At 73.0% G+C, this 224,444-nt stretch carries 215 protein-coding genes, 2 tRNA genes and 5 pseudogenes (2 of these 222 cut by a window edge); 116 read left to right on the forward strand and 106 right to left on the reverse strand.

The annotated features are described in order from the left end of the window. On the forward strand, positions 1 to 669 hold the 3' portion of the coding sequence (locus tag ACPC54_RS12250) for a GNAT family N-acetyltransferase (RefSeq protein ID WP_498964043.1). The gene continues 612 nt to the left of window position 1, outside the view; the window shows 669 of its 1,281 coding nt (coding positions 613–1,281); its start codon lies off the left edge, out of view; the stop codon is at positions 667 to 669. A gap of 110 nt (positions 670 to 779) precedes the next feature. Here ACPC54_RS12250 and ACPC54_RS12255 read toward each other — a convergent pair whose 3' ends face one another. Next, positions 780 to 1,604: a TetR/AcrR family transcriptional regulator gene (locus ACPC54_RS12255; protein WP_498964045.1), complete on the reverse strand. Its 825-nt coding sequence runs from the start codon at positions 1,602 to 1,604 to the stop codon at positions 780 to 782. Positions 1,605 to 1,788: 184 nt separating this feature from the next. Here ACPC54_RS12255 and ACPC54_RS12260 point away from each other — a divergent pair, with 184 nt between their 5' ends. Next, the gene (locus ACPC54_RS12260; protein WP_498964047.1) at positions 1,789 to 2,394 is read left to right on the forward strand and encodes a GNAT family N-acetyltransferase; all 606 of its coding nucleotides are present in this window, start codon (positions 1,789 to 1,791) and stop codon (positions 2,392 to 2,394) included. Between the two features lie 46 nt (positions 2,395 to 2,440). Here ACPC54_RS12260 and ACPC54_RS12265 read toward each other — a convergent pair whose 3' ends face one another. Continuing rightward, positions 2,441 to 2,920, reverse strand: coding sequence for a macro domain-containing protein (locus tag ACPC54_RS12265; protein ID WP_498964049.1), 480 nt, complete (start codon positions 2,918 to 2,920; stop codon positions 2,441 to 2,443). 10 nt (positions 2,921 to 2,930) lie between these two features. After that, a complete protein-coding gene (locus ACPC54_RS12270; protein ID WP_498964051.1) occupies positions 2,931 to 4,211 on the reverse strand; it encodes an MFS transporter in 1,281 nt (426 codons plus the stop codon). A gap of 161 nt (positions 4,212 to 4,372) precedes the next feature. Here ACPC54_RS12270 and ACPC54_RS12275 point away from each other — a divergent pair, with 161 nt between their 5' ends. Continuing rightward, positions 4,373 to 5,341, forward strand: a complete 969-nt coding sequence (locus ACPC54_RS12275) for a LysR family transcriptional regulator (RefSeq protein WP_498964053.1) — start codon at positions 4,373 to 4,375, stop codon at positions 5,339 to 5,341. An 86-nt stretch (positions 5,342 to 5,427) separates the two neighbouring features. Here the strand turns inward: ACPC54_RS12275 and ACPC54_RS12280 are convergent, their stop codons facing one another. Further along, positions 5,428 to 6,042, reverse strand: coding sequence for a YceI family protein (locus ACPC54_RS12280; RefSeq protein ID WP_498964055.1), 615 nt, complete (start codon positions 6,040 to 6,042; stop codon positions 5,428 to 5,430). A gap of 165 nt (positions 6,043 to 6,207) precedes the next feature. Between ACPC54_RS12280 and ACPC54_RS12285 the strand changes: the two genes are divergently transcribed. The 6 genes from ACPC54_RS12285 to ACPC54_RS12310 all read left to right on the forward strand — a co-directional run bounded on the left by ACPC54_RS12285 (position 6,208) and on the right by ACPC54_RS12310 (position 12,418). Beyond that, a complete protein-coding gene (locus ACPC54_RS12285) occupies positions 6,208 to 9,426 on the forward strand; it encodes an SNF2-related protein (RefSeq protein WP_498964057.1) in 3,219 nt (1,072 codons plus the stop codon). Further along, entirely contained in the window at positions 9,423 to 9,647 is a 225-nt protein-coding gene (locus tag ACPC54_RS12290; RefSeq protein ID WP_498964059.1) for a hypothetical protein, read from the forward strand. Before ACPC54_RS12285 ends, ACPC54_RS12290 begins: the two co-directional genes overlap by 4 nt. A 161-nt stretch (positions 9,648 to 9,808) precedes the next feature. After that, positions 9,809 to 10,936 carry a DNA polymerase III subunit beta family protein gene (locus ACPC54_RS12295; protein WP_498964061.1) on the forward strand — a complete coding sequence of 376 codons (1,128 nt, stop codon included), beginning with the start codon at positions 9,809 to 9,811 and terminating at the stop codon, positions 10,934 to 10,936. 61 nt (positions 10,937 to 10,997) lie between these two features. After that, positions 10,998 to 11,405 (forward strand): helix-turn-helix domain-containing protein, encoded by a 408-nt coding sequence (locus ACPC54_RS12300; protein ID WP_498964063.1) that lies wholly within the window; start codon positions 10,998 to 11,000, stop codon positions 11,403 to 11,405. 2 nt (positions 11,406 to 11,407) lie between these two features. Further along, entirely contained in the window at positions 11,408 to 11,947 is a 540-nt protein-coding gene (locus tag ACPC54_RS12305; RefSeq protein WP_498964065.1) for a hypothetical protein, read from the forward strand. Positions 11,948 to 12,073: 126 nt separating this feature from the next. After that, a complete protein-coding gene (locus ACPC54_RS12310) occupies positions 12,074 to 12,418 on the forward strand; it encodes a DUF2516 family protein (protein ID WP_498964067.1) in 345 nt (114 codons plus the stop codon). A gap of 100 nt (positions 12,419 to 12,518) precedes the next feature. On the opposite strand, the gene ACPC54_RS12315 is transcribed toward ACPC54_RS12310, so the two are convergent. Beyond that, entirely contained in the window at positions 12,519 to 14,021 is a 1,503-nt protein-coding gene (locus tag ACPC54_RS12315) for a PP2C family protein-serine/threonine phosphatase (protein WP_498964069.1), read from the reverse strand. A gap of 249 nt (positions 14,022 to 14,270) precedes the next feature. On the opposite strand from ACPC54_RS12315, the gene ACPC54_RS12320 reads away from it, so the two are divergent. Further along, on the forward strand, positions 14,271 to 14,831 hold the full coding sequence (locus tag ACPC54_RS12320; protein ID WP_498964449.1) for an O-acetyl-ADP-ribose deacetylase: 561 nt from the start codon (positions 14,271 to 14,273) through the stop codon (positions 14,829 to 14,831). A 217-nt stretch (positions 14,832 to 15,048) separates the two neighbouring features. Here the strand turns inward: ACPC54_RS12320 and ACPC54_RS12325 are convergent, their stop codons facing one another. Then, complete coding sequence (locus tag ACPC54_RS12325) at positions 15,049 to 15,882, reverse strand: class I SAM-dependent methyltransferase (RefSeq protein WP_498964071.1); 834 nt, start codon at positions 15,880 to 15,882, stop codon at positions 15,049 to 15,051. A gap of 261 nt (positions 15,883 to 16,143) precedes the next feature. On the opposite strand from ACPC54_RS12325, the gene mshA reads away from it, so the two are divergent. Then, the gene (gene mshA, locus ACPC54_RS12330) at positions 16,144 to 17,514 is read left to right on the forward strand and encodes a D-inositol-3-phosphate glycosyltransferase (protein WP_498964450.1); all 1,371 of its coding nucleotides are present in this window, start codon (positions 16,144 to 16,146) and stop codon (positions 17,512 to 17,514) included. Positions 17,515 to 17,593: 79 nt separating this feature from the next. Next, positions 17,594 to 18,136, forward strand: a complete 543-nt coding sequence (locus ACPC54_RS12335) for a type III secretion system chaperone family protein (RefSeq protein ID WP_498964073.1) — start codon at positions 17,594 to 17,596, stop codon at positions 18,134 to 18,136. Positions 18,137 to 18,157: 21 nt separating this feature from the next. Here ACPC54_RS12335 and ACPC54_RS12340 read toward each other — a convergent pair whose 3' ends face one another. After that, positions 18,158 to 19,489, reverse strand: coding sequence for an MDR family MFS transporter (locus tag ACPC54_RS12340; RefSeq protein ID WP_498964075.1), 1,332 nt, complete (start codon positions 19,487 to 19,489; stop codon positions 18,158 to 18,160). A gap of 161 nt (positions 19,490 to 19,650) precedes the next feature. On the opposite strand from ACPC54_RS12340, the gene ACPC54_RS12345 reads away from it, so the two are divergent. Both ACPC54_RS12345 and ACPC54_RS12350 read left to right on the forward strand, forming a co-directional pair. Then, positions 19,651 to 20,409 (forward strand): phosphoglyceromutase, encoded by a 759-nt coding sequence (locus ACPC54_RS12345; protein WP_045697235.1) that lies wholly within the window; start codon positions 19,651 to 19,653, stop codon positions 20,407 to 20,409. A 329-nt stretch (positions 20,410 to 20,738) separates the two neighbouring features. After that, the gene (locus ACPC54_RS12350; protein ID WP_498964077.1) at positions 20,739 to 21,335 is read left to right on the forward strand and encodes a lytic polysaccharide monooxygenase auxiliary activity family 9 protein; all 597 of its coding nucleotides are present in this window, start codon (positions 20,739 to 20,741) and stop codon (positions 21,333 to 21,335) included. Positions 21,336 to 21,419: 84 nt separating this feature from the next. Here ACPC54_RS12350 and ACPC54_RS12355 read toward each other — a convergent pair whose 3' ends face one another. Together ACPC54_RS12355 and phoU are read right to left on the reverse strand one after the other, a co-directional pair. Further along, positions 21,420 to 21,599, reverse strand: a complete 180-nt coding sequence (locus ACPC54_RS12355; RefSeq protein ID WP_498964079.1) for a hypothetical protein — start codon at positions 21,597 to 21,599, stop codon at positions 21,420 to 21,422. Positions 21,600 to 21,821: 222 nt separating this feature from the next. Next, positions 21,822 to 22,511 carry a phosphate signaling complex protein PhoU gene (gene phoU, locus ACPC54_RS12360; protein WP_498964081.1) on the reverse strand — a complete coding sequence of 230 codons (690 nt, stop codon included), beginning with the start codon at positions 22,509 to 22,511 and terminating at the stop codon, positions 21,822 to 21,824. Between the two features lie 308 nt (positions 22,512 to 22,819). Between phoU and ACPC54_RS12365 the strand changes: the two genes are divergently transcribed. Both ACPC54_RS12365 and phoP read left to right on the forward strand, forming a co-directional pair. Continuing rightward, positions 22,820 to 24,304: a sensor histidine kinase gene (locus tag ACPC54_RS12365; protein WP_498964083.1), complete on the forward strand. Its 1,485-nt coding sequence runs from the start codon at positions 22,820 to 22,822 to the stop codon at positions 24,302 to 24,304. Between the two features lie 2 nt (positions 24,305 to 24,306). Next, on the forward strand, positions 24,307 to 25,002 hold the full coding sequence (gene phoP, locus ACPC54_RS12370; protein ID WP_031069385.1) for a two-component system response regulator PhoP: 696 nt from the start codon (positions 24,307 to 24,309) through the stop codon (positions 25,000 to 25,002). 117 nt (positions 25,003 to 25,119) lie between these two features. Here phoP and ACPC54_RS12375 read toward each other — a convergent pair whose 3' ends face one another. Beyond that, positions 25,120 to 25,851: a DUF461 domain-containing protein gene (locus ACPC54_RS12375; protein WP_498964085.1), complete on the reverse strand. Its 732-nt coding sequence runs from the start codon at positions 25,849 to 25,851 to the stop codon at positions 25,120 to 25,122. Positions 25,852 to 26,350: 499 nt separating this feature from the next. On the opposite strand from ACPC54_RS12375, the gene ACPC54_RS12380 reads away from it, so the two are divergent. From ACPC54_RS12380 to ACPC54_RS12410, 7 genes are all read left to right on the forward strand, one after another. Beyond that, positions 26,351 to 26,833: a CarD family transcriptional regulator gene (locus ACPC54_RS12380; RefSeq protein ID WP_030244332.1), complete on the forward strand. Its 483-nt coding sequence runs from the start codon at positions 26,351 to 26,353 to the stop codon at positions 26,831 to 26,833. A 275-nt stretch (positions 26,834 to 27,108) separates the two neighbouring features. Continuing rightward, on the forward strand, positions 27,109 to 27,864 hold the full coding sequence (gene ispD, locus ACPC54_RS12385; protein ID WP_498964452.1) for a 2-C-methyl-D-erythritol 4-phosphate cytidylyltransferase: 756 nt from the start codon (positions 27,109 to 27,111) through the stop codon (positions 27,862 to 27,864). Between the two features lie 19 nt (positions 27,865 to 27,883). After that, on the forward strand, positions 27,884 to 28,384 hold the full coding sequence (ispF, locus tag ACPC54_RS12390) for a 2-C-methyl-D-erythritol 2,4-cyclodiphosphate synthase (protein WP_498964088.1): 501 nt from the start codon (positions 27,884 to 27,886) through the stop codon (positions 28,382 to 28,384). 165 nt (positions 28,385 to 28,549) lie between these two features. Further along, complete coding sequence (locus tag ACPC54_RS12395; RefSeq protein ID WP_498964090.1) at positions 28,550 to 28,945, forward strand: PPOX class F420-dependent oxidoreductase; 396 nt, start codon at positions 28,550 to 28,552, stop codon at positions 28,943 to 28,945. Between the two features lie 94 nt (positions 28,946 to 29,039). Next, positions 29,040 to 30,434 (forward strand): cysteine--tRNA ligase, encoded by a 1,395-nt coding sequence (gene cysS, locus ACPC54_RS12400; protein ID WP_498964092.1) that lies wholly within the window; start codon positions 29,040 to 29,042, stop codon positions 30,432 to 30,434. 137 nt (positions 30,435 to 30,571) lie between these two features. Then, positions 30,572 to 31,564, forward strand: a complete 993-nt coding sequence (gene rlmB / locus ACPC54_RS12405; RefSeq protein WP_498964094.1) for a 23S rRNA (guanosine(2251)-2'-O)-methyltransferase RlmB — start codon at positions 30,572 to 30,574, stop codon at positions 31,562 to 31,564. A gap of 246 nt (positions 31,565 to 31,810) precedes the next feature. Continuing rightward, complete coding sequence (locus tag ACPC54_RS12410; protein ID WP_498964096.1) at positions 31,811 to 33,466, forward strand: DoxX family membrane protein; 1,656 nt, start codon at positions 31,811 to 31,813, stop codon at positions 33,464 to 33,466. Between the two features lie 148 nt (positions 33,467 to 33,614). Here the strand turns inward: ACPC54_RS12410 and ACPC54_RS12415 are convergent, their stop codons facing one another. The 3 genes from ACPC54_RS12415 to ACPC54_RS12425 form a co-directional block, all read right to left on the reverse strand. Further along, a complete protein-coding gene (locus tag ACPC54_RS12415; RefSeq protein WP_498964098.1) occupies positions 33,615 to 34,424 on the reverse strand; it encodes a nucleotidyltransferase family protein in 810 nt (269 codons plus the stop codon). Positions 34,425 to 34,530: 106 nt separating this feature from the next. Next, complete coding sequence (locus tag ACPC54_RS12420; protein ID WP_498964100.1) at positions 34,531 to 34,977, reverse strand: hypothetical protein; 447 nt, start codon at positions 34,975 to 34,977, stop codon at positions 34,531 to 34,533. A gap of 161 nt (positions 34,978 to 35,138) precedes the next feature. Further along, positions 35,139 to 36,236 carry an ABC transporter ATP-binding protein gene (locus tag ACPC54_RS12425; RefSeq protein ID WP_498964102.1) on the reverse strand — a complete coding sequence of 366 codons (1,098 nt, stop codon included), beginning with the start codon at positions 36,234 to 36,236 and terminating at the stop codon, positions 35,139 to 35,141. 292 nt (positions 36,237 to 36,528) lie between these two features. Here ACPC54_RS12425 and ACPC54_RS12430 point away from each other — a divergent pair. After that, positions 36,529 to 36,602 (forward strand) — tRNA-Thr (locus ACPC54_RS12430). Between the two features lie 67 nt (positions 36,603 to 36,669). On the opposite strand, the pseudogene ACPC54_RS12435 reads toward ACPC54_RS12430, so the two are convergent. Continuing rightward, positions 36,670 to 37,014: pseudogene (locus ACPC54_RS12435) on the reverse strand (tyrosine-type recombinase/integrase); the annotation flags it as partial. A gap of 154 nt (positions 37,015 to 37,168) precedes the next feature. Here ACPC54_RS12435 and ACPC54_RS12440 point away from each other — a divergent pair. Then, the gene (locus ACPC54_RS12440) at positions 37,169 to 37,870 is read left to right on the forward strand and encodes a hypothetical protein (RefSeq protein ID WP_498964104.1); all 702 of its coding nucleotides are present in this window, start codon (positions 37,169 to 37,171) and stop codon (positions 37,868 to 37,870) included. 370 nt (positions 37,871 to 38,240) lie between these two features. Here ACPC54_RS12440 and ACPC54_RS12445 read toward each other — a convergent pair. The 5 genes and pseudogenes from ACPC54_RS12445 to ACPC54_RS12465 all read right to left on the reverse strand — a co-directional run bounded on the left by ACPC54_RS12445 (position 38,241) and on the right by ACPC54_RS12465 (position 42,372). Continuing rightward, a pseudogene (locus tag ACPC54_RS12445) lies at positions 38,241 to 39,394 on the reverse strand (tyrosine-type recombinase/integrase). Then, entirely contained in the window at positions 39,394 to 39,612 is a 219-nt protein-coding gene (locus ACPC54_RS12450) for an excisionase family DNA-binding protein (protein WP_402418394.1), read from the reverse strand. Before ACPC54_RS12450 ends, ACPC54_RS12445 begins: the two are co-directional and overlap by 1 nt. Beyond that, positions 39,609 to 40,178: pseudogene (locus ACPC54_RS12455) on the reverse strand (replication initiator); the annotation flags it as partial. The gene ACPC54_RS12450 and the pseudogene ACPC54_RS12455, both read right to left, overlap by 4 nt. Positions 40,179 to 40,451: 273 nt before the next feature. Further along, positions 40,452 to 41,381 carry a PIN domain-containing protein gene (locus ACPC54_RS12460; RefSeq protein WP_498964106.1) on the reverse strand — a complete coding sequence of 310 codons (930 nt, stop codon included), beginning with the start codon at positions 41,379 to 41,381 and terminating at the stop codon, positions 40,452 to 40,454. Positions 41,382 to 41,385: 4 nt separating this feature from the next. Further along, positions 41,386 to 42,372 (reverse strand): ParA family protein, encoded by a 987-nt coding sequence (locus ACPC54_RS12465; RefSeq protein WP_498964108.1) that lies wholly within the window; start codon positions 42,370 to 42,372, stop codon positions 41,386 to 41,388. 638 nt (positions 42,373 to 43,010) lie between these two features. Here ACPC54_RS12465 and ACPC54_RS12470 point away from each other — a divergent pair. The 7 genes from ACPC54_RS12470 (at position 43,011) to ACPC54_RS12500 (ending at position 49,917) form a co-directional block, all read left to right on the forward strand. Then, a complete protein-coding gene (locus ACPC54_RS12470) occupies positions 43,011 to 43,139 on the forward strand; it encodes a hypothetical protein (protein WP_498964110.1) in 129 nt (42 codons plus the stop codon). Positions 43,140 to 43,181: 42 nt separating this feature from the next. Next, a complete protein-coding gene (locus ACPC54_RS12475; protein ID WP_498964112.1) occupies positions 43,182 to 45,113 on the forward strand; it encodes an ABC transporter ATP-binding protein in 1,932 nt (643 codons plus the stop codon). Beyond that, complete coding sequence (locus ACPC54_RS12480; RefSeq protein WP_498964114.1) at positions 45,110 to 45,955, forward strand: serine/threonine-protein kinase; 846 nt, start codon at positions 45,110 to 45,112, stop codon at positions 45,953 to 45,955. The genes ACPC54_RS12475 and ACPC54_RS12480 overlap by 4 nt, the downstream gene beginning before the upstream one ends. Before the next feature lie 94 nt (positions 45,956 to 46,049). Beyond that, a complete protein-coding gene (locus tag ACPC54_RS12485) occupies positions 46,050 to 46,283 on the forward strand; it encodes a hypothetical protein (protein ID WP_498964116.1) in 234 nt (77 codons plus the stop codon). A 163-nt stretch (positions 46,284 to 46,446) separates the two neighbouring features. After that, the gene (locus ACPC54_RS12490) at positions 46,447 to 46,992 is read left to right on the forward strand and encodes a methylated-DNA--[protein]-cysteine S-methyltransferase (protein ID WP_498964118.1); all 546 of its coding nucleotides are present in this window, start codon (positions 46,447 to 46,449) and stop codon (positions 46,990 to 46,992) included. Between the two features lie 284 nt (positions 46,993 to 47,276). Further along, on the forward strand, positions 47,277 to 48,710 hold the full coding sequence (locus ACPC54_RS12495; protein ID WP_498964120.1) for a family 2B encapsulin nanocompartment shell protein: 1,434 nt from the start codon (positions 47,277 to 47,279) through the stop codon (positions 48,708 to 48,710). 139 nt (positions 48,711 to 48,849) lie between these two features. After that, the gene (locus tag ACPC54_RS12500) at positions 48,850 to 49,917 is read left to right on the forward strand and encodes a family 2 encapsulin nanocompartment cargo protein polyprenyl transferase (RefSeq protein WP_498964122.1); all 1,068 of its coding nucleotides are present in this window, start codon (positions 48,850 to 48,852) and stop codon (positions 49,915 to 49,917) included. Between the two features lie 45 nt (positions 49,918 to 49,962). On the opposite strand, the gene ACPC54_RS12505 is transcribed toward ACPC54_RS12500, so the two are convergent. Beyond that, positions 49,963 to 51,003, reverse strand: a complete 1,041-nt coding sequence (locus ACPC54_RS12505) for an NAD-dependent epimerase/dehydratase family protein (protein ID WP_498964124.1) — start codon at positions 51,001 to 51,003, stop codon at positions 49,963 to 49,965. 260 nt (positions 51,004 to 51,263) lie between these two features. Between ACPC54_RS12505 and ACPC54_RS12510 the strand changes: the two genes are divergently transcribed. Beyond that, positions 51,264 to 52,601 carry a DUF1254 domain-containing protein gene (locus ACPC54_RS12510; protein ID WP_498964127.1) on the forward strand — a complete coding sequence of 446 codons (1,338 nt, stop codon included), beginning with the start codon at positions 51,264 to 51,266 and terminating at the stop codon, positions 52,599 to 52,601. A gap of 66 nt (positions 52,602 to 52,667) precedes the next feature. On the opposite strand, the gene ACPC54_RS12515 is transcribed toward ACPC54_RS12510, so the two are convergent. Beyond that, positions 52,668 to 54,638, reverse strand: a complete 1,971-nt coding sequence (locus ACPC54_RS12515) for a BACON domain-containing protein (RefSeq protein ID WP_498964129.1) — start codon at positions 54,636 to 54,638, stop codon at positions 52,668 to 52,670. Positions 54,639 to 54,880: 242 nt separating this feature from the next. Here ACPC54_RS12515 and radA point away from each other — a divergent pair, with 242 nt between their 5' ends. Together radA and disA are read left to right on the forward strand one after the other, a co-directional pair. Continuing rightward, positions 54,881 to 56,392, forward strand: coding sequence for a DNA repair protein RadA (gene radA, locus ACPC54_RS12520; RefSeq protein ID WP_498964131.1), 1,512 nt, complete (start codon positions 54,881 to 54,883; stop codon positions 56,390 to 56,392). 201 nt (positions 56,393 to 56,593) lie between these two features. After that, positions 56,594 to 57,652, forward strand: coding sequence for a DNA integrity scanning diadenylate cyclase DisA (disA, locus tag ACPC54_RS12525; RefSeq protein WP_498964454.1), 1,059 nt, complete (start codon positions 56,594 to 56,596; stop codon positions 57,650 to 57,652). Positions 57,653 to 57,730: 78 nt separating this feature from the next. Here the strand turns inward: disA and ACPC54_RS12530 are convergent, their stop codons facing one another. Further along, positions 57,731 to 58,585 (reverse strand): hypothetical protein, encoded by an 855-nt coding sequence (locus ACPC54_RS12530; protein WP_498964133.1) that lies wholly within the window; start codon positions 58,583 to 58,585, stop codon positions 57,731 to 57,733. A gap of 214 nt (positions 58,586 to 58,799) precedes the next feature. On the opposite strand from ACPC54_RS12530, the gene ACPC54_RS12535 reads away from it, so the two are divergent. Next, on the forward strand, positions 58,800 to 59,717 hold the full coding sequence (locus ACPC54_RS12535; protein ID WP_498964135.1) for an HhH-GPD family protein: 918 nt from the start codon (positions 58,800 to 58,802) through the stop codon (positions 59,715 to 59,717). Positions 59,718 to 59,790: 73 nt separating this feature from the next. On the opposite strand, the gene ACPC54_RS12540 is transcribed toward ACPC54_RS12535, so the two are convergent. After that, positions 59,791 to 61,389 (reverse strand): MDR family MFS transporter, encoded by a 1,599-nt coding sequence (locus ACPC54_RS12540; protein ID WP_498964137.1) that lies wholly within the window; start codon positions 61,387 to 61,389, stop codon positions 59,791 to 59,793. A 259-nt stretch (positions 61,390 to 61,648) separates the two neighbouring features. On the opposite strand from ACPC54_RS12540, the gene ACPC54_RS12545 reads away from it, so the two are divergent. Next, the gene (locus tag ACPC54_RS12545) at positions 61,649 to 62,296 is read left to right on the forward strand and encodes a TetR/AcrR family transcriptional regulator (protein WP_498964139.1); all 648 of its coding nucleotides are present in this window, start codon (positions 61,649 to 61,651) and stop codon (positions 62,294 to 62,296) included. 48 nt (positions 62,297 to 62,344) lie between these two features. On the opposite strand, the gene ACPC54_RS12550 is transcribed toward ACPC54_RS12545, so the two are convergent. From ACPC54_RS12550 to ACPC54_RS12625, 16 genes are all read right to left on the reverse strand, one after another. After that, positions 62,345 to 63,262 carry a M23 family metallopeptidase gene (locus ACPC54_RS12550; RefSeq protein ID WP_498964141.1) on the reverse strand — a complete coding sequence of 306 codons (918 nt, stop codon included), beginning with the start codon at positions 63,260 to 63,262 and terminating at the stop codon, positions 62,345 to 62,347. Between the two features lie 421 nt (positions 63,263 to 63,683). Continuing rightward, the gene (locus ACPC54_RS12555) at positions 63,684 to 66,041 is read right to left on the reverse strand and encodes an immune inhibitor A domain-containing protein (RefSeq protein ID WP_498964143.1); all 2,358 of its coding nucleotides are present in this window, start codon (positions 66,039 to 66,041) and stop codon (positions 63,684 to 63,686) included. A gap of 274 nt (positions 66,042 to 66,315) precedes the next feature. Beyond that, complete coding sequence (locus ACPC54_RS12560; protein ID WP_498964145.1) at positions 66,316 to 68,835, reverse strand: ATP-dependent Clp protease ATP-binding subunit; 2,520 nt, start codon at positions 68,833 to 68,835, stop codon at positions 66,316 to 66,318. A gap of 650 nt (positions 68,836 to 69,485) precedes the next feature. Further along, on the reverse strand, positions 69,486 to 69,839 hold the full coding sequence (locus tag ACPC54_RS12565; protein ID WP_498964147.1) for a histone-like nucleoid-structuring protein Lsr2: 354 nt from the start codon (positions 69,837 to 69,839) through the stop codon (positions 69,486 to 69,488). 91 nt (positions 69,840 to 69,930) lie between these two features. Continuing rightward, a complete protein-coding gene (locus ACPC54_RS12570) occupies positions 69,931 to 70,467 on the reverse strand; it encodes an amino-acid N-acetyltransferase (RefSeq protein ID WP_498964149.1) in 537 nt (178 codons plus the stop codon). Positions 70,468 to 70,477: 10 nt separating this feature from the next. Beyond that, on the reverse strand, positions 70,478 to 70,915 hold the full coding sequence (locus ACPC54_RS12575; protein WP_045704342.1) for a BlaI/MecI/CopY family transcriptional regulator: 438 nt from the start codon (positions 70,913 to 70,915) through the stop codon (positions 70,478 to 70,480). Between the two features lie 242 nt (positions 70,916 to 71,157). After that, positions 71,158 to 72,714 carry a bifunctional lysylphosphatidylglycerol synthetase/lysine--tRNA ligase LysX gene (gene lysX / locus ACPC54_RS12580; RefSeq protein WP_498964151.1) on the reverse strand — a complete coding sequence of 519 codons (1,557 nt, stop codon included), beginning with the start codon at positions 72,712 to 72,714 and terminating at the stop codon, positions 71,158 to 71,160. Positions 72,715 to 72,815: 101 nt separating this feature from the next. Beyond that, complete coding sequence (locus tag ACPC54_RS12585) at positions 72,816 to 73,568, reverse strand: hypothetical protein (RefSeq protein WP_498964153.1); 753 nt, start codon at positions 73,566 to 73,568, stop codon at positions 72,816 to 72,818. A gap of 104 nt (positions 73,569 to 73,672) precedes the next feature. Next, positions 73,673 to 74,458 (reverse strand): type III pantothenate kinase, encoded by a 786-nt coding sequence (locus ACPC54_RS12590; RefSeq protein ID WP_498964155.1) that lies wholly within the window; start codon positions 74,456 to 74,458, stop codon positions 73,673 to 73,675. A 49-nt stretch (positions 74,459 to 74,507) separates the two neighbouring features. After that, entirely contained in the window at positions 74,508 to 75,476 is a 969-nt protein-coding gene (gene nadC / locus ACPC54_RS12595) for a carboxylating nicotinate-nucleotide diphosphorylase (protein WP_498964157.1), read from the reverse strand. 4 nt (positions 75,477 to 75,480) lie between these two features. Then, complete coding sequence (locus ACPC54_RS12600; RefSeq protein ID WP_498964159.1) at positions 75,481 to 77,154, reverse strand: L-aspartate oxidase; 1,674 nt, start codon at positions 77,152 to 77,154, stop codon at positions 75,481 to 75,483. A 15-nt stretch (positions 77,155 to 77,169) separates the two neighbouring features. Further along, entirely contained in the window at positions 77,170 to 77,619 is a 450-nt protein-coding gene (gene panD, locus ACPC54_RS12605) for an aspartate 1-decarboxylase (protein ID WP_498964161.1), read from the reverse strand. 88 nt (positions 77,620 to 77,707) lie between these two features. Next, positions 77,708 to 78,613 (reverse strand): pantoate--beta-alanine ligase, encoded by a 906-nt coding sequence (gene panC / locus ACPC54_RS12610; RefSeq protein WP_498964163.1) that lies wholly within the window; start codon positions 78,611 to 78,613, stop codon positions 77,708 to 77,710. After that, entirely contained in the window at positions 78,614 to 79,549 is a 936-nt protein-coding gene (locus tag ACPC54_RS12615) for a Rossmann-like and DUF2520 domain-containing protein (protein ID WP_498964165.1), read from the reverse strand. 73 nt (positions 79,550 to 79,622) lie between these two features. After that, positions 79,623 to 80,312: a response regulator gene (locus ACPC54_RS12620; protein WP_045699227.1), complete on the reverse strand. Its 690-nt coding sequence runs from the start codon at positions 80,310 to 80,312 to the stop codon at positions 79,623 to 79,625. Between the two features lie 20 nt (positions 80,313 to 80,332). After that, complete coding sequence (locus ACPC54_RS12625) at positions 80,333 to 81,562, reverse strand: sensor histidine kinase (RefSeq protein ID WP_498964167.1); 1,230 nt, start codon at positions 81,560 to 81,562, stop codon at positions 80,333 to 80,335. Between the two features lie 130 nt (positions 81,563 to 81,692). Here ACPC54_RS12625 and ACPC54_RS12630 point away from each other — a divergent pair, with 130 nt between their 5' ends. Both ACPC54_RS12630 and ACPC54_RS12635 read left to right on the forward strand, forming a co-directional pair. Beyond that, positions 81,693 to 82,727 (forward strand): SAM-dependent methyltransferase, encoded by a 1,035-nt coding sequence (locus tag ACPC54_RS12630; RefSeq protein ID WP_498964169.1) that lies wholly within the window; start codon positions 81,693 to 81,695, stop codon positions 82,725 to 82,727. Continuing rightward, entirely contained in the window at positions 82,724 to 83,893 is a 1,170-nt protein-coding gene (locus tag ACPC54_RS12635) for an NADH-quinone oxidoreductase subunit D (protein ID WP_498964171.1), read from the forward strand. Before ACPC54_RS12630 ends, ACPC54_RS12635 begins: the two co-directional genes overlap by 4 nt. 42 nt (positions 83,894 to 83,935) lie before the next feature. Here ACPC54_RS12635 and ACPC54_RS12640 read toward each other — a convergent pair whose 3' ends face one another. Then, positions 83,936 to 84,862, reverse strand: coding sequence for a DUF3109 family protein (locus ACPC54_RS12640; protein WP_498964173.1), 927 nt, complete (start codon positions 84,860 to 84,862; stop codon positions 83,936 to 83,938). Positions 84,863 to 85,020: 158 nt separating this feature from the next. Here ACPC54_RS12640 and ACPC54_RS12645 point away from each other — a divergent pair, with 158 nt between their 5' ends. The 9 genes from ACPC54_RS12645 (at position 85,021) to ACPC54_RS12685 (ending at position 96,750) form a co-directional block, all read left to right on the forward strand. Then, positions 85,021 to 85,422, forward strand: coding sequence for a hypothetical protein (locus tag ACPC54_RS12645; RefSeq protein WP_498964175.1), 402 nt, complete (start codon positions 85,021 to 85,023; stop codon positions 85,420 to 85,422). 28 nt (positions 85,423 to 85,450) lie between these two features. Then, positions 85,451 to 88,009: a toxin glutamine deamidase domain-containing protein gene (locus ACPC54_RS12650; RefSeq protein ID WP_498964177.1), complete on the forward strand. Its 2,559-nt coding sequence runs from the start codon at positions 85,451 to 85,453 to the stop codon at positions 88,007 to 88,009. Positions 88,010 to 88,514: 505 nt separating this feature from the next. After that, the gene (locus ACPC54_RS12655; RefSeq protein ID WP_498964179.1) at positions 88,515 to 89,840 is read left to right on the forward strand and encodes an SUKH-4 family immunity protein; all 1,326 of its coding nucleotides are present in this window, start codon (positions 88,515 to 88,517) and stop codon (positions 89,838 to 89,840) included. A gap of 137 nt (positions 89,841 to 89,977) precedes the next feature. Continuing rightward, entirely contained in the window at positions 89,978 to 90,844 is an 867-nt protein-coding gene (locus ACPC54_RS12660) for a glycerophosphodiester phosphodiesterase (protein ID WP_498964181.1), read from the forward strand. A 150-nt stretch (positions 90,845 to 90,994) separates the two neighbouring features. Beyond that, positions 90,995 to 91,957, forward strand: a complete 963-nt coding sequence (locus tag ACPC54_RS12665) for a Ppx/GppA family phosphatase (protein ID WP_498964183.1) — start codon at positions 90,995 to 90,997, stop codon at positions 91,955 to 91,957. 535 nt (positions 91,958 to 92,492) lie between these two features. Then, positions 92,493 to 93,296 carry a sugar phosphate isomerase/epimerase family protein gene (locus ACPC54_RS12670; protein WP_498964456.1) on the forward strand — a complete coding sequence of 268 codons (804 nt, stop codon included), beginning with the start codon at positions 92,493 to 92,495 and terminating at the stop codon, positions 93,294 to 93,296. A gap of 33 nt (positions 93,297 to 93,329) precedes the next feature. Continuing rightward, entirely contained in the window at positions 93,330 to 94,118 is a 789-nt protein-coding gene (locus tag ACPC54_RS12675; RefSeq protein WP_498964185.1) for a class I SAM-dependent methyltransferase, read from the forward strand. A 140-nt stretch (positions 94,119 to 94,258) separates the two neighbouring features. Then, complete coding sequence (ilvD, locus tag ACPC54_RS12680) at positions 94,259 to 96,103, forward strand: dihydroxy-acid dehydratase (RefSeq protein ID WP_498964187.1); 1,845 nt, start codon at positions 94,259 to 94,261, stop codon at positions 96,101 to 96,103. Between the two features lie 116 nt (positions 96,104 to 96,219). Continuing rightward, a complete protein-coding gene (locus tag ACPC54_RS12685; protein WP_498964189.1) occupies positions 96,220 to 96,750 on the forward strand; it encodes a hypothetical protein in 531 nt (176 codons plus the stop codon). Position 96,751: 1 nt separating this feature from the next. Here ACPC54_RS12685 and ACPC54_RS12690 read toward each other — a convergent pair whose 3' ends face one another. Together ACPC54_RS12690 and ACPC54_RS12695 are read right to left on the reverse strand one after the other, a co-directional pair. Further along, positions 96,752 to 98,083 carry an SCO2583/SCO2584 N-terminal domain-containing protein gene (locus tag ACPC54_RS12690; RefSeq protein WP_498964191.1) on the reverse strand — a complete coding sequence of 444 codons (1,332 nt, stop codon included), beginning with the start codon at positions 98,081 to 98,083 and terminating at the stop codon, positions 96,752 to 96,754. 90 nt (positions 98,084 to 98,173) lie between these two features. Then, complete coding sequence (locus ACPC54_RS12695; RefSeq protein ID WP_498964193.1) at positions 98,174 to 98,623, reverse strand: hypothetical protein; 450 nt, start codon at positions 98,621 to 98,623, stop codon at positions 98,174 to 98,176. A gap of 233 nt (positions 98,624 to 98,856) precedes the next feature. Here ACPC54_RS12695 and proC point away from each other — a divergent pair, with 233 nt between their 5' ends. The 7 genes from proC (at position 98,857) to ACPC54_RS12730 (ending at position 105,355) form a co-directional block, all read left to right on the forward strand. After that, entirely contained in the window at positions 98,857 to 99,684 is an 828-nt protein-coding gene (proC, locus tag ACPC54_RS12700; protein WP_498964195.1) for a pyrroline-5-carboxylate reductase, read from the forward strand. 85 nt (positions 99,685 to 99,769) lie between these two features. Then, positions 99,770 to 100,981, forward strand: a complete 1,212-nt coding sequence (locus ACPC54_RS12705) for an MFS transporter (RefSeq protein ID WP_498964197.1) — start codon at positions 99,770 to 99,772, stop codon at positions 100,979 to 100,981. A 72-nt stretch (positions 100,982 to 101,053) separates the two neighbouring features. Continuing rightward, positions 101,054 to 102,250, forward strand: coding sequence for an acetoin utilization protein AcuC (locus ACPC54_RS12710; RefSeq protein WP_498964199.1), 1,197 nt, complete (start codon positions 101,054 to 101,056; stop codon positions 102,248 to 102,250). A 246-nt stretch (positions 102,251 to 102,496) separates the two neighbouring features. Further along, a complete protein-coding gene (locus ACPC54_RS12715; RefSeq protein ID WP_045699258.1) occupies positions 102,497 to 102,706 on the forward strand; it encodes a helix-turn-helix domain-containing protein in 210 nt (69 codons plus the stop codon). Between the two features lie 190 nt (positions 102,707 to 102,896). Then, positions 102,897 to 102,995, forward strand: a complete 99-nt coding sequence (locus ACPC54_RS12720; RefSeq protein WP_003948845.1) for a 30S ribosomal protein bS22 — start codon at positions 102,897 to 102,899, stop codon at positions 102,993 to 102,995. A 220-nt stretch (positions 102,996 to 103,215) separates the two neighbouring features. After that, positions 103,216 to 104,340 carry an NAD-dependent epimerase/dehydratase family protein gene (locus ACPC54_RS12725; protein ID WP_498964201.1) on the forward strand — a complete coding sequence of 375 codons (1,125 nt, stop codon included), beginning with the start codon at positions 103,216 to 103,218 and terminating at the stop codon, positions 104,338 to 104,340. A 7-nt stretch (positions 104,341 to 104,347) separates the two neighbouring features. Next, positions 104,348 to 105,355 carry a lysophospholipid acyltransferase family protein gene (locus ACPC54_RS12730; RefSeq protein ID WP_498964203.1) on the forward strand — a complete coding sequence of 336 codons (1,008 nt, stop codon included), beginning with the start codon at positions 104,348 to 104,350 and terminating at the stop codon, positions 105,353 to 105,355. Positions 105,356 to 105,440: 85 nt separating this feature from the next. On the opposite strand, the gene ACPC54_RS12735 is transcribed toward ACPC54_RS12730, so the two are convergent. From ACPC54_RS12735 to ACPC54_RS12745, 3 genes are all read right to left on the reverse strand, one after another. Then, on the reverse strand, positions 105,441 to 106,757 hold the full coding sequence (locus ACPC54_RS12735; protein ID WP_498964205.1) for a DUF5667 domain-containing protein: 1,317 nt from the start codon (positions 106,755 to 106,757) through the stop codon (positions 105,441 to 105,443). Between the two features lie 270 nt (positions 106,758 to 107,027). Next, the gene (locus tag ACPC54_RS12740) at positions 107,028 to 107,912 is read right to left on the reverse strand and encodes an ECF subfamily RNA polymerase sigma factor, BldN family (RefSeq protein WP_498964207.1); all 885 of its coding nucleotides are present in this window, start codon (positions 107,910 to 107,912) and stop codon (positions 107,028 to 107,030) included. A 535-nt stretch (positions 107,913 to 108,447) separates the two neighbouring features. Beyond that, positions 108,448 to 109,425 (reverse strand): HAD family hydrolase, encoded by a 978-nt coding sequence (locus tag ACPC54_RS12745; RefSeq protein WP_498964209.1) that lies wholly within the window; start codon positions 109,423 to 109,425, stop codon positions 108,448 to 108,450. A 110-nt stretch (positions 109,426 to 109,535) separates the two neighbouring features. Here ACPC54_RS12745 and ACPC54_RS12750 point away from each other — a divergent pair, with 110 nt between their 5' ends. The 7 genes from ACPC54_RS12750 (at position 109,536) to hemB (ending at position 116,828) form a co-directional block, all read left to right on the forward strand. Continuing rightward, positions 109,536 to 109,811, forward strand: a complete 276-nt coding sequence (locus tag ACPC54_RS12750; RefSeq protein WP_045699196.1) for a glutaredoxin family protein — start codon at positions 109,536 to 109,538, stop codon at positions 109,809 to 109,811. 162 nt (positions 109,812 to 109,973) lie between these two features. Further along, positions 109,974 to 110,720 carry a 3'-5' exonuclease gene (locus tag ACPC54_RS12755; protein ID WP_498964211.1) on the forward strand — a complete coding sequence of 249 codons (747 nt, stop codon included), beginning with the start codon at positions 109,974 to 109,976 and terminating at the stop codon, positions 110,718 to 110,720. 101 nt (positions 110,721 to 110,821) lie between these two features. Then, complete coding sequence (locus ACPC54_RS12760) at positions 110,822 to 111,721, forward strand: redox-sensing transcriptional repressor Rex (RefSeq protein ID WP_498964213.1); 900 nt, start codon at positions 110,822 to 110,824, stop codon at positions 111,719 to 111,721. Positions 111,722 to 111,746: 25 nt separating this feature from the next. After that, positions 111,747 to 113,087: a glutamyl-tRNA reductase gene (locus tag ACPC54_RS12765; RefSeq protein WP_498964215.1), complete on the forward strand. Its 1,341-nt coding sequence runs from the start codon at positions 111,747 to 111,749 to the stop codon at positions 113,085 to 113,087. Between the two features lie 41 nt (positions 113,088 to 113,128). Continuing rightward, entirely contained in the window at positions 113,129 to 114,136 is a 1,008-nt protein-coding gene (hemC, locus tag ACPC54_RS12770; protein WP_498964217.1) for a hydroxymethylbilane synthase, read from the forward strand. Next, a complete protein-coding gene (locus tag ACPC54_RS12775; RefSeq protein WP_498964219.1) occupies positions 114,133 to 115,785 on the forward strand; it encodes a bifunctional uroporphyrinogen-III C-methyltransferase/uroporphyrinogen-III synthase in 1,653 nt (550 codons plus the stop codon). Before hemC ends, ACPC54_RS12775 begins: the two co-directional genes overlap by 4 nt. A 62-nt stretch (positions 115,786 to 115,847) precedes the next feature. After that, complete coding sequence (gene hemB, locus ACPC54_RS12780) at positions 115,848 to 116,828, forward strand: porphobilinogen synthase (RefSeq protein ID WP_498964221.1); 981 nt, start codon at positions 115,848 to 115,850, stop codon at positions 116,826 to 116,828. Between the two features lie 77 nt (positions 116,829 to 116,905). Here hemB and ACPC54_RS12785 read toward each other — a convergent pair whose 3' ends face one another. The 3 genes from ACPC54_RS12785 to ACPC54_RS12795 all read right to left on the reverse strand — a co-directional run bounded on the left by ACPC54_RS12785 (position 116,906) and on the right by ACPC54_RS12795 (position 118,159). Next, a complete protein-coding gene (locus ACPC54_RS12785) occupies positions 116,906 to 117,178 on the reverse strand; it encodes a hypothetical protein (RefSeq protein WP_498964223.1) in 273 nt (90 codons plus the stop codon). A 213-nt stretch (positions 117,179 to 117,391) separates the two neighbouring features. After that, a complete protein-coding gene (locus tag ACPC54_RS12790) occupies positions 117,392 to 117,736 on the reverse strand; it encodes a rodlet layer protein (RefSeq protein ID WP_498964225.1) in 345 nt (114 codons plus the stop codon). Between the two features lie 78 nt (positions 117,737 to 117,814). Next, on the reverse strand, positions 117,815 to 118,159 hold the full coding sequence (locus ACPC54_RS12795) for a hypothetical protein (protein WP_031063477.1): 345 nt from the start codon (positions 118,157 to 118,159) through the stop codon (positions 117,815 to 117,817). A gap of 319 nt (positions 118,160 to 118,478) precedes the next feature. Between ACPC54_RS12795 and ACPC54_RS12800 the strand changes: the two genes are divergently transcribed. Beyond that, the gene (locus ACPC54_RS12800; protein WP_498964228.1) at positions 118,479 to 119,135 is read left to right on the forward strand and encodes a hypothetical protein; all 657 of its coding nucleotides are present in this window, start codon (positions 118,479 to 118,481) and stop codon (positions 119,133 to 119,135) included. Positions 119,136 to 119,222: 87 nt separating this feature from the next. On the opposite strand, the gene ACPC54_RS12805 is transcribed toward ACPC54_RS12800, so the two are convergent. From ACPC54_RS12805 to ACPC54_RS12820, 4 genes are all read right to left on the reverse strand, one after another. Beyond that, a complete protein-coding gene (locus ACPC54_RS12805) occupies positions 119,223 to 119,609 on the reverse strand; it encodes a hypothetical protein (protein ID WP_498964230.1) in 387 nt (128 codons plus the stop codon). Between the two features lie 116 nt (positions 119,610 to 119,725). Beyond that, entirely contained in the window at positions 119,726 to 119,992 is a 267-nt protein-coding gene (locus tag ACPC54_RS12810; protein WP_498964232.1) for a chaplin, read from the reverse strand. Positions 119,993 to 120,101: 109 nt separating this feature from the next. Then, positions 120,102 to 120,344, reverse strand: coding sequence for a chaplin (locus ACPC54_RS12815; RefSeq protein WP_498964234.1), 243 nt, complete (start codon positions 120,342 to 120,344; stop codon positions 120,102 to 120,104). Between the two features lie 236 nt (positions 120,345 to 120,580). Continuing rightward, positions 120,581 to 120,835 (reverse strand): chaplin, encoded by a 255-nt coding sequence (locus ACPC54_RS12820; protein ID WP_045699171.1) that lies wholly within the window; start codon positions 120,833 to 120,835, stop codon positions 120,581 to 120,583. A gap of 233 nt (positions 120,836 to 121,068) precedes the next feature. On the opposite strand from ACPC54_RS12820, the gene ACPC54_RS12825 reads away from it, so the two are divergent. Together ACPC54_RS12825 and ACPC54_RS12830 are read left to right on the forward strand one after the other, a co-directional pair. Then, complete coding sequence (locus ACPC54_RS12825; protein WP_350521601.1) at positions 121,069 to 121,308, forward strand: chaplin; 240 nt, start codon at positions 121,069 to 121,071, stop codon at positions 121,306 to 121,308. Positions 121,309 to 121,534: 226 nt separating this feature from the next. After that, positions 121,535 to 123,178 (forward strand): RICIN domain-containing protein, encoded by a 1,644-nt coding sequence (locus tag ACPC54_RS12830; RefSeq protein WP_498964237.1) that lies wholly within the window; start codon positions 121,535 to 121,537, stop codon positions 123,176 to 123,178. A 10-nt stretch (positions 123,179 to 123,188) separates the two neighbouring features. Here the strand turns inward: ACPC54_RS12830 and ACPC54_RS12835 are convergent, their stop codons facing one another. Beyond that, positions 123,189 to 123,812 carry a DUF4291 domain-containing protein gene (locus ACPC54_RS12835; protein ID WP_498964239.1) on the reverse strand — a complete coding sequence of 208 codons (624 nt, stop codon included), beginning with the start codon at positions 123,810 to 123,812 and terminating at the stop codon, positions 123,189 to 123,191. A 154-nt stretch (positions 123,813 to 123,966) separates the two neighbouring features. Here ACPC54_RS12835 and ACPC54_RS12840 point away from each other — a divergent pair, with 154 nt between their 5' ends. Continuing rightward, positions 123,967 to 125,238, forward strand: coding sequence for a hypothetical protein (locus tag ACPC54_RS12840; RefSeq protein ID WP_498964241.1), 1,272 nt, complete (start codon positions 123,967 to 123,969; stop codon positions 125,236 to 125,238). Between the two features lie 63 nt (positions 125,239 to 125,301). Further along, positions 125,302 to 125,793: a MarR family winged helix-turn-helix transcriptional regulator gene (locus tag ACPC54_RS12845; protein WP_498964243.1), complete on the forward strand. Its 492-nt coding sequence runs from the start codon at positions 125,302 to 125,304 to the stop codon at positions 125,791 to 125,793. Positions 125,794 to 125,840: 47 nt separating this feature from the next. On the opposite strand, the gene ACPC54_RS12850 is transcribed toward ACPC54_RS12845, so the two are convergent. Next, a complete protein-coding gene (locus tag ACPC54_RS12850; RefSeq protein WP_078860278.1) occupies positions 125,841 to 126,323 on the reverse strand; it encodes a hypothetical protein in 483 nt (160 codons plus the stop codon). Between the two features lie 454 nt (positions 126,324 to 126,777). Between ACPC54_RS12850 and hemL the strand changes: the two genes are divergently transcribed. The 7 genes from hemL (at position 126,778) to ACPC54_RS12885 (ending at position 133,830) form a co-directional block, all read left to right on the forward strand. Beyond that, entirely contained in the window at positions 126,778 to 128,106 is a 1,329-nt protein-coding gene (hemL, locus tag ACPC54_RS12855; RefSeq protein ID WP_498964245.1) for a glutamate-1-semialdehyde 2,1-aminomutase, read from the forward strand. 68 nt (positions 128,107 to 128,174) lie between these two features. Then, entirely contained in the window at positions 128,175 to 128,825 is a 651-nt protein-coding gene (locus ACPC54_RS12860) for a histidine phosphatase family protein (protein WP_045709797.1), read from the forward strand. Positions 128,826 to 128,978: 153 nt separating this feature from the next. Further along, complete coding sequence (locus ACPC54_RS12865) at positions 128,979 to 129,596, forward strand: TlpA family protein disulfide reductase (RefSeq protein ID WP_498964247.1); 618 nt, start codon at positions 128,979 to 128,981, stop codon at positions 129,594 to 129,596. Beyond that, positions 129,593 to 130,375 (forward strand): cytochrome c biogenesis CcdA family protein, encoded by a 783-nt coding sequence (locus ACPC54_RS12870; RefSeq protein ID WP_498964249.1) that lies wholly within the window; start codon positions 129,593 to 129,595, stop codon positions 130,373 to 130,375. The genes ACPC54_RS12865 and ACPC54_RS12870 overlap by 4 nt, the downstream gene beginning before the upstream one ends. Positions 130,376 to 130,377: 2 nt before the next feature. Continuing rightward, positions 130,378 to 132,165: a cytochrome c biogenesis protein ResB gene (gene resB / locus ACPC54_RS12875; RefSeq protein WP_498964251.1), complete on the forward strand. Its 1,788-nt coding sequence runs from the start codon at positions 130,378 to 130,380 to the stop codon at positions 132,163 to 132,165. 3 nt (positions 132,166 to 132,168) lie between these two features. Further along, positions 132,169 to 133,299, forward strand: coding sequence for a c-type cytochrome biogenesis protein CcsB (gene ccsB, locus ACPC54_RS12880; protein ID WP_498964253.1), 1,131 nt, complete (start codon positions 132,169 to 132,171; stop codon positions 133,297 to 133,299). Between the two features lie 120 nt (positions 133,300 to 133,419). Further along, entirely contained in the window at positions 133,420 to 133,830 is a 411-nt protein-coding gene (locus ACPC54_RS12885; RefSeq protein WP_498964255.1) for a hypothetical protein, read from the forward strand. Between the two features lie 29 nt (positions 133,831 to 133,859). Here ACPC54_RS12885 and ACPC54_RS12890 read toward each other — a convergent pair whose 3' ends face one another. Next, positions 133,860 to 134,906: a ScbA/BarX family gamma-butyrolactone biosynthesis protein gene (locus tag ACPC54_RS12890; RefSeq protein ID WP_498964257.1), complete on the reverse strand. Its 1,047-nt coding sequence runs from the start codon at positions 134,904 to 134,906 to the stop codon at positions 133,860 to 133,862. Between the two features lie 367 nt (positions 134,907 to 135,273). Between ACPC54_RS12890 and ACPC54_RS12895 the strand changes: the two genes are divergently transcribed. After that, positions 135,274 to 135,912 (forward strand): ScbR family autoregulator-binding transcription factor, encoded by a 639-nt coding sequence (locus ACPC54_RS12895; protein ID WP_498964259.1) that lies wholly within the window; start codon positions 135,274 to 135,276, stop codon positions 135,910 to 135,912. 23 nt (positions 135,913 to 135,935) lie between these two features. On the opposite strand, the gene ACPC54_RS12900 is transcribed toward ACPC54_RS12895, so the two are convergent. The 4 genes from ACPC54_RS12900 to ACPC54_RS12915 all read right to left on the reverse strand — a co-directional run bounded on the left by ACPC54_RS12900 (position 135,936) and on the right by ACPC54_RS12915 (position 139,583). Continuing rightward, the gene (locus ACPC54_RS12900; protein WP_498964261.1) at positions 135,936 to 136,574 is read right to left on the reverse strand and encodes a ScbR family autoregulator-binding transcription factor; all 639 of its coding nucleotides are present in this window, start codon (positions 136,572 to 136,574) and stop codon (positions 135,936 to 135,938) included. Between the two features lie 221 nt (positions 136,575 to 136,795). After that, entirely contained in the window at positions 136,796 to 137,008 is a 213-nt protein-coding gene (locus ACPC54_RS12905) for an acyl-CoA carboxylase epsilon subunit (protein WP_498964263.1), read from the reverse strand. A 73-nt stretch (positions 137,009 to 137,081) separates the two neighbouring features. Beyond that, positions 137,082 to 138,683, reverse strand: a complete 1,602-nt coding sequence (locus ACPC54_RS12910) for an acyl-CoA carboxylase subunit beta (RefSeq protein WP_498964265.1) — start codon at positions 138,681 to 138,683, stop codon at positions 137,082 to 137,084. Between the two features lie 474 nt (positions 138,684 to 139,157). Beyond that, positions 139,158 to 139,583: a PLD nuclease N-terminal domain-containing protein gene (locus ACPC54_RS12915; RefSeq protein WP_498964267.1), complete on the reverse strand. Its 426-nt coding sequence runs from the start codon at positions 139,581 to 139,583 to the stop codon at positions 139,158 to 139,160. A 94-nt stretch (positions 139,584 to 139,677) separates the two neighbouring features. On the opposite strand from ACPC54_RS12915, the gene ACPC54_RS12920 reads away from it, so the two are divergent. The 4 genes from ACPC54_RS12920 to ACPC54_RS12935 all read left to right on the forward strand — a co-directional run bounded on the left by ACPC54_RS12920 (position 139,678) and on the right by ACPC54_RS12935 (position 143,342). Continuing rightward, complete coding sequence (locus tag ACPC54_RS12920; RefSeq protein WP_498964269.1) at positions 139,678 to 141,129, forward strand: menaquinone biosynthesis decarboxylase; 1,452 nt, start codon at positions 139,678 to 139,680, stop codon at positions 141,127 to 141,129. Beyond that, positions 141,126 to 142,022: a menaquinone biosynthesis prenyltransferase MqnP gene (gene mqnP / locus ACPC54_RS12925; protein ID WP_498964271.1), complete on the forward strand. Its 897-nt coding sequence runs from the start codon at positions 141,126 to 141,128 to the stop codon at positions 142,020 to 142,022. The genes ACPC54_RS12920 and mqnP overlap by 4 nt, the downstream gene beginning before the upstream one ends. Beyond that, positions 142,022 to 142,498 (forward strand): HIT family protein, encoded by a 477-nt coding sequence (locus tag ACPC54_RS12930; RefSeq protein WP_498964272.1) that lies wholly within the window; start codon positions 142,022 to 142,024, stop codon positions 142,496 to 142,498. The genes mqnP and ACPC54_RS12930 overlap by 1 nt, the downstream gene beginning before the upstream one ends. A gap of 124 nt (positions 142,499 to 142,622) precedes the next feature. Continuing rightward, positions 142,623 to 143,342, forward strand: coding sequence for a DUF6215 domain-containing protein (locus tag ACPC54_RS12935; protein WP_498964274.1), 720 nt, complete (start codon positions 142,623 to 142,625; stop codon positions 143,340 to 143,342). A gap of 53 nt (positions 143,343 to 143,395) precedes the next feature. On the opposite strand, the gene ACPC54_RS12940 is transcribed toward ACPC54_RS12935, so the two are convergent. Next, the gene (locus tag ACPC54_RS12940) at positions 143,396 to 143,827 is read right to left on the reverse strand and encodes an LbetaH domain-containing protein (RefSeq protein WP_498964276.1); all 432 of its coding nucleotides are present in this window, start codon (positions 143,825 to 143,827) and stop codon (positions 143,396 to 143,398) included. An 80-nt stretch (positions 143,828 to 143,907) separates the two neighbouring features. Here ACPC54_RS12940 and ACPC54_RS12945 point away from each other — a divergent pair, with 80 nt between their 5' ends. Further along, complete coding sequence (locus ACPC54_RS12945) at positions 143,908 to 144,276, forward strand: VOC family protein (protein ID WP_498964278.1); 369 nt, start codon at positions 143,908 to 143,910, stop codon at positions 144,274 to 144,276. 28 nt (positions 144,277 to 144,304) lie between these two features. Here the strand turns inward: ACPC54_RS12945 and ACPC54_RS12950 are convergent, their stop codons facing one another. From ACPC54_RS12950 to ACPC54_RS12960, 3 genes are all read right to left on the reverse strand, one after another. Continuing rightward, positions 144,305 to 144,859 (reverse strand): GNAT family N-acetyltransferase, encoded by a 555-nt coding sequence (locus tag ACPC54_RS12950; RefSeq protein ID WP_498964280.1) that lies wholly within the window; start codon positions 144,857 to 144,859, stop codon positions 144,305 to 144,307. A 119-nt stretch (positions 144,860 to 144,978) separates the two neighbouring features. Beyond that, positions 144,979 to 145,695, reverse strand: coding sequence for an MOSC domain-containing protein (locus ACPC54_RS12955; protein WP_498964282.1), 717 nt, complete (start codon positions 145,693 to 145,695; stop codon positions 144,979 to 144,981). 108 nt (positions 145,696 to 145,803) lie between these two features. Continuing rightward, positions 145,804 to 146,550, reverse strand: coding sequence for a cyclase family protein (locus tag ACPC54_RS12960; protein ID WP_498964284.1), 747 nt, complete (start codon positions 146,548 to 146,550; stop codon positions 145,804 to 145,806). Positions 146,551 to 146,721: 171 nt separating this feature from the next. Between ACPC54_RS12960 and ACPC54_RS12965 the strand changes: the two genes are divergently transcribed. From ACPC54_RS12965 to ACPC54_RS12990, 6 genes are all read left to right on the forward strand, one after another. Continuing rightward, positions 146,722 to 147,399 (forward strand): UbiX family flavin prenyltransferase, encoded by a 678-nt coding sequence (locus tag ACPC54_RS12965; protein WP_498964286.1) that lies wholly within the window; start codon positions 146,722 to 146,724, stop codon positions 147,397 to 147,399. 119 nt (positions 147,400 to 147,518) lie between these two features. Next, positions 147,519 to 147,977 (forward strand): Lrp/AsnC family transcriptional regulator, encoded by a 459-nt coding sequence (locus ACPC54_RS12970; protein ID WP_045701400.1) that lies wholly within the window; start codon positions 147,519 to 147,521, stop codon positions 147,975 to 147,977. Positions 147,978 to 147,981: 4 nt separating this feature from the next. After that, on the forward strand, positions 147,982 to 148,944 hold the full coding sequence (locus ACPC54_RS12975; RefSeq protein ID WP_498964289.1) for a threonine ammonia-lyase: 963 nt from the start codon (positions 147,982 to 147,984) through the stop codon (positions 148,942 to 148,944). Between the two features lie 136 nt (positions 148,945 to 149,080). Then, the gene (gene mqnE, locus ACPC54_RS12980; protein WP_498964291.1) at positions 149,081 to 150,244 is read left to right on the forward strand and encodes an aminofutalosine synthase MqnE; all 1,164 of its coding nucleotides are present in this window, start codon (positions 149,081 to 149,083) and stop codon (positions 150,242 to 150,244) included. 122 nt (positions 150,245 to 150,366) lie between these two features. Then, the gene (locus ACPC54_RS12985; protein ID WP_498964293.1) at positions 150,367 to 151,629 is read left to right on the forward strand and encodes a L,D-transpeptidase family protein; all 1,263 of its coding nucleotides are present in this window, start codon (positions 150,367 to 150,369) and stop codon (positions 151,627 to 151,629) included. A gap of 156 nt (positions 151,630 to 151,785) precedes the next feature. Then, positions 151,786 to 152,730 (forward strand): beta-ketoacyl-ACP synthase III, encoded by a 945-nt coding sequence (locus ACPC54_RS12990; protein ID WP_498964295.1) that lies wholly within the window; start codon positions 151,786 to 151,788, stop codon positions 152,728 to 152,730. 204 nt (positions 152,731 to 152,934) lie between these two features. Here ACPC54_RS12990 and ACPC54_RS12995 read toward each other — a convergent pair whose 3' ends face one another. After that, positions 152,935 to 153,582 carry a TetR family transcriptional regulator gene (locus ACPC54_RS12995; protein ID WP_031063307.1) on the reverse strand — a complete coding sequence of 216 codons (648 nt, stop codon included), beginning with the start codon at positions 153,580 to 153,582 and terminating at the stop codon, positions 152,935 to 152,937. 425 nt (positions 153,583 to 154,007) lie between these two features. On the opposite strand from ACPC54_RS12995, the gene ACPC54_RS13000 reads away from it, so the two are divergent. Next, positions 154,008 to 156,425, forward strand: a complete 2,418-nt coding sequence (locus ACPC54_RS13000) for an outer membrane protein assembly factor BamB family protein (protein WP_498964297.1) — start codon at positions 154,008 to 154,010, stop codon at positions 156,423 to 156,425. 19 nt (positions 156,426 to 156,444) lie between these two features. On the opposite strand, the gene galE is transcribed toward ACPC54_RS13000, so the two are convergent. Next, positions 156,445 to 157,440 (reverse strand): UDP-glucose 4-epimerase GalE, encoded by a 996-nt coding sequence (galE, locus tag ACPC54_RS13005; RefSeq protein ID WP_498964299.1) that lies wholly within the window; start codon positions 157,438 to 157,440, stop codon positions 156,445 to 156,447. Positions 157,441 to 157,648: 208 nt separating this feature from the next. On the opposite strand from galE, the gene ACPC54_RS13010 reads away from it, so the two are divergent. Then, a complete protein-coding gene (locus ACPC54_RS13010) occupies positions 157,649 to 158,746 on the forward strand; it encodes a S1C family serine protease (RefSeq protein WP_498964458.1) in 1,098 nt (365 codons plus the stop codon). A 163-nt stretch (positions 158,747 to 158,909) separates the two neighbouring features. On the opposite strand, the gene ACPC54_RS13015 is transcribed toward ACPC54_RS13010, so the two are convergent. Beyond that, a complete protein-coding gene (locus ACPC54_RS13015; protein ID WP_498964460.1) occupies positions 158,910 to 160,079 on the reverse strand; it encodes a sensor histidine kinase in 1,170 nt (389 codons plus the stop codon). A 361-nt stretch (positions 160,080 to 160,440) separates the two neighbouring features. On the opposite strand from ACPC54_RS13015, the gene ACPC54_RS13020 reads away from it, so the two are divergent. From ACPC54_RS13020 to htpX, 11 genes are all read left to right on the forward strand, one after another. Beyond that, on the forward strand, positions 160,441 to 160,857 hold the full coding sequence (locus ACPC54_RS13020; RefSeq protein WP_498964301.1) for an NADH-quinone oxidoreductase subunit A: 417 nt from the start codon (positions 160,441 to 160,443) through the stop codon (positions 160,855 to 160,857). Continuing rightward, positions 160,848 to 161,492 (forward strand): NADH-quinone oxidoreductase subunit B, encoded by a 645-nt coding sequence (locus ACPC54_RS13025; RefSeq protein WP_498964303.1) that lies wholly within the window; start codon positions 160,848 to 160,850, stop codon positions 161,490 to 161,492. Before ACPC54_RS13020 ends, ACPC54_RS13025 begins: the two co-directional genes overlap by 10 nt. Then, positions 161,489 to 162,664, forward strand: a complete 1,176-nt coding sequence (locus ACPC54_RS13030; protein WP_498964305.1) for an NADH-quinone oxidoreductase subunit C — start codon at positions 161,489 to 161,491, stop codon at positions 162,662 to 162,664. Before ACPC54_RS13025 ends, ACPC54_RS13030 begins: the two co-directional genes overlap by 4 nt. Continuing rightward, on the forward strand, positions 162,661 to 163,620 hold the full coding sequence (locus ACPC54_RS13035; RefSeq protein WP_498964307.1) for a complex I subunit 1/NuoH family protein: 960 nt from the start codon (positions 162,661 to 162,663) through the stop codon (positions 163,618 to 163,620). The genes ACPC54_RS13030 and ACPC54_RS13035 overlap by 4 nt, the downstream gene beginning before the upstream one ends. After that, the gene (locus ACPC54_RS13040; protein WP_498964309.1) at positions 163,617 to 164,213 is read left to right on the forward strand and encodes a NuoI/complex I 23 kDa subunit family protein; all 597 of its coding nucleotides are present in this window, start codon (positions 163,617 to 163,619) and stop codon (positions 164,211 to 164,213) included. Before ACPC54_RS13035 ends, ACPC54_RS13040 begins: the two co-directional genes overlap by 4 nt. Beyond that, positions 164,210 to 164,899, forward strand: a complete 690-nt coding sequence (locus ACPC54_RS13045; protein WP_498964311.1) for an NADH-quinone oxidoreductase subunit J family protein — start codon at positions 164,210 to 164,212, stop codon at positions 164,897 to 164,899. Before ACPC54_RS13040 ends, ACPC54_RS13045 begins: the two co-directional genes overlap by 4 nt. Next, a complete protein-coding gene (nuoK, locus tag ACPC54_RS13050) occupies positions 164,899 to 165,273 on the forward strand; it encodes an NADH-quinone oxidoreductase subunit NuoK (RefSeq protein ID WP_498964313.1) in 375 nt (124 codons plus the stop codon). Before ACPC54_RS13045 ends, nuoK begins: the two co-directional genes overlap by 1 nt. Then, a complete protein-coding gene (locus ACPC54_RS13055; RefSeq protein WP_498964315.1) occupies positions 165,270 to 167,315 on the forward strand; it encodes an NADH-quinone oxidoreductase subunit 5 family protein in 2,046 nt (681 codons plus the stop codon). The genes nuoK and ACPC54_RS13055 overlap by 4 nt, the downstream gene beginning before the upstream one ends. Positions 167,316 to 167,383: 68 nt before the next feature. Then, positions 167,384 to 168,940, forward strand: a complete 1,557-nt coding sequence (locus tag ACPC54_RS13060; protein WP_498964317.1) for a complex I subunit 4 family protein — start codon at positions 167,384 to 167,386, stop codon at positions 168,938 to 168,940. Between the two features lie 56 nt (positions 168,941 to 168,996). Then, complete coding sequence (locus ACPC54_RS13065) at positions 168,997 to 170,556, forward strand: NADH-quinone oxidoreductase subunit N (protein WP_498964319.1); 1,560 nt, start codon at positions 168,997 to 168,999, stop codon at positions 170,554 to 170,556. A 154-nt stretch (positions 170,557 to 170,710) separates the two neighbouring features. Beyond that, a complete protein-coding gene (gene htpX / locus ACPC54_RS13070) occupies positions 170,711 to 171,574 on the forward strand; it encodes a zinc metalloprotease HtpX (RefSeq protein ID WP_498964321.1) in 864 nt (287 codons plus the stop codon). An 81-nt stretch (positions 171,575 to 171,655) separates the two neighbouring features. On the opposite strand, the gene ACPC54_RS13075 is transcribed toward htpX, so the two are convergent. Next, the gene (locus tag ACPC54_RS13075; protein ID WP_498964323.1) at positions 171,656 to 173,110 is read right to left on the reverse strand and encodes an aminotransferase-like domain-containing protein; all 1,455 of its coding nucleotides are present in this window, start codon (positions 173,108 to 173,110) and stop codon (positions 171,656 to 171,658) included. Between ACPC54_RS13075 and ACPC54_RS13080 the strand changes: the two genes are divergently transcribed. From ACPC54_RS13080 to ACPC54_RS13095, 4 genes are all read left to right on the forward strand, one after another. Beyond that, entirely contained in the window at positions 173,109 to 174,035 is a 927-nt protein-coding gene (locus tag ACPC54_RS13080) for a DMT family transporter (protein WP_498964325.1), read from the forward strand. The two genes, ACPC54_RS13075 and ACPC54_RS13080, sit on opposite strands and share 2 nt — an antisense overlap. Positions 174,036 to 174,236: 201 nt before the next feature. Beyond that, entirely contained in the window at positions 174,237 to 175,895 is a 1,659-nt protein-coding gene (gene ctaD / locus ACPC54_RS13085) for an aa3-type cytochrome oxidase subunit I (RefSeq protein WP_498964462.1), read from the forward strand. Between the two features lie 127 nt (positions 175,896 to 176,022). Next, positions 176,023 to 176,448, forward strand: a complete 426-nt coding sequence (locus ACPC54_RS13090) for a BlaI/MecI/CopY family transcriptional regulator (RefSeq protein WP_498964327.1) — start codon at positions 176,023 to 176,025, stop codon at positions 176,446 to 176,448. 3 nt (positions 176,449 to 176,451) lie between these two features. After that, positions 176,452 to 177,408 carry a M48 family metalloprotease gene (locus ACPC54_RS13095; protein WP_498964329.1) on the forward strand — a complete coding sequence of 319 codons (957 nt, stop codon included), beginning with the start codon at positions 176,452 to 176,454 and terminating at the stop codon, positions 177,406 to 177,408. A 16-nt stretch (positions 177,409 to 177,424) separates the two neighbouring features. On the opposite strand, the gene ACPC54_RS13100 is transcribed toward ACPC54_RS13095, so the two are convergent. Beyond that, a complete protein-coding gene (locus tag ACPC54_RS13100) occupies positions 177,425 to 178,114 on the reverse strand; it encodes an FMN-dependent NADH-azoreductase (protein ID WP_498964331.1) in 690 nt (229 codons plus the stop codon). 73 nt (positions 178,115 to 178,187) lie between these two features. Here ACPC54_RS13100 and ACPC54_RS13105 point away from each other — a divergent pair. Next, a pseudogene (locus tag ACPC54_RS13105) lies at positions 178,188 to 179,075 on the forward strand (sigma-70 family RNA polymerase sigma factor); the annotation flags it as partial. On the opposite strand, the gene mug reads toward ACPC54_RS13105, so the two are convergent. The 5 genes and pseudogenes from mug to ACPC54_RS13130 form a co-directional block, all read right to left on the reverse strand. Continuing rightward, complete coding sequence (gene mug / locus ACPC54_RS13110; RefSeq protein ID WP_498964333.1) at positions 179,021 to 179,635, reverse strand: G/U mismatch-specific DNA glycosylase; 615 nt, start codon at positions 179,633 to 179,635, stop codon at positions 179,021 to 179,023. The pseudogene ACPC54_RS13105 and the gene mug sit on opposite strands and share 55 nt — an antisense overlap. Then, positions 179,632 to 180,705, reverse strand: coding sequence for a phosphatase PAP2 family protein (locus ACPC54_RS13115; RefSeq protein WP_498964335.1), 1,074 nt, complete (start codon positions 180,703 to 180,705; stop codon positions 179,632 to 179,634). Before ACPC54_RS13115 ends, mug begins: the two co-directional genes overlap by 4 nt. Positions 180,706 to 180,866: 161 nt before the next feature. Next, a pseudogene (locus tag ACPC54_RS13120) lies at positions 180,867 to 181,463 on the reverse strand (M24 family metallopeptidase); the annotation flags it as partial. Positions 181,464 to 181,628: 165 nt separating this feature from the next. Further along, entirely contained in the window at positions 181,629 to 182,981 is a 1,353-nt protein-coding gene (locus tag ACPC54_RS13125; RefSeq protein WP_498964337.1) for a dipeptidase, read from the reverse strand. 37 nt (positions 182,982 to 183,018) lie between these two features. Next, a complete protein-coding gene (locus ACPC54_RS13130; protein WP_498964339.1) occupies positions 183,019 to 183,243 on the reverse strand; it encodes a hypothetical protein in 225 nt (74 codons plus the stop codon). Between the two features lie 156 nt (positions 183,244 to 183,399). Here ACPC54_RS13130 and ACPC54_RS13135 point away from each other — a divergent pair, with 156 nt between their 5' ends. Both ACPC54_RS13135 and ACPC54_RS13140 read left to right on the forward strand, forming a co-directional pair. Continuing rightward, complete coding sequence (locus tag ACPC54_RS13135) at positions 183,400 to 183,939, forward strand: hypothetical protein (protein WP_498964341.1); 540 nt, start codon at positions 183,400 to 183,402, stop codon at positions 183,937 to 183,939. A gap of 107 nt (positions 183,940 to 184,046) precedes the next feature. Next, positions 184,047 to 184,637 (forward strand): hypothetical protein, encoded by a 591-nt coding sequence (locus ACPC54_RS13140; protein ID WP_498964344.1) that lies wholly within the window; start codon positions 184,047 to 184,049, stop codon positions 184,635 to 184,637. 85 nt (positions 184,638 to 184,722) lie between these two features. On the opposite strand, the gene ACPC54_RS13145 is transcribed toward ACPC54_RS13140, so the two are convergent. Then, positions 184,723 to 185,727, reverse strand: coding sequence for an ArsR/SmtB family transcription factor (locus ACPC54_RS13145; protein ID WP_498964346.1), 1,005 nt, complete (start codon positions 185,725 to 185,727; stop codon positions 184,723 to 184,725). Positions 185,728 to 186,161: 434 nt separating this feature from the next. On the opposite strand from ACPC54_RS13145, the gene ACPC54_RS13150 reads away from it, so the two are divergent. The 6 genes from ACPC54_RS13150 (at position 186,162) to ACPC54_RS13175 (ending at position 191,499) form a co-directional block, all read left to right on the forward strand. Further along, complete coding sequence (locus tag ACPC54_RS13150; protein WP_498964348.1) at positions 186,162 to 187,145, forward strand: hypothetical protein; 984 nt, start codon at positions 186,162 to 186,164, stop codon at positions 187,143 to 187,145. Between the two features lie 46 nt (positions 187,146 to 187,191). Next, positions 187,192 to 188,190: a hypothetical protein gene (locus tag ACPC54_RS13155; protein WP_498964350.1), complete on the forward strand. Its 999-nt coding sequence runs from the start codon at positions 187,192 to 187,194 to the stop codon at positions 188,188 to 188,190. 44 nt (positions 188,191 to 188,234) lie between these two features. Beyond that, positions 188,235 to 189,221, forward strand: coding sequence for an ImmA/IrrE family metallo-endopeptidase (locus tag ACPC54_RS13160; RefSeq protein WP_498964352.1), 987 nt, complete (start codon positions 188,235 to 188,237; stop codon positions 189,219 to 189,221). A gap of 149 nt (positions 189,222 to 189,370) precedes the next feature. Then, a complete protein-coding gene (locus ACPC54_RS13165; RefSeq protein ID WP_498964354.1) occupies positions 189,371 to 190,396 on the forward strand; it encodes a nucleotidyltransferase family protein in 1,026 nt (341 codons plus the stop codon). A gap of 101 nt (positions 190,397 to 190,497) precedes the next feature. Then, positions 190,498 to 190,842 carry a type II CBASS E2 protein gene (locus ACPC54_RS13170; RefSeq protein WP_498964356.1) on the forward strand — a complete coding sequence of 115 codons (345 nt, stop codon included), beginning with the start codon at positions 190,498 to 190,500 and terminating at the stop codon, positions 190,840 to 190,842. 18 nt (positions 190,843 to 190,860) lie between these two features. Further along, entirely contained in the window at positions 190,861 to 191,499 is a 639-nt protein-coding gene (locus ACPC54_RS13175; protein WP_498964358.1) for a hypothetical protein, read from the forward strand. A gap of 53 nt (positions 191,500 to 191,552) precedes the next feature. On the opposite strand, the gene ACPC54_RS13180 is transcribed toward ACPC54_RS13175, so the two are convergent. From ACPC54_RS13180 to ACPC54_RS13230, 11 genes are all read right to left on the reverse strand, one after another. Next, positions 191,553 to 192,026 (reverse strand): NUDIX domain-containing protein, encoded by a 474-nt coding sequence (locus ACPC54_RS13180; RefSeq protein ID WP_498964360.1) that lies wholly within the window; start codon positions 192,024 to 192,026, stop codon positions 191,553 to 191,555. A gap of 146 nt (positions 192,027 to 192,172) precedes the next feature. Further along, complete coding sequence (locus tag ACPC54_RS13185) at positions 192,173 to 192,631, reverse strand: NUDIX domain-containing protein (protein WP_498964464.1); 459 nt, start codon at positions 192,629 to 192,631, stop codon at positions 192,173 to 192,175. 14 nt (positions 192,632 to 192,645) lie between these two features. Continuing rightward, entirely contained in the window at positions 192,646 to 193,425 is a 780-nt protein-coding gene (locus ACPC54_RS13190; protein ID WP_498964362.1) for a phosphotransferase, read from the reverse strand. Beyond that, entirely contained in the window at positions 193,422 to 194,222 is an 801-nt protein-coding gene (locus ACPC54_RS13195) for a class I SAM-dependent methyltransferase (RefSeq protein ID WP_498964364.1), read from the reverse strand. The genes ACPC54_RS13190 and ACPC54_RS13195 overlap by 4 nt, the downstream gene beginning before the upstream one ends. Positions 194,223 to 194,259: 37 nt before the next feature. Further along, positions 194,260 to 194,769 (reverse strand): P-loop NTPase family protein, encoded by a 510-nt coding sequence (locus ACPC54_RS13200; protein ID WP_498964366.1) that lies wholly within the window; start codon positions 194,767 to 194,769, stop codon positions 194,260 to 194,262. Between the two features lie 107 nt (positions 194,770 to 194,876). Next, entirely contained in the window at positions 194,877 to 195,719 is an 843-nt protein-coding gene (locus tag ACPC54_RS13205; RefSeq protein WP_498964368.1) for a radical SAM protein, read from the reverse strand. Further along, positions 195,716 to 196,777, reverse strand: a complete 1,062-nt coding sequence (locus ACPC54_RS13210; RefSeq protein WP_498964370.1) for a glycosyltransferase family protein — start codon at positions 196,775 to 196,777, stop codon at positions 195,716 to 195,718. Before ACPC54_RS13210 ends, ACPC54_RS13205 begins: the two co-directional genes overlap by 4 nt. Further along, entirely contained in the window at positions 196,774 to 198,492 is a 1,719-nt protein-coding gene (locus tag ACPC54_RS13215; protein WP_498964372.1) for a carbamoyltransferase family protein, read from the reverse strand. Before ACPC54_RS13215 ends, ACPC54_RS13210 begins: the two co-directional genes overlap by 4 nt. 5 nt (positions 198,493 to 198,497) lie before the next feature. Further along, positions 198,498 to 199,466, reverse strand: coding sequence for a thymidylate synthase (locus ACPC54_RS13220; RefSeq protein ID WP_498964374.1), 969 nt, complete (start codon positions 199,464 to 199,466; stop codon positions 198,498 to 198,500). A gap of 33 nt (positions 199,467 to 199,499) precedes the next feature. After that, positions 199,500 to 200,492: an NAD-dependent epimerase/dehydratase family protein gene (locus tag ACPC54_RS13225; protein ID WP_498964376.1), complete on the reverse strand. Its 993-nt coding sequence runs from the start codon at positions 200,490 to 200,492 to the stop codon at positions 199,500 to 199,502. Positions 200,493 to 200,554: 62 nt separating this feature from the next. Next, complete coding sequence (locus ACPC54_RS13230) at positions 200,555 to 200,770, reverse strand: hypothetical protein (RefSeq protein WP_498964378.1); 216 nt, start codon at positions 200,768 to 200,770, stop codon at positions 200,555 to 200,557. A 300-nt stretch (positions 200,771 to 201,070) separates the two neighbouring features. On the opposite strand from ACPC54_RS13230, the gene ACPC54_RS13235 reads away from it, so the two are divergent. Both ACPC54_RS13235 and ACPC54_RS13240 read left to right on the forward strand, forming a co-directional pair. Next, positions 201,071 to 202,402 (forward strand): NsdA family TPR-like regulatory protein, encoded by a 1,332-nt coding sequence (locus ACPC54_RS13235; RefSeq protein ID WP_498964380.1) that lies wholly within the window; start codon positions 201,071 to 201,073, stop codon positions 202,400 to 202,402. A gap of 32 nt (positions 202,403 to 202,434) precedes the next feature. Next, positions 202,435 to 203,520: a UDP-N-acetylmuramate dehydrogenase gene (locus ACPC54_RS13240; protein ID WP_498964382.1), complete on the forward strand. Its 1,086-nt coding sequence runs from the start codon at positions 202,435 to 202,437 to the stop codon at positions 203,518 to 203,520. 32 nt (positions 203,521 to 203,552) lie between these two features. On the opposite strand, the gene ACPC54_RS13245 is transcribed toward ACPC54_RS13240, so the two are convergent. The 6 genes from ACPC54_RS13245 to ACPC54_RS13270 form a co-directional block, all read right to left on the reverse strand. Continuing rightward, a complete protein-coding gene (locus ACPC54_RS13245) occupies positions 203,553 to 204,536 on the reverse strand; it encodes a hypothetical protein (RefSeq protein WP_498964384.1) in 984 nt (327 codons plus the stop codon). A 282-nt stretch (positions 204,537 to 204,818) separates the two neighbouring features. After that, positions 204,819 to 205,142, reverse strand: coding sequence for a hypothetical protein (locus ACPC54_RS13250; protein ID WP_498964386.1), 324 nt, complete (start codon positions 205,140 to 205,142; stop codon positions 204,819 to 204,821). A gap of 112 nt (positions 205,143 to 205,254) precedes the next feature. After that, the gene (locus ACPC54_RS13255; protein ID WP_498964388.1) at positions 205,255 to 205,815 is read right to left on the reverse strand and encodes a plasmid mobilization protein; all 561 of its coding nucleotides are present in this window, start codon (positions 205,813 to 205,815) and stop codon (positions 205,255 to 205,257) included. 269 nt (positions 205,816 to 206,084) lie between these two features. Beyond that, positions 206,085 to 207,116: a DUF2637 domain-containing protein gene (locus tag ACPC54_RS13260; protein ID WP_498964390.1), complete on the reverse strand. Its 1,032-nt coding sequence runs from the start codon at positions 207,114 to 207,116 to the stop codon at positions 206,085 to 206,087. A gap of 268 nt (positions 207,117 to 207,384) precedes the next feature. Beyond that, a complete protein-coding gene (locus ACPC54_RS13265; RefSeq protein WP_498964392.1) occupies positions 207,385 to 208,599 on the reverse strand; it encodes a DUF3631 domain-containing protein in 1,215 nt (404 codons plus the stop codon). Between the two features lie 193 nt (positions 208,600 to 208,792). After that, complete coding sequence (locus ACPC54_RS13270; protein WP_498964394.1) at positions 208,793 to 209,005, reverse strand: helix-turn-helix transcriptional regulator; 213 nt, start codon at positions 209,003 to 209,005, stop codon at positions 208,793 to 208,795. Between the two features lie 597 nt (positions 209,006 to 209,602). Here ACPC54_RS13270 and ACPC54_RS13275 point away from each other — a divergent pair. Next, positions 209,603 to 210,937 carry a tyrosine-type recombinase/integrase gene (locus ACPC54_RS13275; RefSeq protein WP_498964396.1) on the forward strand — a complete coding sequence of 445 codons (1,335 nt, stop codon included), beginning with the start codon at positions 209,603 to 209,605 and terminating at the stop codon, positions 210,935 to 210,937. A gap of 3 nt (positions 210,938 to 210,940) precedes the next feature. Here ACPC54_RS13275 and ACPC54_RS13280 read toward each other — a convergent pair whose 3' ends face one another. The 3 genes from ACPC54_RS13280 to ACPC54_RS13290 form a co-directional block, all read right to left on the reverse strand. Then, positions 210,941 to 214,675: an AAA domain-containing protein gene (locus ACPC54_RS13280; RefSeq protein WP_498964398.1), complete on the reverse strand. Its 3,735-nt coding sequence runs from the start codon at positions 214,673 to 214,675 to the stop codon at positions 210,941 to 210,943. Further along, on the reverse strand, positions 214,672 to 215,082 hold the full coding sequence (locus tag ACPC54_RS13285) for a hypothetical protein (RefSeq protein WP_498964400.1): 411 nt from the start codon (positions 215,080 to 215,082) through the stop codon (positions 214,672 to 214,674). The genes ACPC54_RS13280 and ACPC54_RS13285 overlap by 4 nt, the downstream gene beginning before the upstream one ends. A 300-nt stretch (positions 215,083 to 215,382) precedes the next feature. After that, entirely contained in the window at positions 215,383 to 215,871 is a 489-nt protein-coding gene (locus ACPC54_RS13290; RefSeq protein WP_045693084.1) for a YajQ family cyclic di-GMP-binding protein, read from the reverse strand. Positions 215,872 to 216,088: 217 nt separating this feature from the next. Here ACPC54_RS13290 and ACPC54_RS13295 point away from each other — a divergent pair. Beyond that, positions 216,089 to 216,169, forward strand: a tRNA-Tyr gene (locus tag ACPC54_RS13295). Between the two features lie 164 nt (positions 216,170 to 216,333). On the opposite strand, the gene ACPC54_RS13300 is transcribed toward ACPC54_RS13295, so the two are convergent. From ACPC54_RS13300 to ACPC54_RS13355, 12 genes are all read right to left on the reverse strand, one after another. Then, positions 216,334 to 217,722: a tyrosine-type recombinase/integrase gene (locus ACPC54_RS13300; protein ID WP_498964402.1), complete on the reverse strand. Its 1,389-nt coding sequence runs from the start codon at positions 217,720 to 217,722 to the stop codon at positions 216,334 to 216,336. Then, complete coding sequence (locus ACPC54_RS13305) at positions 217,722 to 217,907, reverse strand: helix-turn-helix transcriptional regulator (protein ID WP_498964404.1); 186 nt, start codon at positions 217,905 to 217,907, stop codon at positions 217,722 to 217,724. Before ACPC54_RS13305 ends, ACPC54_RS13300 begins: the two co-directional genes overlap by 1 nt. Before the next feature lie 256 nt (positions 217,908 to 218,163). Next, a complete protein-coding gene (locus ACPC54_RS13310; RefSeq protein ID WP_498964406.1) occupies positions 218,164 to 220,161 on the reverse strand; it encodes a YfjI family protein in 1,998 nt (665 codons plus the stop codon). After that, on the reverse strand, positions 220,158 to 220,445 hold the full coding sequence (locus ACPC54_RS13315; RefSeq protein WP_498964408.1) for a hypothetical protein: 288 nt from the start codon (positions 220,443 to 220,445) through the stop codon (positions 220,158 to 220,160). Before ACPC54_RS13315 ends, ACPC54_RS13310 begins: the two co-directional genes overlap by 4 nt. Positions 220,446 to 220,999: 554 nt before the next feature. Beyond that, positions 221,000 to 221,362: a hypothetical protein gene (locus tag ACPC54_RS13320; protein WP_498964410.1), complete on the reverse strand. Its 363-nt coding sequence runs from the start codon at positions 221,360 to 221,362 to the stop codon at positions 221,000 to 221,002. Between the two features lie 163 nt (positions 221,363 to 221,525). Beyond that, the gene (locus ACPC54_RS13325; protein ID WP_498964412.1) at positions 221,526 to 222,194 is read right to left on the reverse strand and encodes a hypothetical protein; all 669 of its coding nucleotides are present in this window, start codon (positions 222,192 to 222,194) and stop codon (positions 221,526 to 221,528) included. Beyond that, entirely contained in the window at positions 222,194 to 222,628 is a 435-nt protein-coding gene (locus ACPC54_RS13330) for a hypothetical protein (RefSeq protein WP_498964414.1), read from the reverse strand. Before ACPC54_RS13330 ends, ACPC54_RS13325 begins: the two co-directional genes overlap by 1 nt. 16 nt (positions 222,629 to 222,644) lie before the next feature. Beyond that, positions 222,645 to 223,409: a hypothetical protein gene (locus ACPC54_RS13335; protein WP_498964416.1), complete on the reverse strand. Its 765-nt coding sequence runs from the start codon at positions 223,407 to 223,409 to the stop codon at positions 222,645 to 222,647. Between the two features lie 141 nt (positions 223,410 to 223,550). Next, positions 223,551 to 223,724, reverse strand: a complete 174-nt coding sequence (locus tag ACPC54_RS13340) for a hypothetical protein (protein ID WP_498964418.1) — start codon at positions 223,722 to 223,724, stop codon at positions 223,551 to 223,553. Then, positions 223,724 to 223,969 carry a hypothetical protein gene (locus tag ACPC54_RS13345; protein ID WP_498964420.1) on the reverse strand — a complete coding sequence of 82 codons (246 nt, stop codon included), beginning with the start codon at positions 223,967 to 223,969 and terminating at the stop codon, positions 223,724 to 223,726. Before ACPC54_RS13345 ends, ACPC54_RS13340 begins: the two co-directional genes overlap by 1 nt. Beyond that, complete coding sequence (locus tag ACPC54_RS13350; protein WP_498964422.1) at positions 223,966 to 224,088, reverse strand: hypothetical protein; 123 nt, start codon at positions 224,086 to 224,088, stop codon at positions 223,966 to 223,968. Before ACPC54_RS13350 ends, ACPC54_RS13345 begins: the two co-directional genes overlap by 4 nt. 75 nt (positions 224,089 to 224,163) lie before the next feature. Then, a protein-coding gene (locus ACPC54_RS13355; RefSeq protein ID WP_498964424.1) for a hypothetical protein crosses the window boundary here: on the reverse strand, positions 224,164 to 224,444 show its final stretch. The gene runs 922 nt beyond the window's last position; 281 of the gene's 1,203 nt are visible here — the last part of the coding sequence; the start codon falls outside the window, past its right edge — the gene reads right to left on this strand; the stop codon is at positions 224,164 to 224,166.

A 224,444-nucleotide genomic window follows, 5' to 3' on the forward strand; every position in this document is an offset into this window, starting at 1 on the left:
TGGAAGCGCCGCACCGGCGCGGTGGTGGACCCGGCCGAGGGCTTCTCGGAGCCCTTCGCGGCCGTCCACCGGGACGGCGAGGGCACCGTCACCGGCCTGGTGACCTACCGGGTCACCGACAGCTGGGACGGCAGCTACCCGAACTGCACGCTCAACGTCGCCGACTTCCTCGCGCTCGACCTGGCGGCGGCCGCCGCGCTGTGGCGCCTGGTCCTCTCCGTCGACTGGGTGCGCAAGGTCTCGGTGTCCAACCTCGGCCCGGACGACCCGCTGCCGCTGCTGCTCAACGACCCGCGCGGGGCCACCCCGCACGCGGCCAACGCCGACTTCACCTGGGTCCGGGTGCTGGACGTCGAGGCGGCCTTCGACGCCCGGACGTACGGGGCGCCCGGCCGGGTGGTGCTGGAGGTCGAGGACGGGCTCGGCTACGCCTCCGGCCGCTGGGCGATCGAGGTCGGCGAGGGCGGCGCCGGCCGCTGCACCCGGACCACCGACGACGCCGACATCGCCCTGGGCGCACGCGAGTTGGGCTCGATCCACCTCGGCTCGGAGACGGTCGCGCGGCTCGCCGCGGCCGGCCTGGTGACGGAGCTGCGCCCGGGCGCGGCGGCCGCCGCCGATCTGCTGCTGCGCGCCCCGCTGCAGGCCTGGACGCCGGACATCTTCTGAGCCGGCACACCGTCGGAGGCCGGACCGCGGCGGCGGTCCGGCCTCCGGCCTGTCCGAACCGGCCGCGGAATCGACCGCGGAACCGGCCGCGGAACCGGCCGCGGAGCCGGCTACTTGACGGCCGTCCTGCCGATGGTCGGCAGGATGAAGTCCTGGATGAGGCCCTTGGCGTCCCGGACGATCGGCCGGAACACCCGGTAGCGCGACAGGTTGATGACCCGGGCCGACATCGGCGTGGAGCGCCGGACGAACTCCCTGGTCCGCTCGGTGTCCGGGGTCCGGTCGAAGACCCAGTACAGCACCACGATCATCAGGTAGAGCCAGAGCACGTCGGGCAGCAGCTCGACCAGTTCGGCGTCCAGCTTCGGCGCCAGCTCGGAGCCGACCAGGACCTCGCGGAACAGCTCGACGGCGGTGGCCCGGGCCGGGTGGGACTCGTCGGAGAACGGGCTCAGCGAGCTGGTCGGGTCGGCGGCGGTGCGGAAGAACTGCGCGGAGAACTCGTGGTACGGCGCCGCCGTGTCGAGCCAGGAGGCCAGCGCGATCTCCAGGCGCTCGGTGAAGTCCCGGGTGTGCGCCATCCGGCGCCGGGCGTCGGCGGCGTGGTCGTGGGTCATCCGGTCGTAGAACCCCTGGATCAGGAACTCTTTCGCGGAGAAGTAGTAGTAGGCGTTGCCGACCGAGACGCCCGCCTCGGCGGCGATCGCGCGCATGGTGGTCTTCTCGTAGCCCCGCTCCTGGAACAGCCGCATGGCCGTCTCCAGGATCAGCGCCCTGGTCGCCTCGCTCTTGTCGGTCTTCGGCTGCGCCCGGCCGCCGGGCAGTGCGCCGCTCTCCGCGGCGGGCAGCGGCTCGCGCTCCGCCCGCGGGGCCGCCGGGGTGTCGGCGGGCCCGTGCTCGCCGTCCGTTCGGTTCGTCGCTGCCAGGTCGTCCACGGGGACGAGCCTAACCGGAGCCGGGGCCGGGGTGGTTGTCGGTGCGTACGGCACCGGATGCCCCCTCCGCATCCGGTACCGCACGCGCCGCCCCCTGAGGTGGAACACGTTCGGAAGTTCGGTGAGAGCACTCTAGGGGCATCGATTGAACGCGTTCAACTCCAACTCGTAGGAGGATCGTCACATGATCAGTTCTGAGCGCTTCGAACCGGGCGGACCGGGGGAGCCGGGCGGACGGGCCGGGCAGGGCGAGCGGGCCGAGCGGGCCGGGCAGGTCGCCGTCCGGCGCGGCGGCCCGGCGGACGCGGGCGCCGTCGCCGAGCTGCACGCGACCAGCTGGCGCACCGCCTACCGCGACCTCGTCCCCGCCGCGGCGCTCGGCGACGGGCTGGCCGACGAGCGGCACCAGCTGTGGGAGCTGCGGCTGACCGTCGACTACGGCGGCCCGGAGTGGACCCCCGAACTGCTGATCGCCGAGCGCGACGGCGAGACGGTCGGGTTCGCCTACCTCGTCCCCGAGTGGGACGGCCGGGTGCTGCTCGACAATCTGCACGTGCGCCCCGGCCTCACCGGCGGCGGCATCGGCCACGCCCTGTTCGCCGCGGCCCGCGCGCACGTCGCCGAGCGGCACCCGGCGGCCGAGCTGTACCTGGAGGTGCTGCGCGCCAACACCCGGGCGATCGCCTTCTACGAGCGCGAGGGCGGGGTGCGGACCGGCGAACAGGACGGGGTCTTCCCCGGCGGCTTCGTGCTGCCGGAGTACGTCTACGCGTGGCCGCCGGCGCGGTAGCCGGCGCGGTGGCCGGCCGGGTGCGGGCCGCGGCGGCCCGGCCGGTTCAGCCCGCGTCGTAGACCGTCACCGGCACCCCGCGGGCCACCAGCCGGGCCGTCACCAGCGGTTCGACCCGCTCCCAGCGGCCGCCGGCCAGCCCGCAGCCGATCCTCGGCATGTGGACGGAGGCGCCGAGGCCCAGCGCGTGGTCGGCCAGCTTCGCCAGCGCGGCGTCGATCGCCTCGTAGCGCACCGGCACCCCGGTGGAGCGGCCGGTCCGGATGCCGCGCTGGCCCACCAGGTTGGCCACCCAGAGGTACGGCCCGACTCGCACCAGCTGCACCGCGCCCAGCCCGAAGTCGTTCCCCGCGCGCTCCCGGTGCCAGTGCCGGTACGCGGCCTCGGGCTCGGGCCACCGGCGGGACAGCGCGAGGACGAATCCCTTGCCCCACCCGCCCAGGTCGTTGCAGACGTGGGCGATCACCTTCACGCCCTTGCCCCCGGGCGCGGTGGCATCCCCCCGGACGTAACTGATCCCCGTCATGCCCCGAACGCTAGACGGCGGCACCGACAGCCGGCGCGGGATTTTCCGGCCGACCGGCGTCCCGGCCGGCGTCCCGACCGGCGTCCAGCAGGCGCCGCCGCCCGGCCAGCCCGATCAGCAGGGCGAGGGCGGCCGCGCAGGCGGGCAGGGCGTAGCCGGTGCCCGGGGCGGTGTGCTCGGCGACCGCCCCGGCGAGCGCCGCGCCGGCCGAGATGCCGACCACGATGCCGGACACCGCCACCGCCATCCCCTCGTTCAACTGCCGCTGCGGCAGCAGGTCCTGGATCAGCGTCATCCCGGTGACCATGGTCGGCGCGGTGGCCGTGCCGGCCGCGAACAGCGCCGCTCCGAGCGGCACCAGCCCGACGCCGCCCAGCCCGGCGGCGAGCGGCAGCAACAGCACCCCGGCCATCGCGGCCACCCCGGTGAGGAACCGCGCGCCCGGCGCCCGGCGCGGCGTCAGCAGCCCGAACAGCAGCCCCGCCACGCAGGATCCGCCCGCGACCAGGCCCAGCAGCAGTCCGGCGGCGGGCTTGTGGCCGAGCGCGTCGGCGTAGGCGACGGTGGTGATCTCGGTGGAGCCGAAGACCATGCCGGTGGCCAGGAAGGTCAGCGCGAGCACCCGCAGCCCGGGCACCCGCAGCGGCGAACCGCCGCGCGGCCCGTCGCCCGCCGCCGCGGCGAGCGGCGGTTCGGTGCGCCGCTGGGCGGCGAACAGCAGGGCGCCGGTGGTGCCCAGGGCCCAGGCGGTGAGCAGTCCGGCCTCCGGGGCGAAGGTCGTGCTGAGCAGCATCCCGAGCACCGGGCCGGACATGAAGCAGAGCTCGTCCAGGGACTGTTCGAGCGAGTTGGCCAGGTGCCGGGCGGCCGGGTCGTCCCGGTACAGGTGCGCCCAGCGGGCCCGGGCCATGCCGCCGAGGTTGGGCGCGGCGGCGCCGGCGGCCCAGCAGATCGGCAGCGTCCAGTCCGGTGCGCCGAGCCGGACGCACAGCAGCAGTGCGGCGAGCGGCACGGTGACGTACAGGGCGGCCGGCACGGCGACGCGCGCCTGCCCGTACCGGTCCACCAGCCGTCCGAACAGCGGCATGCCGACCGCGCCGGTGACCAGCCCGGCCGCCGCGACGGTGCCGGCCAGCGCGTACGAGCCGCGCCGCTCGGTGAGCAGCACGACCAGCGAGACGCCGCTCATCGACATCGCGAGCCGGCCGAGCAGCCCGGCGAGGGTGAACGCGGCGGTGCCGGGGGCGGTGAACAGGCGGCGGTAGGAGGGGATGAGGGCGCGCGGGGGCATGGGGCTCCTGGGCGGAAAGGGAGTGGGGATGCCCGTCAGCTTGGCGGGGGCGGCGGCCCGCGGTCCAACACCTGTTCCGCCGCATTCACAACAGGGTGTTGTCGATCCGTCCCGGTCGCCCATGATCCCCGCGGTCCGGCCCGGTTGTTAGTCTGCCGCCCATGCCCCGTGACCTGCACCCCCGTCTGCTGCGCGGCTTCGTCGCGACCGCCGAGACCCTGCACTTCGGCCGGGCGGCCGCGGGGCTGCACGTCGCGCAGCAGGCGCTCAGCCGCGACATCCGGGCCCTGGAGGCGCTGCTCGGCGACGCGCTGTTCAGCCGCACCACCCGCAGCGTCGAACTCACCCCGGCCGGGCGGCGGTTGCTGCCCCAGGCGCGCCGGCTGCTCGCGCTGCACGACGAGATCCTGGCCGGGGCCGCGGCCGCCGCCCGGCCGCTGCTGCTCGACCTCAACAGCGATGTCGACGGCCCGGACCTGACCGCCGACCGGGTGCTCGAACGGGCCCGCGCCGCCTGGCCGGAGGGCGAGCTGCTGGCCCGTTTCCACGGCGGATTGGCGGCCGCGGCCGCCGAGCTGCTGGCGCACCGGCTGGACGCCTCGTTCGGCCGCTTCGCCGGGCTGCCCGCCGGGGTGCGCGACCAACTCGCCCAGCTGCCGGTGCGGTTGGAGCGGATGTCGGTGATGATGGCGGCCACCCACCCGCTCGCCGGCCGGCCCGCGCTGCGGCTCGCGGACCTCGCGGGGCACCCGGTCGACGTCTGCGCGGGCAACCCGGCCACCACCGAGTGGACCGACCTCGGCACCCGGCTGCTGCGCGAGCACGGACTGACGGCGGCCGCGCCGTACGTCCCGCCGGTGGGGGTGGACGAGACCGCCCGCTACCTGGCCCGGCACGGCGATCCGATGCTCACCACGGTCGGCGGGCCGCGCATCCCGGGCGCGGTGAACGTGCCGCTGGTGGAGCCGGTGCCGCTGAGCCTGGTCAGCCTGGTGCACCGGCCCGGCGAGCGCCACCCGGGGCTGCGGGCGCTGGCCGGCGCGGCCGCCGGACTCGGGGCGGCCGAGGGCTGGCTGCGGCGCCCGCCGGGCAGCTGGCTGCCCGCGCCGGACGCGGCGCTGCTGGGCTGAGCGTGCCGCGGGGCCGGTCGGGAACGGAACACCGCCCCTGCCGAGGGGGGGACCGGCAGGGACGGTGCGTTTCGGGGGCGGCCGGGTCAGGCGGCGGCCTTCACGGCGGAGATGTCGAAGCTGAGCTTGACCTTCTCGCCGATCAGCACGCCGCCGGTCTCCAGGGCCGCGTTGTAGGTCAGGCCGAACTCGGTGCGGTCGACGACGGCCTTGCCCTCGAAGCCGACCCGCTCGGCGCCGTACGCGTCGGTGGCGCTGCCGGTGTACTCCAGGTCGAGGACGACCGGACGGGTGGCGTCCTTGATGGTCAGGTCACCGTTCATCCGGTAGGTGTCGCCGTTCAGCCGCTCGACGGAGGTGCTGCGGAAGCGGATCTCCGGGTAGCTGTCGGCGGCGAAGAAGTCGCCGGTGCGCAGGTGCTCGTCGCGCTGGGCCTGGTTGGTGTCGATGCTGGCGACCTTGATCACCAGCTCCGCCGAGGAGTTGGCCGGGATGCTGCCGTCCAGGTGCAGCTTGCCGTCGTACTCGGTGAAGCGGCCCTTGACGTTGGTGACCATCGCGTGGCGGACCGAGAAGCCGACCTCGCTGTGCATGGCGTCGATCGCCCAGTCGCCGCTCAGGTGGGCGAGGTCCGGGCCGGCCGGGGTCTGGACGGCGGTGACGGTGGTGGTGGCGGTCTTGCTGCGGTTGAACAGGCCCATGGCGGGCCCACCTCCTCCTCGGGTCCGAAGCCATTTGTTTAGGCTTCAACTTGTTGACTCCACTGTAGCCCCATCTCGTACAAGTTTCAACCAATGCGTCCGGAAGAGTGTCGGATCCCCCGGTTAGGCTGCGAAGAGCCCCGCCGTCCGCCCCTGGGAGTCCCGATGTTCGTCCTGCACGCGCTGTGGCGGGCGGACGGCCGGCTGGCGCTCTGGGCCGAGGACGCCCGCGCCTACCCCCGCGCCCTGACCAGCACCACCCCCCGGTCCGACCGGCCCGCCCCGCACGCCCACCCGTACGCCTGCCCGGCCGGCGAGCTGGCCGCCCTGCTCGGCGGTATCGGCCCCGGCCTCGGCTGGCTCGCCGCGCAGGCCCCCGAACGCTGGGCCGGCCTGCTGCTCCCCACCGTCGGCGCGCTGCCCGCGCCCTCGCCCGACCTGGCGGTCACCCCGCCGCGCGGCGGCGCCGTGCTCACCCCCTGGCGGGTGCCCGCCCTGCTCTTCGAACCCGGGGCGGCCGCCCAGCTGCTCGGCGAGGTCTTCGACCCGCACTGGGCCGTCACCGACGCCGACCTGCCCGGCACCGGCCGGGTCGAGGTCGTCCACGGGCCTTCGCTGCGCTGGCTCACCGGCGTGCACGACCTCGCGTGGCGGGCGGTCGGGCACGGCCGGGTGCTGCCGCGGGCCGTCCACGGAAACGGCGACGGCGACGGCCGCCCGCAGGCCCGCTGGCGGCCCGACCTCACCCCGGCCGGGCGCCGCGAGGCCGCCGCGCTGGCGGCGGGCTGCCCGCCCGTCCTGCGGGGGGAGTGGCCCTCCGCCCCCGCCCCCACCGGCGAGGCACTGCTGGAGCACGCGCTCGGCGCCCTGGTGGACGCCGAGGCCCGCGCCGCCCTGGCCGGGGCGCCCTTCCCGGCCGGCGCCACCACCCCCGAACGCTGGCTGCAGGCCCTCACCGGCCCCGCCGCCGAGGTCGCCGCCCCGCCCGAGGACTTCGCCGCGCTGCACGACCGGCTCGCCGCCTGGTACGCCGCCGCCGAGCCCGCCGAGCCCGCGCTGCGGCTCTGCTTCCGCCTGGTCGAACCGCTCGGCCCCGACGCGGACGACCCGGAGGGCCGCCCCTCCGACGACGCCTGGCGGCTGGAGTTCCTGCTCCAGGCCGTCGACGAGCCCTCGCTGCTGGTCCGCGCCGCCGACCTGCACGAGGGCGGCGCCGCCGAGGCCGCGCTCGGCCGCGCGACCGCCTGCGCCGCCGTCGACCACGCCGCCGTCGACCACGCCGCCGGCCGGGCCGCCGACCCGGCCGACGTCCTGGTCGCCGAACTCGCCCGCGCCGCCCACCGCTGGCCCGCCCTGGACGCGCTGCGCCACCGCGCCCGCCCGTCCGCCCTGCCGCTCGACCGGGCCGGCGCGCTGGACTTCCTGCGCACCGCCGCCCCCGCCCTCGCCGAGGCCGGCTTCGGCGTGCTGCTGCCCGCCTGGTGGCGCCGCCGCCCCCGGCTCGGCCTCGCCCTGCGCGCCGCCGCCCCGTCCGCGCCCGGCTCGCTCGCCGTCGGCAGCCAGGTCGACCACGACGCCGTGGTCGCCTTCCGCTGGCAGGCCGCGCTCGGCCCGGACGGCCCCCCGCTCACCGAGCGGGAACTGGCCGACCTCGCCGCCGCCAAGCAGGAGCTGGTCCGGGTCCGGGGCACCTGGCTGGAGGCCGACCCGGCCCAGATCGCCGCCGCCCTCGCCTTCCTCGCCGAGCAGCGCGACGGCCTGCTGCCCGCCGCCGACCTGCTGCGGCTCGCCCTCGACCCGGAGGCGACCGTCGCCGGGCTGCCGGTCACCTCCGTCCGGGTGGACGGCCCGCTCGGCGACCTGCTCGCCGGGCGCACCGCCGACGCCGGGCCGGGAGCCGGCGGTTCCGCCGCCGCCGACCCGCCACCGGACTTCCGGGCCGAGCTGCGCCCGTACCAGCGGCGCGGACTGGCCTGGCTGCGGACGATGTCCGACCTCGGCCTCGGCGCCGTGCTGGCCGACGACATGGGCCTCGGCAAGACCGTCCAGACTCTCGCCCTGCTGGCCGCGGAGAAGTCCGAGGGGGCCACCGGCCCCACCCTGCTGGTCTGCCCGATGTCCCTGGTCGGCAACTGGCAGCGGGAGGCCGAGCGCTTCGCCCCCGGCCTGCGCCGGTACGTCCACCACGGCTCCGGACGCCTCGGGCCCGACCGACTCGCCGACGCCGTGCGGGGCGCGGACCTGGTCGTCACCACCTACGGGCTGGTCCAGCGCGACCTCGCCGCACTGCGCGCGATCCGCTGGCGCCGGGTCGTCGCCGACGAGGCGCAGCACGTCAAGAGCGCCGGCACCGCGCAGGCCCGGGCGATCCGCGCGCTGCCGGTCGCCCGGCACCGGATCGCCCTGACCGGCACCCCGGTGGAGAACCGGCTCTCCGAACTGCACGCCGTGCTGGACTTCGCCAACCCCGGCCTGCTCGGCCCGGCCGAGCGCTTCAAGGAGCGCTACGCGATCCCGGTCGAGCTGCACCGCAACCCCGAGCGCACCGGTGAACTCCGGCGCCGCACCGCGCCGTTCGTGCTGCGCCGGCTCAAGTCCGACCCGGCGGTGGCGGCCGAGCTCCCGGCCAAGCAGGAGATGACCGTCTGGTGCAACCTCACCGCCGAACAGGCCGGCCTCTACCAGGCGGTGGTGGCCGACCTGCTGCGGCGGGTCGAGGGCATCCGGGGCGTGGAGCGGCGCGGCACGGTGCTCGCCGCGATCGGCAAGCTCAAGCAGGCCTGCAACCACCCGGCCCAACTCCTGCACGACGGTTCGCCGTTGGGTGAGCGCTCGGGCAAGGTCGCCCGGCTCGCCGAGCTGCTGGAGGAGGCGCTGGCCGAGGGGGACCGGACGCTGGTCTTCACCCAGTACGCCGAGTTCGGCGCGATGCTCCGCCCGTACCTGGAGCGCCGGCTCGGCGAGGAGGTGCTGTACCTGCACGGCGGCGTCCCGCGCGCCCGCCGGGAGGAGCTGGTCGAGCGCTTCCAATCCCCGGGCGGGCCACGGGTGTTCCTGCTCTCGCTGCGGGCCGGCGGCACCGGCCTCAACCTGACCGCCGCCAACCAGGTGATCCACCTGGACCGTTGGTGGAACCCGGCGGTCGAGGAGCAGGCCACCGACCGCGCGTTCCGGATCGGCCAGCGCCGGGACGTCCAGGTCCGCCGCCTGGTCTGCGTCGGCACCGTCGAGGAGCGGATCGACGAACTCCTCGCCGCCAAGCGCTCGTTGGCCGAGGCCGTGGTGGCGGAGGGGGAGCACCGGCTCACCGAGCTGCCGCTCGACGAGCTGCGCGAACTGGTCACCCTGACCCGCGAGGACGCCGTCGCCGAGGAGGACGCGTGAACGAGCAGCCGCCGCGACAGCCTGCCCAGGACGCCCCGATGGTCAACGTCGCCGCCTACTGGCGCGGCGACTTCACCCTGCGGCCGGACGCGGACGACACCGGGGCGGACGTCACGCCGGACGCCTCCTCGCTCGCCCGCCTCGGCCGCGCCGGCATCACCGCGCACGGCCGCGACCTGGCCGCCCTGCTCGCCCCCGCCTACGACGCCTTCCGGGCCTGAGCCCCGCCCGCTGCCGTGCGGTAGCGTCCCGGCCGTGACCGACACCGCCGACGCCCGCCCGGCCGGCGTCGCCGAGCCCGGTCCCGGCGTCGGCGTCGGCACCGCCACCGGTACCGGGCGGGCTTGACCCTCGACCAGGTCGAGCCCGCAGAGTCATCCGCATGGAGAGCGAGCTGCACAGCATCGGCGCCCTGTCCCGCGCGAGCGGCCTGGGCGTCGGCACCCTGCGCTACTACGACAGCGCCGAGGTGCTCGCCCCCGCCTGGGTCGACCCGCAGACCGGCTACCGCTGGTACCGGCCCGACCAGCTCGCCGACGCCCGGCTGCTGGCCCGGCTGCGCCGGGTCGGCCTGCCGCTGGCCGGCATCCGCGCGGTGCTCGCCGCCGCGCCCGGCAGCGGCGCGGGCCACCGGGTGCTCGACGCGCACCTGCGCCGCCTGGAGGACGGTCTCGCCGACGCCCGCCGTGAGCTCTCCCTGATCCGCACGATGATCGACCAGAGGGAGCAGCCGATGACCACCACGCCCGCCGGAGTCCGCCTCGCCGTCCCCGCCGGGGAGCTGGCCGCCGCCCTGGACGCGGTCCGCTTCGCGGTCGGCGGCGACCCCGAACTGCCCTCCCTCGCCGGGGTGTTGTTCGAGCCGGACGGCCCGGTGCTGCGGCTGGTCGCCACCGACCGCTACCGGATGGCGTTCGCCGAGGTCCCGGCCGCCGGAGCGCCCGAGGAACCGAGCGCCGGCATCATCGTCCCGACCCCGCTGGTGGACGCGCTGCGCGCGCTGCTCGCCGCCGGCCCGGCCGAGGCGGTGCTCACCCTCGGCGGCGGCCTGGTCCGGGCCGAGGCCGGCGGGCACCGGATCGAGGGCGCCGCCCTGGACTTCGACTACCCCGACCACCGGGCCGTCACCAGGCTCGAACCGCGGCACCGGATCACCCTGCCGGCGGACGAACTGCGCGCCGCCGTCGCCACCGGTGCCACCCGCACCGTTCCCTCCGGCCCGCACGGCGCCGACTGCGAGGTCACCGTCCTCACCCCCACCCCGGACGGCCGGCTCACCGTCGCCGCCGAGCCGGCCGGCGGCCCGGGCATCGCCGTCAACCGTGACTTCCTGCTGGACGCCCTCACCGCCGGGCGCCCCGAGCAGCTGCTGCTCGAACTCGGCGGCCCGATCGCCCCGCTCGCCGTCCGCACCCCCGGGCGGCCCGGCACCTTCTCCGTCCTGATGCCCGTCCGCCTGCCCGACCCCGACGCCGACCCCGACGCCGGCTCCGTCGCCGCCACCGCCTGAGCCGTTTGCTGCCGCTAGCGCCCTGCTTGCATTTGCAAGCGGGGTGTTGCAGGCTGTCGGCATGGCCTCACTGAACGTCGGCTCGCTGGGCGAGTACATCCGGGAGCAGCGCCGGAACGCGCAGTACTCGCTGCGGCAGCTGGCGGAGGTCGCCGGCGTGTCCAACCCGTACCTCAGCCAGATCGAGCGAGGGTTGCGCAAGCCGAGCGCGGAGATCCTGCAGCAGATCGCGAAGGCGCTGCGGATCTCGGCGGAGACGCTGTACGTCCAGGCCGGGATCCTGGAGGAGCGGCGGGGCGAGGGCCACGAACTGCGGGCCTCGATCCTGGCCGATCCGCTGATCAACGAGCGGCAGAAGCACGCCCTGCTCGCGGTCTACGACGCCTTCCTCAAGGAGAACGCCGCCCCGGCCGCCGACGCGACGACCGACGGCCCAGCCGCCCAGAACACCCACCGGGAGGACCGGTAACCATGCCGATCACGGACGAGATCAAGAAGACCCTCACCGACCCGACCCCGCTGTACGCCCTCGCCGGCGCCGGGGACCTGGCGTACGAGAAGCTGCGCGAGGTGCCGGGCCGGGTGGAGGCGCTGGCGACGGACCCGAAGGGCGCCCAGGAGAAGGCGGCCGCCCGGTTCCAGGAGGCGCAGTCGCTGGTGGCCGAGGCGCAGGCCAAGGTCACCGAGGCGGTCACCGCCCTGCCGACCGACCTCAAGGGGCTGCAGGAGCGCGCCCAGGGCTTCGCCCTCCAGCAGGTGGCCCGCGCGGTCGAGCTGGCGGTGAAGGCCCGGGAGACGTACGACGAGCTGGCCGAGCGCGGCAAGGTCGCGGTGGAGAAGGCCCGCCCTGGCGCGCCGGCGGATCCGGGCGTGGAGCCGGAGCCGGAGTCGGTCCAGGTCGAGATCGAGCCGGCCGCGGCCGAGCCGGTCGAGGACGCCCCCAGGGCCGCGCCGAAGAAGACCGGCCGCGCCCGGAAGGCCGCGGACGACCGGTCGGACGGCCACCGCTAGGAAGGCGTGAAGAGCCGCCGAACGGGGCACATCCGGTGACTGCGGGACGTTGAGAGCAGAGCGGACGGTCACCCGTGCCAGGATGGGCGGCCGGGCGCCGCAGAACGGACGACGGAGGAGACCGCGATGGGTGGAGTGTTCCAGATCTTGGCCCTGGACTACCTGAACCCGTTCTGGTGGGCGGCGGTGGCGATCCTCGGCTTCAAGCTGTACGCCCTGGTCGACGCGGCCGTCCGCCGCGAGGACGCCTACCGGGCGGCCGACAAGAAGACCAAGCAGTTCTGGCTGGTGATCCTGGGGATCGCGTTCGGCCTGGACCTGCTGTTCGGGGCGATGCCGCTCTCCAGCTTCCTCACCCTCGCCGGGCTGGTCGCGGCGATCGTCTACATGGTGGACGTCCGCCCGGCGATCCAGGCGCTCACCGGCCGCGGCGGCGGCCGCAGCAACTCGGGCCCGTACGGCCCCTGGTGAGCGGGCGCCGGACACGGCAGGCGCCGAACACGGCGGTCACGGAACGACGTCGGCCCGGCCGGGGAACCCCCCGACCGGGCCGACGCGCGTCCGCCGGGCGTCAGCCCAGGATCAGCTGCACCGGGTTGCGCTCCAGCAGCAGCACCGCGACGTCGTCCGTCAGCGCGCCGCCGTTCAGCTCCTCGACCTCGGCGATGGCGCTGTCGACCAGCCGGCCCCTGGTCAGTCCGGCGCCCTGGTGGTCGGCGACCAGGTCCGCCAGGCCGTCCTGCCCGAGGCGCCGCGACCCGGCCCCGACCCGACCCTCGATCAGGCCGTCGGTGTAGAGCAACAGCCGCCAGCCGGGCTGGAGTTCGACCTCGTGGGCGGGCCAGGCGGCCTGCCCGTCGTGGCAGGGCAGCAGGCCGAGCGCGGGCCCGGCGAGGTCGGCGGGCAGGGTGACCGGGCGGTGGTCGCGGCCGAGCAGCAGCGGCGCGGGGTGCCCGGCGAGGTAGAGCCGGGCCCGTTCGCAGACGCCGAGCGAGTCGAGGTCGGCGCCCGTGCGGCCGGGCTCGATCACGAGCATGCAGAGCGTCGCGAAGATCTCGTCGCTGCGCCGCTCGTGCTCCAGCACGTGCTGGAGGGTGGTGAGCAGGGCCTCGCCGGTGAGGCCGGCGAAGACCAGGGTGCGCCACGCTATCCGGAGCGCGACGCCGAGCGCGGCCTCGTCCGGGCCGTGGCCGCAGACGTCGCCGATCACCACGTGCACGGTGCCGTCGTCGGTGCGGACGGCGTCGTAGAAGTCGCCGCCGAGCAGGGCGCGGCGCCGGCCCGGGCGGTAGCGGCGGGTGAAGGAGAGCCCGGCGCCGTCGAGCAGCGGGGTGGGCAGCAGGTGGCGCTGCAGGCGGGCGTTCTCCTGGCCGCGCAGTTCGGCCTCGACCAGGCGGCGCTGGGACTCGTCGGCGCGCTTGCGTTCGACGGCGTAGCGCAGTGCGCGGGCCAGCAGCGGGCCGTCCGTCTCGTGCTTGATCAGGAAGTCCTGGGCGCCGGCGGCGACCGCGGCCGCGCCGAGTTCCGCCCCGGCGGCGTCGGTGAGCACCACGACGGGGGTGTGCGGGGCGCGGCGGAGCAGCTCGTGCAGGCCCTCCAGCCCGTCCGAGGCTCCCCCGGCCTCGACGGCCGGGAGGTGCGCCCAATCGGGGCGCGGCAGGTCGGCGGGGGAGGCGAGGTCGAGCAGCACGCAGTCGAACTCGGGGCCGCGGGCGCGCCCGCGCCGGGCGGAGGGGGCGGGCGGGGCCAGCAGTTCGGTGGCCTGGTCCAGCCCGCGGGCCCAGTGCAGGGCGATCGAGGTGCCGCTCTCGGCGGCCGCGGCCTTGATCAGCTGGGCGTCGGAGGCGTCGTCCTCGATGACCAGCAGCCGCAGCGGCGCGGCGCCGGCGGCGGCCTCGGCCGGTGCCGGGGCGTCGCCCAGGTGGGAGGCGCGGGTGCGGGGGTGAGGTATCGGGGGAGCGGTCGCCGGGCCGGTGGCGGTCGGGTGGTTGCGGGCACGGCTGTGGCGGACGCCGTCGTGGGCGTCCGGCTGGTCCGCGGCACCAGGTGCCCGCCCGTCTCCCGTTGCGGGCATCGGTGGTTCCTCCCTTTCCCCGCATGCGTAACGGCCGGCGTCCGTCCGCAGTGCCCGGCTGGCACCGTGCGGCGGGGAACTTCTCGCGACCATAACGTGATCTCCGGGGATTTCTTCGGCCGACCGGCTCCGTTGTGGCTCGTGCCACGCCGGTGGCAGGGTGGTCAGTGGTCCGGTGATCGGACTCGGACGACGGACGGGGCCCGCAACCGGGGGCGCCGGAGCGGATCGGGACGGGGGCGACGGATGGTGACGCGGATCACCCTGGTTGAGGGTGACATCACGGAACAGCAGGTGGACGCGGTCGTGAACGCGGCCAACTCGTCGCTGCTGGGCGGCGGCGGGGTGGACGGCGCGATCCACCGCAGGGGCGGGCCGGAGGTCCTGGCGGAGTGCCGCCGGCTGCGGGCCTCGCACTGGGGCAAGGGGCTGCCCACCGGACGGGCGGTGGCCACCACGGCCGGGCGGCTGCCCGCCCGCTGGGTGGTGCACACGGTCGGGCCGGTGTTCCTGGACGAGGAGTACGAGGAGCGGGCGGGGCTGCTGGCCTCCTGTTATCGCGAGTCGCTGCGGACGGCGGCGGAGCTGGGCGCCCGCACGGTGGCGTTCCCGGCGGTGTCGGCCGGGATCTTCGGCTGGCCGCCGGCGGACGCGGCCCGGATCGCGCTCTCCACCGTCGCCGAGGTGCTGGCGAGCGGTGACGCGCGGGCGGGTGCGGAGCTGGCGGAGGTGCGGTTCGTGCTGTTCGGGGAGGAGATGTACCGGGTGTTCGAACGGGCCCGGGCGGAGCTGTTCGGGCGGGACGGCTGAGGGTGGAGCGACCGGCGGCACGGCGAACGGCGGGCGGTCCGCGCTGCCGCCGCTCGGCGGCCTCCATGGTGGCGTGGCGGGGCGTCAACACGCCAGAGGTATTCGATAACTCGTTCGAGTGAATGCGCGGATGGCATCAGTGGGCCCCCGGGGGCAGCCTCCGGGACAGCCCCCGGGGCAGCGCCTGGCACGTCCGGCACGCCCGGCCGCGGGGGTCCTACGGCGCGAGCGCCGTCCACGGCACCGTGACCTCGCCCTGCCGCCACCGCCCGCGCGCGTCCACCAGCGGCCAGCTGCCCGCCAGCGCCGTGCAGGCCGCCACCCAGCGCTGCCTCGCCCCGAACGCCCCGTACGGCGCGGCCGCCGCCCAGGCCCGGTCGAAGTCGGCCAGGAAGGCGTGCACCGGCCGGCCCGGCACGTTGTGGTGGATCAGCGCCTTCGGCAGCCGTTCGGCCAGGTCGGAGGGCTGCCCGAGGCCGCCCAGCCGGGCCGCGAAGGTCACCGTCCGGGGCCCTTCCGGGCCGAGCGCCACCCAGACGTGCCGCCGCCCGATCTCGTCGCAGGTGCCCTCGACCAGCAGCCCGTCCGGCGCGAGCCGGGCGCACAGCCGCTCCCACACCCCGGCCACCGCCGACTCCTCGTACTGCCGCAGCACGTTGGCCGCCCGGATCAGCTGCGCGGGGGCGCCCCCGTCCAGCGGCACCTCGAAGCCGCCGCGCCGGAAGGTCAGCAGCGGCGGCACCGCGTACGGCTGCGCGGCGGCGACCCGCTCCGGCTCGATCTCGATCCCGACCACCCGGACGTCCGGCCGCACCGCGCGCAGCCGCCCGGCCAGCTCGACGGCCGTCCACGGCGCCGCGCCGTAGCCGAGGTCGACCGCCACCGGCGGCCGCTCGGCGGCGCGCAGCGCGCCGCCCAGGGCGTGCGCGATCCAGCGGTCCATCCGGCGCAGCCGGTTGGTGTTGGTGGTGCCCCGGGTGACCGTGCCCACCGGCCGGCCGGTCCGCCCCCGGGAGGGCGCGGCGGAGGCGGGGTCGAAGGTGGCGGCCATGCCGAGAAGGGTAGTCGGCGCCCGCGGGAGGAGACGGTCCGGCGGTCGCACCGCCCCTGACCAGCGCGGCTGTCGCCGCGGCCGGGGGAACTGGCCTGCTCCTGTCATCTCGGTTCGCGGACCGGGAATGCCCGGCCCGCGTGGTGTGGTTGGCACACTGGTGGTGATGTGTGCCCGGACGGGGCAGCGCACACCGGACAGCCGGCGGCCCGGACGCGGACCGCCGGGACGGGCCGCACACGAGGAGGCTTCAGCCAGGTGATCCAGCACCCCGTCCGTTCGGTACGCCGTGCCCAGCCCGCCGCGCCCGCGCGCGGCCGGCTCCAGTCGCTCGTCCCGGGCCGCCGCCGCCCGCGCCGCATAGCCATGCTGAGCGTGCACACCTCGCCGCTGCACCAGCCCGGCACCGGGGACGCCGGCGGGATGAACGTCTACATCGTCGAGCTGGCCAAGCGGCTGGCCGAGCTGAACATCGAGGTCGAGGTGTTCACCCGGGCGATCTGCTCGGACGACGCGCCGACCGTCGAGCTGGCCCCCGGCGTGCTGGTGCGGCACGTCACCGCCGGGCCGTACGAGGGCCTGGTCAAGGAGGACCTGCCGGCCCAGCTGTGCGCCTTCACCCACGGCGTGCTGCGCACCGAGGCCGGCCACCGGCCCGGCCACTACGACCTGGTGCACTCGCACTACTGGCTCTCCGGGCAGGTCGGCTGGCTGGCCGCGCAGCGCTGGGGGGTGCCGCTGGTGCACACCATGCACACCATGGCGAAGGTCAAGAACGCCGCGCTGGCCGAGGGCGACACGCCCGAGCCCGCGGCCCGGGTGATCGGCGAGACCCAGGTGGTCGAGGCGGCCGACCGGCTGATCGCCAACACCACCGAGGAGGCCGCCGAGCTGGCGCTGCACTACGCCGCCCGGCCGGACCAGCTGGCCGTCGTCCACCCCGGGGTCAACCTGGACGTCTTCCGCCCCGGCGCCCCCGGGGCCGGCGCGGACGCCCGGGCCCGGCTGGGCCTGCCGCAGGACGCCGCCGTGCTGCTGTTCGCCGGCCGGATCCAGCCGCTGAAGGCGCCGGACGTGCTGCTGCGGGCGGTCGCCGCGCTGCTGGAGCGCCGCCCGGAGCTGCGCGAGCGGCTGGTCGTGCCGGTGGTCGGCGGGCCGTCCGGTACCGGGCTGGCCCGCCCGGAGAGCCTGCACAAGCTCGCCGCCCAGCTGGGCATCGGCGACGTGGTGCGCTTCCACCCGCCGGTCGGCCAGGCACAGCTCGCGGACTGGTACCGGGCGGCGACGGCCCTGGTGATGCCCTCGTACAGCGAGTCCTTCGGGCTGGTCGCGCTGGAGGCGCAGGCCTGCGGCACCCCGGTGGTGGCGGCCGCGGTCGGCGGCCTGCCGGTCGCGGTGCGGGACGGTGAGTCCGGCAGCCTGGTGCCCGGGCACGATCCGCAGGCGTGGGCGCACGCGCTTGAGCCGTACGTCACCGACCGGGAGCTGGTGGCCCGGCGCGGCGCGGCGGCGGCCCGGCACGCGGCCGGCTTCGGCTGGGGCACCGCGGCGGCGAGCACCGCCGAGGTGTACGCCGGCAGTCTCGCCCGCCCGGCCGGGCGGCTGGCCGCGGCCCGGCGCCGTCTGGTCTGAGCCCGTCCTGTGTCCGAGGCCGTCCGTGTCCGAGCCCGTCCCGTGCGCCTCGCCGGTACCGGCGAGTAACGTCACCCCCATGGCAATCCGCACCAAGGACGAGGCCCTGACCCTCCTGCGCACCGCCCTGGACGAGGCCGGGGTGGCCTGGGAGCCGGCCGCCGCCGACCCGTACACCCTGGTGGCGACCCTCCCGGGCACCCGGAAGCTGAACACCGCCTGCGCCCTGCGGGTCGGCGACCACACCCTGTCGGTGAACGCCTTCGTGATCCGCCGCCCGGACGAGAACCACGAGGCCGTCTACCGCTGGCTGCTGGAGCGCAACACCCGGCTGTACGGCGTCGCGTACGCGATCGACGCGCTCGGCGACGTCTACCTGGCCGGCCGGCTCGCGCTGGAGGCGCTCACCCCGGACACCGTGGACCGGCTGCTCGGGACGGTGCTGGAGAACGCCGACGAGCCGTTCAACACCCTGCTGGAGCTCGGCTTCGCCACCGCGATCCGGCGCGAGTGGGAGTGGCGCACCAAGCGCGGGGAGTCCACCCGCAACCTGGCCGCCTTCGCCCACCTGGCCGCCGCCCCGCAGGCCGCCGGGGCCCCGGAGACGCCGGCGGCGGACTGACCGGCCCGGCCGGGCGCCCGCTCAGGCGCCGGCCGGGGCCTGCTCGACCGCCCCGGCGGATGCCGTGGTGGATGCCTCGACGGGCGCCGCCACCTCCGTGACCGCCGCGCTCCGGCACGCCGCCGCCCGGGCGGTGCGGCGGCCCAGCGCCAGGTGCCCGAACGCCGCGACCGTGCCGCAGAGCCCGCACACCAGCCACAGCGTCCCCGGCCCGGCCCGGTCCAGCAGCACCCCGCCGGCCGCCGGCCCGAGGAACGAGGCGAGCGACCAGGAGAGCGAGTAGACGCCCTGGTAGCGGCCGCGGGCTCGGGCCGGCGCCAGCTCGGCGACCAGGCCCATCGTGGTCGGCGCGTTCAGGATCTCGCCGACCGTCCAGACCGCCACCGAGAGCGCGAACAACCAGGCCGAGGAGCCGGCCAGCGCCGCCAGCCCGAAGCCCCACCCGGCGAACAGGCAACTGGCGATCAGCAGCCCGGTGCGCGAGCGGCCCTCCATCCACCGGGTGAGCGGGATCTGCAGCACCACGATCAGCAGCCCGTTCAGGCCGATGACCAACCCGTACTCGGTGGACGTGATCCCCGAGGCGCCCATGTCGACGGCCAGCGTGGTGCTGCCCTGCTGGAAGATCAGGGCGAGCAGCAGGTTCAGTCCGACCACCGCCATGAACGGCGCGTCCCGGAACACCGTGAGCAGGCCGGTCCGCGGCTCGGCCGCGCTCTGCCCGGCCCCGGGCGCGGCCGCCGGCGGCCTGGTCTCCGGGACGCGGATGAAGATCACCACCGCGCAGACCAGCGTGGTCAGCGCGTCCAGCACGAACAGCGTGAGGTAGCCGTGCGTGGCGATCAGCCCGGCCACTGCGGCGGAGAGGCCGAAGCCGATGTTGATCGCCCAGTAGTTGAGCGAGTACGCCCGGACCCGGTCCTCGGCCGGGACGAGGTCGGCGATGATCGCCGAGGTGGGCGGCCGGGTGGCGTTGTTGCAGAGGCCGACCAGGAAGGCCACCACGGCGATCGCCACCTGGCCGTCCATGAAGCCGAGCACGGCGGTGGACGCCGCGGTCCCCAGCTGGGCGGCGACCAGCGTCGGCCGGCGCCCGATCCGGTCCGCGAGCACGCCCGCGCCGAGCGCCGCGATCGCCGAGCCGAGCCCGAACAGCGAGGCCACCAGGCCCGCGTACGAGGCCGAGTACCCCCGGTCGGTGGTCAGGTAGAGCGCCAGGAAGGTCACCACGAAGGCACCGAGCTTGTTCACCAGCGTGCTCACCCAGAGCCACCAGAACTCGCGCGGCAGCCCGCCCACCGTCTCCTTCACCAGTCTTCGGATCCGGGGATTGGCGGCCAGGGCGACGAGCATGTGGGGGCTCCCGGGGGCAGGCGTGGGGGCGCGTCGGCCGAGGCGACGCGGGCAGGCCCGACCGGCCGACGCATGTAAGAGGCAGGTGCGCGTCGCACACGTTACTCGCCGCCCCGGTGATCGGCCCAGGGGTTTTTTCGCCCTCCACTAAGCTGGGCCGCATGGCTGACACGACGTACCGACTCATCCTGCTCCGCCACGGCGAGAGCCAGTGGAACCAGAAGAACCTGTTCACCGGTTGGGTCGACGTCGACCTCAACGAGAAGGGCGAGAAGGAGGCCGCCCGCGGCGGCGAGCTCCTGGCCGCCGAGGGTCTGCTCCCGGACGTGGTGCACACCTCGCTGCTGCGCCGCGCCATCCGCACCTCGCAGATCGCGCTGGACAAGGCCGACCGCCACTGGATCCCGGTCTCCCGCAGCTGGCGCCTGAACGAGCGCCACTACGGCGCCCTCCAGGGCAAGGACAAGGCCCAGACCCTGGCCGAGTTCGGCGAGGAGCAGTTCCAGCTGTGGCGCCGCTCCTACGACACCCCGCCGCCGGTGCTGGCCGATGACAACGAGTACTCGCAGGCCGGCGACGCCCGCTACGCCGAGATCCCGAGCGAGCTGCGTCCGCGCACCGAGTGCCTGAAGGACGTCGTCGAGCGGATGCTCCCGTACTGGTACGACGCCATCGTCCCGGACCTCGCCGGCGGCAGGACCGTCCTGGTCACCGCCCACGGCAACAGCCTGCGCGCGCTGGTCAAGCACCTCGACGGCATCTCCGACGAGGCCATCGCCGGCCTCAACATCCCGACCGGCATCCCGCTCGTCTACGAGCTCGACGCCGACTTCAAGCCCGTCACCGCGGGCGGCCGCTACCTCGACCCGGACGCCGCCGCGGCCGCCATCGAGGCGGTCAAGAACCAGGGGAAGAAGTAGGGCAGGAAGTCAGGCGGGCTGCAGGGCCCGGCGCGGGCCCGACGCCTTCGGGGCCCCGCCCTCCGGTTCGCCGGGGGCGGGGCCTTTGGCGTTGTGGTGGGCGCGTCGGGTGGCGCCAACCAGTGGGTGTGGTGGCCGAGTTGGGGCGGCCCGGCCGGGGCGTGGCCAAAATGGTTCAGACCATTGACGGCGGTGGGCGGGGCTCCTACCGTGAGGGCACCGGGCTGGCGCAGGCATGCCACGGGTTCCCCTGTCCCGGGCTGCCGCACCCCCACGCGCGCGCGTCCGCCGCCCGGCGCACACTCCATCCACCCCCACGGAGGAGCACCATGCGCACACGTCATGTCGTCGGGGCGGCCGTCGCCGCGCTGGCGGTCCCGATCGCCCTCGCCTTCCCGGCGCAGGCCCACGGGTACATCACCACACCGCCGAGCCGCGCCGCGCTCTGCGACGAGCACGTCAACGGCGTCCCCTGGGACTGCGGCGACATCCAGTGGGAGCCGCAGAGCGTCGAGGGCCCGAAGGGCTTCCCGAGCCTCGGGCCCGCGGACGGCACCATCTGCTCCGGCGGCAACGCGCGGTTCGCCGAGCTGGACGACCCGCACGGCGGCGCCTGGCCGACCACGCAGGTGACGGCGGGCCAACAGCTCACCTTCACCTGGAACTTCACCGCCCGGCACGCCACCACGGACTTCGAGTACTACCTGACCAAGCCGGGCTACGACGCGAGCCAGCCGATCACCCGGGCCAACCTGGACCTGACGCCGTTCCTGACCGTCCCGTACGGCGGCTACCAGGTGCCCAGCACGCTCAGCCACACCGCGACCGTCCCGGGCGGGCGCACCGGCCACCAGGTGGTCGTCGCGGTCTGGACGATCGCCGACACCGGGAACGCCTTCTACTCCTGCTCCGACGTGCAGTTCTGAGCCGTCCGGCCGGCCCGGAACGCCGGGTGCCCGGCCGTCTCCCACGACGGCCGGGCACCCGCACGTGACCGGGGAAAGCGGCGCTCAGTGGCCGCCGCAGCAGCCGCCGTCCGCGCCGCCGCACTGGCAGGGCGCGCCGGACTGGCAGCCGCAGCCGCAGCCGGGGCCGCACCCGCAGCCGGCGGCGAGGACGGGAAGCAGGTTCGGGACGGGCGGCTCGACGGTGTCGCGGGCCGGTGCGGTGCGGGTCGGGTGGGCCTTCATCGAGCTGTTCCCTCCTCATGACGGGCACACGTCGGTGCCTGCGGTTTCGAGTGAAGCCGCCGTTCGGAGGGAGCGTCAACGGGCGCGCGGTGGCGGGGCGTACGGAGACCGTGCGCCCACACCACCCCCGCCGCAGGTTTACTCACCCCTGGGGGTGAGCGGGATGAACGGCCCGGGCTGCGGGCCGTCCGCCCGTGTCACGCGCCCGTGTCACGCGGCCGCTCACTCGGCCGGCGCGGCCTCCGCGGCCTCCGTCGAGGCGATGAACTCGGCCACGTGCTCACCGGTCACCAGGTACACCACGCGCTTGGCGACCGACACCGCGTGGTCCGCGAAGCGCTCGTAGTAGCGGCCGACCAGGGTGAGGTCGACGGCGGTCTCGATGCCGTGGTGCCAGCGCTCGTCGATCAGGTGCGAGAGCAGCTCGCGGTGCAGCGCGTCGATCCGGTCGTCGTCCTGCTCCATCTCCAGCGCCTTGTCGACGTCCTTGGTCGCGATGACCAGGCCCGCCTTGGCCACCAGGCGCTGGGCGAGCTGGCCCATCTCCAGGACGGTGGAGTGCAGGTCGCCGGGCACCGCCGTCTCGGGGTAGCGCATTCTGGCGACCTTGGCGACGTGCCGGGCGAGGTCGCCGCAGCGCTCCAGGTCGGCGCTCATCCGCAGCGAGGTGACGACGATGCGCAGGTCGGTGGCGACCGGCTGCTGGCGCGCGAGCAGGTCGATCGCGCGGTTCTCCAGGTCGTGGTGCAGCTCGTTGATCTTCTCGTCGGCGGCGATCACGCTCTCCGCCAGAGCCAGGTCCGCGTCGAGGAGGGCGGTGGTGGCCCGGCCCAGGGCCGACCCGACCAGCCGGGTCATCTCGATCAGGCTGTCGCCGATCGCATCGAGTTCCTCGTGGTACGCGTCGCGCATGCTCTCTCCTCAGTAGCTGTGTCGGTGGCGGTGCCGACCGGTCAGCCCGTCCGACCATTGTTCCCGGTGTTCGGGTGACCGCTGCTGGTGTGCGCGAATGGTACGCGCACCCCCGAGACGATGCCCCTGGTTCGGCGCACCGATCTCACCCACACGGGCTGCATGGCCAACTCTCGGCCGCCCGGGCGAAGGAGCACGGCCGCCACGGTGAATCGGCGGCCACGTGAAGGTGAATTCTCGGCAACGCATGGCCGATGCCTTGATCGGGGTCCTGGGGAGTGCCCTGGCCGTGCGCTTACGCTGGCCACATGGACGTGAACGTGGCCGCCGCCGCTGCCTGCGCCATAGCCGGGCTCGGCGTCGGCCTCACCGCCTCCATCGCCTTCCGCTGGAGCGAGCGCGAACAAGCCCGGGGCAGGAACAGCGGCACCGGCGGCAAGCATTACGGCCGGCACCAGCCGCTGGCCACCGGGGCCGAGCCCCCGCTCCCGCCGGGTGTCGACACCGTGCTCTCCGTGCTCCGCTCCTGCGCGATCGTGCTGGGCGAGGCCGACGAGGTGGTCAAGGCCAGCTCGGCCGCCTACGCGATGGGCTTGGTGCGCGGTGGCGCGGTCGCCGTCGACCAGATGCTCGCGCTGGCCCGCGCCACCCGCCGGGACGGCGAGATCCGCCAGGTCGAGCTGGAGGTGCCCCGCCCCGGCGCGGCCCGCGCGGCCGAGCCGCTCGCGGTTTCCGTCCGGGTCGCCCCGCTGGGCTCGCGGCTGGTGCTGGTGCTGGTCGAGGACCAGACCGACCGCCGCCGGGTGGAGGCCGTCCGCCGCGACTTCGTGGCCAACGTCAGCCACGAGCTGAAGACCCCGGTCGGCGCCCTGTCGCTGCTCTCCGAGGCGGTCGCCGACGCGTCGGACGACCCGGAGGCGGTGCAGCGCTTCGCCGGCCGGATGCAGATCGAGGCGACCCGGCTGGCCAGCCTGGTGCAGGAGATCATCGACCTCTCCCGGGTCCAGGACGACCGGCTGATGGTCGACCCGGAGCCGGTCGCGGTGGACGAGCTGATCGCCGAGGCGATCGACCGCTGCCGCCAGCAGGCCGCCGCCAAGCAGATCCTGATCTCGGCCGGCGGCGTCGCCGGCCTCTACCTGCACGGCAACCGCGGCCAGCTCGCCGCCGCGCTCGGCAACCTGGTGGAGAACGCCGTCAACTACAGCCCGCCGCGCACCCGGGTGGCCATCGCCACCCGCCGGATCTCCAGCGCCGCGGCGCTCGGCGAGGCGGACGGCGAGCTGATCGAGATCTCGGTGACCGACCAGGGCATCGGCATCTCGGAGAAGGACCGCGAGCGGGTCTTCGAGCGCTTCTACCGGGTCGACCCGGCCCGCTCCCGGCAGACCGGCGGCACCGGCCTCGGCCTGTCCATCGTCAAGCACGTCGCCGCCTCGCACGGCGGCACGGTCTCGGTGTGGAGCGTCGAGGGCCAGGGGTCCACCTTCACCATCCGGCTGCCCGCCGGCCAGGCGCCCGCCGACGACGAGCTCGACGAGGACCTGGACGGGGACCTGGACGACGAGCTCGGCGACGACTTCGACGGGCCCGGCGACGACCTCGCCGACGAGCCCGACCACCTCGCCGTCCCCGCGGCCAAGTCGGCCAAGTCGGCCAAGCCGGCCGGCCCGGCCGAGGCCCCCCGAACCCTCACTGCGGACCGTTCGTCCGGTACGGCCCGTCCGCTCCCCGCCGGGGAGCGGGAACACCCCCTGTCAGACACAACCCCCCAGCTTGCCCCGGAGGCCTGATCGTGACCCGAGTACTGGTGGTCGAGGACGAGGAGTCGTTCAGCGACGCCCTCTCGTACATGCTCCGCAAGGAGGGCTTCGAGGTGGCCGTGGCCGCCACCGGCCCCGACGCGCTGGAGCAGTTCGAACGCAACGGTGCCGACCTCGTCCTGCTCGACCTGATGCTGCCGGGCCTGCCCGGCACCGAGGTCTGCCGCCAGCTCCGGGTGCGCTCCAACGTCCCGGTGATCATGGTGACCGCGAAGGACAGCGAGATCGACAAGGTCGTCGGGCTGGAGATAGGTGCGGACGACTACGTCACCAAGCCCTACTCGACCCGCGAGCTGGTCGCCCGCATCCGCGCGGTGCTGCGCCGCCGCGGCGAGGACGGCGGCGCGGGCGACAACGGCGGCGGCCCGGGCGCCCTGGAGGCCGGTCCGGTCCGGATGGACGTCGACCGCCACGTGGTGACGGTGGACGGCGCCAAGGTCGACCTGCCGCTCAAGGAGTTCGACCTGCTGGAGATGCTGCTGCGCAACGCGGGCCGGGTGCTCACCCGGATGCAGCTGATCGACCGGGTCTGGGGCGCGGACTACGTCGGCGACACCAAGACCCTGGACGTCCACGTGAAGCGCCTGCGGGCCAAGATCGAGCCGGACCCGGGCGCGCCGCGCTACCTGGTCACGGTCCGCGGCCTCGGCTACAAGTTCGAGCCGTAAACGGCCCGTACGGGTGACCGCCCGTACCGGACGAACGCGGAAGGCCCCCTCCGGCAGTCGGAGGGGGCCTTCCGCGTGGTCCCCGGCGGGCCCGGAGCGGGCCCGCCGGGGACGGGGTCAGTGCGCGGTCGGCGTGGTGCCGACCGGGGTGGCCGCGCCGGTGGTGGCACCGGCGCCCGGGGTGGCGGTGGTGCCCGGTGCGGCCGGGGTGGTGGCGCCGGCACCCGGGGTCGCCGGAGCGCTCGCGGACGGCGAGGCGGGCTTGGCGGGGGCCGTGGTGGACGGGGCGACGGTCGGGCCGTAGCCGTTGTAGATGTCCTTGTTCTTGACGTCCGAGTCCGAGCTCACGCCGGCGTCGGCGGTGACCGTCTGCGGGGCGCCGACCGGGTTGTTGTCCTTGTCGACCTCCTGCATCGTGAAGGTCGTCTTGGCGAAGCCGCCGATCGTGACGGAGGCCGAGGGGACGGTGGCGGCCACGTTGCCCTGGCCGCCGATCGCCACCGCGCCGCCCGCGGGGACGGGGATGGCGGCCAGCGGGGCGCCCGCGGCGTCGGCGAAGGTCGCGCTGCCGCCGGTGCCGACGGTGACGGACTTCAGCTGGACCGTGTTGCTGCCCGAGTTCGCGATGTTCACGACCACGTTGGCGGGGCCGGTGTAGTCACCCGCGGACTTGACCGGGGTGACGATCACGATGTTGTTCAGTCGGAGGCTCGTGCCGATCGTCGCAGCCGCGTTGTCCGGCTTGATCTGCAGCGTGTCCGGCGTGTTGCCGGCGGCGCAGGACGACAGGGAGGCGATGGCGATGGCGGCGATGGCGGCGATGCTGCCGCGTCGAAGGCTGCGGCTCACGGCGGCGGCTTCTCCTAAAGGTCACGTGTCGACAGGTCAGGTCTCAGATTATCGACCTCACTTATGCGCTCTTCACGGGGAGGTCCCCGTGTCGCACTCCCGGGGTCCGCAGAGGGCCGTCCGGACGCATCCCGGATGCATCCCGGGCGCGGTCGCCGGCTGCCGGGCCGCCCGCTCGGGGTGCCCGGGTCGCAGCCGGAGGAGCCACCGGTCCGCATCACGGACAGGACACGCTTCGATGCAGATCGAATAACGGTGTGGATGCGACCCGAACGGTGACGAAAACTCAAGATCCAATCATGGTTTCGGGGGCGTTGCGCAAGGTTTCGTCGGGCACCGGAACCGCCTCCGACCTGCGGGAAGCCGTTCTCGAACACCGGTCGCAGCACGTCATGGGGGTCCTTGTCAAGCCCCGAGACCCGCCCTGACCTGCGAAAACGCCCTTCGGGCCGGGCCTGGGGCGTGTTATTCTGGAAAGCCACGGAAGGGGTCCTGTCACATGACGTTCAAGGTTGGCGACACGGTGGTCTACCCCCATCACGGGGCCGCGCTGATCGAGGCCATCGAAATTCGCCAGATCAAAGGTGTGGACAAGACCTACCTGGTGCTCAAGGTGCAGCAGGGAGACCTGACGCTCCGCGTGCCCGCCGAGAACGCGGAGTTCGTCGGCGTGCGCGATGTGGTCGGCCAGGAGGGTCTGGACCGGGTCTTCGAGGTGCTGCGCGCACCGTACACCGAAGAGCCGACCAACTGGTCCCGTCGCTACAAGGCGAACCTGGAGAAGCTCGCCTCGGGCGACGTCATCAAGGTCGCCGAGGTCGTGCGCGACCTGTGGCGCCGCGAGCGCGAGCGCGGCCTCTCGGCCGGCGAGAAGCGCATGCTCGCGAAGGCGCGCCAGATCCTCGTCAGCGAACTCGCGCTGGCGGAGAACACCAACGAGGACAAGGCGGAGACGCTGCTCGACGAGGTGCTCGCCTCGTAGTGCGCGCGTAGCCGCAGTGCAGTCGGGCTGTCGCCCACCGCTCACAGCGCCCGGTGCCGGCGCGCCGCTCCTCGGACGAACCGTCCGGGAGTGGTGCAGTGGCACTTCGGGCGCTGAGGCGTGTCCGGACGACGCCTCCCGCCCGGACCGGCGCTGGCCCGCAGGACCGTTTCTGCGGAGCTGTGCGGCGGGCGGTTGGACCGTGGCTCTTCGGAAGGGGTCCGGCGCCCGCCGGGCACGCCAAGGCCATACCCACTTCGCCGAAGGAGTGAAACCTGAACGCCTCAGCAGCAGTCGCAGCAGCAGTGGTGCCGGCCGCGGGACGCGGTGAGCGGCTGGGGCCCGGCGCCCCGAAGGCCCTCCGGGAGCTCGGCGGCGTGCCGCTCCTGGTGCACGCCGTCCGGGCGCTGGCCCGCAGCCGGGCGGTCGGCCTGGTCGTGGTGGCCGCGCCCGCGGACGGGGTGGCCGAGGTGGTCGCCCTGCTGGACAGCCACGGGCTGGACGGCAAGGACATCCGGGTGGTGGCCGGCGGCGCGACCCGCCAGGAGTCCGTCCGGCTCGGCCTGGCCGCGATCCCCGAGGAGGTCGGGATCGTCCTGGTGCACGACGCGGCCCGCCCGCTCGTCCCGGTCGAGGTGGTGGACGCCGTCGCGGCCGCCGTCCGGGCCGGGGCCGTCGCGGTGGTGCCCGCGGTGCCGTTGGCCGACACCGTGAAGCGGGTCGAGCCGAACCCGGGCCGCCCCGAGCCGGTGCTCGACACGCCCGAGCGCAACACCCTGCGCGCGGTGCAGACCCCGCAGGGCTTCGACCGGGCCACCCTGGTCGAGGTGCACGCCAAGGCGCTGGCCGAGGAGGCCGCCGGCTCCGCCGACGCGCCGCCCGTCACCGACGACGCCGGCCTGGTGGAGCGCTACGGCGGCCCGGTCGTCGTGGTGCCCGGCCACGAGGAGGCGTTCAAGGTCACCCGCCCGCTGGACCTCGTGCTCGCCGAGGCCGTACTCGCCCGCAGGAGGGCCGCCGATGCCTACTGAGCCGATGTCTGCTGAGCCGATGCCTGCTGAGCCGATGCTCCCCGTGATCCCGCGCGTCGGGATCGGCACCGACGTGCACGCCTTCGAGGCCGGCCGCCCGCTCCGGGTCGCCGGACTGGACTGGCCGGGCGCCGAGTTCGGGCTCGCCGGGCACTCGGACGCCGACGTCGCCGCGCACGCCGCCTGCGACGCGCTGTTCTCGGCCGCCGGGATCGGCGACCTGGGTGCCCACTTCGGCACCGACCGGCCCGAGTGGGCCGGCGCCTCCGGGGTGACGCTGCTCGGCGAGGCGGCCCGGCTGGTCCGCGCGGCCGGCTTCGAGATCGGCAACGTCTCGGTCCAGGTGATCGGCGTCCGGCCGAAGATCGGCAAGCGGCGGGACGAGGCGCAGGCCGCGCTGTCCGGGGCGGTCGGCGCGCCGGTGTCGGTCTCCGGCACCACCACCGACGGCCTGGGCCTGACCGGCCGGGCCGAGGGGCTGGCCGCGATCGCCACCGCCCTGGTGTACGAGCGGCGTTGACGGCCGGCGCCGCACCGGCGGCGGGGTGGCCCGGTGCCGCGGGAACAAACCCACAGCACACGGGTGTTCACCTGATGTGACGGGTACCGGATCGGTAGTGTTCGGCCCGGAGCCCGCGCGGAGTTCATCCCCGGGCCGTACCGCCGCCGACGAGAAGAGGTTCCCATGAGCGCCCAACTCTCCGACCGTGCCAAGGCGTTGATCGACGGCAAGAGCTTCGCCGTGGTCTCCACGATCCAGCCGGACGGCAGCCCGCAGTCCTCGGTGGTCTGGGTCAAGCGGGACGGCGAGGACATCCTGTTCTCCACCGTCGAGGGCCGCCGCAAGTACCTCAACATGGTGAAGGACCCGCGGATCACGCTGCTGGTCAACCCGGCGGACAGCCCGTACGAGTACCTGGAGGTGCGCGGCGCGGTGACGATGACCACCGAGGGCGGCCGCGAGCTGATCGACGAGCTGGCCGCCAAGTACCGCGGCGTGGACACGTACACCTGGGACGGCCCGGACGACGTCCGCGTGGTGGTGCGGCTCACCCCGGGCAAGGTGGTCGGCAACATCTGACGGCCCCCGCCGACGTGCCGTTCCCCGGGAACGCGGCCTGCCGTCCCCGGGGAAAGTGGCGGGGCACCCCCCGCCGCCCACTACGCTTGACGCTGTGAGCATTCGTCTGTACGACACCAGCACCCGCCAGGTACGCGACTTCGTCCCGCTTGTACCGGGTTGTGTCTCGATCTACCTGTGCGGCGCTACCGTTCAGTCGGCGCCTCACATCGGGCACATCCGGTCCGGGCTCAACTTCGACATCATGCAGCGGTGGTTCGCCTACCGCGGCTACCAGGTGACCTTCGTCCGCAACGTCACCGACATCGACGACAAGATCATCGCCAAGGAGCGCGAGCTCGGCACGCCGTGGTGGCAGATCGGCTACGCGAACGAGCGCGCCTTCAACGACGGTTACGACGCGCTGGGGTGCCTGCCGCCGACCGTCGAGCCGCGCGCCACCGGGCACATCACCGAGATGATCGAGATGATGCGCGGGCTGATCGAGAAGGGCCACGCCTACGAGGCGGACGGCAACGTCTACTTCGACGTGAAGTCCTACCCCGACTACCTGGCGCTCTCCAACCAGAAGCTGGCCGACCTGCGCCAGCCGAGCGGCGAGGGCGAGACCGGCAAGCGCGACCACCGCGACTTCGCGATGTGGAAGACCGCCAAGCCGGGCGAGCCGAGCTGGGAGACCCCGTGGGGCCGCGGCCGCCCCGGCTGGCACCTGGAGTGCTCGGCGATGGCCCACAAGTACCTGGGCAGCGCCTTCGACATCCACGGCGGCGGGCTGGACCTGATCTTCCCGCACCACGAGAACGAGATCGCCCAGTCCAAGGCCTACGGCGACGGCTTCGCCAACTTCTGGGCGCACAACGCCTGGGTCACCATGGCCGGCGAGAAGATGAGCAAGTCGCTCGGCAACTCGGTGCTGGTCTCCGAGATGGTCCTGCGCTGGCGCCCGATCGTGCTCCGCTACTACCTGGGCTCCCCGCACTACCGCTCGATGATCGAGTACAGCGAGGAGTCGCTGCGCGAGGCCGAGGCCGGCTTCGGCCGGATCGAGGGCTTCATCCAGCGCGCCGTCGAGCGCTGCGGCACGGTCGACGCGGCGCCCGAGGTGCCGCCGGCCTTCGCCGAGGCGATGGACGACGACTTCGGTGTGCCGCAGGCGCTGGCCGTCGTCCACACCGCCGTCCGCCAGGGCAACAGCGCCCTGAACGCGGACGACAAGGAGAGCGTGGTGGCGCGACTGGCCGAGGTCCGTGCGATGCTCGGTGTACTGGGACTCGACCCGCTCGACCCGCACTGGGCCGGGACGGAGCGCGGCGAGGACCTACACGGCGTGGTCGACTCGCTCGTCCGCCTGGTCCTGGACCAGCGGCAGGCGGCGCGCGAGCGCAAGGACTTCGCCACCGCGGACGCCATCCGCGACCAGCTCGGCCTGGCCGGACTGGCGATCGAGGACACCCCGTCCGGCCCGCGCTGGACGATCAACAACCAGTAACCCCATCTGACGATCGGGGTGATGGGTGGGCCGTACCAGACCGGTGCGGCCCTCCCGCATGACGTAGCGCATGCCGTCGGCCGCCGCCGGAGATAGCGGGGGCGGCCGGGCATGCCGGACAGACAGGAAGTACAGCCATGGCCGGCAACAGCCAGCGCAGGAACCGCCGCAACCCCGGATCCAAGAAGGGTGCGTCTGTCGGTACCGGCGGGCACAGCCGGAAGCAGCTCCAGGGCAAGGGCCCGACCCCTCCCGGCGAGGAGCGCAAGGGCCACCCCAAGCAGCGGGCCGCCAACGCCGCGCTCAAGCGCGAGCGGGACGCCAAGTCGCGGGCCGGCATGCGCCGGGCCGGGGCCGGCGGCCGGGGCGGCCGCGGCGGCGCGGGCAGCGCCGAGCTGGTCTTCGGCCGCAACTCGGTGGTCGAGGCCCTGCAGGGCGACGTGCCGGCCAACGCGCTGTACGTCCAGCAGTTCATCGACACCGACGACCGGGTCCGCGACGCCTTCCAGGCCGCCAACGACCGCGGCATCCCGCTGATGGAGGCCCCGCGCCCCCAGCTGGACCAGATGACCGGCGGGATGAACCACCAGGGCCTGGTGCTGCAGGTGCCGCCGTACGAGTACGCGCACCCCGAGGACCTGCTGGCCGACGCCGCCGACGCGGGCCAGGACGCGCTGATCATCGCCCTGGACGGGGTCACCGACTCGCGCAACCTGGGCGCCGTGGTCCGCTCCGCCGCCGCCTTCGGCGCGCACGGCGTGGTCATCCCCGAGCGCCGCGCGGCCGGGATGACCGCCGGTGCCTGGAAGACCTCCTCCGGCGCCGCGGCCCGCCTGCCCGTCGCCCGGGCCACCAACATGACCCGCACCCTGGAGGCCTACCAGAAGGCCGGCCTGATGGTGGTCGGCCTGGCTGCCGACGGCGAGGCCGAGCTGGGCGACCTGGAGCTGCTGACCGGCCCGGTCGTGATCGTCGCGGGCAGCGAGGGCAAGGGCCTGTCCCGGCTGGTCTCGGAGACCTGCGACATGCGGGTGCGGATCCCGATGTCCGGCCTGACCGAGTCGCTGAACGCCGGTGTCGCGGCGGGCATCGTGCTGTACGAGGCCGCGCGGCTGCGCGCCAAGCGCTGAGCCGAGCGCTGACCGCCGAGCGCTGACCGCCGAGCGCTGACCGCCGAGCCGTGGGCGGTCGAGGCCGCCGAGCGGTGAGCACAGATAGGTGCTCGTCCGCAGCCGGTCTTCTGAATTGCCCGTATTTCGGGTGAGAAGTGATCGGGCCCGATCGGGCCCGATCACTTTTTTCATGATCACTTCAAGTGTGCGCCGCACATCCACCCGGGAGAGTGTCCTAACCGGCCGTCACCCGGTTAGACGGGCGTGGACACCAGAACACCTCGGCGCCCCCTGTTCGGCGGCAGCACCGGGATAGACGCGGGCGCGGGCCCCGGCCTCAACACCGTCAAGGTGGACTCGGACCCCGCGCGTCTCAGCAGCACCCAGGCGAGTTTCCGGCTCCGGCTCAGCGCGCCCGTGGCGCCGCTCATCGACGCCCCGGCCGGACTGCTCTCCACCGGCGCCGCCTTCGGCGACCCGTACGCGAACCAGGGCCTGATCCGCCGTCCGCTGGTCACCCCGCAGGTCGTGGTCCCCGCCTCCGCCGTCCCGGCGCTCGCCGGGGCCGGGGTCGGCGGCGCGCCGCGCCGCAAGGGCCGGGTCACCGCCGTCACCTGGACCGGCCAGGCGGCCCCCGGGGACCTCGCGGCCACCCGGCTGCTGGACGCCGTACGGCTCAGCGGCCCCGGCACCCAGGACGAGGCGGACACCCAGGTGATCCCGTCCCTGGCGGGCGCCCGGACCGTCCCGCGCCAGCCCCGCGCGGGCGCCGGCACCGCCACCGACGCCGGCGTCGGCCCGATCGGCGAACCGCACGGCTGGACCCCCAGCGGCGAACTGCCCGAGGTCTCCGCCACCGACACCGAGGGCAAGCAGCCCTGGTACCCCGGCCGCCGGGTCGACCTCGGCCTGGTGCTGCTGCCGCTGCGCGCCGTCCTCGGCTCGCTCTCCGTCTACGCCGGCTTCAGCAAGCTCTGCGACCCGGTGTACTTCGACGGCGGCGAGCGCGGCTCGATGATGCGCTGGCTCTCCTCGCTGCACCCGTGGAAGGTCGCCGAACCGCTGCTGGCCTTCGCCATGGCGCACCCGGTGGGCGCCGGCCTGGTGGTCTCGTTCACCGAGATCGTGGTCGGCGTGCTCACCGTCCTCGGCCTCTGGCAGCGGCTCGCGGCCGGCGCGGCGATGCTGCTCTCCGCCGCGCTGCTGTTCACCGTCAGCTGGCGGGCCGTGCCCGTCTACGACACGCCCGACCTGATCTTCCTGGCAGCCTGGAGCCCGCTGCTCATCGCCGGCGCGCCGTTCGCCTCCCTCGACGGGCGGCTCAACCTGGAGGCCTGGCGGCGGTACGGCGCGGACGCGCCCGGCGCCCTGCGCCGCCGGGTGCTGCGCCGCGGCGCGGTGGTCACCACGGTGGTCGTCGGCCTGACCCTGCTGCTCGGCTCGATGCTCGGCGCGGCCGTCCGCACCGGCGCCCGGCCGCACCAGGCGCCGGCCCGGCCCGCCACCGACTTTGGCACCCCGGTCTGGCCGGCCGGCGGCCCGTCCGGCGCCCCCGGCCAGGGCGCGTCCGGCGCGCCCTCGCCCGCCGCCCCGCGCCCGACCACCCCGGCGCCGAGCGCGACGGCGCCGTCCACCGCGCCGTCCGCCAAGCCCACCGGTGCCACGCCGAGCGGCAAGCACTCCGGCAAGCCGGAGAGCGGCGCCGGCGCCGCCCAGCCCTCGGCCGCGCCCGCCGGCGCCCCGGCCGGCTCCGCGCCCGCCCAGCGCAGCACCCCGGCGCCCGGCGGCTCGGGGACGGCGCCCAAGCAGAGCCCGAGCTCCGGGCCGGGGCTGCTCGGCGGGGTCCTGGGCGGCGGCCCGCTGGCCGACCTGGCGGGCGGCGACCGGTCCTCCGCGCCGGGGGAGCCGACCGCGACCTGACCCTCCCGTGCCGGCGATCGGCCGGGTGCTCCGTGGGGGAGCACCCGGCCGATCGCCGTTTCGCGTGTGAGCGTGTGAGCGTGTGAAAGCGTGAGCGTGTGAGCGTGTGAGCGCGTGAGGGCGCCCCTCCGCGACGGGGCGCGGCGGTCTACTGCGGGGCCCGGCCGGCTCCGGAGGCCAGCTCCTTGGCCGCCTCGGTGAGGTCCTTGGCGGTGTCGATCGCGCGCCAGTAGACGCCCTGGGGCAGCTGGTAGCCCGCCAGCCGCTTGCTGCGGGCGAGCTGCGGGAAAGTCGTGCGCTCGTGGTCGCCGACGTCCGGCAGCAGCTCGGCGAACTCCGGGCTGAACACGTACAGGCCGGCGTTGATCAGGAACGGCGAGGGCGGCGCCTCGATGAAGTCCAGCACGTTGCCGAACTGGTCGGTCTCCACGGCGCCCCACGGGATCCGCGGTCGGGCCAGCGCGAGCGTCGCGACGGCGTCCCGCTCGTGGTGGAAGGCGGCCATGTCGCGCAGGCTGAAGCGGGTCCAGATGTCACCGTTGGTGGCGTACCAGGGCTCCTCCGGGCGGGGCAGCGCCTTGGCCGCGTACTTCAGGCCGCCGCCGCGCCCGAGCGGCTCGGCCTCGATCACCGTGCGCACCCGCAGCGGGAGGTCCGCCTTGTCGAGCCACTCCTCCAGCACGTCGGCGAGGTGCCCGCAGGAGACGACGGCGTCGGTGACGCCCTCGGAGGCCAGCCAGGCCAGCTGGTGGCCCAGGATCGGCGTGCCCGTCCCCGGGATCTCGACCAGCGGCTTCGGGCGGTCGTCCGTGTAGGGCCGCAGCCGGGAGCCCTGGCCGCCGGCCAGGATCACGGCCTGGGTGACGGGCGTCGTGGTCGCCCGGGTCTGGAGCGGCGGCGCGGCCTGCGGGTGCGGCGGGGACGCGGGTGCGGCGGCGGGGCCGGAGTCAGCGGTCATGGCTGAACGATAAGCCGCGCCGGGCGGGCGCGCGCCCCAACCAGCGCCGGGCGGCGCCGAGTTGCCGCAGTGGCGGGCGCTCCGCCACCCCGGTCCACCCGGTGCGTCAGCCGACCACGCCGGCCGCGAACGCGCCGTCGCAGACCGGGCGGGCGAAGGACCGGGCCCGCTGCACGTCGCCCTGGTACTTGCGCACCGCCGCCTTGCCCAACTCCGTGGCCAGCGAGGTGCAGTACGGCGTCAGCGCGGGCTGCTCGCGCATCGAGCGCTCCAGCAGGTCGAGCGCGGCGGACGGGTTCTTCGCGCGCAGCTCGTCCAGCAGCGCCACCCGCAGCGACTCCTGCGGGGCGAGCGCGTCCGAGGACTTGGCGGTGGTCCCCGCGGAACGGCCGATCCCGGCGCCGTCGCCGCTGGACGCCGCCACGACCTGCTGGTCGAGGCCGGTCGGCGGGGCCCACGGGACCCGGGTCACGGCGAGGGTGCCGGTGGTCACCAGGACGACCGGCAGGGTCAGGGCGACGGTCTGGCCGATACGGCGCACAAGCTGCTTCACGCTCAGGAGCGTAGCGGTGGGTAGGGGCCGGTTCGCCCTCCGTTACACCATCGAGTGACACGGTGTCCGGGTTCGTCCCTGCACCGTGTTGACACGGGGTGTACGGACGGAGCCCGCCCGACCGGGAAGGTCGGGCGGGCTCCGTCGAAACCGCCGCCGGATCAGTCGCAGACGCTCAGGCGCTCGCCGGTGCTGGTGGCGAAGACGTGGGTCTCGTGCGCGATCGGCACGACGTGGACGGTCTCGCCGCGGGCCGGGATCTGGCGGCCGGGCACGCGGACGACCAGCTCCTTGTCCTCGCCGCCGAGCTGCGTGGTGCCGTACACGAAGCCGTCCGAGCCGAGCTCCTCGACCACGTTCACGGTCACCGCGACGCCCTCGATGCCGCCGGCCGGCACGATCTGGAAGTGCTCCGGGCGGACACCGACGATCACCGTCTTGTCGGAGCCGGCGCCGGCCAGGTTCTCGCGCGAGATGTTGACCACCGAGCCGCCGAACTTCACGCCGCCGTCCACCAGCGGCACCTCGACCAGGTTCATCGCCGGGGAGCCGATGAAGCCGGCCACGAACACGTTGGCGGGCTTGTCGTACATGTTGCGCGGGGTGTCGACCTGCTGCAGCAGACCGTCCTTCAGCACCGCGACCCGGTCGCCCATGGTGAGCGCCTCGGTCTGGTCGTGGGTCACGTACACCGTGGTGATGCCCAGGCGGCGCTGCAGGCCGGCGATCTGGGTACGGGTCGAGACGCGGAGCTTGGCGTCCAGGTTCGACAGCGGCTCGTCCATCAGGAAGACCTGCGGCTCGCGGACGATCGCGCGGCCCATCGCGACGCGCTGGCGCTGACCGCCGGACAGCGCCTTCGGCTTGCGGTCCAGGTACTCCGTCAGGTTGAGGATCTTCGCCGCCTCCTCGACCTTGGTGCGGATGTCCGCCTTGTTCACGCCGGCGATCTTGAGCGCGAAGCCCATGTTCTCCGCCACGGTCATGTGCGGGTACAGCGCGTAGTTCTGGAACACCATCGCGATGTCCCGGTCCTTCGGCGGCAGGTGGGTGACGTCGCGGTCGCCGATCCGGATCGCGCCGCTGTTGACGTCCTCCAGACCGGCCAGCATCCGCAGGCTGGTCGACTTGCCGCAGCCGGACGGGCCGACCAGGACGAGGAACTCGCCGTCCGCGATGTCCAGGTCCAGCGCGTCCACCGAGGGCTTGTCCGCCCCGGGGTAGACGCGGGTCGCCTTGTCGTACGTGACAGAAGCCATGGTCGTTCTCTCCTTCACCGGCAGGAACGTGCCGGACGATCCGAGTAAAGGGGTGTCGTCTTTCGCCGCCGGTCCGTCACTGGTCTGAACCACCGCACGAACCGACTCCCGGCGACGCTACCTGCGCCCCCGCCGCTTGTCAGCCCCCCGCCCGCCCCGATTCCGCATCGGTTCCATCACACCCGCCCCGCCCCCACCCACCCCGCCAACCACCGGATATCCCCCCACCCCGACACCCCGGCCCGGTAGACTGCCCCCGGTGCCGCCGTGATCCATCGCGGACGGCCACCGTGCCTCCTTAGCTCAGCTGGCCAGAGCACCGCTCTTGTAAAGCGGGGGTCGTCGGTTCGAACCCGACAGGGGGCTCACACCATGAAGGGCCAGTTCGCCGGGGTAATTCCGGTCGAACTGGCCCTTCGTCGTTGCGGGGGTCCTAGTCGGGCTGTGCCACGGGCGTGCCAGAAGCGTCCGGCGGATCGTCGTCCTCGCCGAGAGCCTTGCGGGCGGCCTCGCCCATCTTGTCGGCGATGGCACGGTCGCGGTCGCTGGTCATGTGCTGGTAGATCAGCGCGGCCCGGGTGGTGCTGTGCCCCATCCTGGTCATGAGCTCCCGGGTGCTGGCCCCGTTCTGCGCGGCGATGTTGTTGCCGGTATGCCGGACGTCGTGGAAGTGGATGTCCGGGGAGACGCCGGCCTTGGCCTTGGCGGCCGTCCAGTCGTCCCGGAAGTTGCTCCGGCGGAGCGTGCCGCCCCGGGGGCCGACGAAGAACAGCCCGTCCAGTCGGTCGGAGTTCCAGGGGTGGCGCGTGCCTTCAATCGAATTCCCGAATCTTCGGAGTTGGCTGGCGCTTGGCTGCGCTAGAGTCTGCGCAGGGCTGGACGCGCACCGCCCGAGCCACTGTCACCTGTGCCCACGCCGCATGGTTACGTCGATGGCCAAGGTCTTCCGGGACCCGCGTTCGATTTGCCATCCGTTTTTCTGGTTGATCTTCACCGGCGGCGGGCGTGGGCAGCGGGCCGGACTGGAGCTCAGCGTGACTAGGCGTCAAAATACCGAGCGCAAGCGCGCCCGCAAGTTTGCCGCGAGGCATGGGATTCGATACACCGACGCCCTACGCACAGTTCGTGCGAGCGGGGATCGGAATGCCGGCGAGCTGGGAGAAGAACTGGGACGGCCCGGAGTTGCTCGGGCAGACACCGCAGCTCCGTACGACAGTTTGCTTCAGCACGCCATTGCCATTCGTGCCGCCCTGAACGAACCCCTTGGCATCGAGACGTTGCCCGAGAGCAATGTTGAGGTGCGCGCCAGCCTGCCACGATTCCACGTTCGGCTAGCCCCGGGCGACATTCGGGAACAGTGCCATGAACCCGGCTGCCCCATCTACGCGACATCGTTGGGAGTGTGCCCGGACCACATCTCCTGGCCTAGCATGCTCGATATTTCCCGGCCCGGTGCGCTCAATGCCTTGCGTGGCGTACGGGCATGGGCGACCCGCCTGTCCGGGGAAGCGCCTTCGCTCGACCGCTTCACCGGGCAACGCGTCGTCCGGACGGCCACCGCGGCTGGCCTGTCATACGACGACATCGTCGATGCGATTGTCGATGGCGCCCGTAGGCCTCGGAAGCATGGGTAGGGCAGCCCCCACAAGCAGTTCAAGCGTGGCGACTGTTCTGCAGCGGACCCTTTCCGGCGAGCACTTCAAGAATCGGGCAATCCTCATGACAGCGGACTCGCCACGGGCGAAGCCTCGCAAGATCAAGATCGAAGTCGGCACCCACCTGCGGTTGACCATTAGCATTTACCTCTCCCGTAAGGCGGCTGGAGTCATCACACTTCTCGCAGGTGGCGGAGGAGGCCTGTGGGCGTTGCTCCACCGGTGAGCGCCAGCGGTCGAGCTTGTAAAGCCGGGGGCGCCGGATCGAACCCGGCAGGGAGATCAATGCGCGAAGAGCTAGTTCGCCGAGGTGATCTCGGTCGAGCTGGCCCTTCACTGTGCTGGGGTGCTATTCGGGGTGCGCCGCGGACGTGCCAGAAGCGGCCGGCGGTTCGTCGTCCTCGCCGAGAGCTTTGCGGGCGGCCTCGCCCATCTTGTCGGCGATGGCACGGTCCCGGTCGCTGGTCATGTGCTGGTAGATCAGCGCGGCCCGGGTGGTGCTGTGGCCCATCCTGGTCATGAGCTCCCGGGTGCTGGCCCCGTTCTGCGCGGCGATGTTGTTGCCGGTGTGCCGGATGTCGTGGAAGTGGATGTCTGGGGAGACGCCGGCCTTGGCCTTGGCCGCTGTCCAGTCGTCGCGGAAGTTGCTCCGGCGGAGCGTGCCGCCCCGGGGGCCGACGAAGAACAGCCCATCCTGGCCCTTGGCCGCGTGGCGCTGAAGGTGCTGCTCCAGGTCCGGGACGATCAGAGCGGGGAAGGCGACCGGGCGGAAGCTGGCGCGGCTATTGGGCGCCTTGGTCTCAGCTCGGCCTGATTCCGCCGGACCCAGAGGGTTCGGGCGTCCAGGTCGACGTCCCGCCGGCGGATCGCGGCCAACTCGCCGAACCGGAGCGTGGTGAACGCGGTGAGCAGGACGAGCGCCCGCCACTGCGGCTGGATGGCCGCCGCCACGGCGTACACCTCGGGAACCGTCAGGACCGGACGCTCCGGGACGTCGTACGTGTCGGCGCCCGTGATCCGGCACGGGTTGCGCTTGATCAGCTCATCGTCTACGGCGGTGGTCATGATGCTGCGGAGAAGCTGGTACGCCTTGACGACGGTCGGCTCGCCAACGCCTGACTCCAGGAGTCGAGTTCGCAACGTCCGGACCCGGGCCGCCGTGATCTCGGACACGAAGCGCGCGCCGAACGTCGGCTTGATGTGCAGCCGGAGCACACCCTTGTACCGCTCCCTGGTGGTGTCCTCCAACTTCCGGTCTTTCAGCCACTCGTCGGCGAAGTCCCCAAACTTCACCTTCCCGGCGTCCGGGTCGGTCCACTGCTCGCGCTTGATGTCGGCCTCGATGAGCGTCAGCGCGACCTCGGCGTCGGTCTTGGTGGGGTACGTCTCCTCGCCCGGGTGCATCAGGCCGGTGACCGGGTCGGGGTAGCGGATCTGCCAGCGGCCGGAGGGCAGTTGGCGGACGGAGCCGAAGCGTCGGCGGTTTCCCTTGGTGTTCGCCATCAGGCGGCCCTCCTGAGCTGAGTGCGCCGGACGGTGACCGGCTGGACGGTGCGAGCGGCGATGAACTCGGCGAGGGCCGAGGCCGGGATGCGGACGTGGCGTCCGACCTTCACGAAGGTGATGCGGCGCTCGGCGATCAGCCGGCGGGGGAACCGCTCGGTGGTCCCGAGGAGTTCGGCGGCCTGGGCGGTGGTCAGGAGCGGGTCCAGGGTCGTCATGCTGTCTTCCTTTCGGGAGTGGCGGCGATCGTCGGGAAGCCGGAGCCTTCGGCGCGGGCCAGGGCTTCGTCCAGGGCCTGGCGCCAGCGGACGCGTTCGGCGACGGCGCGCAGGAGGCGGGTGGCGAGGGGTGCCATGTCGGGGTCGCCGGGGCGGACGGGCTCCCACAGGTAGCGGTTGGGCTCGGACCGGGCGGCGGTGTCGCCGAGGACGTCTAGGACCCAGGTGCGGCGTTCGGCGCGGTGGTCGGTGAGGGTCTTGCCGGACCACTTGCGGGAGACCAGGACGCGGCGGCCGCCGTAGCCGAGGTGCTCGCGCTTGTGGGCGCGGGAGCGGCAGGCGCCGGGGCGCAGGCCGGGGTGTGCGTTCTTGGGCTGGATGCCGTAGAGGAGCCAGTTGGCGCAGGTTGGCGAGCAGGGTTCGTAGCGGAGTTCGGCGGCGAGGCGGTCGACGTGGTCGGTTTCGGTCTCGCCGGCCGGGGTGTGGCACTCGGCGACGGACTTGGTGAGGTACTTGGTCAGGTACCGGACGCAGCGAGCAGCCTGCGGGGAGCCGACGAGCACGCCTTGGGCGTCAAGGGCGTGGCTGGGGCGGGCGGCTCCGCGGTTTTACCCACCTCCCCGGGCAGGGACCCGCGTCGAGCAAGACCGGGGGGCCACTCGGCCAAACTGCGGTCAGGCCCAAAAGCCCTGACCGAGTCGCAGCAGCTTACGGCCCCCCGATCATGCCCGACCCCAGCCCGGACAGGACACCGGCCAAAACCGCTCCACCTCCCAGAGGTTGCCAGCGGGTAGGTGCATCGAAACGGACCTACGAAAGCATGTAAGGAATGCCGGGCCTCACCGCCTGATAGAGAACCTTTCCACCGATACTTCGGCGACGTTTACCAGGCTGCGATCGTAGAGGACCCAGCAGCCGATCTCTAGTGGAACATTTATGGATGTCGATTCATACGTAAACTCGACGATTGAATTCATCTTGATGTAGTACACCACTGATTCTCCGACCTCATATCCGGAGAATTTCCCCGAGTCTTCGATGATCAGATGCTCGTCAAGGACATCCCCTTCAGTGACCCCTGCCCATTCGATTTCCATGCCGTCATCCATGGCGTGGACTTGAGACAGTATGTCGTCTCGGATCTCGGCGCCAAATGGGTCGCGGGATACATGAACGGGCCGCCGAACCGCGAGAACGGAGAGTAGATCTTCTAGTTTCCGATGGTAGTGAAACGGGCCACTATCGGATACTTCAGCAGCAAGGTCCGGGTGGAGACTTTTCTTATCCGGGGCGGCGAAGTCTTTCCAGTTATCAGAGACAAAGTGTGTTTGACCTCCCGGCGACGAACAGTGCGAGCGCTTTACCGTAAGCCAGATGGCTGCATCGCGAGCACCTGTGCCATCAGATTTCGCGGGCTTTTTCCGCAAGGCCTCTCTCCAGAGGGCCTCGGCAGCATCATCCCCGTTTACTGGTATAACTTGGAAAGCGTCTCTCAGCTGTCCTTCCCAGTCCGCAACGATCTCTTCAATTCCAGGGATGTAGATCGGATCAAGGTCAGTTAACTTCGACATTGCGGAGATTGCTGTAGACAGGGATTCGACGGTCGAGGTCGCCACCTGTCGTCTCTGGCTCAGGGACTCATCTAGCACAACGGAGGAAATGGCTACTGCCATCCCTTTTGCCTTTGCAACGCGCAGGATGGTTGAGATGATTACGTTCCTGACCACCCGCTGCCGAGGAAGAACGTTGGTGTCGAGGAAGATTGCCATTACCTCAGTCCACCTCTTCGACGCGGCGCGCAATCTCGGCAGCCAGCTGGTTGAATAGTTCAAGGGTCCTTCGCGCGCGCGTGAACTGTGCGCCGCGTGCTTCCGAACCGCTTAGTTCGAAGACTGCCCGGTTGGTTCGCTGGGCCATCGGCACCAAGCTCGAAAGGTTTGGGACGCGGCCGATTAGGTGGTCTCCGGACGGAATTACTACACCGGTCGGCGAAATTTCATCAACCACTCCAGCCTTGTAGGCGGATGGAATTCTTTCGTTCCAAACCTGGAACGCTGCGGCCGGTTGGTCCCGATACACCGCAAACTGCTGTGTTAGGTAGCCCAGGGGGGAGGGCTTGCCGACTGGTAGAGGGAATTCGAGATTCGGATTTCGGCGCAAAATAGATTCGCGGGCGATGGCCCAGTCCTCTATCCATCTGGCTGCGCTTCGCCCCACGCTGGGAAGGGCGGTAACCGAGAAGAGGTCGGGGGCTAGTGGGATGACGAATCCGGAAGATGCAAGGATCGCAGTGCGGTTGAGCGCACCTACATTTGGGCCAAGGTCAATCAGGGAGTAGTCTGCTTCTACCAGGTCGGCCGCGTTCTTGATTAGGCGAAATAGGGCGGCACTTGTCCGAGCTCCTCGGGGCGTTCCGGCCAGCGCCTCAGTCCAGCCGATTGAGCTGAACTCCTCAAATTCACTTAGACGAATATCGCCGGGAATTATCCAGGCATTTTCTCGAATTTTCGACGGGTGGATCGAAGAAAGGTCCCCAGATCCTTCGATTATGGGCTTGAGGGCCCCATAAATGGTGCCTTCGCGGTTAAATAGTTCTTCGATTTCTACTGCCGGGATTGCTGCGCTCGTCAGGTTTCCTTGCGCATCCGCGTCAACGAAAAGAACTCGCTTTCCCTTGCGGGCTAGGGCTAGCCCAACATTATAGATCAGCGTAGTCTTTCCCACTCCGCCTTTGTGGTTGAAGAATGAGATTGTCTTCAATTTGAAGCCACCTTCTGGGGAGGAGGATGCGTGCTCTGGCGCTGACGTCATGCTGCCGGTAGCGGCCAACTGTCATCCTGCTTCGCTCCAGCACGTGATGAGGCAGCGTTATGGCCCGGGCGTGCCGGTGGTAGCGCCTGTGGTCCGTTAGCGAGAGAGCGTACTAGCTGCCTAGCTGGCGCGGCGCTGCTTGCTCTCTTTAATTCTTCGTTCCTCGGACGTTGATCCCGAGACTGGGATCGGGCGTCTCGGTACGGTCCCTGTTGCAGGTAGGCGGCGTCTATTGCCCCGACGTACCGAAGCCTTCGCCCCATGAGCTGTAGCAGGGACTCCTGCGTGCCAGAGGAGTGCCAGATCAGGCGGTACGTGGCGGTCAATCGCGGGCGCCGGCGGTGCGGTGGCCGGGGAACTGGCAGGGCGGGAGCACTCCAGGTCACGGAGGGTGACGGACGGCCGCTCTTGTAAAGCGGGGGTCGTCGGTTCGAACCCGACAGGGGGCTCCGCGAGTTCGAAGGGCCGGCCCCGGTGGGGTCGGCCCTTCGGCGTTCCCCGGGGGGCGGTCGGCGGGGCGGGTGAGCATCGCCGCCGTCCGGTGCGTACCCATCGGTGGGGGTGCGTTCGAGAGAAAGGTGGCAGTGATGAGCATGCTGGCCAACCTGGTGCCGGCGATGCGGCATCCGCGGAAGCGGACCGGGACCGGCAAGGAGACCAAGGACTCCAAGACGACCGGTCGCCGTCGTCGTCGCGGCTCGCACTCGCGGCACTGACGGCTGACGGACCGGTCATGGTCCCTGGCTGGGACGAAGCGCGTGTGGTCGCTGCGGCGGCTGACGGCCGTGGACACCGGTGACGGCGACGGCCGGGTTGACCCGGTCGTCGCGCCGGCCCCGGCCGTGCCGCTGCGGCGGACCTTCGGGCGGTTCTGGCCCTACACCCGCGGGGGGCGGCGCTGGCTGGCCCTGCTGCTGGGGTTCGTCCTCCTCGGCCCGGTGGTCGACGCGGCCGCGATCTGGCTGTTCAAGGTCGTCGTCGACGAGGTGCTGGTGCCGCACAGGCTGGCGCTGTTCCTGCCGATCGCGCTCGGGTACGCCGGGCTGACGCTGGCGGCGGGCGGCCTGCGCTTCGCGGACGAGACGACCTCGGCCTGGGTCAGCGAGCGCTTCCTGCTGGCCCTGCGGTCGGACGTGTTCCGGCACCTGCAGGGCCTCTCGCTGGGCTTCTTCGAGCGGCGGCGGCTCGGCGACGTACTGTCGCGGCTGACCGCGGACGTCGAGGCGGTCGAGACCTTCCTGCTCTCGGGCGTCCTGGACGCGGTCGCGTACGTCGCCGAGCTGGCCGTCTTCCTGGGGGTGCTGTTCTACCTGCGCTGGGACCTCGCCGCGACGGCCCTGCTGGTCGCGCCGCTGTTCTGGCTGACCGCGCGGCGCTTCTCGGCCCGGGTGCACGCGGCCTCGCGGGAGCGGCGGCGGCGCAGCGGTTCGGTGAGCGCGCTCGCGGAGGAGACGCTGGGCAACATCGCGCTGGTGCAGGCGTACAACCGGCAGGGCTGGGAGCAGGAGCGGTTCGAGCGGGAGAGCCTGGCGCGGTTCCGGGCGACGATGGCGGCGACCCGGCTGCGGGCGCTGTTCGCGCCGATCGTGGAGATGCTGGAGCTGGTCGGGGCACTGGTCGTGCTCGGCCTGGGGGCCTGGGAGCTCGCCCGGGGCCGCCTGACGCTCGGCGAACTGCTGGTCTTCGTCGCCCTGTTGGGCCGGTTGTACAGCCCGATCCGGGGGATCTCGCGGCTCAGCAACGGCTTCTACTCGGCCGCCGCGGCCGCCGAGCGGATCATCGAACTGCTCGACCAGCGGCCGCAGGTGGCGGATCCGCCGAGGCCGGTGCGGCCGCCCCGGGGGCAGGGCGCGGTGGCCTTCGACAGGGTGTGGTTCCGCTACCCCGGCACGACCGGGGTCGCGCTGTACGACGTCTCCTTCCGCGCCGAACCGGGGGAGACGGTGGCGATGGTGGGGGAGAGCGGGGCGGGCAAGTCGACGGCCGCGAAGCTGCTGCTGCGCTTCTACGACCCGGAGCGCGGCGCCGTCCGGCTGGACGGCTTCGACCTGCGCGAACTGGCCGTCACCGACCTGCGGGAGCGGATCGCGGTGCTGCTGCAGGAGACCCTGGTGATCCACGGCACCGTCCGGGAGAACATCGGGTACGGGCGGCCGGGCGCGACCGAGGCGCAGATCGTGGCCGCGGCCCGGGCGGCGGACGCGGACGAGTTCGTCCGCCGGCTCCCGCAGGGCTACGACACGGTGGTGGGGCAGCACGGGCGGCTGCTGTCCGGCGGGCAGCGCCAGCGGATCGCGATCGCCCGGGCGATGGTCCGGGACGCGCCGGTCCTGCTGCTCGACGAGCCGACCACGGGGCTGGACGCGGAGTCCGGGTGGCGGATCCTGGAGCCGCTGGGGCGGCTGATGAGCGGGCGTACGACGATCATCATCTCGCACAACCTGCTGACCGTACGGAACGCCGACCGGATCGTGCTGCTGCGCGACGGCCGCGTCGCCGCCTGCGGCACCCACGCCGAACTCCTCGCCCGCGACGAGGGCTACGCCCGGCTGGCCCGGCTCGCCCGAGCCGACCCCGTGCCGGTCGACGACCCGCCGCCGCCCCCGCCGCCGTCCACCTGGTCCGTGTCCACCCGGTCCGCGCCCACCCGGCCGGCGCCCGCCGCGCCCCTCCCGCAGGCCTTCCGGTGAGCGCCCGGCAACCCCTGTCCGCCGGGACGGCCGTCGCCCCCGGCTACCAGGTGCTGGCCCACCTGTGCCGCACCGGCTGGCTGGACGTCTACGACGCCTGGAGCGAGGAGCGCGACTGCCGCTGCGTGGTCAAGGTGCTCCGGCCCGACCGCCGCCGCGACCGCAAGCTGCGCGAGCGCCTGCTCCGGGAGGGCCGCTGGCTGACCGAGTTCACCCACCCGCACCTGGTGCGCGGCTACGGCACCGGCGAGCGCCCGCAGCCGTACGCCGTCCTGGAGACCCTCACCGGCGAGACCCTCGCCCACCTCCTGGACCGCCGCGCGCGCCGCCCGGCCGCCACCGACCTGGCCCTGCTCGGACTGCACCTCTGCTCGGCGATCCGCTACCTGCACGGGAAGAACCTGCTGCACCTCGACCTCAAGCCCTCCAACATCGTGATCGACTGCCGCCGCGCCAAGGTGCTCGACCTGAGCATCGCCCGCCCGCCGGGGCCGGGAAGCCCGGGCGTCGGCACGGACGGCTACCTCGCGCCGGAGCAGGCGGACGGCGCCGACCTCACGGCGGCGGCGGACGTCTGGGGTATCGGCATCACCCTCTACGAGGCCGCCACCGGCGCGCTGCCCGGCGCCGACGCCCCAGGCGCCCCGGTCACCCCGGTCACCCCGGTCACCCCCGTCACCCCGGTCGGCACCGCCCGCCGCCTCCCCCGCCCGCTCGCCGAGGCGATCGACGCCTGCCTGCGCCTCGACCCGGCCGCCCGCCCCGCCCTGCCCCAACTGGCCGCCACCCTGGACGACTTGCTCCCGACCAGCCGCCGCGCCGTCCCGCCGTGGGAGGCGTGAGCGGGGGCCGGTCCGGCTCCGCCGGTCCCAGGCGGGCGCGCGGCCCGGGGCGGCCGTACGGTGGAGGGGCGGGGGCGTACGGAGGAGGCCTGCCATGCCCGGTTCGCTCACCATCAGCCATCACGAGTCCGCGGTCACCCTGGAGCACCGGGACGCGGACCGGCTCGCCGTCGTGCTCGCGGAGCTGGCGTACCTGCTGGAGATCCCCGGCCCGAACCGGATCGGGGACGGGCAGCTGGCCGTGCTCTGCGAGGGGCGGGCGCCGGACCGGGCCGAGCTGTCGCACTGGGCGCGGACGCTCTCGGCGGAACTGAAGGGGCGGCTCTGAGGCCGTCCCGCCCCACGGCCCGCCACCGGCCCCGCCGCACACCCCGCCCGACCCGCCCCGCGACCCGCCGTACGATGGCGCGCGGGGCGGGCACCGCGCGCACGCCCCCCGGGCGTCCGGCCGGTGGCCGGCGGCCGGCCCGGCGGAGGGTGGGGGCCCGAACGTGCCGCAGTCCTGGTCGATGTCCTGGCTGACCGTGGAGACGCCGCTGCCGAGCGGCCCGATGCACATCGCGGTGACGCCGCAGGGCGTGGCGGCGGCCGGCTACGGCGGGCGGGACGGCGAGCTGCCGCCGTGCACCGACGCGTCGAAGGCGGCTCTCGTCACCGACCGGATCACCGCCTATCTGGCGGGCCGCAGCCGGGAGTTGGGCCTGCCGATCGACTGGAGCCGCAGCTCCGGCCCGCACCGCGCGGTGCTGCAGACGCTCTGGCGCGAGGTGCCGTACGGCCGGACCATCACCTACGGCGAACTGGCCGCCCGCAGCGGGGTGTTCGAGGACGTCACCGAGCCCGGACTGGCGGCCCGGACGGTCGGGCAGATGATGGCGGCGAATCCGGTCGCGCTGCTGGTGCCGTGCCACCGGGTGGTGGCGGCGGACGGGATCGGCGGTTTCGGCGGCGGCCGGGTCGGGATCGAGGTGAAGCGCTGGCTGCTCACCCTGGAGGGGGTGCTGGAGCCGACGCTGGACTGGAACGGGCCGCTGTAGCAGGGGGCTTGGCGATCCGTCAGGATGGCGAGTCGATCTGTCAAGGGGAGGCGCGGGCCGGGGCGTCGATGGGGCAGGATGGGCCCGAGGGCGGTGCGGTACCCGAGGCCATGGCGAATGAATGAGCGAATTCATTTCGATCGGGTGATCGAGTCATACTATTTGTTCGGTTATTCCGAACCACTCGAACGAGTGATTGCGGAGCGCACCCGAACGGGCCCACCATGAAGCTGCAACATGAATGTGCAGGCGACGTTTCATCGGGTATGCGAAGGGCTCCCCCTATGTCGACCGAAACCAATGCCGGTATTCCTGCGCCCGGTGCGCAGCCAGGTGCACAGTCGGAGATCCGGCAGCAGCAGAGTCTGAGCACGGCGGGTGCGCGCAACCTCGCCACGACCACCAAGTCCGCGCCGCAGATGCAGGGCATCAGCCCGCGCTGGCTGCTCAGGAAACTGCCCTGGGTCCAGGTGTCCGGCGGTACCTACCGGGTGAACCGCCGCCTGCGGCATTCGGTGGGGCGCGGTCGGGTGAGCTTCGTCAAGACCGGTTCCGAGGTGCGCGTCGTTCCGCAGACCCTGGCCGAGGTGCCGGTGCTGCGCGGTTACGAGGACGAGGCGGTGCTGACGGAGCTGGCCGGCCGCTTCGTGCAGCGGCAGTTCGACGCGGGCGACGTGCTGGTCGCCTCCGGTGCACCGATCACCGAGGTCTTCCTCATCGCGCACGGCAAGCTGGACCGCCTCGGCACCGGCAAGTACGGCGAGGAGACGGTCGTCGGCACCCTCGCGGACGGCGACCACCTCGGCGACGAGGCGCTGCAGCAGGAGGACGGCACCTGGCCGTACACCGTCCGCGCCGCGACGTCCGGCACGGTGATGGTGCTCGCCTGGCCGTCCTTCCAGGAGCTGCACGACCGCTCCGAGTCGCTGCAGCTGCAGATCATGGAGTACCTGAACGGCTTCCAGCAGGCGCAGAACAAGCACGGCGAGGCGGCGATCGACCTCTCCGCCGGCCACCAGGGCGAGTACGAGCTGCCCGGCGCCTTCGTGGACTACGAGCTGAAGCCGCGCGAGTACGAGCTGAGCGTCGCGCAGACGATCCTCAAGGTGCACTCCCGGGTCGCCGACCTCTACAACCAGCCGATGAACCAGACCGAGCACCAGCTCCGGCTGACCATCGAGGCGCTGCGCGAGCGCCAGGAGCACGAGCTGATCAACAACCCGGAGTTCGGCCTGCTGGAGAACGCCGACTACGACCAGCGGATCCAGACCCACTCCGGCCCGCCCACCCCGGACGACATGGACGAGCTGATCAGCCGCCGCCGCAGCACCAAGATGTTCCTCGCCCACCCCAAGGCCATCGCCGCCTTCGGCCGCGAGTGCAACCGGCGCGGCCTCTACCCGGACACCATCGAGGTCGACGGCAAGCACGTCGGCTCCTGGCGCGGGGTGCCGATCTTCCCGTGCAACAAGATCCCGGTGATCGGCGGGCACACCACGTCGATCATCGCGATGCGGACCGGCGAGGACAATCAGGGCGTCATCGGCCTGCACCAGGCCGGAATTCCGGACGAATACCAGCCGAGCCTTTCGGTGCGTTTCATGGGAATCGACGACAAGGCCATCATTTCCTACCTGGTCAGCCTGTACTACTCCGCCGCGATCCTCGTTCCGGACGCGGTCGGCGTGCTGGAGAACGTGGACGTCGCGCAGCGCTGACGGACGCGCGGAATTCGCCGAACACCTCACCGTGAGCCGGCCGGACCGATGTCGACCCGGCCGGCTCACGGCCGCCCACGAAACGACAGCCGGCGCCCGGTCCCGAGCGACGCGGCGCCGGCGTCCACGGGAGAAACCCATGACGAGTCCCACGCTGGAGCGAGAGCACAAAGAGGGAAGCGAGCACCGCGACGCGGCCGTCGCGGCGGACGTCATCGAACGCGCCCGCGGCCTGGTCGACCCGGTCCTGCGGGCCGCCGTCGACTCGCTGCCCGGCGCGATGCGCAAGGTCGCCGGCTACCACTTCGGCTGGTGGGAGGCGGACGGCTCGCCCGCCACCGCCCCTTCCGGCAAGGCCATCCGGCCGGCCATGGTCCTCGCCGCGGCCCAGGCGCTCGGCGGCACTCCCGGCGACGCCGTCGCGGCTGCGGCGGCGGCGGAGCTGGTGCACAACTTCACCCTGCTGCACGACGACGTCATCGACCGGGACGACACCCGGCGCCACCGCCCCACCGCCTGGCGGGTGTTCGGCACCACCGAGGCCATCCTGGCTGGGGACGCCATGCACTCGCTGGCCCTGCGCCTGCTCGCGGAGGACGCCCACCCGGCCGCTCGCGGCTCGATCCGTCGGCTCGCCGACTGCGTGGTCGAGCTGTGCGAGGGCCAGCAGATCGACTGCGCCTTCGAACGGCGGGACGACGTGTCGCTGCCCGAGTGCCTGGCGATGGCGGAGGCCAAGACCGGCGCGCTGCTCGGCGCGGCCTGCGCGATGGGCGCCCTGTACGGGGGCGGCTCCGACGAGGCGGCGCAGGCGATGGACGGCTTCGGCCGCCAGATCGGCCTGGCGTTCCAGCTGATCGACGACCTGATCGGCATCTGGGGCGACCCGGCGGTGACCGGCAAGCCGGTCGGCGCGGACCTGGTCGCCCGCAAGAAGTCGCTGCCGGTGGTGGCGGCGCTGGGCTCCGACACCCCGCAGGGGCGGCGGCTCGCCGAGCTGTACGTCCTCGAACGCCAGCTGAGCGCCGAGGAGTTGGCGCAGTGCGCGGTGGCCGTCGAGGGGGCCGGCGGGCGCGGCTGGGCGCAGGGCGAGTCCTGCGAGCGGATGGCCGCGGCGATGGCGCAGCTGGCCGTGGCCGTGCCGGAGCCGTCCGCGGCCGACGAACTGCTGGCGCTCGCCGAGCTGGTGACCCGCCGCACGCACTGACCGGGGGGCTCGCGCCAGGGGGCCGACCTCCCGCCCCCTGGCGCGTCAGCCGAGGGCGGCCAACAGCCTTTGCTCCTTGGCCGGTTCGATGCCCTGCCGGAACGCCGCGTCCGGCCGTCCCTTGCGGCCCTCCGCGTCGGTGTCGTCCACCGGCCCGCGCGTGCGCAGCCACGCCCAGGTGTCCCGTACCGTCTCGGCGAACGGGCGGCAGCGCAGGCCGGCGGCCCGGGCGCGACTGCTGTCGACCTGCCAGATGTGCGCCCAGTCCGGCAGGTCCGGTGCCCAGAAGGGGAGTTCGAGCCAGGGCGTGACCTGGTCCGGCCCCTCGGCGAGCAGCGCGGCGTCGTCCACCCAGACGAGTTCGGTGTCCGGCGCGCCCGCGACCTCCCGGCAGGTCTCCAGCCACTGCCCGAAGGTGAGCAGTCCCGGCGGCGCCGTGGTGAGGAACCGGCCCGCCGTCCCGGCCGTCAGCCGGTCGAGCCCGAAGGCGGCGAAGTCCCGGACGTCGATCACCTGGACGGTCCGTCCCGGATCGCCGGGGGCGAGCACCCGCCCGCCGCGCGCCATCCGTTCCAGCCACCAGGGCAGCCGCCCGCCGAACTCGTGCGGCCCGATGAGCAGCCCGCTCCTGAGGACCAGCGTCCGCCCGGTACCGAAGTGCTCCAGCACGGCGCGCTCGCAGCCGGCCTTCAGTTCACGGCCGAACGGCCGGCCGGGCGGGGCGTCGGCGGGGCAGGGGAGCAGCGGCGAGTCCTCGGTGATCACCTGGACGGCCCAGTCGGTGTGGGCGTGCACTGAGGAGACGAAGGTGTAGTGCGCGGCCCGGTCGCGCAGCAGCCGGGCGGAGAGCGCGGCCTGCGCGGGCTGCTGGGCGGAGGTGTCGACGACGGCGTCCCAGCTGCGGCCGTCGACCAGCCGGGCGAGGTCCTCGGCGCTGTCGCGGTCGCCCCGGACGGCGTCGACCCCGGGGAGGTCGCCCGCGCTGCGGCCGCGGTTGAAGGTGGTCACGTGGTGGCCGCGGGCGAGGGCCTCGGCGGCGTAGGCCCGCCCGAGGAAGGACGAGCCACCGAGCAGCAGGATCTTCATGCCGGTCAGCCTGCCCCGATCGCAGGCCCCGCGAGCGGGGGTTAGCGCTGAGCAGAGCGGGGCCGTGCGCGCGCCGGAGCCCGCCGTCCGCGGGCCGGAGCCCGCCTCCCGTGGCCCCGAGCCCACCGCCCGCGCGCCGCGCGCTCGGCATGCCGCCCCACCCGGCCCCCCTTAGCATCCGACGTGTACCCCTACTCCCGGTTCGGGCGCCGTCCCGCCGTCCCGCCGACCCCCGTCCCTCCCGCGCGAAGGACCCTCCGATGACCCAGCCCGAGCTGGAGGCCCTGGCCGCCGACGCGTACGTCTACGGCTATCCGCTGGTCGCCGGCCTCACCATGGTCGAGCGCTTCACCCAGGGCGGCCTGGGCACCCTCCCGGCGGCGGGGTTCAACCACTTCAGCCACGCCACCCGGCTGGCCGGCCCGGGCGACCACTTCGTCTCGGTGAACAACGACACCATCTACTCGATCGCCCAACTCGACCTCTCCGAGGGCCCGTTGGTGCTGAACGTGGCGGACGCGGCGGGCGCCTACTACGTGCTGCAGTTCATCGACGCCTGGACGGCCAACACCGCCTACCTCGGCCGCCGCGCCACCGGCACCGGCGAGCAGACCTGGCTGATCGTCCCGCCCGACTGGCACGGCACCCCGCCGGACCCGGCCCGGGTGATCGAGCTGCCGACCACGGTCGGCACGATCGTCGGCCGCTTCGCCTGCGCCGGCCCGGAGGACCTGCCCCGGGTCCGGGCCCTGCAGGACGGCCTCACCCTGCGCCCGCTGGAACCCGGCGGCCTGGTGGCCGGCCTGCCCGAGCCCGACCAGGACGTCCCCGAGCGGCTGGCCTTCTTCGAACGCCTGCGGGTCTGGATGCGGGCCTTCCCGCCGTCCGCGCAGGACATCGAGTACCAGCGCCGGTTCGCCCCGCTCGGCCTGCTCGACGAGGGCGCCTCGCCGTACCGGGCGGCGGCCGAGCAGTGGACGTTCGCGCTCGCCAAGGGCCTGGCGGCGGGCCGCGAGCGGGTCGAGGACGCCACCCGCCCGGCCGAGGATCACCCGCTCGGCGAGTGGCGCGGCGCGCTGCACCTCTTCGACTACAACTCCGACCACCTGGGCCCCGGCACCCTGGACGACCCGGAGTGGCGCATCCCCGACCGCCGCGCCGCCTACCTCAGCCGGGCCGCCGCCGCCCGGGCCGGCCTCTGGGGCAACCACGCCTACGAGGCCTCGTACGCGATGACCTACGACGACGCGGACGGCCGCCCGCTCAGCGGCGCGCACCGCTACACCCTCCACTTCGACCAGCCGCCGCCCGCCGAGGCGTTCTGGTCGGTCACCATGTACGCGCTGCCGGACTACTACCTGGTGGAGAACCCGATCGACCGCTACTCGATCGGCGACCGCACCCCCGGCCTGGTGTACGGCGCGGACGGCTCGCTCACCGTGACCCTCCAGCACGAGCAGCCGGAGGACGCGACGGCGGCGGCCAACTGGCTGCCCACTCCGGTGGGTGAGTTCCGCCCGATCATGCGGATCTACCAGCCCGAGGCGGCCGTCCTGGACGGCAGCTACCAGGTGCCGCCGATCGTCCGCGTGGACTGACCGCCCGCCCCGCCGAGCCGCCCGTCACGCCCGCTTACCGCCCCGCCAAGCCGCCCGTCACGCCCGCTACCGTTCCGCCGGCGAGGCCGCCGCCGTTCCGCCCGGGTGCGGCGAGGCCGTCGCCGTGGGCGCCCCCGAGGCGGGCGCCGAGGGCTTCGGCGCCCCGGACGGCGAGCCCGACCCGGCGGGCGTCGACGGTACCCCCGTCGCCGGGCCGCCGGAGGGTGCGTGCGAGGGCGGGGCCGTGGCGCTCGCGGACGGCCCCGCGGTGGGCGCCCCCGTCGCCCCGCCGCTCGCCCCGCCGCCGCTCGGCCCGCCGGTCGAGGGGCCGGTCGAGGGCGCCGTCGCGGACGGCTCCGGCGGCGAGGAGGCCGAGCCGCCCCGGTTGTGCGGCCCGCCCTCCAGGGTGACCACCGCCTGCGAGGGCGGCAGCGCGATCCGGGCCGTCCAGTGCGTGCCGGGCGCCAGGTCCTCGTCGACGGTGACGATCACGGTGATCCGCTGGCCGGGCGCGAGCGTCCCGGAGTCGCGGCTGAGCCGGAGCCAGCCCGCGTCCGTCACGGCCCGCCAGCGGATCTCCGTGGCGCCGGAGTTGGTGAGGGTGAGGACGGTGCGGCTGCCGTACTCGCCGGCCTCGACGGTGAGCAGCCCGCCCGCGACCGGGTCGTCGGTCCCGCCGCCGGGCGCGGAGGCCTGTTGGGCGAGCGGGGCCGGCGCGGCGACCAGGGCCGGGCTGCCGAGCGGGGTGGCGCCCCGGGCGGGCACGGGGACGGCGGGGCCCTGAAAGGTCAGCCGCGGAAATCCGGGCAGCAACGTTTCTGCACTACCCACCCCGCCCACGCCCGCTCCCGCCCCGGCCAACTCCAGCCCCGGCACCCCGGCCCCCGGCCGCCCCGCCCCGGCACCGCCCGCGTCGCCCGCCCCCCACGGCAGCCGCTGCCCGGCCGGTCGTCCGCCCTCGTCCACCCGCACCGCCGACACCGAGGCCGCCGCCCCCGCCCCGCCGCCGCCCCGGTGCCCGGCCCACAGCGCCACCACCGGCGCCGCCAGGACGGCCGCGAGCACCCCGGTGGTCACCACCCGCCGCCGGATCGCCAGCCCGCGGCCCGCGTCCGGCGCCCGGTGCCGGGGGAAGCCGCCCTGGTCGAAGCGCAGCCCCGGCTCGACCCCCCGCGCCCCCGCCGCCGGCACGCCCGCCACCGGCAGGAACGCGACCTCCGCCGCCGGGGCGGTCAGCAGCGCCAGACCCGACAGCCCGGCCGCGCCGTCCACGGCCTCCCCGGCCACCCGCCCCGCCGTCCCCCGGCAGGTCGGGCAGTCCACCACGTGCTGCACCAGCTCCCGCCGCAGCGCCGGCCCGAGCACCCAGTCCCGCCAGGACTCCGCCCCGGCCCCGCCGAGCCGGTCCAGCTCCGGGCAGCTGCCCACGCCCAGCACCAGCAGCGCCGCCCGGGTCCTGGCCACCTCCGCCTCGGCGCCCGCGAGCAGCGCCCGGGCCTGCTCGAACGCCAGGCCCAGCACCGCGGCGACCTCCAGCGGGGTCAGCCGGTGCCGCACCGACAGCTCCAGCGCCTCGCGCTGCTCCGGGTCGGTGCCGGCCGCCTCCGGCCAGGCCAGCGAGGCCAGTTCGCGCCGCCGCCGGGCCGCCTCGGCCTCCGGCAGCTCCGGATCGGGCTCCCGGCCGCTGCCGTCCGCGAGCCGCCGCAGGCAGCAGTACCGGGCCAGCGAGAACAGCCAGGCCCGGAGCAGTCCGGGCTCGGCGAGCCGGGTGCCGTGGCGCCGCGCCAGTTCGCGGACCTCGCGCAGGGCGTCGGCGGCGGCGTCGTGCTCGCACAGCACCGAGAGGCAGTAGGTGAACAGCCCGTCCACCTGCCGGTCGTACGCCGCGAGCACGGCCTCGGCCCGCGTCCCGGCGGCGGCCCGCAGCGGTGCCCCGGCCCGGTGCCGCACCCCCGCCGGCCGCTCCGCCCCGGCGGAGGCCCCGCCGCCGGGGCGCACCCCGGCCGCGCCCGGCGTCCTTTCGATACGCGTCGTCACCCGTCCGAAGGTAGGTTCACCGGGCACCCGGTCCCCGCCATTCGGCGCGTATGTACTTCTTTCGGGTAACAACATCGCCCATCTGTGTGGATGCCCGGCGCGCCCACTGGCGTCCGCCCGCCCGCGCGCCCGCCCCGCCCCGGCCCTTGCGCCCGCCCCGCTCCGGCCCTCGCTCCCGCCCCCTGCCCCCGGCCCCGCTCGCCGTCCCGCCCTTGTCGGACCCACCCGCTACCGTGTGCCGCATGCCTCCGCGTTCCAAGACCACCGCCAAGCCGCGCCCGGCCTACCGCTGCACCGAGTGTGGCAACCAGCTGCCGAAGTGGGTCGGCCGCTGCCCGGAGTGCAACGCCTGGGGCACGGTCGAGGAGTACGGCGCGGTGCCGATCCGCACCACCGCCGCCGGCCCGGTCAGCGCGCCCGCCCGTCCGATCGCCCAGGTGGACGGCCAGGTCGCGACGGCCCGCTCGACGGGCGTGCCGGAGCTGGACCGGGTGCTCGGCGGCGGGCTGGTCCCCGGCGCGGTGGTGCTGCTGGCCGGCGAGCCCGGCGTCGGCAAGTCCACCCTGCTGCTGGACGTCGCCGCCAAGGCGGCCACCGCGCAGCACCGCACCCTCTACGTCACCGGCGAGGAGTCGGCCGGCCAGGTCCGGCTGCGCGCCGACCGGATCAGCGCCCTCTCCGAGCACCTCTACCTCGCCGCCGAGCAGGACCTCGGCGCCGTGCTCGGCCACATCGAGGCGGTCAACCCCGGCCTGCTGATCCTGGACTCGGTGCAGACCATCGCCTCCGCCGAGCTGGACGGCGCCCCCGGCGGCCCGGCCCAGGTCCGCGAGGTGGCGGGCGCGCTGATCCGGGCGTCCAAGGAGCGCGGCATGGCCACCCTGCTGGTCGGCCACGTCACCAAGGACGGCCAGATCGCCGGCCCGCGCCTGCTGGAGCACCTGGTGGACGTGGTGCTGAGCTTCGAGGGCGACCGGCACGCCCGGCTGCGGCTGATCCGCGGGGTCAAGAACCGCTACGGCGCCACCGACGAGGTGGGCTGCTTCGAGCTGCACGACGAGGGCATCGTCGGCCTGGCCGACCCGTCCGGCCTCTTCCTGACCCGGCGTGACAAGCCCGTCCCCGGCACCTGCCTCACCGTCACCCTGGAGGGCAAGCGCCCGCTGGTGGCCGAGGTGCAGGCGCTGATGGTGGATTCGCAGATCCCCTCCCCGCGCCGCACCACCTCGGGCCTGGAGTCGCCCCGGATCGCGATGATCCTGGCCGTGGTCGAGCGGCACGGCGGGGTGAAGCTCGGCAAGCAGGACATCTACACGGCGACGGTCGGCGGGGTGAAGCTGTCCGAGCCGTCCGCCGACCTCGCGGTGGCGCTCGCGGTGGCCAGCTCCTCCACCGACACCCCGCTGCCCAGCAACCTGGTGGCGATCGGCGAGGTCGGCCTGGCGGGTGAGGTGCGGCGGGTGACGGGCGTGCAGCGCCGGCTCGCCGAGGCACACCGGCTGGGCTTCACCCACGCCCTGGTCCCGCCGGACCCGGGCAAGGTGCCGCCGGGCATGAAGGTGGTGGAGGTGGCCGACATCGGCGAGGCGCTGCGGGCGATCCCGGGCCGCCGCCGTTCCGCCGCCAAGCCGCGCGGGGAGGCGCGGGGTGAGGCCGCGTCGGCCCCGCCGGCCCCCCGCGCACCCCAGGTCGCGGCCCACCCCGACGAGCTGATGGACGGCTGGGAGCCGCTCGACTCCGACGAACTGCGCTGACCCAAGCCCTGCCGAAGCCGCACGCAGTTAGACTTTCCCCAGTCTCATTGGCCAGAAGGCAGTACCGAGCGGTACTGAGCGACAGAGCAACAGACCGCGGACCGGCGCACGGCGCGAGGCGCGCGGCACGGGGTCGACCGGAGGAGTCACGTGGCAGCCAGCGACCGGGGGGCGGACAAGGCCTCCCGCGAGGAGGCCCTGCTGCGGGCCTCCCTCACCGCCATCGCGCCCGGCACCGCCCTGCGTGACGGTCTGGAACGGGTCCTGCGGGCCAACACCGGTGGCCTGATCGTGCTGGGCTTCGACAAGACCGTCGAGTCCATCTGCACCGGCGGCTTCGTCCTGGACGTCGAGTTCACCGCGACCCGGCTGCGCGAGCTGTGCAAGCTGGACGGCGCGGTGGTGCTCGACAAGGACATCACCAAGATCGTCCGGGCCGGCGTCCACCTGATGCCGGACTCCACCATCCCCACCGACGAGACCGGCACCCGCCACCGCACCGCCGAGCGGGTCAACCGGCAGACCGGCTTCCCGGTGGTCGCGGTCTCGCACTCGATGCGCCTGATCGCCATGTACGTCAACGGCACCCGCCGGGTGCTGGAGGACTCCACCACCGTGCTGTCCCGCGCCAACCAGGCGCTGGCCACCCTGGAGCGCTACAAGCTGCGCCTGGACGAGGTGGCCGGCACGCTCTCCGCGCTGGAGATCGAGGACCTGGTGACGGTCCGGGACGTCACCGCCGTCGCCCAGCGCCTGGAGATGGTCCGGCTGATCGCCACCGAGATCGCCGGCTACGTGCTGGAGCTCGGCATCGACGGCCGCCTCCTCTCGCTCCAGCTGGACGAGCTGATCGCGGGCGTGGAGCCGGAGCGCGAACTCGTCGCCCGGGACTACTTCCCGGAGCGGGCCGCCAAGAAGGGCCGGACGGTCACCGAGGTGCTGGCCGATCTGGAGGCGCTCACCCACGCCGAGCTGCTGGACCTCCAGACGGTCGCCAAGGCGCTCGGCTACTCGGGCACGCCGGAGTCGCTGGACTCCGCGGTCTCGCCGCGCGGCTACCGGCTGCTGGCGAAGATCCCGCGCCTGCCCAACACGGTCATAGAGCGCCTGGTCGAGCACTTCGGCGGCCTGCAGAAGCTGCTCGCGGCCAGCATCGACGACCTGCAGACGGTCGAGGGCGTCGGCGAGACCCGGGCCCGCTCGGTCCGCGAGGGCCTGTCCCGCCTTGCCGAATCGTCCATCCTGGAGCGCTACGTCTGAGCCGTCCCGGACGGCAGACGGAACACCGGAGCCCCCGACCGCGCGGTCGGGGGCTCCGGTCCGTCCGGGGCGGCGCGCTCAGCCCTCCAGCTTGATCTGCGCCCGGGCCAGCACCTTCTCGCCGGAGAGCCCGCTGAGTTCGGCGACCACCTGGTAGTTGCCGGCCGGCACCGGGGCGGCGTCGGGGGTGGCGCACTCCGGCTTGCTGCGGCTGCGGTCCCAGGTGAAGGTCTCGCCCTGGCTGCCGTTCGCCGGCACCTGCACCCACTTGGCGCCCTTGTCGGACGGGCAGTCGGCGGAGGACCAGATCCGGTCGTTGGAGGTGACCGTGATCGCGGAGGTGGTGCGGCCGAGGTCCACCCGGCAGGCGGCGCCGGAGTTCTTGACCGTCAGGACCAGCTGCTGCTTGTCCTTCGGCTGGTTCGGGTTCTGGACCGGGGTCAGCTCCAGCGCCACCTGCGAGGAGACGCAGAGCGGGAGCTTCATGACGTCGGCCGTGTTCACCGGCGGAGTGCCGCCGCTGGAGCCCGGGTTGGCACCAGCACCGCCGCCGGAGCCGCCGGTGACGCCGCCGGAGCCCGGGTTGGCCCCGGTCGCCCCGCCGTTGATGCTCACGTCGCCGCCGGAGCCGCCGGAGCCGCCGGAGCCGCCGGAGCCGCCGGAGCCGCCGGACGTTCCGGAGCCGCCGGAACCTCCGGAGCCGCCGCCGGGCGGGGCCGCCGGGCCGGAGGAGGGGGCACCGGGCGTGATGGCCGGGGCCGGGGTCTGGTTCGGGGACTGGGACGGTACGGCCTGGGCGGCCTTGCTCGGTGAGCCGCCGTCACCGCCTCCCTGATCGCTCATCAGCCAGGCGATCAGGGCGACGACCGCCACCACGGCGGCGAGCACGACGACGCGCCGGCGCCAGTAGATCGAGGCCGGCAGAGGTCCCACGGGTTGACGCAGAGAGGGCACGCCCAAACTCTACGAGACTGTGTGTGCCTGTTGACTCACCAACACCGCACAGTCGCCCCTTCCTTCACATGATCCGCCATTTGAGCTGTTCGAGGGAGCTTCCATGCGCGGAATCCCGGTGAATTCCCCGCATCGTCCGGAGTTCCGTCCTCCACTTCGGCTCGCCCGCCCGGCATGGGAGGATCGAAGGGCCATGACTGCCATCACCACCGCCACCGCCGCCCCCGGGCTGCCACTGCCTCTCCCCGTGCTGCACGAGACCGTCCTCGACTGGTACGAGGCCAGCAAGCGCGACCTGCCCTGGCGGGCCCCGGACGCCACGCCGTGGGGCGTCATGGTGAGCGAGTTCATGCTCCAGCAGACCCCGGTGAAGCGGGTGCTGCCCGCCTGGCAGGCCTGGATGGCCCGCTGGCCCACCCCGGCCGAGCTCGCGGCCGAGCCGGCCGGCGAGGCCGTCCGGATGTGGGGCCGGCTCGGCTACCCGCGCCGCGCCCTGCGGCTGCACGCCGCCGCCGTGGCGATCACCGAGCACCACCTCGGCGCCGTCCCGGACGACCACGCGACGCTGCTCGCACTGCCCGGGGTGGGGGAGTACACCGCCGCCGCGGTGGCCTCCTTCGCCTTCCGCCAGCGGCACGTGGTGCTGGACACCAACGTCCGCCGGGTCTTCGCCCGCGCGGTGACCGGCGTCGAGTACCCGGCCCAGGCCACCACCGCCGCGGAGCGCCGGACGGCGACCGCGCTGCTGCCCGCCGACGCCGAGACGGCGGCCACCTGGGCGGTCGGCGTGATGGAGCTCGGCGCACTGGTCTGCACCGCCCGCGGCCCGGAGTGCGGGGACTGCCCGCTGTTCGCCCACTGCGCCTGGCAGCGGGCCGGCTGCCCGCCGTACGAGGGCCCGGCCCGGCGCGGCCAGACCTACGAGGGAACGGACCGCCAGGTGCGCGGCAAGCTGCTCGCGGTGCTGCGCGAGGCGCACGGTTCGGTCGAGCAGGCCCGGCTGGACGCGGTCTGGCCGGACGCGGTGCAGCGGGCCAGGGCGCTGGACGGCCTGGTCGCGGACGGCCTGGTCGAGCCGGTCGAACAGGGCGTCTACCGCCTGCCCCAGTAGGACCGGACGAGGACGGCGCCCCGGGAGGAACGATCCTCCCGGGGCGCCGTCGTGTGTCGGTCGGTGCCGTCCGTCAGGCGGCGGCCGCCTCCAGCGAGGACTCGGCCGGCTTGTCGGCGCCCGGGCCGGCGCCGCGCAGCGGCACCTCGCGGATGAACACCGCGGCGGCCAGCGCGATCACGGCCACGCCGGCGCCCCACAGGAAGACGGTGTGCATGCCGTTGGACACCGCGTGGTGGTACGCGTCCTGCAGGAATTCGGGCTGCTGGCGCAGGTCGGCCGGGCTCATCTGCCCCGGGTCCTTCAGACCGCCGGGGGGCAGCTGCTTGCCGGCCAGCTGCTCCTTCATGGTGTCGGCGACCCGGTTGTTGAACAGCGCGCCGAACAGGGCGACGCCGAAGGAACCGCCGATGGTGCGGAACAGGGTGGCGGTGGAGCTGGCCACGCCCATGTCCTTCTGCTCCGCGCTGTTCTGCGCGAGCAGCATGGTGATCTGCATCAGGAAGCCCATGCCCGCGCCGAGCACGATCATCCAGCAGGCCGAGGTGAAGCTGCTGGTCCCGATGCCCATGGTGGAGAGCAGGATCATGCCGGTGGTCATCACGACGGTGCCGATGATCGGGAAGATCCGGTACTTGCCCGTCTTGGTGACGACCTGGCCGACGACCAGCGAGACGACCAGCATGCCGAACATCATCGGCATCAGCAGCAGGCCGGAGTTGGTGGCCGAGGCGCCCTGGACGATCTGCTGGTAGAGCGGCAGGAAGACGGTCGAGCCGAACATCACGAAGCCGACGATGAAGCCGATGATCGAGACCATCGTGAAGTTCCGGTTGCGGAACAGGCTCAGCGGCAGCATCGGCTCCTCGACCCGCTGCTCCACGTAGCAGAAGGCGATCAGCGCGGCGAGCGCGAGCACCGCCAGGCCGATGATGTGCTTGGAGCCCCAGGCGTACTGCTGGCCGCCCCAGGTGGTGATCAGGGTCAGCGAGACGATGCCGGTGGTGAGCAGCAGGGCGCCCAGGTAGTCGATCCGGGCGTTGTTGCGGACCTTCGCCAGCTTCAGGGTGACGGTGACGACGGCGAGCGCGACGATGCCGAGCGGCAGGTTGATGTAGAACGTCCAGCGCCAGCTCAGGTGGTCGGTGATGAAGCCGCCGATCAGCGGGCCGCCCACGGTGGCGAGCGCCATCACCGCGGCGAACATGCCCTGGTACTTGCCGCGCTCGCGCGGCGGGACGAGCGCACCCATGATCGACATGACGCCGACCATCAGACCGCCGGCGCCCAGGCCCTGCAGGGCGCGGAAGCCGATCAGCTCGCTCATGTTCTGCGACAGGCCGGACAGTGCCGAGCCCACCAGGAAGATCACGATCGAGGTCAGGAAGGTGCCCTTGCGGCCGTAGAGGTCGCCGAGCTTGCCCCAGATCGGGGTGGAGGCGGCGGTGGCCAGGATGTACGAGGTGACGACCCAGGACAGGTGCTCGGCGCCGCCGAGTTCACCGACGATCGTCGGCATCGCGGTGCCGACGATCAGGTTGTCGAGCATGGCCAGCAGCATGGTGACGACCAGGCCGATCATCACGAGGCGGATCTCGCGGGGTGACCGCGGCTGCTCCTCCTCGGCCGTCTTGCCCTCCGGTGCCGGGCCGGCGGTCTTGGACTGTGACATGGGGTGGGTCTCCCGGAGGTCTCTCGGACGAGCTGCTTGGACGAGCTTTGCGGACGGGCGTCGCGCCGCGCTGCGGCGGCGATGGCGATCACTTACTTGTCGCCCGGCTAGTTTATCGATCGTCGGCACGGTAAGTTGTTTCCTAGCCGGTCGTCAAGCCAGTTTCCCGAGCGGCCTCCCGGGCAGGGAGAATGTGCCCGGGGCGGACGTCCACCCGGGGTCCGCAGCAGTAGTCACCGACGCAGTCATGAGGCAGGCCATGGGCACACCGCACAGCCCCCGCAGCGACACCCGGGCTCGCATCATCGAGGTGTCTCTGGAGCTCTTCTCCGAGCGGGGCTACGAGCAGACCTCGCTGCGCGAGATCGCCGACCACCTGGGTGTCACCAAGGCCGCGCTCTACTACCACTTCAAGACCAAGGACGACATCGTCCTCGGCATCGTCGACCGGATGTCCGCGCCGATCGACGAGACCATCGAGTGGGGCCGGAAGCAGACCTGGAGCCCCGAGCTCCGCGACGAGCTGATCCGCCGCTTCGCGGACGGCATGGGCGCGCGGGCGCCGCTGCTGCGCTTCTTCCACGAGAACCAGCCCGCGATGCGGGAGTCCCCGGCCGGCCTGGCCTTCCGGGAGCGGATCGTCAGCATGATGCAGCTGGTGCACGGGCCGGGCGCGGACTTCCCGGACCGGCTGCGGGCGGCGATGTCGCTGTTCACCATCCACTCGGCGATGTTCCTGCTCCAGCAGGACAGCAAGGACGGCGAGACCGCGGACGGCGGGTGCGGCCCGGTCGACGACGTGTGGGGCGAGCCGAGGCGGAAGGCGACCGTCGAGGAGGCCACCGAGGCCGCCCGGACGGTCGCCCTGGAGATCGCCGGCCGGATCGCCGACCCGACCCGCCCCTGACCTCCGGGGCGGGTCCGGGGTCCGGGGCCGGGCGCCGGGGCGGGAAGGTCAGAACGCGGTGACGCCGTGCCCCGCGAGGTACGCGATCGGGTCGACCACCGCGCCGTAGCGGTTGCTGGTGCGGATCTCGAAGTGCAGGTGCGGCCCGGTCGAGTTGCCGGTGCTCCCGGACAGCCCGATCCGCTCGCCCGCCGACACGCGGTCGCCGGCCGCGACGGCGACCGCGGACAGGTGCGCGTACTGCGCGAAGTGCCCGTCCGCGAGCCGCAGGACGACCTCCTTGCCGTACGCGCCGTCCCAACCGGCCGACACCACGGTCGCGTTGCCGACCGCGAGCAGCGCCGTGCCCGGGGCGACCGCGAAGTCCACCCCGGTGTGGTACCCGGCCGCGTACTCGGAGTTGGCGACGCCGTACGGGTTGCTGGTCGGCGCGCCCGGCACCGGTGCCGACCAGTCGGGGGCGGGTGCGGGGGCCGGCGCGGGCTCGGGTTCCGGGGCCGCCGCGGGGGCAGCGGCCGGCGGCTCGGTCGGCAGCAGGTTGGCGGCCACCGCGACGGACTCCCGCGCCGAGTTCCCGTCACCCGGCAGCCGGTACGGGCTGGGCCCGGTCAGCTGGACGATCCCCGGGCTGGGCACCGCGGCCTGCGGCGCGGTGAAGGCCGAGGAGCCCGGGGTGGTGGGCCGCACGGTCTGCGCCGCGGCGCTGCCGGGCGTGGCGACCAGGAGCGCGCCGGCGAGCAGCACCGCGGCCGCCCCGGCGGAGACCACCGCCTGGTCGCGCTCCGCCCGTTGGCGGCTGCCGGGCAGGGTGGTGTGCCGGGGCGCGGCGATCGTGCGCAGCGGCGCGGCGTGGGTGCGGACGGTGCGGAGGGTACGGCCGAGCCGGGGCTGCCAGGCCGCCGCCTGGGCCACCGCGTGGGCGGCGAGACGGCGCAGGGCCGGCTGCACGGACGGGACGTCGGACATCGGTTGCCGTACCTCACGGATCGTAGGAGGGCAGCACGAAGGGCCCGTTCGGGGCGTGTGCTGAGCGGGGGACCACTCAGGTGTAACCGTCACCGAGCGGACTCCCAAACGCGGTGACGTACTACGGCGTGTAGTCAGCGTGGTGCCGGAGATTCAAGCCGACGGAGTAATGATCATGAGATCGGATCGTCCTCACCTGGGCGGCTGCCCCGGGCCGCCCCGCCGCCCGCGCTACTACCGCCGCTCGTACCGGCCCGGGCCGCTGTGAGAAGCCCCACCCGCCGCCGTGGTTCGAGCCGCCGGCGAGCGCACAAAAGCGTCCGGCCCGCCCCCGCGCGGTGCGGGGACGGGCCGGACGGACGGCGGCCGGGGCCGCCTGGTCGGACTCCGTGGAGCCGGAGGGCTCCTACGGTCCGCTCGGTCAGATGTTGTCGACCGGGCGGACGCGGATCCAGGTCTCCAGGTAGTTCGAGGACTCGTTCTCGACCTCGATGCTGGTGCCGGTCTTCGGGACGTTCACGCCGCTGTACGGGTTGTCCTTCGACCACCAGTCCTTGAGGTCGTTGAACTCGTCGACGCCCTTGGACTTCGGGATGACCGTCTCGACGCCGTTCTTGTGCAGGGTCAGCGCCGGCACGCGACGGGAGCCGAAGGTCGAGTCGAAGCCCTGCATGCGCGGACGCATCAGGGCGCCGTCCGACCACTTCAGCGGGGTCGGGTGCGAGTCGACCGGCAGGATCAGGCCCTGGCCCGGGTGGGCGCTGACGTTGTTGTCGGTCTGGGACTCGTCCCAGTACCAGATCAGCAGACCGGGCTGGTAGGCGTAGTGCTCGACCCAGTTCGGCTTGGTGGTGGCCCAGCCGAAGTTGTACGGGCCGGTCTTCAGCGTCTGGTCGAACGACACGTACTGCCGGTTCTCCGCGATGTAGTACTGCGCGTAGTCCTTGGTGTACGAGCCGGCGAACCGGGTGAAGCCGTCCGCGGTCCAGCCGTTGTCACCCTTCTCGACGTCGTCGCTGAACACGGTGGCGCCGTCTGCGGTCACCGAGATGTCGTCGACCGCGAGGCCGCGGTAGTGCAGGCCGCCGTCCGTGGTGTTGTGGTAGCGGAACTTGACGGCCTTGCCGGCGTACGCGTCCAGGTTGAAGGACAGGTCGCCCCAGGCGGCGGTCAGGCCGCTGATGGCCGGGCGGCCGTTCTCCTTGGGCAGCGCGGCGCCGTTCCAGGTGCCGTCCACGACGGTCCAGGTCTTGCCGCCGTCGGCGGAGACCTCGCCGAAGGCGAAGTCGAAGTCAGGCTCCAGCTCGTACCAGGCCTTGGCGTTGATGCTGGCCTTGGTCCTGCCGGTCAGGTCGATGTCGCGGGTCAGCGTGACGTTGAGGTTGTCGGCGCTGCCGCTCCACCACTCGGTGCTGCCACCGAACGGCTTGTTGATCTCGGTGGTGATGCTCTTCTTCGGCAGGTCGACGATCAGCGCCTGCGGGAGCTTCGAGTTGTACTCGACCGGACCGATGTGGTGGGTCGACTCGGTGCCGGCCTTGGCGTGGTCGGCCTTCAGCCACCCGAGCTTGTACTTGCTCCAGGCGTCGAGGTCGTTCGGCATGTCGCCGATGCTGTCCTTGCCCTCGCCGAGCCAGGAGCCGGAGGACATCAGCGACCAGAAGCCGACCGAGTTGTCGATTCCCTTGCCCGCGGTGTCGTAGAGGTCCGGCAGACCGAGGTCGTGGCCGTACTCGTGGGCGAAGACGCCGAGGCCGCCGTTCTCCGGCTGCATCGTGTAGTCGCCGATCCAGAAGCCGGTGTCGCCGACCTGCACGCCGCCGAGCTTGTTGCCCGCGGGGCCCGCCTGACCGGTCAGGTTGCCGTAGACGTAGCTGCGGTGCGCCCACAGGGCCTTGCTGCCCTGCTTGCCGCCACCGGCCGACTTGTCCTCACCGGCGTGCACGATCTGGAAGTGGTCGATGTACCCGTCGGGCTGGTTGAAGTTCCCGTCGTGGTGCGAACCGTAGCGGTCCCACTGGTCGTACGAGGCCAGGGTCGCCTTGATCTGCTCCTGGGTCTGACCCTTCGCCACCTGGTCCTTGTACCAGATGTCGACGGCGTCGCGGATCAGGTCCTGCGCGCTCTGGCAGACGTTGGAACCGCAGTAGTCCGAGCCGTACCGGGCCTCGTTCCACGGAACCCGCACCCAGTCCGAGACCACGCCGTCGACCGAGTAGCGGCCCGAGGACTGCTTCTCGTAGAAGGTCTTCAGCGAGGGCTTGTCCTTGGAGAAGTACAGGTCCTGGTAGTGCTGCTGGTTGTAGTCGGCCTGCCACGCGGTCGAGTTGTTGGTGGCGCTGTCCGGCTTCGCGATCTCGTTGTGCTTCGGACCGGCCTCGCCGCCGTACTTGACCTTGCCGTCGGGAGTCTTGGTGGTGTTGTCCACCTGGTCGCCGAAGTCGACGAGGATGGTGAAGATCTTGTCCGTGCGCTCACGGGCGAGCTCGACGTACTTGTCCTTGCCGAGCTTCACGCTGGTCGAGCCGTTGTGCTGCTCGACCTGGGCCGTGCCGTTGAGCAGCTGCTCGGTGGCGGCCTTCTGCTCCGCCTCCACCTTCGCGGTCAGCGGACCAGGGATGTTGTGCTCGGTGTTGACGGACTGCACGGCGTCGGCCGGGTCCTTGGGCACCGGCGCCGAGCCGGACGCGACGGCGCTGCTCGGGAACAGCCCCGCGCCGAGCGTGACTATGACCGCCGCGGCGGTGGCGACCGCCGCAGCTCTCCTGGTGGTCTTCAACGTTGTGACGTCCTCCCCGCCGGGGCCGACTCTTGGCCAAGGCCCGGTAAACCAATATGAAAGACAGGTGGACGACATTTGACCGAAGTGGGGTCGGAAAAGATAGACCTTGACCGTGACATGGCCACGGCGCTATGCTCGCCGACTTTCCGTCAGGTGACGAATCGTTCGAAAACGCCAGGTCCCGGGCCTGCGAAGGACATCCGGAACGCCAAGAGCCCCCGGCGCGAACGCCGGGGGCTCTCAGCTGTGAAGTTGTCTGTTAAATGTTCCTCTACTTCGTCAGGTCAGGGCCGGACGAAGCGACCTCGGCGGGGGTGTCGGCGACGGCCGACTTCTCCTCGCCGCGGAAGGTGAACTTGGCGTCCTTGCCCTCGCCCTCGACGTCGACGACGACGATGTGGCCGGCCCGCAGCTCGCCGAAGAGGATCTTCTCGGAGAGGTGGTCCTCGATCTCGCGCTGGATGGTGCGGCGCAGCGGACGGGCACCCAGGATCGGGTCGTAACCGCGCTTGGCGAGCAGCTTCTTGGCCTCGACGCTGAGCTCCAGGCCCATGTCCTTGTCCTTGAGCCGCTCGTCCACCTTGGCGATCATCAGGTCGACGATCTGGATGATGTCGTCCTCGGACAGCTGGTGGAACACCACGATGTCGTCGACGCGGTTCAGGAACTCGGGGCGGAAGTGCTGCTTGAGCTCCTCGCCGACCTTCGCCTTCATCCGCTCGTACCCGGTCTGGGTGTCACCCGTGGCCGCGAAGCCCAGGTTGAAGCCCTTGGAGATGTCCCGGGTGCCGAGGTTGGTCGTCATGATGATGACGGTGTTCTTGAAGTCGACCACGCGGCCCTGGGAGTCGGTCAGGCGACCGTCCTCCAGGATCTGCAGCAGCGAGTTGAAGATGTCCGGGTGGGCCTTCTCGACCTCGTCGAAGAGCACGACCGAGAACGGCTTGCGGCGGACCTTCTCGGTCAGCTGGCCGCCCTCCTCGTAGCCCACGTAGCCGGGCGGGGAGCCGAACAGCCGGGAGACGGTGTGCTTCTCGGAGAACTCGGACATGTCGAGCGCGATCAGCGCGTCCTCGTCGCCGAACAGGAACTCCGCCAGCGTCTTGGACAGCTCGGTCTTACCGACGCCGGACGGGCCGGCGAAGATGAACGAACCGCCGGGGCGCTTCGGGTCCTTGAGGCCCGCACGGGTGCGCCGGATGGCCTGGGAGAGCGCCTTGATGGCGTCCTTCTGGCCGATGACGCGCTTGTGCAGCTCGTCCTCCATGCGCAGCAGGCGGGAGGTCTCCTCCTCGGTCAGCTTGAAGACCGGGATGCCGGTGGCGGTGGCCAGGACCTCGGCGATGAGCTCCTCGTTGACCTCCGCGACGACGTCCATGTCGCCGGCCTTCCACTCCTTCTCGCGCTTGGCCTTGGCCTGCAGGAGCTGCTTCTCGTCGTCGCGCAGGGACGCGGCCTTCTCGAAGTCCTGCGCGTCGATCGCGCTCTCCTTCTCGCGGCGCACGTCGGCGATCTTCTCGTCGAACTCGCGCAGGTCCGGCGGCGCGGTCATCCGGCGGATGCGCATGCGCGAGCCGGCCTCGTCGATCAGGTCGATCGCCTTGTCCGGCAGGAAGCGGTCCGAGATGTACCGGTCGGCCAGGGTGGCGGCGGCGACCAGGGCGGCGTCCGTGATGGAGACCCGGTGGTGGGCCTCGTAGCGGTCGCGCAGACCCTTGAGGATCTCGATGGTGTGCGGCAGCGAGGGCTCCGCGACCTGGATCGGCTGGAAGCGGCGCTCCAGCGCGGCGTCCTTCTCCAGGTGCTTGCGGTACTCGTCCAGGGTGGTGGCACCGATGGTCTGCAGCTCGCCGCGGGCCAGCATCGGCTTGAGGATGCTGGCGGCGTCGATGGCGCCCTCGGCGGCGCCCGCGCCGACCAGGGTGTGCAGCTCGTCGATGAACAGGATGATGTCGCCGCGGGTGCGGATCTCCTTGAGCACCTTCTTCAGGCGCTCCTCGAAGTCACCGCGGTAGCGCGAGCCGGCCACCAGGGCGCCCAGGTCCAGCGTGTAGAGCTGCTTGTCCTTGAGCGTCTCCGGGACCTCGCCCTTGACGATCGCCTGGGCCAGGCCCTCGACCACGGCGGTCTTGCCGACGCCGGGCTCACCGATCAGCACCGGGTTGTTCTTGGTGCGGCGGGACAGCACCTGCATGACCCGCTCGATCTCCTTCTCGCGCCCGATGACCGGGTCGAGCTTGGCCTCGCGGGCGGCCTGGGTGAGGTTGCGGCCGAACTGGTCCAGGACCAGCGAGGTCGACGGGGTGCCCTCGGCGGGCCCGCCGGCCGTGGCCGACTCCTTGCCGCCGCCGGTCTGGTAGCCGGAGAGCAGCTGGATGACCTGCTGGCGCACCCGGTTGAGGTCGGCGCCCAGCTTCACCAGGACCTGGGCGGCGACGCCCTCGCCCTCGCGGATCAGGCCGAGCAGGATGTGCTCGGTGCCGATGTAGTTGTGGCCGAGCTGCAGGGCCTCCCGGAGCGACAGCTCCAGGACCTTCTTCGCCCGGGGGGTGAAGGGAATGTGACCGGACGGGGCCTGCTGGCCCTGGCCGATGATCTCCTCGACCTGCTGGCGAACGGCCTCAAGAGAAATCCCGAGGCTCTCCAGGGCCTTGGCGGCGACGCCCTCGCCCTCGTGGATCAGACCCAGGAGGATGTGCTCGGTGCCGATGTAGTTGTGGTTGAGCATCCGGGCTTCTTCCTGAGCCAGGACGACAACCCGCCGCGCGCGGTCGGTGAACCTCTCGAACATCGTTTATCGCTCCTCAGAGCGGTCGGGCAGTTCGGGGTCCGTCCCCGCCCTGTCCTTCCGCATGCTAGTCCCGCTCAGCGGCGCGGCCCACGGATTCACTCCCCGGTAGAGGAGCGAGATGCTGCGCGACCAGCCGACACCAATCCCAACCTGATGATGGGAAACGGTGTTCCCACAGGTGGGCCGGATGCACCGGAATCCGCTACGCCATCGGCGAACATGAACCGCCGGTGCGGAGTCGGCCCGGCCCCGGCCGGTCGCCCATACTGCCCCTGGCCGGGTCGAAGAACCCGTCCACCTGCATTCATACCCGGTATCGGGGCGGTTCTCGCGCAGTTTCCGCGGTGGCGGTGTTCGCCTGGCGAGAAGTCGGGCCGCGGCGACGGCTGTTCACTGCCGGCCGGGACGGCCGGTACGCCGTTCCGGTGGTGTCCGCGTTACCGCTTCGCCCCTACAGCGTCGCACAGCCCGTGACGGTGGGGCCTCCCGAGCCCGGGCCCGGGGGGCCGCCGCACCGGGTTCTCCGGCGGGCCCGTGGGGGCGCGCCGCGGGGCGCGGAGGAGATTCCTCCGCGCCCCGCGCGTGCTTCGTCGTCCGGTGCGCGACAGCCGGGGCCCCGCACCCGCTCCGGCCCGCCGACCGCGACGGGGTCAGGCGACGTTGGCCTTGTCGTAGGCATCGCGGACGATGCTCGGCACCCGGCCGCGGTCGTTGACCTCCATGCCCTGCTCCTTGGCCCACGCGCGGATCTTCGCGGTGTCCGGGGCGCTGCCGCCGGCCGGGCGCTGTGCCGAGCCGCGGCCCGGGCGACGGGCGCCGGCGAGCCGGCCGCTCTGCTTGCGGCCCTTCTCCACGTAGGGCGCCAGCAGGCCGCGGAGCTTCTCCGCGTTGGCGCTCTTCAGATCGATCTCGTAGGCAACGCCGTCGAGCGCGAACGTCACCGTCTCGTCCGCCGACCCGCCGTCGAGATCGTCTTCAAGAATGACCTGCACCCTCTGTGCCACGGGCTTCCCTTTCCGCTAAACGACCCATTGCCTAAGGAAAGGAAAGCGCCTTTCTGCGGAAAACACAAACCCTTGACCGGCGCGGACCGGCTCAGAGGTGGAGCAGCATGCGCGAGTTGCCCAGTGTGTTGGGCTTCACCCGCTCCAGGTCGAGGAACTCCGCGACACCTTCATCGTACGAGCGGAGAAGTTCTTCATAGACGTCCGTGGCGATCGCCGCCGGGTCCGCCGAGGCCTCATCGGCTTCCTGAAGCTCACCGATCTCCACGAAACCGTGTTTCGCGAAGAAGCCCACCTCGAACGTCAAGCAGAAAATCCGACGGACGCCGAGCCAGCGGGCCGTCTGCAACAGCTTCTCCAGCAACTGGTGCCCGACCCCGAAGCCCCGGCAGGACGGATCGACCGCGAGGGTGCGGACCTCGGCGAGGTCCTCCCACATCACGTGCAGTGCGCCGCAGGCCACCACCGTGCCGTTGTCGTCGCGCTCGGCGACCCAGAACTCCTGGACGGATTCGAACAGCGTGACCGTTGGCTTGTCGAGCAGAATGCCGTCGCGCGAGTAGGCGTCGATGAGGCCGCGCACGGCCCGCACGTCGGTGGTCCGCGCACGGCGGATGGTGACCTCCATGGGCGGGACGTTATCGCGTCGCGCCGGGCGCGGTCTCCCCGGTATCCGGTCCGGCCGCCGCGGAATCCGCCGGCGGCGGATCGGGCGGGAACAGCGCCGCCACCCGCAAGGCGTCCCGCAGGGCTTCGCGCTGCTCCGGCGACATCAGCCCGAAGAAGTGCACCAGGGCGGCCGCCGGATTGTCGCTGGTGGCCCACGCGTCGTTCATCAGCGCCGCGGTGTAGGCCTCTCGGGACGAGACCGGTTCATATCGATAGGCCCGGCCGGCCCGCTCCCGGCGCAGCCAGCCCTTTCTGTGCAGCTTGTCCAGGACGGTCATCACCGTCGTGTACGCGATTTCGCGTTCCGACTGCAGATCCAGGAGAACCTCGCGAACCGTGACCGGTCGGTTCCACCGCCACACCCGGGTCATGATGGCGTTCTCTAGTTCGCCGAGTTGCCGGACCATAGTGCGGCCAGGATAGGGAGTGAATGGGGCAAATCTTGTGAAGTGCGCCAAACCGGCGCGCCGCCACCCCCGCTAATCGGGAATGGCGGCGCGCCGGTGCTCCGAGCGGCTGACGGCGTCAGTCGAGGTCTTCCTTGGCCTTCTGGGCCCCGCCCTGGCTGCGGACGATGGCCCGCACCAGGAAGCCGAAGCCGATCGCCATGACCAGCGGCGGCACGATCGCGCTGACGTAGTCCATCAGGTCACTCCTCCTCGGTCTTCTCCGCCGTCGCGGCGGAAGCCTTCGGCTCCGGCTTCACCAGCGGGAAGAGCACGGTCTCCCGGATGTTCTTGCCGGTGAGCAGCATGATCAGGCGGTCCACGCCGAGGCCGAGGCCACCGGTCGGGGGCATCGCGTACTCCAGGGCGCGCAGGAAGTCCTCGTCCACCTGCATCGCCTCGACGTCGCCGCCGGCCGCCAGCAGGGACTGCGCGGTCAGGCGGGCGCGCTGCTCGACCGGGTCGACCAGCTCCGAGTAGGCGGTGCCGATCTCGGTGCCGAAGATCACCAGGTCCCACTTCTCGGCCACGCCCGCGATCGAGCGGTGCTGGCGGGTCAGCGGGGAGACCTCGGTCGGGTAGTCCTTGATGAAGGTCGGCCGGACGGCGTTCTCCTCCAGCAGGCGCTCGACCATCTCCAGCACGATCTGGCCGTGGCCCCACTCCTTCTCGAAGGGGATGCCGTGCTCGGCGGCCAGCTTGCGCAGCTCCTCGACGGTGGTCGCCGGGGTGACCTCGACGCCCAGGTGCGCGGAGATGCCCGGGTAGACGCTGACCTCCGCCCACGGCTCGGCCAGGTCGATCTCGTGCTCGACGCCGTGCGCGTCGACGCCCTTGATCACCGTGGTGCCCAGGGCGTCCCGGGCGGCGTTGACGATCGTCTCGCGGATCAGCTCGGCCTGGGTGTCGTAGTCGCCGTAGGCCTCGTACGACTCCAGCGAGGTGAACTCCGGGTTGTGGGTGGAGTCCGCGCCCTCGTTGCGGAAGTTGCGGTTGATCTCGAAGACCTTCTCGGCCCCGCCGACCACCAGCCGCTTGAGGTACAGCTCGGGGGCGATCCGCATGTAGAGGTCGATGTCGTACGCGTTGATGTGCGTCTTGAACGGACGGGCGTTGGCGCCGCCGTGCACCGGCTGCAGCATCGGGGTCTCGACCTCGATGTAGCCGCGGTCCTCGTAGGTGCGGCGGATCGAGCGGACCACCTTGCTGCGCAGGTGCAGGATCTCGCGCGCCTCGGGGTTCACGATCAGGTCGACGTAGCGCTGGCGGACCCGGGCCTCCGGGTCGGTCAGGCCCTTGTGCTTGTCCGGCAGCGGCCGCAGGCACTTGGCGGTCAGCTCCCAGCGGTCCACCATCACCGACAGCTCGCCGCGCTTGGAGGTGATCACCTCGCCCTCGACGCCGACCTGGTCGCCCAGGTCGATGTCGCCCTTCCAGGCCGCCAGCCGCTCGGCGCCCAGCTTGTCCAGGGAGAGCATCACCTGGAGGTCGCCGGTGCCGTCGCGCAGGGTGGCGAAGCAGAGCTTGCCGCCGGTGCGGGACAGGATGACCCGGCCGGTGATGCCGGCGCGCTCGCCGGTGGCGGTGTCGGGCTCCAGGTCGGGGTGCTTGGCGCGGAGGTCCGCGATGGTGCTGGTGCGGGGGAAGCCGACCGGGTACGGGTCGACACCGGCCGCCCGGAGCCGGTCCAGCTTCTCGCGCCGGACGCGCATCTGCTCGGGAAGGTCGTCGGTCGCGGGAACAAGGCTCTGATCGCTCACCCCACAAGGGTAGCCAGCCGCACACCGTGCTCCGCGACCGGATTGCGTCTGAGGGGAGAGCGCCGCGCGGCGCTCTCCCCTCAGACGCGGGGCCGGCGGGCTCAGCCGGTGCCGGTGGCGAGTTCGACGTTCTCGGGCGCGCTGTCCGCCGGGGGCTCGGGGCGGGCGGGCGGCTTGGGGCGGCGGCCGAAGAGCTCGGCGGGGGTGGGCATCCGGTGCGGGCGGGGCGGGGCCGGCGGGGCGGCGGCGGGCTGCTCCGGGCGGGAGTCGCGGGAGTCGGTGCTGCTCATGGTGATCCGTCCTCCAACAGGGATGGGGAGACTGCTCGGCGGTGCGGCGGGGTTCGGTACGGCCACCAGGTGGCGGTGCTGCCCGGAGGTGAGGGCGAGCCGTTCGCGGACGGCCGCCTCGGCGAGCGCGTGGCAGCGGCCGGCCAGCCGGGAGCGGCGGGCCCGCTCGTGCTGCCCGCAGGGCTGCCGGGTGAGCCCGCGCAGCGCGGTGAGGTCCTCGGGCCCGGGCAGGTACCCGTCCGCCACGGCCTCCTCCAGCCGTTCCAGGTACCCGGTCGCGCCGCCGGGCAGGGCGGAGCGGTAGCGGCCGAGGTCGGCGAGCAGGAAGGCGCGCAGCCGGCCGCCCTCCTGGACGGCCTCGTCGATCGCCTCGGTCAGGTACAGCGCGTCCTGGACGTCCTCGGCCCACAGCTCGGCGCCCGGGCCGGCGCAGGCGGTGCGGTCGGGCCGCTGGAGGTGGACGGGGACGGCGGGGTGCAGGGCGTGGGCGAGGGCGCGGCGCAGCACGCGGACTTCGTCGGCGCTGAAGGCCATGCCGCCGCGCGATCCGTGTGGCGTAGGCATGGGTTGACACTACGTGAGGAATATCCGATTTGTCGGTAACGTCGCGCCGAACAACCCACGATCGGCCGGACGGGAGGAACCGCCCGGCCCCGCGCCGGGGAGCGTCAGCTCGGCCGGTTGCGTTCGTAGACGAGCCGCAGGCCGATCAGGGTCAGCCAGGGCTCGTGGACGTCGATGGTGGTGGCCTCGCCGAGGACCAGCGTCGCCAGGCCGCCGGTGGCGATGACCTGGACGTCGTCCGGGTCCTTGGCCAGCTCCCGGGCCATCCGCTCGACCAGGCCGTCGACCTGGCCGGCGAAGCCGTACAGGATGCCGGACTGCATGCCCTCGACGGTGTTCTTGCCGATCACGTTGCGCGGGCGGGCCAGCTCGATCTTGCGCAGCTGGGCGCCGCGCATGCCGAGCGCCTCGACGGAGATCTCGATGCCGGGGGCGATCGCGCCGCCGACGTAGTCGCCGCGGGCGTTGACCGCGTCGAAGGTGGTCGCGGTGCCGAAGTCGACCACGATGCACGGCCCGCCGTACAGGTGGTTGGCGGCCAGCGCGTTGACGATCCGGTCGGCGCCGACCTCCTTGGGGTTGTCCATCAGGACGTGCACCCCGGTCTTCACGCCGGGCTCCACGATCACCGCGGGGACGTCGCCGTAGTAGCGGCGGGTCACCTCGCGGAGCTCGTGGAGCACGGCGGGAACGGACGAGCAGATCGCCAGCCCATCCACCACGGCCTCCCGGACCGCGGCGTGGTTGCCCATCAACCCCTGCAGCAGCACCGCCAGTTCATCGGCCGTGCGGCGCGGATCGGTGGAGATCCGCCAGTGTTCCACCACGTCCTCGCCGTCGAACAGGCCGAGTGTGGTCTGGGTGTTGCCGACGTCGATGGTGAGGAGCACGGGGACGCTTTCTGCGAGTCGGGACGGGTCTGCGGTCGACTCCGGACGGTCAGGCGCGCAGGTCCAGGCCGATGTCCAGGACCGGCGAGGAGTGGGTGAGCGCGCCCACGGCGAGGAAGTCGACACCAGTCTGGGCGACCTCGCGCGCGCTGGCCAGGGTCAGCCCGCCGGAGGCCTCCAGCCGGGCCCGGCCGGCCACCAGCGCGACGGCCTCCTTCAGCTGCTCGACGGAGAAGTTGTCCAGCAGGATGAGGTCCGCCCCGGCGTCCAGCACCGGCGTGATCTGCTCCAGGGTGTCCACCTCGACCTCGACCGGCAGCTCCGGGTAGGCGGCCCGGACGGCCCGGAAGGCCTCGGCCACGCCGCCCGCGGCGACCACGTGGTTGTCCTTCACCAGCGCGGCGTCCGAGAGCGCCATCCGGTGGTTGGCGCCGCCGCCGCAGCGCACCGCGAACTTCTCCAGCGCGCGCAGGCCCGGGGTGGTCTTGCGGGTGTCCCGGACGACGGCGCCGGTGCCCTCCAGGGCGTCCGCCCAGGCCCGGGTCGCGGTGGCGATGCCGGACAGGTGGCAGAGCAGGTTGAGGGCGCTGCGCTCGGCGGTCAGCAGGTCGCGGGTACGCGAGCGGATCGACAGCAGGACCTGGCCGGCCTCGACCCGGTCACCGTCCTCGACGTGCCGCTCGACCTCGAACTCCTCCTCGCAGACCAGCGAGACGACGGCCTCGGCGATCCGCAGGCCGGCCACCACGCCGGCCTCGCGGGCGGTGAAGTCGGCCGTGGCGACGGCCTCGGCGGGCACGGTGGCCACCGAGGTCACGTCCTCGCCGCCGGCCAGGTCCTCGGCCAGCGCCAGGGTGGCGATGTCCTCGACCTCGACCGGGTCCAGCCCGGCGTCCTCCAGCAGCTCGGCCAACTGCGGGTCCAGGCCGGTCTCGTAGCCCTCGCCGTCCCCGCAGGCGCAGCCGTCGCCGCAGCCGCCCTGGTCGGCCAGGGGGAGTTCCTCGTGGGAGTGGGTCATGGTTCTACTGCTCCTCAGGGGTGCTGACGGGGTCGCCGGAGGGGGCGAGGGTGGTGATCAGGTGGCGCCGCCAGTGGGCGTCGTCGCGCTCGGGGAAGTCCTCGCGCCAGTGGCAGCCGCGGGTCTCCTCGCGCTGCGCGGCGGCCGCGACCAGGGCGGAGCCGACGAGCAGGAGGTTGGCGGCCTCCCAGGTCTCCACCCGGGGGTCGGCCGGCTTCTCCTCGGCCACGTGCGCGTACGCCTGCTCGGAGATCAGCGCGAGCCCCGCCGCGGCCTCGGCCATCAGGGCGGCGGAGCGCAGCACGCCCGCGCCGCGCGACATCAGCCGCTGGATCTCGGCGCGCGCCTCGGAGGGCGGCAGCGGGACCGGCCGGGCGGCCTGCGCGGCGCCCACGTCCACGGTGCGCTCGGGCAGCTCGCCGGCCGCGTGCCGCTCGGCCAGGTCGGCGGCGATCCGCTCGGCGAAGACCAGGCCCTCCAGCAGGGAGTTGGAGGCCAGCCGGTTGGCGCCGTGCACCCCGGTGCAGGCGACCTCGCCGCAGGCGTACAGGCCCGGGACGGAGGTGCGGCCGTGCCGGTCGGTGCGGACGCCGCCGGAGGCGTGGTGCGCGGCCGGGGCGATCGGGATCGGTTCGGTGACCGGGTCGATGCCGTGGGCGCGGCAGGCGGCGAGGATGGTCGGGAAGCGGTGCTCCCACATCTGCGCGCCGAAGTGCCGCCCGTCCAGGTACATGTGGTCGGCGCCCTGCTCCTGCATGCGCCGGGTGATCGCCTTGGCGACGATGTCGCGCGGGGCCAGCTCGGCCAGCTCGTGCTGCCCGACCATGAACCGCACGCCGTCCGCGTCCACCAGGTGGGCGCCCTCGCCGCGCACGGCCTCCGAGACCAGCGGCTGCTGGCCCTCGGCCTCCGGGCCGAGCCAGAGCACGGTCGGGTGGAACTGGACGAACTCCAGGTCGGTGACGGCGGCGCCGGCCCGCAGGGCCAGGGCCACGCCGTCTCCGGTGGTGACGGGCGGGTTGGTGGTGGCGGCGAAGACCTGGCCCATGCCGCCGGTGGCGAGCACCACCGCGCGGGCCCGGACGGCGCCGACGCCGTCGCGGGTGCCCTCGCCCATCACGTGCAGGGTGAGGCCGGCGGTGTGGCCCTCGGCGTCGGTCAGCAGGTCGAGGACGAGGGCGTGCTCGATCAGTTCGAGGTCCGGGTCCTCGCGGACCGCGGCGACCAGGGCGCGGGAGACCTCGGCGCCGGTGGCGTCCCCGCCCGCGTGCACGATCCGGTGCCGGTGGTGGCCGCCCTCGCGGGTGAGCAGGATCTCGCCGGCCTCGTCGCGGTCGAACGCGGCGCCGACCTCGATCAGCCGGCGGACGGAGTCCGGGCCCTCGGTGACGAGGGTGCGCACGGCCTCCTCGTCACAGATCCCGGCGCCGGCGACCAGGGTGTCGTCCAGGTGCTGCTCGGGGGTGTCCCCCTCGCCCAGGGCGGCGGCTATGCCGCCCTGGGCCCAGCGGGTGGAGCCTTCGTCCAGCATCGCCTTGGTGACCACCATGGCCCGCAGGCCGGCCTTGCGGACGTTGAGGGCGACGGTGAGACCGGCGACGCCGGAGCCGACCACGACCACGTCGGTGGTCGCGGTCCAACCCGGGGCCGGGGCGGTGAGGCGATGCGTAACGGACATGGCTCAGCGGCTCCTTCAGCGCGCGGCCGTGGTGGCCGCGCCGTCCTCGTCACGGTACGCCGCGTCCCCGCGGAGCAGTCCGCTGCCCTCCGGGGCCTCGGCGGGGTCGCCGCCGAAGCCGGTGATCCGGTTGTCCGCGTCCACGAACACGACCTTCGGCTCGTAGCCCTTCGCCTCGGCCGTGTCCATCTGCCCGTAGGCGATGAGGATGACCAGGTCGCCGGGGTGGACCAGGCGGGCGGCCGCGCCGTTGATGCCGATCACGCCGGTGCCGCGCGGGCCGGCGATGGTGTACGTCTCCAGCCGGGCACCGTTGTTGATGTCGACGATGTGGACCAGCTCGCCGGGGAGCAGGTCGGCGGCGTCGAGCAGGTCCTCGTCCACCGTGACGGATCCCACGTAGTGCAGGTCGGCCTGGGTCACGGTGGCCCGGTGGATCTTGGACTTGAGCATGGTGCGGAGCATGTGGTCACGCCTCCTGTGAGTGCATGCCGGAAGGGGTAACTGCCGAAGTGCCGAAATTACCGAATTGCCGAATTACCGAATTACCGAATTACCGAACGATGATGCGGACGTTGTCGATCAGGCGGGTCGAGCCCACCTTCGCGGCGACGGCCAGCACCGCCTCGCCCTGGAAGTCGTCCGCCGCCTCGGTGAAGGCGTGCGGGTCGATCAGGGCGAGGTAGTCAAGGGTGACACCCTCGGCGCCGTCCAGGACGGCCGCGGCGGCCTCGCGGACGGCCTTCGGGCCCTGCGCGGCGACGTCGCGGCCCGCGAACAGGGCCTTGGACAGGACGAGGGCGTGGGCCCGCTCCTCCTCGGAGAGGTAGCGGTTGCGCGAGGACAGCGCCAGGCCGTCCTCCTCGCGGACGGTCGGCACGCCGACGATCTCGACGTCGAAGTCCAGGTCGGCGACCATCCGCTGGATGACCGCCAGCTGCTGGGCGTCCTTCTCGCCGAAGAAGGCGAAGTCCGGGTCGGTGATGTGCAGCAGCTTGGCGACGACGGTCAGCACGCCGTCGAAGTGGCCGGGCCGGGTGGCGCCCTCGAAGCGCTCGCCCATCGGGCCGGCCGCCATCCGCACCTGCGGCTCGCCGTTCGGGTAGACCTCGTCGACGGTCGGTGCGAACACCACGTCGGCGCCGTTCTCCTCGGCCAGCTGCACGTCGGCGTCGAGGGTGCGCGGGTAGCGCTCCAAGTCCTCGGACGGGCCGAACTGCAGCGGGTTGACGAAGACCGTCACCGCGACCCGGCCCTCCCGGCCGACCTGCTTGCGGGCGGCCCGGATCAGCGCGGCGTGGCCCTCGTGCAGCGCGCCCATGGTCATCACGACGGCGTTGTCCACCGGCCGCTCGTCGGGCCAGAACGCGGCCTCGAAGTCGTCCACGGTGCGGGTCACGACGGCCCGGTGGACCTTCGGCGTCCGCTGGGCCTTGCTCGGCTGCTTACCGCGTGCCATCTAGCGCTTCTCCTCGTTGAGTACGTCCAGCAGCGCCGCCGCCGACGCTTCGTCGATCGTCCCGCCGGCGAGTGCCCGCTGCGCGGTGGCACGGGCCATCGCCCGGTAGGCGGCCGGGATGTCCGGGGACACCGTACTGAGCTGCGCCAGGTGGCGCCGCACGGTCCCCGTGTCGCCCCGGGCGACCGGGCCGGTGAGGGCCGCGTCGCCGGAGCGCAGGCTGTTGTCCAGGGCCGCGCCGAGCAGCGGGCCGAGCATCCGGCCGGGCTCGGCGACGCCGGCCGTGCGCAGCAGCTCCATGGCCTGCGCGACCAGCGTGACCAGGTGGTTCGCGCCGTGCGCGAGAGCCGTGTGGTAGAGCGGGCGGACGCCCTCGGGCACCCACTCGGGCTCGCCGCCCATCTCCACCACCAGCGCCTCGGCGACCGGCCGCAGCTCCTCGGGGGCGGTCACGCCGAACGGGCAGCCGGCCAGCCGGGCCAGGTCGACGGAGGTGCCGGTGAAGGTCATCGCCGGGTGCAGCGCGAGCGGCAGCGCCCCGGCCCGGGTGGCGGGCTCCAGGATGCCGACGCCGTGCGCGCCGGAGGTGTGCACGAGCAGCTGGCCGGGGCGGACGGCCCCGGTGGCGGCCAGACCGGCCACCAGGTCGGCCAGCGCGTCGTCCGGGACGGTCAGCAGGACGAGGTCGGCGGCGGCCAGGACCTGCGGCGGGGTGACGACCCGCACGCCCGGCAGCAGCGCGTCGGCGCGCCGGCGGGAGGCCGCGGACACCCCGGAGGCGGCGACCACGGTGTGCCCCGCGAGCTGCAGCGCGGCGCCCAGCGCCGGGCCGACCCGGCCGGTGCCCACCACGCCCACCGCGAGCCGGGCCGGCCGGTTACCGGGGTCCCCGGGGTCGCCGAGCGGGGCGAGACCACTGAAGTCGGACGAACTCATGTCCACCCTTGTCCTGAATGACCGTTCCAGTCCACCGCGGGTACCGGACGTACCGCCCCAGTCTACGGGGGCGTCAGTCCGTCGCCCCGGCCCGGATCAGCCCGGCCTCGTACGCCAGCACCACGGCCTGCACCCGGTCGCGCAGGCCGAGCTTGGCCAGGATGCGGCCGACGTGGGTCTTCACGGTGGCCTCGGACAGCACCAGCCGGGCCGCGATCTCGCCGTTCGACAGCCCCTGGGCGACCAGCAGGAACACCTCCCGCTCGCGCTCGGTCAGCGGGGCGACGACGTCCGAGCCGGGCGTGCTCTGCGGAGTGGGCAGCACCTCGGCGAAGCGGTCGATCATCCGGCGGGTGGTGGTCGGGGCGACCACCGCGTCCCCGCCGTGCACGGCGCGGATCGCGGCCACCAGCTCGGTCGGCGGGACGTCCTTGAGCAGGAAGCCGCTGGCCCCGGCCTTGAGCGCGGCGAAGGCGTACTCGTCCAGGTCGAAGGTGGTGAGGATGAGCACCCGCGGGGCGCCCGGCAGCGGGCTGCCGTCCTCCGCCAGGCAGATCCGCCGGGTGGCCTGCACGCCGTCCAGGCGCGGCATCCGGACGTCCATCAGGATCACGTCCACCGAGGTGTGCCGCAGTTTCTCCAGGGCCTGGACACCGTCGCCGGCCTCGGCGGCGATCTCGATGTCGCCCTGCGACTGCAGGATCATCCGGAAGCCGGTGCGCAGCAGCTCCTGGTCGTCGACGAGCATCACGCGGATGGTCAAGGGGGCTCTCCTCGGAGGGGTCAGTGTGCTGCCTTGAGCGGGAGGACGGCGCGGATGCGGAAGCCGCCGCCAGGGCGGGGGCCGACGTCCAGGCTGCCGCTGACCATGCCGACGCGCTCGCGCATGCCGATCAGGCCGTGGCCGGGGCCGTCGGTGCCGTGGGCGGTGAGCTGCTCGTCGGTGGTGCCGCGGCCGTCGTCCTCGACCAGGACGGCGAGTTCGCGTTCGCCGAAGTCGACGGCGACCCGGGCGTGGGCGTGCGGGCCGCCGTGCTTGCGGACGTTGGTGAGGGCTTCCTGCACGATCCGGTAGACGGTGAGCTCGACGCCGCGCGGGAGTTCGCGCGGGCGGCCCGAGGTGTCGTAGTCGACGTGCAGGCCGGCGGTGCGGACCTGTTCGAGCAGCTCCGGCAGCTCCTCGACGCCGGGCTGCGGCAGGTACTCCTCGGCCGAGGTGTCGGAGGTGCGCAGCACGCCCAGCAGGCGGCGCATCTCGGTGAGCGCCTGCCGGCCGGTGGCGGCGATGGTGCCGAGCGCCTGCTTGGCCTGCTGCGGGGAGTTGTCGAGCACGTACGCGGCACCGTCCGCCTGGACGATCATCACCGAGACGTTGTGCGCGACCACGTCGTGCAGCTCGCGGGCGATCCGGGCGCGCTCGGCGGCGACGGCGACCTTCGCCTGGGCGTCCCGCTCGCGCTCCAGCCGGGCGGCGCGGTCCTCCAGCTCGGTCAGGTAGGCGCGGCGCACCCGGGTCAGCCGGCCCCACGCCCAGCACAGGATGAACGGCGTGCTCATCAGCAGCATGATCAGCAGCGCCTCGCCGGCGGAGTACGGATGGGTGAGCACCTCGCCGCCCTGCACCGTCGTCTTCATCAGGTTCATCCGCCAGGACGCCAGCGGCCCGGCGGCCAGCCCGGCGGCCAGCGCCAGCCGGGAGGTCCACTTCTGGCCGAAGGCGGCGCCGGTGTAGGCGAAGACCAGGTAGGCGATGGAGGACCCGCCCGGATCGACGTCGGCGACCACCTGGCCGACCGCGACGCCGGTGGCGGCGCCGACGGTGACGTCGGGGAAGCGCCGGCGGAAGACCATCAGCAGCGGCAGCAGCACCGCCACCAGGACCTGGGCGTCGAAGCGCCAGCCGCCCTCGGGGTGGTCGGCGTTCGGCAGCAGGCCGAGGAACAGCACGATCGCCGCCCAGGCGGCGTCGACCACCATGGGGTGACGGCGGAGCCAGGCGTTGAGTCGATGCACCTCTCCAGCGTAGGCAGTCGCGCACCGTGCCCAGGTCAGCCGGTAGGGCGATCCGGTCCTACTCCGTAGGTCGGAGACGTCCCGGTGCCGGTTCCGAGGGGAGGCCCGGAGCCGGGTAGCGTCCCCGTCCATGACGTGGATGCGGTGGGCGCCCGCCGTGGAACAGGCGCTGTACGACCCGGACGGCGGTTTCTACCACCGGCCCGAGGGCCCGGCCGGGCACTTCCGCACCTCGGTGCACGCCTCGCCCAGGTTCGCCCGTGCGGTGGCCCGGCTGCTGCTGGAGGTTGACGCGGCCCTCGGCCGGCCGGAGGAGCTGGCCCTGGTCGACGTCGGGGCCGGGCGCGGCGAACTGCTCACCGGGGTGCTGGCCGAACTGCCCGCCGAGGTGCTGGCCCGGCTGCGCCCGTACGGCGTGGAGATCGCGGACCGCCCGGCCGCGCTGCCGTCCACAGCCCTGTGGACGGACGAGCCGCCGCGCGGCGTCACCGGGCTGCTGTTCGCCAACGAGTGGCTGGACAACGTGCCGCTGGACGCCGGGGAGGTGGACGAGGACGGGGTGCTGCGCTACATCGAGGTGGACACCGCCACCGGCGAGGAGCGGTTCGGCGAGCCGGTGTCGGCCGCCGACGCGGCCTGGTCCGAGCGCTGGTGGCCGGTCGAACACCCCGGGGACTTCGTGGAGTTCGGCGGCCCCCGGGACGCCGCCTGGGCGCGGGCCGTCGCCGGGCTGGAGCGCGGTCTGGCCGTCGCCGTCGACTACGGGCACACGGCCGAGCGGCGGCCGCTCTTCGGGACGCACGCCGGCTTCCGGGACGGCCGCGAGGTGGCGCCGGTGCCGGACGGCTCCTGCGACGTGACCGCGCACGTCGCGCTGGACTCGATCGCCGTGCCCGGTCTCCACAGCCTGTGGACGACCCAGCGCGAGGCCCTGCGCGCGCTCGGCGTGACCGGCGCACGCCCGCCGCTCGCCCTCGCCTCCACCGACCCGGCGGCCTACCTGCGGGCGCTCGGCGGCGCGGGGGAGGGGGCCGAACTCACCGACCCGGCCGGACTGGGCCGCTTCGGGTGGGTCCTGCAGGCCGTCCGCATGCCGCCCCTGGACATTTTCAAAGCGGCTCCGAGCCTGGAGGCGCTGCCGGGATGGCAGACTCTGGGGGCATGAGGGAGACCACGGTCGGCATCGGGGCGGGCGCCGAGAACGTCACGGGCGAGACGGGCACCACCGACATGGTGCTCAACATCGGCCCGCAGCACCCCGCCACGCACGGCGTGCTGCGGCTGCGCCTGCTGCTGGACGGCGAGCGGATCGTCACCGCCGAGCCGGTGATCGGCTACATGCACCGCGGCGCGGAGAAGCTGTTCGAGGCCCGGGACTACCGGCAGATCATCATGCTGGCCAACCGGCACGACTGGCTCTCCGCGTTCTCCAACGAACTCGGCGTCGTGCTCGGCGTCGAGCGGATGCTCGGCATGGAGGTCCCCGAGCGGGCGGTGTGGCTGCGCACCCTGCTCGCCGAGCTGAACCGGGTGCTCAACCACCTGATGTTCCTCGGCTCCTACCCGCTGGAGCTCGGCGGGATCACCCCGATCTTCCACGCCTTCAACGGCCGCGAGGACCTCCAGCACGTGCTGGAGGAGGCCTCCGGCGGGCGGATGCACTACATGTTCAACCGGGTCGGCGGCCTCAAGGAGGACGTCCCGGCGGGCTGGCTCGGCCGGGTCCGCGCCGCCCTCACCACCGTCCGCGCGCAGCTGCCCGCCATCGAGGACCTCGTCCTCGGCAACGAGATCTTCCGCGCCCGCACCGCCGGCGTCGGCGTCCTCACCCGGGCGCAGGCCGAGGCGTACGGCGTCAGCGGCCCGATCGCCCGGGCCAGCGGCCTCGACTTCGACCTGCGCCGCGACGAGCCCTACCTCGCGTACGGCAGCGACGAACTGCGGCAGGTGCTCACCGTCGTCACCCGCGAGGAGGGCGACTGCCTGGCCCGCTTCGAGTGCCTGCTGGAGCAGACCGCCAACTCGCTGGACCTCGCCGACGCCTGCCTCGACAAGCTCGCCACCCTGGCGCCCGGCCCGGTCAACCAGCGGCTGCCCAAGGTGCTCAAGGCACCTGAGGGCAGCACCTACACCTGGACCGAGAACCCGCTCGGGATCAACGGCTACTACCTGGTCTCGCGCGGCGACAAGACGCCGTGGCGGCTCAAGCTGCGCTCGGCGTCGTTCAACAACGTCCAGGCGCTGACCGAGCTGCTGCCGGGCACGCTGGTCGCGGACATGGTGGCGATCCTCGGGTCGATGTTCTTCGTGGTCGGGGACATCGACAAGTAGGCGGGCCGCCCGGGCCGGCGTGCCGTTCGGCCGGCCGGCCGCTCAGTCCTTCCAGGCCTTCTTCGCGGACTTGGCCGGCTTCGCGGGGTCGGCCGGGTGCGGGGCCACCTTGCGGTCGCCCTTGGTGGCGATCCGCTCCTCGCACAGCCCCGCCAGCACGCCGTACGCCGCCTTGCCCATCAGCTCGGTGAGCTCCGGGCGGTAGCTGACGTACACCGGTTCGGCGCCCTGGTGCGCGGCCGGGGCGCCGGTGCACCACCAGTGCAGGTCGTGGCCGCCCGGGCCCCAGCCGCGACGGTCGTACTCGCCGATCGAGACCTGCAGGTAGCGGGTGTCGTCCGGGCGGTCGATCCAGTCGTAGGTGCGGCGGATCGGCAGCTGCCAGCAGACGTCCGGCTTGAACTCCAGCGGCTCGTGGCCCTCCTTGAGGGCGAGCGCGTGCAGGGCGCAGCCGGCGCCGCCCGCGAAGCCGGGGCTGTTCACGAAGATGCAGGCGCCGTCGACCCGGCGGGTCTGGCGGTCGCCGTCCTCGTCCAGCATGGTGATGCCGCCGTCCGACTTCAGCCGGCCCTTGGCGTCGGTGCCCTCGGCGAAGTTCTCCCACAGCTCCGGCGTCAGCCGGGCCGCGTGCTTCAGGACGCGCTTCTCGTCGTCCTCGTCCGAGTAGTGCGCGCCCAGCGTGCAGCAGCCGTCCGAGGCGCCGCGGCCCTCGCGGATGCCGTGGCAGCCCTGGCCGAACACGCAGGACCAGCGGGAGGTCAGCCAGGTCAGGTCGCAGCGGAAGACCTGCTCGGTGTCGTCCGGGTCGGCGAACTCGACCCAGGCGCGCGGGAAGTCCAGCGGGACCTCGTCGCGCGGGATCTCGCGGCGCAGCGTCGGCATCGCGAGGTCGACGGGGGCCGGGGCGGGGGCGGAGGCGGCCTCGGGCTTCGCCTTGGCCTTCTTCTTGGACGTTTCTGCTGGTGCCACCCGGCAAGGGTAGAGCTTTCCCGGCGAACCGGGCGGAACGGGAGGGTGGCGTTCCGCCCGGTGCCGGGGTGAAGGGGGAGTGAAGAGCTGCCGCGCTGTCGCGGGGCCGGGGCGCCCGGGTGCCTAGGATGGCGGCCGGTCGACGGGGAGGTACGGGGATGGCGAGCGGCGACAAGGCTTCCGGCGCACCGGAGTTCGTCCTCAGGCCGTGGGAACTGCACGGCGAGGGGCGGGAGTTCGAGAAGATCGGACGCGAGCTGACGAAGGCCGTGAGCGCCCTCGAACAGGGCCTCGCCGCCCTCGGCACCCCCTGGGGAGCGGACGGGCCGGGCGGCGTCTTCGCCGCCGCCTGGGGCCCGGCGCGCGGAGAACTCACCGGCGGGCTGCGGGGGCTGGCCACCCGGGTCGGGCAGGTCGGGGCCGGGCTGCACACCATGGCCGGGCGGACGACCGACACGGACACCTCGGCGGCGACCGGGTTCGGGGCGGGGCCGGCACTTCCCCCGCAACCGGCAACCCCGGGGGCGGCGCCGGCCGTCCCCCAGGACATGTCGGTCTGACGGCACCGGCCCGAACGGGAGGACGCGCGTGTCCCGGAAACTGCCCGAGGAACTGGTCCCGGCGCTGACGAGGACCGGCCGCCACTGGCCGCAGGCCGACGAGGACGGCCTGCGCAAGGCCGCCGCCCTGTGGCGGGAGTTCGGCACCGAGGCGGACGGCGCCGCCCGCCGCTGCGGCGAATCCGTCCGGCGGGTGACCGCCGACAACTCCGGCCACGCCGTCGACGCCTTCGCCGCGTACTGGCAGGCGTTCAGCGGCGGCGGCAAGGGCCACCTGGACGACGCGCACACGGCGGTCGGCCTGGTCGCCACCGCCTTCGACACGGCCGCCCGGGCGGTGGACGGCTGCAAGGCCGAGATCGTCACGACCCTGCGCCAGCTCGCCGCCGACCTCAAGCAGGCCGAGGAGGCCGCGGCGGCCTCCTCGGCCGCCGCCAAGGTCAAGGCGGCCGCCGGCGGCGGCGCGAAGGGGCTCGACGGCTTCGCGGCCAAGGTCAGGAACGCCGCCGCCGCGCAGGTCGCCGAAGCGGCGGAGGTCCTCGCCGTCGAGGTCGCCGGGCTGAAGATCGACGGCCTGCTCACCGAACTCGGCCGCGCCATGAAGGACGCCATGGCCACCGCCCTCAAGGAGCCGGCGGCCGTCCACCTGCTCCGGCTCGGCCCCGACACCAGGCACGGCAACGGCACCCGGGTCACCGCCGCCTCCTACCGCGGCGGCGCCGTCGACCCGCTCGGCGCCGGACTGCCCGCCGCCCTCGGCGAACCGGGTGTGCTCGGGCGGGGCGGCACCGGGCTCGTCCTGCTCACCGGCCAGGACGGCCGGCAGGTCGTCGGCGTGCCCGGGCTCAGCGTCGCGCTCGACGAGCACGGGCAGCCCGTCCTCGGCGCGGACGGCAAGCCGGTGATCCTGCGGGCGGACGGCACGCCCGTCGCCGACGCCACCGGGCTGCAGGTCCTCACCGGGCCGGACGGCAAGCCCGTCGTCGGGGTGCCCGGGATCGGCGTCGCGCTCGACGGGCACGGGCGGCCGGTGCTCACCGACCAGACCGGGCGGGAGGTCCAGGGGCTGGCGCTCGGCGACGCCGAGCGGAAGGGCCACCCGCCGGGGCCGCTGACGGCGGCCGCTGCCGGGAACGTCACCGGTGACGTCCCCGGTGATGTCACCGGGAACGCCCCCGCGGCGGCCCCGAACGGGCCGCACCGGGCCACGGTGCCCGCCGCCACCGACTGGTCGCCGCCGCCCGCGCGCGACGACGAACCGGCCTGGGGCGGCGGACACCAGCGGACGGCCGCGCCCGCCCACCGGAGCGGTGGCTCGGCGGGGTGGTCGGACGGGGACTACCCGCTGGCCGCGCCGGCGCCCGTGTCGGCGTCGGCGCCCGCGCCCTCGCACGGCGGAGGGAGCGCGCCCGTCACCGTCCGGACGGACTCGGTGGCCGCGCCGCCCGCGCCCGCCGGGCCCACCGGGCCCGCGTACGGCCCGACGTACGGCAGCCCGGCGTCGGAGGCCCCGGCGGCAGTCCGGCCGGTCGGGGTGCCCGGGCTCGTCGGCATGCCCGCGCAGTTCGGGACACCGGTGCCCGGCGCCGTCCCCCCGGTCGGGCCGGGGCCGCTCGCCGGCGGCGGGCCCGCACCCGCGGTACCCGGCGCGGCGCCCTTCGGCAGCGGCGTCGGGGCCGGTGCCGCGGCCGGTGCCGCGATCGGCGCGCCCGCCGTCCGCCCGCCCGCGGCCGGTGCCGCACCACTCCCGGTGCTGCCGCCGGTCGTCGGCACCACCCCGATCGTCGGTACCACCCCGGTGGTCGGGCGGCCCGAACCGCACCACCTCGACGGCCGCCGCCGCGACGGCACCGGGCCGGCCACCGACCAGAGCCTCCTCTGGGGCGTCGTCCCCGTCGCCACCGCTCACGCCACCGCCCTCCAACTCGCCCTGCGCGCCCGGCGCGACGCGACCCCGGACGAGCTCGCGGCACGGCTGCGCACCATCGCCGACAGCCGCCCCTATGGGCGGCCCGGCGGCCTCGCCCCCGTCGACCCCCAGCACCAGGCCGAACTCGAACGCCGCGCGCCCCGGGACGAGCACGGCTGGTTCGTCCGCCACCCCGATCCGGCCGCGGCCGGCGACTGGGCCGAGGCCGTCAACGACGGCGGGTACCGCGAACCCGGGCGCGCCAACAACAGCCTGGAGATCGCGCTCTCCGCCGTCGACACCTACACCGGCCGCCCCACCTGCGCCGCCCCGCGCATCCCCACCGAGGGCGACGCCGGCGAACGCGGCGGCCGCGACCGCGCCGAACGCGAACTCGGCGCGCCCTTCCAGGACCTCGGCGACGGCGGCCAGGCCTTCGACCGCCTCACCGGAGAACTGCGCCGCGCCGGCCACGGCTCCCAGGCGGTCCTCCTCACCCTGGACGGCTTCGGCCGCCCGCACGCCTGGAACGCGGTCAACCACCAGGACCACGTCACCTACCTCGACCACCAACTCGCCCGCCGCGCCCCCACCCCCCTCCACCCCGCCACGCACGGCCTCTGGGCCATCGCCCTCGCCCCCGAAGGCCACCCCCTCGACCTCACCCCCACCCCGTGACCCCCCCAGGCCCTCGGCCTGACCACCTGCACCAGAAGTCGGCAGGGCCGACTTCTGGTGCAGGTGAGGGCCTCCGGCCTGACGTCCCGCGCGGGCCGGTTGCGGCGTGAGAAGTCGGCTAGCCCGACTTTTCGTGAGAGCGGGAGGGTGCCCGGCCCGCTTTCGGCGCGGGCCTCTGCGCTCGGGGGTCTGCGCTGCGCCGGAGGTCTCGGTCGCGCGGGAAGTCGGCAGGGCCGACTTTCGGGGTGCCGGGGGTCGGCCGGCCCGGCGGGTCGCTGACGCACGAGAAGTCGACCGGCCCGACTTTTCGTGCGCGATGGCTGCTGCCGGGGGGCCGTTTGCTCTGGGGGCTGGAAATTGGCCGGATTGACTTCTCCGGCAGGGGGGTTTGTTCGGCTGAGGTTTGGGTGGGGGCGGCCGGATGTGCTGCGGGGGTGTTGCTCGGGCGTAGGGTCGCGGCGGGCGGTTCGGGTGTGGGGCGGACGGTGGGACGGGGGTGCGCGGGGTGATCTCGCGGGCGCAGGCGGTGGAGGTGGGGAACCGGTGGATCAACGGGGACCTGCCGCAGGGGGCCGGGCAGGGGCGCCGGGTCCGTACGCACGAGTTCGAGTGCGGCTGGGTGGTGTGGGCCGAGCCGGCGCCGGTGGCGGTCGATCCGCGGACAGGTGAGCGCCGGGCGCCCGAGGAGGTGGGGGCGGCCTGTGGCGTGGTGGACGGGCTGAGCGGGCGGTTCACGGTGTGGCCGTCCGTGCCGGTGGACGAAGTGGTCGCCCTCTACCGGGACTTCGTGGGCGCGGGCGGCTACGACCCGGCCCTCCCGCCGGCCACCGGCCGGGGTGCCCGCGCCGAGCTGGTCTACCGGGACGCCGCCGGCGAGCCGTGCTCGCTGGCGCTGCGTTCGGCGCCCGGCCACCCGCATCCGGCGCTGCGCGGCTGGTGGTGGCTGCGCGAGCAGGGCGTGGCGGCCGAGGATGTGCTGGCCGTCCGGACTGATCTGCGGGTGGGCGCGCTGCCCGGCGGCTACTGGGCGTACGCGCTGGCGGCCGAACTGCCGGACGTCCGGCTGGAGTTCGCCCTGCCGTACGGCCCGCGCTTCGACCGCCGGGCCGCCGCGGTGCGGGCGCTGCCCGCGCCGGAGGACGGCGGCCCGGCCCGTAACCGGGTGCCGTTCCCGCGCGGCCCGATCGGTACCCGGGCCCCGGCGGGGCCGGACGCGGTGTCGAACGCGGAGCCGGACGCGGTGCTGGCGGCCCGGCTGGCCGAGCGGTTCGGCCCGGCCGGGGTGCGGCGCTTCGATCCGGCGGACGTGGTCCGCGCCGGGTTGCCCGGCGAGCCGGCGGCCCTGCTGCGGACGGTGGGCGTGCCGGTCGGCGTCCCGGGTTTCTTCGCGCTGCACCACCCGGGGGTGGCCGCGATCGCGGACGGGTCCCGCCCGCCCGGCGCGCTGCCCGTCCTGGCCGCCCACCTGGCGGGGCTCGGGCGCGGCACCCGGGTGGCCGAGCGCGAGCGGGCGGCGCTCGACGGCCGGGTGGTGCTCGGGACGGACGGCTGGGCGCTGGTGACCCTGGACGCGGCGGACGGCGCCGTCCGCGCCGTGGACCCGGACGACGCGACGGCCCGGCACTGCAACGCCGACCTGCGCTCCTTCCTCCACTGCCTGGAGCTGTTCGCCGACCGGCTGCCCGGCCTGCGCGGGCTCGACCCGGCGGCCACCGGAGCGGCGGTGGACGCCTTGCAGCGTGCGCTGGCGGCCCGGGACGGTACGGTCTTCGACGATCCGGAGAACTGGTGGGCCGTGATCGTCGAGCAGCTGTGGGACGGGCTGCTCTGATCGATCCGGGTCACCGGTCCCGGCCGTTGTCCCTCTCGGAGCGGGACGCGGACGGACCGCCGGGAACCGAACCGTGCCGTCGAGCGGTCAGAGCAGTTCGACGAGACCGCCCGAGCAGGAGCTGGAGCCACCGAGCCGTGACCGCCTCGCCCCGCGCCGCCCAGACGGCCGTCCTTGCCACGCTCGCGATCCTGGCCGCCGGGTGCGCCGCCGGCCCCGCGGGCGGCCCCGTGCTGCGGGACCGCGCCCAGGCCGCGCCGCCGGCCTGCGACAACCCGGTGGTGGTGGGCCACCGCGGCTCTCCGCGCAGCGCGCCCGAGAACACCATGGCCTCCTTCGAGGCGGCCCTCGACCAGGGCGCGGACTGGCTGGAGACGGACGTCCAGACCACCCGGGACGGGGTGCCGGTGCTGATGCACGACCCGACCGTGGACCGCACCACCAACGGCAAGGGCGCGGTCGGCGACCTGACCGCCGCTCAGGTCGCCGCGCTGCGGGTGACGATCGGCCCCGGCTCGCCCGAGCCCGTGCCCACCCTGGAGCAGCTGCTCAAGCGCCTGAGCACCAGCAACGCCACGCTGCTGATGGAGATCAAGTGGCAGCGCACCCCGGAGGACGTCACCCGGATCGCCCGGATCGCCGCCGCCAGCGGCGCCCAAGTCATCCTGTACTCCTTCTCCGTCGACCACCTGCGCCGCGCCCACGCCGCCGCCCCCGGCCTGCCGCTGGTGCTGATCCAGGGCTCCGCGATCGCCGAGAACCCGGGCGACCTGCCGCTGCGCGGCGTGGCACTGGAGACCTCGCTGGCGGGGGCCGCCCGGATCGCGGCCGAGCGCCGGGCCGGCCGCGAGGTGTACGTCTGGACGGTCGACGACGAGGAGTCCTGGCAGACGATGGCCGCCCGCGGTGCGGACGGCGTGATCACCGACACCCCGGGCAAGGCCCGCCACTGGTCGGACGCGAACTGCCTGCCCGAGCGCCGGGTCTCCTCGCGCGGGCACTGACCACCCGGGGGCCGGCGGGCAGCACGCGGGGAAACCCGTGCGGAACCGGTCGGGAACCGGTCGGGAACCGGTCGGGAACCGGTCCCGGACCAGCGCGAATACCGCCACAACCGGTCTCCCCCCGCCCGTGATCGCGTAACTTGGAGAGTTATGCGACTCGGTGTGCTCGACGTAGGTTCCAACACGGTCCACTTCCTCGTGGTGGACGCCCATCCGGGCGCTGCCCCGCTGCCCGCTTACTCGCACAAGGCCGAGCTGCGCCTGGCCGAACTGCTCGACGAGACCGGCGCGATCAGCGAGACCGGCGTCGAGCGGCTGGTCGGCCACATCGCCTCCTCGCTGCGGGTGGCCGAGGACAAGGGCGTCGTCGACATCCTGCCGTTCGCCACCTCCGCCGTCCGCGAGGCCGCCAACGGCGAGGAGGTGCTGCGCCGGGTGGCCGCCGAGACCGGCGTCGAGCTGCGGGTGCTGTCCGGCCAGGACGAGGCCCGGCTCACCTTCCTGGCCGTCCGCCGCTGGTTCGGCTGGTCCTCGGGCCGGCTGCTGAACCTGGACATCGGCGGCGGCTCGCTGGAGATCGCCTCTGGTCTGGACGAGCAGCCGGACGTCGCCTGTTCGCTGCCGCTGGGCGCCGGCCGGCTGACCGCCCGCTGGCTGCCGGGGGACCTCGCCGACGCGGACGGGCTGCGCGAGCTGAGACGCCACGTCCGGGCCGAGATCGGCACGGTGGTCGGCGAGATCACCCGGCTGGGGCCGCCGCAGCACGCCGTCGCCACCTCCAAGACCTTCAAGCAGCTCGCCCGGATGACCGGCGCCGCCCCGGCGGACGCCGGCCCGTACGCGGACCGCCGGCTCACCCGGGTCGGGCTGTCCGCGTGGCTGCCCCGGCTGGCCGCGATGACCGTCGCCGAGCGGGCGCAGATCCCGGGCGTCTCGGAGGGCCGGGCCAAGCAGCTGCTGGCCGGCGCGATCGTCGCCGACGCCGCGATGGACCTGTTCGGCCTGGACGAGCTGGACGTCTGCCCGTGGGCGCTGCGCGAGGGCATCATCCTGCGCCGCCTGGACCACATGGACACCCCCGCCGACCGGCAGCCCCCGGCGCTCACCGGCTGAGCCCGGGCGGCGGGAGGACGGCCGGTTCCCGGCCGCCCGTCGGCCACCGGCTCCCCGTTCGGAGCGCCGTCCGCTTACGCTGTCTCCCGTGGTGCAACCAGCGGGCGAGGACGGTACGCGGGAGGGCCGCGCTTCCGGGGACGGGCAGCAGCGGCCGGACGGCCCGCGCCGCAAGCTCGGCAAGGCGGTCAAGGGCGCCACGGCGGCGCAGGCCGCGAAGGCCGTCAAGGCGGCCCAGCGCACCGCGAAGAAAGCGGCGACCAAGAAGGCGGCGGCCAAGAAGGCGGCGACGAAGACCGCCCCGACCGGGACCGCCCCCACCGCCGCGACCAAGAAGACCGCGACCGCCCGGGCCGCCGCCGAGACGGACCCCCGCGAGCCGCGCGAGCCCCGCGAGACCCGCACCGCCCGGGCCGCCGGCGCCGCCAAGGCCGCCGTCCAGTCGGTGCGCTCGGTCAAGGCCGCCAAGCGCGAGGCCGCCCGCCCGCCGCTGCTGCGCACCACCGACCGCCTCGTCCTGCCGCAGCACCCGGCCCTGCACATCCCCGACACCAAGGTCGTCCTCTCCACCGCCTCGGTGTACCCGGCGAGCACCGCCGTCGCCTTCGAGCTGGCCGCCAAGCTCGGCTACGACGGGGTCGAGGTGATGGTCTGGAACGACCCGGTCAGCCAGGACGTCGAGGCCCTGCGCCGGCTCTCCGACGCCCACCAGCTGCCGATCCTGGCCGTGCACGCGCCCTGCCTGCTGATCACCCAGCGGGTCTGGACCACGGACCCGTGGACCAAGCTGGTCCGGGCCCGGGCGGCGGCCGAGAAGCTCGGCGCGAGCGCCGTGGTCGTCCACCCGCCGTTCCGCTGGCAGCGCCAGTACGCCCGGGAGTTCGTGGAGGGCGTCAACCGGATGGCGGGCGAGACCGACGTCCGCTTCGCCGTCGAGAACATGTACCCGTGGCGCTACCGGGACCGCGAGGTGCTGGCCTACGCCCCCGGCTGGGACGTGACCGAGGAGGAGTACCGGCACTTCACCATCGACCTCTCGCACGTCGCCACCTCCCGGATCGACGCCTTCGGCATGGTCGAGCGGATGGGCGACCGGCTCGCGCACGTCCACCTCGCGGACGGCAGCGGCTCCGGCAAGGACGAGCACCTGATCCCCGGCCGCGGCAAGCAGCCCTGCGCCGAACTGCTGGAGCACCTGGCCCGCACCGGCTTCGACGGCCACGTGGTGCTGGAGGTCAACACCCGTCGCGCCGCCTCACCGGCCGAACGCGAGGCCGATCTGGCCGAGGCGCTCGCCTTCACCCGCTTGCACCTCGCCACCCCCTCGCACGTACGCTGACCGGGAGCCGGTGGGCCGTACCGAGGGGGATCAGTGACGAACGATCAGCGCTTCAGCGAGCTGCGCGGCTTCCGCGAGCTGGCGTCGAGCTTCGGCTCGGTGGCCGCCGAGTACGACCGCGGCCGGCCCGGCTACCCGGACGAGCTGTTCGACGAGCTGGAGCGCCTCTGGGGCCGCGGCGTCGAGGGCGTCCGGGCGCTGGACGTCGGCGCCGGCACGGGCATCGCCACCCGCCTGCTGGCCGCCCGGGGCGCGGACGTGGTCGCCGTCGAGCCCTCCGCCGGGATGGCCGCCCAACTCCTCGCCGTCTCACCGCAGTTGCCGCTGGTGCGCGGGGGCGGCGACGAGCTGCCCTTCCACGACGACTCCGCCGACCTGATCACCTACGCCCAGGCCTTCCACTGGACGCACCCCGAGAAGTCCCTGCCCGAGGCCGTCCGGGTGCTGCGGCCGGGCGGCGCCCTCGCCACCTGGTGGAACCTCTTCGACGAGACCGTCCCGTGGGTCCGCGCCCGCGACGAGCGGCTGTCCGCCGCGTTCGCGGGCCGCTACCTCGGCTACGGCCGGGTCGACGACCTGACCGCCCCCTTCGCCGCCGCCGGGCTGGAGGTCCACCGCGCCAAGCTGAGCTGGCAGCGGCAGGTGCCCGTCGAGCAGGTCGTCGACAACCTCACCTCCCGCTCGTACTTCGCCTCGCTCGCCCCCGAACTGCGCGAGCCGCTGCTCGCCGCGGAACGGGCCGCGCTGCTGGCCGAGTTCCCGGACGGCCAGGTCGTCGAGCCGTACGTCCTGGACCTCACCGTGGCCGTCACGCCCGCCTGATCCGCGCCCGACCGGAGCTGCCCGCATCGCGGACGGCTCGTCCACCCGGCGGACGGCGGGCGTAGGCTCGGTACCCACAGCGGCCCCCGCACCCTCCCATCGGCGGGGCGCCGGCGAGAGCCCCGAAGGAGTGGAGCACAGTGCCCGAGCTGAGGTCCCGTACGGTCACCCACGGTCGCAACATGGCGGGCGCCCGCGCGCTCCTTCGGGCCGCCGGCGTAGCCCGCGAGGACTTCGGCAAGCCGATCATCGCGGTCGCCAACTCCTTCACCGAGTTCGTCCCCGGCCACACCCACCTGCAGCCGGTCGGCCGGATCGTCTCCGAGGCGATCAAGCGGGCGGGCGGCATCCCGCGCGAGTTCAACACCATCGCCGTCGACGACGGCATCGCGATGGGCCACGGCGGCATGCTCTACTCGCTGCCCTCGCGCGACCTGATCGCCGACTCCGTCGAGTACATGGTCAACGCGCACTGCGCCGACGCGCTGATCTGCATCTCCAACTGCGACAAGATCACCCCGGGCATGCTGATGGCCGCGCTGCGCCTGAACATCCCGACCGTCTTCGTCTCCGGCGGCCCGATGGAGGCCGGCAAGGCCACTCTGGTCGACGGCACCGTGCGCAAGCTCGACCTGGTCGACGCGATCTCCCAGGCCGTCAACGAGAACGTCTCCGACGAGGACATCGCGATCATCGAGGAGAACGCCTGCCCGACCTGCGGGTCGTGCTCCGGCATGTTCACCGCCAACTCGATGAACTGCCTCACCGAGGCGATCGGCCTCTCGCTGCCCGGCAACGGCTCCGTCCTCGCCACCCACACCGCCCGCCGGGCCCTGTACGAGAACGCCGGGCGGACGGTCGTCGAGATCGCGAACCGCCACTACGACGGCGACGACGCCTCCGTGCTGCCCCGGGCGATCGCCACCCGCGCCGCCTTCGAGAACGCCATGGCCCTCGACATCGCCATGGGCGGCTCGACCAACACCATCCTGCACCTGCTCGCCGCCGCCCAGGAGGCCGAGCTGGACTTCGACCAGCGGGCCATCGACGCGATCTCCCGCAAGGTGCCCTGCCTGTCCAAGGTCGCTCCGAACGGCTCGTACTACATGGAGGACGTCCACCGGGCCGGCGGCATCCCCGCCATCCTCGGCGAGCTGTACCGCGCCGGGCTGCTCAACGAGGACGTCCACACCGTGCACGCCGACTCGCTCGCCGAGTGGCTCAAGACCTGGGACGTGCGCGGCGGTTCGCCCTCCGCCGAGGCCGTCGAACTGTGGCACGCCGCCCCCGGCTGCGTCCGCTCCGCCGAGGCCTTCTCGCAGTCCGAGCGCTGGGAGTCGCTGGACACCGACGCGGCCCGGGGCTGCATCCGCAGCGTCGAGCACGCCTACTCCGTCGAGGGCGGCCTCGCGGTGCTGTACGGCAACCTCGCCGAGGACGGCTGCATCGTGAAGACCGCCGGTGTCGACGAGTCGATCTGGACCTTCAGCGGCCCCGCCGTCGTGGTCGAGTCGCAGGAGGACGCCGTCGACGCGATCCTCACCAAGCGGGTCAAGGAGGGCGACGTCGTCGTCATCCGCTACGAGGGCCCCAAGGGCGGCCCGGGCATGCAGGAGATGCTCTACCCGACGTCCTTCCTCAAGGGCCGCGGCCTCGGCAAGGCCTGCGCGCTGGTCACCGACGGCCGCTTCTCCGGCGGCACCTCCGGCCTGTCCATCGGCCACGCCTCCCCGGAGGCCGCCTCCGGCGGCACCATCGCCCTGGTCGAGGACGGCGACACCATCGCGATCGACATCCCGGGCCGGACGATCTCCCTGGAGGTGCCGGAGGAGGTCCTCGCCGAGCGCCGCCGCGCGCTGGAGGCGGCGGGCGGCTACCGGCCGAAGAACCGCGACCGCCAGGTCAGCCAGGCGCTGCGGGCGTACGCGGCGATGGCCACCTCGGCCGACAAGGGCGCCGTCCGGGACGTCACCAAGCTCGGCTGACGGGGGCCCGGCCCGACCGGCCCCGCACGCCGTCGAGGGGCCGTCCGACCCCCTGGTCCCCAGGGGGTCGGACGGCCCCTCCGGCGTTCCCGGGCGGCCGGGTCATAATCGACGGTGTGAGCGAGCAGCCCCCCACCACCGCACCCGCGACCACCGGAGCCCCCGCGCCGGAGGCGATCCGCTTCTTCGGCACCACCTGGCTCGACCGGGACAACGGCTACTGGCTGCGCCGCGTCGGCGTGTCGGCCGGTTCGCTGGCCGCCGCGGCCGCCGCCGCGCTGGTGCTGCGCTTCGGCGTCGAGGGCGTCGCCCTCTCCGACAACGGCGGCTTCGTCAACGGGCTGCTGACCGCCGCCGTCGTGGTCTGCTCGATGATGTGCGTGCGGCGCACCTGGAAGCTGCTCACCGAGGGCCGGGACCAGCTCACCGGCTGGATGGCCGAGGACAAGTCGCTCGGCGCGGTCTGGCTGATCGGCGGGGTCGGCAGCCTGCTCGCCTACTTCGTCCGCAGCCTGGTCGAGGCGCCCGGCGAGGCCGTGCAGCGCGCCGCCTACGAGCGGGCCGTCGAGCAGCACGCCAAGCGCCAGGCGGGCCGCAGCGGCCGGCCCGGCGCCAAGGTGCCGGGCCGGGGCAAGCGCAAGAAGTAGCTCAGTAGCGGCTGACCGTGCCGCACTGGCCGTCGCCGTCGCCGGGCTTGAGGTCCCTGCTGCGGTCGTACGGGTCCGCCTCGGGGCCGGTCGGCTGGGCGCCGGGGGTGTCCGCCTGGGCGTTGTCGAACTGGTCGAACTCCGGGTGGTAGAAGCCGTCGTAGACGTCGCAGGCCGAGTTGCCGTACTCCGTCGTGCCGCCGTCGCCGTGCACCAGCTTCTTCGGGCTGACCTGGTAGCGGGCCGGGTCGTAGAAGCGGAAGTTCTCCACCCGGCGCACGATGGTGCGGGTGGTCCAGGTGTCGCCGGAGACGTCGTCCACCGGTACCACCAGGCTCACCGGCTTGGCCGTGCCACCGCCGGGATCGGCCGGCTGGGCGGTCGGCTTGCCCGCCGGGGGCTGGCTCGGCTTGGGCCGCTTGCCGGCCTCCTTGCCCGGACGCAGCGCGTACACGTAGCTGAAGTCGGTGCGGACCAGGACGCCCTTGTCGCCGTCGCTCTCGAAGCTGATCCGGCCCTGCACCTTGACCACGTCGCCGACCGGGACGGCTTCGCGCTGGTCGAAGCGGCTGAACCAGCTGGTCGGGTCGTTGTCCTTGGACGGGCTGTCGAGCGAAGCGGCCGCCTTGTCCCGCTCCTCGCGGTCCAGCATCGCCAGGGCGGCGTCCGGGCGGGCGCCCGTGATGACCTTCGGGTCCAGGTTGGCGGCGGCGAGGTAGTCCTTGACCAACTGCAGCTGTGCGGCGACCTGGTCGGCGGAGAACACGCCGGTGGCCTGGGCCTGCGGGAGGACGAAGGCCTCGGCGCCGTTCGGCCAGCCCTCGGCGGGGGAGCCGGCCCACGGGTGCGCCACGGTCGGCCGGTCCTTGGCGGCCTTCGGCGGCGCGGTGGTCGGCTTGGCGGTCTCCGGCGCGACGGTCGGGACGGGCGCGGAGGCGTCCGGAGAACCCCCGTGGAACCAGTTGCGCAGCCCGTCCACGTTCAGCGCGGCGAGCAGCACGGCGACGGTCAGCACGACGAACAGCGGGGTGCGCCACTCGAACCCGCGGCGGCGCGGCTTCGGGTTGCCCCACGGGTCGACGGCCTGGAGCTTCGGCCTGCGGCCGAAGCGGCGCTTGGGCGCCGGGCCGTCGTTGACCGAGCGGCGGCCGCCCGGGTCGACCGGCGGGGTGTGCTTCCACCGGGCGGCGAGCATGCGGGTGCGCCCGGCCTGCTCCTTGACGGTGGCGCCCTTGACGAACTCCTCGTCCAGGACGAGCTCTGCGAACGGGTCCTTCCCGCCCGCCTCGCGGCCCTCGTCGGGGCGCGGTTCCGGATCTTCGGCTATCGGCATCGCGCCAGTATGCCGACAGGGTGTGACGAACCGTCGATCGGGGCCACACCTTGTGGTGAACCCGTGGAGGAACCGGGCGGCCCGCGCCGCTCAGCCCTTGCCGCGGGCCTGCTTCACCGACCCCACCACGCCGACCACGGCCAGCAGGACGGCGGCGGGCAGGAGCGATTCGAAGAACGCCCAGAGCAGGCCCGGATCGCCGAGCAGCCACTGCGCCAGGGTGTTCAGCACCAGCAGCCCGCCGGCCGCCGGGAGGGCCGCCTGCCACGGGTGCGCGTCCGCCCAGCGACGCAGTCGCCGGTCGGCGGTGTCGCGGCGCAGCTGCCCGCCGAGCGTTCCGACCAGGAAGAAGAAGAACAGACCCCAGCCGGCCGGACCGGCCAGGATGCTCAGCGACCAGTGCCCCGAGATCAGGTCGATCCCCAGGACGGTCGCCCCCACCACCGCGCCGACTCCCGCGGCCGTCCGCCACGGGCCCACCGTCGCCGAGGCGACGGCGAGTTGCCGGTTCTCACGTCGGGACATGTCGTCGTGTGCCATGTCTCCACGGTGCGCCCGCCCGCTCCCCGGGGCCATAGGGGAAACCCCCGAGTTTCTCCCCAGTGCGACGGGCCCGCGACGAGCCCGCGACGGGCCCGCGGCGGAGCGACCGCACGCCGGCGCCGGACCGGCCGCACAGCGGCGCCGGACCGCAAGCCCACGGACCGGACGCTCCGGACGGGTGCCGCCGCGCGGTGCGAGGATGGCCGCAGTACCGAGGCAAGGAGCGGACCATGGGCAGCAGCGCAGCACACGGGCAGAAGATCGCCTTCCTGGGCACCGGCAAGATCGGCGAGGCCCTGCTCTCCGGTCTGCTGCGGGCCGGCAAGGACCCGGCGGACGTGCTGGTGACCGCCCGCCGCCCGGAGCGGGCGGCCGAACTCGCCGCCCGGTACGGCGTGGTCGCCGTCTCCAACGCCGAGGCCGCCAAGCTCGCCGACACCCTGATCCTCGCGGTCAAGCCGCAGGACATGGGCACCCTGCTGGAGGAGCTGTCCCCGTACGTCAGCCCGGACCGGCTGGTGATCTCGGCCGCGGCCGGCGTCCCGACCGCCTGGTTCGAGGCGCGGCTGGCGGCCGGCACCCCGGTGGTGCGGGTCATGCCCAACACGCCCGTCCTGGTGGACGAGGGGATGAGCGTGATCTCCGGCGGCTCCCACGCGACCGAGGAGCACCTGCGGCGCGCCGAGGAGATCTTCAGCTCGGTCGGCAAGGCGCTGCGGCTGCCCGAGTCCCAGCAGGACGCGGCCACCGCGCTGTCCGGCTCCGGCCCGGCCTACTTCTACTTCCTGGTCGAGGCGATGACGGACGCGGGCATCCTGCTCGGCCTGCCCCGGCAGGTGGCGCACGACCTGATCGTGCAGTCCGCGATCGGTGCCTCGGTGATGCTGCGGGACTCCGGCGAGCACCCGGTGAAGCTGCGCGAGGCGGTCACCTCCCCGGCCGGCACCACCATCGCGGCCATCCGCGAGCTGGAGAACCACGGGGTGCGGGCCGCGCTGCTGGGCGCCCTGGAGGCGGCCCGGGACCGGTCCCGGGAGCTGGCCTCCGGCGGGAAGTGAGCGCTGCGCGACCCCTCCCGCAAACGCGGCGCACCCCCTACGCTCTCGGCCTACATCGTCGTACCGGCCAGTAGCGAGGTCCCGCATGAGTGCTGCCGCGTCACCCGCGATCCCCCCTGGTCTGCGCGCCGGGCGGGCCGCGCTCGCCGTCAGCTTCCTGCTCCAGGGCACCGTCTTCGCCCTGCTGGTCACCGGCATCCCGGAGATCCAGCGCCGGTACGGGCTGAGCGACGGGCTGCTGCCGGCCTTCCTGGCGGCGGTGCCGATCCTGGCCGGGGCCGGTTCGCTGGCCTCCGAGCAGGTGGTGAAGCGGATCGGCGCCCGGGCGGTGCTGCGGGTGGTGCAGCCGGGCGTCTGCCTGAGCCTCGCGGCCGTCGGGCTGGGTGACGCGCTGTGGCAACTCGCCCTCGCGCTGGGCGCGTTCGGGCTGCTGGTGGGCGCGCTGGACGCCAGCATGAACATGCTGGGGGTGGGCCTGCAGCACCGCTACGGCCGCTCGATCATGATCGGGTTCCACGCCGCGTTCAGCCTCGGCGGCATCCTCGGCGCGGCGGTCGCCGGCCTCGGCTCGCACGTCGACCTCGGCCTGCCGGTGCTGTTCGGCGCCGCCGCCGCGGTGGTCGCCCCGCTCGCGGTGCTCACCGGCACCTTCTTCGCCGGACCGGCCGAGCTCGGCGACGCCGTCCGGGAGGCCGCCGAGGCCGCCGCCCGGTCCGTTCCCTGGCGGCCGCTGCTGCCGCTGTGCCTGGCGATGGCCTTCGCCTACATCGCGGACGCCTCGGTCTCCAACTACAGCGTCAAGTACCTCACCGACGGCCTGGGCAGCCGTGACGACCTCGCCAAACTCTCCTACCTCGGCTACATGGTGGCGATGCTGCTCGGCCGGGCCCTGGGCGACCGCGCGGTGCAGCGCTTCGGCGCCGTCCCGGTGGTCCGGGCCGGCGCCGCGCTGGCCGCGCTCGGCTTCGCGCTGGCCGCCGTCGCCCCCGCGCCCTGGGCCGGCATCGCCGCCTTCACCGTGCTCGGCTTCGGCATCTGCGCGATCATCCCGCAGGTCTTCGCGGCCGGCGGCCGGCTCTTCCCGGCCGACTCGGACGCCGCGGTGGCCCGGCTCAACCTGTTCAACTACGTGGGTTTCCTGGTGGGTTCGCCGCTGGTCGGCGCGATCGCGGACGCGAGCTCGTACCGCTGGGCGCTGATCGCCCCGATGCTGCTGGTGCTCGCCGTCCTGCCGCTCGCCGACCGCTTCGCCCCCGCCCCGGCCACCGCCACCGCCGTACCGGCGCAGACCGGCTGACCGGCGCCACCACCCCCACCGGCCGCGGCCCTGACAACCTGGCGGCCACCGCCACCCGCTACGGTGGAGGCCATGCCCGAAGCCGAGCGTGACCGCCCCTGTGGCCTGCACCTGTTCTGGGACGAGGCCGTCACCGCCTACGACTTCGGCCCCGGCCACCCGATGGACCCGACCCGGCTGGCGCTCACCATGAGCCTGGTCGAGGCCCTGGGGCTGACCACCGGGCCCGGGGTGACGCTGCGCTCCGCGCCCGCCGCCGGGGACTCCACCCTGCGGCTGGTGCACACCCGCGAGTACGTCGAGGCGGTCAGGCACGCCGCCGCCCACCCCGAGGAGTCCGACCCCCGGCACGGGCTCGGCACCGACGACAACTGGTCCTTCCCGGCCGTCCATTCGTCCGCCGCGCTGATCGCCGGCCAGTCCGTGGCCGCCGCCGAGGCGGTCTGGCGCGGCGAGACGCCGCACGCCGTCAACTTCGCCGGCGGGCTGCACCACGCGATGCCCGGCAAGGCCTCCGGCTTCTGCGTCTACAACGACCCGGCCCTCGCCATCGCCCGGCTGCTCGAACTCGGCGCCGAGCGCGTCGCCTACGTCGACGTGGACGTCCACCACGGCGACGGCGTCCAGGAGGCGTTCTGGAACGACCCCCGGGTGCTGACGGTCTCGCTGCACGAGCACCCGGCCACGCTGTTCCCGCAGACCGGCTGGCCCACCGAGACCGGCGGACCGGACGCCCCGGGTTCCGCCGCCAACCTGCCGCTGCCCGCCGGCACCGGCGACGCCGGCTGGCTGCGCGCCTTTCACGCGCTGGTGCCCGAACTGCTCGGCGCGTTCCGGCCGCAGGTCCTGGTCACCCAGCACGGCGCCGACACCCACCTGGAGGACCCGCTCGCCCACCTCGCCGTCACCGTGGACGCCCAGCGGCTGATCGCCGAGGAGCTGCACGGCCTCGCCCACGAGCACGCCGGCGGCCGCTGGGTGGCCACCGGCGGGGGCGGCTACGCGGTGGTCGACGTCGTCCCGCGGACCTGGACGCACCTGGTCGCCACCGCGGCCGGGCGGCCCGTCGACCCGGCCACCGAGACCCCCGAGGTCTGGCGCGCCGAGGTCCACCGCCGCACCCGCCGCCCCGCCCCGCTGCGGATGACCGACGGCGCGCGCCCGGTCTGGCGCGACTTCGAGGCGGGTTACGACCCCGCCGACCGACTCGATCAGGCCATCCTCGCGGCCCGCCGCGCGGTGTTCCCGCACCACGGACTGTTGGCCTGAATCCGGCGTTTCGCCCCTTCCCGGACCGCTCCGAGCCCCTGCCGGGGCGGGCCGTGCGTACGCCGACCGGTGCCATCCGCCGAGCGGCTACGTACTGCAACGGTCCTATCTCTCACCGTACGAGGACTGCACTTCCCCTCTTCCCACTGGTACCACCCATAACTACTCTGGGGATACACGTGTGCCGGTGGAGTCACCGGAGGGGAAGCCGGTGCCTTGCACACGGGTAAGGGTCGGGTGATGGTCATGAGTTCCGTCGAGCGCCCCCTGCAGGAAGTCGTCTTCCTGACCGTGGCGGAGGTCGCCGCGGTCATGCGGGTGTCCAAGATGACGGTGTACCGGCTGGTGCACAGCGGAGAGCTGCCGGCCATTCGGGTCGGACGCTCCTTCCGGGTGCCGCAGCAGGCGGTGCACGAGTACCTGAAGGAGTCCTACGTGCGGCTTGAGAGCGCGTAGGGCCCGGCTGGTCGGGCTCGGGTCCACGGCGGTGGTCCCGGGCCCGTTCGCCGCCGATTTCCCGCGAGTTTCCCGGTCCGGGGGAGTGCGATTACGGCCCGGGCGTCGTGGACGGTAGGCTAGGCCCTCACGTCAGTCGTATGGACTCCGTCTCTCACGGGCGAGAGTCTCAGTGAGCGAGGGTTGTTCCGTGGGCTCTGTCATCAAGAAGCGTCGCAAGCGTATGGCCAAGAAGAAGCACCGCAAGCTTCTCAAGCGCACGAGGGTCCAGCGTCGCAACAAGAAGTAGTGCCTGAGCCTGCGCCTCGTCCCCGCGTTCGCGGGGGTCGCCCGCGGACTCGCGCACAGCGGCGCAGGAAGAACTCGTCGACCCCGCCCTCGCGGGGATCAGGCGTTCCATCGCCCGCCCGGCCCCAGTGGCCCGGGCGGGCGGTGTCGTTTTACGGCCCGCCGGGCCGGCGCGGTACGGTGCACGCGGACCGCTCGGTCGAGAAAAGGGGTGCAGCACCGTGGGTGTGGTCGTGCTCGTCACCGGCGTGGCACGCCATCTGGGTGCCCGCTTCGTCGCCGAGCTCCGCCGCCGCCCGGGTGTGGACCTGGTCGTCGGCGTGGACGTGCAGCCGCCGAAGCGGTCCGCCGAGGAGCCGGACGGCCCGGCCGGCCGGCTCGCCCCGTACCGCTTCCACCAGCTCGACCTGCGCCGCCCGGCCGTCGCCCGGGTGATCGCCGAGCACCGGGTCGACACCGTCGTGCACCTCAGCGTCAGCGCCACCGGCCTCGGCTCCACCAACCGCTCCGCGGTGAAGGAGTCCAACGTCATCGGCACCATGCAGCTGCTCGGCGCCTGCCAGAAGGCCCCCGGGGTGCGCCGGCTGGTGGTGAAGTCGACCACCGGGGTGTACGGCTCCGCGCCCCGCGACCCGGCGGTGTTCAGCGAGCGGATGCAGCCCAAGAACCCGCCCGGCGGCGGCTTCGCCAAGGACGCGGCCGAGGTCGAGGGCTATGTGCGCGGCTTCGCCCGCCGCCGCCCGGACGTCGCGGTGACGGTGCTGCGCTTCGCCAACATCGTCGGCCCGCACGCCGACACCCCGCTCGTCGAGTACTTCGCGCTGCCCGTCCTGCCGACCGTCCTCGGCTACGACCCGCGGCTGCAGTTCGTGCACGAGGACGACGCCGTCGCCGTCCTGTGCCGGGCCGCCGCCGAGCCCGAGCCGGGCACCGCCAACACCGGCACCTTCAACGTGGCCGGCGAGGGCGTGCTGCTGCTGTCCCAGTGCGCCCGCCGGCTCGGCCGCCCCACCGTGCCGCTGCTGCTGCCCGCCGTCAGCTGGATCGCCGGCCTGGCCCGGCAGACCCGGCTGGTGGACGTCTCGCCCGAGCAGCTGCGGCTGCTCACCCACGGGCGGGTGGTGGACACCACGCGGCTGCGGGAGACCTTCGGCTACCGCCCGGCGTTCGGCACCCCGGAGGCCTTCGCGGACTTCGCCGCCGCGCAGGGCCCCGGCCTGCTGCCGCCCGGGCGGCTGGCCGCCGCCACCGACCGGCTGGCCGGCCTGCTCGACCCGGACCGGCCCGCCGTCACCCCCGCCGCCACCCCCGCCGTACCGAACCGCCCCCGCCGCCCGAGGAGCTGAACCCGCGATGAGTGCCGCCGCCGAGAACGCGCCGGGCGAGGCGAAGGTCATCCCGATCGAGTCCGCGCCCAGCTGGTCCGGGCCGGACGGGCCGACGCTGCCCGACCGGCTCGCCGGGGCGGTCGGCGGGGCGCTGTCCGGGCAGCTCGGCCCGGCGGCCACCAGACTGTTCGGCAAGGGCTGGGAGGGCCGGGCCACCGAGCGGCTGGCGTTCCTGCGCCGCCGGCTCACCGGCGACTACGAGGTCGACGAGTTCGGCTTCGACCAGGAGCTGACCGAGGAGGTGCTGCTCTCGCTGCTGCGCCCGCTGGCCGAGAAGTACTTCCGGATCGACGTCCAGGGCATCGAGAACATCCCGGCCGAGGGCGGCGCGCTGATCGTCGCCAACCACTCCGGCACCATCCCGCTGGACGCCCTGATGACCCAGGTGGTCATCCACGACCACCACCCGCACCGCCGGCACCTGCGGATGCTCGCCGCCGACCTGGTCTTCGTGCTGCCGGGGGTCAACGAGCTGGCCCGCAAGGCCGGCCACACCCTGGCCTGCAACGAGGACGCCCAGGCGCTGCTGGAGCGCGGCGAGGTGGTCGGGGTCTGGCCGGAGGGCTTCAAGGGCATCGGCAAGCCGTTCGCCGAGCGCTACAAGCTGCAACGCTTCGGGCGCGGCGGCTTCGTCTCCTCGGCGCTGCGGGCGAAGGTGCCGATCGTGCCCTGCTCGATCGTCGGGGCGGAGGAGACGTACCCGATGATCGGGAACGTGAAGACGCTGGCCCGGCTGCTGGGCCTGCCGTACGTGCCGATCACGCCGACCTTCCCCTGGCTGGGGCCGCTCGGGGTGCTGCCGCTGCCGACCAAGTGGACGATCCGCTTCGGCGAGCCGATCGCCACCGACGGCTACCCGGCGGAGGCGGCGGACGATCCGATGCTGGTCTTCGACCTGGCCGACGAGGTGCGGGAGACCATCCAGCGCACCCTCTACGAGCTGCTGGTGCAGCGGCGTTCGGTGTTCTTCTAGCGGTGTTCCCGCAGGCTCCCGCACGGGCTCCCGCACCGTGAGGGGCCCGGCGGATCGGGTTCCGCCGGGCCCCTCACGGGGTCGCTCAGCTGCCGCCGAGGATGCGCAGCCCGGGCAGCAGCCCCGGGATCAGTGGCGGTACGTCGACGCCCTGCTGCGGGGCGCCGCCGGCCGCGCCGGGCGTGCCGGAGGCCTGCGGGGCCGGCGGCGGGGCCGCGTCGGCGCTCGGCGAGGGCTTGGCGCCGGTGAGCCCGCCGGTGAGGTCGCCGACCAGCCCGTTGACGGCGTCCGCGCCGTTGCTGGGCACGGCGCTCGGCAGGCCGCCGCCCTTGGCGCCGGTGCCGGGCAGGCCGAGGCCGGAGCCGACCGGGGTGCGGTCGGTGCCGCCGGGGCGGGCCGTGCCGCCGCCCGTGCCGGTGCCGCCGTCCTGGGGCTGGTCGGCTCCGGGCGCGGTGCCGGTGCCGCCCGCCGGGGTGTCGGCGGGGGCGCCGTCGGTGGCCTGGCCGGACTGTCCGCCGCCCACTCCGGTGCCGGCCGGTCCGCCGCTCTTCGCGGCGGGCTGGGCCAGGCGCAGGGGCGCGACGTCCTCGCTTATGTCGTCGAAGAGCTGGTTCACCAGGTGGGCCTGCTGGGTGAGTTGGACGGGCAGCTTGCCTTCCAGCTCCGTCCAGCTGCCGTCCTCGTCCTGGGCGAAGCCGGCCAGCGCGCGCATCGGGTCGAGCGAGCCGTTGCTGCGGTAGATCGAGCGCAGCAGCTCACGGCCCTTGAGGGCGTCGGCGTGCATGTCGTCCAGTGCGCGGCGGACCCGGTCGACGGTGCTCGGGCTGAGCGCGCCGGCCGGATCGGTGCGGCCGACCAGGGTCCTGGCCTCGCCGAGCCGGGTGGCGGCGTTGTCGAGCAGCAGCTGCCCGCGCTCGGAGTCGGAGTCCGCGAAGTCGAGCCGGAGCCCTTCCAGACCGCGCTTCATGCCGTAGAGCGTGTCCCCGGGGAGGGCGTTGGAGCTGGCGGCGGCGGCGCCGGCCAGGCTGCCCACGGCGAGCCCGGCGACCAGTCCGCCGATGGCGAACCGGCGGCTCCAGCGGCCGCGCGGCGCCGTGCGGATCGCCCGGTGGCGGCGCTGACGGGGCACCGTGGCGCCCGGTCCGCCGGCGAAGGCCTGCTCGAACGCGGCCATCAGCTGGGCGCGTTGGACCGTGCGGACCTCGCGGTCCAGCTCCGGCCCGGGCAGTGCTCCCAGTGCGTCGGCCACTGAGACCAGTTCGGCCACCGCGGTCGAGCCGGCGCCGGTGGCGACGGTGTCGGCCGAGCCGGTGCCGTCCGCCTGGCGTTGCTCCGTCTGGTGGGCCTCCAGCGCCTCGGCGAAGGCCTTCGCCCGTCGGTGCTCCAGCACGTTTGCCGTCACGGGCCACACCTCCCTTCGTCGTTGTCGACACCCCGGCCTGCCGGACGGTTGCCTCGGCTGGCCAAAGCCACTCCATCGGGTGACAGGTCGCAATTCGGCTTGACCGTACGCCTGGTGGAGACTTGCACGCTGGCCAACGAGCGGTACGGGCGGTCGGTTACGCGTGGCTGATCATCGGATCGACCGTTCACCCGGACGTGTCGGTCGCGCACGGATGGTGACGACCGGTCCGCCCGGCGGGCGGCTATCGCGGCTTCGGGCACCGCGGCCTCACCGCGCGTCGGGCGGGAGCAGGCGGGCCAGCGTGCGCACGGCGCGGTACTGGAGGGTCTTGATGGCACCCTCGTTCTTGCCCATGATCCGCGCCGTCTCGGCCACCGAAAGCCCTTGCAGGAAGCGGAGGGTGACGCACTCCTGCTGCTGCGGGTTGAGCCGGCGCACCGCGTCCAGCAGGGCGGCGTTGGAGAGCGACTCCAGCACCGACTCCTCGGGGCTGCGCTCGCACTCGTTGGAGTCGAGCATCTCGCCGGTGGTGACCTCCAGGCGGAAGCGGCTGGACTTGAAGTGGTCGGCGACGAGGTTGCGGGCGATGGTGACCAGCCAGGCGCCGAAGTCCCGGCCCTGCCAGGTGAAGGTGCCGATCCGGCGCAGCGCGCGCAGGAACGTCTCGCTGGTGAGGTCCTCGGCGGTGGCCCGGCTGCCGACCCGGTAGTAGATGTACCGGTAGACGGTGTCCGCGTAGTGGTCGTAGAGCCGGCCGAAGGCCTCGCTCTCGCCGTTCTGGGCCCGCTCGACCAGCTCCATGATCGGGTTGTGCTCGGTCTCGTAACCGGGGCTGGGCGCCGTACGGGTGCGGCCGCGGCCGATGCCGGTGGTGCCGGTGCGGCCGCGCGAACCGGTGCCGGCCGAGCCGGCCGCGGTGGTGCGCAGCAGCGTTCCGGTGCCGTGCTCGTGGCCGTACGGCTGGCCCAACGGCGCGCCTGCGGGCACGAGTTGGGGCGAGGCTGCGGTGAGCTGGCTGCGCAGCAGGTTGCGCAGCAGGTCCAGGCCGGTGGCGATCTGTCGCTCGGCCGGGCGGGCGCGGAGGCCGGTGCGGGGGCGCAGGGACGACGGGCGGGAGGGTGCAGGCGCGTCGTTCCGGACGGGTGGGTACACGGGACTCCCAGAGGCAGAACTGTGGACGGATCACCTCCGCCTGCGCGGAGAGCACGCCGCGCGCCGCCCGTTCGAGCGGGGCGGGTGGGTGACGTGCATCCAGGAGAGAATAACGCTTTGTGCAATGACAGCTACACCGTGTGGTCGAAGTGGTCGTTTGAGATCCGTTTGATGTACATATTCGGCTGACACTGACCGGAGATGTCAGTGCTGACCCGGCGCAACGTGACCGAATGGACGCCCAGGGTGACCAATTCGAGGGCGTGGCGGGCGGTTTCCCAGCCTCGGCGGTCGGCAACCCCCGACTTTCCCGGCCCGACGAACGATCAGATCCGGTCACCGGCCGTCAGGTTCGCACAGTGCGGCGGGAAATGCCTGGTGGGAGCGGGAGTTCGCCCGTACGAGGGGGCGGATCGGAGCCCCGGTTGACGTCGGAATCACCCGCCAGGGGGAGTGGCGGGGAAGGGACGGGGAGCAGTGGGGCAACGGCGGGTGAACGGCGACCGGCGTCGGTCGCCGCCCCCGCGGCGGGAGTTCAGGCCCGGCGGTGCCGGCGCTGCAGCGCGACCCCGGCCGCCGTCGCCCCGGCGAGCACCCCGAGCGCGGCCGCCGCCGGCAGCCCGACCCGGGCCGCCTTGCGCCCGGTGCGGAAGTCCCGCACCCGCCAGCCCTGGGCCCGCGCGTGCCGGCGCAGCGCGCCGTCCGGGTTCACCACGTACGGGTGGCCGACCAGCGAGAGCATCGGGATGTCGTTGGCCGAGTCGCTGTACGCGGCGCAGCGGTCGAGGTCGAGCCGTTCGCGCCGGGCCAGCGCGCCCACCGCGGCCGCCTTGGCCGGGCCGTGCAGCAGGTCGCCGACCAGCCGGCCGGTGTAGTGGCCGTCCCGGGCCTCGGCGACGGTGCCGAGCGCGCCGGTCATGCCGAGCCGGCGGGCGATGATCCGGGCCACCTCCAGCGGGGCCGCGGTGACCAGCCAGACCCGCTGGCCGGCGTCCAGGTGCATCTGGACCAGGGCGCGGGTGCCGGGCCAGATCTTGTCGGCGACGACGTGCTCGAAGACCTCCTCGCAGATCGCCTCCAGGTCGGCGGTGCGCTTTCCGGCGACGATGCCCAGGGCGGTGTTGCGGGCGTCCGAGATGTGGTCCGGGTCCTCGGTGCCGTGCACCCGGAAGACCGCCTGCTGCCAGGCGAAGCGGGCGATGTCGCGGCGGGTGAGGAAGCCGTGCCGGTAGAGGCCGACGCCGAGGTAGAAGATCGCGGCGCCGCGCAGGATGGTGTTGTCGCAGTCGAAGAAGGCGGCGGCGTGCGGGTCGTCCCGGTCCGGGGTGTGGTTCTCGGCGGGGGCCTTCGGCGTGCGCCCGGTCTTCCCGGCGGCGGGGGCGGCGGCGTCGGTGGCTGGCTCCGGGGCGGCCCGCAGCGCGGCCTCCGCCGCCTCCGCGGCGGCTTCGCCCGCCAGGGCGCTCCGCTCGCTGCTGGAACGCTTTGCCTGGGTGAGCCTTCGGAGCACGGCCATGTCATCGAGCATAGCCAGCCGGGAGGGCGGAGACCGTGACGAAGCCGTGCCCTCCGGGTGAACGGCTCCCGGGTGCGGGGTGCCGGGCTCCCCGGGCGCAGAATGTCCCGGTGAGCCCACTGCTGCGACGCAAGAGCCCGAAGCCCGCGGACCGTACCGTGACGATGCTCGGCAAGCCCGGCTGCCACCTGTGCGACGACGCGCGCGAGGTGCTGCTGCGGGTGACCGGCGAGCTGGGTGCCGCCTTCGAGGAGAAGGACGTCACCCAGGACGAGGAGCTGTTCCGGCGCTACGGGGAGCAGATCCCGGTGACCCTGATCGACGGCCGCCAGCACGACTTCTGGCGGGTCGACGAGGCCCGGCTGCGCAAGGCCCTCGGCGCCTGACGCGGGCCGGTGCCGGCACTGCCGCCCCCGCCGACCGGCGGGGGCGGTTCGCCGAATCGTTGCCGAAGACACTCCGTTCGGGCTTGGTTCGGGGCGCCACGGTCGGCTTACGATCGAACACGTTTGCGCCCGTGGGGGGCTGAGCACACGAGGAGTGCCGCCATGCTTCCCCGCCCGACCCCCGCGATGCCCGAAGCCCCGTCTGCGGGCCGGGGTTTCGCCGTGGTGGACGTGGAGGCGACCGGCCGCAGCCCGTGGCGGCACCGGATGGTCGAGGTCGCGGTCGTGCTGCTGGACGAGCGGCTTTGCCCCGAGGGGGAGTTCGCCACCCTGCTGGACCCGCTCGGCCCGGTCGGCCCGACCCACGTGCACCGGATCCGGCAGGCCGACGTCGAGGGTGCCCCGCGCTTCCGCGAGATCGCCCCCCGGCTGCTGGAGCTGCTGGCCGGCCGGGTGCTGGTGGGCCACCACGTGACCTGCGACCACGCCTTCCTGGAGCGCGAGTTCGCCCGGATCGGGGTGCCGCTGCCGCCCGTCCCGCTGTTGTGCACGATGGAACTGGCCCGCACCCACCTGCCGCAGGCCCGCAGCCACGGTCTGGCGGCCTGCGTGGAGGCGGTGGGCCTGGGCTGGTACCCGGCGCACACCGCGCTGGGGGACGCCCGGGTGACGGCGGAACTGCTGCGGCACTGCCTGGACGCCCCGTCCTGCCCGCCGGACGACTGGGCGGGCCCGCTGCGGGAGGCGGCCGGGGTGCCCTGGCCCCGGCTGGGCCGGGCCCGCTCCCGCCCGTCCGGGGCGGCCGTGCCGCTGCTGCGCCGGGAGGCGCCGTACGGGCCGTGGCTGCCGGGCGGCCAGGCCCCGGCGGTGGTGCTGACGCAGTGCGGTGCTATGGGCTCCACGGCGTGATGCGTGTCACTGTGCGGGGACAAATCGGACACCATCTTTGTGCACACGTTCACAAACGCATAGCCTGGCTGCCAAAGCCCAGCTTCACCCACAGGAGCACCGTGGCAATCGGCCGATCACCACAGAGCAGTTCGCAGGCGCCCGACCAGGGTGCCGCGCGCCGACCCTCGCGTGCCCGGGGCATCCCGGAGGCGACCGTCGCGCGCCTGCCCCTCTACCTGCGGGCGCTCACCGCGCTCTCCGAGCGCTCGGTGCCGACCGTCTCCTCCGAGGAGCTGGCCGCCGCGGCCGGCGTGAACTCGGCCAAGCTGCGCAAGGACTTCTCCTACCTCGGCTCCTACGGCACCCGCGGCGTCGGCTACGACGTCGAGTACCTCGTCTACCAGATCTCCCGCGAACTGGGCCTCACCCAGGACTGGCCGGTCGTCATCGTCGGCATCGGGAACCTCGGCCACGCGCTCGCCAACTACGGCGGCTTCGCCTCCCGCGGCTTCCGGGTCGCCGCTCTGTTGGACGCCGACCCGAACGTGGTCGGTTCCACCGCGGCCGGCCTGCCGGTGCGGCACATGGACGAGCTGGAGTCGATCGTCGAGAGCCAGCACGTCTCCATCGGCGTGATCACCACGCCGCCCGGCGCCGCCCAGCAGGTCTGCGACCGGCTGGTGGAGGCAGGCGTCACCAGCATCCTGAACTTCGCCCCGACCGTGCTGACCGTCCCGGACGGCGTGGACGTGCGCAAGGTGGACCTCTCCATCGAGCTGCAGATCCTCGCCTTCCACGAGCAGCGCAAGGCCGGCGAGGAGCCGGACCGCACCGAGTCGGTGCTCGACCGCGCCCCCGGCCCGGTCCGGGCGGCCGCCGCCAAGCTGCGCCGCGCGGCCGGCGGCAGCGGCAAGGGCCGCGGCACCGCCGAGGCGGTGGCCAAGGACCAGGCCGAGCAGGGCAAGGGCAAGCCCGCCAAGGGCGGCGACGGGGACCTCTCCGCGGTGATGCCCGCATGAACACGAAGAGCTGTGGGGGGCGGGCATGAGTCTTCTCGTCGTCGGACTGAGCCACCGGACGGCACCGGTGGGCGTGCTGGAGCGCGCCGCGCTCACCGGTGAGGTGCCGACCCGGTTGCTGCACGACGCGGCCTCGACCGCGACCGTCGCCGAGGCGGCGCTGCTCAACACCTGCAACCGGATCGAGCTGTACGCGGACGTGGACAAGTTCCACGCCGGCGTCGCCGAGCTGTCGCTGCTGCTGGCCCACCACAGCGGGGTGGACCTGGAGGAGCTGACCTCCCACCTGTACGTGCACTACGAGGACCGCGCCGTCCACCACCTGTTCTCGGTGGCCTGCGGCCTGGACTCGATGGTCGTCGGCGAGGGCCAGATCCTCGGCCAGCTGCGCGACGCCCTGGCCAAGGCCCAGGAGGAGCACACCGCCGGGCGCGGCCTGAACGAGCTGTTCCAGCAGGCGCTGCGGGTCGGCAAGCGGGCGCACAGCGAGACCGGCATCGACAAGGCCGGCCAGTCGCTGGTCACCTTCGGCCTGGAGCAGGTCGCGGCCGGCGCGGGCCCGATCGCGGGCAAGCGCGCGCTGGTGGTCGGCGCCGGCTCGATGAGCTCGCTGGCCGCCGCCACCCTGGTCCGCGCCGGCGTCACCGACCTGCTGATCGCCAACCGGACGGCGGCCCGCGCCGACCGCCTGGTGGAGATCCTCGGCCCGGACGTGGCCCGCACCCTGGACCTCGCCAAGGTGCCGGAGGCACTGGCCGACGTCGACCTGGTGATCTCCTGCACCGGCGCGGCCGGCGTGGTGGTCAAGGCCGAGGACGTGGCCGCCGCGGTCGCTCTCCGGACGTCTCCGGAGCCGCTCGCCCTGCTCGACCTCGCCATGCCGCGCGACGTCGACCACGCGGTGCACGAGCTCGACGGCGCCCTGCTGGTCGACCTGGAGAGCCTGTCCCATGCGCACGCCGCCACCCCCGGTGCCGGCGACGTCGACCAGGTCACCCGGATCGTCGCCGACGAGGTGACCGCATTCGGCGCCGCCCAGCGCGCCGCCCGGATCGCGCCGACCGTGGTCGCGCTGCGGGCGATGGCCTCCGACGTGGTCGCCGCCGAGCTGGGCCGGCTGGAGTCCCGGCTGCCCGACCTGGACGAGCGCTCCCGCGCCGAGATCGGCCAGACCGTGCGCCGCGTCGTCGACAAGCTGCTGCACGCCCCGACCGTCCGGGTGAAGCAGCTGGCCGCCGAGCCCGGCGGCGCCTCCTACGCGGACGCCCTGCGCGAACTGTTCGACCTCGACCCGGCGGCCGTGCACGCCGTGTCGGGCACGCCAGTCGGCGGCCGGCCCCAGCCTTCCGGCGGGGGCACCAGATGAACCGTCAGCCATCCCACGAGTACCACCGGGACGATCACCTCATGAATGGTCAACCGCTCACCGAGCAGACCTCGGGAGCCCCCGCCCTGCGGCTCGGCACCCGGCGCAGCGCGCTCGCCATGGCCCAGTCGGGCATGGTCGCCCGCGAGGTGACCAGGCTCACCGGCCGCCCCGTCGAGCTGGTCGAGATCACCACCTACGGCGACACCTCCCGGGAGGCGCTGGCACAGATCGGCGGCACCGGGGTCTTCGTCTCCGCGCTGCGCGACGCGCTGCTGGCGGGCCGGATCGACTTCGCCGTGCACTCGCTCAAGGACCTGCCCACCGCCGCCCCCGAGGGCCTGGCGCTGGCCGCCGTCCCCGAGCGCGAGGACGTCCGGGACGCCCTGGTCGCGGCCGAGGGACTGACCCTGGACGAGCTGGTGGAGAAGCTGGCGGGCGCCGGCCGCCACGCCCGGATCGGCACCGGCTCCCCACGCCGGATGGCCCAGCTGAACGCCTGGGCCGCCGCCCGCGGCGACCGGCTGGAGACCGTCGCGATCCGCGGCAACGTGGACACCCGGATCGGCTACGTGGCCTCCGGTGAGCTGGACGCGGTGGTGCTGGCCACGGCTGGCCTGAACCGGCTCGGCCGCAGCGCCGAGATCTCCCAGCACCTCGACCCCGAGCTGATGATCCCGGCCCCCGGCCAGGGCGCGCTCGCGATCGAGTGCGCCTCCGACAACGCCGAGCTGATCGCGGCGCTCGCGGCCCTGGACCACGCCCCCACCCGGGTCGCCGTGGCCGCCGAGCGCGCCCTGCTGGCCGCCCTGGAGGCCGGGTGCTCGGCACCGGTGGCCGCGCTGGCCGGCTGGGGCCCTTCGACCGAACTGCGGCTGGACGGTGTGGTCGGCGACCCCGACGGATCCGCCCTGCTGAAGATGTCCGCCAACGGTCCGATCGTCATCGACGAGACCGCCGAGCAGCAGGCGCGGGCCCTCGGTCGCGCGCTGGCTGACCGGCTGCTCGCCGGGGGCGCGGCCACCCTGATGGGGGAGCGAGCCCGATGAGCCCCACCGCCGCCACCGACGCCCTCTTCCCGGCCGGGCAGCCCGCCACCGGGCGATGCACCTTCCTGGGCGCGGGCCCCGGGGACCCGGGCCTGCTGACCCTGCGCGCCGTCGAGGTGCTGGCCACCGCCGACATCCTGGTCGCCGACCCGCTGACCGCCGTCGCCGTGCGCAGCCACTGCCCGTCCGGCGTGCAGGTGCACCACCCGGCCGCCGAGGGCGTCGACTTCGACCTGGCCAAGCTGGTCGCCGAGGCCGTCCGCTCCGGCAAGCACGTGGTCCGCACCGTCGACGGCGACCCCGGCCTGGACGGCTGCGCCGCCGAGGAGATGCTGACCTGCGCGGGCGACGGGATCGCCTTCGAGGTCGTCCCGGGCGTCGCCCAGTCGGTCGGCGTCCCCGCCTACGCGGGCGTGCCGCTGCGCGGCGCGGCCGGTGCCGACGTCCGCTTCGTCGAGGCCGCCGCGCTGCTGGCCGGCGGCCCGGTGGACCTGGGCGCACCGGAGACCACCCTGGTCGTCCGCACCACCCTGGGCCAGCTGCCCGCCACCGCCAACGCGCTGGTCGCGGGCGGCCGCGCGGCGCACTCGGCGCTGAGCGCCACGCTCTCGGGCACCACCACCCGCCAGCGCACCTTCACCTCCACGCTGGCCGCGATCGCCGCCGACCTGAAGGCCGCCCGGGTGCTGCCCTCGCCGGTCTCGGCCCCGGTCGACCCGGCCACCGCGGTGATAGCCGTGGTGGGCGAGCAGGTCGCCCACCGCGCCTCGCACTCGTGGTTCGAGACCAAGCCGCTGTTCGGCTGGAACGTCCTGGTGCCGCGCACCAAGGAGCAGGCCCACGGCCTGTCCGAGCAGCTGCGCTCGTACGGCGCGGTGCCGCAGGAGGTGCCGACCATCGCGGTCGAGCCGCCGCGCACCCCGCAGCAGATGGAGCGGGCCATCAAGGGCCTGGTCACCGGCCGCTACGAGTGGATCGCCTTCACCTCGGTGAACGCCGTCCGCGCCGTCCGGGAGAAGTTCGAGGAGTACGGGCTCGACGCCCGCGCCTTCGCCGGGATCAAGGTCGCGGCGGTCGGCGAGACCACCGCGCAGGCCCTGGTGGACTTCGGCGTGAAGCCCGACCTGGTGCCCTCCGGCGAGCAGTCCGCGGCCGGGCTGCTGGAGGACTGGCCGCCGTACGACCCGGTCTTCGACCCGATCGACCGGGTGCTGCTGCCGCGCGCCGACATCGCCACCGAGACCCTGGTGGCCGGCCTGGTCGAGCTGGGCTGGGAGGTCGACGACGTGACGGCGTACCGGACGGTGCGCGCCTCGCCGCCGCCGGCCGAGACCCGCGAGGCGATCAAGGGCGGCGGCTTCGACGCCGTCCTGTTCACCTCGTCCTCGACGGTGCGCAACCTGGTCGGCATCGCCGGCAAGCCGCACAACGTCACGGTCATCGCCTGCATCGGCCCGGCCACCGCCAAGACCGCCGAGGAGCACGGCCTGCGGGTCGACGTGATGGCCCCGGCGCCGTCCGCGGCCGCGCTGGCCCAGGCCCTGGCGGACTTCGGCGCCAAGCGCCGCGACACCGCGACGGCCGCGGGCGAGCCGGTCTACCGGCCCAGCGAGCGCCGTCCGGGCTCGCGCCGCAAGGCCGCCCGCTGAGACAAGGCCGGGGGCGGCACCCGCCGCCCCCGGCGCTGCACAACCGTTCGGAGAGAGAAGCCGTGTCCGCTGAATTCCCGTACGTTCGCCCCCGCCGGCTGCGCCAGAGCCCGGCCATGCGCCGGCTGGTCGCCGAGACCCGGCTGCACCCGGCGGAGCTGATCCTGCCGCTGTTCGTCCGCGAGGGCGTCAGCGAGCCGGTGCCGGTCACCTCGATGCCCGGGGTCGTCCAGCACACCCGGGACACCCTGCGCAAGGCCGTCGTGGAGGCGGCCGAGGCCGGCGTGGGCGGCGTGATGCTGTTCGGCGTCCCGGAGGTGCAGGACGCGATCGGCAGCGAGGGCACCAACCCGGACGGCATCCTGCAGCAGGCGATCCGGGACGTGGTCTCCGAGGTCGGCGACTCCGTGGTGATCATGTCCGACCTGTGCCTGGACGAGTACACCGACCACGGCCACTGCGGCGTGCTGGCCGCGGACGGCAGCGTGGACAACGACGCCACCCTGGAGCGCTACGCCGAGATGGCCCGGGTGCAGGCCGACGCGGGTGTCCACCTGGTCGGCCCGTCCGGCATGATGGACGGCCAGATCGCCGTCATCCGCAAGGCGCTGGACGAGGCCGGGCACCAGGACACCGGCATCCTCGCCTACACCGCCAAGTACGCCTCGGCGTTCTTCGGCCCGTTCCGCGAGGCGGTCGGTTCCTCGCTCAAGGGCGACCGCAAGGCCTACCAGCAGGACCCGGCCAACGCCCGCGAGGCGCTGCGCGAGCTGGAGCAGGACCTGGCCGAGGGCGCGGACATGGTGATGGTCAAGCCGGCCATGGCCTACCTGGACATCGTGCGCCAGGTCGCCGACGCCTCCCCGGTGCCGGTCTCCGCGTACCAGGTGTCCGGCGAGTACGCGATGGTCGAGGCGGCCGCGGCGAACGGCTGGATCGACCGCGAGCGGATGATCATGGAGACGCTCACCTCGATCCGCCGGGCCGGCGCCGAGCAGATCCTGACGTACTGGGCGGTCGAGGCCGCGCGGATGCTCAAGTAGGACGCGGGACAACGGAAGGCCGGGCCCCTCGCCGTCGCGAGGGGCCCGGCCTTCCGCCGTACCGGAGCCGCCTGCGGCTACTTCCAGCCCCAGCCGTTGACGTGCGCGAAGCCCTCGAAGCCGCCGACGATGTCGGTGGAGTCCGCGGCGAAGCCGCCCATGCCGCCGGCGGCGGTGTTGGTGGTGTGGCCGACGCCCCAGCCCTCGGCGGCGGCGAACGGCTCGTCGGCGGAGGCGACGAACTGGCCGCCGCCCGCCAGGCCGACGTGGGCGAACGCCGGGGTGGCGGCACCGGCGAGCGCCAGCGCGGCGGTGGCGGTCAGCGCGGCCTTGGCCAGCATGCTCTTCATGGGACTGCCTCTCTCTCGGAGTGCCCGTACGGGCGCTCTTGACACGTGATCACACCCGGTCGACCGGCCCGACGCCCCACGCGCCGGGCCGGACGGCCGGTCACCCGACCGGACCGCGCCCGTTCGGCGGCCCGGCCGGACACCTCGTCACAAGCCCGGAGGGCCCGGGGAGACCTTCCTCCCCGGGCCCTCCGTCCGTGCCATGCGCCTTGATCAGCCGATCAGGTGCGAGACACCCGCGTCGCCCGAGGACTGGGTGTTCTGGCCGACGTTGCAGATCTGCTTCGGGGTGCTGTTCAGGACCGGCACCTCGACCGGAACCGCGACGCCGACGACGGCGACGGCGATGTTGTGGATCTCCGGGAGGCAGATGTTGGCGTTGTCCAGGGTGTGGAAGTTCGGGCTGCCGTTGCCGTGGGTGCCGGTCTGGTTGGTGCCGCCGTTGCCCTGGACGGAGGTGGCGGCGCCGTCCGAGTCGATGATGGCGGAAGCCGAGCCGGCGGACATCGCGATGGCGGCGGCGGCCAGGCCGGCGGCGGCGAGGGACTTCTTGATCATTTCCGGTTTTCCTCTCGAGGGGTGAATCGGGGAGCGATTCGAAGGTGGTTCAGAAAGTTCGGTGCGGCTGGGGGAGCGTCAGCCGACCAGGTGGGACACGCCGGCGTCGCCGTGGCTCTGGGTGCCCTGGCCCTGGGTGCAGTACTGCTTGCCGCCGCTGTTGGCGATCGGGACCTCGACCGGGACGGCCACGCCGAGCACACCCACGGCGATGTTGTGGATCTCCGGGAGGCAGACGTTCGCGTTGTCCAGGAAGTGGAAGTTCGGGCTGTTGTTCCCGACAGTGCCGGTGAAGTTGGTGCCGCCGTTGCCCTCGATCGAGGCGGCGGCGCCGTCCGCGTCACCGATCGCCGAAGCGGGCGCGGCGGCGGCGGCCAGCGCGGCGACGGCCAGGCCGGCGGCGGCGAAGGACTTCTGGATCATGGGGAGATCCCTTTCTGAAATGCTCTCTGGCTTCCGTGCGTACAACGCGTAGAACGCTCAGACCCGGTCTGCAGTCACTGACGTCCAGATCAAAGAATGACGGCACGGAAGGTTACGGGGATTTTTGAAAAGAGTCCGGGAGGCGCGTCGGAGAGTGGTTTCCGATCGGATTATTAGGCCGAACCGGTTAACGCCCGCAATCCGAACTCCTGGTCACTCGTTGAGGCAGTTTGCGTTCCGACTACGCCCCCGCAGCCGGAATGACCGGATCTTCGGTATGGACAGCTCTCCAGTACGGACAGGCAGAACGGTGAAAAGCATGAAGTTCTCCAAGCGGGCCGGCGCGATGCTGCTGGCGGTCGGTGCGGGCATGCTCGCCTCCCAGGGGTCGGCCTCCGCCGCCCCGATGAGCCCCGACCAGGTCGGGGCCCTGGAGGACAAGCTGGCCACCCAGCAGGTCCCGGCGGACGTGCCGCTCGCCCCGCTGGGCAGCCACCTCCAGGCCGGCATCCCGACCTCGCTGGTCATGCCGCCGGTGCCCGGTCGCACCACGAGCACCGAGCTGATCCCGGACCACCTGGTGCCGCAGCTGAGCAGCGGCAAGGTCGGCCCGAGCGCCAAGGCCGAGCTGCCGCTCCCGCTGGTCGACCAGAGCGCCGACCTCGGCGAGGTGCTGCTGGAGGCCCCGACCACGCCGCTGCACGCCACCGCCCCCGGCCTGGCCGTCGGCAAGCCGCTCGCCCTCGCCCAGGACGGCACCGGCCAGCTCGCCGACGGCCGGCTCAAGGTGGACGAGCTGGACCCGCGGCTGGTCACCGGCGCCGTCCAGGCGGTGCCCGGGGCCACCGCCAGCCTGGGCAGCGACAACGACCGGATCTCGGTCACCGACAAGGTGGACGACCTGACCCGGACCGCCACTGCGACCACCACCGGCGTGGTCCAGCAGTCCGGGCTGACCGACCTCACCCAGCTCTGAGGCCCTCCTCCCCGGGTACGCCGAGGGCCCGGCACCCCGCCGTACGGACGGGTGCCGGGCCCTCGGGCGTGCCGCGCCGCCCGGCGCTCAGCCCGGCAGGGCGCCGGTGAGCCCGCCGACCAGCGGGAGGTCCTTGACGCCGCCGCCCGCGCTCAGCGGCCCGGTCAGCGAGCCGGTGCCGACCGGGGCCAGGCCCTGGTCCGGCTGCACCGTCGCGCCGTTGTTGAGCACGTCCGCGGTGGAGGTCGCCCACGGGTCCAGCCGCAGGCTCTTGAGCGGCGCGACGCCGTAGCCGAGGCCGGAGGTCGTCCCGTTCAGCGCCTGGCCGACGTCCGTCTTCGCCAGCGTGGCCGGACCGCCCGCCGGGGCCGGCCCGGAGGCGGCGGCCTGCGCCGTGCCGGCGCCGAGCAGCACCGCGGCGCCCACGGCGGCGGCCAGGCCGGCCCCGGCCTTCGTCGAGATCTTCGGAAGCATGCGGATCACCCTTTCGGTGGATCGGGGTCCGGACGGTCGACCGTCCGGGGATGCCGAACTGCCCCCCGGCCGGTCGGTCGGGGGGCAGTTCGGCCGGAACTCGTGCGGATCGAGGATCAGCAGTCGTCCGCGGGGTGGTGCATCTCCACGTTGGCGCAGCTGTTGCCGAAGGCCGGGTTCAGCAGGCCGATCACGTTGATGGAGTTGCCGCACAGGTTGATCGGGATGTGCACCGGGACCTGGACCTGGTTGCCGGAGGCGACACCGGGGGAGCCGGCGGCGACACCCTCGGCGCCCGCGCTGGCGGCGGCGGAGCCGGCCGCGCCCAGGACCAGGCCGGCGGCGGCGGCGGAGAGGACGGCGGCCTTCTTGATGTTCTGCATGGGGGTTGATCTCCTCGATCACACACGGGTGGAGCGTGCCGGGCCCCGCGCTGCGGGGCACGGCACGGGCTCGGGGGAATCAGCTGTCGCCGGTGCGGCGACGGCCGGTTCAGCCGATGTTGGCGCAGCTGTTGCCGAAGGCCGGGTTCAGGATGCTGATGAGGCCGATGGAGTTGCCGCAGACGTTGACCGGGATGTGCACCGGGATCTGGATCTGGTTGCCGGAGAGCACACCGGGGGAGCCGGCGGCCACGCCCTGGGCACCGGAGCTGGCGAACGCGCCGCCGGCGGCACCGAGGACCAGGCCGGTGGCGGCCAGGGACAGGGCGGCGGCCTTCTTGAAGTTACGCATGTCTTTCCTCCGATTTCTGCCCGACGGATGCGAAATGTCGGGAGCCGGGCGAGCAGGAATGCCGCCCGAGGGCTTTATGGATTGCCGTGATGGTCACTCCGGCGGCGTACACCGGCGTGTGTTCCGCCCATGGCTCGGGCGTGACGCAGCCGCCGCGTCGTCCCAGGCGCCGCGCGTCCGATTCCCGCACGGCCGGGAATTGGGGTTCGGGCGAGGGCGCGACCGGGAATTCCCGGTCAGGCGTTCAGGCAGTGGTTGCCGAACGCCGGGTTCAGGAGGCCCGCGACGTCGACCGAATTGCCGCACAGGTTCACCGGAACGTGCACCGGCACGTCCAGCAGCGTGTTGCCCGACACCACACCGGCGGAGCCGGCCGCGACACCCTCGGCGGACGCGCCGTGCAGGTGGTGGGCGGACGCGACGCCGGCACCGGCGGCGAGCAGGGCGGCCGTGGCCGCGGTGCCGGCGACGCCGTGGGCGAGCTTGCGCATGGGCGGTTTCTCGATTCGTCCGTAGGGGCCTGATGGATCGTGTTCCGCCAGGGAGAACGAGGCGCCGGGGGAGGGGAAACGGTCCGCTATCCACCGATCACCCGAATGCCGGTCACCCGTCGCCGTTGCTCCGGATGGGTGACAGTGCGCGCACCGTCGCAACCGGTCCGGACGGGTCTCGTTCTAGATGTCGCACTCCCCGTGCATCTCTGTTGAACAGTCAGGAGGCTCGTATGAGCATCAAGAAGACCGCCGCCGTTGGCGCGGCCGTGGTGGGCATCGTGGCCGCCGGCGCCGGCACCGCGATGGCCAGCTCCGGCGCCGAGGGTGTCGCCGCCGGCTCCCCCGGTGTCATCTCGGGCAACCAGATCCAGGTTCCGGTGCACGTCCCGGTCAACCTGTGCGGCAACACCATCGACATCGTCGGCCTGCTGAACCCGGCGTTCGGCAACCACTGCGCCAACGTGGGCTGACGCAGCACCCGGTTCGGCCGGTGCGAGCCGCCGTTCCGCGCTTCCCTCCTGGGGCGCGGGGCGGCGGCTCTCGTCGTTCCCCGTCGTTTTCCGGTGCTGTCACAAGCCTTGTTGCACTACTTGTCAGTACCTAATGTGAGACCTGCTCACCTTCTTGCTCCTCCTGCTCCGAGTCGCCCGGCGACCCCCGGCCGGGCGGTTTCCCCACCCCCGCAAGGAGTCGCGTGTGATCAGGTTCCGATCTCCGGCGGCGCTGCTCGCCGCCGGCGCCCTCGTCGCCGCCCTCGGCCTGGCCGGCGCCCCCGCCGCCCTCGCCGACGCCGCCCCCGCTCCCGCGCCCGCCACCGGTGCCCGCCCGGCCGCGATCGTCGCCCTCGGCGACAGCGCCATCTCCGGCGAAGGCGCCGGCACCGACACCGGCGACGGGTACTTCCCGGAGACCGACAGCCCCACCAACTACTGCCACCGCCACCCCAAGTCGGAGATCTTCGTCACCGACATCCCCGGGGTCACCCCGATCGACCTCGCCTGCTCCGGCGCCCAGACCGGCGACCTGGTCAGCGACCCCGAGCTCGCCAAGGTCACCGGCTCCGGCAGCGGCGACTACGGCGAGCCCAAGCAGGACGTCAAACTCGCGCAGGTGGCGGGGAGTTACGACGTCAAGATGGTCGTGGTGACGATCGGCGCCAACGACGACTTCGACTTCTCCGGCGTCATGATGCACTGCCTCGCGCAGTACTTCCCGATCCCCAAGGACCAGGGCTGCCGGGACACCATCGGCAGCGACGAGATCCGCCGGCGGGCCAAGGCCGTCCAGCCCAAGGTGGTCGCCGCTCTGCGGAACGTCCGGCAGACCATGCGCAACGCGGGCTACCAGGACTCCTCGTACCAGCTGGTCTACCAGTCGTACTTCAATCCGATCACCCCGGACATCCGGCGCAACGACTACGTCGGCAAGATCGCGGACGGGTGCCCGGCCTTCCCCGAGGATCTCGCCTGGGGCCACAACTGGGTCGTCCCGACGTTCAGCGACATGCTCCGCGGCGCGGCCGAACAGGTGCCCGGCGTGCGGTACTTGGACCAGCGGCGGGTCGCCTTCGGGCACGAGGTCTGCGCCGAGTGGACCAGCTCCCCGTACGAGTACAGCAACGGGGACGTGGTGAACCTCTCCGAGTGGGCCCGCAACGGCTGCGACCAGCAGATCGGCATCCCCGGCCTGTGCATGAACATGGTCCGCCAGTCGTACCACCTGCGGGTGGCCGGCTACCGCGGCGAGGGCGTCTGCCTCGGCCAGTTCTTCGCCAAGCCGGACCTCGGCCAGGCCTACTGCACGCTCAACCAGCAGAACACCACGTCCATCCAGCCGCTCAGCCCCGGGAAGCCGTTCGGCGACGCCCCCGAGGACGGCGCCTGGTACCAGCTCACCAACGCGGCCACCGGCAACGCGCTCGACCTCACCGGCGGCGGCACCTACGGCGACTCGACCAACGGCCGGGCCGCCATCAGCTACCCGGCCGGCGGCGGGCTCAACCAGTCCTTCGTCCTGGAGGCCAAGGCCGGCGGCAGCTACGAGCTGGACTTCAGCGGCAACCGCACCATGTGCCTGGACGCCGACGCCGCCGCCACCGCGCCCGGCACCCGCGTCCAGCAGTGGGGCTGCAACGGCGGCGCCAACCAGCACTGGGTGTTCAAGCCGGCGGGCGACGGCACGTACCGGATCGCCGACTCCGCCGACCCGACCAAGGTGCTCGCCGCCACCACCACCCTCGACGCCAAGGGCAACCCCCTCGTCCAACTCGCCACCGACACCGGCGCCCCCGCCCAGCTCTGGCAGCTGACCAAGCTCGGCATCCTCTACCTGCACGGCTGACGCCCCCGGGCTACACCCCCGCCGCCGCCCCCACCCGGGCGGCGGCGGTCGCACTCACGGGGTACGCCACCTCCACCGGCAACAGCCCCGGATCCCCGGTCAGCCGGGCCCGCTCGGCGAGCGCGGTGACGTCCGTGATCCGCCGGATCCACTCGTCCGCGTAGCGCCGCGCCGCCTCGCCGCGCAGCCCGATCTGGATCGTCCGCCAGGCCAGCGGCTCCAGGTGCCGGCCCCGCTCCGGGTCCCACTGCACCCGGACCGGGCTCTGCCGCAACTCCCGCTTCCACGCCGCCCGCGACTCGTGCACCCGGCCGGTGTAGGCGCTCAGCACCGCCCGTTCCAGCGCCCAGTCGAAGCCCTCGCGGCTGATCTCCAGGGCGAGCACCCGCTCCTGACCGGGGCTGCGGCCCCAGTCGCTGCGGTGCATCATCCAGAGGAACGACGGTTTGATCCAGGTCATCCGCTCCCGGTCGAACGCCTCGGGGAACCGCCCCTCGGCCGCCGCCGGCTCGGCGATCCCGGGCCGGAAGGCCTGGTAGACGGTGACGGTGTCGGCGGTGTGGACGGCCCGGATCTGCTGCTTCGGCGGGGTGCCCGCCGCGGTCTGCGCGGTCCGGGCGGCGGTGGTCTCCATCGCGGCATGGTCGCGCTCGTCCGGGGGCGGGCGCCACGGGATTTGCGGGGCCGGTGGGGGCGGGGGAGGTGGGGGGCGTGTCGTAGGCTCTGCGGAACGTCGCTGCGCCGAAGCCGCGCGGACCCATGAGCGGGGCTGGGAGTACCGAGAGCAGATGAGCACGGCATCGAGCACCGAGTCGGCCGACGCCGAGCCCGACGTGCCCGCGCAGGCGTCGGCCGAGCGACCGGAGGCCGCCGCGCCCGGGCGCTTCGGCGCGCTGGTGGACCGCTTCGCGCCCGCGCTCGGCGCGTACGCGGTGGTCAAGGCGATCGGCCTGACGGTCTTCCTGCTGCTGCTCTCGCACACCGGGGACTACCTGAAGAAGGACCCGGGCCGCGGCGGCGGCGCCCAGCCGTGGGACGTGCTGGGCACCTGGGACGGCGTCTGGTACCAGCGGATCGCCGAGAACGGCTACAACCCGCAGCTCATTCCGCTGCACGGCTTCCCGCTCGCCAGCTACTACGAGAACTCCAGCGCCTTCTTCCCGCTCTACCCGTGGCTGATGCGGCTGGTCGGGGCCGTCACCGGGCTCGGCCCGTACGGCTCCGGGATCGTGGTCTCGGTGCTGGCCTCGCTGGTCGCGGCGGCCGGGATCTTCGCGATCGCCGAGCGGCTGGGCGGCTTCCGGGCGGGTGTGATCGCCGCGGTGGTCTGGGGCCTGTTCCCGGGCTCGGGCGTGGAGTGGGCGGTCTACTCGGACTCGCTGTTCGTCGCGCTGTCCGCCTGGGCCTGCTACTGCGTGATGACCCGTCGCTGGCTGTCCGCCGGCCTGCTGACCCTGGTGGCGGGCCTCAACCGGCCGACCGCCGCCGCGCTGATCGCCGCCGTCTCGATCGCCGCGCTGGTCGCGCTGGTCCGCCGCACGGACGGGGTGGCCCGCCCGCTGACCGCGATGCTGATCACCCCGTGGGGCCTGATCGGGTACGTCGCCTGGGTCGGCTGGCGGATGGGCGACTGGGGCGGCTACTTCAAGCTCCAGCGCGGGGCCTGGAACCGCTACTTCGACTTCGGCGCCTCCACCGTCCGCACGATCATGGACGTGGTCACCGGCCACTGGACGTTCTGGCAGTCCAATCCGGCGCCCGACCTCATCGCGATCGCCCTGCTGATGGCCCTGCCCGGCCTGCTGGTGCTGCTCCGGCAAGCCCGCCCGCCGCTGGTGCTGTGGATCTACACGGCGCTGACCATCGCGACCGCGCTGAGCAGCAACCAGATCTTCGACAACATCTCCCGCTACCTGCTGCCGGCCTTCCCGCTGTTCATCGGCCTGGCGGTGGCCCTGCGCCGGGTGCGCACCTCGACGCTGGTCGGGCTGTTCGCGATGCCGGTGCTGGCGGCGGGCTGGTACGCGGGCTATGCGCTGTTCGAGCTGGGCATCCCGTAACCCCGGCGTTGGTTGGCTACGGGATCATCCGGCAGCGGACGGGCCGTTGCTAATCTCGGACGTATGACGACGACCCCGCCCGTGCGCCAGATCCGAGACATCTCCGGCCTGCTGGACCACGCGAGCCACGTGCTGGCGACCCGGATGGCGGCCGCGTTCACCGAGCTCGGGATCACCCCCCGCGCGTACAGCGTGCTGTTCCACGCGCAGGAGGCCGAGCGCACCCAGATCCAGCTGGCCGAGCTGGCGGACCTGGACAAGACCACCATGGTGGTCACCGTCGACGAGCTGGAGAAGGCGGGCCTGGCCGAGCGTCGCCCGTCCGCCACCGACCGCCGGGCCCGCATCATCTCGGTCACCGAGGCGGGCGAGCGCGCCGTCGCGGAGGGCACGGCGGTCGCCGACCGGGTGCACCGCGAACTGCTGGAGGCGCTGCCGCAGTCCGAGCAGGAGGCCTTCGTCTCCGCGCTGGCCCGCCTGGTGGACGGACACCTCGCGGAGCCGGTCGAGAGCGAACGGATCGTCCGCCGCGCCCGCCGCCCCCGGGGGTACTGACCGCCCGGAACCCGACGTACCGTCAACTCGCCCGGGCGGGGCGGGCGTCAGGGCCAGACCAGGCAGTACAGCTGGTGCCCGGCGTCGTGCAGCCGGTTCGCGAAGTCCTGCCACTCGTGCAGCATCGTGTAGATGACGAAGGCGTCGCGCGGCCCGCGCCGGTCCGGGACGGTCGACCAGATGAACGCGGCGGCGCCGAGCTCGGTCTCGTCCGCCTTGCGCAGCGGCTCGACCACGTTGTGCGGGAGCTGGACGACGGCGTAGTCGGGGTGCAGGACGACGAGTTCCAGCGGCGGCACCTGGTGCAGCGGCACGCCCTGGATGCCGGTGAGGACCATGGCGCTCATGGTCTCCGGCTTGATCTTGGTGGAGAGGTGCCCGTTGGGGGAGCCGCTGGTCTCCATCAGGTCGCCGAGCCGCCCGAGCGAGCCGAGCTCGCCGGCGTCCAGGCCGAGGCCGCCGGGGCCGAGCGCCGTGGGGACCCGCGCGGCGGTGGCGCGGTCCGGTGCGCCGAAGTACTTGTACGTCACCCCCACGCGTCCCTCACCCCGCCTCTCGCCGCCTCGGCGACCACGTCCCGTACCCGCTCCCGTACCCCCGCGTGCGGCTTCGGCCGGCCTGCGGGAGCCCCCCGCGGCCTCGTCGTAGCCGTCCTGCGCCTCGGACACTCGGACCATCCTCACCGGAATTCGCCGGAATCGACAGACCCCCGCACGCCCGGCGTCCCTCCGGACGTGCTCCTTACCCGTCATGCGCCGCCGTACCCACCCGCGGTACGCGACAGTCCTCTTCCACACCCCTGCACCGCACACAACCGGAGCGCTCGCGCACTCTGTGTGCACAGTCTGACTGGTCCGTGCTCCGGAGCAGTCGGCGGCCCCGGCAGTACGGACTGTAAGGGCAACCGTACCGACAACGGTGCCCGGATCATCGTTCCAGATGATCGGGTCCGACATGCAGAGGGCAAGGACACGATTTGAGACCATGTCCTGCGTGAGCTACCCCTACGAAGCCCCCCAGTCCCAGTCGCTGTTCGAGCGCGCCTCCGTGGTGACGCCCGGCGGCGTCAACTCCCCGGTGCGTGCCTTCCGCGCGGTCGGCGGCACGCCGCGCTTCATGGTGTCCGGCACCGGCCCCTACCTCACCGACGCAGACGGCCGCGAGTACGTCGACCTGGTGTGCTCGTGGGGCCCGATGATCCTCGGCCACGCGCACCCCGCGGTGATCGACGCCGTGCAGTCGGCCGTCACCCGTGGCACCTCCTTCGGCACGCCCGGCCAGGGCGAGGTCGAGCTGGCCGAGGAGATCGTCGCCCGGGTCGCCCCGGTCGAGCAGGTCCGGCTGGTCTCCTCCGGCACCGAGGCCACCATGTCCGCGATCCGGCTGGCCCGCGGTTTCACCGGCCGCGCGAAGGTGGTCAAGTTCGCCGGCTGCTACCACGGTCACGTGGACGCGCTGCTGGCCGCCGCCGGTTCCGGCGTCGCCACCTTCGGCCTGCCGGACACCCCGGGCGTCACCGGCGCCCAGGCCGGCGACACCATCGTGCTGCCCTACAACGACCTCGCCGCCGTCGAGGCCGCCTTCGCCGCGCACCCGGGCGAGATCGCCTGCGTGATCACCGAGGCCTCGCCCGGCAACATGGGCGTCGTCCCGCCGCTGCCCGGCTTCAACGGGGGCCTGGCCCGGCTCTGCCGGGAGAACGGCGCGCTGTTCGTCTCCGACGAGGTCATGACCGGCTTCCGCGTCTCCAAGGCCGGCTGGTACGGCCTGGAGGCCGCACGGGAGGGCTGGGCGCCGGACCTGCTGACCTTCGGCAAGGTCATGGGCGGCGGCTTCCCGGCGGCGGCCTTCGGCGGCCGCGCCGACGTGATGGCGCACCTCGCCCCGGCCGGCCCGGTCTACCAGGCGGGCACCCTGTCCGGGAACCCGATCGCCACCGCGGCGGGCCTGGCCCAGCTGCGCGGCTGCACCGACGAGGTGTACGCGACGGTCGACAAGGTCTCCGCCGAGATCTCCGGCCTGGTCTCCGCGGCGCTCGCCAAGGAGGGCGTGGCCCACCGCCTGCAGACCGCCGGGAACATGTTCTCGGTGTTCTTCACCGAGGCCGCCGTCACCAACTACGACGAGGCGAAGACCCAGGAGGCGTACCGTTTCACCGCCTTCTTCCACGCGATGCTGGCCGAGGGCGTCTACCTGCCGCCGTCCGCCTTCGAGTCCTGGTTCGTCTCGGCGGCCCACGACGAGCGGGCGATCGAGCGGATCGCCGCCGCCCTCCCGGCGGCCGCCCGCGCCGCTGCCGCCGCCACGGCGTGACCACCACGAGCCCGAGCCCCAGGAGCAGTCGAGAAGTGAGTGCCAAGGAGATCACCGTCGTCCACGTGATGCGGCACGGTGAGGTGCACAACCCGGAGGGCGTCCTGTACGGGCGGCTGCCCGGCTACCACCTGTCCGAGCTCGGCCGGAAGATGGCCGAGCGGGTCGCCGAGGACCTGGCCGACCGGGACGTCACCCACGTGGTGGCCTCCCCGTTGGAGCGGGCCCAGGAGACCGCCGCCCCGATCGCCGGGGCGCACGGCCTGGAGGTCGCCGAGGACGGGCGGCTGATCGAGGCGGAGAACATCTTCGAGGGCAAGACCTTCGGCGTGGGTGACGGCTCGCTGCGGAACCCGTCCTACTGGAAGTACCTCGTCAACCCGCTCAAGCCGTCCTGGGGCGAGCCGTACCTCGACCAGGCGGTGCGGATGATGGGCGCGATCGGCGCCGCCCGGGACGCCGCGCGCGGGCACGAGGCGGTGTGCGTCAGCCACCAGCTGCCGATCTGGATCCTGCGCTCCTTCGTCGAGCGCCGCCGGCTCTGGCACGACCCGCGCCGCCGGCAGTGCTCGCTGGCCTCGCTGACCAGCTTCACCTTCGAGGGCGACCGGATCGTCTCGGTCGGCTACCGCGAGCCGGCCCGCGACCTGCTGCCGGCGCACCTGGTCGGCAAGGGCGGCAAGGGCGACAAGCCGGTGGGCAAGAGCTTCGGCGCCTGACACCTCCGGAGCCCGTGTAAGCGGTGGGTAAGTATGACCTCGGGCCGTCCGGTGAACACCGGACGGCCCGATTCCGCCGCAGGTCAGAGCGGGTGCGATGCGCAAGGGAGGACCCCGGCGAACCCGCCCCGGGCTCCATGCGAAACTTTTCACATGTCTGCCATGACGCGCCCCCGTCCCCGTGTCGCCGCCGCAGCCGCCGCCACCGCCGCCGCCGCTGCGCTCGCCCTCACCGGCTGCTCCTCCGCGGGGGCCTCGGGCAGCGGCGCGGACCAGGTGGGCTTCGTCACCGTCAAGGGCACCAACGTCTCCAAGGCCGAGCCCGGCCACCGCCAGGACGCCCCCGACATCTCCGGCGAGACGCTGGAGGGCAGCCAGGTGAAGCTCTCCGACTACCGGGGCAAGGTCGTGGTGCTGAACGTCTGGGGCTCGTGGTGCGGCCCGTGCCGGGGCGAGGCGGACGACCTGCAGCGCGTCTGGACCAAGTACAAGGACCAGGGCGTGCAGTTCCTCGGGATCAACACCCGGGACTCGGACAAGACCAACGCCGTCCGCTTCGAGCAGGAGAAGGGCGTCACCTACCCGAGCATCTTCGACCCGGCCGGCACCCAGCTGCTCAGGTTCCCCAAGGGCAGCCTCAACCCGCAGTCGATCCCGACCACCCTGATCGTCGACCGGGACGGCAAGCTGGCCGCCCGCGCGATCGGCGGCACGGTGGACGACGCGCTGGAGTCGATCCTGCAGCCGGTGGTCGCGGAGCCGAAGCAGTGAGCGCCGAACCCGCCGTACTGAACCTCGCCGACACCTTCACCACCGTCCAGAGCGGGGCGCTGCTGGCCGCCGCCCCGATCGCGATCGCGGCCGGCCTGCTGTCCTTCTTCTCGCCCTGCGTGCTGCCGCTGGTGCCCGGCTACCTGTCGTACGTGACCGGCTTCTCCGCCGCCGACCTCGCGGACGCGCGCGGTGCGCGGCGCGGCCGGATGCTGGCCGGGGCGGCGCTGTTCGTGCTCGGCTTCACCGCGGTGTTCGTCTCCGGCGGCGCGCTGTTCGGCCAGTTCGGCGACACCCTGCAGGAGCACAAGCGGATCATCTCGATCGTGCTCGGCTCGGTGACCGTCGTGATGGGCCTGGCCTTCATGGGCCTCGTGCCCGGCCTGAGCATGCGTGAGGTGCGCTCGCACCGCCGCCCGGCGATCGGCCTGCTGGGCGCCCCGCTGCTCGGCGTGGTCTTCGGGGTCGGCTGGACGCCGTGCATCGGCCCGACCATGTCGGCCGTCCAGACCCTGGCGGTGAACCAGGCCGATGCGGCGCGCGGCGCCCTGCTGATGACCTTCTACTGCCTGGGCCTCGGCGTACCGTTCATCGTGGCCGCGCTGGCCTTCCGCCGGGCGCTGGGCGCCTTCGGCTGGGTCAAGCGGCACTACCCGCTCGTCATGCGGATCGGCGGCGGCATGCTCGTCGTGGTCGGTCTGCTGCTCGTCACCGGGGAATGGGACGTGCTGGTGAGCGACCTGCAGTCCTGGACCGCCGACTTCCAGATCGGAATCTGACCGTGAGCAAGACCACGACCGGGACCGACCTGCCACCGGCACCCGAGGACGTCGAGACCGAGGCCGACACCGGCGCCGACTCCGCGGCCGAGCGGCTGAGCACCGCGCCGGTCGAGTCCGACGGCCCGACCGGCATCGGCGTGCTCGGCTGGGCGCGCTGGATGTGGCGTCAGCTGACCTCGATGCGGGTCGCCCTGATCCTGCTCTTCCTGCTGTCGCTGGCCGCGATCCCGGGCTCGCTGATCCCGCAGAACGGCCAGGGCAGCCAGACCGCGATGAAGGTCGTGTCCTGGAAGGCGCAGCACACCACCCTCGCGCCGATCTACGAGAAGCTGCAGCTGTTCGACGTCTACAGCTCGGTCTGGTTCTCCGCGATCTACATCCTGCTGTTCGTCTCGCTGGCCGGCTGCATCGTCCCGCGCACCTGGCAGTTCGTCGGCGTGCTGCGCGCCGCGCCGCCGGCGGCGCCGCGCAACCTGACCCGGATGCCGGTGTACGCGGCCTGGCGCACCGACGCGGACGCCGACGCGGTGAACGCCGCCGCGTACCGGCTGCTGCGCAAGCGCCGCTTCCGGGCGAACCTGTCCGGCGGCTCGGTGGCGGCCGAGAAGGGCTACCTGCGCGAGGTCGGCAACCTGGTTTTCCACCTGTCGCTGTTCGCCCTGCTCGGCGGCTTCGCCTGGGCCAGCCTGGCCTCCGGGACGGCCGGCAAGCTGATCGTCGAGGGCGAGGGCTACGCCAACACCATCACCCAGCTCGACGACTTCAGCGGCACCCGGTTCTACACCACCGACGACCTCGACCCCTTCTACCTGAAGCTGAACTCCTTCACCTCCCGCTTCCAGTCCAGCGGTTCGCAGATCGGCGCGGCCCGGCAGTTCACCGCGAACGTCGAGTACTCCACCGACGGCGACCCGGCGAAGGCCAAGCAGGGCAAGATCGAGGTCAACCACCCGCTGGAGATCGGCGGCAGCAAGATCTACCTGATCGGCCACGGCTTCGCGCCGGTCGTCACCGTCCGCAACGGCAAGGGCGAGGTCGTCTACCAGGGCGCCACGCCGTTCCTGCCGCAGGACGCCAACCAGACCTCCACCGGCGTGGTGAAGGTCTCCGACTACGGCGACGGCCCGGACGGGAAGAAGACCCAGCTCGGCTTCAGCGGCAGCTTCCTGCCGACCGCGCCGGACAGCTTCGTGGGCACCGGCCCGATCTCGCTCTTCCCGGACGACGCCGCGCCGATGCTGGTGCTCAACGTCTACGCGGGCGACCTCGGCAACAACTCCGGCCGGCCGCAGAACATCTACCAGCTGGACACCAAGAACATGACCCAGCTGATGCAGGACGACAAGCCCGACACCCCCGCCGCCGCCCGGCTCAAGCCCGGCCAGGTCTGGGAGCTGCCGGGTGGCTACGGAACCCTCACCTTCAACGGTTACAAGCGCTTCGCCAGCTTCGACGTCTCGCACCGCCCGGGCAACTCGATCGCCCTGGCCGGCGGCGTGCTGGCGATCCTCGGCCTGATCGGCTCGCTGTTCCTCCAGCGCCGCCGGATCTGGGTGCGCGCGGTCGCCCTGCCGGGCGGCGGCACCCAGGTGGAGCTGGCCGGCCTGGCCCGCAGCGAGTCGGCGAAGATCGCCGAGGAGCTGGCCGAACTCGCGGTGGACCTCCAGGACGACGCCCCGGCCACCGACGAGACCGATGACCCCGACGCTTCCGCCGAGCCCGGTGCCACCGGGGCCCCGGACGCACCCTCGGACCCCGCCCCCGCCGACCAGAACTCCAAGGAGTAGACGGTGCACCTCGCTTCGGCGGTCGACCCACAGCTGGCCGACCTCTCCAACAAGCTGATCTATTCGGCGATGGTGGTCTACACGCTCGCCATGTTCGCCCACATGATCGAGTGGACCTTCGGCAGCAAGGGTGCCGTCGCCGTCCGCTCGAAGGAGCAGGCCGGCAGCCTGGCCGACACCGTCGCCGCGGCCGAGTCGAAGGGCATCAAGAAGGTCACCGTCACGGTGGCCGGGGCCGGCGGCGGGACCACCACGCTGACCCGCACCGCCGTGGCCGGCGCGGGCGCGACGGTGGTCACCAGCGGCCGCGGCGAGGACGAGGTGGACGGCCCGGGAGCGGCCGGCACCAGCGACCGGGCCGACCTGGCCGGCCGGATCGCCGTCTCGCTCACGGTGCTGGGCCTGCTGCTGCACGGCGGCGGCATCGTCTCCCGCGGCCTGTCGGTGTCCCGCTGGCCGTGGGGCAACATGTACGAGTTCTCCTGCGCCTTCGCCTTCTCGATGACGGCCGCCTACCTGGTGCTGCTGGCGGCCAAGAAGAACGTGCGCTGGCTCGGCCTGCCGGTCGTCGTGGCGGGGCTGCTGACCCTGGGCATCGCCACCACCACGCTGTACACCGACTCGGACCAGCTCGTTCCGGCGCTGCACTCGCCGTGGCTGGCGATCCACGTCTCCACCGCGATCTTCTGCGGCGGCGCGTTCTACGCGGCGTTCATCGCGACCGTGCTCTACCTCGGCAAGGACTCCTTCGAGAAGCGGATCGCGGCCGGCCTGACCACCGGCCCGCTGGGCACCTCGGCGTCGATCTGGCGCCGCCTGCCCGCCGCGTCCACCTTCGACAAGCTGTCCTACCGGATCAACGCCCTGGTCTTCCCGCTGTGGACGTTCACCATCATCGCGGGCGCGATCTGGGCCGAGGCGGCCTGGGGCAAGTACTGGGAGTGGGACCCGAAGGAGACCTGGTCGTTCATCTGCTGGGTCGCCTACGCCTGCTACCTGCACGCCCGTGCGACGGCCGGCTGGAAGGGGCGCAAGGCGGCCTACCTGGCGCTGGCGGCCTTCGCCTGCTGGCTCTTCAACTACTACGGCGTGAACATCTTCGTCACCGGCAAGCACTCCTACGCGGGGATCTGACCGGGGCACACACCCACCGGCCCGGCTCTCCGCAGATGGTTGGCCGGGCCGAGGTGCGACAGGGGTAGTTCGTGCCGGCCGCCAGGCCGGTACGGGAGGGAACTGAGGAGGAATCGCGCAATGGAGTGCGACGAGGTCATGCTGACCGTCCGAATCACCGCCGGCGAGCAGCTGCTGCTCCGCCGGCTCGCCCAGGGGCACCGCAGCGACGTGTCCGAGGTGGTCGCGGACGCCCTGCTGGACATCATCCCCACGCTCAGCGCGCCGGGGGACGCCTACCGGCTGCTCGGCGCCCTCGCGACGCCCGCGCCGTGCGCGCTGACGGTCTGGCTGCCGACCGCGCTGGCCGACCTGCTGGCGCCGGGGGCGGCCCGGATCGCTCAGATCACCGACGTCCGGATCGAGTCGGCGAGCGCGGCGCTCGGCGCGGCGCTGCGGCTCTGGCTGGCCCAGGACCCGGTCCGGCTGGCCGCCAACCTCAGCGTGATGCACGCCGGGCGGTCCTCGGCGGCCGCGCTGGCGGCGGCGTAACCGGCGTCACCGGAGGGGCCGGGCGGGGGTCAGCTCGCGAGCGGGAGCCGGACGGCGGGCGCGCCGCGGCCGGGGGCCGAGGCGACCGGCCCGCCGACCGGCTCGGTGAGCAGCCGGCACTCGGCCGCCGTCCGCCCGTCCTGCACCAGCCGGACCACCACCGGCGCCCGGCGCACCCCGCCCGGCGCCGGTTCCCGGACGGCCCGGACGAGGCAGGGCCGGTCCGGTTCGATGTAGTGCTCGAAGGCCGTCACCAGCTGCACCGGCGCCACCGGCTCGGGGTGGCGCAGCCGCTGGGCGGCCTGCCGGGCGGCCTCCAGCACCAGCATCCCGGGCACGTGGTCCAGCCCGGGGTCGGCGAGCACCGGGTGCGTGGGGTCGGTGCGCAGCAGCCAGCTGTCCGGCCGCAGGGTGGGGCTGAGCACCACGTCGGCGGGCTCGGTCCGGCCGACGAGCCCGGGCGCGACGGGCGCCGGCGGCGGGGCCGGTTCGGCGGGGTGCCGGACGGGGCCGCGCAGCCGGGCGTACCCGGCGGGGGTGAGGACGCGCAGCCGGCCGGAGCCGTGGCCGACCGGGTGGCCGTCCCGGCTGATCTCGGCGGTGACCCGCAGCGAGTCGAGCCGGCCGTGCCGGATCCGGACGTCCTCGCAGTGGACGGCGAGCATCAGCGAGACCGGTCCGGGCGTGACGGCGAGGCCGGTCAGGCCGGTCTCGCCGAGGGCGTAGGAGAGGTCGGCGAGGGTGAGGTGGTGGTCGTGCGGGACGCCGAATCCGGCGTGGCCGATGAGCAGCCCGGCCTGCCGGACGGTCTCGGCCATCAGCACCGGGTCGTGATACCGGCCGCCGGGCAGCCGGTAGAAGCCGTGCAGCCGGGGCCACTGAGCGCCGAGCAGGAAGTCGTACGGGCCGGTGGCCTGCCAGCCGGTGAGCAGGACCTCGGAGACGGCGGCGCGGTGGACGAGGTGCCGGGAGACGGTCCGCTCGTGGAAGTCGTACCCGGCGCGGGGCCGGCCGGCGTGGGCGTCCGGATCGAGGGCGTAGGGGGTGTCGGAGCCCGGCTCTACGATCGGCGGCATGACAGGCCCCCCGCTTCAGGGTGTCGGTCGAGCGGCCGTTGCGGACGCCCCGGGCAGAACATACCTACCACCCGGTATGTCTTCGCGGGCCGGGGCGGCTTCCAGCGCCCCGCCCGTCCCGGAGCTCACCCTAGGGCCTCTGGGCTGCGGAAACACCGGTTCGGCGGGTGGTTCCGACCTTGGGCGGGGGTCCGTCCCCGCTGGACGGCGGGGTCGGCGAGGGCGCTAGATTAGATACCTACCATGCGGTTTCGGCGGTCGCCGTCCGCATGCGGGGCGTCGCTCGGCGCAGGGGAGGCCGGGCGCGCCGACAGCAACCCGGGCGGGGCGGGGGCCGCGCCCGGTCGAGCCGGAGGGGGCCGGGGCAGTGGTCAAGCAGATGCGCGCGGAACGGACCAGGAACGCCGTCCTGCTCGCCGCGGCGGACACCTTCGCCAGCGTCGGGTTCGAGGCCGCCAGCCTGGTCGACATCAGCCGCCGGGCCGGCGTCAGCAAGGGCGCCCTCTACTTCCACTACGTGTCCAAGCAGGCGCTCGCGGACGGGGTGCGCGCCGCCGCCGGGCGGGAGATCGGCTCGGCCGCGCTGCGCGCTCTGCGCGCCGGCGGCGGGCCGCTGCAGGGCCTGATCGACCTCACCCACGAGCTGGCCCGGCTGCTGCGCGAGGACGTGGTGGTCCGGGCGGGCGTCCGGCTCGGCCGGCGCGTCCGGCGCGGGGGCCTGTCCAGCCCGTCCGGCCCGCCCGGCCCGCCCGGTACCGACGCCACCTGGCGCGGCCTGGCCGCCGTCGTCCACCGCCTGCTGGCCCGCGCCGAGGACGCCGGGGAGCTGTGCCCCGGGCTGGACCGGCGGGCCGCCACCGAACTGCTCACCGCGCTGGCGGCCGGCCAGGTGCTGCTGGCCGGGGGCACCCCGGACCGGCTCGCCCCCGAGGCCGTCCGCCGGCTCTGGACGGCCGCGCTGCCCGCCCTGGTGCCGGCCGAGCGTCGGGTGGCCTACCAGGTCTGACGGCCGCGGGGGGAGGACGGCCGTCAGGCGGTGTGCTCGGCGGTGTGCTCGGCGGTGCGCTCGGCGATGCTGAGGCGGGCCAGCGCGTGCGGCTGGACGAGCCCGGGCAGCAGCAGCGTCCACAGGTCGCCGATCCGCCGGATCAGGTCCCGCCGGTCGGTGAGTACCTGGGAGCTGAGCTGGATGCCGGTGACGGCCCCGGTGATCACCCCGGCGGCCGCGCCCGGATCGACCCCCGGGTGCAGTTCGCCGGCCTCCCGGGCCTGCTCCAGCAGGCCGCGCACCAGGTCGATCCAGCCCTGGTAGGCCGCGATCTGCGGCTGGGTGAAGCTGCCGTGCTCGATGGTGAGCCGGATGCTGCCGCGCACCAGCGGGTCGTCCAGGAGGGCGTGCGCGAAGGCGTAGCCGAGGTCGATCAGGATCTGCACCGGGCTGTCCGTGGCGGGTTTCCAGGTGGCGATCCAGGCGCCCTGGCCCTCGATGACGGCGAGCGCGAGCTCTTCCTTGGAGTGGAAGTGGAAGTAGAGCGCGCCCTTGGTGACGCCGGCGCGGTCCAGGATCTCGGCCATGGTGGCGGCGGCGTAGCCGCGCTCGTCGAACACCTCGGCCGCCGCGACGAGCACCGCGTGGCGGGTCGCCAACGCCCGGGCCTGCCTGGCCATCGCAGCCTCCCTGGATAGTTCTGGTGCCCCGGCTGCGGCCGGTTCCACAGGGCCGGCGGGGCGGTGGCCGCATACCGTCCGGTAGGTATCCTACCGAGCCGCCCCGGGCCCGAGCGGTGCGGTGAGCGGCCGGGACCGGGTCCCGAAGGGCCGCCGCCCGCGCACGCCGGACGGCCGGCCACCCGGGTGGGGTGACCGGCCGTCGGGAGGCGCGCGGTGCGTCAGGCGGCCTGCTGCCAGCTGACCGGCGAGTAGTACGCCGGGCGGCGCTCCAGGCGCTGCCAGCTGGCGATCGGCTCCATCGGCGCGGCGGCGGCCGTGGCCTGCTGGGCGGCCGCGGCGCGGGCCGCCAGTACGGCGGTGAGGGCGGCCAGCTCCTCGTCGCTGAGCGAGCCGCGGACGATCTGGATGAGGGGTTCGGCGGTAGCGGTCATGTTCTGGTTTCTCCCCCGGTGACTGTGGTGTGTGATGGCCCGGGTGTGCGGCCAGTGGACGCGAAGTACCGTGCTACATCGGCGGGTTGCCGTGCTTGCGGCTGGGCAGGTCGGCGTGCTTGGTGCGGAGCATGGCCAGCGCGGAGGCGATCACCTGGCGGGTCTCCGCCGGGTCGATGACGTCGTCCACGAGGCCGCGCTCGGCCGCGTAGTACGGGTGCATCAGCTCGTCCTTGTATTCCTTGATCTTCTGGGCCCGCATGGTGTCCGGGTCCTCGGCGCCGTTGATCTCGCGGCGGAAGATCACGTTGGCGGCGCCCTCGGCGCCCATCACGGCGATCTCGTTGGTCGGCCACGCGTAGGACAGGTCGGCGCCGATGGAGCGGGAGTCCATCACGATGTAGGCGCCGCCGTAGGCCTTGCGCAGGATCAGCGAGATGCGCGGCACGGTGGCGTTGCAGTACGCGTACAGCAGCTTGGCGCCGTGTCGGATGATGCCGCCGTGCTCCTGGTCGACGCCGGGCAGGAAGCCCGGCACGTCCAGCAGGGTGACGATCGGGATGTTGAAGGCGTCGCACATCTGGACGAAGCGCGCGGCCTTCTCGGAGGCGTTGATGTCGAGCACACCGGCCAGCGACTGCGGCTGGTTGGCGATGATGCCGGTGACGTGGCCGTCGACCCGGGCCAGCACGCACAGCACGTTGGTGGCCCAGCGCTCGTGGACCTCCAGGTACTCGCCGTGGTCGACGATCTCCTCGATCACCTTGCGCATGTCGTACGGGCGGTTGCCGTCCGCGGGCACCAGGTCGAGCAGGCTGTCGTTGCGGCGCTCGACCGGGTCCTCGGTGACGACCGACGGCGGCATCTCGCGGTTGTTCTGCGGCAGCAGCGAGAGGAGGTAGCGGACCTCCTCGATGCAGGACTGCTCGTCGTCGTAGATGAAGTGCGAGACGCCGGAGACGCCGGCGTGCACGTCCGCGCCGCCGAGGCCGTTCTGGCTGATCTTCTCGCCGGTCACGGCCTGGACGACGTCCGGGCCGGTGATGAACATCTGCGAGGTCTCGCGGACCATGAAGACGAAGTCGGTCAGCGCGGGGGAGTAGGCGGCGCCGCCGGCGCACGGGCCGAGCATCACCGAGATCTGCGGGATGACGCCGGAGGCCCTGGTGTTGCGCTGGAAGATGCCGCCGTAGCCGGCGAGGGCGGTGACGCCCTCCTGGATGCGGGCGCCGGCGCCGTCGTTGAGCGAGACGAGCGGGGCGCCGGCCGCGATGGCCATGTCCATGATCTTGTGGATCTTCTGCGCGTGGGCCTCGCCCAGGGCGCCGCCGAAGATCCGGAAGTCGTGCGCGTAGGTGAAGACGGTGCGCCCGTGCACGGTGCCCCAGCCGACGATGACGCCATCGGTGTGCGGCTTCTTGGCCTCCAGGCCGAAGCCCTGGGCGCGGTGCCGGCGCAGCGGCTCGACCTCGTGGAAGGAGCCCTCGTCCAGCAGCAGCTCGATGCGCTCGCGAGCGGTCAGCTTGCCCTTCGCGTGCTGGGCCTCGGTGGCCTTGTCGCTGGGGCCGCGGAGCACCTGCTCGCGCAGCGCGTGCAGCTCGGCGACCCGCCCGCGGGCGTCGGCTGGGGTCCCGGAGGCCTCGTCGCCGACCGGCGCCTCATGCACAACCGTCATCTCGAACCACTCCAATGGTGAGGGAACTGTCCGACAGCCAACGTCTGCTGTGCCCCCGGCTGCGAATCACTTTCTTCACTTATGACTGTACGAGGGGCCGTGCGTCGGTTTCGGCGTCGATTCCGTACAAGGTCGGGTTCGTTTAGCTGTGAGGGCTGTACAGAAGCGGCGCGGATCAAGCCAGTGCCCTCGGTGTCCGTTCGAATACGGTAAGTCGTCGAGGAGATGATGACCGGATGATCCGAACGTGAAGAAAAGCGCAGGTCAGGGCGGTCGTCACGGGGGCCTGGGGGGCCGTGCGGGGCCCGGTTCGGCGGGGGCTCGGATCCGCCGCCCGGTCGGCGCCCGCCGGCCTCCTGAGGTGCCCAGTCGTAGGGAAGCGCCAAAAACGCCGAAGCCCACCCTGGGCCGTCCGGGTGGGCTGTCCGAGGGAGCCCCGCGGGGCGCCCGGAGCGGAGCGAACCGCTCCCCAGCTCAGCTCTTGCGTCCTTCGTCCGGCTCGTCCTTGCCGCGCAGGTCCTCCTCGCGGCGGCGCAGGTCCGCCTCCCAGCGCTTGAGCATCTCCTCGTGGTCCTTGTCGTTCTTCTTCAAGTCCTGGAGGGAAGCGAGGAACTCCGGGTCGTCGTCCGGCGCCAGCGGCCGTCCGCCGCGCGGACCGCCGTACCCGGGCCCGGCGGTGCCGGCGCCGCCGGCCGCGGCCGACGCGGCCCGGTGGAAGCCCCGCTGCTTGCCCGCGATCAGCCAGGCGATCGGGCCCAGCGGCGGGAAGAGCAGCACGATCAGCACCCACACCACCTTGGGCAGGTGCTTCACCTCGTCCTCGGGCGTGGTGAGGCAGTCGACGAATGCCCACACCCAGAGCGCGAGCGGAAGGATGATGGTCAGAAGAATCCGCGGCATGGCTGCGATCTCCCCCCGGCGACGGCGGTAGCGGCGGGCGCCTTCCCGGGGCCCTTGACCAAGCCAGGCTATCGGGTGGCGGATACTGACAGGCATGGCATACGACGATCTCCGCTCGTTCCTCCGGGCCCTCGACCGCGAAGGCGACCTCAAGCGCATCAAGGCGGAGGTGGACCCGCACCTGGAGATCGGAGAGATCGTCGACCGGGTGCAGAAGGCCAAGGGCCCGGCGCTGCTCTTCGAGAACGTCAAGGGCTCCTCGATGCCGCTCGCGATGAACGTCTTCGGGACGGAGCGCCGGCTCGCCAAGGCCCTGGGCCTCAAGGGGCCGGACGACATCTCCGAGAAGATCGCCGGCCTGCTCAAGCCCGAACTGCCGCAGGGCTTCACCGGTTTCCGCGACGCCTTCGGCAAGCTCGCCTCGATGACCCACGTCCCGCCGCGGCACGTCAAGGACGCGCCCGTGCAGGAGGTCGTGCTCACCGGCGACGACGTCGACCTCGACCGGCTCCCGGCGCTGTTCACCTGGCCGCTCGACGGAGGCTCCTTCTTCAACCTCGGCCTGACCCACACCAAGCACCCCGACACCGGCATCCGCAACCTCGGCCTGTACCGGCTCCAGCGGCACGACAAGCGCACCATCGGGATGCACTGGCAGATCCACAAGGACAGCCGAAACCACTACGCCGTCGCCGCGAAGCGCGGCGAGCGCCTGCCCGTCGCGATCGCCTTCGGCTGCCCGCCGGCCGTCACCTACGCGGCCACCGCGCCGCTGCCCGGCGACATCGACGAGTACCTCTTCGCCGGGTTCATCGCCGGCGAGCGGGTCCGGATGGTCGACTGCAAGACCGTGCCGCTGCAGGTCCCGGCCGACGCCGAAGTGGTGATCGAGGGCTGGCTGGAACCCGGCGAGATGCTCCCCGAGGGCCCGTTCGGCGACCACACCGGCTTCTACACCCCGCAGGAGCCGTTCCCCGCCCTGAAGATCGACTGTGTGACGATGCGGCGGCGGCCGATTCTGCAGTCCATCGTGGTCGGCCGCCCGCCGACCGAGGACGGCCCGCTGGGCAAGTTCACCGAGCGGTTCTTCCTGCCGCTGCTGAAGATCATCATCCCGGACATCGTCGACTACGACCTGCCCGAGGCCGGCGGCTTCCACAACTGCGTGATCGTCTCGATCGACAAGAAGTACCCGAAGCACGCCCAGAAGACGATGCACGCGATCTGGGGCGCGCACATGATGTCGCTCACCAAGCTGATCATCGTGGTCGACGCCGACTGCGACGTCCACGACTACCAGGAAGTCGCCTGGCGGGCCTTCGGCAACGTCGACTACAGCCGGGACCTGACCGTCGTCGAAGGCCCCGTCGACCACCTCGACCACGCCTCCTACCAGCAGTTCTGGGGCGGCAAGGCCGGCATCGACGCGACCCGCAAGCTGCCCGAGGAGGGCTACACCCGGGACGGCGGGTGGCCGGAGATGGTGGCCTCCGACCCGGCCACGGCCGCGCTGGTCTCCCGGCGCTGGAAGGAATACGGACTGTGAGCACCGCGGCGTTCGAAACCCCGGGACGCACCAAGGCGTTCCTGCGCCTGGTGATGATCGAGCACTCGGTCTTCGCGCTCCCGTTCGCGTACATCGCCGCGCTGACGGCCATGTTCCTCGCCGACGAACGGGTGCACTGGGGCGAGCTGTTCATCGTCACCGTGTGCATGGTCGGCCTGCGGACCTTCGCGATGGCGGCCAACCGGATCATCGACCGCGAGATCGACGCCCGGAACCCGCGCACCGCGGGGCGCGAACTCGTCACCGGCGCGGTGTCGTTGAAGACCGCGTACGTCGGCTCGGCGGTGGCCCTCGTGGTGTTCCTCGGCGCGGCGGCCATGCTCAACCCGCTCTGCCTGGCGCTCGCGCCGGTCGCCGTCGTGCCGATGGTGGTCTACCCGTACGGCAAGCGCTTCACGGACTTCCCGCAGGCGATCCTCGGCATCGCCCAGGCCATGGGCCCGGTGGGCGCCTGGCTCGCGGTGACCGGCAGCTGGTCCTGGGAGGCCGTCGTGCTCGGCGCGGCGGTCGGCATCTGGATCGGCGGCTTCGACCTCATCTACGCCTGCCAGGACGTCGAGTCCGACCGCGAGAACGGCGTGCGCGCCGTTCCGGCCCGCTTCGGCGTGCCCGCCGCGATCCGGGGCGCACGGGCGTGCCACGTCGTGACCACGCTGCTGCTGGGCTGGTTCGCCGTCCTGACCCACGCCGGGGTGGCCTTCTGGATCGGCCTGGCCGTGGTCGCGGGCGCGTTCCTCTACGAGCACACCATCGTCAGGCCGAACGACCTCTCGAAGCTCAACCGGGCCTTCTTCCAGACGAACAGCTTCGTCGGCGTCTCGCTGTTCTTCTTCGCCCTGGCCGACCTCGTCATCCGCGGCCTCGGCATCTGATGACGCCGGAGCCCGACTGGCGGTCCGACCGGATCGGCACCGCGCTGCGCGGCGAGAACCCGACCGTCCTGCGCCGGCTGTCGGCCGGCTTCGCCGTGATCGGGGACGTCCAGTTCCTGCCCGGCTACTCGGTCCTGCTGACCGACGAGCCGGGCGCGGAACGGCTCACCGACCTGCCCCGCCCGCGCCGCCTCGCCTACCTCGCCGACCTCGACCGGCTCGGCGAGGCGGTCGAACGGGCCTGCCGGGCCGCCGACCCCGCCTTCCGCCGGGTCAACCTCGAAATCCTCGGCAACAAGGACCCGTTCCTGCACGCCCACGTCTGGCCCCGCTACGACTGGGAGCCCCCGCACCTGGTCCGCCGCCCGGTCTGGGACTACCCGCGCGACCACTGGCAGGACCCGCAGCTCGCCCTCGGCCCCGCCCACGACGCCCTCCGCGCCCGCCTCACCGCCGAACTCGACGCCCTGCCGTAGCGCCGACCGGGCCGGACGTCCGAGAGGCCTGGTGCGCTGCCGGAAACCCGCAGGTCACGGGGGGCGTGGGCGCGCTACGATCGCGGTCGGCTCGCGGGGCGGGCCGGGTATCAGGGGGGTGGGCGTGGAAACCGAGAACGTCGAGAACGGTCCCGAGCAGGGCGCGGAGCCGGCTGCCGAGCCGGCCGCCGCGCCGGCCGGGGACCGGGCGGGGGTCAAGCTGGCGGCCGTGGTGGCGCTGGTCGGTGGGGTGCTGGCCGGGCTGTGGGGGATGGGGCTGCTCGACGGCCGCTCGTCGGCGGCGGACGAGAACGAGGACAAGCCGGTCGTGTGCCAGACCCCCGGGCCGAACGATTCGCCGGGGTACGCGGCCGTCTGCGCCGCGCTGAACCGCCCCGACCTGCCTGCGCTGCTGGGCAGGCCGGACGATCGCATCGTGACGGCGCACCCGATGCCGATGGCGATGGGGAAGGACCCGATGGTGGAGGTGCGCCTGCGGCACGGCGCGGTCGCCGTCATCGAGGGCACCACCTCGGTCGACGACATGCTCGGCATGCCGCAGTTCTTCGCCACGAAGACCACCGTCCTCGGCCATCCCGCCGCGATCTATTCGAGCAGCGCGGTGTCCTTCGTCACCGAGACCGGGAAGGACGGGAAGACCGGGCTCAAGAGCGGGCCCGGCACCCGGAACCTCATCGTCGCGGAGGACCCCAAGGCCCCCGGCAGCCGGGCCGTCGAGTTCGACGTCTTCCGGACGGACGGCGGGGCCGTCGACGACGCGACGATGTACCGGCTCGCGGAGAAGCTGCTGCCGACCATGCCGGGCTGGGTCGCGGGCTCGTAGCACCCCACGGCGAGGGGCGGCTGCCGGATTCCGGCGGCCGCCTCTTCGCGCGTTCAGCGCCCGGCCGGCTGGGCGCCGGCGCCGAGCCGGCAACTCCCGCTCAGTTCGGCGCCGTTGGCGATCCGGACCGCGTCGCCGAGCTCGATCCGGTCGGCGCCCGCCGCCTTGAGCCGTGCGCCGCCCTCGCCGATCAGCGCGCCGTGCCCGACGCCGATCAGCCCGCCGCCGGTCGCGGTGATCCGGGCGCCGCCGAACAGGACGGCCCCGGGCCCGAGTTCGCACCGGCTGCGGGCGTCGCACTCGATCACCGCGCCGGGGTACAGCACGGTCTCCGGGCCGAGCCGCACCCGGGTCGAGACCAGCACCGAGAACGGGTCGAGCACCGTGACGCCGTGCTCGGTGAGCGCCATCAGTTCGCCGGGGGTGCGGAGGCCGTGCTCCCGCCGGACGCCGTCCAGCCGCTGCCAGAACTCGCTCTCGATCATGATCGTCGGATCATACTCACGGCCATCTGCCGTGCGGCAGAATCGGGGCACGACGAGCGCCAACACCCCGGAGGAGAAGCGTGATCGGCAAGCTGCAGTGCCTGGTGATCGACTGCCCCGAGCCGGCCGCGCTCGCCCGGTTCTACGCCGCCCTGCTCGGCGGCGAGGTCGACCGTCCGGACCGGAACTGGTCGCTCGACGAGAACTGGTCCACCCTGCACCTCGACGACGGCACGGTGCTCGGCTTCCAGCGCGTCGCCGACTACCGGCCGCCGCGCTGGCCGTCCGCCGAGCACCCCCAGCAGGCGCATCTGGACGTCGACGTCACGGACCTCGACGGCGCCGAGCGCGCGGTGCTCGCGATCGGCGCCGTCCGGCTGCGCGAAGCGGCCGGCTGGCGGGTCTACGCGGACCCGGCCGGCCACCCGTTCTGCCTGATCGGGAAGTGACCCGCGGTCGGGAGCCGGCCCCTGCCCGTCAGCCCCGGCGGATCTCCATCTCGATCTCCCGGTGGGTGTCGTCGCCGGGGACGGGCCCCGACGCGCCGGTGGCCTTGAACCCGGCCCGGGCGTACATCGCCGCGGCGCGGGCGTTGTCCTCGTGGACGTACAGCCGCAGCCGCTCGACCACGGGCTCGGTGAGCGACCAGGACCACTCGGCCGCCGCCCGGGCGAGGTCGTGGGCCAGGCCGGTGCCGCGCGCCTCGGGCCGGACGAAGACGCCGACGAGGTGCGTCTGCGGGGCCACGATGACGTCGCCCTCCAGGGCGCCCTGCCCGCCGGGCAGCTCGACCAGCACGGTCATCGAGCCGAGCCAGCGCCCGTCCTCGGCCTCCGCGACGAGCTGGCACACGGAGCCGCCCTCGGCGGCGTTCGCGGCGCGCTCCTGCCAGAACCTGTCGGGCTTGGCGGCGGCCTGTTCGTGCGTCTCCAGGAAGGCGATGGACGCGACCGGGTCGAGCAGGGCGTCCAGCCGCAGCTGCTTGACCTGCGGCCATTCCTCGCGGCGCACGCGCCTGATGGTGATGTTCATCGGACGATGATTCCATCGCCGCAGGTGGGAGCCGCAAGCGGATTTCCGCGGCGTCGGCGGCAGTTGGCCGGGGGCGTCAGCGGCCGCCCGCGGCCGCGATCAGGAGATCCGCGACCGGGTCAGTCCAGGACGATCCGGTCGCCGAGCCGCAGCCGGCCCGGCGCGGCGACCTCGGCGAGCGCGTCCAGCCGGCCGTCGTGGGCGTGCACGATCGCCTTCAGGATCTCCGGGGCGTGCGGCAGTCCGGGCTGCGGGGCGCCCGTCATCACGCAGCGCTCGCTGGAGTCGACGAAGGCCAGCCGGGCGCTGCCGGGGGCCTCGCCGCGGGCCTGGCGCCCGAACCACTCGTCCTCGACGAACGGCGGGGTGCCGGGCGGGGTGCGCAGCACGATGTTCGGACGGAACCGCCGCTCGTCCACGACGGTCAGCGGGACGGCCTCGCGCACCCAGTCCAGGGTGGCGGTGGTGACCACGCTGACCGGCAGCCGGTCGAAGTGCGGGACGCCGTCCTCGCGGGCGAGTTCGACGTCCTCGCGCAGGAGGTAGGCGCGCAGGAAGGCGGTCGGGTCGGCGACCGGGCGGCCGAGCGGGTCGAACAGCTCGGGGCCGTCGATCCGGCGGCCGAGCCGGGCGGAGAGCCGGAGCAGGCCGTCCATCCGGCGCAGGCGCCGGGTGTTCTTGCCGGAGCCGAGCCGGCCGGCCGCGTCGCGGACGGCGTAGAGGCGGTCGCCGGCCAGGCCGCGCACGTCCACCTCGACGGAGTCGAGCCGCTCGCCGCCGGTGGATTTCACGGGGTAGCGCCAGAGTCGCTCGATCACTCCGATGATCTCAGCCATGGCGGGAAAGCGTAGCGGCGGCGCCGGGGGATGGTCTAGACCAAGTCCGGTGCGCCCGGACGTCGGTGAGCCCCGGGGAGCCGCCGCGCGCCTCGCGCTCGGCCGCGCTCAGCCCAGCCGGGCCACCGCCCGCACCGGCGCGCCGTCCGCCGCGACCAGCCGCAGCGGGAACAGCGAGACCTCCACCGGCCGCCCGGCCTCCTGCGCCTCCAGCAGCAGCCGCAGGTCCGTCAGGTTCTCGGCGATCACCCCGCCGCCGTCCGCCCCCAGCAGCACCCGGTGCGCCGCCAGGGTCGGCTCGTCGGCGGCCGCGCCCTGGTCGTGCTCGTCGGTGAGGTCGGCGAGCAGCGCGGCCACCGCCGGGTCGCCCGGGCCCGGGTCCGGGGTCGGGTCGACGCTGAGCGCGTCCACGCCGACCGTCCGCACCCCGGCGGCCACGATCGCCTCGGCGGCGGCCGGGGTCAGGCTGGGGTGGGCGAGGTACGCGTCGGTGCCCCAGTGCCGGGCCCAGCCGGTGGCCAGCAGCAGCACGTCGCCGGCGCCGCAGCGCTCCAGCGCGGGCGCCAGCAGGTCGGGGGTGACGGCCGTCCGGGGGGCCAGTCCACGCAGGTCGGCCACCACGGCCGGGCCGGTGAACCGCTCCAGCGGCAGCCCGTCCAGGGTCGGCCAGGTGACGTCCACGTGGTAGGGCGCGTCCACGTGCGTTCCGGACTGCGAGCCCAGGTGCAGGGCCAGCACGTTCACCCCTGCGGTGGCGGTGGTGAGCGCCGGCTCCAGCAGGACGGACGGGTCGCCGGGGTAGACCGGCATCGCGGTGGTCACCTGGTGGGTGAGGTCGACGAGGGTCGCTGCCATGGCCCCATCCTCCCAGGGGCGGCCCGGCCGCGGACCCCTTCGCGCACCCCCGGCACCAGCCTTCACACACCCCACGCCCCCCGGAGACCGGCGCGCCACCCCGGCCCCACCGGCCGGCGCGGCCGGTGGGGCCGGATGGGCGCACGGGGTGAAGCCGGATACAAATGCCCCATGGGAACTGCGAAGCGTCAACCGTGGGTGGTCGGGGTCTCGGGCGCGTCGGGGACGCCGTACGCCGCCTCCGTGATCCGGGCGCTGCTGGCCGCCGGCGAGGCGGTGGACCTGATCGTCAGCCGCGCCGCGCGGCTGACCATCCTCGACGAGACCGGCATCTCCTTCCGCGACGCCCACTGGCGCGCCGACCTCGCCGCCTGGCTGGCCGTCGACGAGGACGCCCTCGCCGACGTCCGCTACTGGTCCGCCGGGGACTTCGCGGCCGGACCGTCCAGCGGCTCGTACCCGGCCAAGGGCATGCTGGTGGTGCCGGCGACCACCGGCGCGGTGGCCGGGATCGCCCTCGGCCTGAGCAAGGACCTGCTGCAGCGGGTGGCCAGCGTCACCCTCAAGGAGCGCCGCCCGCTCGTCGTGTGCGTGCGCGAGACGCCACTCAACGGGGTGACGTTGAAGCACCTGGTGGAACTCGACGCGCAGGGCGCCGTGGTGCTCCCCGCCTCGCCCGGTTTCTACGCCGGCGGCTCCACCGTGCGCGAACTCGTCGATTTCGTGGCCGGCCGGGTGCTGGACGCGGTCGGCGTGCCGCATTCCCTGTACCTGCGCTGGGAAGGGGAGTTGGGAGCGGCGGCCCGGCGATCCGGCGGCGCGGACGGCGCACCGGCTGAGGGGGAGTAAGGCGACCGGGCGCGGGAGAGTATCTTCTCTGCGATATCCGGGTCGTTCAGCGCGCAGCGCCTTCGAATCCGGATAATGATCTGTGGGTCTGGTGAGGTTCGGAAGGACGCGGACGGTATATGGACACGGTGGACAGACAGCTCATCCAGGCGCTCCGGGAGAACGGCCGCGCGTCCTACGCCGAGCTGGGCCGGTTGGTCGGCCTCTCCGGACCGAGCGTCACGGACCGCATCAACCGGCTGGAGCAGGCCGGTGTGATCACCGGCTACCGGGCGACGGTCAACCCGGCCTCGCTCGGCTTCGGCGTGACGGCCCTGATCGGCCTCCAGCTCACCGACGCCGCCGACCACGACGACGTCGGGTTCCGGCTGAAGGACCTCAACGAGGTCGAGGACTGCTGGTTCATCGCCGGCGACGACTCCTACATGCTCAAGGTCCGGGTGGCCGACGTGGCCGGCCTGGAGTCGGTGGTGAAGCGGATCTCGGGCACAAAGGGTGTGGCCCGCACCCGCACCACCGTCGTACTCTCCACCAAGTGGGAGAACCGGGTGAGTGAACTCCCCCCCGTAGGAGAGTGACGCGATGGCACTGGTCGGTCTGGAGGAGCTGCGCGCCGCCCGCCAGCGGATCGCGGGCGTGGTCGTCCGCACCCCGCTGGTCCCCGCCCCCTGGGCGGAGGAGGGCGAGCGCCGGCTCTGGCTGAAGCCGGAGAACCTCCAGCCGACCGGCGCCTTCAAAACCCGCGGCGCGTACAACCGGCTGGCCGCGCTGACGGCTGACGAGCGTGCGCGCGGCGTGGTCGCCCAGTCCAGCGGCAACCACGCGCAGGCGGTGGCGTACGCGGCGCGGCTGCTCGGCGTGAAGGCCGTGATCGTGATGCCGGACACCTCGCCGGCCGTCAAGGTCGAGGCCACCCGCTCGTTCGGCGCCGAGGTGGTGCTGGTCGCGCCCGGGGAGCGGGACGCCCTGCCCGCCGAGCTGGCCGAGCGGCACGGCTACGTCTGGGTGCCGCCGTACGACGACCCGTTCATCATCGCGGGCCAGGGCACGGTCGGCCTGGAGATCGCCGAGGACGCCCCGGCCGAGCTGGACACCGTCCTGGTGCCGGTCAGCGGCGGCGGGCTGATCGGCGGCACGGCGGCCGCGCTCAAGCTCACCCGCCCGGGCATCCGGGTGATCGGCGTGGAGCCCGAGCTGGCCGCCGACGCGCAGGCGAGCCTGCGCTCCGGCCGCCGGGTGGAGTGGCCGGTGGCCGACACCTACCGGACCATCGCGGACGGGCTGCGCACCCCCTCGGTCGGCGCGCTGCCCTACGAGCACATCACCACCTACGTGGACGACATCGTCACCGTCACCGAGGACGAGATCCGCACCACCGTCGCCCTGCTGGCCCGGCGCGGCCGGCTGGTCGCCGAGCCGTCCGGCGCGGTCGCCCCGGCGGCCTACTTCCACCGGGCCGCCGAGACCGGCGGACAGGCCGTCGCCGCCGTGGTGAGCGGCGGCAACATCGACCCGGCCCTGCTCACGGAGCTGCTCAGCTCCTAGGGCCCGTCTTCAAACCCCCGCAGGCGGGGGTTTGAAGACGGGCCCTCTAGGGCCACGCCCTCGCGGGAGCGCCGTGTGCATAGGCGTACGCTCGTCTCCGGCAAGGATTCGAAAGTCGGAGGAGGCGGGTCACCGCATGGACGCAGGGCTCAAGCGCGAGCTGGAGGCGAAGGTCTACGCGGGTGAGCGGCTGACCCGCGAGGACGGGATCGCACTCTACGAGAGCGACGACCTGGCCTGGCTGGGCGGCCTCGCCCACCACGTGCGGACGCGGAAGAACGGCGACGTCGTCCACTTCAACGTCAACCGCCACCTCAACATGACCAACGTGTGCAACGCGTCCTGCGCGTACTGCTCGTTCCAGCGCAAGCCGGGCGAGAAGGACGCCTACACGATGCGCATCGAGGAGGCCGTCCGCCTCGCCAAGGCGATGGAGAGCGAGTCCCTCACCGAGCTGCACATCGTCAACGGCCTGCACCCGACCCTGCCCTGGCGCTACTACCCGCGCTCGCTGCGCGAGCTGAAGGCCGCCCTGCCGAACGTCTCGCTGAAGGCCTTCACCGCCACCGAGATCCACTGGTTCGAGAAGATCAGCGGCCTGTCCGCCGACGAGATCCTCGACGAGCTGATCGACGCCGGCCTGGAGTCGCTGACCGGTGGCGGCGCGGAGATCTTCGACTGGGAGGTCCGCCAGCACATCGTCGACCACGACACCCACTGGGAGGACTGGTCGCGGATCCACCGCCTGGCGCACTCCAAGGGCCTCAAGACGCCCTGCACCATGCTGTACGGCCACATCGAGGAGCCCCGCCACCGGGTCGACCACGTGCTGCGGCTGCGCGAGCTGCAGGACGAGACCGGCGGCTTCCAGGTCTTCATCCCGCTGCGCTACCAGCACGACTTCCACGACTCCAAGGACGGCGTCGTGCGCAACAAGCTGATGGACCGCACCGAGATGGCCACCGGCGCCGAGGCGCTGAAGACCTTCGCGGTCTCCCGGCTGCTCTTCGACAACGTCCCGCACGTCAAGGTCTTCTGGGTGATGCACGGCGTCGCCACCGCCCAGCTGGCGCTCAGCCACGGCGCGGACGACATGGACGGCTCGGTGGTCGAGTACAAGATCACCCACGACGCGGACAACTTCGGCACGCCGAACAAGCTCGGCCGCGACGACCTGCTCGGCCTGATCCGCGACGCCGGCTTCCGCCCGGTCGAGCGCAACACCCGCTACGAGGTCATCCGCGAGTACGACGGCCCGGACCTTCTGCGCCGCGAGACCCCGCAGGCGATGCGCCTCTGACTCCGGCACTCCTCCCAACCCCGTCGCCCGGGCCGGCACTCGGCCCGGGCGGCAGTGTCTTCACTGCCTCCGCACGCGACCCGGGTTTACCAACGGGTACGGCATTTGGCAGGATCGAGGACATGTCCGGTTCCCATCGCGCCACCACGTACCCGCCGTACGAGCCGATACCGGAGCCGGTGTACGAGGTGCCGCAGCAGTCGTACGACCCGCCGTACCAGGCGCAGTACGGCGGCTACGAGGGCTACGAGGCCCCCCAGACGTACCAGCAGCCGATGATCCAGCAGGAGTGGTACGGCGACTACCAGCAGGCCCCGCAGGCCGCTGACGGGTACTACGGGACCCACGACGCCGGCGGCTACGACCAGCCGTTCCAGCCGTACCCGGCCGAGGCCGAGCCGGCCTACCTGTACGAGCCCGAGCCGGCCCCCGTGCCCGAGCCGGCCCCCGAGTCCGTCGAGTTCGCCGAGCCCGTGGCGGTCACCGGATCCGTCGAGCCGGCCGCCCCCGCGGGCTCCCGCGCCGCCGCCCGGGGCCGCCGCCGCAAGGCGAAGCAGAAGCGCCACGGCAAGGCCATGATGGCCGGCACCGCGCTGCTGGTCGCGGCCGCCGCCGGCTGGTACACCGTCGGCCAGGACGACGCCCGCCCCGCGCTCACCGCCGCGGACGGCCCCGGCCCGGACGCAAGCCGCCCCGACCAGCCCACCCCGGCGCCCGCCGCCGTGCAGGCCGCCGCCGACCGGCAGGCCCAGCCCGCGGCCGCCGCCCGCGGCGAGGCCCGGGCGGACGCCTCGGTGGCCGCGATACCCGGTCTCGGCCCGAGCTTCACCGCGAAGATCCCGGCCGAGACCACCCAGGTGCTGGTCGCCTCCGGCCAGGACAAGAACACCGACAAGAACACCGTCGTCCTGTGGACCCGCACCCCCGAGGGCCGCTGGCTGGCCGGGGAGACCTGGCAGGGCCACAACGGCAAGAACGGCTGGACGGCCGACCACAACCAGAACGACCTGCGCAGCCCGATCGGCGTCTTCTCGCTCACCGACGCGGGTGGCCGCAAGGACAACCCGGGCAGCAAGCTCCCGTACGACAAGGACCCGAGCTTCGTGGTCTCCGGGACGGGCTTCTTCGGCGACCAGCTGGCCGGCTCCTTCGACTACGTGGTCGCGATCAACTACAACCGGGTCGCCGGCAGCTCCCCGCTCGACATGCGCCGCCCGATGGGTGCCGGGAAGGGCGGCGGGATCTGGCTGCACGTCGACCACGACGGCCCCACCCACGGCTGCGTGTCGATACCCGAGGACAAGATGGCCCAGCTCATCCGTACCCTGGACCCGGCCGCGCACCCGGTCGTGGTGATGGGCGACGCGGCCGCGCTGGCCGCCTGACCGGGGCGGACGGGCCGTCCGGGGCGACCGGGGCGGCCGGGGCGGCCGGGGAGGCCGCGCGCCGCAAGGCCCTTGTGGGTCTCCTACAGTTCGGGGCCGACGATCCTGTGCCGGTCACGCCCATCTGACCAGCGGGTAACCGGGTTCCATGGCGGTATGAGCGGTTCTCGCATTGTGGCACTGGGGCACTACCAGCCCGCCAAGGTCCTGACCAACGACGACCTGGCGGCGCTCGTCGACACCGACGACGAATGGATCCGCACCCGGGTCGGGATCCGGTCCCGGCACATCGCCGAGGAAGAGACCCTGGTCGACCTCGCCACCGAGGCCGCGCAGAAGGCGCTCGCGCGCAGCGGCCGCACCGCCGCGGAGATCGACCTCGTCGTGGTCGCCACCTGCACCGCGATCGAGCGCAGCCCCAACACCGCCGCCGCCGTGGCCGCCCGGCTGGGCGTGCGCTCGCCGGCCGCGTACGACATCAACACCGTCTGCTCCGGCTTCTCCTACGCGCTGGCGACCGCCGACCACGCGATCCGGGCCGGTGCGGCGAGCCGCGCCCTGGTGATCGGCGCCGAGCGGATGACCGACACGCTCGACTGGACCGACCGCTCCACCTGCGTGATCTTCGGCGACGGCGCCGGTGCCGCGGTGGTCGAGGCCCAGGAGGATGGCGCCGAGCCCGGCATCGGGCCGGTGGTCTGGGGCTCCGAGCCGGAGCGGGGCGACGCCGTGGTCATCACCGGCTGGGACCCGGTGATCAGCCAGCAGGGCCAGTCGGTGTTCCGCTGGGCCACCACCCAGCTCGCCCCGCTCGCCCGGCAGGCCTGCGAGCGGGCCGGGATCGACCCGTCCGAGCTGAAGGGCTTCGTCCCGCACCAGGCCAACCTGCGGATCATCGACGCGATCGCCGGGAAGCTGGGCCTCGGCGATGCCGTGGTGGCCCGGGACGTGGTCGACTCCGGCAACACCTCGGCCGCCTCCATCCCGCTCGCCTTCTCCAAGCTGGTCGAGCGCGGGGAGCTCTCCCCGGGCGACCCGGTGCTGCTCTTCGGCTTCGGCGGCGGCCTCGCCTACGCCGGGCAGGTCGTCCGCTGCCCGTAGCGCCCCAGGAGGCCGGAAACAGCGCCCAGGACCGAAGAATGCCGGTGGGCGGGCACCCCGTGTGAAGGGTGCCCGCCCACCGGCATGTCGGGCGCGCGTGCGGTACGTCGGCGGACCTCCCCCGAGGACACGGCCGCCGTCCGTCGTTCCCCGGACAGGAGGCCGGGGCTGCGCGCGGAGCGGATGGTGGATCGAACGGATGGTCTACTTGGGCGCCTTCTTGCCGGTGACGCCCAGGTACACCAGGGGAGCGAGATTGGGCTTGAGGTCCTTGACCTTGACGCCCCAGGAGGTGAAGGCCTTCTGGTGCTCGGCCGCCGAGGCGAGCAGCGAGACCAGGGCCCCGGCGACGGCGTTCGGGTCGAGCGACTTGTCGGCCTGACCCTTCGCCTGGAGTTCCTTGACGGCCTCCGCGAGCGGCTTGGCGACCGCGTTGAGGACGGTCATGCGGATCTTGAAGAACCGCTTGTCCCCTTCGGCTGCACCCAGCGTGACCACGCGGAGAATGGCGTCGTTCTTGCGCCAGAAGGCGAGGAATCCGTCGACCAGTTCTTCCGAAGTGGTCGGGCCGGACTTCCCTGCCCAGGACTTTCCGGCCACCAGCTCTTTGAGGGTGTCGGCGTCCTTGGCCATTTCCTCGGCGATTTCGAGGACAGCGCCCTCGACATCCGGGAAGTACTGGTAGAAGGTCGCGGGGGAGGTACCCGCCATACGGGCGACGTCGATGACCTTGACGTCCCGATAGGGCGACGTGCTGAGCATCTCGCGGAGGCAGTCGAGCAGCTTCTGCCGCGTCTCCTGTCCGCGTCGCCCGGCGACGCGACCGTCGACGGTGCGAACTTGTCCTGTCATGCCGTCAGCTTACCGTGGCACGATCTTGGCGCGATTCGGTGATGCGACTATTACTCCGCACGGGGGTTGCTATAGCGCCATGAACCACTTCGGACGGATATTCACCGGACCTCGGCCGTTCCGTTGTAGCCCCCCCGTGTGCTTTTGATTCCACAGCGTGACGGCGAGTCCGCTGAGGGATGGTCGAGTGACAGAGCGTGACGACGCCGGTCGGGACCTGCGGGGGTTTCGTGTGGAGTGTCGGAGCGTCCGGGCGCAAGCGACTTACGGAGCCGGCGTCAGAATCCGGCCTTTCCGTCATCCCTGACCAGGGGGCGTTCGGCGGTGGCCGCCGGGCGGGGGAGGTTGGAGATGCGCCGGGCGGCATTGGAGAATCGGGTCCGGCACCACGCGGCGGGTGCGGACAACGGGGAGGTGGCAGCGGAGTGGACCAGCTGACGGCGCACGATCCGAGGCGGATCGGGCCCTTCGAGGTGCTGGGGCGGCTCGGCGCGGGCGGGATGGGGCTGGTCTACCTGGCACGTTCCGCGGCGGGGCGGCGGGTGGCCATCAAGACCGTCCGGGGGGAACTGGCCGAGGACGAGCTGTTCCGGGTCCGCTTCGCGCGGGAGATCGCGGCGGCCAAGACGGTCGGCGGCTTCTACACGGCGGCCGTGGTGGACGCCGACGCGGACGCCCGGGTGCCCTGGCTGGCCACCGCCTACATCCCGGCGCCCTCCCTGGAGGACCTGGTCGAGGAGTGCGGCCCACTGCCCGCCGGCGCCACCCGCTGGCTGATCGCCGGCATCGCGGAGGCCCTGCAGTCCATCCACGCCGCCGGGCTGGTCCACCGTGACCTCAAGCCCTCCAACGTGCTGGTGGTCGAGGACGGCCCGAAGGTGATCGACTTCGGCATCGCGGCCGGGGTCTCCAGCACCCGGCTCACCATGACCAACGTCGCGGTCGGCACCCCCGCCTACATGTCCCCCGAGCAGGCCCGGGACAGCCGTGCGGTGCGTGGCGCCAGCGACGTCTTCTCGCTCGGCTCGCTGATGGTCTTCTGCGCCACCGGCCACCCGCCGTACCGGGGCTCCAACCCGGTCGAGACGGTGTTCCAGCTGCTGCGCGAGGAGCCGGACCTGTCCGGCATGCCGCCCGAGCTGATGGACCTGGTCCGCGCCTGCATGCGGCAGGCGCCCGAGCACCGGCCCACCCCGGAGCAGATCCAGGCCGAGCTGGCCCCGCACCTGTTCTCCCGGGACGACGCCTCCGGCGAGGCGGGGGACTGGCTGCCCGCCGACGCGCTGGCGCTGATCGAGCGCAAGCGGCGCCCGATCCGCCCGGCGGCGGCCCAGCCCGCCCCGGCCGGCGTGTCGGGCCACTCGGTCGCGCACCCGCCGCAGCCGCCCCAGCGGCCGCCGGTCCCGCAGGCGCCGGTCCGGCCGCCGCACGCCGGCCCGGAGGACCCGCGCACCCACGCGGGCGTGCGGCACGAGGCCCCGCCGGCCGGCCCGGTGCACACCGTGCCGCCGCCGGCCCACGCCCCGGACCACGAGGCCGCGACCGCGAAGATCCCGTCCAAGAACAAGCACCGGGCGCCCACCGGCGCGGTGCCCGTCGAGGTGCGGCTGTCCGGCGCGTCCGTGCGGATAGGCCCGGGGCCGCGCGCCGAGCACGAGCCGGCCGCCCCGCACACCGCCCCGGCCGAGACCGACTGGGTCCGCCGGACGCCGACCGCGCCCCCCGCCCCGCCGCAGCACCCCGTCCCGGCCGCCCGCTGGCGCCCCTGGCGGTTCCGGATGTCCAACGACGTCTGGGGCACCCCGGTGGTCGCGGACGGCACGCTCTTCGTCTCCAGCTTCGAGGTGCACGCGCTGGACATCGCCTCCGGCGAGCGCCGCTACAAGACCCGGGACGTCGCCTGGGCGCTCGCGGTGGACGCCGGCCGGCTGCACGCCGCGGACGGCCCGCACCTGTACACCGTCGACGTCGCGGACGGCACCGAGCGCTGGCGCACCTCGCTGGACGGGTGGGTCTACTCGCTCTCCGCCGCGGACGGCGTGCTGTGCTGCGGCGTGCGCGGCGGCGGCGTCCAGCTGCGCTCGGCCGCCAACGGCGCCGAGCTGTGGCGTGCGGACGACGCCCAGCAGGACTACGAGAGCCCGCAGTCCGGGCCCGCGCTGGTGTCCGGCGCGCTCTACTACCAGGGGGGCGGGCGGCTGCGCTGCGTCGATCCGCGCGGCGCCGGCCTGCGCTGGTCCTTCCCGGTCGGCGAGGACGTGCCCTCGCACCCGGTCGAGCGCGGCGGCGTGCTCTACGTGACGGCCGGCACCCGGGTGTACGCGCTGGACGCGGCCACCGGCGTCGAGCGCTGGCGCTTCGAGGCCCCGGTGGTGCTCTTCACCCCGCCGACGCTGGACGCGGACGCGCTCTACGTGGCCGACTACCTGGGCACCGTCTACGCGCTGGACGCGGCGACCGGCCTGGACCGCTGGCGCGGGGTCACCGGCAGCCGGCAGGGCGCCGAGCCGGTGGTGGTCGGGGACGGCACGGTGCTGGTCGGCAGCGGCGAGGTGCTGTACGCCTTCGACGCGGCCACCGGCCGGGAGCGCTGGCGCTACACGGCCCGCGGCGAGATCGTCGGCTCCCCGGCGCTCGCGGACGGCCTGGTGCACCTGGGCAGCCGGGACCACTCGCTGCACACCCTGGACCTGGCGAGCGGTCAGCTGCGCTGGGAGCTGGGCACCAAGGGCGAGCTGACCGGCTCGCCGGTGGCGGTCGGCGGGCGGGTCTTCGTCGGCTCCAAGGACCGCTGCGTGTACGCGCTGGACGCCTTCTACGGCACGGCGGTGCCCGCCCGCTGAGCCCGCCGGACCCGCCGGGTCAGGCCTGCTGGGCCTGGCGGGCCTCCGGGTGGTGGTGGCACCAGGCGTCCCACGCGGAGGCGACCATCTCGGCGACGTCGTACCGGGCCCGCCAGCCCAGCTCGCGGCGGATCAGCTCGGCCGAGGCCACCACCCGGGCCGGGTCGCCGGGGCGGCGCGCGATGGTCTCGGGGGTGGTGTCCAGCCCGGTGACCTCGCCGATCAGGGCGAGCATCCCGTGGACGCTCAGGCCCTCGCCGCGGCCGATGTTGAGCACCAGCGCGGTCTCGCCGGGCCGGTCCTCGGTGAGCCGGCGGGCCGCCGCGACGTGGGCGGACGCCACGTCGGAGACGTGGATGTAGTCGCGCACGCAGGTGCCGTCCGGGGTCGGGTAGTCGTCGCCGAAGACCAGCGGCGCGCGGCCGGTGGTGATCCGCTCGAAGACCATCGGGACGAGGTTGAACACCCCGGGGTCGGCCAGCTCGGGCGTGCTGGCCCCGGCCACGTTGAAGTAGCGCAGCGAGATCGTCGAGATGCCGTGCGCCCGCCCCGCCGCGGCGACCAGCCACTCGCCGGCCAGCTTGGTCTCGCCGTACGGGTTCATCGGCGCGCACGGGGTGGTCTCGGTGACGAGGTCGACGTCCGGCATGCCGTAGACGGCGGCGGAGGAGGAGAACAGGAAGCGCCGCACGCCCTCGTCCGCGGCGGCCTCCAGCACGGTCTGCAGGCCGATCATGTTCTGGCGGTAGTACAGGAACGGGTGCTCGACCGACTCGCCGACCTGCTTCTTGGCGGCGAAGTGCAGGATGCCGGTCACGCCGTGCTCGCGGATGGCGGCGGACACCACCGCGCGATCCAGGGTGGAGCCCTTGACCAGGGCGACCTCGGCGGGCAGCCGGGCGGGGTCGCCGGTGCTGAGGTCGTCGAGGACGACGATCCGCTCGCCCGCGTCGACCAGCTGGCGGGCAACGTGCCCGCCGATGTAACCCGCACCGCCAGTGATCAGCCAAGTCATGCGCCGATCCTAGGCCGTCCGTCCTCCGGCCGACGTTTCGGGCGAGTCGGGCCCGCGATTCGGACAAAACGGTGAAATGCTGACAAAGATTTCTGTGCTCGCAGCGTGGTCACGAATCGGAGGCAGCCAGGTGAGCCGCAAGAAGGAACACAACCGCCCCCTTCCGGCCGGCCCGCGCCCGACCGGGCCCAAGGCCTTCCGGCGGGGGCTGCTCGCCCCGGGCGCGCTGGCGGCGGCGGTCGCGCTGGCCCTGGCCGGGTGCAGCAGTTCCTCCTCCTCGTCGTCCTCGTCCTCGCCGTCCTCCGCCCCGCCCGCCGCCACCGCCACCGGTACCGGGCAGGCCTCCTCGGCCCCGGCCGCCCAGCCCGGCGGCGCCAACCAGCTGCAGGACGCCTATCAGCGGGTGATCGCCGACGTGCTGCCCTCGGTGGTGCAGATCACCACCGGCGACAGCCTCGGCTCCGGGATCGTCTACGACGACAAGGGCGACATCGTCACCAACGCGCACGTGGTCGGCACCGCGACCACCTTCACCGTCACCCTGGCCAACAGCACCAAGTCGCTGGACGCCACCCTGGTCGCCAGCTACCCCGACTCCGACCTCGCGGTGATCAGGCTCAGCAGCCCGCCGGGCGGCCTCAAGCCGGCCGTCTTCGGCGACTCGGGCAAGGTCCAGCTCGGCCAGATCACCCTCGCCATGGGCAGCCCGCTCGGGCTCTCCAGCTCCGTCACCCAGGGCATCGTCTCGGCCACCGGCCGGACGGTCTCCGAGCCCCAGGGCGGCGGCTCGCCCGGGGCCACCATCGGCAACATGGTGCAGACCTCGGCCGCGATCAACCCCGGCAACAGCGGCGGCGCGCTGGTCAACCTGGACAGCCAGGTGATCGGCATCAACACCCTCGCCGCGACCGAGCCGGAGAGCAACGGCGCGGCCGCCCCCGGCATCGGCTTCGCCATCCCGGCGTCCACCATCACCAACATCGCCGACCAGCTGATCAAGCAGGGCAAGGTCACCAACTCCGGCCGGGCCGCGCTCGGCGTGGTCGCGCGCAGCAGCTTCAACCAGCAGTTCCAGCCGGCCGGGGCGGTCATCGTCTCGGTCACCCCGGGCGGCGCGGCCGCGGCGGCGGGTCTGCAGGCCGGCGACGTCATCACCAAGCTCGGCGACGCCCCGGTCGACTCGCTGAACGCGCTCACCACCGCGCTCGCCTCGCTCACCCCGGGCAGCAAGGTGACCGTCACCTACACCCGGGACGGCAACAGCCGGACGGCCGACGTCACCCTCGGCACGCTCGCGACGCCCTAGTGCCGGCCCGAAGCTGTGCCGGCCCGAAGCTCCGGTTCGACGCGCCGCCCGGCCACCGTGCAAGGGTTCCGCCGGGCGGTCGCCGGACCGGAAGGGGCGCCGGGAGCCCGTCACCGCTGCGACGGGCACCCGGCGCCCCGTCGTGCCGGCGCCCGGGGTGCGGTCAGCGCTGGGCGGCGCGGGTGCGCCAGGGGAGCTCGACGGTGACCGTGGTCGGGCCGCCCGCCGGGCTCTCCACCAGGAACACGCCGTCCACCGCGCGGATCCGCTCGGCCAGGCCGGCCAGGCCGCTGCCCGGGTAGGGGGCCGCACCGCCCCGGCCGTCGTCCCCGACCAGCAGCATCAGCTGGTCGTCCGAGCGCCAGACCTCCACCGAGGCGGTGCGGGCGCCCGCGTGCTTGGACACGTTGGTCAGCAGCTCGCTGACGGTGAAGTACGCGATGCCCTCGACGGCCGAGTCGGGGCGCTCCGGCTCGCCGTCCGGACCGGTCAGGTCGACGTTCACCCGGACCCCGCCGGGGACGGTGCAGCGGGCCGCGACCGCGGACAGCGCCGCGTCCAGGCCGCGGTCGGTGAGCACCGCCGGGTGGATGCCGCGGGCCAGGTCGCGCAGCTCCTGCAGGGCCAGCTTCACCTCGCCGTGCGCGTTCTCCACCATCTTCGTGGCGGCCGCGACGTCGTCGGGGGTCTCCACCTCGCGCATCCGCTCCTTGGCCATGCCGAGGTCCATGGCCAGCGCCACCAGCCGGGCCTGGGCGCCGTCGTGCAGGTCCCGCTCGATCCGCCGCAGGTCGGCGGCGGCGGTGTCGACCACGGTGCCGCGGTCGTCCTCCAGCTCGCGCACCCGCTCGGCCAGCGCGCCCGGGAAGAGCAGTGCCTCGATCAGGATCCGGTCCACCGCGACCAGGGCGCGGACCACCCACGGCAGCAGCGGGAACAGCGTGACGGTCGACACCAGGGCGAGGACGAAGCAGAGGATGCCCCAGGGCAGCATCAGCACGTGGTAGAGCGCCGAGCGCCAGCTCAGCAGGTCGGTGAGGTGGGCGGTGGTGAAGCCGGCCGTGCCGGGACGGCGCGGCCGCACCGGCTGCGGCTCCCCGATCGTGGAGCCGTACGCCGCCCGGGCCCGGCGGCGGCCGGTCCGGCCCAGGGCGCGGCAGCGGGAGAGGCCGAAGGCCAGCAGCGGCAGGCCGACCACGGTGACCGCCAGGCCGGTGCCGACCGACAGCGTGGTGATCGCGAGGACGAAGCCGGCGATGCCCAGCGGGAGGTTGAGCAGCAGCGTCCCGACCTGTTTCCACATCCGCGCGCCGTACAGCGGGGGCCGCTCCATCCGGGCGTCCTGCTCCCTGATCGCGTCCACGGCACGGCGGTGCGGAGGTGTCATCTGGGTCTACCGTCCCCTCACGGTCGAGCTGCTGGTCGGCCGCCGGTGCCGGCCGCCGGGCCCAAGCTTCTCGAACCGGGGGTGCCGGATGCCATGGGGGTGATACATCTGTACGAGCGGGGGTTATCCCCACCCCCTCCCGTCCCGTGTGTCGCTCCCCGGTGTCCACCGGACGTCTTGCGGGGCGAGCAGGGTTCGGGTGGAGCTCAGGCGTCCCTCTAGACTCACGCATTGGTTAGGACCGTGTAAGCGATCGTCGCGGAACCGCCCCGAGGGGCGGGCCGCGGCCGAGGTGGAGGGCGAAGGCATGGAGGGGCGGCACTCGGCTGCCGTCGCGGCCGACCCGGCGGTCGGCGGCGGCTACTTCGACGCGTACGCCGCGATGGGCCTGCTGGCCGTTGTCGGGGTGCTCTTCGTCGCCGTGGCGTTCACCGCCAACCGGCTGCTGCGACCGGTCGTGTACTCGCCGGAGAAACTCCTCACCTACGAGTGCGGCGTGGACCCGGTCGGGGAGGACTGGGCGCACACCCAGATTCGTTATTACGTATATGCCTTTCTGTACGTGATCTTCGCGGTGGACGCGATCTACCTGTTCCCCTGGGCGACCGTGTTCGCCGCCGCCGGGTACGGCGCCGGGACGCTGATCGAGATGTTCCTCTTCATCGGCTTCCTCGCGGTCGGTCTGCTCTATGCCTGGAAGAAGGGCGTCCTGGAATGGACGTGACGCACAACCACTCGCACGGCGCCGAGGGCGGCCCCGTCCCGCTCGGCCTGCCGGACCCGTCGCACCCCGGCCCCGGCGCCCTGGAGCGCCGCCGGATCGGCCCGCTGGCCCGGCTCGCGCCCGACCCGGTCAAGGTCGTGCTGAACTGGGGCCGCCGCTACAGCCTCTGGTGCTTCAACTTCGGCCTGGCCTGCTGCGCGATCGAGTTCATCGCGTCGTCGATGGCCAAGCACGACTTCATCCGGATGGGTGTCATCCCGTTCGCGCCCGGCCCCCGGCAGGCCGACCTGATGATCGTCTCGGGGACCGTCACCGACAAGATGGCGCCCGCCGTCAAGCGCCTCTACGAGCAGATGCCCGAGCCGAAGTACGTCATCTCCTTCGGCGCCTGCTCCAACTCCGGCGGCCCGTACTGGGACTCGTACTCGGTCACCAAGGGCGTGGACCAGATCGTCCCGGTCGACGTGTACGTGCCCGGCTGCCCGCCCCGGCCGGAGGCGCTGCTCCAGGGCATCCTCAAGCTGCAGGAGAAGATCGCCACCGAGTCCCTGCCCAGCCGCTACGCCGCGCCCGCCGCTGCGCTGCGCCGCCCGCCGGTGGCCGGGCCCCCGTCGACCGAGGGAGTGGTCTCGTGACGTCCGCCGAGCAGTACGCGGCGTCGGTCGGCGAATGGGCGACCGGCGCCGAGGCGTACGGGCTGATCACCGTCGACGTGCCGGCCGAACGCTGGACGGAGGCGCTCACCAACGCCCGCGACGTGCTGGGCCTGGCCTTCTTCGACTGGCTGAGCGCCGTCGACGAGCTCGCCGAGGGCTTCGCCGTGGTCGCCCACCTGGCCGCCGCCGAGGCGCCCGGCGTCCGGCACCTCGCGGTGCGTACCCGGGTGCCGCGCGACGCGGCCGCGCTGCCGACCGCCGTCCCGGTCTACCCGGGCGCGGCCTGGCACGAGCGCGAGACGCACGAGATGTTCGGCATCGACTTCCCCGGGCACCCCTACCTGGCCACCCTGCTGCTGCCGGACGGTTTCGAGGGGCACCCGCTGCGCAAGGAGTTCGTGCTCGCGGCCCGGGTCGCCAAGGACTGGCCGGGCGCCAAGGAGCCCGGCGAGTCGGACCACGGCGGCGGGCCGGCCCGGCGCAAGATGCAGCCGGCCGGCGTGCCGGACCCGAACGAGTGGGGGCCGCTCAAGGGCACCCTGCCGCCGGTCGCCGAGCGGCCCGCGCGCGGTGCGCGGGCGGCGGGCGCGGCCGGGCGGACGCCCCGGGCGGGCGCTGCCGGTGCGGCTGCGGCCGGTGCCGCTGCTGGTGCCGGTGCCGGTGCCGGTGCCGCCGAGGGCGGGCCCGCGGTGCGGGCGGACCGGCCGCGGCGGACGCGGTCGGTCGCGGAGGGTTCGGCGAGCCAGGCGGCCGAGACCCCGGTTGCCGCGCAGACGCCGGCCGCCACCGAGACGCCGGCCGTCGAGGGTGCGCCCGCCGAGGGCGCGCCGGCGGTGCGGGCGGACCGGCCGCGGCGGACCCGGTCGGTGTCGGACGGGTCGGTCAGCCAGGCCGCCGCTGCGGCGGAGCGGCCCGAGCGGCCGGCGCCCGCGCGGACGCGGTCCTCCGACGCGCCCTGGCACAACCCGGTGCCGGCGCGCGCGGAGGAGCCCGCCGAGGGCGGGGCCGCGGAGCCCGAGCCGGCCGCGGAGCGGAAGCCGGATGCGCCGGAGCAGCCGGGCGCGGAGGAGAAGCCGGCCGTGGAGCAGGAGCCGGGCGACGCCCCGGCCGACCCGGCCGACCCGGCCGACCAGGACGGAGACGGCGCGTGAACCTGCTCGACACGGTGCTGCGCTGCGTCGCCACCCTCGTCGTCTTCCTGGTCTTCCCGCTGGTCATCGGCCAGACCGAGCACAAGGTGATGGCGCACATGCAGGGCCGGCTCGGCCCGATGTACGCGGGTGGCTTCCACGGCTGGGCGCAGCTCGTCGCGGACGGCGTGAAGTTCGCCCAGAAGGAGGACATCGTCCCGGCCGGGGCGGACCGCCGGGTCTTCCAGCTGGCGCCCGCCGTCTCGCTGCTGCCGTACCTGTTCGTGCTGCTGGCGATCCCGGTCGGCCCGAACGGCTTCGTCGGGCAGGCGATCGACGCCGGGCTGTTCTTCGTGCTGGCCGTGATGGGCGTGGCCGTGATCGGCAAGCTGATGGCCGGCTGGGCCTCGGCGAACAAGTTCTCGCTGCTCGGCGGCCTGCGGACGGCCGCGCAGCTGATGTCCTACGAGCTGCCGATGGTGCTCGCGGCGGCCTCGGTGGCGATGGCCGCCGGCACCCTCTCGCTGCCCGGGATCCTGGACGCCTGGCAGTGGTACTGGCTACCCTGGCAGATCATCGGCGCGTTCGTCTTCTTCACGGCCGGCCTGGCCGAGCTGCAGCGCCCGCCGTTCGACATGCCGGTCGCCGACTCGGAGATCATCTTCGGCGCGTACACCGAGTACACCGGGCTGCGCTTCGCGTTCTTCCTGCTGTCCGAGTACGCAGGCATCCTGGTGGTGTCGGCGCTGACCGCCGTGCTCTTCCTCGGTGGCTGGCACGGGCCGATGGCGGACCAGCTCGGCTGGCTGTGGATGCTGCTCAAGACGTTCGCGCTGGCCTTCGTGGTGATCTGGCTGCGGGTGACCTACCCCCGGCTGCGCGAGGACCAGCTGATGCGCTTCGCGTGGGTCGCGCTCGTCCCGCTCGCCCTCGTCCAGCTGGCCCTGACCGGCATCATCAAGGTGGCGATCGCATGAGTTTCCCCGGTGTCGGCCTCGCCAAGGGGCTGGCCGTGACGCTGCGGACGATGACCAAGAAGAGCGTCACCGCGCAGTACCCCGACGTGCAGCCGGTGCTGCCGCCGCGCTCGCGCGGCGTCATCGCGCTGCTGGAGGAGAACTGCACGGTCTGCATGCTGTGCGCGCGCGAGTGCCCGGACTGGTGCATCTACATCGACTCCCACAAGGAGACGCTGCCCGCCGCCGATCCGAACGCCCGGGCCCGCACCCGCAACGTGCTGGACCGCTTCGCCATCGACTTCTCGCTCTGCATGTACTGCGGGATCTGCATCGAGGTGTGCCCCTTCGACGCGCTGTTCTGGTCGCCGGAGTTCGAGTACGCCGAGACGGACATCCTCGAACTGACCCACGAGCGGGACAAGCTCCGCGAGTGGATGTGGACCGTGCCGGCGCCGCCGGCGCTGGACCCGGCGGCCGAGGAGCCCAAGGAGATCGCCACCGCGCGCAAGGCGGCGGACAAGCTGGCGGCCGCGGCCGCCGCTGCCGCCGCGGAACCGGAACCGGCGTCCGAGGAGAAGACCGCTTCCCATGAGGAGAGGGGCGACGCATGACCGCCGCTGCCACGCTTCTCGCGGCGACCGGCTCGCTGGAGCCGGCCGCCCGTTCGTTCCTCTCCCCGACCGGGCAGGAGATCGTCTTCCTGCTGGTCGGCGTCGCCGTGCTCGGCTCGGCCGTGGTCGCCGTCACCACCAAGCAGCTGGTGCACGCCGCGCTCTGGCTGGTCGTCGCGCTCGGCGGGCTGGCGGTGGAGTTCCTGCTGCTCACGGCCGAGTTCATCGCCTGGGTGCAGGTGCTGATCTACCTCGGCTCGGTGATCGTGCTGGTGCTGTTCGGGCTGATGCTCACCAAGGCGCCGATCGGGCGCTCGCCGGACGCCGACTCCAAGAACCGCTGGGTGGCCCTGGTGGTCGCGCTGGCCTCGGCCGGAACGCTGGTCACCCTGGTCGTCGACGCCTTCCGGACGGCCTGGATCGACCTCGGCGCCGGCGGCGGCTCGGCCTCCGTCACCGGGGCCAGCCTGTTCCGGCACTGGGTGCTGCCCTTCGAGGCGCTGTCCGTGCTGCTGCTGGCCGCGCTGGTCGGCGCGATCGTGCTGTCGCGCGGGGCCGGGCGGCGGGTGCCGCCGCCCCGGGCGGCCCGGCTGCGCGCCGGACGGCCGGTCGGTTCCAACGGGACCGTCGCCGCGACCACGCCGAAGCCGACCGCACCCGCCGCTCCCGGCTCGGAGGAGAGCTGATGCACCTCGCCTACCCCGCCGTCCTCGCCGCGCTGCTGTTCAGCGTCGGCGTGTACGGCGTGCTCGCCCGGCGCAACGCCGTCCTGGTGCTGATGTCCGTCGAGCTGATGCTCAACGCCGTCAACCTCAACCTGGTCGCCTTCGACGCCTGGCTGCGCGACTCGCTGCACGCCGGGCAGGCGCTCACCCTGTTCACCATCACCGTCGCCGCCGCCGAGATCGGGCTGGGCCTCGCCATCGTCCTGCTGCTGTTCCGGGCCCGGGGCACGGCGGACATCGACCGGGCCACCGCGCTCGGCGACCCGGCCGAGACGCTCGTGCCCGAGGAGGCGCCGGCCGGCGCCGAGGCGCTGAAGGGCCGGGCCGCCGCATGAACCTCGCCCTGCCCGCCCTCGTCCCCGCACTGCCCGTGCTCGGCGCCGCCGCGACCCTGGCCGCCGGCAAGAAGGCGCCCGGACTGGCCCGGCCGCTGGCCATCGTGCCGGTCGCCGCGTCGGCCGTGCTCGCCCTGGTCGTCGCCCTCCAGCTCGGCACCGGCCAGACGCTGGACGCCGCCACCCGGCTCACCCCGACCGGCGGCCCGGACATCTCGCTCGCCGTCCACCTGGACGGCTTCAGCTCGCTGATCTCGGTGCTGGTCGGCGTGGTCGCCACCTGCGTCCAGGTCTACTCGACCGCGTACCTGGCGAAGGACCCGCGCTACCCCTCGTACGCGGCGCTGGTCTCGCTGTTCACCGCGGCGATGTTCCTGGTGGTCTACTCCGGCGACCTGATCGTGCTGCTGGTCGGCTGGGAGGTCATGGGCGTCTGCTCCTACTTCCTGATCGGCCACCACTGGGAGACCGAGGACGCCCGCTCCGCCTCGCTGAAGGCCTTCCTGGTCACCAAGCTCGGCGACGTGCCGTTCCTGTTCGGGATCTTCCTGCTCGGCGCGGACGCCGGCAGCTTCCGGATCACCGACGTGCTGGCCGCCGCGAGCGAGGGGCGGCTCGGCCACCCGACGCTCACCGCGCTGCTGCTGCTCGCCGGCGTGGCCGGCAAGAGCGCGCAGTTCCCGCTGCACACCTGGCTCCCCGACGCGATGGCCGGCCCGACGCCGGTCTCCGCGCTGATCCACGCCGCCACCATGGTCGCGGCCGGCATCTACCTGGTCGCCCGGCTGCTGCCGGTCTTCCTGCAGTCGGGCGCGGCGCTGGTCGTGCTCGCGGTGATGGCCGCCGTGACGATGATCGGCTCGGCGCTGTGCGCGCTCGCCCAGGACGACCTCAAGCGGGTGCTCGCCTACTCGACCGTCGGCCAGCTCGGCTACATGGCCGGCGCGCTGGCCAGCGGCGACCGCGAGGCCTCCGTCTTCCACCTGGTCAGCCACGGCGCGTTCAAGGCGCTGCTGTTCCTGGCCGCCGGTGTGGTCATCCACGCCGCGCACACCAACTCGCTGTCCGCGATGTCCCGCATCCCCGGGCTGCGCAAGCGGGTGCCGCACGCCTACCTGGCGATGGGCATCGGCCTGGTCGCCCTGGCCGGCCTGCCGCTGCCGGCGCCGTTCTCCGGCTTCTTCAGCAAGGAGGCGGTGCTGACCGCCGCCGAGCACGCCGCCAAGGGCGAGGCGCTGACCAACGGGGTCGGTCCGGCCTCGGCGGTGCCGCAGGCCGCCGGGTGGATCGTGCTGATCTCGGCCGCGCTCACCGCGCTGCTCACCGCCGCGTACGCGACCCGGCTGTTCCTGGTCGCGTTCCACAGCCCGGCGGCTCCGGCCGTGGTGGCCCCGGCGGCCGCGGTCGCCGACCACGAGGCCGACGCGCCGTACTCGCCCGAGCCGGACGAAGCCGACCCGGCCACCGCCGAGCCGCGCGCGATGCGCTGGCCGCTCTGGGTGCTGGCCGTGCCGACCATGGGCTTCGGCGTCGCCGGACTGTTCCAGGACGGGCTGCCCGCGCTGCTGGACGGCGGCTCGCTGCGCCCGACCGGCGTCACCGCCGTGACCGGCTCCGGCCTCGCCGTGGTCGGCGTGCTCGCGGCCTACGGCGCCTGGCGCTCGGCCACCGCGCGGCTGGCCACCGGGCGCCCGCTCCGGGCCGCCGCGGGCCGGGTGCCCGAGCAGGCCGGGGCGCCGGCCGCCGAGGTGCTCGTCGCCGACCCCGGGCGCACCCTGCTGGGCCCGCTGTTCGGCCCGGCCCGGCACGGCTTCGGCGTCGACCGGCTGTACCACGCGCTGTTCGTCCGCCCGGTCGCCGCGGCCGCCCGACTGGTCCGCTTCCTCGACCGCGAGGTCGTCGAGGGCTACGTGCAGGGCAGCGGGATCGGCGCCAACCTGCTCGGCCGGGCCGTCCGGCTGGCGCAGACCGGCAACGCGCAGACCTACCTCAGCGCCCTGCTCGCCGGCGTCGTCCTGCTGGCCGTCCTGGTGGCGGTGTAGCCGATGCCGTACCCCCTTCCGCCGGGCCCGAGCCCGACCCCGATCGCCGTCGTCCCTAGGAGCCCCCGATGAACGCGGTCCTCATCGCCCTCCTGGCGGTGCCGCTGCTCGGCGCCGCGCTCACCCTGGCGCCGGTGTTCGGGCCGGACCGGGCCGCCGCCGACCGGCGGGCGCTGCGGCTGAACACCGTCGTCACCGGCGCGGTGCTCCTGCTCGCCGTCGCCCTCGCGGCCGGCTTCGACCACGATGCGCCCGCCCGGATGCAGGCCACCACCGACGTGTCCTGGATCCCGGCCCTGCACGTGCGCCTCCACCTCGGCGTGGACGGCGTCTCGCTGCCGCTGATCGTGCTGACCGCACTGCTCACCTTCCTCTGCGCGCTGTACTCGGAGAAGCGGCTGCCGGCCGGGGAGGACAGGCCGTCCGCCCAGGCCTTCGTCGGGCTGTTCCTCCTCCTCGAAGTCGGCATGCTGGCCACCTTCGCGGTGCTGGACCTGCTGCTCTTCTTCGTGTCCTTCGAGATCGTGCTGATCCCGATGTACTTCCTGATCGCCCGCTGGGGGAGCGGCGCGAAGGTGCCCGCCGCCAACCGGTTCATCCTGTACACGCTGCTCGGCTCGGCCGTGATGCTGCTCGGCTTCCTGCTGATCGGGAGCAAGGCCGGCACCTTCGACATGCAGGCCCTGGCCGCCGCGCACGGCAGCGGCCTGAGCCACACCACCCAGGTGATCGCCGCGCTGGCGATCCTGGTCGGGCTCGCCGTCAAGGCCCCCGCCTGGCCGCTGCACAGCTGGCTCCCCGACGCGCACACCGCCGCCCCGACCGTGGGCTCGGTGCTGCTCGCCGGCGTGCTGCTGAAGATGGGCACCTACGGCCTGGTCCGCGTCCTCCTCCCGATCGTGCCGGGCGGCACCGCGACCTTCGCCCCCTACCTGGGCGCCTTCGCGGCGGTCGGCATCGTCTACGGTTCGCTGGCCTGTCTGGCGCTCGCGCGCCCCGGCGCCAAGGGCGACCTCAAGCGCCTGATCGCCTACTCGTCGGTCGGCCACATGGGCTTCGTGCTGCTGGGCATCGCCTCCCTCACTCCGGTGGGCGTCAACGGCGCGCTGTTCGCCAACATCGCCCACGGTCTGATCACCGGCCTGCTGTTCTTCGTCGTCGGCGCGCTCAAGGACCGCTACGGCACGGCCGACCTCGACACGCTGTCCGGCGCCACCGGCGCGGCGCTGTACGGCCGGGCCCCGCGGATCGGCGTGCTGCTCGCCTTCGCCGCCGTGGCCAGCCTCGGCCTGCCCGGCCTGGCCGGCTTCTGGGGCGAGCTGCTCGCCATGCTCGGCGCGTTCGACCCCGCCGCGGGCCTGTCGCGCCCGGCCTTCGTCACCTACATGGTGCTGGCCGGTCTCGGCACCCTCCTCACCGCCGCCTACCTGCTGATCGTGGTCAAGCGCGTCTGCATGGGCGACCCCGAGCAGCCCGCACCGGTGGGCGAACTCGCCGACCTGCGCCCGTACGAGGCCGTCAGCTGGACGCCGCTGGCCGCCCTCACCCTGCTCGCCGGCCTCTGGCCCGCGCTCCTGCTCGGCCTCTCCGACCCCGCCGTCAAGCACCTCCTCGGGGGTGGCTGACCGTGCTCGGAGCCCAGACCGCCGCACTCGGACCTCACTCCACGGGGCAGCACACTGTGACCTCCCTCGCCGTAGCCAACCCGGGCAGCCTGATCCAGTCCGTGGACTGGGTGGCGATCGCGCCCCCGCTGATCGCCGCGGTGGCCGCCGTCGCCGTGCTGCTCGCGGACCTGTTCCTGCCGGACCGGCACAAGAAGTGGCTCGGCCGCCTCACCGTGGCCGGACTCGCCCTCGCCCTCATCGCGCTCCTCCCCCTCACCGGAAAGTCACCCCGAGCGACCTTCTGCGTGCAGAACGTAGCAGGGGGTACTGACAACGGTGGCTGCTCCTACGTCGCCGACCACTTCGCCCTGGTCTTCCAGCTGCTCGCGCTCGGCGGCGCGCTGATCGCGGCCCTGCTCTCGACGCACACCGTGGACGACGAGAAGCTGCCGCGCGGCGAGTACTGGTTCCTGCTGCTCTCCAGCGCCACCGGCGCCGCGCTGCTGCCCGCCTCCCGGGACCTCGCCACCATGGTGGTCGCCCTGGAGGTCGCCTCCCTGCCGGCCTTCGCGCTGGTCGCGCTGCGCCGGGACGGCCGGGGCGCGGAGGCCGCGCTGAAGTTCTTCGTCTCCTCCGTCACCGCCACCGCGGTGATGCTGCTCGGCATCGGCTTCGTCTACGCCGCCAGCGGCAGCCTGCACCTCGGCGCCGTCGCCCAGGGCCTGGAGCACGCCCCCGCCCAGCTGAAGACGCTGGCCGAGGCGGGCGCCGTGCTGACCCTGGTCGGCTTCGCCTTCAAGGTGGCCGCCGTCCCGTTCCACTTCTGGGTGCCCGACACCTACACCGGCGCGCCGCTGCCGGTGGCCGGCTACCTGTCGGTGGTCGGAAAGGCGGCCGGCCTGTCCGGGCTGGCGATGGCCACCACGATCGCGTTCCGCCCGTACGCGCACACCTGGGGCCTGGTGCTCGCCGTGCTGGCGGCCGTCACCATGACGGTCGGCAACGTGGGCGCGCTGCGCCAGCGCTTCGACACCCGGTACAGCGCGGTGCGGCTGCTCGCCTGGTCCTCGGTGGGCCAGGCCGGCTACCTGCTGGTGCCGCTGGCCGCGGCCGGCTATGCGCCCATCGGCAAGGATCCGCTCGGAGCCACCGCCGCCTACGCGCTGATCTACGGCGTGGTGAACCTCGGCGCCTTCGGGGTGGTCGCCGCGGTCGGCCGCCGGCCCGGGGCCAGCGTGGACGACTTCCGCGGCCTGTTCGCCCGCCGCCGCTGGACGGCGCTGGCGCTCGCCTTCTTCCTGCTCTGCCTGGCCGGCCTGCCGCCGGGCGTGATCGGCCTGTTCGGCAAGGTCGTGGTGTTCCGCGCGGCCGTGGACAGCGGGCTGGGCTGGCTGGCCGTGGTGATGGCCGCGAACGTGGTCGTCGCGCTGTACTACTACCTGCTCTGGACGGCCCGGCTGTTCGCTCCGGTGGCGGACGGCGCCGCGAGCGGCGAGGCTGTCGGGGGCGAGGGCGCCGAGCGCCGGCTGCCGGTCGGCCTGACCGCGACGCTGGGGCTCACCGCCTCGGCCGCCGTCGTCCTCTCGGTCGCGCCCCAGCTGGTCCTCCAGGTGACCGGCGGCTCGCTGTTCTGAGCCCCGGTGAGCGGTGCCGGCCGCAGGGCCGGGGCGGTGCCGGTGCGGTGTCGCGTCGGTCACAAGGGAACAAGGCCACCGATCCCACCCGTTGATTGGGCACGAGGGACGAGGCGGCAAGGGCTTCCCCACCGGCACCAATGGAGGGCCTGACGTGCACCGGCAGCACAACGGACTGAGGACCGCCGCCCTGCTCGGTGGCCTCTCGGCGCTGATCCTGGTGATCGGCGGCTTCTTCGGCCGCACCGGCTTCGTGATCGCCCTGCTGGTCGCGCTCGGGACGAACGCCTACGCGTACTGGAACAGCGACAAGCTGGCGCTGCGCGCGATGCGGGCCCGGCCGGTCAGCGAGTTCGAGGCGCCGGGGCTGTACCGGATCGTCCGCGAGCTCTCCACCTCGGCCCGCCAGCCGATGCCCCGCCTCTACATCTCCCCGACCACCGCGCCGAACGCCTTCGCCACCGGCCGCAACCCGCGCAACGCGGCGGTCTGCTGCACCGAGGGGATCCTGCAGATCCTGGACGAGCGCGAGCTGCGGGGCGTGCTCGGGCACGAGCTGAGCCACGTCTACAACCGGGACATCCTGATCTCCTCGGTCGCCGGGGCGCTCGCCTCGGTGGTGATGTTCCTGGTCAACTTCGCCTGGCTGATCCCGTTCGGCCGGGAGGACGACGAGGACGGGCCCGGGCTGTTCGGGACTCTCGCGATCATGATCCTCGGGCCGGTCGCGGCCGGGTTGATCCAGATGGCGGTCAGCCGTTCCCGCGAGTACCAGGCCGACGCGGACGGCGCCCGGATCACCGGGGACCCGCTCGCCCTCGCCAGCGCGCTGCGCAAGCTCGACGCCGGTACCCGCCGGCTGCCGCTGCCGCCGGAGCCGCAGCTGCAGACGGCCAGCCACATGATGATCGCCAGCCCGTTCCGGCCGGGCGAGGCCGGGGCCCGGCTGTTCTCCACCCACCCGCCGATGGCGGAGCGGATCGCCCGCCTGGAGCGGATGGCCGGCTACCGGGACTGACCGACCGGCCCCGCTCGTCGGCCGGTCAACTCGTCGGCCGGTCGGCTCGTCGGCCGGTCGGCTCGTCCGCCGGTCGGCTCTTCAGTCCGTCAGCTCGCCGACCGCCAGCCCCAGCCGGTGGACGCCCTCCGCCACCTGGGCCGCGCTCTCGGCGGCCGCGTAGCTGAGCCGCAGGTGCGGCCCCGGCGGCTCGGCGGCGTGGTACGGGCGCCCGGGGCTGACCTGGACACCGGCCCGCAGCGCGGCGGCGGCCAGCGCGCCGTCGTCGGTGCCGTCCGGGAGCCGCAGCCACAGGTGGTAGCCGCCGGGGCGGTGGTCGCCGAGCGCGCCGGGCAGCTCGCGGTGCAGGGCCGCGACGGCGGCGGTGCGGCGGTCCCGCAGTTCGGCGCCGAGGGCGCGCAGGTGGCGGGCCCAGCCCGGGTCGGCGACCAGTTCCAGGGTCGCCTCCTGGAGCGGGCGGGGCACGAAGAAGCTGTCCACCACCTGGGAGGCCCGCAGCCGGGCGAGCGCCGGCCCGCGCGCGGTGAGGGCGCCGACCCGGAGGTTGGGCGAGGCGGCCTTGGTGAGCGAGCGCAGGTGCACCACCACGCCGTCCGGGTCGTCGGCGGCCAGCGGCCGGGGCAGCGCCGGGGCGTCGGTGTGGACGAGCAGCCGGGCGAAGTCGTCCTCGACCACGAAGGCCCCGGCGGCCCGGGCGATCCGCAGGACCTCCGCCCGCCGGGCGGGCGAGAGCACCGCGCCGGTCGGGTTCTGGAACAGCGGCTGGCAGACGAACACCCGCGCCCGGGTGGCCTCGAAGGCCTCGGCCAGCAGCTCGGTGCGCACCCCGTCCGCGTCGACCGGGACGGGCACCGGCCGCAGCCCGGCGGCCCGGACGACCGCCAGGATGCCCGCGTACGTCGGCGACTCGACCAGGACGGCGGTGCCGGGCGCGGCCAGCGAGCGCAGCGCGACGGTGAGGCCGCTCTGCCCGCCGGAGGTGATCAGGACGTCCCCGGTGCCGATCGGCCCGCCGGCGCCGCCGATGTCCCGGGCGAACCAGCCGCGCAGTTCGGTCAGGCCGTCGGTGGGCGGGCGGTCCCAGGCGCCGGGGCGGCGGCCGGCCCGGGCGAGCGCGCCGGCGAGCAGCCGCTCGGGCAGCAGCGAGGCGTGCGGGTAGCCGCTGTTGAGGTCGATGACGCCCGGCGGCGGGATCCGGAGGGTGGCGAACACCGGGGCGGCCAGCAGGTCGCGCGGGCCGGCGTCCGCGCTGAGCGCGACCTCCTGCCAGGAGAGGTCGCCGGGGCGGGCGGCGGGCGCGGCGGTACGGGCGGGGCCGGCGGCGAAGGCGGCCGCCCGGAACACCCCGGCGCCCGGGCGGGAGACCACCAGCCCCTCCGCGACCAGCACCGCGATCGCCCGGGAGACCGTCACCGGGCTGACCTGGTGGCGTTCGACCAGTGCCCGGCTGGAGGGCAGCTTGCGCCCTTCCGGATAGCGCTCGACCTCCCGCCGCAGGCTGTCGGCGAGTCCGGTCACACTGCTACGCTCGTTCATGACGGCACAAGATAGCGCTACCCTCCCCGCGGCGATAGCACCGCGGCACTCGGATCACGCCCCCGGGCCCGCCGCCTCCGGCACCGCCCTGGCCGGCCTCGGGGTTGCCCTCTTCTCGCTCAGCTTCCCCGCGACGGCGTGGTCCCTGACCGGCTTCGGCCCGTGGAGCTCCACCGGACTGCGCGGCGTCCTGGCCGCCCTGCTCGCGGCGCTCTACCTGGCGGCCGTCCGCGCCCCGCTGCCGCGGCGCCGGCACCGCGCCGGGCTGCTGGTCGTCTCCGGCGGCTGCGTGCTCGGCTTCCCGCTGCTGACCACGCTGGCCCTGCGGACCTCCTCGACCGCCCACTCGGCGGTGGTCATCGGCGTGCTGCCGCTGGCCACGGCGGTGGTCGCGGCGCTGCGCACCGGCCGCCGGCCGTCCCGGGCGTTCTGGGCGGCCGCGCTGGCCGGGGCGGCGGCGGTGCTCGCCTTCACCCTGCTGCAGAGCCACGGCCGGCCGACCGTCGCGGACCTCTACCTGTTCGTCGGCCTGGTGGTGTGCGCGGCCGGGTACGCGGAGGGCGGGCGGCTCGCCCGGGACCTGCCGGGCGCGCAGGTGATCGCCTGGGCGGTGGTCGCAGCGCTGCCCGTCATGCTGCTGACCGCCGGGCTCGGGCTGGCCGCCGAGCCGGTGCACCCCGGGGCGAGGGCGCTGGCCGGCCTGGCCTACATCGCGGCGGTGTCGCAGTTCGGCGGCTTCGTGCTCTGGTACCGCGGGATGGCCCGGATCGGGGTGCCGAGGGCGAGCCAGCTCCAGCTGGCCCAGCCGCTGTTGACGCTGGTGTGGGCGGTGCTGCTGCTGGGCGAGGAACTGCCGGCGGCCGCGCCGGTGACGGCGGTGGTGGTGCTGGTCTGCATCGCGGCCACCCAGCGGGCCCGGGCCTGACGGGCGGCCGCCGCCCGGCCGCGGGCCCGCCGTCCGGGTGACGTGACGCGCGCGCCCCGGGCGGCGGCCGCGGGCTACTGGTAGTGGTGGACGGTCATCGACCGGGCCGGTGCGGCTCCGGGACCGGAAGGGGCGCGCCACGTGACTCTGCTGCCGAACGACGAGGTGGACCAGTCGGTACGGCCGCCGCGCGCCCCCCGGCTGTACGGCCTGCTGCGCGCCGCCCGCCGCCGCCGGGGCCGGGCGCTGGTCGGCTGGCTGACCACCACCGACCACAAGCGGATCGGCACCCTCTACCTGGTCACCTCCTTCCTGTTCTTCCTGGCCGGCGGTCTGATGGCGCTCCTGATGCGGGCCGAACTCGCCCGGCCGGGGCTGCAGTTGATGGACAATGAGCGGTTCAACCAGCTGTTCACGATGCACGGCACGATCATGCTGCTGATGTTCGCGACCCCGCTGTTCGCCGGTTTCGCGAACTGGATCATGCCGCTGCAGATCGGTGCGCCGGACGTCGCCTTCCCCCGGCTGAACGCGCTCGCCTACTGGCTCTACCTGTTCGGCTCGCTGATCGCGATGTTCGGCTTCCTGACCCCGGGCGGCGCCGCCGACTTCGGCTGGTTCGCCTACGCGCCGCTGAACAGCGCCGTGCACAGCCCCCACCTCGGCGCCGACCTGTGGATCATGGGCCTCGCACTCTCCGGCTTCGGCACCATCCTCGGCTCGGTCAACTTCATCACCACGGTCGTCTGCCTCCGGGCGCCCGGCATGACGCTGTTCCGGATGCCGATCTTCGTCTGGAACATCCTGCTGACGGCCGTCCTGGTGCTGTTCGCCTTCCCGGTGCTGGCCGCCGCGCTGCTCTGCCTGGAGTCGGACCGCAGGTTCGGCTCGCACGCCTTCGACGCCGCCAACGGCGGGGCGATGCTCTGGCAGCACCTGTTCTGGTTCTTCGGGCACCCGGAGGTGTACATCATCGCGCTGCCGTTCTTCGGCATCGTGACCGAGGTCATCCCGGTGTTCAGCCGCAAACCGGTCTTCGGCTACTCCGGCCTGATCGCCGCGACCATCGCCATCACCGGCCTGTCGGTCACGGTCTGGGCGCACCACATGTTCGTCACCGGGCAGGTGCTGCTGCCGTTCTTCTCGATCATGACGATGCTGATCGCGGTGCCCACCGGGGTGAAGTTCTTCAACTGGGTCGGCACCATGTGGCGCGGCTCGCTCAGCTTCGAGACGCCGATGCTGTGGACGGTCGGCTTCCTGGTCACCTTCCTGTTCGGCGGCCTGACGGGCGTGCTGCTCGCCGCGCCGCCGATCGACTTCCACGTCTCCGACTCGTACTTCGTGGTCGCGCACTTCCACTACGTGGTGTTCGGGACGGTGGTGTTCGCGATGTTCGCCGGATTCCACTTCTGGTGGCCCAAGTTCACCGGGCGGATGCTGGACGAACGGCTCGGCCGGATCCACTTCTGGACGCTGTTCACCGGCTTCCACGCGACCTTCCTGGTGCAGCACTGGCTCGGCGCCGAGGGCATGCCCCGCCGCTACGCCGACTACCTGGCCTCGGACGGCTTCACCGCGCTGAACACCGTCAGCAGCATCGGCGCGCTGCTGCTCGGCGCCTCGACGCTGCCGTTCCTGTACAACGTCTGGAAGACCGCCAGGTACGGCGGGAAGGTCGGGACGGACGACCCGTGGGGGTACGGGCGCTCGCTGGAGTGGGCCACCTCCTGTCCGCCGCCGCGGCACAACTTCGCGGCGCTGCCCCGGATCCGCTCCGAATCCCCGGCGTTCGACCTGCACCACCCGGACATCGCCGAGCTGGACCGCCGGCAGAACGCCCGGGAGCCGCTGGCCTGAGCACCGCCGGGGCGGACCGTGCGCCGACGAACCCTCGGCTCGGCCGGTCCGGCGCGACCCCCCGCTCGTTAGGATGAGCGGGCGCCCGGTCGGTCCGGGCCGCCGCATCCGGAGGGAGTGGGCCGTCATGGCAGACGAGAGGCACGCCCCGGCGGCCGGGGACGCGCCCGCGCGCCGACGCGGCCAGGGCGAGCTGGAGGCGCAGGTGCTGGCGGTGCTCCAGCAGGCGCCCGGCCCGGCCACCGCCGGGTGGGTCCAGGAACGCCTGGAGGGCGACCTGGCGTACACCACGGTGATGACCATCCTCTCCCGCCTGCACGCCAAGAACGCCGTCTCCCGCAGCCGCTCCGGCCGCTCCTACCTCTGGCAGGCCTCCTCCGACGCCGCCGGGCTGGCCGCGCTCCGGATGCGCCGGATGCTCGACGGCGAGGCGGACCGGGACGCCGTCCTGGCCAGCTTCGTCACCGCGCTGCTCCCGCACGACGAGGAGCTGCTGCGCGCGCTGCTCGACGCCGCGTCCGCCGACCCGGCAGCGGCCGACCGCGAGAGCTGACCCGTGGGCTTCTTCGTCTTCCTCCCGCTCATCCTGCCGCTGACGGCGGTGCCGATCGCCCGGCTGACCGAGCAGCACCTGCACCCGCGCGGCGCGGCCCGGCTGCTGACGGTGATCAGCGCGGTGATGGCGGTCTGCAGCGTGCTCTGCCTCGGGCTGATCGGCGTGGTCGGCACCGCGCAGATCCCCGGCAACCCGCTGCCGGACAGCTGGTCCGACCCGGAGGTGCGGCACGCGCTGCCGTACCACGAGACGGTCGGCACCGCCGCGATGTGGCTGCTGGTGCTGGTCGGCTTCGCCTGCACCCGGACGGTCGTGCGGCACCTGCGGATCCGCTCCCGGGCCCGGCGGGCACTGACCGGCCTGTCGGCCGGGCCGGAGGCCGCCGGGGACCTCGCGGTGCTGCCGGACCGCAGCCCGTACGCGTACGCGCTGCCCGGCTCGCCGGGCCGGGTGGTGGTCTCCACCGGGATGCTGGCCGGGCTGGCCGAGGACGAGCGCGAGGCGCTGCTCGCGCACGAGCGGGCCCACCTGCGCCACCGCCACCACCGGTACCTGCTGACCACCCAGCTGGCCGCCTGCGTCAACCCGTTCCTGCGGCCGCTGCAGTACGCGGTGGCGTACAGCGCCGAGCGGTGGGCCGACGAGGAGTCGGCCCAGGCGGTCGGCGACCGCCGGGTCACCGCGCGGGCGGTGGCCCGGGCGGCCCTGGTTTCGCACGCGGCCCCGGCGCCCGGCTTCGCCGCCTTCGCGGCGCCCGCCGCGGCGCCCGGCCCGGTGCCGCGCCGGGTCGCCGCACTGCTCGGCCCGGTGCCGACCTCCCGCAACTGGCCGCCGGCCAAGACCTCGGCCGGGCTGGCCGCGATGGTCGCGGCGGCCGGCACGGCGGCGTCGGCGCTGTGCGCGCTCAACGCCGCCGTGGCGCTGCTGGTGGTGCTGAAGGCGGTCACCCCGCTGTAGCGGCGGTGACACCCCGTTAGAGGGTGGCGGCCAGCGCGTCCAGGGTGGCCCCGGCGTGCGCCAGCGACTCGACGGCGAGCGGCCGCAGGTCGTGCAGCGCCGGGACGTCCTCGGCCCGGGTGAGCTCGGCCGTCACCACGTGCAGGTGCTCCGGGGCGACCCCGGACCGCTCGAAGTACGCCCGCAGGTACGGGACCTGGAAGTCCCAGTGCTCGCGCGGGGCGCCCGGCCCGTAGCCGCCGCCGCGCACCGCGACCACCACCACCCGGGTGTCCCGCAGCAGCGCCTCGCCGGTGGCCGGGTCCTGGTGGACGCCGGGGAAGGTGACCCGGTCGATCCACGCCTTGAGGCCGGTCGGGACGGTGAGGTTGTACATCGGGACGCCGAGCAGCAGGACGTCGGCGGCCAGCAGCTGCTCGATCAGCGGGCGGGACAGCGCCCACTCGTGCTCCTCCTCCTGGGTCCGGGTCAGCGCGGCGACGTCGTCCAGCGGGAGCACCCCCTCGCGCTCGGCCCGGCGGCCGAGCGAGTCGAAGGCGGTGCGCACCGCGGGCACCGGGTCACCGGCCAGGTCGAGGTGCCGGTACCGGGCGGCGGCGCCGTGCCGGGCGCGCCAGGCGGAGGCGAAGCGGGCGGTCAGGGCGCGGCTCACCGAGCCGTCCGGGCTGATGCTGGAGTCGAGGTGGAGCAGCGTGGCGGAGGTCATGGCGGTCTCCTGTCACCTAGGGGGAGGGCGGATCGTCATACCGGTGACGGGCCGGGCCGAGGAAAGGTGACCGATGAGCGGGGACGGATTTCCGAACGGTTCCGACGCGGAGCCGGCGGCGCGCTTCGAGGCCGAGCGCGGGCGGCTGCGGGCGATCGCCCAGCGGATGCTGGGCTCGACCGGCGAGGCCGAGGACGCCGTCCAGGAGGCCTGGCTGCGGCTCGTCCGGACGGACACGGCGGAGATCGACAACCTGCCCGGCTGGCTGACCACGGTGGTCTCCCGGATCTGCCTGGACCTGCTGCGGGCCCGTGCGGTGCGCCGGGAGGAGCCGGCCGGCGAGGCGCTGCCGGAGGCGGTCGGCGAGGCCGCGGACCCCGAGCGGGAGGCGGTGCTGGTCGACGCGGTGGGGCGGGCGATGCTGGTGGTGCTCGACCGGCTGGGCCCGGCCGAGCGGGTGGCCTTCGTGCTGCACGACGGCTTCGCGGTGCCCTTCGAGCAGATCGCGCCGATCGTCGGCCGGACGCCGGTGGCCGCCAAGAAGCTGGCCAGCCGGGCCCGGCAGCGGGTGCGGGGCACGGCCGGGCTGCCGCCGGAGCCGCTGGCCGGGCACCGGCGGGTGGTGGAGGCCTTCCTGGCCGCGGCCCGGGGCGGCGACCTGGCCGAGCTGCTGGCCGTCCTGGCGCCGGACGTGGTGCGCCGGGCCGACCCGGCGGCGCTGCCGCCCGGCCGCGCCCTGGTGGCCCGGGGAGCGGAGACCGTCGCCGGGGAGACCACGGTCTTCGGCCGCCGGGCCCGCTACGGCGCGGTGGCGCTGGTGGACGGGCTGCCCGGCATCCTGATCGCCCCGGACGGGCGGCTGCGGCTGGTACTGCGGATGGCCGTCGCGGACGGCCGGGTGGCCGGCTACGAGGTGGTCGCCGACCCGGCCCGGCTGGCCGCGCTGGAGCTGGCGGTGCTGCCCGAGGAACTCCGGGGGAGTTCCTCGACGGCCTCGCGCAGGGTGCGGAACTCCGCGGCCAGCGCGTCCAGCGTGTAGTGGGCGTTGAGCCCGCTCGGGTTGGGCAGCACCCAGACCTCGGTGTCGCCGATGCCCTCCGGCTGGCGCCCGATGGCGGCCCGCCGCCGGCCGAAGGCCGTCCGGTAGGCGCCGATGCCGAGCACGGCGAGGACGCGCGGGCGCAGCCGCAGCACCCGTTCGGTGAGGGCGGCGCCGCCCGCGCGCAGCTCGTCGGCGGTGAGTTCGTCGGCCTTGGCGGTGGTGCGCGGGGCGACGTTGGTGATGCCGAGGCCGAGCGCGGGCAGCTCGCCCTGCTCGTCCGGGCGGAACTGGCGCGGGGTGAAGCCGGAGCGGTGCAGGGCGGGCCAGAAGCGGTTGCCGGGGCGGGCGAAGTGGTGCCCGGTGGCGCCGGACCACAGGCCCGGGTTGATGCCGCAGAACAGCACCCGCAGCCCGGGCCCGGTGATGTCCGGGATGGTGGTGTCCTTGGCGGCCTGCAACTGCTCGGGAGTCGGCTTCACCCGGTCAAGTCTGCCGACCGGATCCGGGGCGCGGCACGGCGGGTGGTGCGGCGGGTGGTGCGGCGGGCGGCGCGGCGGGCGGCGCGGCGGGTGCGCAGCCACCGCAGGCCGAACACCACCACGGCCGCGTACGCCCAGCCGGCGAACACGTCCACGATGAAGTGCTCGGCGCCGTACACCAGGGTGATGGCCATCGCGAGCGGATAGGCGACCAGCAGGGCCCGCAGCCGGCGGCCGGCGGTCGGCCAGAAGAAGAACAGCAGCATCGCCGGGTAGGCGGAGTGCAGCGAGGGCATGGCGGCGACGTCGTTGGCGAACTGGCTGCCGTTCTCCAGCAGCGAGTCCGCCTGCGGCAGCCCGCTCACCGAGATCGTCTCCCACACCACCCGGGTCAGCTGCGGCAGGTGGCCCTGCTGGGCGACCAGCCACGGCGGGTCGGCCGGGAACAGCAGGTAGGTGGCGAAGCCCGCGAAGGTCAGCGTCAGGTAGCAGGCGAGCAGTTGGCGGAAGCGGTGGTGGGCGCGCCGCCAGAGCACGGCGAGCAGCACGAAGACCACGAAGAAGTGCGACAGGTAGACGCCGACGGCCGCGTAGTCGTACCAGTGCGGCGAGCCGGGGGTGTACAGCGCGTGCTGGAGCCGGACGGTCCAGGTCTCGCCGAGGCCGAGCAGGTCGTCGGCGCGCAGCTGGGGCCGCCAGTGCGGGGCCCACGGGGTGTGCGCGCCGTAGCCGCGCAGCAGCGAGTACGCCCACACCACGGCCATCACCGGCACCCAGTCGCGCAGCACGAGCAGGAAGCCGCGCGGGCCGTGGCCGCTGTGCACGGCGGCGGTGAGCAGCGCGCCGATCAGCCAGAGGAACACCACGTCGTTGGCGAAGGCCAGGCCCTGGGTGCCGAGGAACCAGCCGAAGCCGGCCAGGTAGAGCGGCCAGGCGAGCCACCGCAGTCTCGACCAGCCGACCGTTCCGCCGCCCGCGGCGGGGCGGGGGAGGGGGCGGGTCGGGGGTACCGGGCGCGGGAGTCCGGCCCGCACCAGGGGTGGCGGCGCCGGGCCTAGCAGCTTGGTCATGCCCGCCGAACCTAGCGGTGCCGGCTTTGAGGACTCTGGGGGAACGATGACCGGATCGTAAGAAAAGCGGGTGGGGCTTGGGGCCGGTCGTGTCCGTCCGGTGCGGTCCGGCCGCCCGGAGCGGCCCGTCCGCCCGGCTCCGCGGGTCCGCACGCGCCGGATCAGGCGACGATCCCCAGCTCGTGCGGCGTGTTGTTGAACCGGCGCCCGCCGTCGGCCGTGACGGTGACGATGTCCTCGATCCGCACCCCGAACCGGCCGGGGAGATAGATCCCGGGCTCGATCGAGAAGCACATGCCCGGCACCAGCGGCCGTTCCTCGCCCTCGATCAGGTACGGCGGCTCGTGCGTGGTGAGGCCGATGCCGTGGCCAGTGCGGTGGATGAAGTACTCGCCGTACCCGGCCTCGGTGATCACCCGGCGGGCGATCCGGTCGATCTCCTGGCAGCCGACGCCGGGGCGGACGGCCTCGAAGGCGGTCTGCTGGGCGAGCCGCACGGTGTCGTGCACCTTCCGCATCTCGGCTGGGACGTCCGGGCCGACGTGCACCGTGCGGGTGGTGTCGGAGCCGTAGCCGTCCTTCAGGCCGCCGAAGTCGAGCACCACGGTGTCACCCGGCCGGATGACCCGTTCGTCGGCCTCGTGGTGCGGGTCGGCACCGTTCGGGCCGGAGCCGACCACGGTGAAGTCGACCTGGCTGTGCCCCAGTCCGGCGGCGGCCGCCTCGGCGGCGGCCCGGGCCATCCGGGCGGCGTAGTCCTCGGTGGTGAAGGGGCGGGGCACTGGGTCTTCTCCTCGGTCGGTCGGGCGGGCGGCGTCCTGATACTCCATCATGTCCGGCTCTGTGTCGCGTCCGTCTGCGTCGGATCCGTCCGGGTCAGGTCCGTTTGGTGTCAGGTCCGTCCGGGTCAGGTCCGTTTGGTGTCAGGTCCGTCCGGCGTCGGCGAAGTTGCGCAGGAACAGCGCCTCCACGTGCGCCATGTGCTCGATCTCGCCCGGGTCGACGCTCTCGTTCGGGGCGTGGATCAGGCAGCGCGGCTCCTCGACGCCCATCAGGATGATCTCGGCGTCCGGGTAGGTGGTGGCGAAGACGTTGCACAGCGGGATCGAGCCGCCCTGGCCGAGGAAGGACATCGGCGTGCCGTAGACCTCCCGCATCGCCCGGTCGAGCGCGGCGTACGCGGGCCCGCCGGTGTCGGCGAGGAACGGCGAACCGGCGCCCTCCCGCTCCACTTCCACCCGCACGCCCCACGGCGCGGCCTTCTCCAGGTGGGCGACCAGCGCCTCCTGGGCGGCCCGGGCGTCGGTGCCCGGCGGCACCCGCAGGCTGATCCGGGCCCGGGCGGCGGCCGGGACGGCGGCGGCCGAGCCGACCACGGGCGGGCAGTCGATGCCGAGGACGGTGACGGCCGGGCGGGCCCACAGCCGGTCGGCGACGGTGCCCGAGCCGGTCAGCCGGACGCCTTCCAGCACCCCGGCGTCGGCGCGGAACCGCGCCTCGTCGTACCCGACGCCGTGCCAGCTGCCGGTGCAGTCCAGGCCGTCGATCCGGGTGCCGCCGTCGGCGTCGCGCAGCGAGTCGAGCATCCGGACCAGTGCGGCCAGCGCGTCCGGGGCCGGGCCGCCGAACATGCCGGAGTGCATGTCGCCCCGGAGCGTGCGCACGGAGACCACCACGGTGGTGACCCCGCGCAGCGAGGTGGTGGCGGTGGGGACGCCGACCGCCGCGTTGCCGGTGTCGCAGACCAGCACGGCGTCCGCGTGCAACTCCCCGGCGTGCTGGGGCAGGTACGCCTCCAGGCCGCCGGTGCCCTGCTCCTCGGAACCCTCGACCACCAGCTTGAGGCCGACCGGGAGGTCGTCGCCGAGCGCCCGCAGCGCGGTGAGGTGCATGACGATGTTGCCCTTGCAGTCGGCGGCGCCGCGCCCGTACCAGCGGCCGTCGCGCTCGGTGAGCTCGAAGGGCGGGGAGGCCCAGGCGGCCTCGTCGAGCGGCGGCTGGACGTCGTAGTGGCAGTACAGCAGCACGGTGGGGGCGCCGGGCGGCGGCGGGCGGTGGCCGACCACGGCGTGGCTGCCGTCCGGGGTCTCCTCCAGGTGGACGTCGCGCAGGCCGGCCTCGGTGAAGGCGGCGGCGACCCACTCGGCGGCCTTGCGGCACTCCTCCGGCGGGTACTGCCGGGGGTCGGCGACGGACGGGACGGCCACCAACTCGGCCAGGTCGGCCTTCGCGCGGGGCATCGACTCGGTGATGCGGCGGGCGAGTTCGTCGGTCATGCGGGAGCCCCCGGGGGTGCTGCGGGCGGTGTCGCGGTCATCTGCGGGCGGTGTCGCGCAGGTCGAGGTCGTCGATCCGGTCCTGGATGTCGGCGAGCCGGTCGGGGCAGTACACCGAGAGCACGATCGCCTCGGCCTTACCGCCTCGCGGTCGGAGAGCACCGGCCGCTGGCCGGGGCCCGGCCAGTTCACCCGGTTGCCGGTGCCGCCGCATGCGGCGTGCGGCCGTGCGGGTGAGCGGCTGCTCCGGGTGCGCACCCAACCGTCCGATGTCTTCGATGAATTGGCCGAAGAAGGACCGAGTGTGGCCGAGGATGCGGTGGAGGTGACCGTTTTCACCCGGCTCTACGGTCTCCGACCGGGCACGGATTCATAAACCCCGGGCCGACTGTCGGTGCCGTGGGCGACGATGTCCGGCATGTCCTATGAACTCCAGGCGCTGATAGGAACATTGGAGCTGCTGACGGTGGCCGCGGCGGAGGTTCCGGTGGCCCGGGTGGTGCCGCTCGCGCAGGGGCTGGCGATGCTGCCGGTCACCTCCGCGGTCCTCGCCGCGCTCCAGGGGGACGGCGCCACCGCCCGTACGCCCGCCGGGACCGGCTTCGGCCGGCACGCGGACGGCTTCGAACTGCGGCTCGCCGCCTGGTCCAAGGCCGGTCCGATCGCCTGCGTCGAGGCCGAGGGCCTCGGCGACGGCGGCACCCGGCGCGCCGCCGTCTGGTCGGACGGCCGGATCGTCCTCGGCCCGCTCGCCGAGGGGGAGCAGGTCGAGGGCGACACCTCTGGGTCCGAACTCCGCGGGGGCGGGCCGGAGTCCGCCACGGCCGGGGACGACCCGATCTCCCGGGCCCTGCGGCTGCTCGGCGCCCGGGTCGCGGCGGGCCGCGCCGACGAGTTCGAGTCGGTCGGTCTGTCGGCCCACCGCAGCACCACCGGCTGGGCGGCGGCGGTCGGTTGAGCCGGCCGCACCGTTCGGCGTACCTGCGGTGGCTGCGTCCGGAGTACTGCCCCACGGTGTGAAGCAGGCGATCTCGCCTGGTTCACAGTTGAGAGGAAGCAGTACCCATGCGTGCCACCCGGATGGCCGCCGTGCTGACCGTGATCGCAGCGCTCGCGCTGACGCCGGTCACCACGGCGACCGCCACCGCCGCAGGCAATGAGGCCGCGGCTCCCCGTACCACCGTCTCCGACACCCCCGCCCGGGCCGTCCCGGTCCCGGTCCCGGCCGTCCCGGCTCTGGCCGCCCCGGTCCTGCCGGGCGTTCTCCCGGTCACCGCGCCGGTCACCGCGCCGGCGCCCCCGGTGGCGGCTCCGGACCCGAGCGTCGCCCTCGGGGCGGTCGGCGACCTCGTCAAGCTGGTCACCGGCCTGCTCTCGACGGTGACCTCCGTCGCCACCCCCGACCTCGGCGTCGTCCAACAGCTCCTCGCCACCCTGCAGAGCACCCTGCAAGGGCTGCTCGGCCAGCTCCCGGCCCCACCGGTGACCCTCCCGAGCCCGCCCGCACTCCCCTCCGGCACCGCAAGCACCGCAAGCACCGCGGGCGCCGAGGGCAACGCCGCCGGCCCGGCCGCGCTGCGCGACCAGCTCACCGTCCTGCGGGCCCAGGCCGAGGCCCTCACCGCCGCGACCCGCCACCACCCCGCCACCGGCTGACCCCGTCGCCCGCCGGCAGCGCGGCGGCCCCGCCCCCTCCCGGGGAGCGGAGCCGCCGTCGTTCCGGGGCTCCCCGCGGCGCCGGTCAGCCGAGGGCGCCGGCGAGCCCCGGCTTCGCCGTGAGCCGCTGGTAGAGGACGGTGCGCGACCGGCGGGTGCGCTGCACCAGCCCGGCGCGGTGGAGGATCTGCAGGTGGTAGGAGACCGTCGCCGGGCTCAGGCTCAGCCGGGTGGCGAGCTCCCCGGTCGTGTGCGGCTGGGAGAGCTCGGCCAGCAGCTTGGCCCGGGTCGCGCCGAGCAGCTCGTCACCGCCCGAGCCCGGGCGGCAGTCGTTCGGTGCGGCCGGATAGATGATCAGCGGCGTGCGGGGGACGGGCACGTCCGCGGGCTCGGCGGCGCAGACGATCGCCCGGCCCGAGAAGACGCTGGGGACGAGGATCGCGGAGTCGGCGTCGACGCTCAGCCGGAGCGCGTGCGAGGCGAGCAGGTGGATCCCGAGGACGCTGTCGTCGTCCAGGCTCACGTTGGGGGCCAGCTGGTTGACGGTGTGCGCGATCCCGTGCAGGGCGATCGCGGAGGCGCGGGCGGCGATCTCGGCCTCCATGCGGGCCCGGATGCCGGGCCAGCGGGGCGCGAGGGCGGCGTGCCAGAACTGCTCCAGTTCCACCGCGACCCGCTGCGCCAGGTACTCCTCGCCGCGCTCCATCGCCGCCAGCAGCAGCCGGGGCGGCCGGTGGGCCGTGGTCCGGTCCCAGGAGTGGCCGTCGAGGGCCGAGGACAGCTCGTACCGGACCCGCTCGGCGGGTGTGGTGGCGATCTGGTGCAGCGTGCTCTCCAGCGACGCCTGGAACCCGGTGGGTTCGGGTCGCAGGAAGTCGGGGGAGTAGCCGAGCGGCCCACCGCCGCCGACCGCGGCCAGCAGCCCCAAGTGCCGTTCCGACAGGGCCTGTACGGCCTTCGCCTGCCACCGCGCGCCGAGCAGCCGCGGGTAGCGGCCGAGCGCGAAGAGCAGATCGTTGGCGACGCCCACCTGGGACATCGCGAACCTGACCCGCCCCAGCCCCTGCGCCCCCAGGTTGAACCGGATCATGAGCAGTCCCCCAACGCGCGATCGCCGTCAAGGGAAATCGAAGCACCGGACGGCCGACCCGGCACCCGATTCCCCGGATCCCGCGCCCCACGCGCCGGCCGCCGGCCCGGGCGGCCCGGGCGGCCCGGAAGGACGTGCCTCCCGGGCCGGGGAGTCGCTGTTCCCGCTCGACTAGCGGTAGTTCACGTACTGCAGGAGCGCCGTGCTGGCCTGCGGATTTACGGCGATCACGGCGCTGACCTGGGAAAACTCTTGCCGCGAGTTTTCACTGGTCAGCGCCGTTTTCTGCCCGCATGTGCCCTGGATGTGCCCTCGTTTCGCAGTCGGCTGCGGCGGTCTGTCGTTAGAGCCCGGGCCGTTGCCGCTGCAATCGGCGAGGACAGCTCCTACCTGGATGGCCGAGATCGGGACAAATACTTGCCCCCGGGCGTACCGTGTTCGCCAGCCGTAGAAGGAGGTCAGCCATCTCCGAGTTCGAAGAGCTTCATCACCTTGGCCATCTGGGCCCTGAAGGGCTGAAGCTGGTCTACAGGCTGGTGCGGGAGGAGGGTCAACGGTTTCCTGTACTGGCTCCTGTATCAGGATGGCAGGAGGCCGACTGGGAGGACTTGCTCGGCGAGTTCCTTGCGGACCGGGTCAAGGCCCTCACCGCTGACCTACTGAGCCGCTCAACCGACGACGCTTCGATGGGTCGGATCCTGCGTAGGTCTATTCGGAACTGGCTGATCGACAGGGCGCGGCAGACGGGTTTGGGCGCATTGCGCCGCCGCTTGGAGGCGGTGCTGTCCTCGGAGTCGAGCTTCGAGCAGGTTCCCGAAGGGGAGCCTGGTGCCAAGCGATGGAGGCTGGCGGGAAGCGGAGGGGCTCCATGGTCGGGCGCCACCGACGACCTGGTTGCTGCCTCGCATTCGGTCCAGGCGGTGAAGGTACCGAAGTGGTCCAGCACGGCGCGTCGGGCGCCGATCGCCGACAAGGCGTCGCTCGTTGCCGTGGCCACCGCTGTCCTTAGCGCGGCTGGTGGGTCGATGGAGATCGCTCAATTGACCGCAGTCTTCGCTGCACGGTTCCCGGCCGTGCTCGACCCGGTGATCGTGACCACAGGGGACGACTTTGAGGGTGCCCACCGAGATGCAGCCCTATCGCCCGAAGAGGTAGTGGTTGCCGCCGAAGAAGAACTCGACAACGCCGTCACCGCAGCGGAAATCGTGGGGATGTTGTCACCGGAGGAGCGACTCCTTGTACCCATCGCTGACCAGCAGACTAAGGTCCAGGAGCTGTTGGGGTGCGGCAGGAGTCAGGCATCCCTGAAGGTGAAGCGCCTTCGGGAGAAGCTATCGCAGCTGGTTGGAGAACATGACGTTCACGGTGTGGGACTGGAGGTGATCAGGCTGTGCACCGAGACACACGACGTGGAGTGACACCGCCGTCCCTCGGACGCCGCGATGGTTGTGACGTCAAACATGGGTGGAACTGTTCAGCCATGTCAGCCGGGAGGACTCCATGAGTGAACCAGGTGTGCCTCAGCGTTTCCTTGAACTGGCCGCTGCGGCCGTGGCACCACAGCAGTTGTCGGACGAAGGGCTTCTGTCCAGGTTCGGTGGCCCGGAGGAAGTGCGCCTCGCGGCAGGCCAGGTATGGCGTGCGTGCTGGGAGGAAACGAGTGTCCTCGTACTGATCCTGGCACTGGCGACCCGAGAAGTTCACGCTGTCCCGGTCACGATCGACCCTCCAGGCGAAGATGAAGCGTGCCTGGTGGTGGACGGCGCCCGCACTGCGTTCGGGGTGAAAGCAACGGTGTGGGCGGGGCTGGCTGGGCCAGTTCCTATGCGTGTCCTCGACCGCGTAGTCGATTCTTGGGAGCTCGATCTAGTGGCATGGGCTGCGGAGATGGCGGCTGGCGGGAGCCCATCCGTACCAGTGGGTGCACGGCAGGGCATTCCCCCCGAGTCGGCCTTCGACGCTTCCGCCGACGTGCGAGCTGTCCTTGAAGACGACCTCGAAGTCCTACAGTCAGTTCCGGGTTTGCCCGCGGCGGAGGGATCGGCAAAGGTCGTTCCGCTCGCAGAGCTGTTGAAGGGCAGAGTCCCTGACCTGTCGGCTCTGGGCACAGCATTGGGGCTATCTCAGCCTGAAGTGATGAAGATCTTGCGGGGTTCGGCACCCATGGCATTGGGACAGGTGGAGGCAGTCGCAGATGTGACCGGTCTGCCGGTTGAAGCGGTCGCCGCCACGGTGCGACCCCTCCCGGTAGCCCTGGTGGCAGCAGCGGAGCATCCCCGGTGGCGACAGGCATGGAAGCATCGGGCCAAGCGGCTGGGTGTCAGCGAAGAGGATGCGCGTCTCACGGGTGGATATGGGGCGTTCGCGCTGGCCGCCCGCGAAACCGGCGGCGCGGAACCAGACTGGGAGAGCCGACTCCGGCAGTTCCTGCGCGGCGAAGACCTTGCCGGATCAGGTACGTAATGCGGCACCGCTTCGTAGAGGAGGCACCGCAGCAGGCACGGGCGATGCTCGCTGCAGTCGAGAGGATCCACCCAGGTTCTCTTGCAGCGCTGCGCGAAGATCCACTAGCTGAGCTGAGCCGCTGGCCGGACGTTCAGATTGCGATGGCAACCGAGGGCGGGGAAGGCCGATGCTCGGTTGCCGGCAGCTACATGGATCAGACCGACCCGCCGACGCTTGTGGTTGGCTCCTCCCGGTCGTACCGCCGACGCGGGTTCACCGCGTTGCACGAACTAGGGCATCACCTGCAGCAGACGGACCCTGGCCTCGGCCAGGCTCTGTTCGCTTGGCAGGACTCGGAGGTCTTCGAGGATGCCGCGTGCGACGCGTTCGCAGCCCGGGTGCTGATTTCAGACAGCGAGATTCCGGCGACCCTGCGTCAGCGGGGGCCAGCCGCAACGGACGTGGTCGAAATGTTCCACCACTCCCAGGCGTCGCGGGAGGCGTGCTGTGTGCGGGCAGCGGAGCACATCGCGGGTGGTGCGGTGGTTCTGCTCGACGGCGACGGCACTGTGATCTTCAGTGTGTCCCGCAGCCTGATCCCCCCGGCCCGGGGCACCGATCAGTCTGGCACCCCCCTCATCGAGAGAGCGCTGCGGACTAGGGCGACGACACAGCATGACAAGACGTACGTGGAGTATCGCTCGGGCAAGCCGAGTGAGCTCCTGTACGGACAGGCTGCCTGGTGCGACGAGGAGTACGTGGTCGCGGTCTTCGTCCCAGACAACGTCCCATGGCTCAAATACTCGGTCCCACGGCCTGGCACCGGCGCTTCCTGGTACGGCACGTCGTGGGTGTGCGAGACGTGCGGAGAGGCGTTCGAGGTCAGTACCGCGCCGTGTGATCAATGCCGCGTCGCCGTATGCCCTGACGGGCACTGCGGCTGCGTCAGCGCCCGCATGAGCAAGGACCGCGTCTGTGACCGATGCTTCCTCGTTCTGGCACCGAGCCGGTTCGATGGCACCAGCACCACCTGCCGCGACTGCGCCTGACTGCTCCTCCCGGTATTCCGGTGAACTCTCGGCCGGACGATTCTTGCGATGTGACGTCAGTTACTGGTGAGCAGCCACACGGCTGCTCGGCCCGCTGCGGCGGGTCTGAAGCCGGGCCCTGGCGCCCCATAGCATGAATCGAGAAACCGATGGGACACACCAACGACATCCTGAACGGCATCCGCTCTCAGATCGACGCCCACGCGGAGCCGCTCGCGGAGGCCCGCGAGCGGCTGGCGCTGGTCCGCTCCACGGCCAAGGCGTTCCCCGGATCCCTGCGGACCTACGCTAGTGGATCACTGGCACAGCACACCTTCATCCACCCGGTCGGCGACGGAGATGGCGGCCTTGTCCTCGATCGCCGTGTCTACCCCGGACTCGGACCCGACGGCGGTGGCGAGACCCCTGCCGATATCTCGGCCGAGCTCTGTGGGCTGCTGGGCCCTGCGGTCCGCGAGGTATACCCCAACGCCCGGTGCGGGACCTCCAAGCGCGGCCCCAAGCTGACGTTCGGGCAGCCCGTGGATGGCCAGAACCCCACCGTTGACCTGGTCGTCGCGCTGACCCGCAAGGATGCACCGGGGCTGTGGATCCCCAACCTCAAGAACGACACGTGGGAGGCCTCCGACCCCGAGAGCCACGTCAAGCTGTTCACCTCGGGAGGAGCGGCCCTCCAGCGCACCCGGCGCCGGGTCGTGCGGCTGCTGAAGGCGTGGAACAAGCAGTACTCCACCCCCGGCTTCTCGTCCCACAACCTGACCGTCTGGGCCTGGGAGTTCGTCGAGCCTGGGATGGGCATGGCCGACGCGCTGAGCACGGTGCTCACGAAGGCGGCTCGACGGGTCGACTCCGGCAACGCCACGGTCGACCCGGCCGGGGTGTCGCCGAACGTGCGGCTGCTCGTCCCGCGTGACACTGCCTCCCGCAGGCTGCGTACGGCAGCTGCTGGACTGGAGGAGGCGATCGCCCACGACGACGATCGAGACGCCGTGCTCTCGACCCTGTCCAGGGTCTTCTACAAGTACATCGACGATCCGTCCCCCAGCAGCCTCACCCAGAAGATCAATGCGCTGCGGCAGCCAGGCCCCCTCTCCACTGCTGCCCTCGGGCTCGGTGGCCTCTCCGCGGCCATCCCCGCCGTCCGCTCGTACGGCGTCGGGCCCGAGGGCCGGTGAGTCGGCGCGCGGCGTGGCAGGAGCCGGCCTGGTTCGCCAGGCCGGCGCTCCGCTTCGCCTTCCAACGCAGTATCGAAGCCTGCGGCGTGACCGCCAGGGTCGTGAAGCCTCCCCTTCGGTACCGCGGAGGCTTCGCCCTTGCGGTACGCCTCGACCTGCCGGACATTCCCCGACAGACCATCACCGTCGTCTTCGGCGGATATCCTTCCCAGACACCGCACGTCTTCAGCGACGGCCCGAGCGAGTCACCGCACCGGTACAGCGACGGTTCTCTGTGCATCTGGTACCCGTACGATCCGGCCGAGCAGCGATGGGTACTGCGCGATGGACCAACGGTCCTGCTCGGCCTGATCGTTGCGCACCTGCTCAAGGAGGAGTGGTGGCGCCGAACCGGTGAGTGGCCGGGCCAGGAGGCCCCGCACCAGATGCCCGAGCCCAACGTGTAGCCGAACCTGGAGTGCAACATGACGTCGCCAACCCCGGAGCCGCCGTCCGGCACCCCAACGACGACGACAACCACGGCGACAGCGACCGCAGCACCATCCGCTCCGTCCCAAGCCCCAGCATCCGCAACTACCGGAGCTGGGGCGCTCACATCCGCAGTAGTCTCCGGCGCCGTCCTCGCAGCCGCTATCACCGCGACTATCAATCTGTGGCTCGCCCGGAGTCGATCCCGCGAAGAAGAACGCGCCCGCCTGCGAACGGCCTTCGCCGAAGCCTTCGGCGCGTACAACACGTACAAGGAACTGCCGTACGCCATCCGCCGCCGGCACGCTGATCAGGCCGCAGAGGAACGTGTCCGCCTTTCGGAGATCCTCCGCGAGAACCAGGCCCAGCTTGCCTATCACCTGGCTTGGACCGCCCTCGAGTCGCAGGCCGTTGGAGAGGCATACAAGGATCTCGTCCAACACCTCCGCCGGACCGCCGGCACAGCCATGCACGAAGCCTGGAAAGCACCCGCCATCACGGCCGATACGCAGATGAACATCCCGCCGACCGTCATCGACCTGAGCGAGCTTGCCCAGTACGAGAAGGCATACCTCGACGCCGTCCGTGCCCACCTGTACGAGCTGCTTCCGTGGTGGAAGCGCCTTAAGGGTTGACGCATCCGTGTGGGGGCCGAGGCAGCCAGGTCCTGGTCTCAGTAGACCTTTCTCTACAGGCGGGGTGATCCGTGCTCCAGGTAGACGGTCTCGGACTTCGTCCTGGCGGCGCAGGCGGCGTGGACGCGGCGGGCGAGGCGGGGGATGAGGAGCGCGTCGAGCTGGTCGGCGGTGTGGAAGGCGTATTCGCCGATCTCGACCTGGTCGACGGTGATGTCGTCCAGCTCGCCGGTAGGGAGGACGCCGCCGTCGAAGACGAAGAGGAGTTTGTCGCCCTCGGTGGGGTGGGGTGCCCAGTCGGCGACGAGCAGGCGGCCGATCGGCGGGGTGATGCCGAGCTCCTCCTGGACCTCCCGGGCGGCACCCTCGCTCGGGGTCTCGCCCGTGTGCAGGTAGCCGCCGGGGATCTCCCAGCCGGGCTTGTAGGTCGGCTTCACGAGGAGGACGCGGTCGTCCTCGTCGAAGAAGAGCACACCGGCGGCGGTGCGGGGCTGGGCCACGACCTCGTGGGACTGGGAGTCGCTCATGGTGATGACTGTAGCCACCGGACCGAGGTGGTCGTCGGGTGTCGAGGGATGAGGTAGGGGCGGATCTGGCCAAGTATCAGTTCGTGGGCGGCCATGGCTGGGTGGGCTCGTCGAGAATCCTTCGACGAGCCCACCCAGCCATGCCGTCATACCGCTGTCGGCTCCCAGCCGTAGCGCGAGAAGGCGGGACCGCCATCGCGGTAGGCGGTGAGCGCCTGTGCGGCCGTGGGAAAGGCCGGTTCGGGGAAGTGGCCGGCGGGAACCCAGCGGGCGGCGAGGTGCTTGTCGGGTTCGGTGTTGGTGAGGTCGCCGGTCCACGTGTCGGTGGCGAAGACGAAGAGGACGAACTGGCCGGCCTGATCCCAGCCCTGTTCGACGTGGATGACGTGGACGAGGTGAAGGTCGGCCGGGTTGACGAGCAGGCCGGTCTCCTCCTTGAGTTCGCGGGCGGCGGCCTCGTCGAGGGCTTCGCCCGGCTCCGCCTTGCCGCCCGGGACGGTCCACGCGGGGTACGGGGACCAGTTTCGGGCGGCGTAGTGCACGGCGGCGATTGTGTCGGTGCTTCTGTCATGAACAATCACGCAGACCGTGTTCCGGCTGTTCATCACGCTGTTATGCGTCACGGTGCGGACTCCTTGTCGAGGCGCCGGAGGATGTCGGCGGCCCAGGTCGGTCTTGCGGTGTGCCAGCTGAACCGGTAACCGTTGATGCCGAGGTAGGGCGTGGTGAGGACGTGGTGGAACTCGCACCACGCGGCAAACTCGCGCCGGGAGCATCCGGGCAGGCCACGCTGGCGGGGGTGACGGTTGTAGGTGTCCACGGCCCGGCGGATGGTGTCCTCGGGCAGCGGGCCGGTGGTCATCACGGTGCTGACTACGAGCTTGGCGAGGTCGTAACCGAACGGCGCGAGGGTGAGGGAGTCGAAGTCGATGACCGCCACATCGGCGTCGGTGATGAGGAAGTTGCGCGGGTTGGCGTCCTTGTAGAAGGCGACCGGCATGGTCGCGGCCCGCTTCAGCCAGTCGTCGGCTGCCTCGGGCGTCAGGACCGGTTCCGGCACGGTGCCGGAGGCCAGGAGGTGGTGGAGGCGTTCGCGGCGGTCGTCGGTGAAGCCGGCGATATTGATGCCGTCGTGGGTGTGGGGTGCGTCCAGGCGGGCGGCGTGCAGCTCGCGCGTGTGGGCGTTGATGTGCTGGCGGCCGAGAAGGTCGGCCAGGGTCACCAGGTCGTCGGGGCCGCCGTGGCGGCCGTCGAGGCGCTCGAAGTGGATGGCGGTGGGGCGGACTTGGACGACCTCGGGGATGCGTACGTCGGGGTTGAAGCGGGCGATCCACCGGTGGTGGGCCAAGGCCCTTCGCTGGGCTTCGGGGTCCGTGTAGGTCTTGGTGAAGGTCCTCATCGGCGGGAGGCCACGACGTAGGTGACGGTCGAGGTGGTCTCCAGCGGGCCGTCGCCAACGGTCTCCCGCAGCCGCTGGGCGATCGCGGCGGCATCGTACGGGAGTTGGTACTTGGGGTTGGTGGCCGCGTAGGCGGCGATGTGGCCGGCGTCGGTGAAGCGGAAGCGGTGTTCGTGGTGGATGACCTGCTGGATGTCGAGGCAGGTGGCCACGATGTCGGCCTGGTTGTGGCTGTGGAAGGTCTCGTACAGGCTCGGCCGGCTGACGGCCTCGGGGTCGAGGCCGCTTGCGGCGATCACCTCGTCGAGGGTGCGGTAGCTGTCGGCGGACTTGGTGACCGTGATCGACAGGCCACCAGGGGCCAGGCAGCGGGCGATCTCCGCGATCACTGTGGCGGGCCGGGGCGAGTGGTAGAGGCAGAACGCCGCGACGGCCACCGCCACCGAGGAGTTGGGCAGGGCGATGGCGTGGAAGTCGCCTCGCATGGACTTCACTCCGACGTGTCCAGCGAGCCTGCGCTCGGTTTCGGCGAGGAGGGCGCCGGACTGGTCGAAGGCGATGAGCCTGGGCGGGGTGAGGCGTTCGGCGAGGGCGAGGCTGGTGGTGCCGCGTCCGCAGCCGATGTCGAGGACGGTGCCGCGCAGGCCGGTGGCGGCGAGGTCGGCGATGACGGTGGCGGGGTGGGGGCCTGCGGTCTTGGCGCGGGCGAGGGCGCTGGTGCGCTGGGTGATGCGGCCGGCGTCGCCGTACAGGTCGTGGCGGACGCGGGCAGCGTCGAGGAACGGGTTGGCGGTCATGGACAGGTGGAGCCTTCCCGGTGCGAAGTGGGTCAGGTCATGTCTGCCGGGGCACGGTGGCCACGAACCGGCGGGCGGCCCGGCGGCTGGTGAGCGTGATGACGCGGGCGTGGCCGGCGTGCTCGGCGATCAGCGCGCGGACCTTGGGCCGCATCTGGCGGCGGTAGCCGAGGATGTAGCGGATGAAGCCCCAGTGGATGCGGTCGAAGACGCCCTGCTCGGTGTGCTGGCCGCCGCGGTAGCGGCGGCGGCGCTGGAGGATGCCCCACAGGCACACGATCGGGGGGATGTCGAGGAAGACGACGGTGTCGGCCCGCTTGAGGCGGATGGGGAGGGTGGAGGCGAAGTTCCCGTCGATCACCCAGCGCGGTTCGGCGACCAGGTCTTCCTGGATGGCGGCGAACTTCTCCGGCGGCAGGGTGTTCCAGTCGGAGTCGTAGTAGACGCCGTCGAGGTGGGTGACGGGGGCGTTGATCCGTTCGGCGATCTGGCGTCCGAGAGTGGTCTTGCCGCTACCGCCGCAGCCGATGATGGCGATCCTGTCCATGTCGCTACAGGCTACCGAGCCGTGCGACGGACCGGATCGTGTTCGGTTCGGGCCACCGGTGGTGGTGTGTTCCGGGCCGGTGTCCGGCCCGGAACGATCCGCGCTTGTCACGCGGCGTCGACGGCGACCAGGGCGGCCCGGTCGAAGTCGTAGCGGACCTCTCGGCCGGGGCCGGCGACCTCGGCGCACGACAGGTAGACCCGTCCGTCCGGCGCGATCTCCAGCTTCTCGACGACGCCGGTGGGCTCCGGGCAGCGCTCGGGCAGCAGGATGTCGGTGTTGACCGTCATGTCGCCCAGGTCCATGCCGGTCAGCTGTTCGTGGAGGTGCTGGGTCTGTTCCCAGGTGACGGCCGTGATGCCGCTCGTGGCGGCGTTGCCGACCAGGCGGACGCGGTGGAGCATCAGGTCGCGGGCGCCGAGGTCGCGCAGTCGCTGGGCCAGGGCGGGGATGGTGGCGATGTTCTCGCCGGTGAGCGTGCAGGTGGCACCGAAGGAGAGCTGGCGGCCGTGGGCCCAGGCGAGGGTGTCGAAGGCCGCGGCGAAGGAGCCCGGGCGGCGGATGCTGTCGTGGGCCTCGGCGGTGCCGCCGTCCAGAGAGACGCGGAGCATGTCCAGGTGCTCGGCGGCCCGGGTGAGGAAGGCCCGGCGCTTATAGCCGTTGGTGCAGATCTCGGTGCGGTAGCCGAGCGACTTGGCGGCGACCAGGACGGTCGGCAGGCCCTCGAACAGGAGAGGCTCGCCACCGAGCAGGCACACCCAGTGGCAGTCGTAGGCGGCGGCGAAGTAGGTGAGGGCGGCGGCGGCCTGGTCGACGGTGACGGTGTCGGGGCGCTTGAGGTCCTCACCGTGGTAGCAGGTGGTGCAGGAGAGGTTGCAGCGGAACAGCAGCTCCAGGTAGAGCTTCTCGACCCGCTGGATGCCGGGGAGTACGGCTGCGGCCTGGGTCATGCGCGGGCTCCTTCGATGTCGATGAGCAGGGGCGGGATGTCGGTGCCGGCCAGCGCGGCGGTGAGGGTGCGGAGCTGGCGAGTGAGGCGGAACGGGTCGAGGTGGTCGATGCAGCGGGCGACCAGGTCGGCGTGGGCCGGGCTGCCCGCGATCTTGGTGAGCGCGGTGATGGTGGCCACGACGTCCGCGGCGCCGGTGACGATCAGCTCGCGCGGCACGACAGCTTCCGCGCCCCGCAGGGTGCGCGGGGCGAGCGGCAGGCAGCCGGCGAGGACGGCTTCGAAGAGGCGCTGGGTGAACTGGCCGCTTCGCGCGTACCGGTCGGGGGCGAGGAGCACGGTGGCCAGCGCGGAGCGGTAGAGCGGGGCGACCTCGTCGAAGGGGATGCGGCCGGTGAAGTTCACCTGCGGCCAACGGGTGGTGTCGGTCCACTTCCCGGCCACCCGGTGCGGCAGCTGGGCGGCGGCCGGGGCGAAGTACTCGTCGAAGGCGGCGTCGCGGTCGTACTGGTTGCCGACGTAGACCAACGGCAGGGGGCGCCTGCGGGCCGCGAGCGCGCCCGGGTGGGCCTGGTCGAGGGCGTCGTCGGCGACCGGGAAGAGCAGGCTCACGGCTCCGGGCGACGGATAGAGGGCTGGCTCGCACACCTGAACGTGCCCGAGGGCGCGGAGCGGGTCATCGTCGGGGAGTTGCTGGTCCTTGTCCCACAGGACCGTGCGGACGGCGTGCCGGTGGGTGTAGTGGTCGAGGAGGGCCTGCTGCCGGTGCAGGTCGCAGGTGTGACCGGCGTTGCCGCATGCGGTGGTGTTGCGGCCGGGGATGGGCCAGCGCCATTCCAGGAACAGAGCGTCGATCTCGGGCAGGCCGCTGTCCCACTGGTAGGTGGCGGTCAGGTCGGTACCGGCCTCGGTCAGATCGCGGTTGGTCTGGAGGAAGACGATCTCGTGGCCGGCGGCGATGAGACCGTCCACCAGGGTGCGGCGGTGGCTGCGTCCGCCGTCCGGGGTGTCGGTGATGCCGCGGCCGAGGAAGCCCCAGTAGCTGTAGCCGATCCTCATGCCTTGGTCACCCACCAGTCCTCGATGAGAAGCGCGTCCAGGCCGGACTCGGCCAGGCAATCCAGTGCCATCTCCGGGGTGCCGCAGATCGGCTTGCCCTTGACGTTCAGGGAGGTGTTGATCAGCACGGGCACGCCGGTGATCTCGGCGAAGGCGGCCAGGATGTCGGCGAGCACCGGGTTGTCCCTCGCGGTGAGGGTCTGCACCCGAGCCGTGCCGTTGGCGTGAACGATGGCAGGGATCCGCTCGCGGGCCAGATCGGTGACCGGCGAGGCCATCGACATGAACGGCGCCTCCTGCCCGAGCCCGAAGTAGTCGGCGGCGTTGTCGGCCAGGACGACGGGGGCGAAGGGGCGGAACGGCTCACGGAACTTCACGGTGGAGTTGAGCCGTTCGACAACACCGGGCTTCAGCGGGGAGGCAAGGATCGAGCGGTGCCCGAGCGCGCGTGGGCCGGCTTCAACGCTCCCCTGGAACAGCCCGGCGATCGTTCCCTGGGCGAGCTGGCGGGCGGCGAAACCGGCCGGGTCGAGCAGGCGCTGGGCAGTCATGCCGGGCCGCGGTTCGGGCGGCAGCGTCAGGCCGGGGTAGGACGGGCCGAGGTAGCAAGCCCGGGCCAGCCCGATCGGCAGGTCGCCGTACCGGTCGAGGTGGACGGCGGCTGCGGCGCCGATCGCGGTGCCTGAGTCCCCGGGGGCGGGCGGGACGGCGACCTCGTCGAACAGCCCGGAGGCGATGATCTTGCCGATGCTGACGCAGTTCATCGCGCCACCGCCGCCCACGCACAGCAGCCGGGCGCCGGTGCGCTCGCGGGCGATCCGCGCCAGGTGCAGCATCACCTGCTCGGTCCGCTCCTGGAGGGCGGCGGCGAGGTCAGCGTGGACCTGGGCGACCTCCTCGCCCGGTTGGCGAGGCGGGCAGGTGAGGGCGGTGAAGGCCGGGGTCAGCCTCGGATAGCGGCGGTCCATGACCCGCAGGGCGACAAGCCGGTGGTCGAGGACGAAACCGTTGGTGGTGAGCCGGACGGCCTTGGCGAACAGGGCCCGGAAGCGCTTCGGGTCGCCGAGGGCGGCCAGGGCCATGACGGTGCCCTCCTCGTCCCCGCGCCGCCAGCCGAGGTGCTCGGTGACGGCGCCGTAGACGTAGCCGAGGGAGGCGGGGTCGTCGAGAGCGTGGACGATCCGGTATGAGCAGCCGTTCGCGCGCTGCCTCGCGTGGCCGATGGTGGTGGTCTGGGCCTCGCCGAGGCTGTCCACCACGAGGACGGCGGCCTCGTCGTAGCCGGACGCCGCGAATGCGTACAGCCCGTGGGCGCGGTGGTGCAGCACGGGCTGCACGGCGGCGTTCGGGAAGGTGTCGGCCAGGCGGGCCAGGCGCCTGCGGGTGTTGCCGGCGACCTCGGCGAACGACCGGGCCCGCGGCAGGGCGCGAGCGGCGGTGGCGGGCCGTACCGCATGCGCGAGCGCGGCGGGGATGGCCCGCAGGTACTGCTGCGGCGTGAAGTTGTACGCGACGGTCCCGATGTCGGCGCGGGTCAGGCCCGCCTCGTCGAGGAGCCAGCCGACGGCCTTGGCAGGGTAGCTCTTGTCGTGCTTGACGGCGCTGAGTCTCTCCTCCTCGACGAACCCGACGAGTTGGCCGTCAACGAGCAGGGCGGCGGCGGAGTCGTGGGTGTAGGAGCACAGGCCGAGCACGGTGCTTCGGTTCGTGGCCACGGCGGTCACCTCTTCGCCGGGATCGCCGGGGTGGGCATCTGGGTGAGCGGGATCTTCTGCTCGCGCTGGTCGTACCAGAGGGCCAGGGCCTCGGGCAGCGGTCCGTTCGTCTCGCAGGCCCTGGCGCGTGCCTCGTCGCGGCGTCCGGCCTTCCAGAGCCGGTAGCTGGCCAGGACAGCGGCGAAGCCGTCCCAGACCGGGTGCCCGACCGCTTCGCCCGCCGTGACCTGCTTCATCACCAGGTCGAAGTCCTCCCAGGCGATGCCGAGCGGCTGCCACGTTGGGGAGGCGGGAGCGTCGGCGGTGAGGCTCCAGGCGGCGTCCTGGTGCTGGGCGTACAGGTGCAGGGAGTCGACGTGGTGGTGGTAGTCGCCGACCTGGACGCCGAGCCAGCCGGCCATCAGCTCGTGCAGGACGGTCGTGGTGATCAGGTCGTACGGAAGGCCGAGCCACACGTCCTGGCTGCGCATGCTGGTGTGCATCTCCAGGCGGCCCTCCCGCAGGTAGAAGCGGTAACCGAGGGTGCACGGGACGTCCTTGTGACCGGCGGTGTCGCGGCTCGGGTCGAAGATCTGGACGACAGCCCGGCGGCTCTCGCTGTCACGGGTCAACTGCCGCCGGACGTAGTCGAGCTGGTCCAGCCGCCCGTGCCAACGGCGCAGGCGCGGACCGTAGGCCCCTTGCAGTGCGCCGTAGTCGGTGAGGGTGGCCAGGCGGCTGTTGAAGTCGTGGATCCAGTCCGCGCTGGAGCCGGAGAGGATCCACACGGTCTCGGCGGCGGCGAACGCGGGGTTCAGCACCCGGTACGGGCCGAGGTGGACCATCCGGGCGGCCGGGTTGGTCAGTTTGAGGTACGCGCCCATGAGTTCGGCGGTGGCCATGCCGCGCGGCGCGACGCTGCGGCCCTGGCTCAGGATTGCCTTGCTGGCGCGGGTGAACAGCGCGTTCGCGCTGTCTGCGGTGGTGACGAACACGATTCCTCCGGTGAGACGGCGGGGTGGGATCGTTCAGGCGCCCACGGGCTGCGGGGAGTTGGCGGTGAGGTGGGCGAGCTGGCGGGAGATGCCCCGGGGGAGGGCGGTACGGGGCGCCCAGCCCAGGAGGTCGGCCGCCCGCTTGTGGTCGGCGAGGGTGGCCGGGACGTCGCCGGCCTGGGCGGGCAGCCGGTTGACCGGCACCGCGTGGCCGGTCAGCTCCTCCACAGCGGCCAGCACCTCCAGCACACTGGTGCTGACGCCGGCGCCGATGTTGAGCACCGCCGTGGTGGTGGGCGCGGTTGCGGCGGCGGTGGCGGCCCGGACCACGTCGCCGACGTAGGTGAAGTCGCGGCGCTGGCCCCCGTCCCCGTACAGGTCCAGCGCGGGGCCGCCGAGCGCCGCCGTGAGCGCGCGGCCGATCAGCATGTCGTCGCGCTGGCGCGGTCCGTAGACGGTGAACAGTCGAAGCGCCGCCGCCGTGACCGTGGAGGTGGCCTTGCCCGCGTGGGCCAGGCACAGCTGTTCACCGGCGAGCTTGCTGACCGCGTACGGGGACTCGGGGTTGGGCGTGACCTCCTCGCCGGTGGCGCCGCCGCTGGTGGTCCCGTAGACGCTGGACGAGGAGGCGTAGACGAGGCGGGGAACACGGACGTCCTCGCAGGCTGCCAGCACGCGTTCGGTCGCGAATACGTTGCAGGCGGTGTACTCGGCGAACCGCTCGCCCCAGGAACCCCGCACGCCCGGCAGGGCGGCGAGGTGGAAGACCGCGTCGGCCTGCAGGAAGAGAGCCTGGAGCGGGCAGGTCCTCAAGTCGGCGACGACGAAGGTGAAGCCGGGGTGGTCGAGGGCTCCCGCGAGGTTGGTCGCCGCCCCCGGGTCGGTGCGCGGGTCGCGGCGGTCCACTCCCACGACGGCGGTGCCGGCCGCGAGGAGGGCGTCGACGAGGTGCGAGCCGATGAAGCCTGCGGCCCCGGTGACGACCCCCCGGGACAGGGTGCCTACGGGTGTTGTGTTGTGCGGCATTGAAGTCCCCCAGTGGTCTTGCCGGTTGGTGTCTGGATGAGTGGCCGCTGCGGGCCGGATGGTCAGGCCGTGTGCGGCGTGGACGACTGGACGCCGTCGAGCGCCGTGGTGTGACTCAGGCTCGATACGGCGAGCTGGTGCTGGACGACCGTCCTGAGCAGGGCGAGGCAAAGGACGTGGCCGAGGGCCCACAGGGCGGTGAAGAGAACCGAGCCGATCGGGTCACGGTCGGTGCTGCGGCAGCGCCAGGCAGGCGTCCTGCCCACAACGCGGATCATCGTCTTCTCCTCCGGACTACGCGCGGCGTTGCAGGCCGCAGCGATCGAGGTGCTGAGTGCGCGAAGCCCAGGGGTGGGCGCGCTGCCCCAGGGCCGGACGGCGGTGACGTTCACGACGGTGGCGGCTGGGGCGTGTCGAAACACTCACGCACTGCAACCCCTGCCGGGAAGGGGCAGTGATAGTCAGTCAGGTCAGGTGCCGGTCAGAATGGTCAGAATCACGCGAGGGCGGAGGTCAGCGCCGGTGGCTGCTGTACGTTGGCGAAGAACTGTCGGCCGCATCGGACTCCGAGGTCACCTGTGGACGAAGGCTCCTTGCTCGGCGACTGCCTCAGACAACTCGACTGGTCGCCCGACAAGCTGGCGCGCGAAATCAACCGCGTGCGCCCGAACAGCATCAGCCCGAAGGCCCCGTACGGCTGGCTCAAGGGCTCCACGCCGCGCGGTGATCTTCCCGAGATCGTCGCCTCGATCCTCTCCCACCACCTGAAGGAGACGATCACCGTCGCGGCCCTGTGGCCGACGAAGGCAACCGTGGTCGGCTCTGACGGCTGGCTGCGGCAGCCGTGGTCGCAGGAGGGCACGTGGGCGGGGCTCGGCTCCTTCACGGCAGGGCCCTTGCGCTCCAGCCACGGAGTGCTGCGGCCCTTGTCCGGCCAGGGACTTATCGGCGCGGCCGTCGAGTGGCTGACCACAGAGGACGAGCCGGTCATCGGGCGGCCGAGCGGGGAGACCATCAGCCCGCAGGCCATCGACGTTCTCGTTGAACGTGCCGCCCAGCTCCGCCGGATCGACGACGTCCAGGGCGGCCCGCTCGTACTGGACTGGATCACCCAAGACCTGCACTGGGCCGCCCACTTGGCCCGCAACGGCTCCTATGATCCGGCCATAGGGCAGCGTCTCCACAGCGTGCTCGCCGAGCTCGCGCAGCTGGCCGGCTGGCTGGCGTGCGACCTCGGGCGCAACGCCCTCGGCCAGCGCTATCTCCTGTTCGGGCTCCGCGCCGCGCACACAGCCAACAACCGCGCGCTCGGCGCGAACATCGTCTCCTGCCTCAGTTACCAGGCGGCCTGGGGTAGCGCGCACGACGAGGCGCTTCGCCTGATCAAGATCGCTCGGCAGGGAATCGGCGGCACGCCCGGCGGGGCGGTTCACGCCCTCCTCGCCACCCGGCAGGCCCGCGCCCACTCCCAGCTGGGCCAACTGGACGACTGCGCCAGGGCCCTCGACGAGGCAGCCACCCTGGCCGAGTCCGCAACGGACGGCACCACGCCTGCGTGGGCGTACTGGGTGACGCCTGCGGTCCTCGCCGCCGACGCCGGCCGGGCGTGGCTCGAACTCGGACGCCCGGCGGTCGCCGAACGGCATCTCCTCCGCGGCCTGCACCTCTTCGGCGACGAGCAGCCCCGGAACCGGCTCCTCCACACGATGTCCCTGGCGGAGGCCCGGCTGAGGCAGCGCGATCTCGACGGCGCCGCCGAGGCAACCCGCCAGGCCCTCGGCCTCCGCTCGTACCTCGAATCCGGCAGGGCCAGGCAGCGGATGACCGGCCTGCGCGACGAGTTCAAGCAGTCCGACAGCCCGCTGGCGCACGACGTCACCGAACAGATCACCGCCGTCCTGGCCGCATAGCCTGTACTCCCCCCACGCACCCGAGGTACCGCATGTACGTCCGCACGCAGGTCCCGCTGGCTCCCCTCACCACCCTCGGCATCGGCGGAAGCGCCGAGACCCTCGCCGAGCTGACCGACCCGACCGAGTTCCCCGAGGTGGTCGCCCTGGCCGACCGGGAGGGCACTCGGCCCCTGGTCCTCGGCGGTGGCAGCAACATCCTCGTCGCCGATGCCGGGTGCGGGGCGCCCGTCGTCCGCATGGCCACCGAGGGCGTGGAGTTCGAGCACGGCGAGGACGGCGAGACGGTCACCGTCACCGTTCAGGCCGGGCATGCCCTCCAAGATCTCGTCGAACGGACCGTCGACAACGGCCTGACCGGGATGGAGACGCTGATCGGCATTCCCGGCACCGTTGGCGCCACCCCGGTCCAGAACGTCGGCGCGTACGGGCAGGAAGTCGCGGACACCCTCGTGCACGTCACCGCGTGGGACTGGGACACGGGCCGCGAAGTCGTGCTGTCGGCCGAGGACTGCCGACTCGGACATCGCACCAGCATCTTCAAGCACTCCACCCGCTGGACGCTCCTGACCGTGACCTTCCGGCTCCGGCCGTCGAAGCTGAGCACCCCGATCAACTACGGAATGGTCGCCAAGGCGCTCGATGTCCCCAAGGGCACCCCGGTTCCGCTGGCCGAGGCGGCAGCCGCGGTGCTGGCGGTGCGACGCAGCAAGGGCATGGTCCTCGACCCCGGAGAGGCCGACAACCGCAACGTCGGAAGCGTCTTCCTCAGCCCGGTCGTCGACCACCGGCAGGCCGAGACGCTCCGGGCCGAGCAGGCGCCCGTGAACGACTTCCCGGACGGCCTGACCAGGGTCAGCGCCAGCTGGCTGATCAAGGCCGCCGGCTTCGCCCTCGGTCAGACCATCGCCCCAGGCATCCGAATGTCCGGGAAGCACTTCACTCTCGTCGCCGATGGCCAGGCCACCGCCAGCGCCTTCGCCGCAGCAGCTCGGATCGTCGCCGATGCCGTACAGGAGGCCACGGCGATCCAGCTGACCCCCGAGCCCGACCTCTTCGGCGATGAGCCGGCCTACCTCCGGCTCAAGCAGAAGGCACTTGCCCCGACACCCCTCTGACCGGACGGGCGCTCAGCCTTGCGGAAGGGCGCTCAGCCTTGCGGAAGGGCGCCTGACCTGATGATGGCGAGTCCCCCCAGGTTCATTCCGGCGGTCTTGGCGGCGCGCAGGGCAGTCCTGGCGCGGGCGGCTCCGCTGCGGGTGGTGGCCTCACCTCCGCCAACGCCGACCGTTCGCGCGCCGAGGCCCGCGCAGGCGCGGCAGATGCCCGGCTGGGGCACGGGGTCGTGGCACTTGGCGCACTCGGCGTACCGGGCCGCTGCGGGCCGTACAGCGGCCTGGACGGGCGGCATCTTGTGCTCCAGGCGGTATCGGAGCACCGCGACCGCCGAGTGCATCGGGGTGGGCAGGCCCGGCAGCAGGGCCTGGGTGAGGTCGGCTTGGGTCGCGCCGCGCTCCAGCCACTGCGCGGCGAGGGGCGCGAGTTCCTCGGCTTCGGCCTGGCCGAGCCGCAGGCGTGGCTCGGGGCGGATCACCCGGAACAGCGTGGCGACCGCCTCGCGGACCTGCTCGTCCGGCACCGCCACGGGCTGCCCGGCGGCCTCCTCCTCGGGCTCTTCCTCCCGCCCTCCCGTACTCGCCTGCGGCTCGTCGGCGAGGACCGGCTCGTCGGGCTGCTGGGAAGGGAGGGAGGTTACTTTGAACCGGTCCTTTGGAAGGGCGTCAGTACCGCCGGTGGTCGCGTCACCGGAGACCGGACGGGTGGCACTCGGCAGCACTGTGAGCTGCGGGGTGTCGTAGACGTGGGTCTCGGTGATGATCGTGCCGTCCGGCATGCGGATCTTCTCGACCCGGTAGAAGCCAGCCTGGGCCAGTTCCTTCAGGGCCTTGCGGATCGCGCCTCGGCCCTGGGGACTGGTGTCGGCCATCTGCCGGCCGTCCTCGCGCCAGCCGTCCGGGCGGGACAGGAGGTCCGCGAGCAGGCCGCGGGCAGTGTAGGAGAGCTGCCGGTACTGCAGCATGGAGTTGGGCAGCACGGTGAAGTTACGCGCGTGGGCGCTACGATTGACACGCATCGGGAGGTTGCACTCCTGTTGCCGGACCCCGGAGCGTTGGCGCGCTGCCGGGGTCACCTATTTTCGGTTGGACCACGGAACGTAGCACACACCCGCCCCGAAGATCGACGTGATCGCGAGCGACCACGATCACATCCTGCGGCCTTTACGGGCAGGCCAGTTGGCGATTCGCCCCGGACCTGCTCATGCGAGCCGCGAGCTGGGTACTTGTGCCAGCCCTTCTGCGGTTATTTCCGCCCGCGGGGAGACCGCCGCCGAACGCTGACGGTCTCCCCGGGCTGTTCAGGTCAGGTTCCAGACTGCTCCGGTGAGGAGGCCGTCGAAGCCCAACCCGATCATGGCGTCGTCGAAGTTGTCCCACTCGCGTTCGGGGGCGGCGAAGTGCTCGTCGAAGTCGGTGCGGGTGAGGTCGGGCTCGTGCCATTCGGCCGCGCAGCGGCAGCGGACGAAGACCTGGGCACGCACGTTCAGGAGGAGCCAGTCGCGGGTGGCGTCGCACTTCGGGCAGGTGATGGTGATGCCGCGCGGGTCGAGCGTGCCCGGGTGAGGGACGGCGCGGATCACGGGACGGTCGGAGGTCCAGTCGGTGTCGGTGGGATCGGGCACGGGCGCCTCCAGGGGTTCTGGTCGGTGGGGAGCCGACACAAGACGACCCTGTGCGGAAATGTTCCCAACCAGCCAGAACTACATCGAATCGACATCAACTTCCCTGACTTCCCTACCCGCCAACGAGGTTGGCTGCGGTGGTGTCGACCGTGGAGACCGCGAGCCGGACGAGGCGCAGGGTTTCGTCGAGCTCGGCGGGGCGGTGGAAGCCGTTGGCGTGGAGGGAGAAGGAGATCTGGTTCAGGTTGTTGCCGACCCGGGCCAGTTGGGTGCGGGAGTTGGCCAGTTCGTCGACTGCGCGATCGAGTCGGTCTTGAGGATCGCCCGCGCTGAGGCCGCGGGCGTCGTTCAGACTGCTGGTCGCGCAGAAACGCGAGACGGTCTGGGTGCGGCTGGCGGCGGCGCGGCGGATCTCTTCGTACTCGGCGGCGTTGTATCGGACGGTCACGCGGTGCGGGCGCTGCTGCGGGTCGCGGTGTCGGCGGCGTGGCTGGCGCGCGGGAGTGCTCGAAGCGAGGTTCTCAGGGCTGTCGCTGTTCTCCTCAACCTCAGCCGGCGCCCCCTGGTGCCGGGTGGCCGGTGACGAGTCGAGCGCCCCCGCTCGACTCGCCGCCGGCTCCCCCTCGCCGATGGGCGAGGGGGTTGCGTGGGACTGCCCCTGGGGCGGTCCCACGCGATAGCTTGCTGCGCCAGGGGCGGTCGGTTCGGATGCGCGACGCTGATCAGTGCTGAGAGTAGGCGAGTTGAGGAGCGCCTCCAGATCGTTGGCGGAGCTGTGGGCGCGCTCGGGGTCGTGTTGGTGGTTTGTCAGAGGAGACTCCTGGGACGGACCGGGACGGCGGGCGGGCGGGACCGGACGGGGACGGGCTTGCGGGGAGAGGGCCCGGGTGCCTCGCGGGACGGGGACGGGCGAGGCACCCGGGGTGAGCGGAAGTGCGCCGATCAGTTGCCGGTGGCGGGTCCGTCGTCGTCCGGTTCGTCCGGACGGACCATCTTCATGACCGTGGTGAGGCGTTCGTCGGACAGCGTGAGGCCCTGAGCACGGACCGCGTCCCGGACGACGGATCGGCTCAGCCGCCCAGATTCGGTCCACGTCCGGACGGCGATGTCGGCCAGTTCGTCCAGGGACGCGCCCGGCGGACGGCCGGCGGGCCTGGAGGCCGGGGACCGCTCAGGCATTCCGCTCGGCCCCTGGCCTGCGGCTTCGCCATCGGCAGTGTCGTCGGTCCGAACCTGCTCCGCCTGGTCCGGTTCCGTCCACGGGCGGTCCGCATCACCGGACGGACGGCCCGAGCGGAACTGTCCGTCCGGGGCCGGTGCAAGGAGGTTGTCCTCGTCCGGTCCGTTCGCGGACGGCGTCGGCACGGCGGTCCCGTCCGCCGTCCGGTCCAGTCCGGTTTGCCGGACCGCCACGGTCTGGTTCGGTCCGGCGGACCCTTCGTCTTCCGGGGACCGTCCGCTGCCGGGAACGGGGACGGAGGTCGCGATGGGGACCGGCGCTTCGCCGTCCGGCGGGACGGCCGACCGGGTGTGGCGGGTGGTGTGGATGCCGAGGTGGACGGCTCCGGCGAGGGCGAGCGGGGAGATGGCGGACAGGATGCAGACGGAGGTGTCGCTGAGGTGCAGGTGCCCGGTGGCGGTGAGGGTCTGCTGGTTGAGGCGTACGGCGTGGAGGGTGTTGGCCCAGATGCTGGCGGCGGTGGAGGCGCCGAACAGCAGCCAGACGTAGGCGCGGGCGGTGAGTTGGGCAGCGCGCAGGAGTAGCAGGGCGCGGACGCTGTAGGCGACGAACCCGTCGATGATGAGCGGGAACAGGTAGGTCAGCTGGCTGCGGATGTGGATGGCGAGGGCCATCTGGCGCAGGGCGTCGTAGGAGAGGGCGAAGCCGGCGGCGGCGAGCAGACCGATGGCGGCGTAGTCCCAGACGGTTACACGGCGGGCGTGAGCGGCACGGCTTGTTGGGACGTGGGGCATGCGGGTGGCGGTTCTCCTCGGGGTGGTCGGGGTGTTGGTGGCGGCATGCCGTCGCATCCGTCTTGGCCGTCCACGGCCTTGCCCCACTTGGCCTGTTGCCTCACCGGTCCGTCCCGCCACCGTCCTGGTGGCGTACGCGATGCAAGGGCGCCAGAAGGGTGCGGGACGGACGGTGCGACGGGCGGCGGGGCAGTGCCGTCTTCGTGATGGCGCACGGGGCATGGGCTGCGACGGCGGGGACGGCGTCTACCGCTTGCGGCGGGTCGGATCAGGCAGCGTTCGCAGGCACGCGGGGCGGGAGCGGGTGGACCTTGGGGCAGTAGCGGCGCCAGGAGTCGGCGAACTTGTTGAAGGTGTAGCCCTTGCGCTGGGTGCCATCGGGCAGACGGATGTTGGCCGAGGAGATCTGGTAGTCCTTCAGCAGCTCGGAGAGCGGACGGGCCGTGAGCCCGCCGCGTCCGTGCTCGCCCCAGGGCGCCTCGGGGTCGTCGTTCAGCGCGGCGAGGATCGCGACGGTGGACAGACTGTCCGGGTCGCCGTGGGCGAAGAAGATCCGGCGGATGTCGGCGAGGATCCTCGCCCCGCCGCAGCCGTCCTCCTCGATCTCCTCCTCGGCGGCGACCATACGTACGCACGCTTGCCGGGCCCGGCGTGGCCAGGAGCCGCCGGCAAGGTCGGCGACCGCGACCAGGGGTTCCCAGGTGTCGGCGGCCCGGTCCTCGACCGGCATGTCCGGTTCGAGGGCCTGGGCCTGCTCGTGGACCTGGGAGGCCCAGAGGGAGAGCTTGGCGCGGGTCTCTCGCAACAGGACACCGTCGCGGCGGTCCCGCAGCGGCGCGACAATCTCGCCGTCTGCGCGGCGGCGCATGCGGATCACGATCGACCGGTCCATGATCGTGTCGGGGAGATCGCCGATCCCGGCCAGGGCAGCCATGGCGAACGTCTCGAACTCGCGGGCCTGGTGGTCGGTGCCGACCGCCCGGGTGACCGGGCGATTGCGTTGGTGCCCGGCGTTCAGCAGACCCCGCAGGTCCTCGTACTTCTCGGCGGTCCTGGGGTTGCCGAAGATGGTGTCGACCTCGTCGACGAGCAGGGTCCGGGGCCGCTCGCTGATCGTGCGGTAGACCGCCGCCGCACTGGTGTTGACCGTGATCAGCGGGTCGTGGACGGTCTCGACCAGGACGTCCAGCAGGCGGGACTTCCCGCACCGCCGGGCCGGAGCGACGATCGCCAGGCGCGGGGCGTGATGCCAAACCGCCTGCAGGTGCGTCGCGGCGGCCCACAGCGTCACCGCGTCGAGTGCCTCCGCCGAAGGCAGGATCGCGTACCGGCGGACATGGGCGTGCAGTTCCGCCAGCAGCGAGGCACCCGGCGACTCCGGCACGTCCGGAACCGCGGCGGCATCCGGTAGGTCGTTGGCCGCGTCTTCGGCGGGCGCAGGCTCTCCACACGCTGCGGGCGCCGAGGGCGGCTGGTGAGTCACGCGGACGTCGGGGTGGCCCGGCTTGGCGACCGGTGGGCACGAGGCCGCCGCGGCAGGAAGGTTGGACAGGTGGGACGTGGAGGTGATGAGGGACTCCAGACTGCGGTGCAACAGCGAACCGGTCGCACCGCTCGGGGGATAGGGGGCGAGGAGGGGACTGCCGGCTTCCTCGGGCGAGTGAGACGGGGCGGGATCAGGCCGTCTGGTCGGCGCTCTGGCCGTCGAGCCAGGCTTCCACCTCCACCCAGCGGTACCGCAGGTGCCGGCCGACCTTGATCGCCACAGGGCCCTGGCGACGGTGTCGCCAGGCGTACACGGTCTGCAGCGGGACGCCGAGGTACGCGGCGAGCTCCTCTGCGCTGGCCAGCGGACGACGATCGAGGGCGGCACGGGAAGTCTTCGGCAAAGAGGTCTCCGGAGGGTAGGGGATGGGGAATTCCGGCAGATCCGCAAGGCCCGTAACGGGGCCTTCGTTTCTGCGCGGGGAGGAGTCTGCACGCGGCACGGCCGAAAACCTAAAAAGGACTCGGACCTTCCTGCCGGACACCTCGGGCGGGGGCAAAGCCTTGCCCGGGGAACGGCGTGCGGAGGATTCTCCACGTACTCCGGCTCGCAACCTAAAAAGGCCCCGAACTGGTTCTCTGACTACCTGGCCAGGGAGCGCTGTGCCCGGCAAAGCGGCACGCAGAGGCATCGCTGCGAGACCCTGCTGCAGGCGGGCAGCCTGTTGTTGCACCGGGTTCGGCCTGCCAGTCGACGCGAGGTCGATCGCCTGGGACGATCCGTCACTATCGGGACGATCGGATACGGATGAATCCCTTTGGGACTCCACACTTGACAAAAGGCCGCCGGGCGATCAATATCCAACACCCGCCCGAGAACGGGTTCCGTGCCCGTTTCTTTCCAGCGGATCACCCGGCAAGCGGATCGTCTTGCTGCGACTTTCCCACCTCACCGCCGGCCAAAGGCCGCGCCTCCCCATGTCCCCGACCAGAGGAGCCGAATGGCGACCGTTTACGACACCTGGCACAAGACCCACCCGCGCGCCACCGACAAGCCCTGCGGCGAGCACAAGGGCAAGTACCCCACCGCCGACCACGGCAAGGGCAAGCGTTGGCAGGTCCGCTACCGCGACCCCAGCGGCGAGCAGCGCAAGCTCAACTTCGCCCGGCGGGCCGATGCCGACGCGGAGGCTTCCCGCCTCGACAACGACCTCAACCGCGGCGCCTACATCGACCCCGCCCTCGGCAAGGAGACGTTCCGCGAGGTCGGCGAGCGCTGGCGCGCCAGCGCCGTCCACGGGTCGAGCACCGTCGAGCGCGTCGACCGGGCTCTGCGCCTGCACATCTACCCGATCCTCGGCGACGGGGCCATCGCGGGCGTCAAGACCTCGGATATCCAGGCGTGGGTCAAGGACCGCTCGAAGGTCCTGGCGCCGTCGACCCTGCGGGTGCACTACAGCTACGTGACCGCGATCTTTCGCGTCGCGGAGCTTGACCGTCAGATCCCGTTCAACCCGACGAAGGGGGTGAAGCTACCGCCTCCGCCGCGCAAGGAGATCGTCCCGCTCGCCGTCGAAGTCGTGGCGGCCCTGGTCGACGCGGCCCCCGGCTGGTACCGGGTGCTACTGCTCCTGGCGGCGGCCTCGGGGCTGCGGCAGGGCGAGCTGTTCGGGCTTGAGCTGGCGCACATCGACTTCAAGCGCGGCACGGTCCAGGTGAAGCAACAGGTGGTCGGCCCTGACCGGGGCGAGCCGTACCTTGCGCCGCCCAAGACCCACGAGAGCTACCGGATGGTCCCGGTGGCCAAGCCCGCGATGGACGCGCTGGCGGCGCACCTGGAGAAGTACCCGGCTCGCCGGGTCGACATTGAGGACCGTACCGACCCGCGTCCGGCCAAGTGGAAGCGGCGGAAGGCTCTGCTCGTCTTCACCAACGAGCGCGGTGAGGCGATCCGTCGCGCGGCCTGGGCAGCGGTCTGGGAGAACCTCGCGCGAGTCGCCGACAAGGCCCTCCGGAAGCAGCACGAGGGCGCGCTCAAGAGCTGGGAGCGCCGTGGCGGGCCGGAAGGCGCGGAGCCGACGCTCCGCCAGGTGCCGGACGACGCGACGATGCACGATCTCCGGCACTTCTACGCCTCGGTGCTGATCAAGCACCGAGAGAGCGTCAAGACGGTGCAGAAGCGGCTCGGCCACGCCAAGCCGTCGATCACGCTCAACACCTACACGCACCTGTGGCCGGACGAGGAGGACACAACGAGGGCGGCGATCGAGGCTGTCTTCAGCGCCGTGCCGTCGATGTGCCCTCCTCGCAGCGGGCTGGCGCTCGGTTCAACCTGAGCATTACGTGTAGATGGAGTCGGACGAGTTGTCGTAGAGGCACCACGCGGGAAGGCGAAGGGCGCTGCTGCCACCCTCGATGTCGAGCAACTGCCGCCGCCGGAGCATGAGACGTAGGTGGCGAGCCTCGTCAGCTCCCTCAGCATGCCCGAGGTCGAGTAGAACTGCCCGCATGTCCTGGCCAGTTCGTGTGACGGCGTCAGCTCGATGGCCGTTCACAACGGTGTCGAGCTCGACGGCCGATCCAGGAGAGGCCGACAGGTGGGTGTACAACCTCTTGAGCAACTCGTTGTGCTCGTTGTGGTCGGCCCGGACCTGGTTCCCCGCTGAAGCCGAGGCACGGAAGAGCGCGGTGCCGACTCCGCCGCGCTGCTGCCAGAGTTCGGCATTGCCGACGACGATCAGGTGTGAGCGAGCACGGGTGATCGCAACGTTCCACAGGTTGAGCTGTCGGTCCACCCAGCCGATCGCACCGGGGTGCATTCCGTCACTCGCGACCAGGGAGAAGATCACGACATCGCGTTCGCCTCCCTGGAAGGTGTGGACGGTGCCGACACGGACCCGCGCCGGATCGTGATCGCGGAGGCGGTTCCGCAGAGCTTCCTCGTGGGCCTTGAACGGAGTGACGACACCGATGGAGGCCTCGGCGGGAAGATCACGGAGCAGGCTCTGCACGAAGCTGTCCACCATGGTGATCTCGCCGTCGTTGACCCAGGAGTTTCCGGATCGCGGCCGTGCAGCCGTAGCCCTGACATCCGACCAGAAGATCGCCGGCTTCTCAAGGGACGGGCGCGAGCGGACATCCGTGAGGACGGTCAACCGGCCGTCGTAGAAGAGACGGTTGGAGACGGCGGCGATCTCCGGATGGCACCGGAAGTGCTCATCCAGGAGCAGGCTGGTTCCAGCAGCCCGCTCCGCCGCATGGAAGGCGCTGTGCCGCCGGTAGGCCAGCTGGTGGCGCTCAAGCCAGTCCGAGCGAAGTCCACTTGCGCGCCGGATCGCCGACTCGCGCTCCGGGCCGATCTTGGCGATGTGCGGCAGCTGCATGGCATCCCCGATGATCAGCGCGCGGCGCGCCCGGAACAGCAGGGGCAGCACATGGGGGATGGCGCACTGGCTGGCCTCGTCGACGATCACCAGGTCGAAGAGGGCGGCGTCCGGCGGGAACCGTCGGGCCGAAAGACTGGTCACTGCCCAACCCCGAACGGAGGACAGCACCGACTTGACCGCAGGCCAGTCACTCCCGTTGGCGTCGCGGGCGGTGAGCAGGCCGATGATGGCTTGCCGCCCCGCGCGGGCTGCCGTCTTCACGGCGCTGTCGAGCAGAACGCCGCTGGTGGAGCGCACCCCGAACTCGACGCCGTCGAGCTTCTCGGTCAGCACGGTGTCGTCCGGCAGGGCCAGCGCCCGCTCGCGCCCGCTGCGCCAGCCTTGTTCAGCTGCGGCGAAGTCGGACAGAACCGAACACAGCTCGGTGGTGGGCCGTTCGTCGGACTCGATCCCGACTCGGCGTAGCAGCCCCTTGCGGCGGCGTTCACCGAAGAACCGGGCGCGCGAGAGGCCGGCGGCCTTGCGCGCCAGCTTGTCGAGGTCGCTGCCGGCGAGAAGGTCGATCAGGTCGCCGACCGGCGTGCCGATGCGATCGGCGTGCTGCTCCCGTGCCTCACCGGCCTGACGCAGTGCCCGCTCGGTGCTGGCCACCTGGGCGAACTCTTTCCGTACCCGAGAGAGCTGGTCGGCCGCGACGTCGACCTCCAGTCCAGCGGTCGTGAGATTCCGATCCGGTGTCGAGACCTCCAACAGCCCGCGAAGGGTCGCCGCTTCGATCTCTCGGTAGTCGACCTCGCGCCCGGTGGAGCCGGTGCGGACGACACTGCCCGGCGAGAGCTGCTCGCAGCGCTGCCAGACCTCGTCCACGGCCTGGTTGTTGGTGGAGGCGATCAGCACCCGCTCGCCGGCAGCCAAGGCCGTGGCGACGAGATTGGCCACCAGCTGGCTCTTGCCGGTACCGGGCGGACCGGTGGCCACGGTGAGTCGACGCGTCATGGCCGACCGCAGCACGGCTGACTGCGCCTCGTTGGAGGGCAGCGGCGTCACCAGTCGGACTGGCCGGGTGTTTCCTTCGTCAGGCTCCGAACGCTCGGCCGCTACCGGTGAGAGCGCGGCGAGGGCGGTGCGCCCGATCTCGGGGATCTTCCTGGCGATGCTCTTGAAGTCGTCCAGCAGCTTCTTGGTTGCCCTGGAGTCACGCGGAGCCAGGAAGAGCACTGCGGAGTTACGAGCGCCGTGGCCTGGCGTCTTGACGTCGATCCGGTCGGCCAGTTGGTCAGGGCGGGGCTCCTCGACGCACGGCAGCTCGTACTCCTGCATCAGGAGGTTGCGCACGTCCACAGCCATCCGGTCGTGCTGTCCCGCATGCCAGGTCGGATGGTAGGTCTCCGAGAGTTCGGCGGCTTGCTCCTTGCCGAGCCACTCCTCGGCCAGCCGGGGGTGTGGCATGACCGGGCCGTAGGGCTTGAGCCGGATGCTGTCCTCGTGATGCACCACCTCGACCCGGCGCACGAGCAGCGGGGCGAACTTCGGATTCGCCCAGACCCTGCCCTGTCGGGGGCCGTTGATGAGGACAACGGGGTAGCCGGCCCAGAGGTCCGCGTCCTGAGCCGCAGCGGCCTCGATCAGTTCCACGGCCTCCGCCGGCACCTCGGTGCAGTCGTCCTCGTCCAACTCGCCGGACAGTAGGCGCTCCGGGCCGGTGAGACAGACGTAGGAGGTGCCGTGGTCATGGACGGACAGGAACGGTGTGTCGGCTTCGTCCGACAGCACACATTCCCGGTAGTAGTCGAGGAGTTCGGCCCACCCGGGTTGGCTCCGGCCCGGGGAGGCAGCCTTGGGAGGCTGCTCGGTCGGTGGAGTCCCGGAAGAAGCCCTCCGATTGAACGGTGCGAGCCGTGGGGCGCTGCCGACGGGGCAACTGGCCAGGATCATGCGGTCGTCGACGCCATGGGCGGACTTGACCGGGATCTGCGCCGACCCCTTGGCGCGCATGCGCCGGACGACGTAGTCGAACAGGTCGCCGACGGAGACTTCTCCGGTCCCGCTCTTGCTGACCTTGCCGGTGCGGAGTGCTTCGACCACTTCCGCGGTGAAGGCGGACGGTTCGATCACGCCACCGGCCTCGGAGCCACCGTACGAGTCCTCACCGACGCGCGAGGAGGAGAGCACGTACACGCCGCGACTGCGCAGGGGCGAGTCCGCACCCGACTTCGCGGCCGGCGCGTCCGGCCGGTCCGAGGTCCGCAGGCCGACTGCGAAGCCACCGCTCTGGCAGGAGTCGATCATCACGACCTTCTGCTGTGCCCAGCAGGACTCCAAGCGCTCGTTGACGAAGCCCGCGCCTACCGCGGTCGCGGCGACCCGGTCGTGGTCGGTGTCCTTGGCGACGAAGCGGAACTCTCCACCCGCGCGTGCGGAGAGCCTGGTGCCGTGGCCGGAGAAGTAGAGGAGTGCGAGTTCGTCCTGATCGCAGCTTTCGAGGAACTCGCTGATCTCGCACTGCATGTCGTCCGCAGTGAGGTCGGCGACCGTCCTCACCGAGACGAAGGCGCCGATGCTGCGGTGTTCGAGCACCTGCCCCAAGTGCCAGATGTCCGCCTTGGTGGAGGGCAGGCGACCGAAGCGGCCGTCGTCGTAGTTCTCGTTGGCGATCAGCAGCGCGCGGCGCCGCACCAAGCGAGTCACGCCTGCTCGCCCTCGGAGGTGCCCGGCTCGTCGGCCCGGTCGAGGAAGGCCTGGATGATCCGCTCTTGGGCCTCGTCCGGCCGACCAGTCACGGTGAGCGACCGTTCCCCATCAGTGATCTCGACCTTCCGATGGCGGTCCTTGGCGCACCACTCCTTGATCAACTCGATCAGGACGCGGGACGCCGGCCGAGCGGCGGCGGCTGCGAGTCCCAGGGCTGTGATCTCGGTGAGTGCCCCGCCCTTGCGGCCGTCATTCGCGGGTGCGGTCTCGGCAGTCAGGTAGGCCGTCTCGGGCGCGCCGGCGCGACGGAGCGCGTCCTGTAGGTCCCGAGTGAGACGCTCCTGGCGGAGTGTGTCGCCCCCGGCGAGCACCTCCAGCCGCCACAGCGGTTGCTCCTGACTCACGCTGCCCCCTCATCCTCGCCAGCAGGCCACCCTGCAGGCCGAGGACAGGCTACGCCGTTCGGTGGTATTGCGTGACCGTTTGATCACATAGGGATTCCCGGAGGCGGTGTTTCCGAGGTATGGGGTGTCAAGGGGGGCACGGGGCTGGCGCGAAATGAGCTGACCGGCGCCGACGGCCGGGGAGCACGCCGGGGGGAGCTGCTTCGACACGCTTCCGACTACGCGCATCGTCCAGCACTGTGCCCTCGATGTGCCCTCCCGGGCCGAAAAGCTAGCGTTTCCGCAGGTCAGCGGCGTCTATTAGCGGTAGTTCACGAACTGGATGGCGAAGTCCAGGTCCTTGCCCTTGAGCAGGGCCTGCACGGCCTGGAGGTCGTCGCGGCTCTTGGAGCTGACGCGCAGTTCGTCGCCCTGGACCTGGGCCTTGACGCCCTTCGGGCCCTCGTCACGGATGATCTTCGCGACCTTCTTGGCATCCTCCGTGGTGATGCCCTCCTTGATGTTCGCGAAGATCTTGTACTCCTTGCCGGACAGCTGCGGCTCGGCGGCGTCCAGGGCCTTGAGCGACAGGCCGCGCTTCACGAACTTGGTCTGCAGCACGTCGAGAATGGCCCGGACGCGCTCCTCGCCGTTGGCCTTCATCTCGATCTTCTCGCCGGACCGGCTGATCTCGCCGCCCACACCCTTGAAGTCGAAGCGGGTGGCGATCTCGCGGGAGGTCTGGTTGATCGCGTTGTCGACCTCCTGCCACTCGACCTTCGAGACGATGTCGAAACTGGAGTCGGCCATGGGTGTCAATCTCCTCGATGCTCTGGCGTCACTGACACGGCCCGCCCCACCGGGCGTCCGCCGCCACAGCCTATCCAGCGCCGCCCCGCCGCCGCCTGCGACGACCGGGCCGCGTCCCTTGATCGTCGCGTGGCCAATCGAGTGGCGGAGCACCCCCCCGGATCAGGTATGGTTTACCACGTCGAACGGGGCGAACACCCCGGGCGGCGAACATCCTGGCTGGTTGCCCGAGCGGCCAAAGGGAGCAGACTGTAAATCTGTCGCGCAAGCTACGCAGGTTCGAACCCTGCACCAGCCACAGGATAGGAAACAGCCCCCGATCTGCGGAAACGCAGATCAGGGGCTGTTTCGTTGTGCTCGAACAGTGATCACGCCGGATGGTCGTTTTGGGTGGTTTGTCTCACCTCGTTTCGCCCGGATCCCAGTCCTGACCAGCGGTTCCGGACCAGGCGCGGACCAGGATCAGGGGTTACCCGGGGTGGTCCGCCGCTGGAGCCGCTCGGTGATGAGCCGGTTGGCGTGGTCCTCGTCACCGTGGATGCACTTGGCGTAGACCCGGAGCAGGACGGCTATGCTGTGCCCCGCCCGCCGGGCGCACTCGGCCACTGGTACGCCGGAGGCCAGCCAGAGCGAGATCCCGGCGTGCCGGGCGTCGTACGGGCGCTTGGCGAGCGGGGTGGCCCGCTCCTCCTCGCTGAACACCGCGGCCCGTGCGGCGGCCCAGACGACGCCGTACCCGCTCTCCTGCACCATGCCGTTCCGGAAGGTCCGGAACAGCCGGCCGTCCGGCGCGGTGCCGTGCTGCTCGATGTGCTCCCGCAACAGCTTCACCAGCTCGGGCGGGATCGGGACCGGCCTGGTAGCCGACTCCGCTCGGTGCTTCAGGCCCCGGGGATCGTGAGACGCCCCGCTGTCGGTCCAGGAGGACCCGACGCGAGGGCTGTTCCCGTTGAGGTTGAGCTTCCCCCAGCCCTCCGTCGGCAGGACGCAGCGATCCTTGCGCAGGTGGACCACCTCGCCCGGCCGCATGCCCGCGTAGTACATGCACCCGAAGAACGCCACCAGCCGCGGACCGCGCCGCCCCTGCCGGCCGACGGCCTCCAGCATCGCGGAGGCCTGCTCCGGGCTCATGACGTACTCCGGATCGACCTCCTCCTCGGTCCGGGGCGGCTGCCACTGCACCGACGGCAGCGGGTTGGCGGTCAGCAGGCCGTCCTCGATGGCGCGGCCCAGGACGTGGTTCAGGATCCGGCGCTTCCGGAGCACGGTCGAGGCGGCGGCCTTGGTGCCGTCGAGCTTCACCGAGATGGCGGCGAGCAGACGACGGACCATCTTCGGATCCGCCAGCTCGGACACGTCCACGGAGTTCCGCGCCACCCAGGTCAAGGCCTTGGCGACGTCGGTCGGCGGCTCATCGGTCCAGCGGTTCACGTTGAAGGCCCAGCCGTACAGCGCGCGTCGGACGAGCAACTTGTCCGGCATCCCGGTCTTGCTCTTGACCAGCTCGAACGTGACGCTGGCCAGGGCGTCCGCCCACGTCGTCCGGGTCTTGGCCGGGGCGCCGTCCCAGCGGGCCTCGATGTAGTTCCGGCCGTGCTGGTACCAGGTGACGGAGCTCTGTTCCTCCTGGCGCTTCCGAAGCTCCGCGAGCGGGAGGCCCGTCTCGGTGTCGAAGGGCTGGTGGGAGGCCGCCGCGATGAGCAGTTCGGCCTTCCGGCCGTCCGCCTGGGTCTTGGTGAGGTAGGACTCGGAGAACTCCCGGCCGTTCACCGTCCAGCGGACCATCCACGGCTTGCGGCGGTCGGGACGGTGGCGGTGGTCCCAGAACGTGACCTTGTAGGAGGTGGGCATCAGGCGGCCACCTCGCAGGAGTCGATCCACGCGTCCAGGTCGGCCCGGTCGATCCGGACCTGGCCGTTGGGGAGCTTGATGAGGCGCGGGCCCTTGCCCCGGGCTCGCATCCGGTAGAAGGCGGCACGGGACATGCCGAGTTCGGTGAGCACGGCGGGGAGCTTGAGCAGTTCGCGCTTGGGCATGGCGAAGTCTCCTGCTGTGGGTGCGGATTGATGGCTGCGGAGTGTTGCGAGCCCTCTCGCGGGCGGACGCGGAGGGTGGGAAGCGTCAGGGATGTCAGGGGAACTCGCTGACCTGCTGATATGGCCCCTGCCAGGGCGTCAGGGGTTGTCAGGGATGTCAGGGGTTCTCGGTTATCCCTGACATCCCTGACGTTCCCTGACGGGCCGTCCGGCGGCATTTGTGCTGATCAGGGCTTTGTCCTGACATCCCTGACGGTTACGTGATCGTCTCCGTGTCCGTGGGGGTGCTCACGGCCGGGTGGACGCGGTAGGTGACGGCCTGGGGGCGACCGCGCCCGCCGCCAGCCGGGGGCTGGTCGGTGCGGAGCCAGCCGTGCTGTTCGAGGAGGGTGAGGGCGGGCTCGACGTCGGCGACCTTCTTGAAGCGGCGGCTGCTCGCGACGGCGTCGTGGGCCTTGATGTGGGTGCGGTGGGTGCCGTCCTTCTTCGGCCGCTGGAGCCACTGGAGGAGCGCGTGGGCGTCCTCGGTGGCGGGGTCGGCGGCGATGAGGTCGAAGACGGCGAGGGTGTGGGCGGTGTAGTAGTCGGCGATCTCGGCGGCGCGCTCGACGGTGGCGGCCTGCAGGCGGGCGCGCCAGGCGTTGCTGTCCTGGTCGGGGGTGATGTGGTCGGCGAGGTGGAGCAGGACGGCGATGCGGGCGATGTGGCCGACCAGCTTGCCGGCCCAGTCCTTGATGTGGGAGAGCGGCTGGTCGGGGCGGAGCTGGACCTCCACGCGCTCCTGGAGCTTCTCGACGGCGAGGTCGGCGGCCTGGTCCATGAGCACGGTGACCGGCTCGGTGAGGTCGGTCATGGTGCGGAGCAGGCGGGTGAGGCTGCGGTCGTAGGCGTTCGCCACGGCGTCGGGGATCGGGTCGGTGCGGACCTTGCGGTAGCCGAGGTTGGAGGGCGGCAGGGAGTAGAGGAAACGGGCGAGCAGGCCGCGGTCGCGGGCGCCGGGGGCGGCGCCGAGTTCCTGGAGGACGGCGGGCTGCGGGGTGACGCCGATGGTCAAGGCGGGCTTGTCGACGGTGGTCTGCTCGCGGGTGATGCGGTCGACCTGGAGGCGCTCGCCCTTGTGGGCCTGGAGGAACACGCCGAGGTTGGGCTTGCTGCTGTAGCGGCCGACGATGCTGTCGAACAGGTCACCTTCGGGGGAGAGCGCGGCCAGGCACCGGTGGGTGGCGAGTTGGCTGGTGACGGTCTCCGGGGTGATGTCCCCGGACAAGGTCAGGCGCGGGCTCGGCGGGACGGTGATCTCCTCGGCCAGCATCTTCGCGGCGGAGATCTCCGCGACGAGCTGCGTGCGGTCGAGGTCGGGGTTCTTGCGGGCCTTGGCCCTCAGGGCCTCGACCTCGGCCAGCGCGGCGTCCTTGGCGGTCTCGGCCTCGATGATCGCCGCCCTGGCGCCGGTCTGAAGCTCCGCCTCGACCTTGTAGACCGGGCCCATCGTGAACGCGAACACGTCGGACTTGCGGCTGGCCGGGGGCATCGCGCAGGTCAGGTAGAGGTTGGACTGCTCGCGCCAGCCGGGCCGGATCTCCACGTTCACCCGCCCGCCGACGGCGGTCGACAGCGCGGCGAGGGCCATGGTGGCGGCCGCGTCGGGCGGGGTCTGCGTGAACTCCGCGACGGCCTCGACGTAGGCGCCGACCCACTCGGGTAGGGCCTTCACGGGAAAGGTCGGCAGGGCGGCGTGGGAGCCGAGCGGGACGGGGTCGAGCCAGGTGTCTCCGGCTGCGAGGTCCGCGAGCACGGAGAGTGCCGCCGTGCGGACGGCGTCCAGGTCGGCCTGGTCCTCGCCGGCCATGGCCATGTGGGCGAGGCGGCTGGTGGCGGTGCCGATACGGCGGCGCTCGGCGGCGAGCCGCACGATCTCCGCGTAGTAGTCGCCGTTGGCGGCGGTGGGGGTGGCCTGGATGCAGGTGTGCAGGTAACCGGGCCCGCCGACGCGGCCCAGGTCGCCCTGGGCGCGCAGGACACCGGCCAGCAGCATCGGATCGACCGGCCGCTCGCCGCCGGCCATGCGGACGATGGCGCGCCAGATCGTTTCGTGCGCAGGGTGGTAGAACGTGCTCGGATCGCCGATCTGGGCGGCCAGCGCCGGGATCTGGGCGGGGTCGAGCAGAGCAGCGCCGATGACGGCCTGCTCGGCGGCCTTCACCTCGGCGGGCTCCGGCCGGAACGGGATCACGTTCAGGGAGTGCTCGGTCACCGCTCCTCCTCGTTGGGGAGCTGGTGGTGGTCGAGCCAGGCGAACGCGGAGGTGGTCTGGGCGCGGTTGTAGACCTCGATGGCCGCGCCGGGGACGCTGCCGGGGTAGACCCGGGGGCCGATGAGGCTGGCGTACAGGCGGATGCCGTGGTGCACGCAGGCCTTGGCGGCGTCGCCGTGGCGGTCGACGACGGTCACGGCGTCGCGCGGGCCCTCGCAGGGGCTGGCGTCGCCGAGATGGGCGGCCTCGCAGCGGGGCTGCGGCGAGGTGGTGTTTCCGGGCATGCTGGTGTCCTCTGGTCTCTGAGAGGGGATCGGATCGCCCCGCAGCAACCGCTGTCACCCGGCAAGGTCGACGGTTGCTGCGGGGCTTCGTGCTATGTCAGTCAGTCGTCTTCGGGGCCGCAGAGGCAGTTCTCGGGGGCGGCTCCCTGGCCGATCTGGCAGGCGCAGTAGATGAGTCCGAGCGGGGTTTCGATGGGCTCGCCGCCGGTGCAGTGGTCGCACTCGCTCGGCGCCCAGTCGGCGGCGTCGTACTCGTCGTAGTCGTCGTAAATGGTGATGCCCTTCCATGGGGAAGCCCAGCGGGACGGCCGTTGCAGGGCCGCGTCGCCGGGCTGTTGAGGGGTGCAGATCGGATGGGGCGGGGAGGGCGGTAGGCGTGCGCTGACCTGCGGTTCCTACCGCCCTACCGTTGCCTGAGAAAGGGGCTGGGGGAGCGGGGTCGGGCGGCCTTCCGAACCACCGTCGGGACGGCGCCGGGCGGTGGGCGTGGGTGAAAAGGAGCGGCGGCCGGGAAGTGCCCGGCCGCCGCTTCGGCGTAGGAGTGGGAGGTGTGGTTAGGGCCTGGGGTGGGCCGGGGTGGTGGCACCGATGCTGGCGGGGAGGGATCCCTGCGGCTGAGGGGTGAGCAGGGCGGGCCGGGGTGGGGAGTTCGGGGAGGCGGGCGGGTCCAGGTAGAGGGCCCAGGCGAAAAGCGCGGCGAGGATGACGGCAATGATGGCGAGCGCCGGGGCCGGGCCGAACTGGTGGCGTGGACGCGGCGGGCCGGGCACTGGCTGGAGGGCCTGGAGACGCTCGCGGTCGGGGCGCCGGCCGTGGTGCACGGCGGCGATGTGAGTGCGGCGCTCGGCTGCGGCCTCGGCCTCGCTGGAGTGCTCGCTGACGGTGCGGCAGACCCCGCACCAGTACTCGTACGGCATCTGCCGAGCATGGCAGAGCTCCTGTCGGCTGGGGGCCGGTCGGGAGAGGTAGGGCGGTAGGTAGGGGGCCGGTAGGGAGGGCGGTAGGCGTGCGCTGACCTGCGGTTCCTACCACCTACCGGCCGCTCCTGGGGGAGGGCTGGAGAGGAGCGGGGGAGAGGGGTTACGCGGCCTCTCCGGCGGTTGCTGCGGTGCCCTCCGGGGCGAGGGTCGGGCCGGGCGCCGGGTCTGCCTCGGGCAGGCCCTCCAGGAGCACCGCCTGGCGGTTGCGCTGGCGCCCGCCGAAGGTGAGCTTCTTGCCCTCCACGAGGGGAGCGCCGCAGGTGGTCAGATGGGCCTTCAGGTCGGCCTGCTCCCAGCCGCTGAACAGGCCTCGCTTCTGGCCCTCGGCGAGGAGGTCCGGGAGGTGTGCGGCGGTGCCCTGGTCGGACATGCCGGCGACGTACCGGATCAGGGCGTAGAGGGTGGCGTCGGAGGGAGCGTCCTGCAGCTCGTCGTCCTGGTCCTCGGAGTCGTCTGGTCCGGCCTCAGCGGAGGCGTTGGCGAGGGCGTCGTCGGTGGCCGACTCGGTGTCGGGGGAGGTGGTGTTGCCAACGACTACCGCCACCACTACCCACAGGACCAGGGCGACGGTGATCACGGTCGGTGCGTACCGGGCGACGGGGCGGGCCAACACCGGGGAAAAGAACACCGTCAGGGCGAGCGCGCCTCCGGCCTGCTGCCGCGTGACCTTGATCTTCGAGGCGTGAGGTCGCAGGGCCCGGATGATCCGGCGGTTGCCCGCCCCGAACGCGGTGAGGCTTATGCCTTCGAGGTAGTGGTGCAGCTTCATCAGGCGCCGACCAGGCCCTTGAGAACGGAGCCGATCACGGTGAGCGGCAGCGCCCAGATCCCGCCGGCGGCGCCGTAGACGGACGGCACGGTGGCGCCGAGGATGCTGTCCTTCCACGGGCCGGGCTTGGTGCCGAACAGGACGATGGTCAGGATCGCGGCGACCGCCCCGGTGCCGACGCTGCCGAACGCGGCGCTCTGCGAGGTGAAGGCGTGGGTCACGGCCTCGCCGACCGTACCCGGCGCGGAGAAGGCCTGTCCGGCGCCCGCCGCGAAGATGCCGAACACGATCATGAGCCAGGCGGTGTGCTCGTCCTTGTGGCGCTTGGCCAACTTGCCCTGCTTCTCGGCCTTGCGGCTGCCGAGGATGATCCAAACGGCGATGGCCAGGCAGAGACCGCCGGAGCCGAACGAACCGAGCAACTGGGTGTCCACAGTGGTCTCCTGATGGTCAGTGGCGGGTGGAAAGGAGAGTGATCAGGGGCGCCAGACCGAGCGCGCCAACCAGAGCGGACGCGAACGGAACCCGGACGAGGACCAGCAGGGTCAGGGCACCGGGGCCACGCACCTCGGACACCCGCACGTGGCCCCACCCGCGCATGCGCAGGTCGAGGACCCAGGCGCCGGCCGCGGCGAACGCGGCGACGGCGAGGGGCATGTGGGCGGCCAGTTGTACGGCGCCGACGCTGTAACCGACCACGGCGGAGGCGGTGGTGAGGATGCACCAGCGCCTGACTCGGCGGGCGCGCTCGGACGGGGGCTGGCGCCAGAGCACGGAGGCCCGCCGGTGCTGGGCCAGGTGCTCGGACCGGTGCCGGGCCTCGCGCTGAGCGGGGGTCTCCCCCTGTCGCTCGTGCCAGGCCTCGCGTTCGGTGTAGAGGCGCTCGGCGCGTTCTTCCGGCGTCTCGCTGATCAGCAGGCCGAGGCGGTTCAGCACGTCGTTCATGTCGTACGCCGGGGCGGTACCGGGTGCGGGCTGTTGGTGCTCGGCGTCATCGTCCTCGACGGCCTGGTCCTCGACGTCGGCGATGTCCTCGGCCTGGTCCTCGTCCTTGCGCAGGTCGACGGGGTCGGCGTCGTCGGAGGCGTCGGGCTCCCGCGGACGCAGGGGCCTGCGCCACCACTCGCCGGGGGCGGCGTTGGAGTCCGGATTGGTCAGGAACTGCGGGCGCTCATGGACGGTCGGGGGCTGGGTCGGGGGCGGGGGAACAGTCATCGGTTCCACCCCCGCCGGATCAGCTCGCGGACGCAAAGGACCGCGATCACGGCGTCGGCGAGCAGGAACAGCAGGCACAGCGTGTAGGCCATGGGTCTCTTCCTTGGAGAGGGCCCGGCCGGAATCGGGCCCGTGGGGTGGTCAGAAGGAGCGCCGCGAGACGTCCGGGGTGTGCCGCCAGTTCGTGATGGAGCGGCTGGTGGGGAGTGCGTCGATCACGGCGTGCCCGGCCCTGTCCGCCTTGCGGACGGCCTTCGCCCTGCGCTGCTGGCGGGACTGGGGCTGGGCGGGCTGCTTCTTGCCGATGCCGAACATCAGGCGCCCTCCCCGATCCGGCCGACGAGGACGAACGGCTCGCCATCCAGCTCGCAGATCGCGCGGAACTGGGCGGGGCGCTGTCCGTCGCTGGAGGCGTCGGAGACCTCCAGCCGGTGGCACCACGACTGGCGGGCCAGGCCGCTGACCTCGTCGATCGTCAGCGGGTCGGCCAAGCGGTAGGCGAGGCCGCCACCGTCGAGGCGAGCGATGCCCAGGCCGGGCACCTCCTTGTGCGTGCTCATCGGGCGCCGCCCTTCGCGTCGACGAGACGGGCGACCAGGCGAGCCGCGGCGCCGGCAGCGTGGGCGCGGTCCTCGCTGGTGATCGGGGGGATGGTGGGTGAGGTTTTCGTCAGGGCCATGACACTGCCCTCCATGTGCGGTGTGGTGGGATGCAGCAGGGGAGAGGATCAGATTCCGCCGCGGCGAAGCTGGCTTCAGCCGGCGGTCGGCGGGTTGTTGCGCTCGGCCTCGACGGCGGCGCGCAGGCGGACGGCGTAGTCGTTGCGGCACCCGAGCAGCGAGCGGACCTTGCGGGTCGACAGCCTGTCGCCCCGGGCGGCAAGGTCGGCGGCCAGCACCCGCACCCGAGCGAGATCCGCCGGGTCGAGGGAGCGGTCCTCGATGGCGCCGGAAGCGTTCCCGCCCCCGCCTGCCGAGAGCCCGGCCACGGTGTTGCCGAGGGTCGGTGCGGGCACGTTCGACCCGGTTCCGTAAA

It is taken from the genome of Kitasatospora sp. NPDC094028 (assembly GCF_049543595.1).
Taxonomy (GTDB): domain Bacteria; phylum Actinomycetota; class Actinomycetes; order Streptomycetales; family Streptomycetaceae; genus Kitasatospora.

Coding starts and splice junctions, on each gene's coding strand:
- ACPC54_RS13290 (WP_045693084.1), bottom strand. CDS start 215,871: ATGGCCGACTCCAGTTTCGACATCGTCTCGAAGGTCGAGTGGCAGGAG.
- ACPC54_RS12540 (WP_498964137.1), bottom strand. CDS start 61,389: ATGTCACAGTCCAAGACCGCCGGCCCGGCACCGGAGGGCAAGACGGCC.
- ACPC54_RS12535 (WP_498964135.1), top strand. CDS start 58,800: ATGACTGCCATCACCACCGCCACCGCCGCCCCCGGGCTGCCACTGCCT.
- ACPC54_RS13040 (WP_498964309.1), top strand. CDS start 163,617: ATGAGTTTCCCCGGTGTCGGCCTCGCCAAGGGGCTGGCCGTGACGCTG.
- ACPC54_RS12325 (WP_498964071.1), bottom strand. CDS start 15,882: ATGGCCGCCACCTTCGACCCCGCCTCCGCCGCGCCCTCCCGGGGGCGG.
- ACPC54_RS13340 (WP_498964418.1), bottom strand. CDS start 223,724: ATGTTCGGCATCGGCAAGAAGCAGCCCGCCCAGCCCCAGTCCCGCCAG.
- ACPC54_RS12860 (WP_045709797.1), top strand. CDS start 128,175: ATGCGGCACGGTGAGGTGCACAACCCGGAGGGCGTCCTGTACGGGCGG.
- ACPC54_RS13195 (WP_498964364.1), bottom strand. CDS start 194,222: ATGACCGCCAACCCGTTCCTCGACGCTGCCCGCGTCCGCCACGACCTG.
- ACPC54_RS13260 (WP_498964390.1), bottom strand. CDS start 207,116: ATGCCCCACGTCCCAACAAGCCGTGCCGCTCACGCCCGCCGTGTAACC.
- ACPC54_RS12380 (WP_030244332.1), top strand. CDS start 26,351: ATGACGTTCAAGGTTGGCGACACGGTGGTCTACCCCCATCACGGGGCC.
- ACPC54_RS12845 (WP_498964243.1), top strand. CDS start 125,302: ATGACGACGACCCCGCCCGTGCGCCAGATCCGAGACATCTCCGGCCTG.
- ACPC54_RS12355 (WP_498964079.1), bottom strand. CDS start 21,599: ATGAAGGCCCACCCGACCCGCACCGCACCGGCCCGCGACACCGTCGAG.
- ACPC54_RS12510 (WP_498964127.1), top strand. CDS start 51,264: ATGACCCAGCCCGAGCTGGAGGCCCTGGCCGCCGACGCGTACGTCTAC.
- ACPC54_RS12645 (WP_498964175.1), top strand. CDS start 85,021: ATGGCGAGCGGCGACAAGGCTTCCGGCGCACCGGAGTTCGTCCTCAGG.
- panD (WP_498964161.1), bottom strand. CDS start 77,619: ATGCTCCGCACCATGCTCAAGTCCAAGATCCACCGGGCCACCGTGACC.
- ACPC54_RS12495 (WP_498964120.1), top strand. CDS start 47,277: ATGTCGACCGAAACCAATGCCGGTATTCCTGCGCCCGGTGCGCAGCCA.
- ACPC54_RS12730 (WP_498964203.1), top strand. CDS start 104,348: ATGAGTGCCGCCGCCGAGAACGCGCCGGGCGAGGCGAAGGTCATCCCG.
- hemL (WP_498964245.1), top strand. CDS start 126,778: ATGTCCTGCGTGAGCTACCCCTACGAAGCCCCCCAGTCCCAGTCGCTG.
- ACPC54_RS12805 (WP_498964230.1), bottom strand. CDS start 119,609: ATGCTTCCGAAGATCTCGACGAAGGCCGGGGCCGGCCTGGCCGCCGCC.
- ACPC54_RS12615 (WP_498964165.1), bottom strand. CDS start 79,549: ATGAGTTCGTCCGACTTCAGTGGTCTCGCCCCGCTCGGCGACCCCGGG.
- ACPC54_RS13055 (WP_498964315.1), top strand. CDS start 165,270: ATGAACCTCGCCCTGCCCGCCCTCGTCCCCGCACTGCCCGTGCTCGGC.
- ACPC54_RS12485 (WP_498964116.1), top strand. CDS start 46,050: ATGCCCGGTTCGCTCACCATCAGCCATCACGAGTCCGCGGTCACCCTG.
- ACPC54_RS13145 (WP_498964346.1), bottom strand. CDS start 185,727: ATGATCCGGTTCAACCTGGGGGCGCAGGGGCTGGGGCGGGTCAGGTTC.
- ACPC54_RS12695 (WP_498964193.1), bottom strand. CDS start 98,623: ATGGCACACGACGACATGTCCCGACGTGAGAACCGGCAACTCGCCGTC.
- ACPC54_RS12470 (WP_498964110.1), top strand. CDS start 43,011: ATGAGCATGCTGGCCAACCTGGTGCCGGCGATGCGGCATCCGCGGAAG.
- nuoK (WP_498964313.1), top strand. CDS start 164,899: ATGCACCTCGCCTACCCCGCCGTCCTCGCCGCGCTGCTGTTCAGCGTC.
- ACPC54_RS12335 (WP_498964073.1), top strand. CDS start 17,594: ATGGCAATCCGCACCAAGGACGAGGCCCTGACCCTCCTGCGCACCGCC.
- ACPC54_RS12575 (WP_045704342.1), bottom strand. CDS start 70,915: ATGGTCCGGCAACTCGGCGAACTAGAGAACGCCATCATGACCCGGGTG.
- ACPC54_RS12690 (WP_498964191.1), bottom strand. CDS start 98,083: ATGCCGATAGCCGAAGATCCGGAACCGCGCCCCGACGAGGGCCGCGAG.
- ACPC54_RS13060 (WP_498964317.1), top strand. CDS start 167,384: ATGAACGCGGTCCTCATCGCCCTCCTGGCGGTGCCGCTGCTCGGCGCC.
- rlmB (WP_498964094.1), top strand. CDS start 30,572: ATGGCCGGCAACAGCCAGCGCAGGAACCGCCGCAACCCCGGATCCAAG.
- ACPC54_RS12795 (WP_031063477.1), bottom strand. CDS start 118,159: ATGATCCAGAAGTCCTTCGCCGCCGCCGGCCTGGCCGTCGCCGCGCTG.
- ACPC54_RS12955 (WP_498964282.1), bottom strand. CDS start 145,695: ATGGCTGAGATCATCGGAGTGATCGAGCGACTCTGGCGCTACCCCGTG.
- ACPC54_RS12950 (WP_498964280.1), bottom strand. CDS start 144,859: ATGAACATCACCATCAGGCGCGTGCGCCGCGAGGAATGGCCGCAGGTC.
- ACPC54_RS12710 (WP_498964199.1), top strand. CDS start 101,054: ATGCCCGAAGCCGAGCGTGACCGCCCCTGTGGCCTGCACCTGTTCTGG.
- ACPC54_RS12785 (WP_498964223.1), bottom strand. CDS start 117,178: ATGAAGAGCATGCTGGCCAAGGCCGCGCTGACCGCCACCGCCGCGCTG.
- ACPC54_RS12285 (WP_498964057.1), top strand. CDS start 6,208: ATGTTCGTCCTGCACGCGCTGTGGCGGGCGGACGGCCGGCTGGCGCTC.
- ACPC54_RS12820 (WP_045699171.1), bottom strand. CDS start 120,835: ATGCGCAAGCTCGCCCACGGCGTCGCCGGCACCGCGGCCACGGCCGCC.
- ACPC54_RS12560 (WP_498964145.1), bottom strand. CDS start 68,835: ATGTTCGAGAGGTTCACCGACCGCGCGCGGCGGGTTGTCGTCCTGGCT.
- ACPC54_RS13165 (WP_498964354.1), top strand. CDS start 189,371: ATGGGACACACCAACGACATCCTGAACGGCATCCGCTCTCAGATCGAC.
- ispF (WP_498964088.1), top strand. CDS start 27,884: ATGCCTGCTGAGCCGATGCTCCCCGTGATCCCGCGCGTCGGGATCGGC.
- ACPC54_RS12825 (WP_350521601.1), top strand. CDS start 121,069: ATGAGCATCAAGAAGACCGCCGCCGTTGGCGCGGCCGTGGTGGGCATC.
- ACPC54_RS12885 (WP_498964255.1), top strand. CDS start 133,420: ATGGAGTGCGACGAGGTCATGCTGACCGTCCGAATCACCGCCGGCGAG.
- hemC (WP_498964217.1), top strand. CDS start 113,129: ATGAATGGTCAACCGCTCACCGAGCAGACCTCGGGAGCCCCCGCCCTG.
- ACPC54_RS13135 (WP_498964341.1), top strand. CDS start 183,400: ATGTCCTATGAACTCCAGGCGCTGATAGGAACATTGGAGCTGCTGACG.
- ACPC54_RS12600 (WP_498964159.1), bottom strand. CDS start 77,154: ATGTCCGTTACGCATCGCCTCACCGCCCCGGCCCCGGGTTGGACCGCG.
- ACPC54_RS13315 (WP_498964408.1), bottom strand. CDS start 220,445: ATGCCCGGAAACACCACCTCGCCGCAGCCCCGCTGCGAGGCCGCCCAT.
- ACPC54_RS13090 (WP_498964327.1), top strand. CDS start 176,023: ATGGCAGACGAGAGGCACGCCCCGGCGGCCGGGGACGCGCCCGCGCGC.
- panC (WP_498964163.1), bottom strand. CDS start 78,613: ATGGCACGCGGTAAGCAGCCGAGCAAGGCCCAGCGGACGCCGAAGGTC.
- ACPC54_RS13185 (WP_498964464.1), bottom strand. CDS start 192,631: ATGAACAGCCGGAACACGGTCTGCGTGATTGTTCATGACAGAAGCACC.
- ACPC54_RS12280 (WP_498964055.1), bottom strand. CDS start 6,042: ATGGGCCTGTTCAACCGCAGCAAGACCGCCACCACCACCGTCACCGCC.
- ACPC54_RS13300 (WP_498964402.1), bottom strand. CDS start 217,722: ATGCCCACCTCCTACAAGGTCACGTTCTGGGACCACCGCCACCGTCCC.
- ACPC54_RS12920 (WP_498964269.1), top strand. CDS start 139,678: ATGGCATACGACGATCTCCGCTCGTTCCTCCGGGCCCTCGACCGCGAA.
- ACPC54_RS12260 (WP_498964047.1), top strand. CDS start 1,789: ATGATCAGTTCTGAGCGCTTCGAACCGGGCGGACCGGGGGAGCCGGGC.
- ACPC54_RS12270 (WP_498964051.1), bottom strand. CDS start 4,211: ATGCCCCCGCGCGCCCTCATCCCCTCCTACCGCCGCCTGTTCACCGCC.
- ACPC54_RS12790 (WP_498964225.1), bottom strand. CDS start 117,736: ATGATCAAGAAGTCCCTCGCCGCCGCCGGCCTGGCCGCCGCCGCCATC.
- ACPC54_RS13175 (WP_498964358.1), top strand. CDS start 190,861: ATGACGTCGCCAACCCCGGAGCCGCCGTCCGGCACCCCAACGACGACG.
- ACPC54_RS13325 (WP_498964412.1), bottom strand. CDS start 222,194: ATGAAGCTGCACCACTACCTCGAAGGCATAAGCCTCACCGCGTTCGGG.
- ACPC54_RS12500 (WP_498964122.1), top strand. CDS start 48,850: ATGACGAGTCCCACGCTGGAGCGAGAGCACAAAGAGGGAAGCGAGCAC.
- ACPC54_RS12545 (WP_498964139.1), top strand. CDS start 61,649: ATGGGCACACCGCACAGCCCCCGCAGCGACACCCGGGCTCGCATCATC.
- ACPC54_RS12995 (WP_031063307.1), bottom strand. CDS start 153,582: ATGACAGGACAAGTTCGCACCGTCGACGGTCGCGTCGCCGGGCGACGC.
- ACPC54_RS12550 (WP_498964141.1), bottom strand. CDS start 63,262: ATGTCCGACGTCCCGTCCGTGCAGCCGGCCCTGCGCCGTCTCGCCGCC.
- ACPC54_RS12305 (WP_498964065.1), top strand. CDS start 11,408: ATGCCGATCACGGACGAGATCAAGAAGACCCTCACCGACCCGACCCCG.
- ACPC54_RS12840 (WP_498964241.1), top strand. CDS start 123,967: ATGAGCACGGCATCGAGCACCGAGTCGGCCGACGCCGAGCCCGACGTG.
- ACPC54_RS12915 (WP_498964267.1), bottom strand. CDS start 139,583: ATGCCGCGGATTCTTCTGACCATCATCCTTCCGCTCGCGCTCTGGGTG.
- ACPC54_RS13230 (WP_498964378.1), bottom strand. CDS start 200,770: ATGATCCGCGTTGTGGGCAGGACGCCTGCCTGGCGCTGCCGCAGCACC.
- ACPC54_RS13320 (WP_498964410.1), bottom strand. CDS start 221,362: ATGCCGTACGAGTACTGGTGCGGGGTCTGCCGCACCGTCAGCGAGCAC.
- ACPC54_RS12705 (WP_498964197.1), top strand. CDS start 99,770: ATGAGTGCTGCCGCGTCACCCGCGATCCCCCCTGGTCTGCGCGCCGGG.
- ACPC54_RS13225 (WP_498964376.1), bottom strand. CDS start 200,492: ATGCCGCACAACACAACACCCGTAGGCACCCTGTCCCGGGGGGTCGTC.
- galE (WP_498964299.1), bottom strand. CDS start 157,440: ATGACTTGGCTGATCACTGGCGGTGCGGGTTACATCGGCGGGCACGTT.
- ACPC54_RS13025 (WP_498964303.1), top strand. CDS start 160,848: ATGGACGTGACGCACAACCACTCGCACGGCGCCGAGGGCGGCCCCGTC.
- ACPC54_RS12440 (WP_498964104.1), top strand. CDS start 37,169: ATGGCCAAGGTCTTCCGGGACCCGCGTTCGATTTGCCATCCGTTTTTC.
- ACPC54_RS12345 (WP_045697235.1), top strand. CDS start 19,651: ATGGCTGACACGACGTACCGACTCATCCTGCTCCGCCACGGCGAGAGC.
- ACPC54_RS13075 (WP_498964323.1), bottom strand. CDS start 173,110: ATGAACGAGCGTAGCAGTGTGACCGGACTCGCCGACAGCCTGCGGCGG.
- ACPC54_RS13245 (WP_498964384.1), bottom strand. CDS start 204,536: ATGCGTGTCAATCGTAGCGCCCACGCGCGTAACTTCACCGTGCTGCCC.
- nadC (WP_498964157.1), bottom strand. CDS start 75,476: ATGACCCACTCCCACGAGGAACTCCCCCTGGCCGACCAGGGCGGCTGC.
- ACPC54_RS12665 (WP_498964183.1), top strand. CDS start 90,995: ATGCGACTCGGTGTGCTCGACGTAGGTTCCAACACGGTCCACTTCCTC.
- ACPC54_RS12315 (WP_498964069.1), bottom strand. CDS start 14,021: ATGCCCGCAACGGGAGACGGGCGGGCACCTGGTGCCGCGGACCAGCCG.
- ACPC54_RS13115 (WP_498964335.1), bottom strand. CDS start 180,705: ATGACCAAGCTGCTAGGCCCGGCGCCGCCACCCCTGGTGCGGGCCGGA.
- ACPC54_RS13080 (WP_498964325.1), top strand. CDS start 173,109: ATGACGGCACAAGATAGCGCTACCCTCCCCGCGGCGATAGCACCGCGG.
- ACPC54_RS12415 (WP_498964098.1), bottom strand. CDS start 34,424: ATGACCGCTGACTCCGGCCCCGCCGCCGCACCCGCGTCCCCGCCGCAC.
- ACPC54_RS12275 (WP_498964053.1), top strand. CDS start 4,373: ATGCCCCGTGACCTGCACCCCCGTCTGCTGCGCGGCTTCGTCGCGACC.
- ACPC54_RS12835 (WP_498964239.1), bottom strand. CDS start 123,812: ATGGAGACCACCGCCGCCCGGACCGCGCAGACCGCGGCGGGCACCCCG.
- ACPC54_RS13200 (WP_498964366.1), bottom strand. CDS start 194,769: ATGGACAGGATCGCCATCATCGGCTGCGGCGGTAGCGGCAAGACCACT.
- ACPC54_RS12775 (WP_498964219.1), top strand. CDS start 114,133: ATGAGCCCCACCGCCGCCACCGACGCCCTCTTCCCGGCCGGGCAGCCC.
- ACPC54_RS12755 (WP_498964211.1), top strand. CDS start 109,974: ATGCTTCCCCGCCCGACCCCCGCGATGCCCGAAGCCCCGTCTGCGGGC.
- ACPC54_RS12425 (WP_498964102.1), bottom strand. CDS start 36,236: ATGGCTTCTGTCACGTACGACAAGGCGACCCGCGTCTACCCCGGGGCG.
- ACPC54_RS12300 (WP_498964063.1), top strand. CDS start 10,998: ATGGCCTCACTGAACGTCGGCTCGCTGGGCGAGTACATCCGGGAGCAG.
- ACPC54_RS12395 (WP_498964090.1), top strand. CDS start 28,550: ATGAGCGCCCAACTCTCCGACCGTGCCAAGGCGTTGATCGACGGCAAG.
- ACPC54_RS12985 (WP_498964293.1), top strand. CDS start 150,367: ATGTCCGGTTCCCATCGCGCCACCACGTACCCGCCGTACGAGCCGATA.
- ACPC54_RS13100 (WP_498964331.1), bottom strand. CDS start 178,114: ATGACCTCCGCCACGCTGCTCCACCTCGACTCCAGCATCAGCCCGGAC.
- ACPC54_RS12965 (WP_498964286.1), top strand. CDS start 146,722: ATGGGAACTGCGAAGCGTCAACCGTGGGTGGTCGGGGTCTCGGGCGCG.
- ACPC54_RS12940 (WP_498964276.1), bottom strand. CDS start 143,827: ATGATCGAGAGCGAGTTCTGGCAGCGGCTGGACGGCGTCCGGCGGGAG.
- ACPC54_RS13140 (WP_498964344.1), top strand. CDS start 184,047: ATGCGTGCCACCCGGATGGCCGCCGTGCTGACCGTGATCGCAGCGCTC.
- ACPC54_RS13335 (WP_498964416.1), bottom strand. CDS start 223,409: ATGACTGTTCCCCCGCCCCCGACCCAGCCCCCGACCGTCCATGAGCGC.
- ACPC54_RS13125 (WP_498964337.1), bottom strand. CDS start 182,981: ATGACCGACGAACTCGCCCGCCGCATCACCGAGTCGATGCCCCGCGCG.
- ACPC54_RS13240 (WP_498964382.1), top strand. CDS start 202,435: ATGTACGTCCGCACGCAGGTCCCGCTGGCTCCCCTCACCACCCTCGGC.
- ACPC54_RS12975 (WP_498964289.1), top strand. CDS start 147,982: ATGGCACTGGTCGGTCTGGAGGAGCTGCGCGCCGCCCGCCAGCGGATC.
- ACPC54_RS13180 (WP_498964360.1), bottom strand. CDS start 192,026: ATGAGCGACTCCCAGTCCCACGAGGTCGTGGCCCAGCCCCGCACCGCC.
- ACPC54_RS12990 (WP_498964295.1), top strand. CDS start 151,786: ATGAGCGGTTCTCGCATTGTGGCACTGGGGCACTACCAGCCCGCCAAG.
- ACPC54_RS12930 (WP_498964272.1), top strand. CDS start 142,022: ATGACGCCGGAGCCCGACTGGCGGTCCGACCGGATCGGCACCGCGCTG.
- ACPC54_RS12635 (WP_498964171.1), top strand. CDS start 82,724: ATGAGGGAGACCACGGTCGGCATCGGGGCGGGCGCCGAGAACGTCACG.
- ACPC54_RS13020 (WP_498964301.1), top strand. CDS start 160,441: ATGGAGGGGCGGCACTCGGCTGCCGTCGCGGCCGACCCGGCGGTCGGC.
- ACPC54_RS12340 (WP_498964075.1), bottom strand. CDS start 19,489: ATGCTCGTCGCCCTGGCCGCCAATCCCCGGATCCGAAGACTGGTGAAG.
- ACPC54_RS12960 (WP_498964284.1), bottom strand. CDS start 146,550: ATGGCAGCGACCCTCGTCGACCTCACCCACCAGGTGACCACCGCGATG.
- ACPC54_RS12815 (WP_498964234.1), bottom strand. CDS start 120,344: ATGCGTAACTTCAAGAAGGCCGCCGCCCTGTCCCTGGCCGCCACCGGC.
- mqnE (WP_498964291.1), top strand. CDS start 149,081: ATGGACGCAGGGCTCAAGCGCGAGCTGGAGGCGAAGGTCTACGCGGGT.
- ACPC54_RS13160 (WP_498964352.1), top strand. CDS start 188,235: ATGCTCGCTGCAGTCGAGAGGATCCACCCAGGTTCTCTTGCAGCGCTG.
- ACPC54_RS12365 (WP_498964083.1), top strand. CDS start 22,820: ATGGACGTGAACGTGGCCGCCGCCGCTGCCTGCGCCATAGCCGGGCTC.
- ACPC54_RS13350 (WP_498964422.1), bottom strand. CDS start 224,088: ATGGCCCTGACGAAAACCTCACCCACCATCCCCCCGATCACCAGCGAG.
- ACPC54_RS12865 (WP_498964247.1), top strand. CDS start 128,979: ATGTCTGCCATGACGCGCCCCCGTCCCCGTGTCGCCGCCGCAGCCGCC.
- ACPC54_RS13275 (WP_498964396.1), top strand. CDS start 209,603: ATGGCGACCGTTTACGACACCTGGCACAAGACCCACCCGCGCGCCACC.
- ACPC54_RS12765 (WP_498964215.1), top strand. CDS start 111,747: ATGAGTCTTCTCGTCGTCGGACTGAGCCACCGGACGGCACCGGTGGGC.
- ACPC54_RS12745 (WP_498964209.1), bottom strand. CDS start 109,425: ATGGCCGTGCTCCGAAGGCTCACCCAGGCAAAGCGTTCCAGCAGCGAG.
- proC (WP_498964195.1), top strand. CDS start 98,857: ATGGGCAGCAGCGCAGCACACGGGCAGAAGATCGCCTTCCTGGGCACC.
- ACPC54_RS12505 (WP_498964124.1), bottom strand. CDS start 51,003: ATGAAGATCCTGCTGCTCGGTGGCTCGTCCTTCCTCGGGCGGGCCTAC.
- ACPC54_RS12450 (WP_402418394.1), bottom strand. CDS start 39,612: ATGACGACCCTGGACCCGCTCCTGACCACCGCCCAGGCCGCCGAACTC.
- ACPC54_RS12800 (WP_498964228.1), top strand. CDS start 118,479: ATGAAGTTCTCCAAGCGGGCCGGCGCGATGCTGCTGGCGGTCGGTGCG.
- ACPC54_RS12295 (WP_498964061.1), top strand. CDS start 9,809: ATGGAGAGCGAGCTGCACAGCATCGGCGCCCTGTCCCGCGCGAGCGGC.
- ACPC54_RS12970 (WP_045701400.1), top strand. CDS start 147,519: ATGGACACGGTGGACAGACAGCTCATCCAGGCGCTCCGGGAGAACGGC.
- ACPC54_RS12890 (WP_498964257.1), bottom strand. CDS start 134,906: ATGCCGCCGATCGTAGAGCCGGGCTCCGACACCCCCTACGCCCTCGAT.
- ACPC54_RS12715 (WP_045699258.1), top strand. CDS start 102,497: ATGAGTTCCGTCGAGCGCCCCCTGCAGGAAGTCGTCTTCCTGACCGTG.
- ACPC54_RS12810 (WP_498964232.1), bottom strand. CDS start 119,992: ATGCAGAACATCAAGAAGGCCGCCGTCCTCTCCGCCGCCGCCGCCGGC.
- ACPC54_RS13305 (WP_498964404.1), bottom strand. CDS start 217,907: ATGCCCAAGCGCGAACTGCTCAAGCTCCCCGCCGTGCTCACCGAACTC.
- ACPC54_RS12910 (WP_498964265.1), bottom strand. CDS start 138,683: ATGACGGTTGTGCATGAGGCGCCGGTCGGCGACGAGGCCTCCGGGACC.
- ACPC54_RS12585 (WP_498964153.1), bottom strand. CDS start 73,568: ATGCCTACGCCACACGGATCGCGCGGCGGCATGGCCTTCAGCGCCGAC.
- ACPC54_RS12350 (WP_498964077.1), top strand. CDS start 20,739: ATGCGCACACGTCATGTCGTCGGGGCGGCCGTCGCCGCGCTGGCGGTC.
- ACPC54_RS12460 (WP_498964106.1), bottom strand. CDS start 41,381: ATGGCAATCTTCCTCGACACCAACGTTCTTCCTCGGCAGCGGGTGGTC.
- phoU (WP_498964081.1), bottom strand. CDS start 22,511: ATGCGCGACGCGTACCACGAGGAACTCGATGCGATCGGCGACAGCCTG.
- ACPC54_RS13345 (WP_498964420.1), bottom strand. CDS start 223,969: ATGAGCACGCACAAGGAGGTGCCCGGCCTGGGCATCGCTCGCCTCGAC.
- ACPC54_RS12265 (WP_498964049.1), bottom strand. CDS start 2,920: ATGACGGGGATCAGTTACGTCCGGGGGGATGCCACCGCGCCCGGGGGC.
- ACPC54_RS13045 (WP_498964311.1), top strand. CDS start 164,210: ATGACCGCCGCTGCCACGCTTCTCGCGGCGACCGGCTCGCTGGAGCCG.
- ACPC54_RS12630 (WP_498964169.1), top strand. CDS start 81,693: ATGACGTGGATGCGGTGGGCGCCCGCCGTGGAACAGGCGCTGTACGAC.
- ACPC54_RS12900 (WP_498964261.1), bottom strand. CDS start 136,574: ATGGCCAGGCAGGCCCGGGCGTTGGCGACCCGCCACGCGGTGCTCGTC.
- ACPC54_RS13015 (WP_498964460.1), bottom strand. CDS start 160,079: ATGGAGCGGCCCCCGCTGTACGGCGCGCGGATGTGGAAACAGGTCGGG.
- ACPC54_RS12905 (WP_498964263.1), bottom strand. CDS start 137,008: ATGACCGCTACCGCCGAACCCCTCATCCAGATCGTCCGCGGCTCGCTC.
- radA (WP_498964131.1), top strand. CDS start 54,881: ATGCCTCCGCGTTCCAAGACCACCGCCAAGCCGCGCCCGGCCTACCGC.
- ACPC54_RS13190 (WP_498964362.1), bottom strand. CDS start 193,425: ATGAGGACCTTCACCAAGACCTACACGGACCCCGAAGCCCAGCGAAGG.
- ACPC54_RS12570 (WP_498964149.1), bottom strand. CDS start 70,467: ATGGAGGTCACCATCCGCCGTGCGCGGACCACCGACGTGCGGGCCGTG.
- ACPC54_RS13210 (WP_498964370.1), bottom strand. CDS start 196,777: ATGAGGATCGGCTACAGCTACTGGGGCTTCCTCGGCCGCGGCATCACC.
- ACPC54_RS12310 (WP_498964067.1), top strand. CDS start 12,074: ATGGGTGGAGTGTTCCAGATCTTGGCCCTGGACTACCTGAACCCGTTC.
- ACPC54_RS13205 (WP_498964368.1), bottom strand. CDS start 195,719: ATGACCCAGGCCGCAGCCGTACTCCCCGGCATCCAGCGGGTCGAGAAG.